Annotated in this window: 154 protein-coding genes, 1 tRNA gene and 4 pseudogenes; 97 read left to right on the forward strand and 62 right to left on the reverse strand. The window is 61.2% G+C overall.

What is annotated here, in order from left to right:
* Positions 1 to 547: amino acid synthesis family protein (locus LB519_RS24315; protein ID WP_224621362.1), on the reverse strand; the 547-nt coding region annotated here is incomplete at its 3' end.
* A 253-nt stretch (positions 548 to 800) separates the two neighbouring features.
* On the opposite strand from LB519_RS24315, the gene LB519_RS24320 reads away from it, so the two are divergent.
* From LB519_RS24320 to LB519_RS24345, 6 genes are all read left to right on the forward strand, one after another.
* Positions 801 to 1,805 (forward strand): BMP family protein, encoded by a 1,005-nt coding sequence (locus LB519_RS24320; RefSeq protein WP_013530296.1) that lies wholly within the window; start codon positions 801 to 803, stop codon positions 1,803 to 1,805.
* An 87-nt stretch (positions 1,806 to 1,892) separates the two neighbouring features.
* Positions 1,893 to 3,470 (forward strand): ABC transporter ATP-binding protein, encoded by a 1,578-nt coding sequence (locus LB519_RS24325; RefSeq protein WP_224621363.1) that lies wholly within the window; start codon positions 1,893 to 1,895, stop codon positions 3,468 to 3,470.
* Entirely contained in the window at positions 3,467 to 4,507 is a 1,041-nt protein-coding gene (locus LB519_RS24330; RefSeq protein WP_224621364.1) for an ABC transporter permease, read from the forward strand. Before LB519_RS24325 ends, LB519_RS24330 begins: the two co-directional genes overlap by 4 nt.
* Positions 4,495 to 5,481, forward strand: a complete 987-nt coding sequence (locus tag LB519_RS24335; protein ID WP_224621365.1) for an ABC transporter permease — start codon at positions 4,495 to 4,497, stop codon at positions 5,479 to 5,481. The genes LB519_RS24330 and LB519_RS24335 overlap by 13 nt, the downstream gene beginning before the upstream one ends.
* A gap of 11 nt (positions 5,482 to 5,492) precedes the next feature.
* Positions 5,493 to 6,506, forward strand: a complete 1,014-nt coding sequence (locus LB519_RS24340; protein ID WP_224621366.1) for a nucleoside hydrolase — start codon at positions 5,493 to 5,495, stop codon at positions 6,504 to 6,506.
* A gap of 8 nt (positions 6,507 to 6,514) precedes the next feature.
* Positions 6,515 to 7,450, forward strand: coding sequence for a nucleoside hydrolase (locus tag LB519_RS24345; protein WP_013530291.1), 936 nt, complete (start codon positions 6,515 to 6,517; stop codon positions 7,448 to 7,450).
* Positions 7,451 to 7,469: 19 nt separating this feature from the next.
* Here LB519_RS24345 and LB519_RS24350 read toward each other — a convergent pair whose 3' ends face one another.
* The 6 genes from LB519_RS24350 to LB519_RS24375 form a co-directional block, all read right to left on the reverse strand.
* Positions 7,470 to 8,612, reverse strand: a complete 1,143-nt coding sequence (locus LB519_RS24350; protein ID WP_064994627.1) for a hypothetical protein — start codon at positions 8,610 to 8,612, stop codon at positions 7,470 to 7,472.
* Positions 8,613 to 8,937: 325 nt separating this feature from the next.
* Positions 8,938 to 9,477, reverse strand: coding sequence for a prepilin peptidase (locus LB519_RS24355; RefSeq protein ID WP_064994626.1), 540 nt, complete (start codon positions 9,475 to 9,477; stop codon positions 8,938 to 8,940).
* A 1-nt stretch (position 9,478) separates the two neighbouring features.
* A complete protein-coding gene (locus LB519_RS24360; protein ID WP_064994625.1) occupies positions 9,479 to 10,021 on the reverse strand; it encodes a tetratricopeptide repeat protein in 543 nt (180 codons plus the stop codon).
* 54 nt (positions 10,022 to 10,075) lie between these two features.
* A complete protein-coding gene (locus LB519_RS24365) occupies positions 10,076 to 11,026 on the reverse strand; it encodes a type II secretion system F family protein (protein WP_013530287.1) in 951 nt (316 codons plus the stop codon).
* A gap of 19 nt (positions 11,027 to 11,045) precedes the next feature.
* Positions 11,046 to 12,014 (reverse strand): type II secretion system F family protein, encoded by a 969-nt coding sequence (locus LB519_RS24370; protein ID WP_064994624.1) that lies wholly within the window; start codon positions 12,012 to 12,014, stop codon positions 11,046 to 11,048.
* Positions 12,014 to 13,402 (reverse strand): CpaF family protein, encoded by a 1,389-nt coding sequence (locus tag LB519_RS24375; protein ID WP_064994623.1) that lies wholly within the window; start codon positions 13,400 to 13,402, stop codon positions 12,014 to 12,016. Before LB519_RS24375 ends, LB519_RS24370 begins: the two co-directional genes overlap by 1 nt.
* A gap of 531 nt (positions 13,403 to 13,933) precedes the next feature.
* Here LB519_RS24375 and LB519_RS24380 point away from each other — a divergent pair.
* The 10 genes from LB519_RS24380 to LB519_RS24425 all read left to right on the forward strand — a co-directional run bounded on the left by LB519_RS24380 (position 13,934) and on the right by LB519_RS24425 (position 22,092).
* Positions 13,934 to 14,152: a Flp family type IVb pilin gene (locus LB519_RS24380; RefSeq protein ID WP_064994622.1), complete on the forward strand. Its 219-nt coding sequence runs from the start codon at positions 13,934 to 13,936 to the stop codon at positions 14,150 to 14,152.
* Between the two features lie 89 nt (positions 14,153 to 14,241).
* Positions 14,242 to 15,276 carry a Flp pilus assembly protein CpaB gene (cpaB, locus tag LB519_RS24385; protein WP_224621368.1) on the forward strand — a complete coding sequence of 345 codons (1,035 nt, stop codon included), beginning with the start codon at positions 14,242 to 14,244 and terminating at the stop codon, positions 15,274 to 15,276.
* Positions 15,277 to 15,331: 55 nt separating this feature from the next.
* A complete protein-coding gene (locus tag LB519_RS24390) occupies positions 15,332 to 16,777 on the forward strand; it encodes a type II and III secretion system protein family protein (protein WP_064994620.1) in 1,446 nt (481 codons plus the stop codon).
* The gene (locus LB519_RS24395) at positions 16,764 to 17,054 is read left to right on the forward strand and encodes a hypothetical protein (RefSeq protein ID WP_064994619.1); all 291 of its coding nucleotides are present in this window, start codon (positions 16,764 to 16,766) and stop codon (positions 17,052 to 17,054) included. Before LB519_RS24390 ends, LB519_RS24395 begins: the two co-directional genes overlap by 14 nt.
* A gap of 71 nt (positions 17,055 to 17,125) precedes the next feature.
* Positions 17,126 to 18,637 (forward strand): TadE/TadG family type IV pilus assembly protein, encoded by a 1,512-nt coding sequence (locus LB519_RS24400; RefSeq protein ID WP_084016015.1) that lies wholly within the window; start codon positions 17,126 to 17,128, stop codon positions 18,635 to 18,637.
* A 7-nt stretch (positions 18,638 to 18,644) separates the two neighbouring features.
* Positions 18,645 to 19,139 (forward strand): TadE/TadG family type IV pilus assembly protein, encoded by a 495-nt coding sequence (locus LB519_RS24405; protein WP_064994617.1) that lies wholly within the window; start codon positions 18,645 to 18,647, stop codon positions 19,137 to 19,139.
* The gene (locus LB519_RS24410; RefSeq protein ID WP_224621369.1) at positions 19,133 to 19,768 is read left to right on the forward strand and encodes a TadE/TadG family type IV pilus assembly protein; all 636 of its coding nucleotides are present in this window, start codon (positions 19,133 to 19,135) and stop codon (positions 19,766 to 19,768) included. Before LB519_RS24405 ends, LB519_RS24410 begins: the two co-directional genes overlap by 7 nt.
* Positions 19,765 to 20,928, forward strand: a complete 1,164-nt coding sequence (locus LB519_RS24415) for a CpaE family protein (protein WP_224621370.1) — start codon at positions 19,765 to 19,767, stop codon at positions 20,926 to 20,928. Before LB519_RS24410 ends, LB519_RS24415 begins: the two co-directional genes overlap by 4 nt.
* Complete coding sequence (locus LB519_RS24420) at positions 20,912 to 21,502, forward strand: L,D-transpeptidase (protein WP_024502269.1); 591 nt, start codon at positions 20,912 to 20,914, stop codon at positions 21,500 to 21,502. The genes LB519_RS24415 and LB519_RS24420 overlap by 17 nt, the downstream gene beginning before the upstream one ends.
* Positions 21,499 to 22,092 carry a hypothetical protein gene (locus LB519_RS24425; RefSeq protein ID WP_064994614.1) on the forward strand — a complete coding sequence of 198 codons (594 nt, stop codon included), beginning with the start codon at positions 21,499 to 21,501 and terminating at the stop codon, positions 22,090 to 22,092. Before LB519_RS24420 ends, LB519_RS24425 begins: the two co-directional genes overlap by 4 nt.
* 44 nt (positions 22,093 to 22,136) lie before the next feature.
* Here LB519_RS24425 and LB519_RS24430 read toward each other — a convergent pair whose 3' ends face one another.
* The 6 genes from LB519_RS24430 to LB519_RS24455 form a co-directional block, all read right to left on the reverse strand.
* Positions 22,137 to 22,670, reverse strand: coding sequence for a hypothetical protein (locus LB519_RS24430; RefSeq protein ID WP_064994613.1), 534 nt, complete (start codon positions 22,668 to 22,670; stop codon positions 22,137 to 22,139).
* 60 nt (positions 22,671 to 22,730) lie between these two features.
* Positions 22,731 to 23,645, reverse strand: a complete 915-nt coding sequence (locus tag LB519_RS24435) for a carbohydrate ABC transporter permease (RefSeq protein WP_224621371.1) — start codon at positions 23,643 to 23,645, stop codon at positions 22,731 to 22,733.
* Positions 23,646 to 23,756: 111 nt separating this feature from the next.
* A complete protein-coding gene (locus tag LB519_RS24440; protein ID WP_224621372.1) occupies positions 23,757 to 25,052 on the reverse strand; it encodes an ABC transporter substrate-binding protein in 1,296 nt (431 codons plus the stop codon).
* A 95-nt stretch (positions 25,053 to 25,147) separates the two neighbouring features.
* A complete protein-coding gene (locus tag LB519_RS24445) occupies positions 25,148 to 25,978 on the reverse strand; it encodes a carbohydrate ABC transporter permease (RefSeq protein WP_013530271.1) in 831 nt (276 codons plus the stop codon).
* Complete coding sequence (locus LB519_RS24450; RefSeq protein WP_013530270.1) at positions 25,975 to 27,150, reverse strand: ABC transporter ATP-binding protein; 1,176 nt, start codon at positions 27,148 to 27,150, stop codon at positions 25,975 to 25,977. Before LB519_RS24450 ends, LB519_RS24445 begins: the two co-directional genes overlap by 4 nt.
* Before the next feature lie 174 nt (positions 27,151 to 27,324).
* Entirely contained in the window at positions 27,325 to 28,125 is an 801-nt protein-coding gene (locus LB519_RS24455) for an SDR family NAD(P)-dependent oxidoreductase (protein WP_024502263.1), read from the reverse strand.
* Positions 28,126 to 28,291: 166 nt separating this feature from the next.
* Between LB519_RS24455 and LB519_RS24460 the strand changes: the two genes are divergently transcribed.
* The 11 genes from LB519_RS24460 (at position 28,292) to LB519_RS24510 (ending at position 40,931) form a co-directional block, all read left to right on the forward strand.
* The gene (locus LB519_RS24460; RefSeq protein ID WP_024502262.1) at positions 28,292 to 29,152 is read left to right on the forward strand and encodes a DeoR/GlpR family DNA-binding transcription regulator; all 861 of its coding nucleotides are present in this window, start codon (positions 28,292 to 28,294) and stop codon (positions 29,150 to 29,152) included.
* 39 nt (positions 29,153 to 29,191) lie between these two features.
* Positions 29,192 to 29,992 carry a BtpA/SgcQ family protein gene (locus LB519_RS24465; RefSeq protein ID WP_064994611.1) on the forward strand — a complete coding sequence of 267 codons (801 nt, stop codon included), beginning with the start codon at positions 29,192 to 29,194 and terminating at the stop codon, positions 29,990 to 29,992.
* Positions 29,993 to 30,155: 163 nt separating this feature from the next.
* On the forward strand, positions 30,156 to 31,676 hold the full coding sequence (locus LB519_RS24470) for an FGGY-family carbohydrate kinase (RefSeq protein ID WP_064994610.1): 1,521 nt from the start codon (positions 30,156 to 30,158) through the stop codon (positions 31,674 to 31,676).
* Positions 31,676 to 32,305, forward strand: a complete 630-nt coding sequence (locus tag LB519_RS24475; protein WP_032898848.1) for an HAD family hydrolase — start codon at positions 31,676 to 31,678, stop codon at positions 32,303 to 32,305. The genes LB519_RS24470 and LB519_RS24475 overlap by 1 nt, the downstream gene beginning before the upstream one ends.
* Positions 32,306 to 32,719: 414 nt before the next feature.
* Complete coding sequence (locus LB519_RS24480) at positions 32,720 to 33,607, forward strand: sugar phosphate isomerase/epimerase family protein (protein ID WP_064994609.1); 888 nt, start codon at positions 32,720 to 32,722, stop codon at positions 33,605 to 33,607.
* Between the two features lie 61 nt (positions 33,608 to 33,668).
* Complete coding sequence (locus LB519_RS24485; protein WP_064994608.1) at positions 33,669 to 35,192, forward strand: sugar ABC transporter ATP-binding protein; 1,524 nt, start codon at positions 33,669 to 33,671, stop codon at positions 35,190 to 35,192.
* Between the two features lie 31 nt (positions 35,193 to 35,223).
* Entirely contained in the window at positions 35,224 to 36,192 is a 969-nt protein-coding gene (locus LB519_RS24490) for an ABC transporter permease (RefSeq protein WP_063172820.1), read from the forward strand.
* Positions 36,193 to 36,236: 44 nt separating this feature from the next.
* A complete protein-coding gene (locus tag LB519_RS24495) occupies positions 36,237 to 37,250 on the forward strand; it encodes a substrate-binding domain-containing protein (protein WP_013530261.1) in 1,014 nt (337 codons plus the stop codon).
* Between the two features lie 171 nt (positions 37,251 to 37,421).
* Positions 37,422 to 38,639, forward strand: coding sequence for an ROK family transcriptional regulator (locus tag LB519_RS24500; protein ID WP_063172821.1), 1,218 nt, complete (start codon positions 37,422 to 37,424; stop codon positions 38,637 to 38,639).
* Positions 38,640 to 38,676: 37 nt separating this feature from the next.
* Positions 38,677 to 39,663, forward strand: a complete 987-nt coding sequence (locus tag LB519_RS24505; RefSeq protein ID WP_064994606.1) for a sugar kinase — start codon at positions 38,677 to 38,679, stop codon at positions 39,661 to 39,663.
* Complete coding sequence (locus tag LB519_RS24510) at positions 39,663 to 40,931, forward strand: D-tagatose-bisphosphate aldolase, class II, non-catalytic subunit (RefSeq protein WP_224621373.1); 1,269 nt, start codon at positions 39,663 to 39,665, stop codon at positions 40,929 to 40,931. Before LB519_RS24505 ends, LB519_RS24510 begins: the two co-directional genes overlap by 1 nt.
* A gap of 56 nt (positions 40,932 to 40,987) precedes the next feature.
* On the opposite strand, the pseudogene LB519_RS24515 reads toward LB519_RS24510, so the two are convergent.
* Positions 40,988 to 42,333 (reverse strand): annotated as a pseudogene (locus tag LB519_RS24515) (NAD(P)/FAD-dependent oxidoreductase).
* A gap of 81 nt (positions 42,334 to 42,414) precedes the next feature.
* Between LB519_RS24515 and LB519_RS24520 the strand changes: the two are divergent.
* Positions 42,415 to 43,101: an ABC transporter ATP-binding protein gene (locus LB519_RS24520; RefSeq protein ID WP_064994603.1), complete on the forward strand. Its 687-nt coding sequence runs from the start codon at positions 42,415 to 42,417 to the stop codon at positions 43,099 to 43,101.
* A 26-nt stretch (positions 43,102 to 43,127) separates the two neighbouring features.
* Positions 43,128 to 44,318 (forward strand): L-2-hydroxyglutarate oxidase, encoded by a 1,191-nt coding sequence (lhgO, locus tag LB519_RS24525; protein ID WP_198032110.1) that lies wholly within the window; start codon positions 43,128 to 43,130, stop codon positions 44,316 to 44,318.
* Between the two features lie 730 nt (positions 44,319 to 45,048).
* Here the strand turns inward: lhgO and tssH are convergent.
* A complete protein-coding gene (gene tssH / locus LB519_RS24530) occupies positions 45,049 to 47,874 on the reverse strand; it encodes a type VI secretion system ATPase TssH (protein WP_224621374.1) in 2,826 nt (941 codons plus the stop codon).
* Positions 47,875 to 48,195: 321 nt separating this feature from the next.
* Between tssH and tssA the strand changes: the two genes are divergently transcribed.
* From tssA to LB519_RS24615, 17 genes are read left to right on the forward strand one after another with little or no spacing between them, the layout of a single operon-like run.
* Positions 48,196 to 49,368, forward strand: a complete 1,173-nt coding sequence (gene tssA, locus LB519_RS24535) for a type VI secretion system protein TssA (protein ID WP_224621375.1) — start codon at positions 48,196 to 48,198, stop codon at positions 49,366 to 49,368.
* Positions 49,369 to 49,374: 6 nt separating this feature from the next.
* Entirely contained in the window at positions 49,375 to 49,914 is a 540-nt protein-coding gene (gene tssB / locus LB519_RS24540; protein ID WP_224621376.1) for a type VI secretion system contractile sheath small subunit, read from the forward strand.
* Between the two features lie 3 nt (positions 49,915 to 49,917).
* The gene (gene tssC / locus LB519_RS24545) at positions 49,918 to 51,423 is read left to right on the forward strand and encodes a type VI secretion system contractile sheath large subunit (RefSeq protein ID WP_224621377.1); all 1,506 of its coding nucleotides are present in this window, start codon (positions 49,918 to 49,920) and stop codon (positions 51,421 to 51,423) included.
* Positions 51,424 to 51,471: 48 nt separating this feature from the next.
* Entirely contained in the window at positions 51,472 to 51,927 is a 456-nt protein-coding gene (locus tag LB519_RS24550; RefSeq protein WP_023767750.1) for an Hcp family type VI secretion system effector, read from the forward strand.
* A complete protein-coding gene (gene tssE, locus LB519_RS24555) occupies positions 51,914 to 52,669 on the forward strand; it encodes a type VI secretion system baseplate subunit TssE (RefSeq protein ID WP_224621463.1) in 756 nt (251 codons plus the stop codon). The genes LB519_RS24550 and tssE overlap by 14 nt, the downstream gene beginning before the upstream one ends.
* Before the next feature lies 1 nt (position 52,670).
* Positions 52,671 to 54,545 (forward strand): type VI secretion system baseplate subunit TssF, encoded by a 1,875-nt coding sequence (gene tssF, locus LB519_RS24560; RefSeq protein ID WP_224621378.1) that lies wholly within the window; start codon positions 52,671 to 52,673, stop codon positions 54,543 to 54,545.
* Positions 54,509 to 55,594: a type VI secretion system baseplate subunit TssG gene (gene tssG / locus LB519_RS24565; RefSeq protein WP_224621379.1), complete on the forward strand. Its 1,086-nt coding sequence runs from the start codon at positions 54,509 to 54,511 to the stop codon at positions 55,592 to 55,594. The genes tssF and tssG overlap by 37 nt, the downstream gene beginning before the upstream one ends.
* A complete protein-coding gene (tagH, locus tag LB519_RS24570) occupies positions 55,591 to 57,063 on the forward strand; it encodes a type VI secretion system-associated FHA domain protein TagH (protein WP_224621380.1) in 1,473 nt (490 codons plus the stop codon). The genes tssG and tagH (LB519_RS24570) overlap by 4 nt, the downstream gene beginning before the upstream one ends.
* A 3-nt stretch (positions 57,064 to 57,066) precedes the next feature.
* On the forward strand, positions 57,067 to 57,519 hold the full coding sequence (gene tssJ, locus LB519_RS24575; protein WP_224621381.1) for a type VI secretion system lipoprotein TssJ: 453 nt from the start codon (positions 57,067 to 57,069) through the stop codon (positions 57,517 to 57,519).
* 39 nt (positions 57,520 to 57,558) lie between these two features.
* Positions 57,559 to 58,893, forward strand: coding sequence for a type VI secretion system baseplate subunit TssK (gene tssK, locus LB519_RS24580; protein WP_224621382.1), 1,335 nt, complete (start codon positions 57,559 to 57,561; stop codon positions 58,891 to 58,893).
* A 4-nt stretch (positions 58,894 to 58,897) separates the two neighbouring features.
* Positions 58,898 to 60,220: a type IVB secretion system protein IcmH/DotU gene (gene icmH / locus LB519_RS24585; protein WP_224621383.1), complete on the forward strand. Its 1,323-nt coding sequence runs from the start codon at positions 58,898 to 58,900 to the stop codon at positions 60,218 to 60,220.
* Between the two features lies 1 nt (position 60,221).
* Positions 60,222 to 63,758: a type VI secretion system membrane subunit TssM gene (tssM, locus tag LB519_RS24590; protein ID WP_224621384.1), complete on the forward strand. Its 3,537-nt coding sequence runs from the start codon at positions 60,222 to 60,224 to the stop codon at positions 63,756 to 63,758.
* The gene (gene tagF, locus LB519_RS24595) at positions 63,755 to 64,282 is read left to right on the forward strand and encodes a type VI secretion system-associated protein TagF (RefSeq protein WP_224621385.1); all 528 of its coding nucleotides are present in this window, start codon (positions 63,755 to 63,757) and stop codon (positions 64,280 to 64,282) included. The genes tssM (LB519_RS24590) and tagF overlap by 4 nt, the downstream gene beginning before the upstream one ends.
* Complete coding sequence (locus LB519_RS24600) at positions 64,282 to 65,385, forward strand: DUF2169 domain-containing protein (RefSeq protein ID WP_224621464.1); 1,104 nt, start codon at positions 64,282 to 64,284, stop codon at positions 65,383 to 65,385. Before tagF ends, LB519_RS24600 begins: the two co-directional genes overlap by 1 nt.
* Complete coding sequence (locus LB519_RS24605; protein WP_224621386.1) at positions 65,382 to 66,407, forward strand: beta-ketoacyl synthase N-terminal-like domain-containing protein; 1,026 nt, start codon at positions 65,382 to 65,384, stop codon at positions 66,405 to 66,407. Before LB519_RS24600 ends, LB519_RS24605 begins: the two co-directional genes overlap by 4 nt.
* On the forward strand, positions 66,408 to 67,382 hold the full coding sequence (locus tag LB519_RS24610) for a DUF4150 domain-containing protein (RefSeq protein WP_224621387.1): 975 nt from the start codon (positions 66,408 to 66,410) through the stop codon (positions 67,380 to 67,382).
* 23 nt (positions 67,383 to 67,405) lie between these two features.
* Positions 67,406 to 68,356 (forward strand): hypothetical protein, encoded by a 951-nt coding sequence (locus tag LB519_RS24615; protein ID WP_224621388.1) that lies wholly within the window; start codon positions 67,406 to 67,408, stop codon positions 68,354 to 68,356.
* A gap of 35 nt (positions 68,357 to 68,391) precedes the next feature.
* Here the strand turns inward: LB519_RS24615 and LB519_RS24620 are convergent, their stop codons facing one another.
* Genes LB519_RS24620 through tssI form a run of 3 tightly spaced genes read right to left on the reverse strand, consistent with a single transcriptional unit; the run spans position 68,392 to position 71,494 of the window.
* Entirely contained in the window at positions 68,392 to 68,733 is a 342-nt protein-coding gene (locus LB519_RS24620; RefSeq protein ID WP_224621389.1) for a hypothetical protein, read from the reverse strand.
* Positions 68,733 to 69,158 carry a DUF6484 domain-containing protein gene (locus LB519_RS24625; RefSeq protein WP_224621390.1) on the reverse strand — a complete coding sequence of 142 codons (426 nt, stop codon included), beginning with the start codon at positions 69,156 to 69,158 and terminating at the stop codon, positions 68,733 to 68,735. Before LB519_RS24625 ends, LB519_RS24620 begins: the two co-directional genes overlap by 1 nt.
* Before the next feature lie 11 nt (positions 69,159 to 69,169).
* A complete protein-coding gene (gene tssI, locus LB519_RS24630) occupies positions 69,170 to 71,494 on the reverse strand; it encodes a type VI secretion system tip protein VgrG (protein WP_224621391.1) in 2,325 nt (774 codons plus the stop codon).
* A 247-nt stretch (positions 71,495 to 71,741) separates the two neighbouring features.
* Here tssI and tagH (LB519_RS24635) point away from each other — a divergent pair, with 247 nt between their 5' ends.
* The 8 genes from tagH (LB519_RS24635) (at position 71,742) to LB519_RS24670 (ending at position 86,188) form a co-directional block, all read left to right on the forward strand.
* On the forward strand, positions 71,742 to 72,794 hold the full coding sequence (gene tagH / locus LB519_RS24635; protein WP_224621392.1) for a type VI secretion system-associated FHA domain protein TagH: 1,053 nt from the start codon (positions 71,742 to 71,744) through the stop codon (positions 72,792 to 72,794).
* A 294-nt stretch (positions 72,795 to 73,088) separates the two neighbouring features.
* On the forward strand, positions 73,089 to 74,600 hold the full coding sequence (gene tssL / locus LB519_RS24640) for a type VI secretion system protein TssL, long form (RefSeq protein ID WP_224621393.1): 1,512 nt from the start codon (positions 73,089 to 73,091) through the stop codon (positions 74,598 to 74,600).
* 22 nt (positions 74,601 to 74,622) lie between these two features.
* A complete protein-coding gene (gene tssM, locus LB519_RS24645; RefSeq protein WP_224621394.1) occupies positions 74,623 to 78,186 on the forward strand; it encodes a type VI secretion system membrane subunit TssM in 3,564 nt (1,187 codons plus the stop codon).
* A gap of 156 nt (positions 78,187 to 78,342) precedes the next feature.
* Positions 78,343 to 79,125, forward strand: coding sequence for a PP2C family protein-serine/threonine phosphatase (locus tag LB519_RS24650; protein WP_224621395.1), 783 nt, complete (start codon positions 78,343 to 78,345; stop codon positions 79,123 to 79,125).
* The gene (locus LB519_RS24655) at positions 79,122 to 81,455 is read left to right on the forward strand and encodes a serine/threonine-protein kinase (protein ID WP_224621396.1); all 2,334 of its coding nucleotides are present in this window, start codon (positions 79,122 to 79,124) and stop codon (positions 81,453 to 81,455) included. The genes LB519_RS24650 and LB519_RS24655 overlap by 4 nt, the downstream gene beginning before the upstream one ends.
* 105 nt (positions 81,456 to 81,560) lie before the next feature.
* Positions 81,561 to 81,971, forward strand: coding sequence for a DUF1036 domain-containing protein (locus LB519_RS24660; protein ID WP_224621397.1), 411 nt, complete (start codon positions 81,561 to 81,563; stop codon positions 81,969 to 81,971).
* Entirely contained in the window at positions 81,968 to 84,361 is a 2,394-nt protein-coding gene (locus LB519_RS24665; RefSeq protein ID WP_224621398.1) for a M23 family metallopeptidase, read from the forward strand. Before LB519_RS24660 ends, LB519_RS24665 begins: the two co-directional genes overlap by 4 nt.
* Before the next feature lie 198 nt (positions 84,362 to 84,559).
* Positions 84,560 to 86,188 carry a caspase family protein gene (locus LB519_RS24670; RefSeq protein WP_224621399.1) on the forward strand — a complete coding sequence of 543 codons (1,629 nt, stop codon included), beginning with the start codon at positions 84,560 to 84,562 and terminating at the stop codon, positions 86,186 to 86,188.
* Positions 86,189 to 86,200: 12 nt separating this feature from the next.
* Here the strand turns inward: LB519_RS24670 and LB519_RS24675 are convergent, their stop codons facing one another.
* Positions 86,201 to 86,734: an OmpA family protein gene (locus LB519_RS24675; protein WP_224621400.1), complete on the reverse strand. Its 534-nt coding sequence runs from the start codon at positions 86,732 to 86,734 to the stop codon at positions 86,201 to 86,203.
* 188 nt (positions 86,735 to 86,922) lie between these two features.
* Here LB519_RS24675 and LB519_RS24680 point away from each other — a divergent pair, with 188 nt between their 5' ends.
* Complete coding sequence (locus LB519_RS24680) at positions 86,923 to 87,516, forward strand: DUF6931 family protein (protein ID WP_224621401.1); 594 nt, start codon at positions 86,923 to 86,925, stop codon at positions 87,514 to 87,516.
* A 45-nt stretch (positions 87,517 to 87,561) separates the two neighbouring features.
* Here the strand turns inward: LB519_RS24680 and LB519_RS24685 are convergent, their stop codons facing one another.
* The 4 genes from LB519_RS24685 to LB519_RS24700 all read right to left on the reverse strand — a co-directional run bounded on the left by LB519_RS24685 (position 87,562) and on the right by LB519_RS24700 (position 92,991).
* Positions 87,562 to 88,740 carry a caspase domain-containing protein gene (locus LB519_RS24685; protein ID WP_224621402.1) on the reverse strand — a complete coding sequence of 393 codons (1,179 nt, stop codon included), beginning with the start codon at positions 88,738 to 88,740 and terminating at the stop codon, positions 87,562 to 87,564.
* A 73-nt stretch (positions 88,741 to 88,813) separates the two neighbouring features.
* A complete protein-coding gene (locus tag LB519_RS24690) occupies positions 88,814 to 89,914 on the reverse strand; it encodes an OmpA family protein (RefSeq protein ID WP_224621403.1) in 1,101 nt (366 codons plus the stop codon).
* A gap of 198 nt (positions 89,915 to 90,112) precedes the next feature.
* The gene (locus LB519_RS24695) at positions 90,113 to 90,427 is read right to left on the reverse strand and encodes a hypothetical protein (RefSeq protein ID WP_224621404.1); all 315 of its coding nucleotides are present in this window, start codon (positions 90,425 to 90,427) and stop codon (positions 90,113 to 90,115) included.
* Positions 90,428 to 90,441: 14 nt separating this feature from the next.
* On the reverse strand, positions 90,442 to 92,991 hold the full coding sequence (locus LB519_RS24700) for a caspase family protein (RefSeq protein WP_224621405.1): 2,550 nt from the start codon (positions 92,989 to 92,991) through the stop codon (positions 90,442 to 90,444).
* Between the two features lie 778 nt (positions 92,992 to 93,769).
* Here LB519_RS24700 and LB519_RS24705 point away from each other — a divergent pair.
* The 10 genes from LB519_RS24705 to LB519_RS24750 are packed head-to-tail and all read left to right on the forward strand — an operon-like array spanning position 93,770 to position 103,027.
* Positions 93,770 to 94,579, forward strand: a complete 810-nt coding sequence (locus LB519_RS24705) for a heme-binding protein (RefSeq protein WP_224621406.1) — start codon at positions 93,770 to 93,772, stop codon at positions 94,577 to 94,579.
* Complete coding sequence (locus tag LB519_RS24710; RefSeq protein ID WP_224621407.1) at positions 94,576 to 96,456, forward strand: methanol/ethanol family PQQ-dependent dehydrogenase; 1,881 nt, start codon at positions 94,576 to 94,578, stop codon at positions 96,454 to 96,456. Before LB519_RS24705 ends, LB519_RS24710 begins: the two co-directional genes overlap by 4 nt.
* Entirely contained in the window at positions 96,437 to 97,306 is an 870-nt protein-coding gene (locus tag LB519_RS24715; RefSeq protein ID WP_224621408.1) for a substrate-binding domain-containing protein, read from the forward strand. The genes LB519_RS24710 and LB519_RS24715 overlap by 20 nt, the downstream gene beginning before the upstream one ends.
* On the forward strand, positions 97,303 to 97,836 hold the full coding sequence (locus LB519_RS24720) for a c-type cytochrome (RefSeq protein ID WP_224621409.1): 534 nt from the start codon (positions 97,303 to 97,305) through the stop codon (positions 97,834 to 97,836). Before LB519_RS24715 ends, LB519_RS24720 begins: the two co-directional genes overlap by 4 nt.
* Before the next feature lie 14 nt (positions 97,837 to 97,850).
* Complete coding sequence (gene coxB, locus LB519_RS24725; RefSeq protein WP_263484982.1) at positions 97,851 to 98,843, forward strand: cytochrome c oxidase subunit II; 993 nt, start codon at positions 97,851 to 97,853, stop codon at positions 98,841 to 98,843.
* Positions 98,840 to 100,810, forward strand: coding sequence for a cytochrome c oxidase subunit I (gene ctaD / locus LB519_RS24730; protein ID WP_224621411.1), 1,971 nt, complete (start codon positions 98,840 to 98,842; stop codon positions 100,808 to 100,810). Before coxB ends, ctaD begins: the two co-directional genes overlap by 4 nt.
* Entirely contained in the window at positions 100,807 to 101,412 is a 606-nt protein-coding gene (locus LB519_RS24735; protein ID WP_224621412.1) for a heme-copper oxidase subunit III, read from the forward strand. The genes ctaD and LB519_RS24735 overlap by 4 nt, the downstream gene beginning before the upstream one ends.
* A gap of 1 nt (position 101,413) precedes the next feature.
* Positions 101,414 to 101,755: a hypothetical protein gene (locus tag LB519_RS24740; protein WP_224621413.1), complete on the forward strand. Its 342-nt coding sequence runs from the start codon at positions 101,414 to 101,416 to the stop codon at positions 101,753 to 101,755.
* Positions 101,752 to 102,630 (forward strand): cytochrome c oxidase assembly protein, encoded by an 879-nt coding sequence (locus tag LB519_RS24745; protein ID WP_224621414.1) that lies wholly within the window; start codon positions 101,752 to 101,754, stop codon positions 102,628 to 102,630. The genes LB519_RS24740 and LB519_RS24745 overlap by 4 nt, the downstream gene beginning before the upstream one ends.
* Complete coding sequence (locus LB519_RS24750) at positions 102,611 to 103,027, forward strand: c-type cytochrome (protein ID WP_224621415.1); 417 nt, start codon at positions 102,611 to 102,613, stop codon at positions 103,025 to 103,027. The genes LB519_RS24745 and LB519_RS24750 overlap by 20 nt, the downstream gene beginning before the upstream one ends.
* Positions 103,028 to 103,105: 78 nt before the next feature.
* On the opposite strand, the gene LB519_RS24755 is transcribed toward LB519_RS24750, so the two are convergent.
* The 5 genes from LB519_RS24755 to LB519_RS24775 all read right to left on the reverse strand — a co-directional run bounded on the left by LB519_RS24755 (position 103,106) and on the right by LB519_RS24775 (position 107,393).
* The gene (locus LB519_RS24755; protein WP_224621416.1) at positions 103,106 to 103,945 is read right to left on the reverse strand and encodes a hypothetical protein; all 840 of its coding nucleotides are present in this window, start codon (positions 103,943 to 103,945) and stop codon (positions 103,106 to 103,108) included.
* Positions 103,942 to 104,334, reverse strand: coding sequence for a phage holin family protein (locus LB519_RS24760; protein WP_224621417.1), 393 nt, complete (start codon positions 104,332 to 104,334; stop codon positions 103,942 to 103,944). The genes LB519_RS24755 and LB519_RS24760 overlap by 4 nt, the downstream gene beginning before the upstream one ends.
* Positions 104,331 to 104,939 carry a hypothetical protein gene (locus LB519_RS24765; protein ID WP_224621418.1) on the reverse strand — a complete coding sequence of 203 codons (609 nt, stop codon included), beginning with the start codon at positions 104,937 to 104,939 and terminating at the stop codon, positions 104,331 to 104,333. Before LB519_RS24765 ends, LB519_RS24760 begins: the two co-directional genes overlap by 4 nt.
* 320 nt (positions 104,940 to 105,259) lie before the next feature.
* Positions 105,260 to 106,105 carry a manganese catalase family protein gene (locus LB519_RS24770; protein WP_224621419.1) on the reverse strand — a complete coding sequence of 282 codons (846 nt, stop codon included), beginning with the start codon at positions 106,103 to 106,105 and terminating at the stop codon, positions 105,260 to 105,262.
* A 172-nt stretch (positions 106,106 to 106,277) separates the two neighbouring features.
* Positions 106,278 to 107,393, reverse strand: a complete 1,116-nt coding sequence (locus LB519_RS24775; protein WP_224621420.1) for a hypothetical protein — start codon at positions 107,391 to 107,393, stop codon at positions 106,278 to 106,280.
* Positions 107,394 to 107,551: 158 nt separating this feature from the next.
* On the opposite strand from LB519_RS24775, the gene LB519_RS24780 reads away from it, so the two are divergent.
* The gene (locus LB519_RS24780) at positions 107,552 to 108,724 is read left to right on the forward strand and encodes a glycosyltransferase (RefSeq protein ID WP_224621421.1); all 1,173 of its coding nucleotides are present in this window, start codon (positions 107,552 to 107,554) and stop codon (positions 108,722 to 108,724) included.
* Between the two features lie 2 nt (positions 108,725 to 108,726).
* Positions 108,727 to 109,869, forward strand: a complete 1,143-nt coding sequence (gene glf / locus LB519_RS24785; RefSeq protein ID WP_224621422.1) for a UDP-galactopyranose mutase — start codon at positions 108,727 to 108,729, stop codon at positions 109,867 to 109,869.
* An 85-nt stretch (positions 109,870 to 109,954) separates the two neighbouring features.
* On the opposite strand, the gene LB519_RS24790 is transcribed toward glf, so the two are convergent.
* The 4 genes from LB519_RS24790 to LB519_RS24805 all read right to left on the reverse strand — a co-directional run bounded on the left by LB519_RS24790 (position 109,955) and on the right by LB519_RS24805 (position 113,606).
* Positions 109,955 to 111,121 carry a beta-glucosidase gene (locus LB519_RS24790; RefSeq protein WP_224621423.1) on the reverse strand — a complete coding sequence of 389 codons (1,167 nt, stop codon included), beginning with the start codon at positions 111,119 to 111,121 and terminating at the stop codon, positions 109,955 to 109,957.
* Positions 111,122 to 111,523: 402 nt separating this feature from the next.
* Positions 111,524 to 111,757 carry a hypothetical protein gene (locus tag LB519_RS24795; RefSeq protein ID WP_224621424.1) on the reverse strand — a complete coding sequence of 78 codons (234 nt, stop codon included), beginning with the start codon at positions 111,755 to 111,757 and terminating at the stop codon, positions 111,524 to 111,526.
* A 642-nt stretch (positions 111,758 to 112,399) separates the two neighbouring features.
* Entirely contained in the window at positions 112,400 to 112,573 is a 174-nt protein-coding gene (locus tag LB519_RS24800) for a hypothetical protein (RefSeq protein WP_128337987.1), read from the reverse strand.
* Between the two features lie 472 nt (positions 112,574 to 113,045).
* Entirely contained in the window at positions 113,046 to 113,606 is a 561-nt protein-coding gene (locus tag LB519_RS24805) for a hypothetical protein (protein WP_224621425.1), read from the reverse strand.
* 483 nt (positions 113,607 to 114,089) lie between these two features.
* On the opposite strand from LB519_RS24805, the gene LB519_RS24810 reads away from it, so the two are divergent.
* The 3 genes from LB519_RS24810 (at position 114,090) to LB519_RS24820 (ending at position 115,514) form a co-directional block, all read left to right on the forward strand.
* Entirely contained in the window at positions 114,090 to 114,824 is a 735-nt protein-coding gene (locus LB519_RS24810) for a Crp/Fnr family transcriptional regulator (protein ID WP_128337988.1), read from the forward strand.
* Between the two features lie 19 nt (positions 114,825 to 114,843).
* Positions 114,844 to 115,080, forward strand: coding sequence for a DUF6894 family protein (locus LB519_RS24815; RefSeq protein WP_128337989.1), 237 nt, complete (start codon positions 114,844 to 114,846; stop codon positions 115,078 to 115,080).
* A gap of 191 nt (positions 115,081 to 115,271) precedes the next feature.
* On the forward strand, positions 115,272 to 115,514 hold the full coding sequence (locus LB519_RS24820) for a hypothetical protein (RefSeq protein ID WP_224621426.1): 243 nt from the start codon (positions 115,272 to 115,274) through the stop codon (positions 115,512 to 115,514).
* A 397-nt stretch (positions 115,515 to 115,911) separates the two neighbouring features.
* On the opposite strand, the gene LB519_RS24830 is transcribed toward LB519_RS24820, so the two are convergent.
* Together LB519_RS24830 and LB519_RS24835 are read right to left on the reverse strand one after the other, a co-directional pair.
* Positions 115,912 to 116,196 (reverse strand): DUF6894 family protein, encoded by a 285-nt coding sequence (locus LB519_RS24830; RefSeq protein WP_128369282.1) that lies wholly within the window; start codon positions 116,194 to 116,196, stop codon positions 115,912 to 115,914.
* Between the two features lie 111 nt (positions 116,197 to 116,307).
* Entirely contained in the window at positions 116,308 to 116,556 is a 249-nt protein-coding gene (locus LB519_RS24835; RefSeq protein ID WP_013525118.1) for a hypothetical protein, read from the reverse strand.
* 277 nt (positions 116,557 to 116,833) lie between these two features.
* Between LB519_RS24835 and LB519_RS24840 the strand changes: the two genes are divergently transcribed.
* The 3 genes from LB519_RS24840 (at position 116,834) to LB519_RS24850 (ending at position 121,756) form a co-directional block, all read left to right on the forward strand.
* Positions 116,834 to 119,986 carry a GAF domain-containing protein gene (locus LB519_RS24840; RefSeq protein ID WP_224621427.1) on the forward strand — a complete coding sequence of 1,051 codons (3,153 nt, stop codon included), beginning with the start codon at positions 116,834 to 116,836 and terminating at the stop codon, positions 119,984 to 119,986.
* Positions 119,987 to 120,096: 110 nt separating this feature from the next.
* Positions 120,097 to 120,423, forward strand: coding sequence for a low affinity iron permease family protein (locus tag LB519_RS24845; protein WP_027036398.1), 327 nt, complete (start codon positions 120,097 to 120,099; stop codon positions 120,421 to 120,423).
* Positions 120,368 to 121,756: a phospholipase D-like domain-containing protein gene (locus tag LB519_RS24850; RefSeq protein ID WP_224621428.1), complete on the forward strand. Its 1,389-nt coding sequence runs from the start codon at positions 120,368 to 120,370 to the stop codon at positions 121,754 to 121,756. The genes LB519_RS24845 and LB519_RS24850 overlap by 56 nt, the downstream gene beginning before the upstream one ends.
* A gap of 149 nt (positions 121,757 to 121,905) precedes the next feature.
* Here the strand turns inward: LB519_RS24850 and LB519_RS24855 are convergent, their stop codons facing one another.
* The 6 genes from LB519_RS24855 to LB519_RS24880 all read right to left on the reverse strand — a co-directional run bounded on the left by LB519_RS24855 (position 121,906) and on the right by LB519_RS24880 (position 126,067).
* A complete protein-coding gene (locus tag LB519_RS24855; RefSeq protein ID WP_224621429.1) occupies positions 121,906 to 122,127 on the reverse strand; it encodes a hypothetical protein in 222 nt (73 codons plus the stop codon).
* Positions 122,128 to 122,135: 8 nt separating this feature from the next.
* On the reverse strand, positions 122,136 to 122,336 hold the full coding sequence (locus LB519_RS24860; RefSeq protein WP_224621430.1) for a hypothetical protein: 201 nt from the start codon (positions 122,334 to 122,336) through the stop codon (positions 122,136 to 122,138).
* 718 nt (positions 122,337 to 123,054) lie between these two features.
* Positions 123,055 to 123,348: a hypothetical protein gene (locus tag LB519_RS24865; protein WP_224621431.1), complete on the reverse strand. Its 294-nt coding sequence runs from the start codon at positions 123,346 to 123,348 to the stop codon at positions 123,055 to 123,057.
* Between the two features lie 142 nt (positions 123,349 to 123,490).
* The gene (locus LB519_RS24870; protein WP_224621432.1) at positions 123,491 to 124,093 is read right to left on the reverse strand and encodes a DUF4142 domain-containing protein; all 603 of its coding nucleotides are present in this window, start codon (positions 124,091 to 124,093) and stop codon (positions 123,491 to 123,493) included.
* 54 nt (positions 124,094 to 124,147) lie between these two features.
* On the reverse strand, positions 124,148 to 125,545 hold the full coding sequence (locus LB519_RS24875; RefSeq protein ID WP_224621433.1) for a cytochrome B6: 1,398 nt from the start codon (positions 125,543 to 125,545) through the stop codon (positions 124,148 to 124,150).
* Positions 125,546 to 125,776: 231 nt separating this feature from the next.
* Positions 125,777 to 126,067 carry a hypothetical protein gene (locus tag LB519_RS24880; protein ID WP_224621434.1) on the reverse strand — a complete coding sequence of 97 codons (291 nt, stop codon included), beginning with the start codon at positions 126,065 to 126,067 and terminating at the stop codon, positions 125,777 to 125,779.
* Positions 126,068 to 126,724: 657 nt separating this feature from the next.
* Here LB519_RS24880 and LB519_RS24885 point away from each other — a divergent pair.
* Both LB519_RS24885 and LB519_RS24890 read left to right on the forward strand, forming a co-directional pair.
* Entirely contained in the window at positions 126,725 to 127,234 is a 510-nt protein-coding gene (locus tag LB519_RS24885) for a ferritin-like domain-containing protein (protein WP_224621435.1), read from the forward strand.
* Positions 127,235 to 128,145: 911 nt separating this feature from the next.
* A complete protein-coding gene (locus tag LB519_RS24890) occupies positions 128,146 to 128,463 on the forward strand; it encodes an ArsR/SmtB family transcription factor (RefSeq protein ID WP_224621436.1) in 318 nt (105 codons plus the stop codon).
* 116 nt (positions 128,464 to 128,579) lie between these two features.
* Here LB519_RS24890 and LB519_RS24895 read toward each other — a convergent pair whose 3' ends face one another.
* Entirely contained in the window at positions 128,580 to 128,879 is a 300-nt protein-coding gene (locus LB519_RS24895; RefSeq protein ID WP_128338348.1) for a DUF1236 domain-containing protein, read from the reverse strand.
* Between the two features lie 475 nt (positions 128,880 to 129,354).
* Between LB519_RS24895 and LB519_RS24900 the strand changes: the two genes are divergently transcribed.
* Complete coding sequence (locus LB519_RS24900; protein ID WP_224621437.1) at positions 129,355 to 129,732, forward strand: low affinity iron permease family protein; 378 nt, start codon at positions 129,355 to 129,357, stop codon at positions 129,730 to 129,732.
* A 729-nt stretch (positions 129,733 to 130,461) separates the two neighbouring features.
* Here LB519_RS24900 and LB519_RS24905 read toward each other — a convergent pair.
* Positions 130,462 to 132,234 carry an SLC13 family permease gene (locus tag LB519_RS24905; protein ID WP_224621465.1) on the reverse strand — a complete coding sequence of 591 codons (1,773 nt, stop codon included), beginning with the start codon at positions 132,232 to 132,234 and terminating at the stop codon, positions 130,462 to 130,464.
* Between the two features lie 1,234 nt (positions 132,235 to 133,468).
* On the opposite strand from LB519_RS24905, the gene LB519_RS24910 reads away from it, so the two are divergent.
* Positions 133,469 to 134,296, forward strand: a complete 828-nt coding sequence (locus tag LB519_RS24910; protein ID WP_263484979.1) for an NAD(P)/FAD-dependent oxidoreductase — start codon at positions 133,469 to 133,471, stop codon at positions 134,294 to 134,296.
* Positions 134,297 to 134,479: 183 nt separating this feature from the next.
* Here the strand turns inward: LB519_RS24910 and LB519_RS24915 are convergent, their stop codons facing one another.
* Positions 134,480 to 134,719, reverse strand: a complete 240-nt coding sequence (locus LB519_RS24915) for a hypothetical protein (protein WP_224621438.1) — start codon at positions 134,717 to 134,719, stop codon at positions 134,480 to 134,482.
* A gap of 689 nt (positions 134,720 to 135,408) precedes the next feature.
* On the opposite strand from LB519_RS24915, the gene LB519_RS24920 reads away from it, so the two are divergent.
* Complete coding sequence (locus LB519_RS24920; protein WP_224621439.1) at positions 135,409 to 135,702, forward strand: multiprotein-bridging factor 1 family protein; 294 nt, start codon at positions 135,409 to 135,411, stop codon at positions 135,700 to 135,702.
* Positions 135,703 to 137,091: 1,389 nt separating this feature from the next.
* Here LB519_RS24920 and LB519_RS24925 read toward each other — a convergent pair.
* Both LB519_RS24925 and LB519_RS24930 read right to left on the reverse strand, forming a co-directional pair.
* Positions 137,092 to 137,991, reverse strand: coding sequence for an SIR2 family NAD-dependent protein deacylase (locus tag LB519_RS24925; protein ID WP_224621440.1), 900 nt, complete (start codon positions 137,989 to 137,991; stop codon positions 137,092 to 137,094).
* 730 nt (positions 137,992 to 138,721) lie between these two features.
* Positions 138,722 to 139,030, reverse strand: a complete 309-nt coding sequence (locus tag LB519_RS24930; protein ID WP_224621441.1) for a hypothetical protein — start codon at positions 139,028 to 139,030, stop codon at positions 138,722 to 138,724.
* A gap of 566 nt (positions 139,031 to 139,596) precedes the next feature.
* Between LB519_RS24930 and LB519_RS24935 the strand changes: the two genes are divergently transcribed.
* From LB519_RS24935 to LB519_RS24955, 5 genes and pseudogenes are all read left to right on the forward strand, one after another.
* Positions 139,597 to 140,154, forward strand: coding sequence for an FAD-dependent oxidoreductase (locus tag LB519_RS24935; RefSeq protein WP_224621442.1), 558 nt, complete (start codon positions 139,597 to 139,599; stop codon positions 140,152 to 140,154).
* Between the two features lie 719 nt (positions 140,155 to 140,873).
* Positions 140,874 to 141,249 (forward strand): annotated as a pseudogene (locus LB519_RS24940) (GMC family oxidoreductase).
* A 672-nt stretch (positions 141,250 to 141,921) separates the two neighbouring features.
* Positions 141,922 to 142,269 carry a hypothetical protein gene (locus LB519_RS24945; RefSeq protein WP_224621443.1) on the forward strand — a complete coding sequence of 116 codons (348 nt, stop codon included), beginning with the start codon at positions 141,922 to 141,924 and terminating at the stop codon, positions 142,267 to 142,269.
* Positions 142,270 to 142,492: 223 nt separating this feature from the next.
* Positions 142,493 to 142,669 carry a hypothetical protein gene (locus tag LB519_RS24950; RefSeq protein WP_224621444.1) on the forward strand — a complete coding sequence of 59 codons (177 nt, stop codon included), beginning with the start codon at positions 142,493 to 142,495 and terminating at the stop codon, positions 142,667 to 142,669.
* A 39-nt stretch (positions 142,670 to 142,708) separates the two neighbouring features.
* Complete coding sequence (locus LB519_RS24955) at positions 142,709 to 143,206, forward strand: metallophosphoesterase family protein (RefSeq protein ID WP_224621445.1); 498 nt, start codon at positions 142,709 to 142,711, stop codon at positions 143,204 to 143,206.
* A gap of 282 nt (positions 143,207 to 143,488) precedes the next feature.
* On the opposite strand, the gene LB519_RS24960 is transcribed toward LB519_RS24955, so the two are convergent.
* Entirely contained in the window at positions 143,489 to 143,920 is a 432-nt protein-coding gene (locus LB519_RS24960) for a hypothetical protein (protein WP_224621446.1), read from the reverse strand.
* 192 nt (positions 143,921 to 144,112) lie between these two features.
* Between LB519_RS24960 and LB519_RS24965 the strand changes: the two genes are divergently transcribed.
* Positions 144,113 to 144,415 carry a hypothetical protein gene (locus LB519_RS24965; RefSeq protein ID WP_224621447.1) on the forward strand — a complete coding sequence of 101 codons (303 nt, stop codon included), beginning with the start codon at positions 144,113 to 144,115 and terminating at the stop codon, positions 144,413 to 144,415.
* A gap of 374 nt (positions 144,416 to 144,789) precedes the next feature.
* The gene (locus tag LB519_RS24970) at positions 144,790 to 145,053 is read left to right on the forward strand and encodes a hypothetical protein (protein ID WP_224621448.1); all 264 of its coding nucleotides are present in this window, start codon (positions 144,790 to 144,792) and stop codon (positions 145,051 to 145,053) included.
* Between the two features lie 758 nt (positions 145,054 to 145,811).
* On the opposite strand, the pseudogene LB519_RS24975 reads toward LB519_RS24970, so the two are convergent.
* A pseudogene (locus LB519_RS24975) lies at positions 145,812 to 146,262 on the reverse strand (NADP-dependent phosphogluconate dehydrogenase); the annotation flags it as partial.
* Between the two features lie 343 nt (positions 146,263 to 146,605).
* On the opposite strand from LB519_RS24975, the gene LB519_RS24980 reads away from it, so the two are divergent.
* Together LB519_RS24980 and LB519_RS24985 are read left to right on the forward strand one after the other, a co-directional pair.
* Positions 146,606 to 148,795: a serine hydrolase gene (locus LB519_RS24980; protein WP_224621449.1), complete on the forward strand. Its 2,190-nt coding sequence runs from the start codon at positions 146,606 to 146,608 to the stop codon at positions 148,793 to 148,795.
* A gap of 110 nt (positions 148,796 to 148,905) precedes the next feature.
* Positions 148,906 to 150,621 carry a ShlB/FhaC/HecB family hemolysin secretion/activation protein gene (locus LB519_RS24985; protein WP_224621450.1) on the forward strand — a complete coding sequence of 572 codons (1,716 nt, stop codon included), beginning with the start codon at positions 148,906 to 148,908 and terminating at the stop codon, positions 150,619 to 150,621.
* A gap of 27 nt (positions 150,622 to 150,648) precedes the next feature.
* Here LB519_RS24985 and ampH (LB519_RS24990) read toward each other — a convergent pair whose 3' ends face one another.
* The 3 genes from ampH (LB519_RS24990) to LB519_RS25000 are packed head-to-tail and all read right to left on the reverse strand — an operon-like array spanning position 150,649 to position 154,234.
* On the reverse strand, positions 150,649 to 151,806 hold the full coding sequence (ampH, locus tag LB519_RS24990) for a D-alanyl-D-alanine-carboxypeptidase/endopeptidase AmpH (protein ID WP_224621451.1): 1,158 nt from the start codon (positions 151,804 to 151,806) through the stop codon (positions 150,649 to 150,651).
* Between the two features lie 45 nt (positions 151,807 to 151,851).
* On the reverse strand, positions 151,852 to 153,093 hold the full coding sequence (gene ampH / locus LB519_RS24995) for a D-alanyl-D-alanine-carboxypeptidase/endopeptidase AmpH (RefSeq protein WP_224621452.1): 1,242 nt from the start codon (positions 153,091 to 153,093) through the stop codon (positions 151,852 to 151,854).
* The gene (locus LB519_RS25000) at positions 153,062 to 154,234 is read right to left on the reverse strand and encodes a M23 family metallopeptidase (RefSeq protein ID WP_224621453.1); all 1,173 of its coding nucleotides are present in this window, start codon (positions 154,232 to 154,234) and stop codon (positions 153,062 to 153,064) included. The genes ampH (LB519_RS24995) and LB519_RS25000 overlap by 32 nt, the downstream gene beginning before the upstream one ends.
* Positions 154,235 to 155,287: 1,053 nt before the next feature.
* Between LB519_RS25000 and LB519_RS25005 the strand changes: the two genes are divergently transcribed.
* Entirely contained in the window at positions 155,288 to 156,349 is a 1,062-nt protein-coding gene (locus LB519_RS25005) for an aromatic ring-hydroxylating oxygenase subunit alpha (protein ID WP_224621454.1), read from the forward strand.
* 331 nt (positions 156,350 to 156,680) lie between these two features.
* Here the strand turns inward: LB519_RS25005 and LB519_RS25010 are convergent, their stop codons facing one another.
* Complete coding sequence (locus LB519_RS25010; protein WP_224621455.1) at positions 156,681 to 157,598, reverse strand: NADP-dependent oxidoreductase; 918 nt, start codon at positions 157,596 to 157,598, stop codon at positions 156,681 to 156,683.
* A 563-nt stretch (positions 157,599 to 158,161) separates the two neighbouring features.
* Between LB519_RS25010 and LB519_RS25015 the strand changes: the two genes are divergently transcribed.
* On the forward strand, positions 158,162 to 158,698 hold the full coding sequence (locus LB519_RS25015) for a Crp/Fnr family transcriptional regulator (RefSeq protein ID WP_411909262.1): 537 nt from the start codon (positions 158,162 to 158,164) through the stop codon (positions 158,696 to 158,698).
* 512 nt (positions 158,699 to 159,210) lie between these two features.
* Positions 159,211 to 159,495 (forward strand): hypothetical protein, encoded by a 285-nt coding sequence (locus LB519_RS25020; protein WP_224620969.1) that lies wholly within the window; start codon positions 159,211 to 159,213, stop codon positions 159,493 to 159,495.
* A gap of 90 nt (positions 159,496 to 159,585) precedes the next feature.
* On the opposite strand, the gene LB519_RS25025 is transcribed toward LB519_RS25020, so the two are convergent.
* The gene (locus LB519_RS25025; RefSeq protein WP_224621456.1) at positions 159,586 to 159,876 is read right to left on the reverse strand and encodes a hypothetical protein; all 291 of its coding nucleotides are present in this window, start codon (positions 159,874 to 159,876) and stop codon (positions 159,586 to 159,588) included.
* 374 nt (positions 159,877 to 160,250) lie between these two features.
* Here LB519_RS25025 and LB519_RS25030 point away from each other — a divergent pair.
* Positions 160,251 to 160,600: pseudogene (locus LB519_RS25030) on the forward strand (proline racemase family protein); the annotation flags it as partial.
* 620 nt (positions 160,601 to 161,220) lie between these two features.
* On the opposite strand, the gene LB519_RS25035 reads toward LB519_RS25030, so the two are convergent.
* Positions 161,221 to 161,297 (reverse strand) — tRNA-His (locus LB519_RS25035).
* Between the two features lie 369 nt (positions 161,298 to 161,666).
* Positions 161,667 to 162,125 (reverse strand): phasin, encoded by a 459-nt coding sequence (locus LB519_RS25040; RefSeq protein WP_013530255.1) that lies wholly within the window; start codon positions 162,123 to 162,125, stop codon positions 161,667 to 161,669.
* A gap of 248 nt (positions 162,126 to 162,373) precedes the next feature.
* Here LB519_RS25040 and LB519_RS25045 point away from each other — a divergent pair, with 248 nt between their 5' ends.
* Positions 162,374 to 166,156 carry a PAS domain S-box protein gene (locus tag LB519_RS25045; RefSeq protein ID WP_224621457.1) on the forward strand — a complete coding sequence of 1,261 codons (3,783 nt, stop codon included), beginning with the start codon at positions 162,374 to 162,376 and terminating at the stop codon, positions 166,154 to 166,156.
* Positions 166,157 to 166,481: 325 nt separating this feature from the next.
* On the opposite strand, the gene LB519_RS25050 is transcribed toward LB519_RS25045, so the two are convergent.
* Positions 166,482 to 168,440 (reverse strand): acetoacetate--CoA ligase, encoded by a 1,959-nt coding sequence (locus tag LB519_RS25050; protein WP_224621458.1) that lies wholly within the window; start codon positions 168,438 to 168,440, stop codon positions 166,482 to 166,484.
* Positions 168,441 to 168,711: 271 nt separating this feature from the next.
* Between LB519_RS25050 and LB519_RS25055 the strand changes: the two genes are divergently transcribed.
* Positions 168,712 to 170,565, forward strand: a complete 1,854-nt coding sequence (locus LB519_RS25055) for an AsmA-like C-terminal region-containing protein (RefSeq protein ID WP_224621459.1) — start codon at positions 168,712 to 168,714, stop codon at positions 170,563 to 170,565.
* Between the two features lie 18 nt (positions 170,566 to 170,583).
* Here the strand turns inward: LB519_RS25055 and LB519_RS25060 are convergent, their stop codons facing one another.
* The 6 genes from LB519_RS25060 to LB519_RS25085 all read right to left on the reverse strand — a co-directional run bounded on the left by LB519_RS25060 (position 170,584) and on the right by LB519_RS25085 (position 177,596).
* Complete coding sequence (locus LB519_RS25060; protein WP_013530251.1) at positions 170,584 to 171,402, reverse strand: ABC transporter permease; 819 nt, start codon at positions 171,400 to 171,402, stop codon at positions 170,584 to 170,586.
* 4 nt (positions 171,403 to 171,406) lie between these two features.
* Complete coding sequence (locus tag LB519_RS25065) at positions 171,407 to 172,381, reverse strand: ABC transporter permease subunit (protein ID WP_224621460.1); 975 nt, start codon at positions 172,379 to 172,381, stop codon at positions 171,407 to 171,409.
* A 9-nt stretch (positions 172,382 to 172,390) separates the two neighbouring features.
* Positions 172,391 to 173,530, reverse strand: a complete 1,140-nt coding sequence (locus LB519_RS25070; protein WP_013530249.1) for an ABC transporter ATP-binding protein — start codon at positions 173,528 to 173,530, stop codon at positions 172,391 to 172,393.
* 84 nt (positions 173,531 to 173,614) lie between these two features.
* Positions 173,615 to 174,712 carry a polyamine ABC transporter substrate-binding protein gene (locus LB519_RS25075; protein WP_013530248.1) on the reverse strand — a complete coding sequence of 366 codons (1,098 nt, stop codon included), beginning with the start codon at positions 174,710 to 174,712 and terminating at the stop codon, positions 173,615 to 173,617.
* A gap of 340 nt (positions 174,713 to 175,052) precedes the next feature.
* The gene (locus tag LB519_RS25080) at positions 175,053 to 176,003 is read right to left on the reverse strand and encodes a DMT family transporter (RefSeq protein ID WP_063170073.1); all 951 of its coding nucleotides are present in this window, start codon (positions 176,001 to 176,003) and stop codon (positions 175,053 to 175,055) included.
* 150 nt (positions 176,004 to 176,153) lie between these two features.
* Positions 176,154 to 177,596, reverse strand: a complete 1,443-nt coding sequence (locus LB519_RS25085; protein WP_013530246.1) for a short-chain fatty acyl-CoA regulator family protein — start codon at positions 177,594 to 177,596, stop codon at positions 176,154 to 176,156.
* Between the two features lie 228 nt (positions 177,597 to 177,824).
* Between LB519_RS25085 and aceA the strand changes: the two genes are divergently transcribed.
* The 3 genes from aceA (at position 177,825) to LB519_RS25100 (ending at position 180,098) form a co-directional block, all read left to right on the forward strand.
* A complete protein-coding gene (gene aceA / locus LB519_RS25090) occupies positions 177,825 to 179,114 on the forward strand; it encodes an isocitrate lyase (protein WP_224621461.1) in 1,290 nt (429 codons plus the stop codon).
* 58 nt (positions 179,115 to 179,172) lie between these two features.
* Positions 179,173 to 179,415: a hypothetical protein gene (locus LB519_RS25095; protein ID WP_006202762.1), complete on the forward strand. Its 243-nt coding sequence runs from the start codon at positions 179,173 to 179,175 to the stop codon at positions 179,413 to 179,415.
* 278 nt (positions 179,416 to 179,693) lie between these two features.
* The gene (locus LB519_RS25100; protein WP_224621462.1) at positions 179,694 to 180,098 is read left to right on the forward strand and encodes a response regulator; all 405 of its coding nucleotides are present in this window, start codon (positions 179,694 to 179,696) and stop codon (positions 180,096 to 180,098) included.
* Between the two features lie 83 nt (positions 180,099 to 180,181).
* Here LB519_RS25100 and LB519_RS25105 read toward each other — a convergent pair whose 3' ends face one another.
* Entirely contained in the window at positions 180,182 to 180,895 is a 714-nt protein-coding gene (locus tag LB519_RS25105; protein WP_013530243.1) for an HAD family hydrolase, read from the reverse strand.
* 145 nt (positions 180,896 to 181,040) lie between these two features.
* On the opposite strand from LB519_RS25105, the gene LB519_RS25110 reads away from it, so the two are divergent.
* The gene (locus LB519_RS25110; RefSeq protein WP_027035719.1) at positions 181,041 to 182,477 is read left to right on the forward strand and encodes a glutamine synthetase family protein; all 1,437 of its coding nucleotides are present in this window, start codon (positions 181,041 to 181,043) and stop codon (positions 182,475 to 182,477) included.
* Positions 182,478 to 182,501: the final 24 nt, after the last annotated feature.

The following is a 182,501-nucleotide window of genomic DNA, read 5'->3' on the forward strand; positions in this document are numbered from 1 at the left end:
CCCCCCCCCCGACCCGTGCATGGACGCGTGCGCCGGTGGTCATCGCCAGGATGACCGCCATTTCGTCGCTGCGCGGCGCATCGGCAATGCCGATCTCGATTGCATCGAAATGGCTGCGCACATAGGAGGCGTTTATGTGCGTGATCGGGATGTCGATGCGCGTTCCGGGGCCGCCGACTTTCTTGGTCGAAGGCACGATCGCTTTGGCATTGCCGAGCAGTTCGCGCATCGCGTAGCCGCCCGGATTGTGCCAGAGCGCGCCATGTTCAAGCTCGCCGGCGGCGCCGACTATGGCACCCTTGCCATAACCTTCGATGGCCTGGCCGCCCTCACCAATGGAGTCGATCAGGCGCCGAGCCATATCGAGACCGAGCGGCTTCAGGTCTTCCATGAAGCCGGTGATCTCTTCGACATAGCGTCCGGCAAAAGGGTTGGCGATGACCGCGACGATCGCGCCTCGCTTGAGCGGGCGTGCCGCGTGCGGTCCGCCCTCATGGAATATCTCTTCGATCTGAACCAGAAATTTCCTGACCACCACAGCCGGCATTGTTCGCTTCCTTCATCCCGTCGTTCATAAAACTCGTTAGAGTATCAACAATTATGCCTATCGACATTTGTCAAGCACAGACGTCGAGCAAGCGGGCGAAGGGCCAAGAAAACTGCATCGGATGACGATTGACAGCCTGTTAAGCCGCTCCTAAACTCATATGACCATCAACGAACTCGCCGTTGTCCCGGCGATGTGTGGGGGATGGTCAAAGCGTGGCTTCAAAAGCTGAAAAAAGCTGAAGGGGAATGACATGAAAAGGGCGCTCAAGAGTTTATTCCTGGCCGGCACGATGCTTGCCATTTCGTTCGGACCGGCCGCCGCACAGGCCAAGGTTTCCGTGGCCGCCATCTCGGGATACTTTGCACAGGGTTTTGGCGTTTCGATCGTCAACGGCCTCAACAAGGCCAAGACCGATTTCGGCATCGATCTCAAGCTGGTCGACACCGGCAATCGCGCGCTCGACTACCAGCAGCAGTTCGAGAATCTTGCCAAGGGCAAACAGTACGACCTGATCTTCGTGATGGGCTGGGAGCTGGTGGACTCGCTGCAAAAGGTCAGCGCCGAATATCCTGACCAACGCTTCGTGTTCATCGATGGCGTCCTCGACAACCCCAAGATGATCTACGCCAATTTCGCCGAGGAGCAGGGATCCTTCGTCGCCGGCGCGCTTGCCGGCATGATCGAAGCCAAGGGCACCGCCTTCGACAAGATCGGCGACGGCAAGGCCATCGGCTTTGTCGGCGGCCGCGATATCCCGGTGATCCGCAACTTCCTGGGCGGCTACGAGCAAGGCGCCAAATATGCAGCGCCCGACGTCAAGGTGAACTCCGTCTTCGCCGGAACCTTCGACGACCCGGCCAAGGGAAGCGAACTTGCCCAGGCGCTTTACGGCCAAGGCTCCGACATTGTCTACAACGTCGCCGGCCCGACGGGTGAAGGCGTGATGCAGGCAAGTGCCGCGGTCGACAAATATTCGATCGGCGTCGACATCGACATGTGCGGCTCGGCCCCCGGAAATGTGCTCGCCAGCATGCTGAAGCGCGGCGACATCGCCGTCTATACGTTGATCAAGGACGAGGTCGAGGGCCGCAAGATCACCGCCGGCACCCGCACTTTCGACCTCGCCTCGGGCGGTGTCGAGGTCAAGGTCTGCGATGACATCGCCGCCAAGATCCCGGCAGAGATGACCGCCAAGCTCGACGAGATCAAAAAGGGCATCGTCGACGGCAAGATCGTGATCGCCAAGGCGAAATAAGCCAACACCAGCGCCTCCCTCCCAAGAAGCGCTAGACTGATCCGCCGCGGCTTGCCGCGGCGGATCAGTGTCCAATCTGCGAGAGCCATGTTGTCGAACACGCCGGGGTCGCCGACCCTCCACAGCAATGCCGCGATGGCCGTCGAGTTGACTGGCATCACCAAGCGTTTTGGCGCATTCGTCGCCAATGACGGCATCGATCTTGCGGTCCGCCGCGGCGAGATCCACGCCATCATCGGCGAGAACGGTGCCGGCAAGACGACGCTGATGAACATCCTGTTCGGCCTCTTGCAGCCGGACGAAGGCTCGATCCGGCTGAACGGTGAAGAGATCGTGATCGCCGACCCGTCCGTGGCGATAAAGGCCGGCCTCGGCATGGTTCACCAGCATTTCAAGCTGGTTCCCTCGCTCTCGGTTGCCGACAACGTCTTTCTCGGCATGGAAATCCGTCGCCATGGACTTATCGACCACGCTGCGCAGGTGGCGCGAACGCGCGACCTGTCGAAGCGCTTCGGCCTGCAGGTCGATCCGACCGAGCGCGTCGGGCTGCTCTCGGTCGGCATAGAGCAACGCATCGAAATCCTGAAGGTCCTGGTGCGCGGCGCGCGCACCATCATCCTCGACGAACCGACCGCGGTGCTGACGCCGCAGGAAAGCCGCGAACTATTCCAGACGCTGCGCAGCTTCGTGGCCGAGGGCATGACGGTGATCTTCATTTCGCATCACCTGGAAGAGGTGATGGAAGTGTCCGACACGGTGACGGTGCTGCGCAACGGCAGGAAGGTGGCGACCCGGCCGACGGCCGAGTTCAGCAAGGACGAGTTGGTGCACATGATGGTCGGCCGCGAGGTCAGCTTCGACCGCCGGCCGCGCGCTTCGCTGCACGGCGACGTAGTGCTCGAAGTGAAGGATCTGTGGGCGCGCGACGATCGCCTGCTGCCGGCCCTTCGCGATGCCAGTTTCACGGTCCGCTCCGGCGAGGTGGTGGGGATCGCGGGTGTGGCCGGCAATGGACAGACGGAGCTGGCGGAAGTGCTTTCGGGCCTGCGGCCGGCAAGCCATGGCGGGGCCTGGCTGAAGGGCCAGAATCTCACCGATCTCTCGCCCGCCGCGATCCGCCAGGCCGGCCTCGCCCATGTTCCAGGCGACCGCATGGTACGCGGGGTCGATCGCAACGCTTCGATAGCGGCCAACACCCTGATGGGCCGCCAGCATCGCGCACCATGGAGTCGTGGCGGCATGCTCAACTGGAATGCCATAAATCAAAACGCCGAAACGCTGATCAAGAGCTTCGATATTCGCGCGCGCGGACCGAGCGATGCGGTCAAGCGGCTTTCGGGCGGAAACATCCAGAAGGTCGTTCTGGCACGCGAATTCACCAATGGCGCCGATTTCCTGCTGATCGACCAGCCGACGCGCGGCGTCGACATCGGCGCCCAGGAGGCCATTCATGACGAGATCATGCGCCAGCGCGCCGCCGGCCGCGCGATCCTGCTGATTTCCGTGCAACTCGACGAACTGGCCGCCCTTGCCGACCGCATCCTGGTGATGTTCAACGGACGGATCATGGGCGAGGTCTCTGGCGATGATGCCGACGAGGAGCGCATCGGCATGATGATGGCAGGCGTGGCCGCGCCGGAATTCGCCGCGGAGACCGCATCATGAGAGACCATTTGCATGCCGTTTCCGGCCAGGTCATCGCCATCGGCGTGGCACTGCTGATGGGCGCGATCATCATCCTCATGGTCGGCGAAAGCCCGGTGCGTGTGTTCATGACACTGTTGCGCGGCGCCTTCGGCGATCAGGAGAAGATTGCCGGGACCTTGCTGCAGACGACGCCGATCCTGATCTGCGGTGTCGCTGCCTGCATCGGCTTGCGCGGCGGCATGTTCAACGTCGGCATCGAGGGCCAGCTGTTCCTCGGCGGCTTCGCCGCCGCCTGGGTCGGCTTTGCCATGCCCCTGCCCGCGGGCATTCACACGCTGGCAGCACTGGCGCTGGCGGTCGTGGCGGGCGCGGCCTGGGTCGCCATCCCCGCCTATTTCCGCGCCCGCTACAACACCAACGAGGTCGTCTCGACGATCCTGTCGAACTACGTGGCGGTGCTGCTCACATCCTATTTCACCATCTTCCTGTTCAAGCGGCCGGGCGGCTGGTCGGAGACGCCGCCGATCCTGGCGACATCCTATCTGCCGGAGATCTTCGCCTTCTCGCGGTTGAACTGGGGCCTGGTCATTGGCCTGGTGCTGGCGGTCGGCGCGGCCCTTGTCTTCCGCTACACCAGATGGGGTTACGGCGTCACGATGGTCGGCTCGGCGCCGAAATTCGCCGAATATGGCGGCGTCAACGTGAAACGGCAGGGCTTCCTGGTCCTGCTGCTTTCGGGGGCCGTCGGCGGGCTGGCCGGCGGTGTCGAGACGCTCGGCGTCCACCACCGCTTCATGGAAGGATTTGCTCCCGGTTTCGGCTTCGACGGGCTGATCGCCGCCCTGCTCGCCAATGGCTCGCCGGTCGCCACCATCTTCACCGCACTGTTCTTCGGCGCCCTGCGCAACGGATCGCTGCTGCTCGAGGTCGACACCAGCGCGTCGCGCGAGATCATCACCGTGATCCAGGCGCTGATCATCCTCAGCGTGTCGGCCCAGGTGCTGGTGAGAAAGCGCGGCGACAGCCAGGCAGGGGAGCGGCGATGGAAATTCTAGACAAGCTCATCAACGTCGCGCTGATCGCTGCGACGCTTCGCACCACCGCGCCCATCCTTCTGGTCGCGCTTGGCGGCTCGTTCACCACCAAGGCCGGCATCTTCAACATCAGCCTCGAGGGGCAGATGCTGGTCGGCGCCTTCTTCGCCGTCCTCGGTTCGATCTGGACCGGTTCCGCACTGGCGGGCGTCGCCTGCGGCGTTGCGGCGGCGCTCGTCTTCGCCCTGGTTTTTGCTGTCCTGGTGGTGAGCTTCAAGGCCAATGAAGTGGTCGTCGGGCTGGCGCTCAACATCCTGGCCGGCGGCATGACGATCTCGCTGATGAAAGCGATCTTCGGCACGCGCGGTTCGATCGTCGGTCACGGCATCGTCGGCCTGCCGAAAGTCCAGTTGCCCGGCGCCCGCGACCTTCTCGGCTCCTGGGCGCCGCTGATCTCCGGTTTCACGCCGCTCGTCTATGCCGCCTTCATCGCCGTGCCGCTGCTGGTCGTCTGCTACAACCGGACGCGGCTCGGCCTCTATATCCGCGTGGTCGGCGAAAAGCCGGAAGCCGCCGAGGCGCTTGGCATCTCGATCACCCGCGTCCGCTACATCGCATCCCTGCTGTGCGGATTGCTGGCGGGCCTCGCCGGCGCGCATCTGTCCCTCGGCTACATCACCATGTTCACCGAAAACATGTCGTCGGGCCGTGGTTTCATGGCGGTGGCGATCCTGATCTTTTCCAACGGCGATCCGCTGAAGGTGCTGGCCGGCTGCCTGCTGTTCGGCTTCGCCGATGCCTTTTCGTTGCGCCTGCAGACGTTTGGCTATCCGTCCTACCTGGTTCTCACCGTCCCCTATGTCGTCGCGCTGATCGCGTTGTTCGCGCTGTCCTACCGGGCGCGCCCGAGGATCATCGCGGAGACGCTGGAATCGATGCGGAAACTGCTGTCGGTAGACAGGAACACCGAACCCGGCGGCAAAAATCCCCAGTGAAGGAAGCCTTTATGGAACGCATAATCCTCGACGTGGATTCGGCCGGCGACGATATTCTCGCCGTGCTGTTTGCAGCGGTCAATCCGAAGCTCCGGCTCGAGGGCGTGACCACCGTGACCGGTGCGGCCGGCCCGATCGAACAGGTCACCAACGTCGTCCTCAACACGCTGACGCTCGCCGGGCGCGACGACATCCCGGTTCACGCCGGTGCGTGGCGGCCGATCGTCGGCAATGCCAAGGCCGACATGGAGGCGCCGGTGCATTTCGAAAAGCGGCTCGTTGCCCGCTTCGGCGATCGCCTGAAGAAGTTCAACCCGCCGGCGCCGACGCCGGTGCGGCAGGCCACGTCGGGACATGCGGTCGATTTCATAATCGAGACGGTCATGGCCAATCCGGGCGAGATCACGCTGGTGACGACCGGCCCGCTGACGAACGCGGCGATGGCGCTGTTGCAGGAGCCGCGATTGACCGGTGCACTCAAGCGGCTGATCGTGCTCGGTGGCAATTTCCAGACGCCGGGCAACATCACACCCCTGTCGGAATACAACATCTGGGCCGATCCGGAGGCGTCGCGCATCGTGCTCAACGCCGATGTCGAGAAGATCCTCGTCCCCCTTGACATCTGCGAGGACAACCGCGTCGCCGACTCGATGCTGACGCGCGACGACATCGCCGACATGCAGGCCGTCGCGAGGAACAATCCCGTCCTGGAGATGATCGCCGACAGCTTCCCGATCTACATCGACATCTGGCGCGAATTCTTCGACCTCGTCGGGTTCCCGATGGATGACGTGATCACCGTGGCGCTGGCTTTCGATCCCGGCCTGGCGACGATGACCGAGCCGCTGTTCGCCGACGTCGTGCTCGACGGCAGGCTGGCGCGCGGCCAGACCGTCGCTTTTCGCGGCCGGCAATTGCTGCCCGGCGGCGGGCCGAAAACCACCCGCATCTGCACCGGCCTGGACGGCCGGCGTTTCCTCGACGGCTTCAAGAAAACCATAGCGCGCTACGAGCGGGCGGCGTGAAAGACGACATGATGACCAAGCCAACTCCTATCCTGTTCGACTGCGACCCCGGCCACGACGACGCCATCGCGCTGGTCATGGCGCATCGCTCGCCGGCCATCGAACTCATCGGCGTCACCACGACCTGCGGCAATGCGGAGGTCGAGAAGACGACCGCCAATGCCTTGCGCATCCTGGAGTATATCGGCGCCGGCGACGTGCCTGTCGCGCAGGGCTGCCACCGTCCGCTGGCGCGCCCGCTGGTGCTCGGCACCGCCGATGGCCCGAGCGGGCTCGAGGGCTCGCCCTACCTGCCGCAGGCGACGATCAAGCCGGTTGACCAGCATGCCGTCGATTTCCTGGCCGACAGGCTGCGCGCCGCGCCCGAACCGATCCTGGTCGTTGCCACCGGCCCGCTCAGCAATATCGGCCTGATGATCCTCAAGCATCGCGACGTGCTGCCCAAGATCAAGGAACTGATCTGGATGGGCGGCGTGTTCTACCGCAAGAGCGAGATCATCACGCCGACCGAATTCAACGCGTTCTGCGATCCCGAAGCGCTGAAGATCGTGCTGGACAGCGGCGTGCCGATCCTGATGGTCGGCCTCGACGTCACCATGCAGGTGCTGATCGAGGCGCCGCAATATGCCGAACTCGCCACCATCGACACGCCGCTCGGCCGGCTCGTCAACGACTGGCTGCTGTTCTACGAGAAGCTGCACCGCAACTCGATGGGCGTCGGCGGCGCCATGCACGATCCGCTGGCGCTGGCGCTGGCCATCGACCCGACATTGGTGCGCACGCGCCCTGCCCATATCGGCGTCGATCTGTCCGGCACCTACGCCTTCGGCGCGACCATCGCCGACTACTGGGGCGAGCGCGGTGAAAAGGACAATGCCCGCATCGCCCATGAGGTCGACGCGGACCGCTTCTTCAAGCTGATGTTCGATCTCCTGCGGGACTGAACATCCAACAGACTGAGGGTTAGCGGAACAGATATTTCGAGACTTCCGGGTTGCCGCGACGCCACATCACATTGTCCAGGAAGTAATGGTGCACGTTGATGAATATCCACGCGATGAAGAGGAAAAGCGACGAGCCGAGCACCTGTTTGTCGTAGGGAACCAGGGCACTCAGCGCCATCGGCACCAGCCAGAAACCGAGAGCACCGAGAATTGTGCCGGCGATGATGAATATCAGCACCCGCAGCCTGTACATCGGCCCAAGAATGGACAGCACCCTGAATTCCGGATCCTTGACGGCATCCGCGCGGTCGCGCTCGACATTGGTCTGGTAACGCCAGACGACTGCCAAATACTGCAACGAATGGAGCGCCGGCACCACGAGCAGCCAAAGCGGATTTAGGGCCACGAACAGAATCCAGGCATAGAGCGACACGACGTAAGCGACGACGCCGTTATACGGCAGCGCGCCGCCATGTTTGCGCCAGCGATTGACGAACATCACGGCGGTGGCCGCCGAGGAGGCAGCGGCGACCGCGAGCGCGATGTTGAGGAGCCAGGGCGGGACAGCGAATGTGTAGTAGTCCAGGCCCCAGTACTGCCTTTCGGTGATCACCACGTTTGTCTGGAGCCAGGCGAACAGCCACACGGCATATCCGTTGAACAGCAGCGCTTTCTTGTCCTGGTCGCTGAAAAATTTGCGCTTCAGCACCGCGTCCACCATCAGCATGCCATAGCCTTGCTTGACGTAGTGCCAGCCGACGAAAAAGCCCATCGCGTTGGTGGCATATCCCAGCAGGCGGGCGTTGCCGGTTACGGAGCCATAGGCGAAGAAAGCGACCATGATCATTGGGACGGCAATGCCCGCGATGATGTAGCGGATCTGGAGACTTCTGTCGTATCCGTCACCGCGCACCTTGCGTGCGAAATTGCGATAGAAAATCTGGTAGGAATGGGCAAAGTGCGGCTGGTTGATGAGATGCGACAGCAAGAACGCCGCCAGCGCCACGACGCCCTCATATTTGAGCGGCACGAAATACAGGACCGGCAGGATCAGGAACGCGCTCCCGCCGAGCATGAAAAAATCGATGAACGGACCAAACAGGTATTTCTGTGGAGGCGCCGCGACCGAGACCGGAGCATCCGCCGAAAGGTGAAGTGCCATGCTGCCTTCTCCCTGTGATTGTTTATCTAGCCATCGACCCGGCTTCTCGACAAGCTCTCCGTGACCGGACCCACGGCTCCGAACTTCGACGAAAGGCCTGGCGGGAGCCAGTTCGGCAGTGTCGTCGTTTTTGTGCAGGGCAGCGCGACAGGAATTTTTTCTTGACTCCCTGCACTCAGCTATGGTACATTTTTGCCCATGGTGCTGATTTGCGCCAGCGACCCGCCGCACAGGCGGGTTTTTCGTTTGTTCCGTCAGCCAACGCGCCGGCGAAGGCTTCGGGGAAGTGTCGATCGCAGCGCGTTCGCCGCGCGAGCTGTCGAGGTCAGTTGAGCTGATTGAGGATCCCAGAACTGCTCGCCAGGATCAAGCTCTTGTAGATCAGGAACGCCAGCGTACAGATCGCGGCCAGCGAGATCGGCACGCCGAACGGCACCATGCCCTTGCGATCCAGATGCTGGACGATGAGCCGAAAAGCACCCGCGGGCAGCAGGAAGGGGTTTTTCACGATCGCCGCAGTGGCCAAGGCGAAAACCAGGAGCAGCGCCGAAAACACCGCGAGACCGCTGCCGCCAACCAGGAAGGGTACGACTGCCATCAGCTTGACATCGCCGGCGCCGATCTTGCGCAGGGCCCAGAAGGGCAAGAACGCGACGAACAACAGAAGCCCTGCACCGGCGCTCAGTCCCATGTCCCACCACGACCCGGACTGGAGCGAGAGCAGCAACAAGCCCCCGGCGCCCAGGCAGAGCAGCAGCAGCACGTCGCGATTGGAAATCTTCTGGGTGGTGAAATCGAGCCAGGCAATCCTTGCCAGCAGAGGGATAGCGAGCGCCTTCAGCAGCAGTGCTTCGACGAGCAGCATGCTAGCGCTCGACGTTCTGCACGCTTGACGACAAAAGCTTCAGATTGTTGGCGACGGTCGGGTCGTTGGGCGCCAGCTCATAAGCCTTGAGGAAATTGGAGCGGGCGTCCTGCAGTTTGCCGCGCAGCAGATAGGAATAGCCGACATTGTTGTAATATTCGGGCGTTGCGCCGACCAACTTGAAAGCCCTGGCATAGGCCTTGTCGGACAGGTCGAAGCGGTGGATCCGGTCGGTGCAGGCGGCCAGCCCCATCCAGGCGTTGCCGTCATTGGGCGCCAGTTGCGTCGCCTTGAAGAACAGCGCGCCGGCATTGCCGTAATTTTCGGCGCGGAACTGGTTCTTGGCCTCCGCGACGGCCTGGTCGGAGGCGTAATACTCGACGTCGCTGACCGTTTTCAGCCCGTCGAAAGCATCGCCAAAAGACGTCACGTCGCCCTTCGACGGCTCGTTCGTGCGCACGACACCGTCGGTTGTGTCCGCCGTCTGGCAACCGGCAAGCACCGCCATGAGCAGACAGGCCGCGGCCGCGATAACCCTCTTCATCAATGTGTCCCCTTGGGGTCCCCGACTCACATTAGGACCAAATCATATACCAAACTAGAAGATAATGCCCCTCATGCGAATGATGACCGGCAACATGATCACCATCATCACGACCGGGAAGATGCAAAGGCCCAGCGGAATCATCATCTTCACCGGCAGAGAGTTGGCGCGTTCCTCTGCACTCAGGATTCGTTGCCCGCGCATCTCCGCGCTATAAACACGCAAGGCGTCGGTGAGACTGGTGCCGAGTTCTTCCGACTGCCGGAACAGGACAGCTAGTGCCCGCGCCTCGTCAAGTCCGATGCGATCGGCGAGTTCACGTAGCGCTTCCCGCAACGGTTTGCCGGCGCGCAACTGCAAGTTCATGATCGACAGCTGTATTCCCAACCATTTGTGGGTAGCGGCCATTTCATGGCTGACGCGTTCGACCGCCCCCTCCAGGCTCATGCCGGCATCGGCGCAGGTGATCATCATGTCCATGAAATCGGGGAAGGCCCGGCGATAGATCTGTTTCTGGCTGTTCTCGAAACGGTCGAGCAGAATGGAAGGAATTACCATGCAGGCGAGACCGAACAGGGCAGAACCGGCAAGGGTGATGAAACCGGGCAGGTGCGGCGGCAGAACCCGCGACAGGAGTGCATACATTGCCAGAAAACCGAGGCAGACCGCGACAAGGCGGGACAGCGTATAAATCAGCGGTGCGGTTGATTGATAAAAGCCGGCGCGAAACAGCTTCGCTTCCAAGGCGTTTGGCTCTTCCCGCTCCTTCTCGATCGACTTGAAGTAGGCATCGACCGGCCGTTGCGCCGCAAGCTTGGCAAGCTGGTCTTGTCCCAGCATCGATCGGCGGTCGGTAATTCCTTCGCCCATCAGGCTCTGCGCGACCAGCTTTCGTGTCTGCAGAGCCGGCAGGAAGACAAGCGCACCGAACAGGAAGAAGGACACCGCCGCCACAAAGACGGCAATGGACACCAAGAAGCCCAGGTCCTGAATGTTCGAAAACAATTTCTTTCGTCGCTCCCAGTCAAAAATCGAAAGTAACCATCCGGTACATGATGAAGTCGCCAAGCAGCGCCCACAACCCGAAAATCAGGAACACCGGGAAGACGAGCGGGTTGCTCCAGACGGCGCCGTAATAGGTTGGCGCAAGGATTTGAAGTGTGAAGAACATCACAATAGGAAACAAGGAGATGATCCACGCAGAGACGCGACCTTCCGCCGAAAGAGCCCTGATCTTCATTCGCAATTTCTGACGTTCACGCATAACAGAGGAAAGATTGGCCAGAATTTCCGTAAGATTGCCGCCAGTCTTGGACTGGATCGACAGCGATACCGACAGCAGCTGAAGGCCCTCGAAGCCGACACGCTGCGAAAGCTTGCGCACGGCCTGCTCGATGCTGAGCCCAAAGGTGATCTCATCGGAGACGATGCCGAACTCGGTGCCGAGTGGATCAGGCATTTCGCGCGCGACCAGACCGATGGCGACCGAAGCCGGATGCCCGGCGCGCAGGGAACGAACGATCATGTCGAGCGCATCCGGCAGCTGTTTGGCAAATTTCCGGATTCGTTTGTTGCGGGCGCGCCGGAGGACGAGAAGCGGCAGAACAAGCCCTACGACCAGAAAGATAATAAGTGACGCCAAAGCCGAAAAATTGAAGAATACCAGCAGCAACGCCATCGCCAGCCCTGCGAGCAGAAATGTTGCGGCGAAGGTCAGGGGATTCCCGGTGATGCCGGACTGGGTATAGAGCCTGTTCAACCAGACCATACCGAAAAGAAAATCGCCGGAGTCCGTGAGGCCACGCTCCCGCAGCAATCCCTGTAACGTCTGTTCGGCCGGGACGTCGCCAGCGAGCCGTTTCAATCGGCGATTGACTGCCATTGACCGGGAGCGGCGGCCGGCAAAGGAAAGATAAAGAGCTTCGCCTGCCAGAATGACCGAAGCTGCCGCCAGCATGTAGATGAAGTAGAGTAGAGCTTGACCCGTCAGCATCAGAGGGCAACCTGCGGGTTGAAGGCGTCCTTGGCGAAATGGTGGCCAAGCGTCGCGGCCTCCGGAGCGAAGCGTGGGCGGACCCCGGTGGCGCGAAAATCTCCGATGACCTTGCCCTCGGCCGTCACCTCACGGCGGACGAAATGATAGATTTCCTGGAGCTGGACGACATTGCCCTCCATGCCAGTCAGTTCCGATATGGAGGTGACGCGCCGGCCGCCGTCCGAAAGACGCTGTGTTTGCACGATAATATCGATGGCGGAGGCAATCTGCGCCCGGATCGAATCATGCGTCATCGGCATACCGGCCATGCCGACCATCTGCTCCAGCCGCGAGATCGCATCGCGCGGCGTGTTGGCATGGATTGTGGTCATCGAGCCTTCATGGCCGGTATTCATCGCCTGCAGCATGTCGAAGGCTTCCTCGCCGCGCACCTCGCCGACGATGATGCGGTCCGGCCGCATGCGTAGCGCGTTCTTCAGCAATTCACGCTGGCGCACCTCGCCCCGACCTTCGACATTGGGCGGGCGCGTCTCAAGCCGGCCGACATGCGGCTGCTGCAATTGCAGTTCGGCCGCATCCTCGATGGTGATCAGCCGCTCTTTCGAGGGAATGTAGCTCGACAGGGCATTGAGCAAGGTGGTCTTGCCACTGCCGGTGCCGCCCGAAACCAGGATCGATTTGCGCGCCTGGACGGCGATCCGCAGCAGCTCGATCATCGGCGGACGGATCGAATTGAATGCCATCAGACGTTCGAGCGAATAGGGATTTTTCGAGAATTTGCGGATCGACACCAGCGGACCGTCGACGGAGATCGGCCGCACCGCGATGTTAACGCGGGAACCGTCCTCCAGCCGCGCGTCAACCATGGGCGACGATTCATCGACACGCCTGCCGATGGCCGAAACGATCTTGTTGATGACGCGCAACAGATGCGCCTCGTCGCGGAAACGGATTGCCGTCTCCTCGATCATGCCACGCCGCTCTATGAAGACGCGCCTGTGGGTGTTGATCATGATGTCGGTAATCGAATCGTCCTTGAGCAGCGGTTCGATCGGCCCGAGACCCAGCATCTCGTCGGCGGTGTCGCTGGTCAGTTGGTCGAGTTCGCGCGCGTTAAGGGGAACGGTGCGACCGCGCACGAACTCCCTCACGATCGGACGGATCTCATTCAGGATCTCGTCCTTGGAAGCGCTTTCGAGAGCGGTCAGGTTGAACCGATCGATCAGATGGCGATGAAGCTCGACCTTGAGCGTCAGAAAATCATTGCCATGCGATTCGACATCAGCGGCTGACGAAAGGGCCGGAGCAACAGGCTGCACCGCCAGCTGCTCGGTCTTTGGCGCTGCCTGCTGTTCGCCTGGCCCCTTAATGAACCGCCCCAGCATAATTGCTTATACTCCCCTCGGACACGCATTAGCGGAAACTAAACGTTAACCAACGAGCGCACAAGCGCCCGGACGCCCGGCGCACAGCCATTACTTTCAGCATAGTTAAGATCAAAGCCTGAAAATCCCTTGTTTATTTGATGCAGAGGGTATGCGGGGTTCTCCAAATTTATCCGGGGATCTCGGACTCATCCGACCGCGCTGCATAAACGAGCAAAACTGCCGCTTAAGTCCTTAGATATAAAGGAATATGCATTACAGCTAATGCTTCCATGGTTTCGCCACATGAGGGGCCAAATTGTGAACGAATGGTTAAGGACGTCCGAAAAATGAAAAGAATCAATCCCTTGATAAGATTTGACTTTGCAATCTTCTTGCCGAATCACGTATATGAAAGTTAAGGAACCCTTAATGTCGTTTGACTCCGCGTTTTCTCGGGACCTAGGATCGAGATGACGGGGGATGCTTGGGTATGGATTTCATCCTTTGCTCTGTCTCGTCGGGTTCCAACCTCCAAAGGGAGAAATTGACATGAACAAGCTCATGACGATGACCCGGCAGTTCCGCGACGATGAAAACGGCGCTGCCATGGTCGAATATTCCATCCTTATCGGCATTATCGCTGTTGCATCGATCATGACTGTCCTCGCCATCGGCGGCTGGGTGAACGGTCGTTTTACGGGGCTCTGCGCCGCGCTCGAAGCAGCGACAGTTGGTACGTGTAACGCCACCACCGGCATCGGCACCTGATGTCACTACATTCAGGCCCGGATCGTTCGAACCGGGCCTGAATCCGATCGCAGCGGGCGAATCCCGCATTGGGGCTTGGGGCTTGGGACATGCGCGCCAATACGCTTATCATGATCGTTCTCGCCGGCGTGTTCGGCGTTCTGGCAGTTGTGCTGGTCAATATCTGGTTGGCCGGCCAACGTAGCGCCATGGCGCAAACGGGAATCGTTCAAGGCAGCACAGTCGTCGTAGCGGCAATACCCCTGAAGTTCGGCGATACGCTAAGCGCGGACAAATTGCGCGAAGTCGCATGGCCGGCGGGTTCCATTCCAACGGGCGCCTTCAAAACAACGAAAGAGGCCTTGGCCGGCGAAGGCACCAGGCAGGCGCTGCAGACCATTAGCGCCAACGAACCAGTCCTCGCCAGCAAGATCACCGGGCCCGGCCAACGCGCCACGCTTTCGGCGGTGCTTGGCGAAGGCATGAAAGCTGTTTCCATCAGGGTGAACGACGTGCTCGGCGTCGCCGGCTTCGTCTTCCCAGGCGACCGGGTCGATGTGCTGCTGACGAGGACGGTGCGCGGCGACGATGGCGCGGACAAGAGTTTCGTCGACGTGCTGCTGCAGAGCATGAAGGTGCTCGCCATCGACCAGGTGGCCGATGTGAGCAAGGACAGCCCGACTGTCGTCAAATCGGTGACACTTGAGGCAAGCACCAAGGACGCGCAGAAGCTGACACTAGCGGCCGGCGCCGGCCAATTGTCGCTGGCGCTGCGCCAGGCCGCAGCCAGCAAAGGCGAGACCACGGAACGGGTGACGCTTTCCGACCTGACCGGCGAAACGCCGGCAGACGTCGCCGCAAGGCAGGCGGAGCTCGACAAGAAGGCAGCAGCGGAGGCGGAGGCTGCCGCCGAGCGCAAGCGCGCCGAGGACAAGATTGCCGGGTTGACCCAGGCCGTGGAAAAAGTGGGAAGCCGTCTCGACGAACTGGGCCGGGCTAAACCGGTTCCTGTCGCGGCACCGGAGACGAAGGAAGTCGTCAAGGAAGTGGTCAGGTACGTGCAGCCGGAACCTCCGGCACGGGCGACAATAGGCGTTTTTCGGGGCGTGAAGCTCGAGACATATGACGTGCCGCGACAACCATGATAAGGTGCGGCTAATAAAACGGTGCTGTCACCGGCAGTAAATTGGGGAGACGGGGATGCGGGGTTCTTGGTTAGGGATAGCGACGACCGCGTTGTCGTGTCTGGCGGCGCTGTTGCTGTCGAGCCTGGCGGTTGATGCGGCCGACCGTTTCATCGACGTCTCGACCCCTGCAGTCCATCGTATTTTCCTGCCCATGTCGCAATCGGTGACGATCCAGGTGAGTGCCAATCTGGGTGACATCGTCGTCGGCGACGAGAAGATCGCCGATGCCCAGCCGATGACCGACCGGACGCTCTATGTCATCGGCAAGGGCGCCGGCACCACCACGGTCAATCTGTTCTCCACCGATAAGCGCTCGCTCGGCGCCCTCCAGATCGAGGTCGGCGTCGATGTCAGCGATATGGCGCAGGCGATCCGCCAGGTGGCGCCGAAGTCGCGCATCGAAGTGGGCTCGGTCAACGGCAGGGTCAGGCTTGGCGGCCATGTCAAAGACGGCGCCACGCTGGCGGCGATCATGGCCGTTGCGCAGCAATATGGACCCGATGCTGTTATCAACTCGGTCATCGTAGACGACAGCCAGCAGGTCAATCTGGAAGTGCGCGTGCTGGAAGCCAAGCGCAACACCGGCCGCGATCTCGGCGTATCGATCAAGAGCAGGAACGGCGATGGCACAACCCGTACCGGTACCGGTGTTGCTGCGGTCGACGAGGACGGCGTCGTGCTCGGACCGGGCGGTCTGCTCAGCGGCCTCCTGTCCAACTCGGCGCCCTTCGGAGCGCTGATCACGCGCGTCATCGACAGCAACATCAAGGTCGACCTGATCATAGAGGCGCTCGAGTCCAAAGGCGCGGTGCGCACGCTCGCGAACCCCAACCTCACCACGCTTTCCGGCGAGCAGGCCAGCTTCAACGCCGGCGGGGAAGTGCCTATCCGCACTCTCGACAAAGATGGCGAGATAAGCATCGTGTACAAGCAATTCGGCGTCAATCTACTGTTCACGCCGGTCGTACTCGACGACGGCAAGATTCATATGAACCTGGCGCCGGAAGTCAGCGACCTGACGGGCTTCACCACCGCCGGCGACCCGATCTTCACCAACCGCAAGCTGGCGACCGTCGTTGAATTGCGCGATGGCCAGAGCTTCGCCGTCGGCGGGCTTCTGTCCAGCAAGACCACCAAGCTCCAGGACCAGGTGCCATGGCTCGGCCAGGTGCCTGTGATCGGGACGCTCTTTCGCAGTTCGAGCAACCAGAAGGAAGAAACCGAGTTGGTCGTCATCGTCACGCCGCATATCGTGCGGCCGGTGAAGCCTGGGGAGCAGTTGGCGACACCGTTCGACAAGACACGGCCCGCCAACGATCCGGAATTCTTCGTGCTCGGCCAGTTGGAAGTGACCAAGGACATGGTCCGCAAATATGAAACCGGCGAAGGCGTCACCGGCCCCTATGGCCACATGCTCGACTTCAAATCGAAGGACAAGATGCTCTATGTCAAGAAATAGCGCCTTGATCCTCATTCTGTGCGCCAGCGCGTTGTCGGGCTGCGCCGCGGACTATCTGAACCACTATGATTCGGTGACCCTGGCCGCCGGCGACACGCAGAAGTTCAATTCGCTGCTGCAGACGGTCGATCCGCTCAATCCGGCGTCCCGAAACACACATATCGAAGGCGACGGCGCACGCGCCGCAGCCGTTGCCCAAGGGTACAAATATCCACCGCCACCGCCGCCGCCGCCGGCGATCACGGTCAATGTCGGTGGGTCGGGTGTGACGCCGTGAACTGAACGGAAGGATGCGCAGGGCGCCGGGCATGCGAGGGGCTCTGGCGCAAGAAAGCAGAGAGTAAGGTCATGTTGGGGACCATTCGTGCCTTCTGGAACGATCAACGCGGCGTAGCGATGATCCTCGTGGCTATCATGCTGCCGGTGCTTATCGGCTTCGCCTTGCTGGCAATCGACATGAGTCGGGCCAACGGACTTCACAACGATCTGCAGAAAGGTGTCGATGCGCTTGCGCTTGCGACGGCTGCGGAACTTGATGGCAGATCGGATTCGATCACCCGAGCCGAACTGGCAAAGACGACACTTCTCACCAACAAAACAAAGTTTTCAACATCTGGCAATCATACGCTCGCTTTGGCTGATGTGACCATTAAATATTTAACCGGGATACCTGCCGACGACAGCATCGGGTTGAATGCCGCTGGTGTCGACGCTAATGGCCATGACTGGTCAAGCACCGATCCCAAAGCCGTGTCGTTTTCCTTGGTGACCGTGAATCCGTCCGTCGCAGCGGCAGATGGTGCCGGGGCCTTTGAGGCGATCTTTCCAGCAAGCTTTCTTGGCGGCAATAACACCTTCGACATCAGACCGCAGGCTGTGGCCGGATTTGTCCAGTCGATCTGCGAAACGGTGCCAATCTTCATGTGCAATCCGTTCGAGACGACCGACCCGCTGACCAGCAAGACCATCCAGCAGGCATTCGCCGCCGGACTCACCTATAGCCGCGAATACCGCATCCTCAAGGTTGACTCGAACCCCGGCCCAGGCAATTTCGGATTGATCGACAACAATCTCGCGTCACTGCGCGACGCCCTCGCTATCGGAACGGCTGGCACCTGCTATCAACGCGATAAGCTCACCACCAAGACCGGCGTCACCTTGGGCCAGGTCAATGCCGGTCTCAATGTACGCTTCGACATCTACAGCACTTCGCTGAAGAGCCATGACTCCGATTGGCAGTATCGGCCGGCGAGCAATGTGCGCAAGGGCGTCGATAAGACCGCGAACTGCAATAAATACACACCCAATACTGATGGCACGGCCATAGCGCTACCGCCTGGTGATAGCTTCGATTCCGCCACCGGCATGACGAATTCGACGTGGGATCGCAGCAATTATTGGCTGATCAACCATGGTGCCGCATATCCCTCCATCCCGAGCACCACCAATCCGACCGGCGCCACTGTGCCGGCTTCCAGATATGACGTCTACAAATATGAGATTGCGAACGGGCTCGTCGGGGACAAGTCCAAAGCGCCGACAAAGGAAACCGGCGTTCCAGCCTGTTTCAAAGGCACAACGCCAACCTCGGATCCCGATCGCCGTCTGCTCAACATGGCGATCGTCGACTGCATCGCCAACCAGGCAAAGCTCAATGGCCATATCCAGCTCAAACCCGATGGCTATGCGAGCGTCTTCATAAACAGCCCCATCCAGAAGCAGGACAATAGCAAGAACGACGAAGATTCCACGGCCGGGGAGAAGCCTATCAGCCTGGAGATCGTCGATGTCGATGGAGGGTTTGCCAACAACACCCTTCTAGACAAAGCATTCCGCAACGAAGCCCAGTTGTATCGGTAGAGTCGACATGACCAGGTTCGGCAAAAGCATCCGGCGGTTCCAAGGCGACGAAAATGGCGCCGCTTTGGTGGAAGCCGCGATCACCATACCGCTCGTGTTGCTGTTATCGGCTGGTGTGTTCGAGTTCTCCAACATCCTGAACACGCGCCTGCTTCTCGAAGCCGGCGTTGAGGATGCGGGTCGCTACATGGCACGATGCAGTAGCGATTGGGCGACTTGCAAGGGCCGGGCTCAAAACCTTGCTGCCAATGGGGTGGTCGCCAACGGCAGCGCCAGGGTGACCGGATGGCTGCCGGCGGCAGTTGCGATCACCACGGCGGTCTCCCTGCAAGCGGTTGACGTGGCCACGGGCACGCAGCTTTATCTTAGCAGCAAGAGCACTGTCGATGTCGTGGACGTCACTACCACCTATTCTTATTCAGGCTCCGGATTCCTGTCATATCTTGGCTTTAGTCCACTGACCCTCACGGTGTCCCATCAGGAGCGAGTCATTGGATGGTGACGGAGCGCACCAAGTTTTGGGCTAGCCAGTCCGGAACGGCCATGGTCGAAATGGCCATAGTGATCTCGCTGCTATTGACGCTTCTGCTTGGCTTCGTCGATTTCGGCTACGCCTTTTATCAATGGAATGCAGGGAATAAGGCAGTGCAAGCCGGCGCAAGGCTGGCGCAGATTTCTACACCTGTCGCCAGCGGGCTCTTGGTGGAGACGATAACGCAGAGCGATGTAACCAAAGTCGGCACTGCGGTACCCGCAAACACTTACAACTATATCTGCACCGCCAACACCGCTGGAAGTGTCTCTTGCGTTTGCGGCACAGGCGCTACATGCCAGAACCTCAATGTAAGCCAAGATGCCTTTAATTTCATTTTCAGCGGCAACAGCAGCCGGGCCGGAATGCAGACATTCCTGCCGATGCTGGCCAAGTCCGAAGTCAGGATTCAATACCAGGCGTCCGGCCTCGGCTACTGGACGCGACCCAGCGGGGCGGTGCCTACCATCACCGTCAGCATCACCAACCATCCCTTCCAATTCTTCTTCCTGGGCGGACTGCTCGGCTTCAACAACATCACCATGCCCTCCATGCTGAGCACGGTTACGGGCGAAGATTTGAAGAGTACCTGGCCATGAATGCCATCAACACCAAGGTTACGCCGACCAAGCGCAAGCAGGTGGCGCTGTTTTCGTCGGATCCGAATTTCAAGCGGGATGTGGCGACGCGGCTCGATGCGCTGGCGATCTATGACATCAGGGTTTCCGAGACGAGCGACTTCCTCAAGGGGCCGCCGGCCGATACGCGCCCGGGCATCGTCATCCTCGATCTCGGCAATGGCGAGCTGCTCGGCAGGCCCGGCATCGTCGAGGCGCGCGCGCTGTGGGCCAGCGTGCCGCTGATCGCGGTTTCCGACGAGCTGAGCTCGGAGCAGACGCGCGTTTTGGTGCGCATGAATGCCTCGGACTGGCTGCACAAGCCGCTCGACGGCAAGGAGCTGCTCAATGCGGTGACCTTCCACGACACCGGCAACCAGGGAACCAAGAGCCGGATCATCACCTTCATCAGCGCCAGCGGCGGCGCCGGCGCCACGACGCTGGCGCTGTCGGCGGCCGAATTCCTGGCGTCGAAATCGGCTGAGCGCGCGGCGTCCACCTGTCTCGTCGACCTGGATTTCCAGAGCGCCAATTGCGGCGCCTATCTCAATCTGTTCAACCAGTTCGACCTTGCCGGCATCATCGGCCAGCCGGAGCGGCTCGATGTCGAGCTGATGGACGTCATCAAGCTGTCGCGCCCGTCCGGCCTCACCCTCTACGCATTCGAGCGGCCGCAACTGCCGTTCGAGCCGCATGGCAGCGATTTCGTCTTCCGGCTGCTCGACCTCGTCGCCTACCGCTTCGACGACATCGTCATCGACCTGCCCAATCTGGAAACGCCCTGGCACAATTCCGTGCTGTCGACGAGCGACGAGATCTTCATCGTGTTCGAACTCAATGTCGCTTCGCTGCGGCAAGGCAAGCGGCTCTACAAGAAGATCCGCGAGCTGCGCGGCAATGCGGTCAGCATCACGCTGGTCGCCAACAAGCACAAGCGCAAATGGTTCGGGAACCATTTTTCGCGCAGCGAGCTCGAAAAGATCTTCAAGGCGCCGCACATCAAGTCGGTCGCGCTGGACAATGCGCTTCTGACCGATGCGCTGAACAGAGCCATCCCGCCTTCCGAAGTGGATGGGCGGGCGCGCTTCAACAAGGATCTGAAGCGGATGTTCAAAGAGCGGCTCGATGACGCTGCCCGATAGATACCGGATCGCCCCAAAGCTCGCCGGCGCCTGCGTGCTCGGCATGGCGCTGGCGCTGTCCGTCCACGGCTTCGCCGAGGCGCGATCAGCACTTTCGGAGCGGCCGCCGCTGCCGGCGATGGGGCCCAGCCTGCGCAAGGCCGTCGCCTTTAGAACGGCCGAGCAGCCGGGAACGATCATCATCCGCAAGGACGAGAAGGCGCTTTACCTGGTGACCCGCCAGGGCCAGGCACTGCGCTACCAGATCAGCGTCGGGCGCGACGGGTTCGGCTGGACCGGCATCGTCAAGGTGGGGGCGAAGACCGAATGGCCGGAGTGGCGCCCGCCGCAGGAAATGCGCGCGCGCCAGCCGGAGCTGCCGAAAATGGTGCCCGCCGGCCCCTACAACCCGCTCGGCGCAAGGGCGCTCTACCTGTCGCGGGACGGGCGCGACACGCTCTACCGCATACACGGCACCAACGACCCGTCGGGTGTCGGCTTCGACGGGACATCGGGCTGTTTTCGCCTCACCAACACGGATGTGATCGATCTTTTCAAACGCGTCGCGGTCGGCGCAAAGGTGGTGGTCCAATGACGATGATCAGCGAACCGGACATGCCGGCGATCGATATCGGAAACCAGGAACAGCGCGAACCGGCTGCCGCCGGGAAACCCAGCAAGGCAAAGACGATCGCCGTCATCGTCGCCGGCGGCGCGCTTCTGATCACCGCAGTCAACATGGCGGCCGCGGTCTATCTCTATCGGGGCATGAGCGACCTGCGTTTCGTCGAGGCGCGGCTGGAGCAACTCGGCGCGTTCGAGCAGCGGATCGCAGCCCGGCTCGACACGGTCAACAACGGTTTTCAGAGCCGGTTCGAGAAACTGGACAGCCAGTTGCAAGGCAGCTTCAACGAGATCGATGCCAGCATTGCCCGGCTTGGGCAGACTATGCCGGTCGCCGGCGGCGAGGCCATGCCGGGTGCGCAAGAACCCTCCGAGATCGCTACCAGCACGCTGGCGCAAGCGCCCGAAGCCCTCGGCGGCGAGAGCGCGAGCGAACCCGGCGTCATCGAAGCGCCCGCACCCAGGAGGAGAATCGCATCGGCGTCGCCCCCTGCTCCCAGCTCCAACTACCAGCGCATCCAGCAGCCCGACGGCAAGGTCTATTACCGCCGGATCAACTAGACCCGGCAGAGCCCGGATCGTGCAAGGTGTAAGTGGCGAATGATCTAGAGATCGCGCTGCAGCGCCAGGATGCGGATGGCCCGGACGGACCGCTCCCGCACCTCGGTGAGGAAGGCGATGTGGCAGTAGGCACAGGCCACGAAGCCCAAAAGCAGCACCAGGCTGTTCTTCAAGGTGAAGTCGACGGCCAGGGAATAGGGAAGACCCTTGGGCGACGTGAATTCGGCAATCGTGCTTGCCGTTTCCGAATGGCTGCCGACCGCGATCATCAGCCCGGCGAAAATCAGGGCGATATGGTTGGCGAGGAACGAGAAAGCCGACCGCTTGGCGTGGCACGCCATCCAGCAGACGATCGATGCGGCGGCAAGGATAGCGGCTTCGAAAGCCATGGAACCGCCCAGCCAGACATCCACCTGCTGCCAAAGCACCGTCGACAGAGGGCGCAGTTCAAGCCATAGCCACCATGCGGTGGGGCTGGCTGGATAGATGCCCAGCAACAAGGTCGCCATGCGCTCCCCTGCCAGGACCGCCAGAATGAGAAACGGAAAGGCGAAAAGCAGAAGCGGCTGGCGTTTCATGTTCCCTCGACAATCTGCAAACCAGGATAGACCGCATAGATTGCTCAAGGCTTAACAGCCCTACTTCCGGCCCTCTCCCGATTGCGAGCGTTCGAGGACGGCGAAGAAGATCACGGTGAGCAGAAGGACGATCAGCAGCAGCACGAACGCGGCTGCCGCGCCTTCGTTGAGCGAAAGGCCGAGAAAGGCACGGCGATAGGCAAAGAAGCTCAGCACTTCGGTCGCGTTGCCTGGCCCGCCCTTGGTCAGGACATAGGGCAGATCGTACGTCCGGAATTCGTTGATCAGCTGGATGATGATGGTGATCGCCGCGACCGGCCGAAGCATCGGCAGCGTGATGTAGAAGAATTGCTGCCAGCCGCGCGCGCCGTCCACTTCAGCAGCCTCATAGGGATCGCGCGGCAAAGCGGCGAGCCCCGCGGCGAGGATCAGCACGACGAAGGACATTTGCTGCCAGATGTCGATCGCCGCCATCGTCCAGAGTGCCATGCCTGGCGTGCCTAGCCAGTCGAGGCGCGGCAGGCCTGATATCTCCATGAGATGATTGGCGATGCCGAGATTGGGCTGGAGCAGCATGCGCCAGATCAGGGCGACGCTGATCGGCGACATCGCCATGGGAATGGTCAGAACCGCGAAATAGACCGGCTTCATCCGGACCGTCCGGTTGAGCATCAGGGCAACGCCGAGCCCGATCACGAATTCGCCGACCACGGTCACCGCCGAATAGCGCACGGTGAGCCAGAGCGCGTTCCAGAACAGCTCATCGCCGATCATCGAAGCGAAATTCTTGAACCCGACAAGCGGCAGGAGCTGCGGCTTGATCAAGGTCATCGAGGAGATCGAGAGGATGCAGGCATAGGCCAGGGGAAAGCCCATCACGATCGCCAGCAGCAGCAGGCCGGGCAAGGCGAAGGCCCAGCCGGTCCGCCACTCGCGGCCACGGGCAGCCCATCCTTTTTTGATCGCATTGTGCATCGTGGCCGAGCCTTGGTCGGGGTGGCGTTGCTGATCTCGTCAAGATCCGGGGTCTGGAAGATCCGGCGCGGCTGACACCGCCGCGCCGGGTCTCCTTGCCGAGCCGGACCGCTATTTGTCGAGGAGCCCCTGCAGGCCGTCGGAAGCTGCCTTCAGCGCCGCGTCCGATGTCGCCTGGCCACCAGCCGCCAGCGAAAGCTGGGTACCGAGCAGATCCTCGTATTGCGCCGAATAGGTGAAGATCGGGAACGACTTGCCGGTCGCCACCACATCCTGGGCGGTCTTGTAGAAGGGATATTTCGCCAGCACCGCCGCATCGGCATAGACATCGCTGCGCACGGGCGCGTGGCCCTCGAGCGCGCGCTTCACCGAAACATCCTTGCTCTGCACCCACTGGATGAAGGTCCAGGCGGCTTCCTGCTCTTCCGGCGACGTGTTCTTGGGAATGCCCCAGCCCCAACCGCCGCTCTCGCCATGGCCGCCCGGCATCACCGACAGGCCGACCTTGCCGGCGACCGTCGGACACTTCACGGCATCGTCCATCTGCGGCAGCATCCACCAATAGGTGACCATGCTGAAGGCGGAACCGCTGCACATCAGGCGCATGGTGTCGTCGAGCGTCGCCGACACGGCACCTTGCTGGGCGCCGTGCTGGATATTGTCGACATAGAGATCGAGCGCCTTCTTGGCCTCTGCCGTGTCGAGGCTCGCCTTGCCGTCGGCATTGAGATAGCTGCCGCCGGCGGAGAACAGGTAGTTGGAGAATTCCATGCTGTTGGGATCGCCGCGCTGGCCCTGCATCGCGGCTCCGGCGACGCCGGCATTGGCCTTCATGAATTTGGAAATCGCCACATAATCTTCGAGCGTCGTCGGCAAAGCGAGCTCCTTGCCGGTTGCCGTCTTGTAGGCGGCCTTGAGCTTCTCATCGCCGATCAGGTCCTTCCGGTAGAGGAGGCCCATCGAGTAGTTGTACATGGGCACCAGGAAAAGCTGGTCCTCGGTTCGGCCGAGCAGATCAAGCGTCGAGGGAATGAAGGGGCTCAGATCGTATTTGGATTTCTCGACGAAGGGTTTCAGGTCGGCCAGCCAGCCGGCCGCCGGAAATTCGCCGGCCCACAGGAAGTCGACCTCGAGCACATTGTAGTAGCTCTGCGGCGCGGTCAACTGCGACACCAGCTTGTCGTGCATGTCAGGATAGCCGATCTTCTCAAACTCGACCTTGATGCCGGTCTGCTTCTCGAATTCGGGCAACAGCGCTTCAATGATCTTGGTTTCCGGCACGTCCTCCATCAAGGCGTGCAAGGTGATGGGCTCAGCCGCCCTGGCCGGAAGCGATGCGCCGACAACAGCTGCCCCGCTCACGGCCGTCATCAGCATTTTGATCAAGATCTGCTTGTTCCAAGTCATAACTCTCTACTCCTCTTTCCCTCTGGACGCGGCGGTGATCCCGCCACGATTTCATAACCGGCTAGCGAGCCATGTCGGCTCTCGGAGCGGCCGGCCTATTTCACGCTGCCGAAGGTCAAGCCCTGGACGATGAAACGCTGGATGAAGCGGGAAGCCACGACCAGCGGCAGGATGGCAAGGACGACGCCGGCAGAAACCTTGGCGATCTGGACGCCGTTCGAGGTCTGCAACGCCGCAAGCGCAACCGGTATGGTTGCCGTCTTCGGCCCGCTCAAAACCAGGGCAAACAAAAACTCATTCCACGCCAGGATGAAGCCGAGCACGCCGGCGGCCGCGATACCGGGCATCGACACCGGCAGGACAATACGCCAGAAGGCGCCCCAGGCGGTCGCGCCGTCGGTCATCGCCGCCCATTCCAGATCGACTGGAATGCCCTCGAAGAAGCCCATCAGGATCCAGGTCAGGAAAGGCAGGTTGAGCGCGGCATAGACGATGATCAGCCCCGTCAGCGAATTGCTGAGCTCCAGGCTTCGGAACAGCGTGAACGTCGGCAGCACCAGCGCCACGGGCGGCAACATCTGCGTCGCCAGAACGGCAAAACGCGCCCAACGACCGCCCGTGCGGAAGCGGGCGAAGGCATAGCCGGTGGTGGCGGCAAAAGGCAATGCGAGCAGAACCGAGCCGAGCGCGACAATCAGGCTGTTGAGGTAGGACTGACCGAAGCGGCTCGACAGCAGCGCCGAATAATTGTCCGTCGTAAAGGCCGGCATCAGCTCGTTGCTGTAGGACAACTGCTCGGGGACGAAGCTTGTCCGCAGCACCCAGAGCGGTGGCAGCAGCACGATGGCGCAGACGACAATCAGCCCGAAATGCAAGCCGAAGCGGCGACGAAAGGCCGGCCGTTCGTTTCTGTCCATGCTGGTCATCGCGTGGCCCCCATGAGGCTCGGCCGCGCGATGACCAGTTCGGTTTCGGGATCAAAGAGGTGCATCGGCAGCGGGTCGATGTAGAGTTCGACCATCGAGCCGACGGGCGCCGTGAAATAACGGCTGAGGCGGGCGGCGATCTCCAACGGCTTGTCGCCCCCCGCGGGGTGAGCATCATCCCTGCCGGTGGCGTGACCGGCAATCTGGCCGATCAGGACGTTCTCGGCGCCGAGAGCCTCGACGGCCACGACCCGTACGGCAATCTTCTGCCAGTCCGGCTTGTCGGGGCTTTCGTGGAAATCCTCGGCTCGCACGCCCAGAATGACGCGGCGCCCGGCACGCTCGCCATAAGCGTTGCGGTGGCGGGCGGGGACGGCAAGCACGGCACCGCTGTCGGTCAGGACGGAGAGCCCTTCGCCAGGTGCGGCCTGAAGCGTGGCCGGAATGAGGTTCATCGGCGGCGTCGCCAGGAAGCGTGCGACGAAGGTGTTGACCGGGTCGGCATAGACTTCAAGCGGCCGGCCGGCCTGAATCAGGCGACCATCGCGCATGATGCATATGCGATCGCCCATGGTCATCGCCTCGACCTGGTCGTGGGTGACATGGACGATGGTGCGGCCGAGGCGCCGGTGCAGCTTCACGAGTTCGAGCCGCATCTCGGCACGCAGTTGCGCATCGAGATTGGACAGCGGTTCGTCAAGCAGGAAGGCCGCCGGTTCGCGAACGATCGCCCGGCCGAGCGCGACACGCTGCCGCTGGCCACCCGAAAGCGCTGCCGGCTTGCGGCCGAGAAGGTTCTGCAGACCGAGCAGGTTAGCGGCGTCTGCAATCTTGGCATCGATGACCGCCGCGTCGGTGCCGCGCATCTTCAGCCCGAAGGCCATATTCTGCCGCACCGACATGTGCGGATAGAGCGCGTAGCTCTGGAACACCACGGCGACGTTTCGGTCGCGCGGCGCGACATTGGCGACGCTCTTGCCACCGATGCGAAGATCGCCGGAGGAGATACTCTCCAGGCCGGCAATCATCCGCAGCGTCGTCGACTTGCCGCATCCCGACGGACCGAGAAAGATCACGAATTCACCATCGGGAATGGTGAGATCGACCTCATGCACCCCGTAATTGCCATTGCCGTAGAGCTTGGAAACGCGATCGAGCTCGATAGACGCCATAGACTTTCCTCATGAACCCGTCTGACCCGGCTGACGCCGAAGGCCGAAGTCGAGCGAACGGTCATCTTAGAGAACAAAATATAACATTAAAAGCCTAACTTCTGATCATATGTGTTCACTTTTTTGGATAGGCGCGTGCCCGCATCAGCATCCGGCTACAGCCGCCGAAAGCCGTCAGGTCATGTAGACGCCGCCGGTCACGTTGACGCCCTGGCCGGTCATGAAGCGGGCTTGATCCGAGCAGAGGAACACGACGACGTCGGCGACATCCTCCGGCAGCTCGAGCCGGCCGAGCGGCGTCTGCGCGATATAGTCGGCGACCACCCGTTCGGGCGTGACTTGCCGCAGATGCGCCTCCCATTCGACTTCGCGCGACTGCATGCCGGTCTTGACGAACCCGGGACAGACGGCATTGACGCGTATCCCCTTGGGCGCGAGCTCGCGGGCAAAGGCCTGCGTCCAGCCGAGCACGGCGAACTTGGATGCCGAATAATGCGCCAGGAGCGGCGCACCGACCTTCGCGGCAAGCGAGGCGGTGTTGACAATGCAACCCGTGCCTTGCTTGACAAAATGCCGTCCAGCGATCTGATTTGCCAGGAATACACCGCGGGCATTGACCGAAAAGTTGAAGTCCCACTCCTCATCGGTCAGATCGAGCGCGTGCTGCATGGTGGACACGCCGGCATTGGCGATCAGGATGTCGCAGCCGCCAAGCGCTTCCAGTACGGTGGAGAAGGCCGCCTCGACGGAATCGCGGCGGCGGACATCGACCGTGACGGCGGCGGCACCGCCACCAATTTCCTCAGCCGCCTGACGTGCCGCCTTGGGATCCAGATCGCCGATCGCCACGGCGACGCCCTGCCGCGTCAGGGCGGTCGCGATCGCCCGGCCGATCCCCGCGCCACCGCCCGTCACGAAGGCTCGCTTGCCCGCGAGTTCGGCAAGCACGGGAGGCGTGACGGAGACAGCCGGCATGGTCGTATTCTCTCTGCTTGATGGCGGAACGCATTTTGTTGATATCGAGATGCATACCAATAAAATCGAACACTGCAAACATATTTTTGTTTGAAAATGTTTGATCATGCGGTAGTGTGAAGATCAGCAGACCGCTTCGTCGGCGGCTTACCCACCGGATACATCGATGGCAGACGACACCACCCTTCCTGAGACATCGCCGCATGGCGCACCGCGCGACGCCGATCGTCAGCGCCTTCTCGCGCACGACCGGCAGGCACGCATCCTGGCTTTGCTGCGCCGGACGGGGTCGCTCACCGTCGCCGCGGCAGCGGCCGAACTTGCCGTTTCCGACATGACGATCCGCCGCGATCTCGTCGAACTGGAACGCGAGGGTAGGCTGGTCCGAATCCATGGCGGCGCGATCGAGGCCGACAACCCGCCGCTGGTCGCCATGGACAGCGAAGAGCCGAGTTTCGATTCGCGCTTGCGCCAGCGCCGCGACCCGAAGGCCGCGATTGCCGCGGCCGCGGCCGCGCTGGTTTCGGGATACCGCACGATCGCATTGGATGTCGGCACCACCACCTATCTGATGGCCGAGCACCTCAGGGACCTTCCGCACGCCAAGGTGTTCACCAACAGCCTCAGGATCGCGGCGGCGCTGAATGGCGGTGTGCCCGAAGTCTATGTTGCCGGCGGCCGCGTACGGGCCGACGAGATGTCGACCGGCGGGCCTGCGGCCATCGCCCAGTTCGAGGCGCTGTGGTTCGATGTCGCCGTGATCGGCGTCTCCGGTATCACAGCGGACGGCCTCTTCGATTATTCCTTCGATGATACCGATATGAAGCGCGCCTATCTGAGGCGGTCAGGCACCAAGATCGTGTTGTGCGATTCCGCCAAATTCCTGCGCATGTCGCTGGTGCGGATAGCGCCACTGTCGGACATCGACATCCTCATCACCGATGCCGAGCCGCCGGCCAAGATCGCCGCGGCGCTCGCCGCGGCCAAGGTCGACCTGCGCATCGCGCCGCCACTGACGCGCGACTGAGGCGCGCCATTTTCACTTTATCCCCAAGGAGAAGACTCGATGGTATTTGAATTTTTCGGCGACAAGAAGAAGGCTGTCATCTCGATGGCACATATCGGTGCCCTGCCGGGAACGCCCCTCTATGATGCCGATGGCGGCCTCGACAAGCTGATCGATGGCGTACTCTCCGACATCCGCAAGCTGCAGAACGGCGGCGTCGATGCCATCATGTTCGGCAACGAGAACGACCGCCCCTATGTCTTCAAGGCGCCGCCCGAGGGCATTGCCGCCATGACTGCCATCGTCCAGGCGGTGAAGCCCGAGCTGAAAGTGCCGTTTGGCGTCAACTATCTCTGGGATCCGACTGCCAGCGTCGCGATCGGAGCCGCCACCGGAGCCCGTTTCGTGCGCGAGATCTTCACCGGCCTGTTCGCTTCCGATATGGGCTTGTGGGAGCCCGATTGCGCCGCCGCCTCGCGCCTGCGGCACAACCTTGGTCGCGACGACATGAAGCTTCTCTTCAACATCAATGCCGAGTTCGCACACTCGCTCGACCAGCGCCCGATTGAATTGCGTGCCAAGAGCGCGGTGTTCTCGTCGATGGCAGACGCGATCCTCGTCTCCGGTCCGATCACCGGCCAGCCGGCCGACCAGTCCCACCTGCGCAGCGTCTGCGAGACGATCAAGGACGTGCCGGTCTTCGCCAACACCGGCGTGAACATCGACAATGTCCGCGACGTCCTTTCGCTGGCGAGCGGCGTCGTGATCGGGACCCATTTCAAGATCGATGGCAATACCTGGAACGCCGTCGACGGCGATCGGGTCAAGCGCTTCATGGATGTTGTCGCCACTTTGCGCTGAGGACGGCTTCCACGGCGATGCCGGCCATCCCGCCGGCTCGCGGTGATCATATCGATCGTTGCAGGCCGGCGTCCGGAATGATCGACTGGTATCGAGCAGTGCGACACAACGAGGCAGACAGGTTTCGCCCGCCTGCCCTTCCCAGCATTTCAATGGATTCGACATGGCGTTCGTTCTCGGTCTCGATATCGGCACCACCTCGACGATCGGCATCCTGATCCGGCTTCCCGATCAGGTGCTGGGCCTCGCCTCGCGCCCCGTCACGCTGCATTCCGAGCATGCGGGCTGGGCCGAGGAAGATCCCGCGCAATGGTGGACCAATGTCCGCGGCATCGTGCAGGAGTTGCTCAGGACCAGCGGCATCAAGGCCGAGGAAATCGTGGCGGTCGGCACCACCGGCATGCTGCCGGCGGTCGTTCTTCTGAACGAGAAGGGCGAAGTGCTGCGGCCGAGCATCCAGCAGAGCGACGGCCGCTGTGGCGCCGAAGTGGCCGAACTGCGGACCGAATGCGATGAGACGGCTTTCATCGCCAAGGCCGGCAACGGCATCAACCAACAGCTCGTCACCGCAAAGCTGCGCTGGATTGAGCGTCACGAGCCGGAGGTGTTCAGCCGCATCGCCACCGTTTTCGGCTCCTACGATTATATCAACTGGCGCCTCACCGGCGAACGTGCGGTCGAGCAGAACTGGGCGCTGGAGGCCGGCTTCGTCGACGTTTCGACGCACCGGATCGACGACGATCTGGTGGCGCTCGCGCACATACCGCGCTCGGCCGTGCCACGAAAGATCGCCTCGCATGAGATCCTCGGTTCCGTCTCGGCGAAGGCCGCCGATGAGACCGGCCTGATGGCGGGGACACCGGTCGTCGGCGGTGCAGCCGACATGATCGCCTCCGCGCTTGGCGCCGGCGTCGCCAAGCCGGGCGATGTCCTCCTGAAATTCGGCGGCTCGGTCGATATCCTGATCGCTACCGATCAGATCAAGCCCGATCCGCGCATGTATCTCGATTATCATCTGGTGCCGGGCCTGTTCATGCCCAATGGCTGCATGTCGACAGGCGGCTCCGCCCTCAACTGGTTCGTACGCAATTTCGCCGGCGGCGAGATGGCCGCGGCACAGGCCGAGGGTATTTCCGTACACCAGCGGCTCGATGCACTGGCGGCAGAGCGTCCCGCCGGTGCCGAGGGCCTCATCATCCTGCCCTATTTCCTTGGCGAGAAGACGCCGATCCATGATCCAGCGGCCCGCGGCGTGATCGACGGCCTGACGCTTTCGCACGATACCGGCCATGTCTGGCGCGCTTTGCTCGAGGCCTATGCCTTTGCCATCGCGCATCATGTCGAGGTGCTCAACGACATGGGCCATCGGACCGAGCGCTATCTCGCCTCCGACGGCGGCTCAAGCAGCAAGGTCTGGATGCAGATTGTCGCGGATGTCTTGCAAAAGCCGGTCCAACGCCTGACCGGGCACCCCGGCTCTTGCATCGGCGCTGCCTGGACGGCGGCGATCGGCACCGGCCTGACCGACGACTGGTCGGGCGTTTCCGGTTTCGTCAGCTTCGCCGACCGGCTCGATCCCGACCCGCGCAAGGCCGACATCTACCGCGACGGTTATCGCCGCTATCGCGATCTCTATACACGCCTATCGGCTCCTGGCGCGACCAAAGCGGGATCGCCATCGTGATGTATCGCGCCGTCGCCTGGGACATCGACGGAACGCTGATCGACAGCGAGCCGTTGCATCATCAATCTCTCCTCGCCGGCTGCCGCAACTGGAACGTCGATCTTGACGACCTGCCCGACCAGGCCTTTCGCGGCATCCATATGGGCGACGTCTGGACAATGCTGCGTCCGCGCCTCCCAGTCGGGCTTGACCAGGCGGAGTGGCTCGCCGCCATCAATGCCCACTACGTCGCCAACCGGGCGGACGCCATCCCGATCCCCGAGGCGGTCGAGACGATCCGGACCCTGGCTGACCGCGGCGTCCCGCAGGTCTGCGTGTCAAATTCCGGCCGGCAAGTCGTCAATGCCAATCTCGATGCGCTCGGCGTGCTCGACCATATGAGGCTCACAATCAGCCTCGACGACGTTTCGGTCGGCAAACCCGACCCAACGCCCTATCGCGAGGCCTGCCGGCAGCTCGCCATAGCTCCGGGATCCGTCGTCGCTGTGGAAGACAGCCGCACCGGCACCAAGGCCGCACGGGCCGCCGGTCTGTTCGTGGTTGGCTATCTCCCCAGCGGCGGCCCGCTCAGCGACATCGATCTCAGTGCCAACCGTCTGTCGTCGATCCTGGACCTGTTTCCCGGCTGAGGGTTTGCGCGTCGCCGCGTCCGGGTGCGCGCTTGGGCAAGCCGGAGGATCGGGCGTCCGCCGGCTGGTCCCGAGCGAATGCCTTGGCAGGAACTGACGAACGTTGGACCGGGTTCTGCTCGTTCCGCATTCGCCTTGCATCTCGCCGAGCGACGGTCCATGCCGCTCGGTCTGCGCAAGTGATGGGATATTTGTTGTTAAAAGCTGCATATCCCGTTTCTCGCATGGGTCAGAGAAAATTTTCTCGCACCTCCATGACGCCCCTCAACTGTCTGTTTTTCCGCGTTTTTTAATCCGGCATGATTGGCTCGCGCCGACCAATGCCACAATTCCTCTTGCGCCGAAGCTGAATTTTAGGCATTCAGGATCAAGTTTGTATCTTTAACATGCAAACTTGATCATCGGAGGATCTGAATGCGGCGTCTTGGTATCCATTCATTTGTCTGGACAAACGGCCTGACCCAGGAGGGCCTGGAAACGGCGCTCGCCAAGTCGGCGGAGCATGGTTACCGGCTGATCGAGTTCGCTTATCTGCGGCCCGAGAAATTCGACCTCGACCGCCTGGCGAAGCAAGCCAAGGAACTGGACATCGAGATCGTGGTCACGATGGGCCTGTCGGCGGATGCGGACGTCTCGAGCGAGGACAAGGCCGTGGTCACCAAGGGAAAGGCGCTCTTGTCCGACGCGGTCAAGGCGGTCCGCGACATCGGCGGCATCCGATTGGGCGGCATTCTCTATTCGATGCACGGCAAGTATGACGGGCTGCCCACGCGAACCGGCTGGATGAACAGCGCCGACGCTATCGCCGCGACCGCCGAGGTGGCCAGGGATAGCGGCGTGCAGATCGTTCTGGAAGTGGTGAACCGCTTCGAGTCCAACCTCTTGAACACGACCGCGCAAGGCCTGAAGTTCATCAAGGACACCGGCCGCGACGACGTCTTCCTGCATCTCGACACGTTCCACATGAACATAGAAGAGGCGAGCCAGGCCGAAGCGATCCGTCTGGCTGGGGACAAGCTCGGTTATTTCCACTTCAACGAGAACTACCGCGGCTATCTCGGCACCGGTACGATCGATTTCGCGAGCATCTTTTCCGCGCTGGTGGACATTGGCTTCCACAATCGCGACGTCACCTTCGAGAGCTTCTCCAGCGCCATCGTCGATGAAGCCCTGTCGCGTGTGTGCGGCATCTGGCGCGACACCTGGACCGACAACAATCCGCTCGCCGCGCATGCCAAGGCTTTCATCGAAAGCCGTTGGGAAGAAGCCGTGCGCCGGGCCGAGATCAACAAGGCTGCCTGAAGACGAAAGGGCTGCGGGCCGACAAGCGCCCGCGCCATCTCATCCCGAGGAGGACGGGAAGATGACGCAGAACGAGGCTATCACCAACGAGAACGGCGCCACCGCGCCGCTTCTCCTCGGCGCCGAAAATGTCGCGAAGAGCTTTGCAGGCGTTCCCGCCCTGGTCGACGGGCGGATTCGGTTGCGCGCCGGGACGGTCAATGCCTTGTGCGGTGGCAACGGTGCCGGCAAGTCGACCTTCCTCGGCGTGTTGATGGGGATGCTGCGGCGCGACGCCGGATCCGTCACGGTGAAAGGCCGGGAGGTGAATTTCTCCTCCCCCGCCGAGGCGCTCGATGCCGGTATCGCCATCATCACCCAGGAGCTTAGCCCCTTCCTGGACATGACCGTCGCCGAGAACCTCTATCTCGGCCGCGAACAGCGGCGCGGCCGCTTCTTCGTCGACGACAAGTGCATGCTAAGCGACGCGGAGGCGATCCTGGCGCGGTTGAAATTCAACATCCCCGCTGGTGCGCGGTTGCGCGATCTTTCGATCGCGCAGGCCCAACTCGTCGAGATCACCAAGGCAATCAGCCGCCGCAGCGACATCCTGATCATGGACGAACCCACCTCGGCCATTGGCGAGCGCGAGGCGCAGATGCTGTTCGACGCGATCCGCACTCTGACCGCGGAGGGCGTAGGCATCATTTATGTCTCGCACCGCCTGACCGAGATCTTCGAGATCGCCGACGATTATACGGTCTTCCGCGACGGCCGTTTCGTAGGCGGCGGATCGATTTCCGAAATCGACCGCAAGGGCCTGATCCGGTCGATCGTCGGCCGCGACCTGTTGGACCATCATCGCGAACCGAAGGATACCGGCCCGCAGAAACCCCTGCTCGAAGCCCGCGGCTTTGCATCGAAGGGAAAGTTCGCCGACATCGACATGACCGTTCATGCGGGAGAGATCGTCGGCATATACGGGCTTCTCGGCTCCGGTCGCAGCGAGTTCGTGAATGCGCTCTACGGAAACGAGCCGCGGGATTCCGGCCAGGTGCTGATCGAGGGCAAGCCCATCGATCTCAAGACGCCCGCCGATTCCATCGGCGCCGGCATTTCGCTGGTCACGGAGGACCGCAAGCAGACGGGCCTGTCACTGACCGCGTCGGTCGCCCACAACATCACCGTGGCCAACCTGCCGCATTATGCGCGCAAGGGCTTCATGAACGGATCGGCGGAAGCCAGGAGCGTGGTCGAGCACATCAAGCGCTTCTCCATCAAGACGGCGTCGCCGGACCTGCCCGTCCAATCCCTGAGCGGCGGCAACCAGCAGAAGGTTGTCCTTGCGCGCTGTGTCGATACCAACCCCAGGATCCTGATCTGCGACGAGCCGACACGCGGCGTCGACGAAGGCGCCAAGCGCGAGATCTACGCCTTCCTCGGCAATTTCGTGAAGGCGGGAAACGCCGTGCTGATGATCTCGTCCGAGGTGCCCGAAATCCTCGCCAATGCGGATCGCATCGTTGTTTTTCGCCGGGGCCGCATCGCAGGCGAGGTCGCCGGACCCGAGGCCACCCAGGAAACCCTCGTTCATCTGGCTTCCTAGCCAGACGATCCATTTCGTGGAGAAGAATCCAATGGTATCCGCCAGTCAAAGCATGAGCGGCATGAGCCTGGGAAAGTTCATCGCCCGTTATGGCATCGTCATCTCGTTTATCCTGCTGTTCGTCATGTTGTCGCTGGCGTCGCCGAACTTCCTGTCCACCAACAATCTGCTGAACGTTCTGCGGCAGGTCTCCATGAACGGTGTGCTGGCTGTCGGCATGACCTTCGTGATCCTGACGGCCGGCATCGATCTCTCCATCGGTTCGCTCCTGGCGCTGGCCGGCGCCGTGGCGGCCAGCCTGGTCACCGGCGCGGATGCGTTCAATCCGCTCCTAGCAGTCGCGGCCGGCGTCGCCGTGGGCGCGCTTTGCGGCGCCGTCAATGGCGGGCTGATCGCCTACTTCAAGGTGCCGGCCTTCGTCGCCACGCTCGGAATGCTGAGCGTGGCGCGCGGCGCGACGCTGCTTTACAGCGGCGGCCGCCCGATTCCCAATCTCAGCCTCGAATTCCGCTGGCTCGGCCAGGGTCTCGTGCTCGGCATACCGGTACCGGTGATCATTTTCGCCGTCGTCTTCGCTGTCGCGGCGATCGTCCTGCGCTACTCCATTTACGGAAGACGGGTCTATGCGGTGGGCGGAAACCCGCGCAGTGCAAAGACGAGCGGCATCAACACCACCGGCATCATCTTTTCGGTTTACGTCATCATGGGCGCGCTGGCCGGTCTCGCGGGTGTCATGCTGACGGCCCGCACCACGTCCGCCCTGCCACAGGCGGGCATCGGCTACGAACTCGATGCCATCGCGGCGGTGGTCATCGGCGGAACAAGCCTCACCGGAGGTATCGGCCGCATCGGCTATACGCTGGTGGGCGTGCTGATCATCGGCATGATCAGCAACGGTCTCGATCTGATGGGGGTGTCCTCATACTACCAGCAGATCATCAAGGGTTCGATCATCGTCCTCGCGGTGCTGATCGACCGCTCCCGAGCCGGGAGAGAGTAACAGGCGCAAGCGGCGCGGCCGCACGCAACATGGAGGAAATGCACATGAAAACGACAAGACGCTTCCTGATGGGAGCAGCGGCCGGCCTTGCCCTTGCAGGCATGGTGTTCGGGGGGAGTTCGGCCGACGCCAAGACGTTGAAGATCGCGGCGATCGTCCAGAGCCTCAACACCGAGTACAATGTTCTGTGGGCCGATGCCGCCAAGGCGCACCCCGCGCTTGCGGACGGTACCGCCACGCTGACAGTTCTCGACGGTCGCCAGGACGTGCTGACGCAGTCGAACTTGTTCGACACAGCCATCACCGAAAAATATGACGCGATCATCTTCATCCCGGTCGACATCGACGCCGGCAATGAACCGATCGAGCGCGCGAAGGCAGCCGGCATCCCGGTGTTCGGCTCCAACACGATGGTTTCCAACACCGCACTCTACGACGCCTACATCAATTCCAACGATGTCGAGGCCGGCGAAATGCTGGCCAAGGCGGTGATCGACAAGGCCGGCCCACAGGCCAAGGTCGTGATCCTGGAAGGGATGCTGGGCCAGTCGGCCCAGGTACAGCGGCTTGAAGGGATCCAGAAGGTGCTGAAGGAAAATCCCGGAGTGACCATCCTGGAGCAGAACACCGCCAACTGGTCACGCGCCGAGGCCATCACGCTGATGGAGAATTTCCTGACCTCGCATGGCGATGCGATCCAGGGCGTCCTGGCCGAAAACGACGAGATGGCCGTCGGCGCCATCGAGGGCATCCGCAACCACGGCCTGGATCCCAAGACGGTTCCGGTCGCCGGCGTGGACGGCATCAAGGACGCGCTTGAAGCCGTCAAGCGTGGCGAACAGTCGATGTCCATCCTCCAGGATGCCAACGGACAGGCGCAAGGGGCGATCGACCTCGCGCTGCACAAGATCGTCGGCGACAGCTACAAGCCGCGCGCGGCTGTCTGGGACGTAAACGGCGGCAAGCTCGCCTGGAACGACGGCAAGGACCAGCATTACTACGTGCCGTGGCTGGCGGTGACCTCCGAGAATGTCGACAAGGTGCTTGTCGGCAATTGACGCTCCAACAGGAGGATGCCGCTCGCTCGCGGCATTCTCCTTCGCGTCCGGCGCAACGGGAATTGCTTGCTTCCGACATCAGGCGGTTCATTCTTTTGAGGACTTTGCGTTGCCGGAGGAAAAACAAGCTCGGGTGAAGTATAGGCTGGGAACGAACATGCGGAGTCCGCCATGAACCATGTAACCTTCGCCAGCAGCTCGCCTCGCAGGATCCGCCAGAGCAATTCGGTAGCGACGCTGAACGCGCTCCACCGCTTCGGCCCTTTGAGCCGGGCCGATCTCGCCAGGCATATGGGGGTCAACCGCTCGTCCGCCGGCAATATCGTCCTGGAGTTGGTCGAGGCCGGACTCGTTCGCGAAGTGGCGGAGAACGATATCGCGAATCCGGCGGGCCAGCCCAGGGCCGGAAGACCGGGTATCCTCGTGGAAATCGTGCCTGAAGCCGTTTTCTTCGCCGGCATAGAGATCGGTGTCGAACATATGACATGCGTCGAGATCGATCTCGCGGGCAAGATCGTTCGCAGCGCCATGACGCGCTTCGAAGGACATGACAGCGATCCGGAGGCCGCGGTCCACATGGCGATCGAACAGGTGTTTCTCGAGATGCGGAAGGATAGCCTGGCGCGATGTCAGGGCATCGGCATCGCGGTGCCCGGACAAATGAACCAGGACGGTTTCATCCACGTCGCACCGATCCTGGGGTGGCGCAATGTCGATCTCACAGGCCTTGCCCGCAGCCTTCTTCCGGCCGAGATTCCGGTATCCGCGGAAAATGACGGCAACGCATTCGGCATCGGCATCACATACAGCCAGCCGGAAGCGGCGAGCGGCGTCACCTTCTTCATGGTCATCGAGAACGGCGTCGGTGGCGGAATTGTGATCGATGGCAAGTTGTTCCGCGGCGGCAATGGCCTGGCCGGAGAAGTCGGCCACCTCAAGACACGGAACCCGACATACCGGAATCTGGAGCAGGCCTTCGGGCGCGACCGCATCCTGTCATCCTATCGCCAGTACAGGCCGGACGCCGACTTGGACTTGTTCCTGCGTGACGTCCGCGATCGTGTTCCTCAAGCGGTGCAGCTCGCCGAAGAATGGGCTGTCTTGTTCGCATTTGCAGTCGTGCAGATCTCGCGGCTGATCGACCCGAACCGCATCGTGCTGGGCGGGTCCGTCGCGGAATTGTATCCATTGGTCGCCGCACGGGTCGACGCGCATATCCGCGAGCTCCAGGCCGCGACCTTTCCTATCCCCGAGATCGTTTTCAACGAGAGCGCCATCTATGGAGCTGCCTTCGGAGCCGCTTGCATGATGCATCAGCGCTTCATGTCGCTCGACAACCAGATGCTCAACAAGGACGCGGTTTCCGGTCCAGACGCCTCGGCGTCGTGAAACCGCAAACGACACCACACCCAGGATCGGACGCTTGATGAACGACCTCCCCCAAACGCTTGCACCGGACTCGCTCGGGCCAACCGTGACGATTGGAGAAATCCTGGTAGAGATCGTCGCGAGGCAGACAGGCACCGGTTTCCGGGAACCGATCGACCTCATTGGCCCCTTTCCGAGCGGCGCGCCCGCCATCTTCATCGATCAATGCGCGCGTATGGGCGGAGCGGCGGCAATGGTGGGCGTGGTGGGCGACGACGATTTCGGCGCGGTCAACATGGAGCGCCTGAAGCGAGACGGCGTAGACACTTCCGCCATCGCTGTTTCCGCGGATTATCCGACGGGCAGCGCCTTTGTCCGCTACCGCACGGACGGAAGCCGCGATTTCGTCTACAACATCGCCAAATCCGCCGCCGCTCGACTGGAATGGACCCCGCAGGTCGAGGCGCTGATCGCACGTTGCGGGCATATCCACGTCATGGGAACGGTGTTCGCAAGCCCCGCAGCCTGGGCGATCACCGAACGCGCGATCCCGCTGATCAAGGCACGCGGCGGCACCATGTCGCTCGATCCGAACCTGCGCAAGGAATTGCTGGCGCACGGCCAGACCGAGGAGAAATTCGCGAGCCTGGTGGACAAAGCGGACCTGCTGCTGCCGTCGGGCAACGAATTGTTCCTGGCCGCCGGCATGGATGGCGAGGAACGCGCAATCGAGGCGCTGTTCAAACGAGGGGTCAAGGAGATCGCCGTGAAGCGTGGCGAACATGGCGCGTCAGCCCGTCAAAGCACGGGCGCCAGTGCCGATTGTCCCGGCCTCATCGTCGAGGAAACGGACCCCACCGGCGCCGGCGACTGTTTCGGCGGAGCCTATGTCGCATGCCGGCGGTTGGGGATGCCGCTGCGGACTTCGCTCGAATTCGCCAATGCGGCAGGGGCGCGCAACGTCACACGCCTCGGTCCCATGGAGGGAGCCGGCACGCGGGCCGAACTGAAAGATTTCATGGCAAGAACGGCGAGAAGAAGCTGATGCGTGTGGCGATCGAAGATGTGCCGGCCCTGCACAGGGAAGGCAAGAAAATCGGGGTGACCTCGGTGTGTTCGGCACACCCCCTGGTGCTGAAAGCCGCACTGCGGCACGGCCGGGACACGGGCACCACCGTCCTGATCGAAGCGACGTGCAACCAGGTCAATCATCTGGGCGGCTATACGGGCATGACGCCGTCCGATTTCGCGGCGATGGTGAAAGCGCTCGCGGCAGTCGAGCAGTGCCCGACAGAGCTGATCGTGCTTGGCGGGGATCATCTCGGTCCCAATCCCTGGAAAGACCGGTCCGCCGAGGAGGCGATGGCGCAGGCCGGGACAATGGTCGATGCTTATGTCCGCGCCGGCTTCCGCAAGATCCATCTCGATGCATCGATGGGCTGCGCGGGTGAACCGGCGACGCTAGACGACCATACGGTGGCCGAGCGCGCAGCCAGAATGGCGGGCGTCGCGGAACAGGCGGCCGCGCAGAGCGGCGGGGCAAGCCCGGTCTACATCATCGGGACGGAGGTGCCGCCTCCCGGTGGCGCCGATCACGCTTTGGATGCGATCACCCCGACCAGTCCGGAGGCGGCTCGCCAGACACATGCCATTCACGCCAAAGCATTCCAGGCCGCCGGGCTTGAAAGCGCGTTTTCCCGCGTCATCGGGCTTGTCGTGCAGCCGGGCGTGGAGTTCGGCAACCAGAATGTGATTTTTTACGATCGGACCAAGGCCAGCGATCTGGCGGCAACTCTGAACACATTGCCGTCGCTCATTTTCGAAGCGCATTCGACGGACTATCAGGGCGAGAGGCCGCTGCGTGAACTCGTCGAAGATGGCTTCGCCATCCTCAAGGTCGGCCCCGAGCTGACCTTCAAACTGCGCGAGGCGCTGTACGCGCTCGACCTGATCGCTTCCGATCTGGTGCCTTTCTATGGCCAGCGGCCGCTTTATCAGGCCATGGAAGAGCTGATGCAAGCCGCGCCCAAGAACTGGGCAAGCCACTATCATGGCAGCGATGCCGACAAGCGGACGCTGCGCCACTACTCCTATTCCGATCGCATCCGATATTATTGGGCGACCCCGCAAGCCCGTGCCGCCTGCGACCGGCTCTTCGACGCGTTGAAGGGCCGCAAGGTGCCGGTGACGCTGTTTCTCCAGCACCTGCCTTCGGCGCTCGCTTGGGCCGCCCGCGGCTGCGACGTCGAGGAGATCGCGATCGATCACGTCCAGCGAAGCATCGAGATCTACGCCCGGGCATGCGGCACCTGAGCCCTCGTCCGGTTCTTCAAGGCCAGAGCGGATGGGCTGGCGGGCGGCAGAAATACTTACAGCGATGGTCCCAATCGGATCGGGCTGCCGTCGCTGAAACGGGATTGACGGAACCTGTGGAGATTGTGCCCGGTCTCGTTGCCGTGGATCAAATCGGACAGGATGCGGCCCATTCCGGGTCCTATGCCGAAGCCGTGGCCGCTCATCCCGGTCGCGACAACGAGGCCTGGGAACGCAGCGGCGCGATCGACGATGGGCACGACATCAGGCATCGCATCGATCATGCCCGCCCAGCTCGCCTTGAGCGGTACGGTCGTGAACTGAGGGAAAAGCTCCCTGAACCCGCCGTCGATGGCGCGGAGCGCCGACGTCTCGGGAGCTGGATTGAGGACGCGCATCCGTTCGAAAGGGCTTTCTTCATCCGCGTTCCATCTGCGCGGGGTCGACCAGCCGTCCGGGTAGCCTCGCGGCGCGGCCGGCAGGTAGCGTGTGCCGAACGGATTGGCCATCAGGGCGCTGACATATTTGCCTGCATGGCAAATGCGTCCGGCCCTATGTAGAGTTGGCTGCTGCCTCCCGATGCGAGCGTGTACCCGCCATCCTGCCTGCGCCGGAAAGCGATGCGTTCGTCCGCGGCGGCACCGGCGTGGATTTCCGCCATCGGCGCTGTCGCAGCGACGGTCGCCCTGACGCTGAGCTGCGGAATCGAGATGCCGTGGGCGCGCAGGAACAGCGACGTCCACGCGCCGCTGGCGACGAGGACGCTCGAGGCCGCGATGAGCCCTTTCTCGGTCCAGACGCCACTGATGCGTCCCGCGGAGATGTCGAGCATACGTGCCGCGCAATTCTCGATGATCGTCGCGCCTTCGCGGGCCGCCAGGCGAGCAAGCGCGGGCACGGCGACCCAAGGTTCTGCCCGCATGTCCGATGGAGTGATCATTGCGCCTTTGAACAGTCGCGACATGGCCGGGATCAGGCTTGCCAGCTCACCCTGGTCGAGGAGACGCGTGTCGACGCCATGAGCCTGGGCGATCTTCAGGAATTTCGCGAAACCGGCCATCTCCTTGTCTGTTCGCGCAAGATAGGTAACGCCCGTCTGCTTCAGTCCTATGTCCTCGCCACATTCCTGTGCCAGTTGCCGCCAGAGGCGCTGCGCTTCGATGACGATCGGCAGTTCGTCGGCATCGCGGCCCTGCTGCCGGATCCAGCCCCAGTTGCGCGAGGATTGCTCGGCGGCGATGCGTCCCTTTTCCAGCAGCGTCACCGAGACGTTCCGCCGCGCCAGGAACAGTGCCGTGGTCACGCCAATGACCCCGCCGCCGATGATCACGACGTCCGAGGTCCTCGGCAGGGGCTGCTGGAACTGGATCGGGGTGGCTTCAGTGAAGGGGAAGATTGTCAAAGAGCACTATCCTTTGGCATTCCGCAGCGGCGTCCGGTCTACGCACTTGATATCAGGGCAGCGATATCTGGCCGCCGTGAGATGTCGATACCACGCGAGGAGATTGATCGTCAGCTGCTGCTTGCCGGGAACGACGAGGCCAGATCGCGGCGCCGGCAAATCCACGCTTCTGAAATCAATTTCCGGGCCATGGCGCCGACCGGGGGCACGCTTGCCTTCAACAGCGAGTCGATCGCCGGCCAGGCGCCGGAAAAGCTATGCCGGAAGGGCCTGGCACCGGTGCCGGAAGGCCGCAGTATCTTCCGGACACTGACGGTGCGGGAAAACCTGCTGCTCGGCGGCATGATCCGCAAGGACAAGGCCGAAGCGGCCGCCGATCTGGGAACGGGTTCTGGGAATCTTCCGATCCTCAGGACCCGCTACCGCGGCGTTGCCGGCCACCTTTCCGGCGGCGAGCAGCAGCAGCTTGCCATCGCCCGCGCCATCCTGCAGCGCCCGTCGCTGATGATGATCGATGAACCGTCGCTTGGCCTTGCGCCGCTGGTGATCGACCAGGTCTACGAAAGCCTCCGCCAGCTTAACGCCAGCGGGCTGACCCTGCTCGTCGTCGAACGGTCCACCGCTCGCATTCTCGACCTCGCTTCCCGCGTCTACGTGCCGCGCAACGGCCATAACGCGCTGGAGGGTTCGGCAAGCGAGCTTGCCGACGGGCATGCGCTGGAAAAGGCCTATTTCGGCTATGGCGATCGTCAGACGGCGCACGCATAATCGGGCAGGCAAGGACTACAACAATGATTTTCGACTACTGCGTCATCGGCGGCGGCATCGTCGGCCTGGCGACGGCCATGCGGCTGCTGGAAACATATCCCGGCTGCAGCCTGATCCTGTTGGAGAAAGAGGAGGCTCTCGGCAAGCACCAGACCGGCCACAACAGTGGTGTCATCCATGCCGGCATCTACTATCCGCCAGGCAGCCTGAAGGCCGAGCTCTGCCGCAAGGGCGCGGATGCCACCAAGGCCTTCTGCCAGGAGAACGGCATCCGCTTTGATGTCTGCGGCAAACTGCTCGTCGCCACCTCCGCACTCGAAGTGCAGCGCATGGAGGCGCTCCACGAACGCTCGAAGCAGAACACGATCGAAGTCCGGCGCGTCAGCGAGGGGGAATTGAAGGAGCGGGAACCGAACATCCGCGGTCTCGGCGCGCTTTTCGTGGCCTCGACCGGCATCGTCAGCTATGCCGATGTCTGCCAAGCCATGGGGCGGCGCATCAGGGCGCTTGGCGGCGAGATCCGCCTGTCGACGCGCGTCACCGGCATTCGCGAAGTCATCGATTCCGTCGATATCGCGTCGGCCGGCGAAAACTGGCAGGCGAAAAAACTGGTGGTCTGCGGCGGTCTCCAATCGGACCGGCTGGCCGTGCTCGCCGGGCTTTCGATCGAGCATCGCATCGTTCCCTTCCGCGGCGAATACTATCGCCTTCCCGCATCGAAGAACGACATTGTCCGCCATCTGATCTATCCCGTCCCGGATCCAGCCCTGCCCTTCCTTGGCGTGCACCTGACGCGGATGATCGACGGCAGCGTCACGGTCGGGCCGAATGCCGTTATCGGTTTTGCCCGCGAAGGCTATCCACGGCTTTCGTTCAACGTTTCGGACATGGCCGACTACGCGCTGTTTCCCGGCTTCTGGAAAACCGTGTTCGCCAACCGCGGATCTGCGGTAACGGAACTCCGCAACTCGCTCTGGAAGCCAGGCTATCTGGAGGAGTGCCGGAAATACTGTCCGAGCCTCGAGCTCGCCGACCTGCTCCCGCACGAAGCAGGCATCCGCGCGCAAGCCGTGCGCAAGGACGGTGCCCTCATCCATGATTTCCTGTTCGCACAAACGGACCGCATGCTGCACGTCTGCAACGCGCCTTCCCCCGCCGCCACCTCGGCGATCCCGATTGCAGAGATGATTCGAGATCGCCTCATACAGGGCTGCTGAAAATGAGGCGGTACGCACTGGAGCCCAACTGAACGCTGGAGTATCTGTCTTGGCCAAGAAGGGAATTAGGGCACCGGCCGCGGCCAACGCAGCTTTTGCGTCGGAACCAGATCGGCGCACCACCAGGCCAGCAATGCCGCTCCCGGCGAGAGGGTAGCAACTTGGCCTGCGGTTTCCGCAAGCAAAGGTTCCGTGTGGACGACGGCTTTTTTGGCTGCGCAAAGATCTCAGGCGAAACGACGGCTGACGTCATTGGCAGGGTTCGCTCCGGGCTAACCGCCATTTTGTTGACCGTCATAGCTGGACGGCCTCCCTATGGCACCAGAATGGTACACGTCCATAGGACGCACCGACACCCAAGCCAGCCTAGCTAACCAGAAGCCTTTAAGTCTTTGAAATTATGTCGCTATTTATGGTACCCTTGGCTGGGATCTATCCCAGCATCAAGCAGTTGTTTTATAATGTTTTTTACTGCTCCAACGTCCGATTTGTATCACAATAGGTATCACAATATGTAGCACCTTCTCCGCGACCCCTGGATGCCTTCGCCCACAGCGGCCGCAGCGCGTTTGACCAAAGCCACGCGCAGATTAGGTGTCGTGGCAGGTAAGAATACGGTCATTCTTCTAACCGATTGCGTCATACGAACTCACCCCATCGGCCGCTCCCGGCCAGCCGACTCCACTTGCCTATGCACGAAGAAGCCGAAACAACTCGTCATCAACATTCCTTACTCGAAGGAATAGGTGAAGCCCTCCTTGGAGGCACCGACGGTTACCTTGGTCATTTTTTCGCCCTCGAGCGAGCGGTTCAGCACGCCGCGGCTCAATTCCGGCAAGAGCGTGTTTGTCAGGATTGCATCGATCATCCGCCCGCCGGATTCGATCTCGGTGCAACGGGCCTTGACCAGATCCATGACACCATCGCCGATCACCAATTCGGCATCGTTGGTTGCGCGCAGCCGGCGAGCGATCTTGGCGAACTGGTGACGGGTGATCGATTCGATCATCGAATCCGAGAGCGGGTAATAAGGAATGGTCACCACCCGGCCGAGGAAGGCCGCAGGGAAGACTTTCAACAGCGGACTGCGCAAGGCGATGTCCAGGTCGTCAAGCCCGGCCCGCAGTGTGCCATTCCTTGTCCGATCCATGATGACTTCGGAGCCGACATTCGAGGTGAGCAGGATCAACGTGTTCTTGAAATCGATCCGCCGGCCCTCGCTGTCATCCATCATCCCCTTGTCGAAAACCTGGAAGAAGATTTCGTGCACGTCGGGATGCGCCTTCTCGACCTCGTCGAGCAGGATCACCGAATAGGGTTTTCTGCGCACGGCCTCGGTCAGGATGCCGCCCTTGCCGTAACCGACATAGCCGGGCGGCGCGCCTTTGAGCGTCGAGACGGTATGCGCCTCCTGGAACTCGGACATATTGATCGCGATCAGGTTCTGCTCGCCGCCATAGAGCGTCTCGGCCAGCGCCAGTGCGGTCTCTGTCTTGCCGACGCCCGAGGGGCCGCAGAGCAGGAAGATGCCGACCGGCTTTTCGGGCGCGCCGAGCCCGGCGCGGCTGGTCTGCACGCGTTTGGCGATCATCTCCATGGCGTGATCCTGGCCGACGACCCGCTCCGAAAGCGTGGTGGCGAGCTTGAGCGCCTTTTCGGTCTGGCTGGTCAGCATCCGTCCCGTCGGGATACCAGTCCAGTCCTGGACCACGGCCGCCACCGCATTACGATCGACGGACGGCAGGATCAGCGGTGTCTCGCCCTGAGCGGCGGCAAGCTCAGCCATGAGTTCGCGCAGCCGCGCAAGGTCGGCCGCCGGATCTGACGGCGCAGGATCGGCAACCACCGGCACCTCGACCTTGGCTTTAGCGGCCTCGGCCTTCGTCGTTTCGGCCTTGGGCTCAGTCTTGGGTGGCTCAGCCTCGGGTGGCTCAGCCTTGGGTACCTTGGTCTTTTCTGCGTCCGCCACTGCCGTATCGGTATCGGCCTCTGCGGCCGTCGCCGCATCAAGCGGCACGCCCTCGCCGCGCAGCCTGGCGCGCAATTCGAGGATCTCGCCAACCAGCGCCTTTTCACGATCCCAACGCTGCTGCGCCGCGGCCAGAGTGACCTCGCTTTCGGCAAGCCCGGTCTCGACGCGCGCGTGCCGATCGGTCACCTCAATGCCGATCGCGGCCTCGCGGCCGATGATGCCGCGCTCGACCTCCAGCGCCTGGCGGCGACGTATGATGTCCTCGACCTCGGCCGGCGTGGCGTGCTGCGATATGGCGACACGGGCGCAAGCGGTGTCGAGAAGGCTCACCGCCTTGTCAGGCAGTTGCCGCGCCGGGATGTAGCGATGCGACAAGCCGACCGCCCCCTCGATCGCCTCATCCAGTATCTGCACCTTGTGGTGCTGCTCCAGAACGCCGGCGACGCCACGCAACATGAGAACGGCCACCGCCTCCGAAGGCTCGTCGATCTTGACCACCTGGAAACGGCGGGTCAGGGCTGGGTCTTTCTCGATGTGCTGCTTGTATTCGGCCCAGGTCGTTGCCGCGATCGTACGCAGTTCGCCGCGCGCCAACGCAGGCTTCAAGAGATTGGCCGCGTCGCCGGTTCCAGCAGCGCCGCCTGCGCCGATCAAGGTGTGGGCCTCATCGATGAACAAGATGACCGGCGTTTCAGAAGACTGTACCTCATCGATGACGGCCTTCAGCCGCTTTTCGAACTCGCCCTTCACGCTTGCTCCCGCCTGCATCAATCCGACATCGAGCATGCGTACACTGACGCCTTGCAGTGTGGGCGGCACGTCGTCCGCGGCAATACGCAAGGCAAAGCCCTCGACGACCGCGGTTTTGCCAACCCCGGCCTCACCGGTCAGGATCGGGTTGTTCTGCCGGCGTCGCATCAAGATATCGACGATTTGCCGGATCTCCGGATCGCGGCCGACGACCGGATCGATCTTGCCGTCGCGGGCGCGTTGGGTAAGGTCGGTGGCGTATTTCGCCAGCGCCGAATCCGCGCCTGGGCCGCGTTTTATCGGCGTCTCGGTGGCGGGAGCGGCCCGAGCGGCACCGGCTTCGAGTGAGCCCTCCACAACATCGGCGAACCGCGCGATGACCGCGTCGGCGTCGATCTTGTCGAACTCGCCGCTGATCTTGGACAGCAGGCCCTCCAGAACCGGTGTCTTGAGGCAGGCAAGGATGATATGGCCGCTGCGGACTTCTTCGACGCCGAACTCCAATGTCGCGAGGTTCCAGGCTTCCTGAATGGCGTGAAAGATATGGTCGGAGAACTCCTCGATCGATGTGGCGCCATAAGGCAGCTTGTCGACAGCGCGGGGCATATCGGCCGTAAGCCTGCTCGCATCCACGTTGGCATCGGAGATGATCATCTGCACATCCGAACGGTCGGAAAGTACCAGTTGCTCGATGAAGTGTACGAGCTCGACGTAAGGATTGCCGCGCAGTTTGGCACTGTCGGCAGCAGCCTTGAAGGCGCGGACACCCACAGGACTGAGCTTGCCGACCAACTCCTTGCGTTTGAAGGTCTGCGATGACCGGCGCTGTTCCATCGAACGTGCTCCTGCGATCTGCCAGCCGATAAACTGCCACATAAGCCGTCGCTTGACAAAACGTGTGATGGACGGGGCCTCGAGACGCGGCTCAGCCGCTACCTCCGTTTGTGCAAAGTCTCGCACCACCGGCCGCAAATACCCACGGAATCGCCGGTTTCCATGCAATCCATTTCACCTTCAGGGTTCGGCAATCACGCTCAACAGGCGGCGGCATTTAGCTTCTGTTAATTTTTAAGCAGTCGTCGAATTGTGGTAAAGTGCAACGGTGTGATAACGTTAGGTCACGTACGGTTCGAGGGCCGGTCGCTGGGGGTTGGTGTGATTGATGTCGCACTCTGGCTTACTCCGCTCGACGGTGAAAATCCGTCAGGGGAGGATTTGCGCAACGACCCGGCTTTTCATGAGCTAGAGCGCCTGACCGAGCCCGAGGTCAAGGTCGTCCACGACGGCAATAACAAGCCCACGTCGCAAAGCACGATTCCGGTCGACTGGTCCGCGGTGCTAGCAAAGGCGGCGGACTTACGCGCGCATGGCCGGGACCTGCGACTGCTCGTCATAGTCACACGTGCGCTAGCCAATGAAGGCGGCCTGGCCGGGCTCGCGCACGGTCTGACGCTCATCGCCCAGACCTTCGATCAGCATTGGGAAACCCTGCATCCGGCACTGCGGCCAAACGCTTCGCCCCGCGATGCCGCTTTACGCCGTATCAACGCGCTGCTCGACCTGCAGAATGGCCAGGACGGGTTGTTGGCGAACCTGCGCCAGATGGTGTTCTTTACGCCACGCTCGATCGGGTCGATCAGCGGACGCGACCTGGAACAAAGCGCGCTCGATGACCGTCTCATGCTCCAGGAAGCCGCCTCGGGCTTGAACACGGCGGAAAAGGCCGCGCTGGTCAGTGCGCACGGACAATTGTTGAACCGGGTACGCGCCGGATGTGCTGCCCAGATTGAGCAGGCCGGTGCGGAGATGATCTCGCTCGTCGCCGACGCCCGGGCGGCGATCGCAGCCCTTGATGCGGTCGAAACCGCCCTCAACGCCCGGCTCGAAGGCGGCAGCGCTCCGGTTCCGGACTTAAAGCGGTTTCTGCAGCGTTTATTGACGACCCTCGAACGGAATTCGGCAGCGGGTCCGGTGGCGAATGGCGCGGCCAAGCCGCCCATTCCGGCAGAACCGGCAATGTCTGCTCGAAACGGTCATGGAGCCGAGACTATGGCAAGTGCGGCAAGTTACACGGACTCGAGCACAGGGCTTCCCGACCGGATCTCCTCGCGCGACGACGTGGTGAAGTGCCTCGACCTGGTCGTCGCCTTCTATGACCGCACCGAACCCTCCAGCCCTATACCGCATCTGGCGCGGCGTGTGCGCCGCATGGTGCACATGGATTTCGTTGAACTGATGGAAGATCTCGCCCCGTCTGGGCTGAAGGAATTCCGGCTCCTTGCCGGCGTTCCCGATGTCAAGAAGGCGGCTCAGAAGGATGAAAGGTAACAGCACATGCCAGCCGAAAGCAAAGCGAAGGTCATCGAACGAAATCGCGCGCCGCGGGTGCAGATCGCCTACGACGTGGAAACTTACGGTAGCCCGACGACGATCGAATTGCCGTTTGTCATGGCCGTGATGGCCGACCTTTCCGGCGCTTCCCAAACCAAGGAAGCGTCAAAATCGGTGCTGGACCGATCCTTCGTCGAGACCGACGCCAACCGCTTCCCCAAATTCATGGAGGCGCTCGGGCCGCGGGTCAAAGCCCGGGTGAAGAACACGCTGCCGCAAGCCGAAGGCCAGGAGCGCGACGAGGAACTGGGGCTCGATCTGACCTTCACCAAGATGGGCGATTTCGCTCCCGACAAGGTCGCCGAGCAGGTGCCGCAACTGGCCGAGATCCTCAAGATGCGCCGCCAGCTCGAGGAACTGCTCGGCTTCATGGACGGCCGCGTCGACGCCGAAAAACGCATCGCGCAGCTTCTGAACAACGAGCCGCTGCTTGGCAAGATAGCCAGCCAGGCACTGGCAGACGACGATAAGGCAGGGGAGTAAACCATGGCCGAACAGCAAAAGACCGCCGCCGTCGCCGCCGAGGCCGAAGCCATTAACCTCGACGAATTCAGCGGGCTCCTCGAGAAGGATTTCAAGATCAAGAAGGACGACAGCGAGAAGCTGCAGCAACTCGTGCGCAATCTCGCGCTCGCGGCGCAATCGCGTTCCGATACCACGAGCATCTCATCCAATGCGATCAAGTCAATCAAGTCGCTGATCGCGGGCATCGACAAGATGCTGACGACACAGGTCAACGAGATCCTGCACGCGCCGGAAGTGCGTGAGATGGAAGGCACATGGCGCGGCCTCTGGTACCTCGTAAACAACACCGAGACGGATCAGAAGCTAAAGATTCGGGTGATGAACATCTCCAAGGAGCAGTTGGCCGACACGCTCGAAGACTATGAAGGCCAGATGTGGGACCAGAGCCCGATCTTCAAGAAAGTCTATACGGATGAGTATTCGATGCTGGGCGGCGAGCCAATCGGCTGTGTGATCGGCGCCTACGAATTCTCCAACCATCCGCGCGATGTCGGCCTGCTGCGCAACATCTCCGGTATCTGCGCCTCAGCGCACACGCCGTTTATTGCAGCCGCCTCGCCGCGCCTGTTCCGCATGGACAGCTGGCAGGAATTGCCCAACCCGCAAGACCTGCAGCAGATCGTCTCCAACCCGGCTTATGCCTCGTGGCAGTCGCTGCGCGAGAGCGAGGACGCCCGCTATATCGGCCTGACCATGCCGCGTGTCCTGGCGCGGCTGCCCTATGGCACCGACACTGTTCCGGTGAAGGGCTTCACCTTTGAGGAAGAGGTGGAGGGCGATCACAACAAATATGTCTGGATGAATGCCGCCTTCCCGATGGGCGTCAACATCAACCGCAGCCACAAGCTGTTCGGCTGGGGCACGCAGATCCGCGGCGTCGAGAATGGTGGCACCGTGCTCAATTTGCCGGTGCACAGCTTCCCGACCGATGATGGCTCGATCGCGATGAAATGCCCGACCGAAGTGGCCATCGACGATCGGCGCGAGGCCGAACTGGCCAAGCTTGGTCTGATGCCGATCCTGCACCGGAAGAATACCGATCTGGCGGCCTTCATCGGCGCCCATTCGCTGCAGGACGACGAAACGCGCGCAGGCCGGCTGGTCGACCCCGACGCGCAATCGAACGAAAGGCTGAGCGCCAACCTGCCCTATCTCTTCCCGGTGTCGCGCTTCGCGCACTACCTCAAGGCCATTGCGCGCGACAAGGTCGGCTCGTTTAAGGAACGCTCCGACATGCAGATCTGGCTGACCGAGTGGATCAACCGCTACGTGCTAGCCAACCCGGCCTTCGCTGACGACAAGGCGCGCGCCAAGCGCCCGCTTGCTGCGGCCGAAGTCCAGGTCGACAGCGTGGAAGGCCGGCCGGGCTACTACAACGCTCGCTTCTACCTGCGCCCGCATTACCAATTGGAAGGGATCAACGCCTCGCTGCGGCTGGTGTCAGAACTGCCGTCCGTGAAGACCTGATTTGCAGCAACCAGACCTTGTTTTGTTTGAAAGCGGTGGAGAAAGACAATGCCAGTCAAGATTGATGGTTTTCTGAAGGTTCCCGATATCAAAGGGCCCAGCACCCGCGACGGCCACGATGACGAGATCGAAATCCATGGCGTCGACTACAAGATGGTCGCACCCTATGACCCGAATTCGCTGTCACGCCGTGGCCGCGTCTCCATGGGCATGATCAAGTTCATCAAACACTACGACAAATCCTCGCCCTACCTGAAAAAGGCTTTGTTCGAGAACAAGGCCCTGGATGAAGTGGTGTTCTCGGCTCGCCGGACCATCGATGGCGAGACCAAGGATTACCTGGTCGTCACGCTGACCGACGCCTCGATCATGGAATACGACATGTCGCAGGCCGAGGATGAGGCCGATCTGATCCAGGAAGAGGTCAGCTTCGCCTACAAGAAGATCAAATTCGTCTATGACGGCAATGATGAAGCCGAAATGGATGTCTATGTCGGCAAGTGAGGTTCGGCGGCCCGGCGCGGGCAAGCAGCAAATAGCCGGCGGCTTGCGGGCAAAAAGCGAGGCTGTCCAGCCGTCGCTATGGGATCGCCTCGTCAATGACCTGCCGGGCCTGACCTCCGAGATAGACGGGCTGCGCCATGTCCTGCTGGACGAGCTCGGCGCGGACCGTCTCGAAACGCTCGTTGCCGGCAGTGCACGGACCATCGACGCCGATGCGGAGTTGACGCCCGATCAGAAACGGCGTCTGCATCGCCTGGCCTTTCAAACCCAGCACCGCGTCGAGATCGAAAGCCGTGGCGTGGTGGTATCGGCCCGGGTGCTCAGGGAAGCGGTGCGGCGCGACATCGAGGCTTTGTTCAACACCGAGCGCTTCGAGGCCACGCCGCTGCTTTCCGATCTGGAAAACGAGCAGATGGCGGACAATCCACCGTCGCTCGCCGATTTTCCGGAGGTCCGCCGAAGCGTGGTCAATTACGGCGTGCCGTCCTTCTCGGGCCGGTCGTCCCGCGACTTTGACCGCGACGTGCTGGCGCGCGAAATCCGCTCGGTGCTCGCCACCTTCGAGCCCCGGCTCAAGGAAAGCGCGACGAAGGTTAGCGTTACCCTGGGCGACAAGACCGTGGGGCTGAAGATCGAGATCGATGCCGTGCTGATTATGACGCCCACACCGGAACGCATGCGCCTGCGCACCACGATCAATCTCGACAACGGCTTGGCGCGGACCGAAATTAGGGACGCCTGAGATGGATCGGGTTTTCGTCGAATATTATGAGGAGGAACTGACCCATATCCGCGGTCTTGCGGCGGAATTCGCCGACATGCATCCGGCGGTGGCGCGCAACCTCTCCCTCGATACGGTCCCCTGCCCCGATCCTTATGTCGAACGGCTGCTGGACGGCGTCGCCTTCCTCGCCGCGCGCACCCGGCTGAAAGTCGACGCCGAGCGCTCGCGATTTTCGCGCAGCGTGCTCGACGTCCTCTATCCCGATCTGGTCACGCCGGCGCCCGCAACGGCGATGGCCGTGCTGAAACCCGGTCAGCAGGTGCAGATCATGCCGGCCGGCCACATCGTCAAGCGCAACACGCGGCTGGTCTCCAGCCTGCAGCCCGGCCTGTCGACGCGCTGCATTTTCTCGACCGCACAGGACATAACCTTGTGGCCGATAGCGATCACTTCGGTCAGCTATTTTCAGGATCGCAGCGCGCTAGCGGCGGCCGGCATAGGACCGATCGACGGTACCGGCGGCGAGGCGGCGCTGCGCCTCGCGCTGACGCGGACCGGGAAAGGCAAGCTTGACGAATTGGCGCTCGACCAGCTCGACCTCTATTTTGCCGGACGCACCAAGGCACCGCTGCTGTTCGACGCGATTTTCGGCGCTTGTGTGGCCGTCGGCGCACGACCGGAAGGCAAGACCAACCGGCTGTCGCCCCTGCCGGCACCCGAAATGGTCGGCATCAGCGACGACGAGGCCTTGATGCCGCGCACCCGCCCGACATTCGAAGGCTACCGCCTGCTGCGCGAATATTTCGTCATGCCGGAGCGTTTTCACTATGCGCGGGTCCTGGGGCTGCAGCCGGTGGTGCGCAAATGCGAGGCCGGACTGGAGATCATCTTCCTGTTCCGCCGCCCGGTGCCCGAACTCGCCGACCTGACGCCGGCGGATTTCGCGCTTTTCGCGACGCCGATCATCAATCTCTTCGAACGTGAGTGCAATGTCGTCGAGCTCGATCAGCGCAAGACGCGACAGGTAGTGCACGCCGACCGCACGCGGGCGCGCGACTTCGAGATCTATCGTGTCCTGCGCGTAGAGGATGCCGACAGTGAGGGCAGTGACGCCGAGATACCGGAGCTGTTCAGCCTCGGGCAGAACCGCGGCAGTGGCTGGGTCTATTCGACGGAACGGCGCCCACGCCGGGCAACCGAGGATGAACGGCGCGATGGCCTGACCCGCACCTCATACACTGGGGACGACGTTTTCCTGGCCGTATCCCGGCCGCTCGGGAGTCCTGCGAACCGGCCGTTGAAGCGTCTCGATATCATGGCGCTTTGCACCAACCGTGACCTGCCGATCCTCGATGACAATCCGACCTTGACGCTCGAGGCCGGCGACCCGGTCGAATCCGTCCGGCTGCTCGGCGCCTTGCGTCCGCCGCAGCCGGCCATCCCCGCGGCACTGCCCAGCGGGGCCGACGGCGAATCCCGGGCCGACGATCTCGCCTGGCGGCTGGTGGCGCAGCTGGCGCTCAATTTCTTGAGCCTCGCCAAGGACGGCCGCGGCGTCGATCCGCTGCATGCGCTGCTCGATCTTTATGCCGACCGGGGCGATCCGAGCCTTGCCCGCAACGTGCATTCGATCGTGCGTATCGACTCGCGGTCGGTGATCGAGCGACTGCAGATTGACGGGCCGATGTGCTTCGGGCGCGGCACTGAAGTGACGTTGCATGTCGATCAGTCGGTGCTGGCGGGGCAAAGCACCTTGCTGCTTTCGGCCTTGCTGGCGCGGCTGTTTGCCCGTCATGCCGGAATAAACGGCTTCGTGCGAACCCGCACGCGGCTGCTGCAGAAGCAGGAGGATGTGCCATGGCCGATGACGCCCGGCAATCGCTACCTGATCTAGACAAGACACCTGATCTAGACAAGCGTGGTCCGGACCGGGCCGAAGCTCTGTCGGAAGCGTTCGACTTTTTCGAACTGCTGCGCCGTCTCGAACAGCGGAGCGGTCTGTTCGGCCATTCCGGACGCCCCGGCCGCGAGCCGGCAAGGCTTGGCCAGCATGTGCGCCTCGCCTTCTCCGCACGGGATCTGGTTCAATTCCGCGAAGCCAGCGACAAGGCGCCGGCCCGGGTCACGGTTGCAAATCTCGGTCTGTTGGGCCCTGAGGGCCCGATGCCGCTGCATCTGACGCGCTGGGTGCTCGACCGGCTGTCGCAGCGCTGGTTCGCCGGCGCCGACGCACAGCAGACCAGCGACACGACCTTCGTGGACTTCGTCAACATCCTTCAGCACCGCATGATCGCCCTCTACTACCGGGCCTGGGCGGATGCGCATCCGGCGGTCCAGGTCGAGCGCGCGGTCGGCGGCCGCGTCCGCGCCATGCTTGAAGCGATGGCGGGGATCGGGCTTCCCGGCACCCAGAACCCTGATCTCGACACCGTCAAGCTCCGCCAAGCCGCTTCACTCGCCAGCCAGGTCGACGGCCCGGAACGGCTGACACAGTTCCTGGCGGAAGCGTTCAGGGTGCCGGTTCAAATCAAGGAATTCATCGCCGCCTGGATAACCATTCCGACCGGGCTGCAGACTCGCCTCGCCAAAGCCTTTGCAGTGCTCGGCCGGGGGGCGACGATCGGCCCGCGCGTTTTCAACCGCCAAAGCAGGATCGAGCTGCGTGTCGGCCCGCTCGGCTTCGAGGAGTTCAAGGCGTTCTTGCCGGGAGGCTCGCGCCTCAAACTGTTCAAACAGGCGGTCCGAGATATGGTCGGGGAGACGCTCGACGTCGACCTGCGCATCGTGCTGGCGTGTGAAGCCGTACCGCCGCCGCGTATCGGAACGGTCCAGCTCGGCCGGACCGCCTGGCTTGCGCGGCCCGCCGAAAGGGGCGATGCTGACGATCTGCGGCTGCGGACAATTGTCGGATGGCGGCCGGAAATGGCGGGGGGCGCGGCATGAGCCTGCTGCTGACGCTGGAGCAAGGGCCACGCACCCAGGCGGTACGGCAGACCCGGCTGGACGAAGGCGAGCTGGTGATCGGCCGCAGCGCCGACGCAGGCTGGCAGATCAACGATCCCGACATGTTCGTTTCCCGCGCCCATTGCAGGATCACGGGCGGGCGAGACGGCTATTTCGTCACCGACACGTCGAGCAGCGGGCTGTACATAAACGACTCCGACAGCCCGCTCGGTGCCGGCCAGTCGACGCGCCTTCAAAGCGGCATGCGGCTGAGGCTTGGCGACTATGTCGTCCATGTCGACCTGCAGGCGCCAACCGCCCAGGCACCTGCCGCCAGTCAGCCGGTTGCGGAACGCTTGCCGCCGGCATCGTGGGCGCCGCTGAGCATCGGCAATGACGACTTCTTTTCCGCCAAGGTCGAGGAAGAGCCGCGACGGCCACGGCCGGCCGACCTGCCGAACCCGTTCGAGCAGCCGGTTGCGGGCGCGTTCGAGCGTGCCGCCCCCAGCCAGCGCAGCTCGCCTGCTTTCGATGACCCGTTCAGCCTCGATCCGGTTTCGACGCCTGGGTCGACGGGCGTTGATCCTCATCCCGAAACCGGCACTGCGCCAAGCTTCGCGGATCCGTTCAGCCTCGACCCGGTGCCTTCTCTTAACCGCCCAACTGAACCCGCCGCCGGAAAGCCGTCCGAATTCAATGATGACCTTGGTTTCGGACCAGCGGCCGCTCCAAGTGCGGCAAACGGCGTCGGCTCGAACGGACAGCGTGAGCGCATTACCCCACGACCGCAATCCGCCAAGCCCTGGGATCTGCGTGTGCAAGCGGCTGATGCCCCGCCTCCAGCGCCCACTGGTGCTGCTGCCAGACCGGCTCGCGTGCCGGCAGCGGCGCAACTGGGGGACATGGCGCTTCGCTCCGCGTTCCTGCGCGGCATGGGTGTCGAGGAAGCCGATTTCCCGGGGCGCGACAGCGTCGCGGAAATGGAGAAGTTCGGCCGCGAATACCGGCTGATGATGGAAGGCCTGATGCAGCTTCTGCGCAAGCGGGCCGAGGAAAAGGGCAATGCTCGCGTCGCCCAGACCATGGTCGGGGCTTCCGAAGTCAATCCGCTCAAATTCCTGCCGACGATCGACGATGCCATCGTCACGCTCATCGCCGAGCGCAGCCCCGGATTTCTCGCCGGCGAAGCGGCCATCGCCGACGCGGTTCGCGATCTCGCGCAGCATCACGTGCGCGCCTGGCGCGGCGTGCAGGCCGCTTTGCGACGTATGGTCGACCGTTTTGAGCCGGCTGCGATCGAGCAGGAGCTGAAGTCGAATTCGGCGCTCGGCAACCTGCTTGCAGGCGGGCGCAGCGCCAAGCTGTGGGAGCTTTACCGGAAACGCCATCATGAAATCGCCGAGAGCGCCGAGAAAAGCTTCCTTGGCGAAATCGGCGCTGATTTTCGGGATGCATATGAGGAGGAGTGAGACATGATTGATCGACGTCAATTCGTTGTTACCCTGGGCGCGACTGGTCTGCTTGCGGCTTGCCAGAGCGGTCCGCCGAAACCTTCGGTGATCACCGTCAACGTGTCCGGCGGGGCCGGCATGAACCCGGGACCAGGCGGCGGCGACCGGCCGGTGACAGTTCTCGTGATGCGGCTGCGAAGCACCGGCAAATTCAATTCCGCCGACTACTTTGCCCTGCAGGGCGATGCCGGCTCGGCGCTGGCAGGCGATCTCATCGGATCCGACCAGATCGCCGTCGGGCCGGGAAAATCCGCGTCGAAGACCATCACCGTCGAGCCGGACGCGGCGGCGCTGGGCTTCGTTGCGCTGATCCGTGAGCCGACCGGCAGGAACTGGCGCACGACCAAGTCCGTGTCGGCGGGATCAAAATTCACGATCAATGTCTCGCTTGGCAGCGGCGGCATTTCCGCCTAGCGGCCAGGGCAAGGGGAGCTCGATGCAGAGAGTAGCGGCATGAGCGATGCAAACAGAGTGCTGTGGTCCGAAGGTCTGTTTCTGCGGACCCAGCATTTCCAACAGCAGGATCGCTTTTTCGAGGCGACGGTGCGCGGCGCTTTGCAGGCCGGGCAGTTGCACACGTTCGGCTTTCAGCAATTGACGTTGGATCAGGCATTGGTGGAGGCCGGCCAGATCTCGATCCTGTCCGCACAGGGCATCTTTCCGGACGGGACACCCTTCTCCATACCAGACATGATGGACGCGCCGCGACCACTGCCGGTCACCCCGGACACGGGCGCCGGACCGGTGCTGGTCGCCTTGCCGCTCGAGCCGGCCGGCGGTGTCGGCTTCGATCCGGCACACGCTGCCACCTCGGGAGCACGCTATCATGGGCGGATCGTCTCCGTCCGTGACTCCGTCCAGGGCGGTTCGGACCCTGAAGAAATCGAAATCGCCCGTCCGCAGGCGCTGCTGCTCGGACCCGGAAGGTCGGTCGGCGGCTACACCGCCTTGCCGATCGCCGACCTCAAGGGGATTCGAGCCGATGGCGGCGTCTCGCTGGACGAGACCTTCCTGCCGCCGACCCTGGTGACCGGCGCAGTGGCCTGGTACCGGCAATTACTGCAGGAAGTCGTCACGGGCCTCGAGCAGATCGCCGAGGCGCATGGCAAGATGGTGATGGGCGGACCGGGCCGCAGCGTCGAAGACCTGCTGATGCTCAACCTCGCCAATGCGGCGCGGCCACGGCTGGCCCACATGCTGGCGCAGGATGTCTTCCATCCGGCCGAGCTCTACCTGGAACTTGCCGGGCTCGCCGGGTCGATGGCGACCTACGGATCAAGCGCGCGGCGGCTGGGTGAGTTGCCGGCTTACGACCACATGGCGCCAGGCCCAGCCTACATGGCGCTGGCGGATGCGCTGCGCTCGCTCATCCTCAGCCTGCGCTACATCGAGCCGAAATCGCGGGCGCTGCCGGTCATGCGGCATTCGACCAATGTTTGGAAAATCCGCATCGACAATCCGAAGCTGCTGGTGGCCAGCCGCATCGTCATCCGGGTTGGTTCGGAGCTGTCGGAAGACGCGCTGCGCAAGATTTTCGTTAATCAGGCGACTGTCGGCTCGGCCGATCAGTTCGAGGGCCTGTGGAAATCGCGCTTGCCCGGCATTCCATTGAAACCGCTGCATTCCCAGCCGCGCGAAATCCCTTACGACGGCGATCGGCTCTGCCTCGAGCTGGACCAGAAAAGCGAGCACTGGGCATCGTTGCTCGATGCCCCCGGCTTCGTCATCGGCGTTTCGGGCGTGTTGCCAAGCGAGCCGCAGGTGGACTGCTACTCGGTGAACAGGTGAGATGATGAGCCGCGATGATCCTTTCGGACTGTCGGAGGATCGCGAACGCACCCGCATAAGGCTGACCGGCGCGCCGATGCCGCGGCCGATGGTGCCGCTGTTGCCGGGCGCGGCGGTCAAGCGGTCTCGCACACATCCGAACGCACTTGTCAACGCATTCGCGCCCTTGCTCGAATTCGCACCCGAGCTTGAAAGCGCACTGGCGCCGGAGAACCCGGAGGCGTTGCGCACGCGATTGCTCGAAGAACTGGTTCGGGCACGCGACACGGCAATGGCGACGGGGTCCTCGCTGGAGCGGGCCGATCAGGCAGCCTGGGTGGTGGCGGCGTTGCTCGACGATCTCGCTTTGAACACGCCCTGGGGCGGGGCCAGCGCCTGGCCGCGCCAGCCGCTCGTGGTCATGCTGCGCGGTGATGTCGATGCCGGCACGCAGTTCTTCACGCGTCTCGACGAACTCGAGCGCCATCCCAACCGTGACCGTGAATTGCTGGAGTTGCAGTATAATTGCATGGCGCTCGGCTTCCGCGGCAAATATCGCGTGCCCGGCCGCTCAGGCGACCGCTCGCTCAATGCGGTTCGCGTGGCGGCGGCACGCTTCCTGCGCGACGCCGACGCCGAAGGCGCGCCACTGTCGCCAAACTGGAGGGGCGTGATCGCATCCGACGAGCCGCAACGCTTCATTGTGCCGATCTGGGTCATGGCGCTCGGCGCGGCGGTCGTTGCCACGGCCCTCCATATCGGGCTGTCGATGGGACTGAGCAGCCAGGCGGTGGAACTATCCGCCCTTGTGCACGCGCTGCCGCCGCCTGAACGCGGCGACATCAGCCGGACCTCGCCAAAGGTCGACGCCCCGCCGCCGGAGAAAGTGGATTTTGCCCTGTTGCCGGAATTCCAGGCCGGAGCGCCAGCCGACCTCAAATCCGCGCTCAGCGGCACCGAGAGCGTTTCGCTGGCCAAGTTGATCATCCAGGCCTCCAACCCCGAACTGTTCCAGTCGTCGCGGCCGCAACTGAGCGACGGCTTCGAGCCGCTGATCGGTTCGATCGCCAAGGTGATCCTCGCCAATCAGGAGTTGATCGGGAATATAACGGTGATCGGTCATACGGACGGCGTTCCCCTGCAAAAGACCAATCCGCTGTCGACCAACCAGCGCCTGTCGGAGGCGCGCGCCCAGACGATCGCCGACATGCTGGTGCAGAATGGGGTGCCGCAGGACCGCGTTCATTCCGAGGGCCGCGCTGCCACGGACCCGGTGGCCAGCGACAGCACGCGCGAGGGGCGAGCCTTGAACCGCCGCGTCGAGGTGCTCGTCGAAAAGAGGCTGTGAGATGTTCATCCTGCGCTTCCTCTGGGCGGTCCTTACATCGCGCTGGCTGTGGACGCTGATCGGCATTACGCTGCTTTCCCTGGTCATCTGGGTGTTCGGTCCGATCGTCAGGGTCGGTCCATATTCGCCTTTCGATTCCGACAATGTGCGCATTGCCATGATCGCGGGGCTGATCATCCTGTGGCTGATCTGGCTGATTATCGCGCAGCGCCGGGCGATCCGCGCCAATCGCCTGTTCGTCGCCGAGATCGCCGCGCCGGTTGCGGAGAAGCTCCTCGGGCCCGGCGAGGAAAACGTCGCGGCGGTCGGCGCCAAATTCGCCGAGGTGATGGCCGAACTGAAGCGGCGCAAGCTCGGCGGACGCAAATTCCTGCGCGAGATGCCGTGGTACGTGATCGTTGGGCCGCCGGCCACCGGCAAGACCACGGCCTTGCGGCAGTCCGGCCTGAATTTTCCGATCGACCTCACCGACGATTTGCAAGGGGTCGGCGGCACCCGCAACTGCGACTGGTTCCTTTCCGAGAGCGCTGTTCTGATCGACACCGCCGGCCGCTATGTCCAGCAGGAGAGCCAACCCGACGTCGACGCGGCGGAATGGCTGGGCTTCCTCGACCTTCTGAAGAAGCATCGCGGCCGCCGCGCGCTGAACGGTGTGATCGTCGCGCTATCGATCGACGTGCTTTCGGAGGGCGACGAAGCGATCAAGGCACACGGCCGCAAGATCCGTCGCCGGCTGGCCGAGCTCAACGACCGGCTCGAAATCCGCCTTCCGGTTTATTTGATGCTGACCAAGGCCGACCTGATCAAGGGTTTCGAGGCTTTCTTCGGCGGCCTATCCACCGCCGCGCGCGAACAGGTCTGGGGAACGACCTTCGCGCTGGACGCGCACGTCGATGCCAAGACCATCGAACGTGAGATTTCAACACTGGCGTCGGAGCTGGAGCGGCGGCTGGTGCCGCGCCTCGAGGACGAGGACAAACTCGCATCCCGCGCCGAGATCTTCAGGTTTCCTGCCCAGCTGTCCAGCCTTTCCGAACCAATCCAGGTGCTGGTCGAGGCGATGTTCGGCGAAAGCCGCTATGAAGAGGCAGCCTGGCTGCGCGGCCTCTATCTGACATCGGCGACGCAGGAAGGCGCGCCCATCGACCGGCTGACCGCGGCGCTGTCGTCGTCCTTCGGCCTGCCGCTCCGGCGGGCCCTGCCAGTGCCGAGAATCGAGAAACGCAGCTTCTTCCTGAAGAACCTGCTCACTGACGTCATCTTCAGGGAAGCCGGCCTCGGCACGTTCGATCCGCTGGCGCAGCGCCGCCGCGTCTGGATGTGGCGCGGCGCGGCGACCTCATGTGCTGCGGCGGCCTTGCTGGCCGGCGGGCTGTTCACCTGGTCCTATTTCGACAACCGCAACGCGATTACGGCGCAGGCAAGCCAGTTCGAAGCGCTGCAAACGCCGCTGACCGCAACTGCCGCAAGCCCGGCATCGGTGCAGCAGCCTGCCATAGACGGCGCGCTCGAAGCGATGGACGCGGTCGCGAATGCCCGGACAGCACCGCCGGGCGCCCCCCAGGATCTGCTCGGGCCATCGGCCTCGGCGGAACTGGTGCGGGCGCAGACCGACACCTACGACCACGCCCTGCGCAATGTGCTTGAGCCGCGCATGGTCGCGCTACTCGAGGCGACCATGTGGCGACAGATCCGCGATCCGGATTTCATGCTCGGGGCACTGAAGACCTATCGCATGATGACGGGCCTGTCGCAGATGGACCCCGATTTCGCCCAGAATTGGTGGGTGAACAGCCTGCCCGAATTCGCGGCTGCGGCACCCTTTCCGACCGCCGATGCCGAGGAGCATCAGCTTGCCGCCATTCGCCGCATGGCGGTCGACGAAAGCTATGTCGCGCCCGACCAGGCCCTGGTCGCCGAAGCACTGAAAACGGTGTGCACGATCTCGTTGCCGGCGCGGGCCTACAAGCAGTTGTTGGCCGATCCGGAAGTGGCCGGGCTCAAGGAGTGGATCCCGGCCAATTTCGCCGGCCCAAATGGCGGCAAAGTGTTTGCGCGACGCTCCGACAAGACACTGCGCGTCGGCATTTCTGGAGCATTCACCTATGCCGGCTTCCACGACGCCATCCTCGACCGCATCGATGATATCGCCGCCCAGGCGGCACTTGATCGCGCCGTTTTCGCGGGCGGCTGCTCGGAGAATTCCGAGACCTCTGTCTCGGCACTGTCCGAGGATATTCTGAAGCTCTACTATGACGACTACATCGCTCAATGGGACAGCTTCCTGCACGACATGCGGCTCGCGCCATTGACCGATCTCAATGTCGCCAGTGAAAATCTGAAGGACCTCTCGAGTGCCGATTCAGCGCTGAAGCGGCTGCTGACGGCGGTCGTGCAGCAGACCGAACTGACGCGCTCCGACGATGCGCCCGCCGACAACAAGGCGGCGGCCAAGGGCGCCTCGAAACTGCTCGGCAAGTTGGGAAAACTCGGCAAGCTGGCGACAAGCGGTGCGAAACTGCTGCCGCGCACCGGGTCGGCCACCGAGGTGGACCTGACCGGCAATCTGGTGGCCGAGCATTTCAAGCCGCTGAAGAGCACCATTGCCGAGGTCGAGGGCCAACCGCCGGCGCTCGATGCCGCCGTTGTGGCGCTGACCGCGCTGTCGAATGTGCTGCAGACGGTCAGCGCCAACCCCAATCCGCAGGATGCCATCAAGAAGCAAGGCGGCCTTGCCGAACTGACCGGCGCGGTGGCCAGGCAGGCGCAGATCCTGCCCGACCCGATCAACAACTGGCTCGGCGGCATTGCCGGGGACACCAGCAATCTGACGCAGAAGGCGGTCACTTCGGAGCTCAACGCCATCTGGCGGGCAGACATACTGCCCTTCTGCCAGGCCGCGCTCAACGACCGGTACCCGTTCAGCGCCGACAGCGCGGTGGACGTCAACGTGCGTGATTTCGCCCGCCTGTTCGGGCCGGCCGGGCTGATCGACGGCTTCATCAATGACCACCTGATCAACTATGTCGACACCACCAGCCAGCCGTGGAAATGGCGCGCCGATTTCGGCCTCGACCCTTCGGCGCTGGCGGCGTTCGAGCAGGCAAGGCATATCCGCGACGATCTCTTTCCCGGTGGGACCGGACCGGTGATGAGCTTCACGCTCGAACCGAAGGACCTGTCTCCAAACGTCACGCGCGTGACTCTCAATCTCGATGGCCAGACCCTCGTCTACTACAACAACGCGACGCGGCCGCAACCGATGACCTGGCCGGGCAAGGACGGCACCGGCGTCATCTCGCTTGCCTTCCAGCCCATCGACGGCTCTCCCGAAATCATGCTCAACGAGACCGGCAGTTGGGCCTGGCTGAGGATACTGCGCAGCGGCCGGTTCGCCGGCACGTCACTCTCCGATGTCTACAGCCTGCGCCTGGGCACGAAAGGCATGTATGCCGATTTCGAACTCAAGGCGGCAAGCGTCGAGAACCCTTACAATCTGCAGATGTTCAAGAAATTCTCATGTCCGCCGCAGATATGACCTTGCCCGGCTTTTACGGCAAAATGCCTGCCACCGGCGATTTCGTGACGCGGCGGCTCTCGGGCGACTTTGTTCGCGGCTGGGACCGCTGGCTGGCGCAGCATCTCGTCCCGCTGTTCAGCTCGGAATTTTGGCCAGGCACAACCGCGCTGCGCTTTCTGACCGGTCCGGCATCCTTCGGCGCATCGGCGGGCATCATCGTGCAAAGCGCCGACAGGGTCGGCAGGAAGTTCCCTCTGAGCATCGTTGCGCAGCTTGTCGAAGCTCCCATTCAGCTGGCTGACGCCGAGGCGTGGTTTTCGCAGATCGAAGGAGCGGCCATCGCCGCTCAAAACGGCGAGCTGACGCCCGACGAGCTGGATGCTGCACTCTCTGGACTGCCGTTGCCCCCTGTCGAGGCGAGCGACGAGGTCATCGGCAGCATGGTGATGTGGACAGCTCGTTCGGACGTTTTCGACATCGATCCGCAATCGCCTCAGACGACGCTGCAACAGATCCTCGCCGCCAGCTGGGAACCCGGCTGATGCGGATCTGGAACCAGATGGGTTACCGGCACGAGTTCAGCGTGAGCGCGGACACGACCGGGCGTGAGTGGGTCGTCGTGGTGGTCAAGGGCACGTTCGACTTTCCCGCGACACCTGGCGGGTTGGTGCAAAGATCAGCAGAACAAGTGCCGCTGGTTTTTGCTGACACGCAAACCGGTGAACCCGGCTCCTCCGCCACGCTATGGGAAAGCGACTTCGCCTTCCGCAAACCGCGCTGCGACGTGATCGCCAATGGCTGCGCCTACGCGCCCGGCGGGCGACCGGCCGAGCGCGTGCCGGTCGGCATCAAGGTTGGCAATTGGTCAAAACTGTTCGAGGTCGTCGGCCACCGCGAATGGCGCGCCATCGGCCCGGTTTTTACAGCCACATCGCCGCAACCCTTCCTGAAACTGCCCATCTCCTATGACGTCGCCTGGGGTGGCGTCGACAGGCTGGATGCGGAGGACAAGCTCCCCGCCAGCTACAAATACAATCCAGTCGGAACCGGCTGGTCGCGCACCAGGAACCAGCGCCTCATCCCCGGCCTGCGTCTACCGAACACGCAAGCGGTCGGCGAAGAGATTCGCTCACCATTCGGCGACTACAAGCCGATGAGCTTTGGCCCGATGGGCCGCGGCTGGCCGGGCCGTATCGAATATGGCGGCACCTATGACGACAACTGGGCTAACAACATTTTCCCGTTTCTGCCGCCGGACTTCGACGAACGCTACTTCCAGGTGGCGCCGCCCGACCAGCAAATCGATCCGCCGCGCGGTGGCGAGGAAATGGAGCTCATCAATTTGACGCCAAGGGGCCGCGAACATTTTAGAATGCCAGCCACGGCCATCAAAGTTGCAATGTTCAAGGGCTACACCAAGGCATTCGAGACTGATATTCATCCGGACACTATTTTGTTCGACACTGAAAATCGTCGCTTTTCATTGGTCTGGCGTGTGTCGCAACGCCTTCAGCGCACGATCCTCGACTTTACGGAATGCTGGGTCGGGCCGCCGACGCCAGGCATGCTCCACGCCAAGGCCGTCAGGAAGCCATACGTGCGATCGATCGCGGAGCCGATTCAGCCGGAGGCCGAGGACGCATGACGGCTGCGCTCGACATCGTGGCGACCGGGATGGTGACGGCTGTCGGCCTTGATGCGCCGTCGTCTTGTGCTGCGCTCCGCGCTCGCCTGGACGGCTTCAAGGAGACGCAGTACGCCGACGATGAAGGCGAGTGGCTGCTTGGCTCCCCTGTCACCATGCCACGAAAATGGATCGGCCAGAAGCGTATGACGCATATGCTGGCGGCTGCGATAAGCGAGGTATTGACCGCGGTGCCGCAAGCACGCGAACGGACGCCGATGTTGTTGTGCCTTCCGGAGGCGTCTCGGCCTGGTTCACCCGTCCAGGATGCCTCTGCGTTCTTGCGGAATGTATGTGCGATCCTCGAGATGGCCGTCGACCCACGATCGCGCACCATATCGCATGGCCGGCCATCCGGTTTGGTAGCACTTGAGCACGCGCGCCGGCTGCTGGCCGAAGGGGGAACGTCAGCAGTCATTGTCGCAGGGGTAGACAGCTACCTCACTCCCGAGGCGATAGGCTTCTATCTGGCGAACCGTCGCTTGCTGGCCACCAACAACCCGAACGGTTTTATTCCCGGCGAGGCCGCGGCCGCCGTGCTGTGCACCCATGCTGGTCATGGATCCGGACTAAGGCTGCATGGTCTGGGCCTCGCTCGAGAGAATGCATACATCTACAACGAGGCTGACGAACCGCTGCGCGGGGACGGATTGACGACCGCCTATCGGCACGCGCTGAAGGAGGCTGGCATCGAGATGAACCAGTTGGGGTTCCGTATTTCGGACCTGATCGGCGAGCAGTACTGGTTCAAGCAAACGGCCCTGGCAAGCCTTCGGCTCGTGCGAGGTGCCCATGACTTTCAGGACCTGTGGTCGCCGGGTGAATCGCTTGGAAATATCGGAGCGGCGGCGGCGCCTGTGATGATCGGCATGGCCTTCGCGGCGGCAAGGAAGGGCTACGCGGCGGGCAATCCGGTCCTGATCGAGGCGTCCGAAGACTCCGGCGCGTGCGGCGCAGCCATCTTTGCTGCGAGGGCTGCATAGATGACAGTCTACGCCAACAGTCTGGAAGTCGCATGCAAGGCGCAGGGCAACAAGGTCATAGCGGCCTTTCCTGATGTCTGCTTCACGCCGCCGGAGAATCCGGCAACTCCCCCTGGCGTTCCGGTTCCTTATCCCTCTTTCGGCTTCGACAGCGACACGGACAAAGGCACCAGCACCGTCAAGATCGGCGGCCAGACGATCACGCAGAAAAACAAATCCTACTACACCAAGACAAGCGGCACTGAAGCGGGCTGCGCGACCAAGAAGGGCATCATCACATCGAAGAATACCGGCAAGGAATACGCCGTCGCCTGGTCGAGCAATGTCAAGGCCGACGGCGAGCCCGTCAACCGGATGACGGACCTGTCGACCAACAATCATGCCTCGCCGCAGGGAAATACGCTGACGTTTCCGAAGCTCGCCACCGGCGCCGGAGTGATTTACAGCACGCAAAAATGTCTGATTGGCTCCTATGATGCGATCGCCGCAGTCTGCAACGACAATGGCGGCGAGGCACATCATGTCGTACCGGACAAGTGTTTCCGAACGGGCAGTCGCGCGAACGCGGATGTTGCATCGACGCGCATCGCCAATGCTCCGACGCTCGGAGAGGGGGTATGCATCTGTCTCAGTCCTGATGATCACGAACGGATTCATGAGGCTGACCGTGAGCAGATCGTTACGCTGGGCCGCCCCGGCCTGGCCAAACTCAAAGGCAAAAAACTAGCGGATGCGAAAGCCAAGTTGAAAGCGCAGGGCAAACTCGGCGTTGCGCCGATGAGCAAGATTACCGAAGCAACCATTTCATGTCTCGATGACCTTCAGGATCTCAATGCGAATTGCATCAAGAAGGCGAAGGAAGCAGTCGAGGAGCAGCAAAGCGCATTCGCGGCCAGCCAGAAGGGTAGAACTTCCAACCCGTTGCCCGGCAAGGAGGCCAAGAAGACGATGAAGCCGCCAAAGCCAAGAAAATAGACCGACACACCAGGAGTACACAGATGAAGATTCGAGCGTCGGGCTACATTGCTCCAGATCTCATCGCCGCAGTCCCAACCGAACTCGACGACGAGGATCCGTATTCGCGTTTCCTCATGTTTCAGGACACGACGGAGCAACAGGTCGCGGATGTCAACATCCCTCGAACAGTCGTTTCCGTTTGCGCCTACCCATTCGAGAGCGACAACGAGAATGTGTTCGTCGCTCTAACCAATGAGGGCGACCTCTACTTTCTTACCGAGGACGTGGACTACGAAAAGATCCCCGGTGCCGGCGTGCTCAGCGAGGATGCCGAGGACCTTGGTTCGACGCTTGGCATCACCCAGAAGGCGGGCATCCTCTATGTTTGCGGCGACGGTTCCCAAGTCTATTTCAGGCCCAGGAAGGATGAATGGGTCCGGATTTGCGAACGTGACGTCGATGGAATGGCAAACAATTTCTTGGAGGGCATCGCCGCGATCAGCCCGAACAAACTGGCGGTCTGCGGATACACCCACAGCCGCCCCAAGCATGCCGCGCGAGGTTGCCTCTACTTCTACAACGATGGGGAGTGGGGCCAGGCAGAACTCCCAAACAATCAGGCCTTGTATGATCTTGTCTTTGTGGACGCATCGCGTCTTGTTGCCGTGGGCGGCGGCGGTACTATTGTTACGGGAACAGGACCTGGCACGATGGAGGACGCCTCCGTCGAAGGTTTGCTCGAGAAGTTCCTACGCATCCGCTTGGACAGCTCGAAACTCTATGTGTTGGGTAAGACCGCAATCTTCATATTCGACACCAAGCTGAACCTGTTGGACACCCTACCCCTGCCCGCCGAGTATCGCAGCCCGAAGAACATCGAGGTCAAGCAGGGCATCATCTGGTACTTCGATCGTGAAGGCTTGGCTCGTCACGACGGCACGGGCTGGACTCTCATGCCTGTGCCTCCCGAACTTCTCGAAAGATCGGAATAAGTCCGCCACGGAACGTTACCCTGTCGAGGGTCGCCTCAGGCTTTTCCCAGATTGACTTCGATAAAGCGCTGCACCTTGGCAATATCAAGGTCAATGATGCGGATCGGCTTTTGAGTGGATAGCATCTGAACCACGAACAGTTCTCCCGCTTCCGGAAATTCTTCGAAGCGCTGTTGCGCGATCTTTCGCCCGGCCTCACCCGCGACCCTGGCTCCATCGAGAAAAGCTTCAAGTCGCTCTATCAACCTGGCAAGGCGCTCATCATCCATGTCCGGGTTTTCATCAGGATGCAGCAAATGGTAATGATACACCGTCCAAAGGAAGGCAGCCTGTTCAACATGCTGGCGCACGATCTCGTAAAGGATTGGCGCCGGCATCAGTTCAGATTCACGGAGCCGCCGCGGATTCGATTGGCCGCGCTGGCATGGCTGGTGACATAGGTTCCACGGATGGTGATGTGACCATCCTTCTCCATGATAATTACGGACTTGCCGCAACGCAGTTCGATGCGCTCATTGCCGACAATGTGGACCAAGTCACCGTCGCGCACGATCTGCTGCGCGTGAGCCGGACGCGAAGGCTCCACAAGCTTACCCACGATCAGCGGGTGCAGGGGATCACCCTCCTGAAAGAGCAGCGCAACTTCAGCGCCGATCATGCTGGCATCGAGTTTGGTCAGGCTTCGCGCGGCGATAGCTGTCTCGACAGGGTTTCCAGGAAAGACCACCAGCGGCGATGTGTCGTCAAATCCCAGGAAAATGCCGATTACGACACCATCGATGCGATCACGAACTTCAGCCATACTTCGTCCCTCTAATTCTGGTGGATCTTGCTGCCCTTGAATTTGATATCGCCGGATGCCTTGCCGCTGATCTTTCCGGAAGCATCAATGGAAATATCCTTGCCCTTGATGTCGATCGTCCCATCCTTCTTCATGATGATCTCGGCACTTCCGCACTTCAGCGTGATCGAGTCCTTCGCCTCAAGCGTGTAGTTCTTGCCTACGTTTAAGGCCGAGTCGTCGGCGATCTGGACCAGGCTCTTTTTTCCAACCTTCAGTTCATGTGCGCCCGCTACCTGTGTGCTGTCGTCGGCGCCTATCTCTGTCTTGCGGGTTTTGGTGATTTCGGCCATCTGGGCGCCGCCAATTTTTATGCCCTGGTCCGCGCCGATCTCGATGCTCTGGCTGGCGGATATGTTCCAGCTGTCGCTGGCCCCGATCGTATGGCTCTGCGCCGCACCAACCGTCACCGACCGTGTCGCGCCGATGGTGTTCGTCTGAGGCCCGCCAACGCTTCGTGTCTCGGATGCACCGACCGTGTCGATGCGGGCAGCGCCAACAGTCACCGTCTGGACAATCCCCACCGTCTGCGAGTGGTTGGAGCCGATCGTCTCCGTCGAGTTCGAACCGATGCCTATCGTCTCGTTCGACCCCACCGTCAGCGACCGGTTCTTGCCCACCGTCTCGGTGTCGTTGTTGTCGATATTCGTGGTCTGGTCGACGCCGACCTTGACCGTCTTGTTGTTGCCGACGTCCTCGTCCAGGTTGTGGCCGACGGAATGCTTGGCGTCGTGGTCGATGCGATCGGACTGGTCGTGCTGGACCAGCTTGGTGCGGTCGTGCTTGATCAGAAGGTTGTGGTCCTTCTGCGCCTGGAAGTTGACCAGTTCTGAGCCGGCCTTGTCCTCGAACATCAGCTCGTTGTAACCGCCGCCGCCTTTCGAAGAGTTGGATTTCCAGCCCGATTGCGTTGCGTTGCCCGGCAAGCCGTAGGGCGGCATCTGCGAGGCGTTGTAGACCCTGCCGGTGATGATCGGCAGGTCGGGGTCGCCTTCGAGGAAGTCGACGATCACCTCCTGGCCGATGCGCGGTATCTGGATGAAGCCCCAGCCGCTGCCGGCCCAGGTCTGCGAGACGCGGACGAAGCAGGAACTGTTTTCGTTCTTCTTGCCCAGGCGGTCCCAGTGGAACTGCACCTTCACCCTGGCATATTTGTCGGTGAATATCTCCTCGCCTGAAGGGCCGACCACCGTCGCCGTCTGCGGCCCGCGCATGACCGGCCGCGCCGTGATGCGCGGGGGGCGATAGGGCAAGGCAGTCGGTGCGACGCCCAGCACGACCTTGAAATTTTCGCTGTGGGCTTCGTTCTGGGTCCTGTAGCCCGGATCGAACAATCTGTATTCGGCACTGACCACCAGATACTCCTGGTTCTGGTCATCGCGCGGAAAGCTTTCCAGCTTGAAGGTACAGCCGGAATGGAGGCCGCGTACGGTGCCGACGGCGGTGATGCGCTGGTGCACGGCCTGGAGTTCCTCGCGCCGGATACCGGCCAAGGTGTCGCCGCGCCCGACATCGAGATGCGCGCCAGGCTGGCGATAATTCTCGCCGGAGGCTTCCTTGTGGCCGAACGGCTGGGCGGACTTTGCCATCAAATCGGCGCCGGGCTTCTGGAAATCATAGTCGGTATGGGCATAGGCCCCCGGCCGCACCGAACTGCCGGGAATCCATTCGGTGATATATTCGACATCGCGTCGCGAGCCCTGTCCCTCGAAATTATAGGGTATCTTCTCGTAGCCCGGCGCCGGCTTCAGCTTGCTCATCGCGTCGCACAGGACGAGCGTGTGCTTGCCCTCGTCATGCTCGAAGAAATAGAAGATGCCTTCGTGCTCGAGCAGGCGCTGCACGAAATCCAGATCGCTCTCGTCGTACTGGACGCAATATTCGCGCGAGGGGTACGACCCTTGCAGCCGCTTCTCGAATTTCGCCGTACCGTATTTCGAGAAGATCTTCTCGACGATCTCGAGAGCTGTCATGTTCTGAAAGATCCGGCAATCGGTGGTGTTGCCGAGAAACCAGAGCCACGGCCTGACGACCGCTTCGTAGTAGGCCATCCGGTCTTCGATGCGGGTCAGGCGAAACTCGGACACCAGGCCACTGAACCATCGTTTCGGATCGGATTCCCCTTCGACCGAAACCGCGCCTCCCAGCATCTTCGCCGGATCGACGTCGGAGTTGGGCCCGACGAAGCCGACCGTATAGGCAAAGCAACGGCTGATCTCGTCGCGGCCGACAAGATGCGTGAAGGTCAGTTCGGCGCCGACCGGCGTCTGCACAACCGTGGCACGTTCGTTCGGCATGGGTCGTGCCCCTCCTGGACGCGGCCGCCGGCGCGGTGAATCTGAAGTTCCCGCCATCTGCCGGGAATTTTTTCGACCCAACGCATCAGGCCATGTTGAGCCTACCACATGTTGTCCCGCTGGCCAAAGAGGACGCACTGCGGAAAACCTTAACCTGTCGATGCATTGCCTCGAAACGCTGCTGTCCTGTTGCATGTGCAAACTGCTAGAATGTGGAGTATCGGTCAGTGTTCGACGGCGATCCTGGATGCACATCAGTCTGCAAATCAACAATGTCGACGCCTTGCCTGCGGGCATCTCGGCCGGTTACGCGGCGCGGGATCGCAGCTTCGAAATCGGTCGCGATGCCTGTGACTGGACCCTCTCGGACCCCGACAAATTCATCTCGGGCCGGCATTGCGAGATCCGCTACGAGGCAGGCGCGTTCTGGCTCCACGACGTCTCGCGCAACGGGACCTACCTCAACGGATCAAACCAGCGCATGACCGGCCCGCATCGGCTGGGCAACGGCGACCGGATGCTGATCGGCCGCTATGTCATCTTCGTGTCGATCGATGAGGAGCGCGCCGCGACGGGTCATCCCAGCCACGGTTCGATGCAGCGGGAAGAGCCGGGGGCGACAAGCCCGTCGCTGGAATTCGGAGACGGGCCGTTCTTTGATCCCACGAAGCAACGGTCCGGGCAGCGGGGTGCAGCCTCAACGTTCCCGTCGCAACCGCCCCTGCCCTCGACCAGGGATGAAGTGCTGCGGGAAATCGCGATCGGAGCGGGCATCTCGCCGGAACTGCTGCAGTCGCGCGATCCGCATGAAGTTGCTGCCGAAATCGGGGCGGTGCTGCGCACGGTGGTCGAGGAACTGACCTTGCTGCTGAAGGCGCGCGCGGCGGCGAAAATGCTGGCCAAGAGCACGCAGCGGACGATGATCAGCGCCGCCGACAACAGCCCGCTGAAATTCGTTCCGGGAACTGACGATATCCTCGAAATCATGTTCGCACGGCGCCGGGCCGGCTATCTCGATGCCAGGCGCAGCATCGAAGATGCCTTCCGCGATCTCAAGGCGCACGAATTCGCCACCTATGCCGCCATGCAGTCGGCACTGTCGCGGCTGCTTGACGACCTGTCTCCCGAAGCGATCGGAAGAAAGCTTCCGCCGACATCATTCTCGTCGAAAAAGAGCCAGGCTTGGGATGCTTTTGTCGCGACCTGGCGAACCATGGAGGAAGCGCACGAGAACGGCATGCTGGATATATTCCTGGCCTATTTCAGCGAAGCCTATGCCAAGGCTGACAAGCAGAAATAGGCGCTTCAGGGAAGCGTCTCAGCCGACGAAGATACCTCTTCGGCGCGCGATATCGGGTTCCAATCAAGAGTTTCCGGGATTACGATCGCGTACGACAATTCGCCAAGCGGCTAAGGCTGATCGACCTGGGGGTCTGCGGCAAATGTCATCTTACGGCGGGATAATAACGAGTAGCCGACCATCCTCAAGACACTGCCCTGACCGGCAGGGCCTGCGGTTGCTTTGCCTGACGGCGAACCACTCTGCGCCTGCCCGGCGAGATCGCGGGCGCCATGCGCGGGCGGACGATCGACGATGAATTCGAAAGACGATCCTTTCGGACCGGCGGGCAAGACCGTCATTCGCGCCACGCCACGGCGCGAGCGAAAACCGGCGGGGATCCCACAGGAGCCTGCCGAGGATGGCGGACAACCCTCGCAGGTCAAGGAATCGACTGTGTTCGATCCCGGCGTCGGCCGGCATACACCGCCGGGCTGGACATCCGGGACCGTAACTTATCAGGGGTCTCCTCCCGTGGCGGCGGGAGGCGGCGCTTCCGCTGCGAAGCCGGCGCCGGATCTGACACAGGAGATCCTGCTCAATGTCACCGACAGTGTCCGATATTCCGCGGCAAACCCGATCCTTGCCGCGGCCGCACCATTGCTGATGCTGTTCGGCCAGTTCAGGCTTGTCCCTGTCGCGAGACAGGCGGGGCCACTGGCCGAACATGTCACTGAGACGATCGACAAGTTTGACAGGGCACTGGAGAAATCTGGTGTTGCCGAAGAGGATGCGCGGATTGCGAAATTTGTCCTTTGCGAGACAGCCGACGATCTCATCGGTAACTTGCCCTGGCCACGCAAAGGCGCCTGGGTGCAGCACAGCATGTTGTCGCGGTTCTTCCACGTCGAGCCCAACGGCACGGGCTTTTTCGAAGCGCTGAACAAGGTCCTGGCCAGCCCGGGGGCACACTGCGATCTGCTCGAACTGATGCATGTCTGCCTGTCGCTGGGGTACGAGGGGCAGTATCGAGGCCTGACACGCGAAGATACCAGTCTCGAGCGCGTTCGGCGCGACGTTTACGAAACGCTTCGCTATTTCAAGCCTCGCGCGGACGAGGACATCTCGCCTCGCTGGCAGGGCCTGGCGGCGACGATGTCTCAATCGTCTACACGCCTGCCGCTCTGGGTCGTTGCGGCGGCGGCAACGGCGCTGCTGACAGCGGCGTTTTTCGCACTACGGGTTTTCATCACCAATGAAGGCGACGCCGCCGCCGGCGAATTGCTGGCGCTCGATCCATCGACGCCGATCGCCATCGAGCGTGCCAGCGTGGCGCCGTTGGCGGAACCGGTGAAAGTCGTCCCAACTCCCGCCACAACCACGCAGATCAATCGCATCCGCTCGGCATTGGCCAAGGAAGTCGGAGCCGGCGGCCTGACCGTCGGCACGAAGGGCGACTTCATCGTGGTGGAAATCAACAATCTCCTGCTGTTCCAGTCAGGCAAAGCGGATGCGAAACCAGAGTTCCAGCCCATAGCCGCCGATATCGCAGCCGCCCTGGAACCCGAGCGCGGACCGATCAGAATCGTCGGCCACACGGACAATGTGAAGCCACGAAAATCGAGCCCGTTCAAGTCCAACTTCGACCTGTCCGTCGCCAGGGCGAAGGCCGTCGAAACGATGATGGCGCCGAAGTTCAGCGATCCCTCGCGACTGACCGTCGACGGCAAGGGCGAGGACGAGCCAATCGCCGACAATGCGACGCCTGAAGGCCGCGCCAGGAACCGCCGTGTCGATGTGATGATCGCCAAGGAGGACAGGTTGTGAGCACGGCCGGTTGGAAGCGCCGATGACGCATTGGCTGCTGCGGATATTCAGCATGATCGCGCTGGCCGGTTTTTCGGCGGCAGTGTGGGTTGCCGGACCTTTGGTCCGCTTCGCCGACAGCCGTCCTCTCGGGCCTGCGGGGCTGCGCGCGACAATCATCGGCGTGATCGTGGCGGCCTTGGCGCTCTTCTATGGATTGCGTTTCTGGCGGATGCGCAAGGCGCAACGGGCGCTGGAGACGGCCGTTGCCCGCGACGACGACAGGGATGACGATTCGTGGGTGCTCGAGACGCGAATGAACGAGGCGATCGCCGCGCTCAAACGGTCGAGCGGCAAGCGCAACTTCCTCTATGAACTCCCTTGGTACATCATCATCGGTCCGCCCGGCGCAGGCAAGACAACGGCACTGGTCAATTCGGGCCTGAATTTTCCGCTGGCCGGTTCGGGTGATGCCCAGCCGGTCGCAGGCGTTGGCGGAACACGCGCCTGCGACTGGTGGTTTACCGACCAGGCCGTGCTGATCGACACTGCCGGGCGCTACACGACGCAGGAGTCCAATCCTCAGAGCGACAGCAAGAGCTGGCTCGCTTTCCTGTCGCTGCTCAAGAAATACCGCACACGGCAACCGATAAACGGCGTCATCCTGGCAATCAGCCTTGCTGATCTCATCGGCCTCGACGATCGGCAGCTTGACGCTCACGTCGTCGAGATACGCAGTCGTCTGCGGGAAATCCACGAGACGCTGAAAATCCAGTTTCCGGTGTACCTCCTGTTCACCAAGGCCGACCTGGTTTCCGGGTTCATGGCTTACTTCGGCGGTTTTGACGAGTCCCGCCGGCGCAAGGTCTGGGGCGCTACATTCCAGACCGTCGATCGCACCAAGAATATGGCGGCCGAGGCTCCGGGCGAACTCGATGCACTGGCAAGACGCCTGGTCGAGGAGATGCCCGACCGCCTTCAGGAAGAAGCTGACCCGGCCGCGCGCATATCGGTCTTTGGTTTTCCGGCGCAGTTCGGCGCGTTGAAGGGCCGAATTACGAATTTCATCGCCAGCCTGTTCGACCCGATCCGCAGCCAGGTGAATGTCAGTCTGCGTGGGCTCTATTTCTCTTCAGGCACGCAAGAGGGATCGCCGATCGATCAGGTGTTGGGGGCGATCGGCCGCAGCTTCGGCAGCTGTTCCCGCGCCCATCTGTCGGGAAGCGGCAAAAGCTTCTTTTTGCATGATCTGCTGACGGGCGTCATTTTTGCCGAATCCGGATGGGTTTCGTACGACAAATCGGCTGCAAGGCGTGTGGCCATCGCCCAATTTGCAGGACTTGGCGCCATCGCGTTGATCGCCGCGGCGGTGCTCGGCACGCTGGCCCTGAGCTTCACCGCCAACAGGTCGCTGATCGCCTCCACCACTCAGGCCATGGGCCAGTATCGCGCGACGGCGGATACGCTGCTCAAAAGCACCGAGGTCACCGATGTCGACCTCGAAAACGTCATTGGCCCGCTCGACCAGCTGCGCAATCTGCCGGCTGGATACGAGACCAGTGACGTGCCGACACCGATCGGGGAGACGTTCGGCCTCAGCCAGCGGGAGAGACTTCTTTCGGCATCCAAGACGGCTTACCGGCAAGCGCTCGAACGAATGTTCCGATCGCGCCTGCTGATCCAGGCCGAGCGGACGATCCAGGCCAGGATGGCTGATCCCGCCGCGCTCTATGAACCGTTGAAGATCTACCTGATGCTTGGTGGCAAGGCGCCGAAGGTCGACGACGCGTTGATCGTTTCCTGGATGAAACAGGATTGGGAACAGAACCGATATCCCGGCGAAAACAACCGCGAAGGACGCGAGCAGCTCGAAAAGCACCTGCGCGCCATGCTTTCATTGGATGATGCCTACGATCCGGTTTTCGAACTCAACCAGCCGCTCGTCGAAGCCGCCCAACGGTCGCTCGGGCGCATGAGCCTTGCCGACCGCGCCTCCGCATTGGTCAAATCCGCGGTATACGCGGCAGCGCTGGATGATTTTTCCGTTTCGCTGAAAAGCGGCCCGGAAGCGGAGCTGCTGTTCGAGCGTGTCGATGGCGGCGATCTGTCAGGCCTTCGTGTTCCCGGCCTCTATACCTATGCCGGCTTCAACACCTTCTATCTCGGGCAACTCTCGCACATTGCCCAGACGCTCGTCGACGACCGGTGGGTCCTCGGTGGTGGCGGCGAGCAAGGCGGCATCGATCAGGAGTTGTCCAGGCTCGGCCCCGAACTTCTCGATCGCTATGGGAAGGGGTTCGCAACGGCCTGGAACAGCGTTCTCGACGGCTTGAAGTTCAAAGCGATGCTGAAGGACAAGCCGCACTATATCGCGCTTTCCGCCGTCGCCTCGCCAACCTCGCCGATCGAACAGCTGTTTACGGCGATCGCCGACGAAACAGCTCTGACGCGGGACGCTGCGTCTGGCAAAGGCACAGGCACCGGGGTTGAAGGCGGCGCGGTTCAAGCCCAGCCACAGGACGTCGCGACCATGGCCAAGGGTCTGGCTCGCATCGGCATTCAAATCGCCACCGGAAAATCGCTAAGCCGTGCCCGCACAGGATCCGCAGACGCGGAAAACCAGAATCCCGGGGCCAACATCGAAGCACAATTCAAGTCGTTCCAGGCCCTGGTGAGCGGTCCTGCCGGACACCGCCCGATCGATGCCTTGACCCAGATTTTCCGCGATATCTACCAGAGCCTGCAACTGGCGACCGACGTTCCCTCCCAGACCGAACGCGTCAACGCAAATCTGCAGCTCCAGATAGCCACCCTTCGCGCCAATGTCTCGCGACTGCCCAAGCAACTAGGCCGGATGGTCAAGGCGACGGCGGACGAGTTTGAAGGCAACGTCACCGAGACCTCGGTGGCGAATTTGAACCAGATGCTCGACCAGACGGTCACACAGCCCTGCGAGGCCGCGGTCAACGGCCGTTATCCTTTCGCCGGCAATGCCACCGAGGACATTGCGATGGCGGATTTCGCCAAATTGTTCGCTCCGGGCGGGCTGATGGACCGGTTCTTCGCACAGAACCTCGCATCGCTGATCGACATGACCAGTCAGAACTGGAGCTGGAAACAGGATGTACGCTTCGGGCGCGACCTGTCGAAGTCGACGCTGAAAAACTTCCAGCTGGCGGCCGAAATCCGCAACGCCTTTTTTCCCCAGGGCGGTTCGGTGCCCTCGGTCAGCGTGACCTTCACGCCGTTCTCACTGCATGGCGACGCCGATGCGGCGGTGCTCGATGTCGACGGCCAGACCGTCCAGAGCAACCAGGGGGGCAGCGCGCCAAGCACCGTGACCTGGCCGAGCGGCACGGCCTCCGGGTTCGCCAGCCTGAGCCTGACGCCGGAAATGCCAGGCCGCGAATCCACCATCAAGTTCGAAGGGCCGTGGGCGCTGAAGCGGCTGCTGGACAAGGCGAGCGTCACCGGCAGCGACAGCAATGTCGAAGCGCGCTTCGTGATCGGCGGGCGCGACGTCACCTATACGATCCAGACTGGTTCCGGCCCCAGCCCATTCTTCCTTTCCGCACTTTCCGGATTCAGTTGCCCGAAGGCGTTTTGAGATGGGATTCGCGCTTTTCAATGTGGTGACACCCGGCATGCTCAGCCGCACAGACCTTAATTTCGATACTCTAATGTTCGTGCCTGTGGCAAAGTGGCTCGAGCGGGCGCCCGGCGGGGCGCCGTCGAGGGCGCTTGAGAAGCGCTTGGTGGCAAATTGAACGATGTCGCCCTTCCCTTTGAAAGTTTCGGCGTGAGCCACAAGGGCTGTGTGCGTGAGCACAATGAGGACAACTATCTGCTCGAGCCACGAACCGGCCTTTGGGCGGTGGCTGACGGAATGGGCGGGCATGAGGCCGGAGAGGTCGCCTCAGCCAGCATTGTCGACCATCTGGCCACGATCGGCATCGCAAGCTCCGCGCCGGATCTACGGGCGCGCTTCGAGGACCGGCTGAGCCGCGCCAATGCCGAGATCCGCGGCATATCGGAGTCTCGCGGCATAACCATCGGTTCCACGGTCGCCGCCCTGTTGGCGATGGACGGGCGGTTTGCCTGCCTGTGGGCGGGCGACAGCCGTATCTATCTGATCCGCAACGCCTCGATCTCGCAGATTTCGAAAGACCACACCGAAGTGCAGGAACTCCTCGATCGAGGCATGATCAGTGCGACCGAGGCACTCACCTGGCCACGCCGCAATGTCATCACGCATGCGGTGGGCGTCAGCGATGAATTCGTCGTCGATTTCCAACAAGGCGAACTGATGCCGGGGGACATTTTTGTACTGAGCACCGATGGGCTGACGGCGCATGTTACCGACGCGGAGATCGAGGCCGCTGTCGTATCGGCGACACCCCAGGCGGCGTGCCAAAATCTGCTGGAAACGGTGCTGGCACGGGGCGGAACGGACAATGTCACCATCGTGCTGGTGAAGATCAAAAAAGGGCGCAACGGACAATCGCTCCACCCTGATTGGTCCAGAGCGGAGGGCGAAGGCCGATGAGCGCCGACGACAAGACGCGAATATTGCCGCAGGTGGCCAATACCGCCGTAGGCACGCAACTCAGCGGCATCTATGAACTTGACGAGCGGATCGCGTTCGGCGGCATGGGCGAGGTCTACCGTGGCCACAATATCCAGACCGGAGACCACGTCGCGATCAAGATCGTCCTGCCCGAGTTTGCCCGTGACCAGACGATCCTGTCCTTGTTCCGCAAGGAGGCCTCGATCCTCAACCATTTGTCGCATGACGCGGTCGTGCGATACCACGTCTTCACCATCGATCCCGGGATAGGCCGTCCCTACCTTGCCATGGAATTCGTCGACGGCGAGTCGTTGTACGACATCATGCGACGGGGCCCGATGCCGACGGGAGAGGTGCGCAAGCTCTGCCATCGCCTCGCATCCGGCCTGAGCGCGGTCCATCAAGCGGGAGCAATCCATCGCGACCTCTCGCCGGACAACGTCATCCTGCCAGGGGGCCGGGTCGACGGCGCGAAGATCATCGATTTCGGCATAGCGCGATCAGCGGCCGTAGGCGGGGAGACGCTGATCGGCGGGAAATTCGCGGGAAAGTACAACTACGTTTCGCCCGAACAGCTCGGGCTGTACAGCGGCGACGTCAGTGAACAGTCCGACATCTACAGCCTTGGGCTGGTGCTGGCTGCCGCTCTGCGCGGGAAACCGATCGACATGAGCGGATCGCAGTTCGAGATCATCGAAAAGCGCCGGGCCGTGCCTGATCTCTCGGGCATCGACGACGATTTTCGTGGTATTGTTGAAGCCATGCTGCAACCGGATCCGCGAGACCGGCCGGTCAGCATGGCTGATATCGCCAGGATGACGCGTGGCGAAGACGAAGGAACAACGCCGCCGACTTCCATCACACCCCGCAACCGCCCGGCTGTCCCACCAGCCGGGCAAACCCTTGCTCCTGATCCCAAGGGCCGGCCCCAGCCATCCGATGTCATGGAATACAACGCGCCGACGGCAACGGGTCCGGACGAGCAGCGCTTCGTCCCGCATGTCCGGCCCGCGCATTTGTCCGAACCGCGGCCTTTTCCGGTCGCCGGCCCGCCACGCGCGGTCACGGCGGATATGCCCAAGAAATCCACAACGACCCGAACCATCGCGATCGCTGGCTTGGCGACGCTGGCTATTGCCTCAGGCGCGGGCCTGTATCTGAGCGGCTTCATGACGCCGGCGACGTCGACTGCCGGCAAGACATCGCTTTCCCCGCTCGAACCATCAAAGCCCGTACCGGAAACGCCAAAGCCGACCTCCACGGAAAAAGCCGCGAACGCCCCTAAGCCGGCAAAGCCAGTTCCGCCCGCGCAGCCGGAGGCTGGCGTGCCGCCGGCTGGAAGCCAGGCAGATGCCAAGGCGGTGCAGACGCCGGAGCCGGCGACGCCCACCGCTAAAAGCGAGGAACCCCCGAAATCATTGGCAACGGACGCGCAGCAGCCGTCCGAAAAGACACCGCAAGCCCAGCCAGAGGTTGTAGAGAGCCCAAAGCCCGAACCAGAGATCAGCCAGCCGGCAACGCCCGAGGTGGCAGCCCCGGCGGCCAAACCCGATGCAAGCCAGACGGATGTCGCGAACGCCGAGAGCCAAAAGACGGCGCCACCGGCGGCCAAACAGCCGGACCAACCAGTCGTCGCGTTGAACGTGCCCAAACCGGCGGTTCCCCCGGCCGTCGACGACATCGCACAACGTGTCTCCTGGGTTCGCGACTTCGGCGGCGGCGACTGTTTCTATGCGGCCATGAATTCGTCAACCGATACGTCCGCCGCTATCGAAGGATTTGGAACGGCGGTTCAGCCATTTGAGCGGATGCTAAGCGATTTCCAGGCCAAATTCCATGTCGAGCCGGACATCAGCGTCCGTCTCATTGAGCCGAGCCAATGCGAAGTCACCAATTTTCTGCGCTTTCTGGGGCAGACCGCGGCTGACAAGCCGCAGCTTGTTCTCGACCGGACATCGGTGCCAAGCGGTACGCCGATCAGCGGCACGCTGGCAACGCATGGCGGGCTCATTTCCAGCGTGCTGCTGATCGATCACAAGGGCATGGTGTTCAATCTCGACGACCGCATCGTCGCACAATCGGACAAGGCTACCTTCAGCATCCCGATTGGCCTCGGCGCCGCCGACAAGGCCACTGGCAAGGCTGTGCCTCAGATCATAATGGTGATCACCGGCCCGCAGGACATTCAGGCGGCTGCGTTCTCCACGCCGACGCCAGCCTCGGTGCTGCTCCCAAAGATTCTTGAGGAAATCGAGACCGACGGATCTCAGTTCTCAGCCACTGCCAAGTATTTCCGGCTCGGCGGATAGCATGGGCGCCCGATGGAAAGCTGCTCGTGTTTGCCCCACTCGTCTGCCGACCTGCCCATAAAGCAGCGTGATCCGGTTCGAGCCGTGCTTGCCCTGACAGGACGCATGAAGCTCGCGGTGATCTCGGGTGCCGCTTTGCTGGCCGTGCTGTCATCCGGCGAGGCGCGCGCCGAATTCACGGTCTGCAATCAGACACTCGACGTCGTCAATCTCGCGGTCGGACAGATGATTGACAATGCGGACCAGACCGACGGCTGGTGGACCATCGGCGCAAATCAATGCGTGAACGTCATCCGCGAGGAGCTGACGAACCGCTATATTTACATCTATGCAACGGACGTGTTTGGCCATGCGATCCTCACCGGATCGACCGGAATGTGTATCGAGCGGCGGCGTTTCTCGATCCGCGGTATCGACGAATGCTGGCAGCGCGGCCATATCGCAGCGCAATTTCTCGAAGTGGATACGCTTGAACAGGTGCGGTGGACGTTTTTCCTGACCGGAAACGGCCCGTGACGCACAGTATCGACACGAGCTTCAAGCAGAAGAAGCAGGCACGCCTTGCGCGTCGCAGACGCAAGCTCTGGCGCCGGCTGCTTGCCGGTCTGGCGGCAATCGTCGTGCTGTCTATCGCCGTGGGCTTCTACCTCACCGCGGACTATTGGTCGTTCGGCGACGAAGACGAAGAACTTCACGCGGTCGAAGGGGTGGATGACGTGCCGGCCGATGCATCGGTCTATGTGCCTGCCATCATTGACCTTGCCGGGGACCCGATGTGGATTACCCTTGCCCCCGACGCCGACACCACGTCGAAAGGCCATGCGATCGCGAGGCCGACGGATCTCGATCAGGCCGGCGTTTCTCCGCAGATCGAAATCCTGTCGGATGTGATGCTCAGCGCCAGCGAAAAATTCATGACGACGATACCATCGACGCAGGAGGACTTCGCATTCTTCCAGGCACAGCGGCAGACCACCCCCCCGCCGTCCAACGATCTGCAGGACGATGTTCAGCCACCGGTGGGGGACCTGCAAAACGATCTTCAGCCCGTGCCTGCCCCCAACGAGGCTCCGGCTGCCGCGGGACAGCAGATAGGCACCGACGATCCCGAAGCCGGCTGGGGTGAAACAATCGATGCCGGCGAGGCAGCCCTGCCCGCATTCCATCAGACACAGATCGAAAACAACACAAGTGTCGCCACCGTCGCGAGCGAGTATCAGCGGTTCGAGGCGACCGAAGACACGTTCGTGAAAATCCTCAACGACCGTAGCCTGGACAGCGTCGCGCTCGATGCCCATTTCTCGGCCGAAGACGCCAAGCTGGCAGGCGAAGCCCTGAAGGCGCTTTTCAACCGGGAAGGCCTGGAACCGGGTTATGTCGTCGCCATGCGCGGTTTCAGGCCGACGCGCGAGACGACGACAATGTCGCTCATGCAGGTGTCGATCTACGCCAAGAACGTCTTTGTCGGCACGTTGACGCGCAACGCCGCGGGCGCATTCGTATCGGGTGTCGATCCCTGGGTCCGCGAAGATCTGTTCAACTATTCGGGCGCACCGGAGGAGGGCACGCACAAACGGCAGTATCGCCTGCTCGATGCAATCTACTCGACGGCGGCGCGCAACAAAGTTCCTACCAGCGTGATCGGCGAAGCGATCATGTACCTGTCGAGAGGACAGGATCTGGACGCCTTCGCCAGCGAGGACCAGCGCCTTGTCCTGATCTATTCGCAAACGCCGCGCGGCAAGAGCGAAACCGACGGACGCGTGCTGTATGTCGGTGTGCAGGGTACTGAAAAGAGCCTCGAGTGCTTCGTCTTCCAGCAGAGCGACGGTCAGTTTGCGTGCGTTACCGGCGATGATCAGGTTCGTTCGCTGACGGTCACCAACGGCATGGTCACGCCGGTCAACGGGGTGATGACGTCGACTTTCGGTCCGCGCAAGCACCCAATTCTGGGCGTGGTCCGTATCCACAAGGGCGTCGATTGGGCGGCTCCTGTGGGCACGCCGATCGCAGCCGCCTTCGACGGCGAGATCACCTTCCAGGGCGACGGCGGCGGTTACGGCAACCTGGTGAAGATCGCGCATCCCAACGGACGCGAGACGCGCTACGCGCATATGCAAAAATTCGCAATCGCAGGCGGTGTCGGCACAAAGGTGAAGGCCGGTGACATCATTGGCTATATCGGCACCACCGGTCTGTCGACCGGGCCGCATCTGCATTTCGAACTCTATCAGAATGGCGAGGCGATCGACCCGCTGGGGACGGTCACCACGGTCGCCACCTATGATACCGGCAATTCCGGCAATTCCGGCGATGTCGCTGTCGAAACGCTGACCGAGCGTATCGTTCATGTCGAAAGTGGCGGCAGCGCCCGCGCCAAGAACCCGAATTCTTCGGCGACCGGCGCCGGCCAGTTCATAACGAAGACCTGGATCCGGATGATGAACACCTACCGCCCTGAGCTTGCACGAACGCTGTCGACCGCCGACCTGCTCGCTCTGCGCTACGACGCCACGATCTCGCGCGAGATGGTGCGAAATCTGGCGCGGGAAGGCGAAGCCTATCTTCGGGCACGCGGCCATCAAATCACAGCCGGCCGGCTCTATCTCTGCCATTTCCTGGGCATGGAAGGCGCGCATCAGGTGCTGTCGGCGTCGGGCTCGGCGCAATTGAGCGCCGTGCTCGGGTCCGCCGTCATTCAAGCCAACCCCTTTCTCACGGGCAAGACCGCCGGCTATGTCGTGGATTGGGCAGAAAGGAAAATGGGCCAGAAGCTTGCTCGCGTGGCGACTGACGCCAGCCAGCAGACAACCAGCACAACGGAAATCCGCCAGACGTCGCCTGAGTTCGAAAAATACAAACAAGCCGTCACGGCCGTCATAAGCTCGATTCAGAATACGCTTTGAACCTGCCTGTCACGGCATTGATCGCTCAGAATATTGGCGCCACAACAGCCACCTTTTTTCAGGCCCTTTGTGAACCAAAACTAAGGTCAAGACCACATACGCTCGAGAGCCATCCTTTGGCACAAGCGACCCAGTCGCTGACTAAATTGAGCATGCGCAGACATCAACAGTGCACCCTGATGGGTAGAGGGCTGGTCCATGAAAGTGTTCACGGTCTTTCTAAGCGGGATTATCCTGGTTTTCCTTGCCGCTCTCGGCGCCCAGGCTGCTGCGCCTGATGCCAAGCGCGTCGCGCTGGTGATCGGCAACAGCAACTATGTCCATGCGGTTGCCTTGCCCAACCCCGCCAACGATGCCCACCTCATCGCATCGACGCTGCGCAATGCCGGTTTCGAGGTGATCGAAGGGGTCGACCAGGACAATGCAGACATGCACAGCCTCATCAGCCGGTTTACCGAGCAATCCTACGATGCGGACGTCGCGGTCATTTTCTATGCCGGTCACGGCATGCAGGTCGACGGCAAGAACTACCTGATACCGGTCGACGCCGAATTGACGTCGCCGGCCTATCTCAAGACCCGTACCATTCAGATCGACGACTTCATGGCTGCGCTGCCGCCCGATCCGGCGATTGGCGTCATCATCCTCGATGCCTGCCGCGACAATCCGCTAGCAAGGACGCTGGCGGCCTCGCTGCCGAAAAGCCGCTCTACCTCGCTGGGCACAGGTCTGGCGCCGGTCGAAGCAATGTCGAACGGTGTCGGCACCGGCGGCCTCCTGATTGCCTATGCAACGGATCCGGGCGCCATCGCCTTCGACGGCAACGGGGTCGACAGTCCTTACTCAACTGCGCTCGCCAGGCATCTGACTGAACCCGGCGTCGAAATCCAGAGCGCGCTGACGCGCGTGCGCGGCGAAGTGACCGAAACCACGCAAGGTCGCCAGAGGTCCTGGCACAACGCATCGCTGGGACGCGAGGTTTTCCTGGGAAAACCAATCGCGGCAGCGGCACCTGCTGCAGATCCCGTGGCCCGCGCATCGAGCGGCGCAGCGACATCCTCTGCTGCCCCCGTTCCCAGTGATCCGCCTTCGTGGGAAGTCGAGCAACGTCTTTGGGATGAGGCTTCGAAGCACAATTCTGTTCCGTTCTACCAAGCCTATCTCGACCAGTTTCCGAACGGTCGCTTCGCCGCTGTGGCGCGACTGAACGTCGACGAATTGAACGACCAGAAAGCCCAAAACCGGCAGGTCGCGGCACTCGATACGGACGAGGCGAACGCCAGTTCCGGCTCGGCCGTGCGCACCTCGGTCGGCGTCCCGGAGGAGGTCAGGCAAACACCGGGCACCGAGTTGACGGAAGGTGCCATTGGCCTCGACCGTCAGGGTCGCATCGACCTGCAATTGCGCATCGAAGCGTTGGGCAACGAGCTTGGCCGCGTCGACGGAAACATGGGCCCACAGACCCGTCAGGCGATGGGCATCTGGCAAGCGGAGAACGGCCTGCCGCAGACCACCTATCTGACAGGCGAGCAACTGGCATTCCTCGTGATCCAGACAGATCCGATGATGGAAGCCGTGCGCGCCAGATATGCTGCCGATCAGGCCCGTGCGACGCAACCGAAAATGCAGGTGGCACAGAAGGTCCGCACGCAGAGACCGGTGGCGCAGAAACCTCGCAAACAACAGCAGGCCGTTCGGAAGTGGCGCAACCGCGAGATCATCGTGCGGCAGGATGATCCTCCGCCACGCGGATACAATAGCGACTTCCTCGCCAAAGCACTGATCTTCGGCGCCGGTGTGGCTGTGGGCGGCGTGCTCAAGAACTGACCGCTGGCAGCGTTACTGCGTCTTTATCCGCATTTCGACGCGGCGATTGATCGGATCGTAGGGATTGGGACTACGCGGGTTCTTTTCGCCCATGCCGATCGCGTTGATACGGGCAGCCTCGATACCGCTGGCCGTCAGGAAGGCAGCGACCGATTGCGCCCGCCGTTGCGACAGGCCTTCGTTGTAGTGCACCGTGCCGGTGGCGTCGGTGAAACCTTCGACGACGAAGTTGAACGTGCTCAGCCGGTTGTCCTTCAGCGCCTTGGCGAACTCGCCGAGTTCAGCGCGCGCAGTGGTGTCCAGTTCGGCGGAATCCAAGCCGAAATTGATCAGCATATCGAGGCTGGATTTTGCTGCCGGCGCGTCTTTCGCCTTGCTCTTGCTTTTGCACTCTTCGTCGGTGCCGATACAAATTCCTCGCGACTTGCCGAGGTCGGCCGCTCCAGTAAAAAACTTCACGATGTCTTCTGATTTCTGAACAGGGTCGGCGGAAGCGTGGGTCGAGAGAAACACGACCGCCAAAACAAAGGCTGAACTGCCCCACATAGCGGTTACTCCTGTTGAGCATCCGATTTCGATGGCATGATCATACCAAACTCCGGGGCAATTGTCTGTTGATAAACGCCGGGGATACGGCGGTGCCGGCAGTTGTTGCGGCGTTATCGGTAGAGACTTGACCCACGCCGCGCCTGGGGCTTGAGTGGTTAGAGCTTCTCGATGAAAGCGTGGCGGTCATGGCCAATGGGCTTCGATTTAAGACGGCACGGGATCTCTTCATGGCTTGTCCCGCTATTGCCCGGGAGATGAGGACGCTTCCAACCGAACAGCCATCGATCGCGTTTTGCCGCGGTCTCCTCGCCGGCCGCGTTCCCGAGGAGGCGATCACGTTCTGTGCCTACCTGCTCCCCGATCGGGCCGCGGTCTGGTGGGCGCATGAATGCTTGAGCCATCTGAGCGAGTTGCTCGATGGAACTGATCACGAATTGCTCGCCCATGTTCGCGACTGGGTCGGTGAACCGGACAGCCCCCGCCATCGCGCCGCAGTGAACCTGCCAGAGGCAACGCCGCCAGCAACGCCCGGCGCCTGGATTGCCCTGGCGGCGGGATGGCGTGACAATGGTTCTGTTGCTGGCGGATCTGTTGTAGGTGCAGAAACACCATCGGCCTTGCAGCCGTTTGCTGCCGCCCATGCAGTCAATGTTGGTGTTCTGGCCGGGCTGGCGCGTGTCGCACTCGCGGACCGCTTTGCCGTTCTTTCCGCGTTTGTCGAAATGGGTATCCAGATGGCCGAGATCGAGGCGCCACGCCATTCGGCGGATGCTTACTAGAACCTATCCCGAAAGAAATCGGGCGGATGCCATTATCGTCCTGCCTTACTTGCAGCCACCCTGAGCCCATTTGGCAAGCGCCACCTTGAAACGGGTTCCCAGTGGATGTTGCAGGCGCAAAACGGAGACATCGTTTGTGGCGAAATTTTTCGCCTGTTCGCACAGCCGTGCCTCGTCCCATTCATGGCAGCCGTCGCAGTGCTTGCCCTCCCATACCGACTTGTCCAATCCCTCCACCGGGCTGAACAGGGGCTTGCCCTTGATCAGCTGGGCGATGCTCTTGCCGTCGATTGCCGGATCGCCGAAATCGATCGGATGATCGAAAAAGATCGGGTCGTCCGAGGCCAGCCTGGGGATCTTCTGTCGCAGCACTTCGAGTGCAAGCTGATCGTCACCTTGGCCCGATGCGCTTGCAGCGCCAGTGTTGCCCGCGTCGGAGCCGCCTTCGGTTGGAGGTGCGCTCGCCTCGCCCACGATCAATGGCGCGTTGAGATCGACCTTGTGCAGAACGACCTCCGTTGTCAGCGAAACGTTGATCCAGGGGCGCTGCTTGCCGGCGGTTGCCTTGAGGACGTCGCTGGTGACCCTGTCCATGGCCCCGGTGATGGAGACGTTGGGTGCGCCGATATGCTTGAGGAGCGCCGACGTGAAAGGCGAATGTTCGCCCGACCCGTCATCGGCGAGTTGATTGGGACTGGCGGCGAAAGCGACGAGCGTGCCGGAGCCACGATCCTCTATCGGGATTTCGGCAAGGCCGCTGCTTGCGCCGTTGACACCTGCGGTCTTGGCCAGCACCTCGGCGAGGGGATTGTCGCGGCATGCGTCGAGAAACACCAGCCTTATGCTGGTCTCCCGCGACATCTGGCGTAGAACCAAATCAACCGGCACGGCCTCGAAGTCGAAGGAGGTTTCGTCTTCCAGTGCGGCGTCGACTGGAAGCAGGTAGTTCTTGCCCGCAACCTGCAAGCCGTGGCCGGCGTAGAAAAACAGCGCAATGTCGGCACCGCGCACCTGTTTTGCGAACTGGGCGATCATCGCCTGCGTCTGCGGCTTGGTCAGATCGAAGCCGGAAACCACCTCGAAGTCGAGCTTCTTCAAGCGTTCAGCCATGGCCTCAGCATCGCGCGCCGGATTGGCGAGCGGTGCTGCGTGCTGGTACTGGGAGTTGCCGAGGACCAGCGCGACGCGGCGCTCGGCACTGGCTGCCGTCAAAGTCAAAAGCAAGGCGAGCGCCGCAAACCCAGCAGCGCGAAAAAGGCCACCGCAACGGGCGATCAGATCGCACCCCACCGGAACCTCAGAGCTTGGTAGCGGAAAACTCGATCCGCCGATTGAGCGCCTTGTTCTTGGGCGTGTCGTTGGCGGCAACCGGCCGCTCCTCGCCATAGCCGGCGGCTCTGATCTGGTTGCGCGGAATGCCCGCGGCAACCAGGGCGTCGGCAACCGCCTGGGCGCGCCGCTCCGACAGTTGCTTGTTTGCGTCCGGCGATCCATCGGAATCGGTATAGCCGGAGACCTCGACCTTCAGGCTTGGGCATTTGCCGACAACACCTTCGACCTCCGTCAGCAACGGGCGGCTCTTCGCATCGAGCCGCGCGCTGGCCGGCCGGAAGTAAATGGCGCCGGTGCGTGAGAGCACGGCAAACCTGTTCAGGCATTCCTCATCGCTGAAGTTCGCCTTGGCGGCGTCGGTGGCAACAGGGCCCACATCGGCCGGAGTCGCTGCGGCGGTCTGGGTGGCGGCTGGCTTGCTGCCGTCGGCGGTGAAGACGAAATCGAACGACACCGACGCGGTGGGCACGATGTTGGTCACATTGGCCGCCTGCTGGAGTTTGTCGACGTTCGGCAGCAAGCCGAAATCTTCGACATGGACAGCGACAGGGGCCTCCGAAGCAACCGACACCATGGTGTCGCTGATCATGGTGACGACGATGCTGGCCTCGAGGTCCTTTTCGACGCCATGCAGATTGAGACGGAACGGCAAAGTTGCCTTCACCCTGCGCTTTGTCGCGAGATCGGCGAATGCGGCGGGGTCCACCTTCGCCGTCAGCTCGGCGGTCGGGTATTTGAATGTCTCGAAAAACAGGAAGCGCATGCGGACATTGCGCAGGTCGACGCCGGTATCGACCGAATTGAGGTCGAAGGTGACCTTGGCATCACCCGCCGAGCTGAGCGTGCCGGTGATGTTCCTGATCTTGTTTGTCTCGACGATCGTGTTCTTCTTCACCGACTGGTAGGTGATGACCGAAGCTGCGGGATCAAGCGTCCAGTTCGGCGCTGCGTTGGCGGCCTGCGATCCGAGCAGCAGCAAGCCGGAAAGCGCGACGACAAGGCCAAGACCTCGTGTGGCGGGGCCTTTCAGCCTCGTCTTCCACCAGAATGCGACGACTTCGAACATGGAATGCCCCTGCCCAGGACCGCTATCGACACCACACCTGGCAGGAGCATAGAGCACTTGCGACTGCTTGGCGAGCAACTCCCGGAAATCCCGAGGTAGTGCTCTGGGGAACCCAAGCCGTTGTCAAAACGGTGCAAAAATCAGTTCAGCAACAACCAGAACGCAGCCGTAGTTACTGCCAACCCTCTCGATGCCTGGTCAACCTCCCCAGCCGCCACCGCCGCTGCTGCCTCCGCCGCTCCCGCCGCCGCCACCACCACCTCCACTTGTGGCAGGGACGACCGGCAGGGGAACAGTGGTTTCCTCAACCGGCTTGACCACCTTCTTGGCGATGACCTTCTTCTGCTTGGTGATCTTTGGCGTGGTCGTCGTGCGAATGAGCTTCGGCCTGTGCTTGGTCGTCGTCACCGTCGGTTCGGCCTTGGGCGCAACGGACATGCAGCCCGTTAGTGCCGCCAGAGCGCTGGATAGAACTGTGGCGATCAATGCCTGCTTCACTGCCCTGCCCACCATTGCCTCCTCGTGGATCAAAACAAATCCCGACGCGGATTGGCTTGCTCCCAGACCGCTCTGGCCACGTCGACCAGTTGGTCGTCGAGCGAGCCCTTCGCCGGGGTCTTCGACTTGAGTTCGCCGCGCAATTGCATGAGCGCGGCCGTTTTCGTCTTCACTGCGAACTTCGTTAGCGTCGTCTGAGCGCCCGGCAATTCCTTGCGAAGATCAAGCGCGACCGCGAAGGCCAGATAACGTACCGCTCTCGTCTGGTCCGCATTGGCGCCCTTCTGCATTTCGAGCGCTGCGCGGTCATATGCACCGGACTGATCGCCGCGTGCCGTTGCCAACTCGAACAGTCTTTGCGCTTCGTCGAGGTTTTGCTCGACACCAACGCCATCCCGGTACATGCGCGCAAGGCTCGCCGGAGCGTAGGGCTGGCCTAGATCCATGGCCTTCTGGAATAGCCCTTGCGCCTGCCTCGGATCCTTCTCGACGCCCACACCGGCTAGGTAGTTACGGCCGAGCAGGTTCATCGAATACATGTCCTGCCGCTCGACGCCTGCCTTCAAGAAGGCAATGGCGCGGGCAGGATCGGCGGGCATGCCGTTGCGCCCTTCCGTGAAGATCGCGGCGAGATCGTTCATGGCATAGGTATGCCCCATCGCCGCCCCCTTGAGCAGCAGGTCCAGACCCTTGCCGGTGTCGCGTTCGACCCCATAACCATTGAACAAGGCACGTCCCCATGACGTCATCCCGTAAGGATCGCCCTTGTCGGAGGCCGCCGCATAGAAGGTGTTGGCCTGCTTGCGGTCGGTGGGCATTCCCGTTCCCGTTGCGTTGAGGTAGCCGAGTTCGAACACGGCGCGGAAATGGCCCCTGTCGGCCGCCTCCTGAATGGCTTTCTTCGCCTGATCGACCTTGCCAGCCGCCAGCAGCGCTCGGCCCAGTTCGTAGCGGAAGCGGGCGACATCGGGATAGGCCTTCACCGCCGCCTCGCAGGCCTTCTCGGCCTCGGCGCCGATTTCATTCGGCAGCAGGCCGGGGACAACGCCCTGCAGATCAAGAGGTTCTCCGGCAGCCTGGTCGCAAGGATCGACGCTTGGCGACAGCTTCATCGTGGCCGGCTTGGCGGAAGTGCTGTCGGCCCGGATTTCGAAGCCGACCTCGACCGGTTCAGCGGCACCGATCTGGGGTTCATAGCGCAAATTATCGACCTCATCCGCCATCAGGCTCGACTCTGGCGACAAGGCACGATCCGGCAGGGACAGCGTTCCCGTTGCCGGATAGCTCGCGAGTTTCAGACTGACCGCGGGATCCTTGGTCGGGAAGTCCAGCTTCAGCGGAACCGGGCCGACACCGACCGGAACGCTGATCTCACGGTTCTCGATCGCCTCGGCGGCACCGGTGATGTGGATGCCTCGCTCCAGCACCTGCTGTTTCTGCTCGGTCTCGAGCGAGGCCACAATCTGTTCGCCCTCGGCGCCCAGGCCGCTTTTGACACGGAACACCATGATGCCCTGGGCTTCGCCGCCCCAATTGTCATGCGTGGCGTAGGCCAGCATGTCGACCTCTTCCGTCCCACCGGCCCCCTTGGGCACATCCAGCTTCAGGCGCGGCAGGTCCTTGCCCTGGATCTGTTCGCCGACCGCCACTGCCTTGCCGTCCAGCAGCAGGCGCCCAAGTGCCGGCGGCCTTTCGATGCTGACGGTGATTGATCCGCCATCGACATCGACCGGTTCCGGCAAGTCCAGCGCAACCGGCCCGACACCCGACGGCACAACCTTCTCCAGAACCGGCGGCAGCGAAGGCCGGCTGGCGCGGCGCATCAGCACAACTTCGTCGATGAGCGACGAGTTTTCCCAGGGAACCTGCTTGCCGTCGGTGGCCTCGACCACATCGCGCCGCACCGCGGCCATGACCGTGCGTATCTCTTGATTCGGCGCCAGCGCCCGACGCGAAAATGCGGATGAAAACGGGCTGAGGTCTCCCGCTCCGTCATAAGCCACCGCGCCTGGCTCGGTGGCAAAGGCAATCAGCGTGTTCAGCGAGCTTTTGACCTGCGCAAGGCCGGTGTTGCCTGCCGTGATCAGTTGGTCCCTCAGCCAATAATCCTTGCGCGGAAACGGATTGTTGCGGCAGGCATCGAGGATGATCACCTGGATCTTCGATTTGGCGCGCAATTGCTGGAGGACATCGTCCAGCTTGACCGCCTGGACCTCTATGTCGGCCGCATTCTTCAGCGAAGCATCGACAGGGATCAGGAAATTCTCGCCGCCGATCTGAAAGCCGTGACCTGAATAGTAGACGACGGACAGATCGGCGCCGTCCGCCGCCGCGAGATAGTTACGGAACTGTGCCTCGAACTGCAGCTTTGTGAGATCCTTGGCGACGAACACTTCGAAACCAGCCAACCGAAACGTCTTGGATACATCGTCGGCATCCTTGTCAGGATTCTTGAGAGCGGGGATTTCGCGGTACTGAGAATTGCCGATCACAAGGGCGACCCTGCGATCGGCCGACGCATCGAAGGTCGTAAGGGCCGCTGCAAGGAAGACCGCGATCAATCCGCAAAGTCGGAGCATGGCAACTGTTTCAACCGCCGCAACCTGATGACCACAAGCCCCCAGGTTGCGGTACCAAGGTTCGTTAGAGAGCTCACAATCTGCCGAGACGGGAACAGAGAGAAAACCGTCTCGACAGCAGGCACTTTCCCCATCCGATTGGGGTCTAAGTTACCTCAGAGCCGAACCATCCGCAATGAGTGTCAAAGTGCACCGGCGTGGCTGTCTAGATCCGACGCACGCCGCCAGGTTTCAATCCAGCGACGGGTGCGCACAATGCTATCCATCGGCTCCCACGGTCGACGGGAAGCGGCCCATCCAAGCCCTTCCGGTTCGATTTTCTTCGCCATGAATCCTGGCGGTTCCGACAATGATCGTCGCGTTGTCGCAAAGAGCTTTTTGCTATCAATCTCTTCGCGTCGCGTTCCGAGCGCGCCCAACTTCTATTGTGATACAACTTCGCCAAAGGTAAAACGTCACATTAATTCAATTAGTTACTGGAACTGATGGTACCGTCGGCGGGATCAGTCAGCCGGTCAACTAACTGCGTTGTTACGTTTTTCCTTCCTGCCGGATCGTTTGTATCACAATGCGTATCACAAGTAGGTAGCACGATCTCGGCCGCGGATATTCCGCCGGCGCCACGGACAGACGGCAACCCTGCATCGGCGTACGAGGCTGCGCAATTTTTTGCAAAAGCAGGAACATAGCTGCATCGCCCAAGTTAAATACCAACGGCATTGGACCACGGATTCATTTTCGCATTTTCCAGGCTGCCAGAATGCTCCGGGATTCTTTGATGCTCGAACGAATGGGCAGGACAATGTATCGCTGTCAGCATTTGCTATCAGCCTTTGGTCTGGTGTTGTTGACGAGTGGCCTGTTCCCACAGGGCGGCCAGGCCATGGCACAGGCGCCCTGCCCGACCGACCACGATAAGCTGCTCGCCGCCCTCAAGGCCAATGTGAAAGCAAGCGGCGGACCTGCCAACGGAGGCTTTGAGACCAACGAATGGGCCGCTGTCGTTGCCCGCGATGGCGCCGTGTGCGCGATCGCTTTCAGCGGTCCCACCGCAGATTCGCAATGGCCAGGCAGCCGCCTCGTCGCCGCGGAGAAGGCCAATACGGCCAACGGACTCAGCCTGGCGCAAATGGCCCTATCGACGGCCAATCTCTACGCGGGGGCGCAGCCGGGTGGGCCGCTTTTCGGCTTGCAGGAGACCAACCCGGTTAACCAGGCCGCAGCCTATGCGGGCGATCCCAAAACCTTCGGAAGCGCCAGCGATCCCCTCATCGGCAAGCCGATCGGAGGCGTCGTTGTGTTTGGCGGCGGGCTTGCCCTCTATGACGGCAAGAACATCGTCGGAGGCCTCGGGGTCTCCGGAGATTCCTCGTGCGCCGATCACAATGTCGCCTGGCGTGTTCGCGCGGCGCTTGGCCTCGACAAGGTTCCCGCCGGAGTCAATCCCAATCGCAAGGACGCCATCGTCTACGATGTCGAACCCGGCGGCAAAAGCGCCTCGGGCTGGGGCCATCCGCTTTGCGCCGGCACCGAGGCCGATATAGCGACGGAGCTCGGCGCCGGCGTGGGAGGCTCGATCCACAAATGAAAGGCATGCTGCACCCGGCACCAGCGCGCGTTGACGCAGGACAAGGCGCCCGCGCATTGGCGATCTGGAATTCTTTTCGCACGGGCATACTCTCGGTGATGCTGCTGGCATGCGGCCCATTTCTGAGCGGTGCCTCGGAGCCCCCATCGGCGGCGGCTATTGCCCCGCCCGCCGCCGCGGCGCCACCCGATGACGGGCAATGGACAATGCCGGCCAAGAATTACGCGTCGACCCGCTTCAGCGAACTGACCGAGATCAACGAAGGCAACGTCAAGAACCTGCAGGTCGCCTTCACCTTCTCGACCGGCGTGAACAAGGGCCAGGAAGCAGCGCCGCTGGTCGTCGGCAACAACATGTACGTCGTCACGCCCTTTCCCAACATCGTCTACGCGCTCGACCTTTCCAAGCCCGGCGCGCCGATGAAGTGGAAGTACGAGCCCAACCCCGAGCCGGCGGCACAAGGGGTGGCCTGCTGCGATGTCGTCAACCGCGGAGCGGCCTTCGCCAACGGACGCATCTTCTTCAACACGCTGGACGGCCACACGATCGCGCTCGATGCCTATACGGGCAAGCCGATCTGGAACGCTCATATTGGAAACATCAACATTGGCGAGACCATCACCATGGCTCCGCTGGTGGTGAAGGGCAAAGTTCTGGTCGGCAATTCCGGGGGCGAAATGGGCGTCCGCGGCTGGGTCAAGGCGCTGGATGCCGGAGACGGGCATGTTATCTGGACGGCTTATGGCACTGGACCCGACAAGGATGTGCTGATTGGCCCGGACTTCAAGCCCCACTACGACATGGATAAGGGCACAGACCTTGGCGTGACGACATGGCCGCCGGAAGCCTGGAAGATCGGCGGCGGCAATATGTGGGGCTGGATCTCCTATGATCCGGACTTGAACTTGATCTTCCACGGCACAGGCAATCCAGGACCTTGGAATCCGGATTTGCGGCCAGGCGACAACAAATGGACGTCCGGTATTTTCGCGCGTGACGCCGATACCGGAGCGGCGAAGTGGTTCTATCAGTGGAGCCCGCATGACCTCCATGACTATGACGGCATCAACGAGCAGATCCTTCTGGACATGACCTGGCAAGGCAAGCCGCGCAAGGTCCTTGTCCGACCGGAACGCAACGGCTACCTCTATATCCTCGATCGGACCACTGGAGAGGTGCTTTCGGCCACAGCCTATGGCCCGGTCAATTCCAGCAAAGGCGTCGATCTGAAGACCGGCCGCCTGATTGCAAACCCCGACAAGAGAACCGGCACCGGCAAGGTGGTCCGAGACATTTGCCCGACAGCGTCCGGCCTCAAGGACTGGCAGCCATCGGCGTTTTCGCCGAGGACCGGCCTGCTCTACATCCCCCACAACAATCTCTGCATGGATGAAGAAGGCGTCGAGGTAAACTACATCGCAGGCACGCCCTATGTCGGCATGAACGTACGCATGATCCCCGGGCCGGGCGGCAATCGTGGTGCCTTCACCGCCTGGGATGTTGCCGCCGCCAAGCCGGCCTGGGTCCTGAAGGAGAACTTTCCGGTGTGGAGCGGCACCGTCGTCACTGCCGGCGATGTCGTCTTTTACGGCACCATGGAAGGCTGGTTCAAGGCGATCAGCGCCAGGACTGGCGATCTGCTTTGGCAGTTCAAGACATCGTCCGGCATCATCGGCCAGCCAATAACCTATCGCGGCCCCGATGGGCACCAGTATGTCGCAATTCTGTCAGGCGTCGGTGGCTGGGCCGGCGCCATCGTTTCGGGCGACTTAGACCCACGCGATGCCACTGCGGCACTTGGCTTCGTCAACGCGATGAAGGATCTAAAGAACGCTACCACGGCGGGAGGCACGCTTTATGTGTTCCGGCTGCCTTGATGGATTGAACTTGACCGTACGTCCGGCGCGAAAGGCGTTCCAACGGGTGGCGATCGGCATGGCCGGGCTCGCCTTGTTGCTCTTGCCGGCTGTTGCCAACGCACGTGAATTGAGAGTGTGCGCCGACCCGAACAACATGCCGTTTTCCAACGCGGCCGGTCAAGGCTTCGAGAACAGGATCGCGAAAATTGTCGCCACTGATCTCGGCGCCAAGCTGACGTATACCTGGTGGGCGCAACGCCGTGGCTTCATCCGCAACACGCTGAAGGCAGGCCTTTGCGATCTCGTGCCCGGCACGCCTGCCAATCTCGAAATGCTGCGCACCACCACTCCTTACTATCGTTCGTCCTATGTCTTCGTGACCCGCCAGGACGGCCCGGACGTGACGTCCTTCAACGACCCGCGGTTGCAAGAATTGCGCATCGGTGTTCAGCTCATCGGCGACGATGGCGCCAACTCACCGCCTGTCCAGGCGCTTGGCCGCCGCGGCATCGTCGGGCACCTCATCGGCTACCCCGTCTATGGCGACTACTCCGCTCCCAACCCTCCAGCGCGCATTGTCGAAGCTGTCGCGAACGGCGAGATCGATCTTGCCGTGGTCTGGGGTCCGCTCGCCGGCTATTTCGCCCAGAGGCAAAAGGTGCCGCTCCGGATCACGCCGGTCACGCCGCGCATCGACGGGCCGCAACTGCCGCTAATGTACGACATCTCAATGGGTGTGCGACGCGAGGACAGTGCGCTGCGTGGCGATGTGAATAGCGCGCTTGCCCGACACAAGGCCGAGATCGACGCGGTTCTGGCGCAATACGGCGTACCGCGTCTGGACATGGCCGGGAGACCGGCGCGATGAGGAAGGCTCTGGCGATGTTGCTGCCCTTGACGCTGGCCTTGGTCGCCTGCCAGCGCGAGGAGCGCGACACGCGACCGCAATCGGCGCTCGGCTCAGGTGAGCAGCCGACGCCTGTGACCACGTTGGAGCCGGGCGGAAAGCGACCCTCCCCCACCGACAACAAGGCGGCGAGCTTCGAGGCCAACGCCTTCCACATGAGCGAGGGCAAACGCCTGTTCGGCTGGTTCAACTGCTCGGGCTGCCATGCCAATGGCGGTGGCGGTATGGGCCCGGCGCTCATGGACGAGAAGTGGCTCTACGGCAACTCGATCGAAAGCATCCACGCCACGATCCGCGACGGCAGGCCCAACGGGATGCCAAGCTTCGGCCAGAAGATACCTGACGACCAGATATGGGAGTTGGCGGCCTTCGTGCGCGCACTGGGAGGCAACGCGCCCTCCTCCGCCGCGCCGCAACGCAATGACGACATGATGGTGCATCCCTCGGAAAACCGCCTGCCGGATGCCGCGACACTGGGCAAATCACCGTGAAGCGCCCGGCCTCAATGGCCTTCGCCTTCTGTGTCCTGCTTCTGCAGGGATGCGCAGGCTGGCAGTCGGCGCTTGACCCGAAAGGCCCCGCAGCCGGCGAGCTGGCCTGGCTTATCTGGTTCTTCACCGCGCTTTGCGCGGTTGTTTGGGCGCTGGTGATGATCGCTCTCGCAGCACCGCTGGTCATGCGATCGCGTTCCGGCGATGAACCCCTCTTACTCGACGAAGCGGCAGAACGCCGCAAGATGCGCGTGGTCGTGTCCGCCATCGGAGTGACCGCCATCATCCTGATCGGACTGACGCTGCTAAGCTTTTTCGCCAACAGGACGCTGGCTGCGATCGGCTCGGAGACTGCGCTGACAATCAGGGTGACCGGGCACCAGTGGTGGTGGGAGGTGCGCTACGAGGATGCTACGCCGAGCCGCATCCTGACGACGGCAAACGAGATTCATATCCCTGCCGGCGAGCCGGTGCGGCTGCTTTTGACCTCGACCGATGTGATCCATTCCTTCTGGATCCCAAGCCTGGCCGGCAAGCTCGACCTTATCCCGGGCCACATGAACGTCCTGGATATCAAGGCGGACAAGCCAGGCGTCTACCGTGGTCAATGCGCTGAATTCTGCGGTGCGCAGCATGCCAATATGGGCACCTTCATCATCGCCGAGCCGCGTGAAAAGTTCGACGCCTGGTGGAACGACCAGTTGCAGCCGGCCGCGGCTCCGACCGGTGACGAGGCCAAAGCCGGCCAATATCTGTTTCTGAGGCGCCCCTGCGTGATGTGCCACCGAATAGGCGGCACGCCCGCGGGAGGAACGGTCGCTCCCGATCTCACCCATATAGCCGGCCGGAAAACGCTGGCGGCGGGAACGCTGACGATGAGCCGAGGCAATCTCGCCGCCTGGATAGCCGACCCGCAAGGCATCAAGCCCGGATCCCACATGCCGGTGGTGGAACTCAACGGCGATGAGCTTAACGCCATCGTCGCCTATCTTGAGGGGCTGAAATGAGCAGTGCCGATACCACAGGCGACCGCCACATCCCGGAACCGGGTCCCGCCAGGCGCGACCTTGTTCCCGAACATGACGGTCCCCGCGATACGGGCATGGATGATGCCGGCCTGCATCGCTGGCTTGAGCGCACCTGGCGGACGCCCTCCGGCATCGTCGGAGCGCTGTCGAGCGTCGATCACAAGGTGATCGCACGACGCTATTTGATCACCGCTTTCGTCTTCCTTGGTCTTGGCGGCCTCAACGCTGTCGTCATGCGCATCCAGCTTTCTGGACCACAACGCGGCCTGATAGGGCCCGACCTCTACAACCAGCTGTTCACCATGCATGGCGTTACAATGATGTTTCTGTTCGCCGTGCCCATCGTGCAGGCGACCGGCATCTACCTGGTGCCGCTGATGGTCGGCACCCGCAACATCGCTTTTCCGCGCCTGAACGCGTTCAGCTATTGGATCTACGTTTCGGGCGGCGCTTTCGCCTGGGTGTCCTTCGCCCTCAACATGGCCCCTGATGTGGGCTGGTTCGCTTACGTACCGCTGTCCGGCCCCGAATTCGCACCGGGCAAGCGGGCTGACGTCTGGGCGCAGATGATCACCTATACCGAAGTGTCGTCACTGGCCGTCGCGGTGGCGACCATCGTCACGGTGTTCAAGCAGCGGGCCCCCGGCATGTCGCTGGACAAGATCCCACTCTATGTCTGGGCGATGCTGGTCACTTCTTTCGTCGTCGTCTTCGCGATGCCGGCGGTGATGATCACCTCGACTTTCCTGATCCTTGACCGGCTGGTCGGCACGCACATCTTCAACCCGGCCGAAGGTGGGGATGCTCTGCTGTTCCAACATCTCTTCTGGTTCTTCGGCCATCCGGAAGTTTACATCATCTTCCTGCCGGCGACGGGCATGGTGTCCTCGATCATCCCCGCTTTCGCCAGGCGACAGACCTTCGGTCATCTCGGGCTGGTCCTGTCGCTGATCGCGGTCGGCTTCCTGTCGTTCGGGCTTTGGGTCCATCACATGTTCGCCACCGGCTTGCCGAAGCTTGGCGCCAGCTTCTTCACCGCATCCAGCATGATGATCGCCATCCCGAACGGCGTACAGATCTTCTGCTGGCTGGCAACATTATGGGACGGCAGACCGGTGATCCGAACTCCGTTGCTGTTCGTCTTCGGCTTCTTCTTCATCTTCGTCATCGGCGGGCTGACCGGCGTGATGCTCGCCTCGGTGCCACTGGATCTTCAGGTCCACGACACCTATTTCGTCGTCGCGCATTTCCACTACGTGCTGATCGGCGGCTCGGTGTTCCCGCTGCTTGGCGCGGCTTATTTCTGGTTCCCGAAGATCAGCGGCCGCATGATGAGCGAACGCCTCGGCCGCTGGCATTTCTGGCTGGCGTTCATCGGGTTTAATGCCACCTTTTTCCCGATGCATCTCGTCGGGCTGTGGGGCATGCCGCGAAGGGTCTACACCTATCCGGCCGAACTTGGTTGGGGAAACATCAACCTTTTCATCTCGGCCGGGGCGGTGCTCTTCTTCTTGAGCTTCGTCCTGTTCACTTTCAACCTTGCGCATGGCGCGTTGAAGGGCGCACCGGCCGGAAACAATCCGTGGGATGCCGGAACGTTGGAATGGGCGACATTTTCGCCGCCGCCAAGCTATAATTTCGCGCGCATCCCGATCGTCACGCATGTCGAGCCGCTCTGGGCCGAGCGCGAAGCGCTGCCTGTGGCGACCGGGTTACGGGTCGACGCGCGCGAGCTCCTCATCTCGACCGTTGCGGAAGCCCATCCAGACATTCGCGAGAAATCGGCAACGCCGTCGATCTGGCCGCTGCTGGCGGCGCTCTCCGTCGGCGGTACATTTGTCTATTCGATCTTCACGCCATGGGCGCTTGTCTGGGGCGCCGCGCCGATCGCCATCACTTTGGTCGGATGGTTTTGGCCCAAGGGCGATCCGGAGGACGAGGAATGAACCAGCGCCCCGCCGCCGATATTTCCGGCCTGCCGACCTTCGGGCATGGTCCGCGCAGCCCGACGTGGTGGGGCACGCTGGGCTTCATGGCACTCGAAGGCACCGGCTTCGCGCTGGCGGCGGGCGCTTATCTCTATCTAGCGACGTTGTGGCCCAACTGGCGTCTGAGCGCTCCGCAGCCCAACCATTGGCCGGGGACGATCGTGACGCTGCTTCTCATCCTCAGCCTAGTGCCGAACCACATCCTCAACCGTTACGCGAAGCAATGCGCGATCGGGCCGGTGCGGATCGGCATGGTGGTGATGTCGCTGCTCGGTCTGGCCCCGCTTGTCGTGCGCTGGTTCGAGTTTCCGGCGCTGAACATCTATTGGGACACCAATGCCTATGGATCCATGCTCTGGGTGCTGCTCGGGCTGCACACCATGCATCTCATAACAGATGTCGGCGACACCCTCGTGCTGACGGTGCTGATGTTCACGCGCCATGGCCACAGCGGCCGGCGCTTTGGCGATGTCGGCGACAATGTCTTTTACTGGGACTTCGTGGTCCTGACCTGGATTCCGATCTATTTGCTCATCTATTGGATGCCGAGGTTAGGCTGAGATGCGTGCATTGCGTTTCGGAACGTCTTGGGGTGGCCTTCTGTCGGGCCCGCTGGCCTGGGCACTCTCGACGCAACTGAATTATGCGCTGGTCCCCTGGCAGTGCAACCGCCAGGTGCCGGTCGTGCTTCCCTTGGCGCTGCTGCTCGTCGTGTTGTCGCTGCTCGGCGGCGCGCTGTCGTGGCGGGCGAAGCGGCGAGGCGGTGCCGCATTCAAGCCGGAGCGCACGCCCGGCACAGAGCGCTTCGTCGCCAATCTCGGCATGCTGTCGGCGCTGCTGTTTGCACTTGTCATCGTCATGCAAGGCAGTGCCGCGCTCATCCTGGACGAGTGCCTGCGATGAACCTCGACGCGCTGTTCTCAACATCGATCTGCTATGGTGCCGGCGCGCCCGAGGCCGGGTGGACGCTCGCACTGCCAATTACGCTGCCGCTTGCTGTCCTCGGCCTCGTCTATGTCGTGGGTGCGAGCCGGCTTTGGCGGCGGAGCGGCCGCGGCAGGACTTTGCGGCTGCGCCAGGCGCTGCTGTTCACGGCCGGATGGGGCGTATTGACAGCCGCATTGGTCAGCCCCATTCACGCGCTCGGCGAGCAAGTGTTTGCGGCGCATATGATCGAGCATGAACTGCTGATGGCCGTGGCGGCGCCGCTGTTGGTCGCTGCCTGCCCGGCCGCGGCCCTGATGTGGGGCCTCCCTAGCCGGTTCCGCCGCGTTCTGGGAATTGCCGGGCACGCCGAATGGCTGAAGGCGGTCTGGGCTTTCGCAACCCGGCCGCTCAGCGCGACCATCATTCACGGCATCGCCATATGGATCTGGCATATTCCGGCGCTGTTCGTGGCCGCGCTGGAGCGCGGCGTGCTGCACTATGCCCAGCATGCGAGCTTCCTTGGAACCGGCCTGCTGTTCTGGTGGGTGATCTTGCCGCGCTCCGGCTGCCAACAGAGCCATGGCGGCGCGGTCATGCATCTTTTCGTCACCTCGCTGCACACCGGCCTGCTCGGCGTCCTCCTGCTGCTCTCGCCACGGCTCTGGTACCCGGAGAATGCCGTGGGTGCGGCGCTGTGGAATTTGAGCCCCCTGGAGGACCAGCAACTTGCCGGGCTGGTGATGTGGGTTCCGGCTGGATTGATATATGGCGGCGCAGCGCTGCTGCTGGCCGCGTTGTGGATCAAGGCGAGCGGAAGGAGGGAGGCGGCGCATGCGTACGAGCTTGTCTAAACTGCTTGCCGCCGTCACCGCCGCGCTGGTGCTGCTCGTTGCGGGCGTGGCCGCACTGACCTGGTGGTCCGATCGGGCCGCGCGCGTCCGCCACGAGGCGGAGGTGGCCACAGGCGGTCACGTTGGCCGCGCCATTTCGGTCATGACTGCGAATGGCTGTTCCGGCTGCCATACGATTTCGGGCGTGCCGGGCGCGCAAGGGCAGGTCGGTCCACGCCTCGATGCCAGTCTTGCTGGCCGCGTCTTTATCGGCGGCAGGCTGGCCAACAATCCAGAGAACCTGATCCGCTGGATACGATCGGCAAGGGAAGTCGACCCGCACACGGCCATGCCATCGACACGGATCACGGAGCAGCAGGCGCGCGATATCGCGGCCTACCTCTACGCTCTAAAATGATTTTAGCGGTTCATCGTCTGAACAACAACGCCGGCCCTTCTGAAGAGACCGATTATCGTTGATCCAGGATCATTCAAGCTAGGTTTGACGCTGAGATGGGTCGGAAATCCGTTCACGCACGGCGTGCTCGGTTTTGTCTGCTGTGGACTTCACGATCTCGCCGAGCTGATCGGCCATCGTGTCTGCTTCCATATGTTGCCGGCCTGCTTCCTGCTTGATGGTTTCATAGGCGTCGGCGGCGACCTGCTTGGCCTCATCGAGACCCCTGTCGAGCATGGTTCCGGCAGTATCGCGAAGCTTGTCACCAAAGGCGCCTAGTTGCTCATCCTCCGTTGCGGTATGCGGCAGCATTGCACCTATAGCGGCGCCGACGGCGATACCGACGGCCGCTACGGCCAAGGGTTGGTCCTCCAACAGATCTTGCACGGAGCGGCTGGCTTTCGCCGCCATGTCACCAGTCATCGAGCTTGCATTGGCCGCGCTTCCCGTCAGACCCGCCGCAGCGGCCCTTGCGGTGCTCGATATGGTATCGCCGACGCTGGTAGCGCTCGATGAGAGCGATTCCGCGGCATCGGAGAGCGTGCCGCCGAAGCCGCCGCGATCCCCTTCATCATGTCGTCCCGGCGCTGAAGGCAATGGGTAGCCAGCCGAACCGTGGGCCGTGTTTGAGGTACCGCTGCCGAACAGTAGCCAAGCCAGACCCGCGCCCACCATGGTGACCGGTAAAGGATTGTCTCGAACCTGCGTTCTGAGATTGCTGAGCATGGCCGAGCTCTCCCCTCCCGAGAACAGCCCGGTGAACTCATCCAGCAATTGTCCGGGCGTCATCTTGCCTCGAATGGATTCAGCGGTCTCCATCACCCGGGCGCGGGCTGCCTCGGCCTCGCGTTCAAGTTCGGCTGCGGATTTCTCTTTCATCTCACCTGTTCCTTGATCACACTAGCGTCGCGCTTGAGTTGTTCCTGGGTCCGGTCGGGGGTAAGTTCCGAAGGCGCCATGCTGGCCATCCCGGTCCGTAGCAGGATGACGCCGAGGACCGCCACGACCACACCGACCAGCAGGGAAGACCACCCCGCGCCAAGCCCTGCCCGCGTCAGTGCGATAACGAGTGCCTGCAGCAAAACCAATAGCGCGGCGAGCAGGCAGATCGCGCCGCCCAGCACTTCAGCGGCACCTGCTCCGGCCTTGGTAAGCTTTTCAGAGAGCTCGGCCCGAAACAGCCTGGCCTCCGTTTGCACCAGAGTGCTGACATTCTGGGCCAAGTCGGTGATCAGTCCGGTAAGGCTGGGATTGTCCTGGGTGTTCATCTGTCCTGCTCCGCGTTGTGCGTGGGCCCATCACCCCCGCCGAGGCCCGAATCCTGCGAACGATCAACGGACCAACCCTGTGCCTGATCGGTGTGTGATTTGATGTCTCCCGCAGCATCCTGAAATTCTGGACCCGCCGGCGGTGAGGCCCTGATGAACCGCCCGAGAGCCAATCCGGCCAATACCGATCCGGCAAGCAGGACACCGGGATTTTGCCGGCCAAAGGACTGCACGTCCTCCAGGACTTGGCCGAACGGTTTCTGTTTCAATGACGATGAAAGCCGCTCAAGCCCACCGGCAGCATCCAAAGCGAACTTCGATGCGTTCCTTTCATCGTTGTTGGCAAGGTGATCGCTGGCCGCGCGCAGTGCACCGCCCAACGTCGCCAGGCTCGATCCGATGTCGCGCTGCGCCTCCTCCGCCTTGTCAGAGATGACCTGCGTGGCTTCAGATGCATAGTCGCCAGCCTTGCGGGTCACCTCGTCCCGCGCATCGTGAAGCAACTCGCTGGCACGCTCATTTTCCTGGCGAAGCCTCTCGGAAACGTCGCTTTTCGCCTTGTCGAAATCGGTGGGCTGTCCGCCCTGATCGTTCTCATGCTGCATGGGTCACCTAATGAAAACCGAGGAAGGAGAGGACCGCGAGCACGACAACGATGAGGCCGATAAGATAAATGACACTGTTCATGAGCGGGTTCCTCCGTGGCTTTCCAACTTCGAGAAACCTGCGATGTTCCCTTAGGTGAAAGCATTTATGATCAGGCTGAAACGGAGAGCTTGTCAGGCACGCAACAATCAGGAACGAGCTGCACTGCCCCTCGTACGAGCGCCCAGTTGCTCGATACAACCGGGTACGCCCGAGGCTGCGGGAGCGGCAAGCAGAAGACAGCCGAGTGCCGGCTGCCTCCGGTATTCCTGATCTTTGCCTATTCGGCTGCCCGCCTGTCGATCATCTGCTCGCTCTGGGCGCCGGAACTTGGCCGGGGCGGCGACAGCATGGGCTCCTCGCCCATTGGCGAACCGGCGACGAGGGAGAACTCGCCCTTGCCGTCCATCGACGGTCCTTCGCTCCAACGTCCCTGCGCTGGTTCTACACCTTCGACGAAGCAATTGATGAAGGCATAGGATACGTCCTGATGCTCCTTCTCCTGCGGGAAGGAGTTGGGGACCGGCAGAGACGCGTTCAGTCCGCCCATATCTTCGATTGCCGCGAGCCACTGCTGTTGGTGCATGGTGTCGCGCGCAATGAGGAAGGACAGCATGTCCTTCATGCCGGGATCGCTGGTCATGTTGAACAGGCGGGTAGCAAGCACGCGGCCGCTTCCTTCCGCGGTGACGTTTGCGACCATATCCGCGGCAAGATTGCCGCTGGCATAAACATGCGAAGCATTGAAGGGAACGCCGTTGGCGTTTTCAGGCAGTGCGGCCAAGCCGGTCGACAAGATATGGCGGAAGTTCATCCCGTTGAGGACCGAGCCGCCGACCGTGTCCGACGAGATGTCCTCCTGCAGCGAAAGTGGTGCACCCTCAAGATTGAGGGCGACCGCAGTCGCCAGCATTTCGATATGGCCGAGTTCCTCGGTCGCTGTGTTCAACAACAGGTCGCGGTATTTGGCCGGCCCGCGGCATCCCCATGCCTGGAAGAAATACTGCAAGGCGACGCGGATCTCGCCCTCTACTCCGCCTATGGCCTGCTGCAAGGCACGGGCAAATACTGGATTGGGCGTTTCCACACGAACCGGGTACTGCAATTTCTTGTCGGTGTAGTACATGGCTGACTCCTGGTTGGAAGTCAGCCGAACCTCAGCTCGGACGCATTGTTCCGTGCGAGGAACACTTAATTCCGCAGGCTTTCCGCGGGAATGTTTCGAGCCGCGGACGCTCATTCGCAATGCGAGCCGTCCAGTCGGTCGACGCCGTCGGTGTCCAGTGGCGCCGGCCGGATCACGCGACCCTGGAAAGCAGAGCAACGTCACACCTGGCCAAGCCATAGCGCCACCGATGATCGGTCGTGGCGACCCGGCTCTGATAAAACAGTGAAAGTTGGCTGCCTTCGATCATCACTGTCGAGTGGCCGTTCTCTCCCGGCTGGCCTGGTTCCAGCACCGGGCCGATCGAGACGTAAGGTCCAGCAACGTTATCCGCGATGGCAAAAAACACGCGTTGCCGGTTCCCGCGAAGGCCATTGGGCAGAAAGCAAGTGGCATTGAGAAGCACGCGACCGTCCGGCAATTCGACCAGTTGTGCGCCCTCAATGCCCCATTCATAGTCGGGATCCTCTCTCGTGTTGTGGTGAGGCACATCATTGTGGTCGAGGATCTTGCCGATCCGCTTCCAAGGACCGAACCACGAGTCGGATTGGCTGCGTGCGAGATAGATGTCGGGCTGCGGCACCCTGGTGAATTTTGGCATGGCGGAATAGACGAGGTAGCGCTTGCCGCCAATAACTGCGGGATGCGGATCGTAAATGCCATCTTCCTCCGTGTCCGGGATGGCGAGGATTGCGGGGCTAAGAACCACCCAATGGAAGCCGTCATTGGAAACCGCATGCTCGCAGCGGCCACCAGACTTCATGAACTCGGTCTGGATGAACATGTGAAAGACGCCGCTTTCGTGGATGACCCCCGGAGCCGCAACACCACTCCCATTGATAGGAAGCTCGATCGACTGATGCTCGGTCCACGGCCCATAAAGGTCCGGCGCCGTGGCGTGCAGTATCGTCCACGTCTCGGTGGTCACCGTGCCGCTCGAGCCGAAGACGTGCCACAGGCTGCCATCAAAGACGGGGCAAGGGTCTTTGAGATCATCCACGCTTTGCGGATGAAACAGCGGAAAAACATTGGTCGAAAAGTCGATCTTCATATCAGCCCCGGAATTCGCCTGGCACGGACTCGCCAGTGATGCGGGCGAATCAACTTGATGTCCTGCACATTTTATAACCAGCGACTTCAACGCAAATACGGCAGGTCCGTTCTCCACCGACATTCCCCCGTCGCTCACGCTTTCAAAGCCCGGCGACGCGTGGTGGCCGTTCTCAGCTTCGCGGAAATATCGTCGCATTCGTCATCCCAGCGGTGACTGAGAGCTCTTCACTTCACCTTGGAACAACTCACGCGCCGGAAAGTTAGGAGCTGGCATCGAAGTCTATTTCCGCTCGGTCCGCGCTTAACAAATGTTAGTCGTAACATAAACGAAAGATTACGGGAAGGAACATCTCAATGGAAGCAGCCTTGGGCAGGGTATCCGCCAGTAAACACACTGGCAGGGAAAATCTACTGGTTTGCTTCTCCCACTTGCGATGGAATTTCGTTCATCAACGGCCGCAGCATATCCTCACCCTCGCATCCAAGCAGCAGAGAGTGGTCTACTTTGAGGAGCCTGTTTTCGAAGAACTGCCACATCCGCAGATGCGGACGAGCGAGGCGTCGCCAAACATTCTAATCGTGACACCAGTGCTGCCGCTCGGCGCGTCGGCCGCGAAATCAGATGCCGTGCAGCGGAGATTTGTTCAGCAGATCATAGCTTCTATGCCGCACAGCCGGCTGATCGCCTGGTATTACACGCCGATGGCTCTCCGCTTCACGGAGTTCCTTGACTCAGACATATGCGTCTACGACTGCATGGACGAACTCTCCGCCTTCAAGAACGCGCCGCCCGAACTGGCGCAGATGGAAAAGGCACTTCTGCGCCGCGCCGATCTCGTTTTCACCGGTGGCGTGAGCCTGTTCGAGACCAAGCGCCGCCTGCATCAGGCTATTTACCCCTTTCCGAGCAGCATCGATGTGAAACATTTTCACAACGCAAGGCTGCCAGGAAAGGACCCAGCCGATCAGGCCGGCATTCCTCACCCGAGGGTGGGATATTTCGGTGTCATCGACGAGCGGCTGGACACCGGACTCGTGGCGCTAGCGGCGCGGACGTTGCCGGACGTGCATTTCGTCATGATTGGCCCCGTGGTCAAAATCGATCCTGCAATCCTGCCAAAGGCCGACAACCTGCATTGGTTGGGCGCGAAGACCTACTGCGACCTGCCCGATTATCTGCGCCATTGGGATGCCGGGTGGATGCCGTTTGCACTCAACGAAGCGACCCGGTTCATCAGCCCAACCAAGACGCCAGAGTTCCTGGCTGCGGGCCTGCCCGTAATCTCGACGGCAATCGTTGACGTTGTGCGCAGCTACGGCGCTGCTGGACTGGTAGAAATCGCCGACAGTGACGACTTGGAGAGCAAGCTGCGCTCCATGCTTTTGCGACCGCGTGAGATGCTGCTGCCGCAAGTCGATGCCTACCTGGCTGATATGTCGTGGGAAAGAACATGGAAAGCCATGGCCGCTCACATTGAGGGCGCCTACCGACGCAAGAAGGTCGTCCCGTTGCGCAGGAGCGCATAGCCATGTTCGATTGGCTGATCGTCGGCGCGGGATTTGCCGGCAGCGTGCTTGCCGAAAGAATAGCCTCGCAGCGTCATGAAAGCGTTCTCTTGGTCGATCGCCGCAGTCATGTCGGCGGCAACGCCTATGATTGCTATAATGAAGCCGGCATCCTCATCCACCGCTATGGGCCACATATTTTTCACACCAACAGCCAGTCGATCGTGGACTACCTCTCGCAGTTCACCCAATGGCGCAAATACGAGCATAGGGTTCTAGCGGCGGTGGATGGGATACTGCTCCCCATCCCGATCAATCTCGACACGATAAACCGCCTTTATGGCCTCGCGCTGAATTCTGCACAGTTGGAGGAGTTCTTCGCGTCGCGGCGCGAAACGGTAGAGGACGTGCGTACGGCCGAGGATGTTGTCGTCAGCACCGTGGGACGCGAGCTCTACGAGAAGTTCTTCCGTGGCTATACAAGGAAGCAATGGGGCGTGGATCCGAACCAGCTGAGCAAATCGGTGACGGCACGAGTGCCGACCAGGACCAACCGCGATGACCGATATTTCAGCGACAGCTTCCAGAAGATGCCTGCCGGCGGATACACGAGGATGTTCGAGCGCATGCTCGACCATCCGAACATCAAGATCATGCTGCAGACCGACTTCCGCGAAATTCGTGACGAGATACCGTTCAACCGCCTGATCTATACCGGCCCGATCGACGAGTACTTCGGCTGGCAGCTAGGGCGTCTTCCTTATCGCTCGCTCCGTTTCGAGCACGTCACCCTCGACCAAGAGCAGTTTCAGCCGGTTGCCGTCGTCAACTATCCCCAGACGGAAGATTACACCCGCATCACCGAGTACAAACATCTGACCGGCCAGCAGAACGCGCGGACCAGCCTGACCTACGAATATCCCACCGATATCGGGGACCCGTACTATCCGGTGCCGCGGGCCGAAAACGAAGAGCTCTTCAAGCGCTACGAAGCGCTTGGCGCAACCTGTCCCGACGTGTGGTTTGTCGGTCGCCTGGCAACCTACCGCTACTACAACATGGATCAGGTGGTCGGGCAGGCCCTGGCAACCTTCGCCCGCATTCAAAAGAGCGTCCCGGAATGGGCGAGCACGGGGAAGGCGTCGTTGGCCGAAGGGGCGCTGTAGCTCCTCCACCCGGACGTACTTGGGAGCATCGAGCGTGGCAACGCGGCCGACAGGCGCTCGCAACATCCCTCGTGCCGCTCATGTATTAACGCGTCAGGTTCGCCGCGAACAAAGCTTGCTGGCGGACCAATTCTTCCGCGATGGGCTTGCGGACGTGCCGACTGCCGTCCGCCTGAACGACCGAAAATAATCCCACCTCCGCATGCCGCGAATTGTCCCAGCCCGGATAGGCGGTTATCGGGTATAGGCAAATACCTTCGATCGGCGCTTCGAGATCAATTGCGGCACGCACCTCGTCGCAGACATAATGGAGCCACGCCGCCCCGCCTGATCCCTCGGAGCCGGTCTCGGAGATGAACATCGACTTGCCGTATCGATGCGCGACCTCGATTAGCATCTCGGATAGGGCACGGTACTCGTGGTGCCCCATGGGAATCGTCGGCCCGTTGAGATACCACTGATTGTGCGGGTAGAAATTCAGGCCAACGACATCGACAACATCGTCGCTGCCCCCCAACTCAGGCTCTGCCCGGCCCAGCAGCATGTCGTAAGCTTCGAACTGTCCGAGACGGGCATTTTCGGCCCGACGCCGTTCGGTCCGCGTCCGGTCGCGAGGGGCAATGTGGATGAGCGGCTCGGCCCAGACAAATCTGCAAGCGGGATCGACCTCACGCATCGCGCGAACGCCAGCTATTGCAGCTCTCACGAGGTGTCGCTTGAACCATCCCCGCTTCTTCGGGCCTACGCGCGGGAAATAGCCAACCTCAACAGCCCAGGCGAAAAACGAGATTTCGTTGATCGGGCACAACAAAGGCGCTGTACCGGCGATTGAACGATGAACCCTCACAGCTTCCGCAGCGAACGAGGCATAGGCATCGATGAAATGCATCGACCCTTGATCAACGTGGTCTGGAGATCCGTAGTGGAAGATGTCCCAGATGACCTGGACACCTGCCGATTGCGCTGCTTCGACCATCGGCGTCCAGCTTGACCAGTCATAGTTTCCAGGAGCGGTTTCGATCAGGTGCCAGCGCAACCCGTCGCGGACGGTACGAAGACCGAGTTCGGCGCAACCGCGGTAGTCGCCCAGGGCGTGCAAATAATGCGACGTCGCACGGATAAGATCGAGGCGAACGCCGTCCTTGCGCCGGTGCGACGAGCACTCAAAGCCAGCCATGAAAAAACTGGCGAAGGGCGACGTGACCGCAATCGAAGTCACCTCATTGCCTTCGCTGTGTCGTGCTTCGCTCATACGAAGTCTCCTGCAGGCATTTGGGCTCAGTCTCGGCTGCCGAATGCAGATCGAAGCAGCCAGAGCAATCCGACTGCCGTCTCTCATCCGCCAGGCTGCACTTTCGTCCTGTGCTTAACGGGATGGTTCCAAACCGGATGATCGAGCCTTTGTTCCCGTCGACTCGTCAGAGGGCAGACAGCAGCCAGGGAAGAAGCTGCGCGAGGCAAGTCGGGGGTCAGGCACATGCCGTGATCGGATCATCCACCGCTCCGACGAAGGCAGGGAACAGTCCGTTCAAATTTCGACTTTCCAGCATCGATCATGCAGGCGAGAGGGACGCGGCCTGTCGCGTCAAGCCGCTCCGTCGATCTTTGCCGGCAGAGCGTGCGCCATTCAGCTCAAGCGGGAACATTGGCTACGTCAGCAAGTTTGATCGCCATAGCAATGGGCCGCAGAGCGGGCGCGCAGATGAGACATCTGGTCAAGGAAATCCTGGTCGAGATCGCTGAAATCCTTCCAGCGATGGCTCAAAAGGGCGACAAATCGGCCGAAGCACTGCCCGTCCATGCGCCGAACTTCCCCCACGATCTGGAGCCGGTTATCCGGGCAGACCCTTCCTACGAGGTGCCATCGCAACGTGCCGACGATCGGCATAAATCAGTCGCAGTTCCGAGCAAGCCGCAAGCTGTATGGAGGGATACGGCGCCGGCTCGGATGATCTTACCTTTGCCAGTCACTGCAGATGACCCCACGGTCAAGGCTCACGCCTCTGACGGGCACCACGCACGGCGTCGAGTGCCGAGCGAACGGCTCCAACGTTTGAGGTGTGGGGCTGGGCTTACGGCCTGAAGATCAACGGCGGTTGGCCCTGCGCCTCTTCATCGCGCCATCGCTTCGGTCCGCCTGCGACGCTACGCGGCACAGTCGCGCGTGAGCCAACCCGTACCCACGGGTCAATCTCTTCTCCCAAAAAGGCCGCGCCATGGAGGGACCAATAGCGCGGCCCGGCTGAGGTATGACCCACTAGCCCTCGTCGGATGCCAGTGACAACATCCGAGCATGAACTCAACTGTTCGAAATAGCTAATATTCCTTTGGCATCTGGCTCAAGCGCCGACCAGCAGCAGTTCCCTTGGACGGTCGTGTTCTGGCAATGAAGCGCGTGGTAGCGGGAGCGGTCATGACACCCTCCGTTGGGGCGGAAGCATGTTCTTCGCTCACAGCCGGCGGAGCCCAGAACCTACCGCCGCGAGCGCTAATAATTTTCAGTCGAGATCGTGTGACCGGCAGAAGCATTCTAGTGCCTCTCTTTCAGAAATCGGGCTTCACGAAGCAGCGAATTCCAATCCGTGCCGATAAGCTTGATCAGACCGCGCGCATCCGGCTCTGAAATACCGACTTCTTCAGACAGACGTCGGGCAAGCAATTGCTGATTGCCCTTGTCGACACGGCCATCGCCATCCTTTTTCATTGGTTTCCTCCTTTGGGAAGCCAACTTACGGAATGACCTTTCGTTTCACGAAATAAGAAAAAAGCCCGCGTCGATTCGCTGCAGCGAGGATAGCGCGACTCGCTAGGGACTGTCGCAGGCGGTGCAAAGCAGGTGCCACATGGGGCGAACCAACACCGCACACCTTCGATAACGTACGCAAACCGGTCCCAACCGAACCTGCGCGAACCCGTGCAAGCCGCGCCGAAACGCCCCGCAGCCACCCAGAATTAATGGGGATTGGCATCCGTGGTGTGTTTTGGGACGTGGGTGGTCAAGCGGGTCTCCTTACCCCCATGTTGAGGAAATGCTTCGGTCGGGGGCCGCCACGGTCCTCGAACGTAGCGGCTATGACGCCAAGGATTGGCATTTCAATGACCGCTATAGGAGATGGTCCAACGGCGCGGGATCGCTCGGATCAAAAACCGCGGGAACGCGACCGTATTTTCTTTGATCACTGCCTGATGAACATGCCCGTATAGGTCTGGCCGGCGAGCGTATGGGTTGCGGTCAGCGTACCGTCGGGCATCATCATGAAACTGACGTCCGCGCCATTCGGGAGGCGCCCCAGCTTCAACGTAGTCCCTACAATTTTTCCTTCGCCCGCGGCCTCACCCGGATTGTCATCGCTCAGAATTCCCCATGCGTAGGTTACGGTCACCTTTCCGTTTGAAGAAACAGATTGAACAGACAGTTTACCTTCGTATGTGCCTTCCAATCGCCCGGCCCAATTGCCCGAAAAAGCAGCGTACTTTGGTGGAACGCCCTTTGAAGGAGGAGTGATTGCCACGGATTGATCCATTATTGCAGGGCCAGGGGGAGCAACGGCAGGATCCAAGGCGGATTGGGAGGGAATGGTAGCAGGTTCGATAGCGGCGGATTGCAGCGGTTCAGGAGCCGATTGGCACGCGGATAGGGCAAATGCTGCGAAGGCCAGTATAAGGTTCCGCATCAATTTCTCCACGTCGTTTCCGACGGACATATCCGAAAGCCCACTGATCGGCAAAAGTTCCATTCCCCACTAGGCCGGGTCTTTGGAGATGCCTGATGGACCCAAGAGTGGCCCTAATAGATAGCCGCTCGTCAACCGTGTAGCGACATTGCGCGGCCGGACCTCAAGCGGGCTCGTTGAGATGCCCATTTGCAAGGCCAGATTTCTCGCTTCAGGTGAGACGCCTTTTGCCTGAGTCCTGGCCGGAGCCATCTGGCCCTCATAGGTGAGGTTGCAGCGTCAAGCCTTGGCGGATCAACCACCTCATGTGATGTCGCAGCGACAATTGCGAGCGCAGCCTATGTCATAGGTTAATGCGCTGCTCGAGGGGCTCGATTATGGGTGTGCAGCACTCCTGTGCCGCCGTGCAATGAAGTCCCGGCCAAGGACCTGCCTCGGCATTCTGAATTCCCAGTTCCCGACCAGCAGTCCGGCGCCTCATTACGGCTATCCGGAACTTTTGAAGCGGATGCAAGTTCGATAACCAACATCAGCTAGGTAGCCACTTTGTCACCCACTTCATCCTCGGATGTACTTATCCGCAAGCTCCAAAGCATCTCGGATCTCCGAGAGGGCGATATTGATGTTTTGAAAGGCATCCAAATTCAGGAGAAGGATTTTCTTGCCAATTACGACCTGGTGAGTGAGGGTGACCGCCCTGTCAATTCGTTCGTGGTTTTGGATGGCCTGCTCGGTTCCACCAAACTTACCGGCGATGGCAAACGGCAGATTACATCCTTCTTTGTGGCTGGGGACATTCCCGATCTGCATGGACTGCATCTGTCGGTCATGGATTGCAATTTCACGACCCTGACAGCAGCCCGACTGGGCTTCATGCGACATGACGCTCTTCGCGCCATTTGCGAACAGCATCCCCGAATCGCGACGGCTTTTTGGCGCTCGACGCTGATCGATGCAGCGATTTACAGGGAATGGGTTACGAATGTGGGACGACGCGAGGCCTATACGCGCATGGCTCACATCTTGTGCGAACTGATCTTTCGCTTGCGCTCGGTTGGACGCATCCAAGATCACGTCGCGGATCTTCCCATTACCCAGGCAGCACTTGGCGATGCATTGGGCTTGTCTACAGTCCACGTCAACCGAATGCTTCAGGAACTTCGACGTAGAGGCCTCATCGCCACCACAGGCCCAAGGGTGCATGCTCTTGATTGGCTCGGCCTCACTCGTGCAGGTGATTTCGACACGACCTACCTGCACCAAAGGAACCCCGCAGCTTAGTGGTGACGGAAGCTTTCGGATGGCACGATTTTTCTTTGATAGTGGCGAACACAATGTGGTCATCGAGGACGAAATCGGCATCGAATGTGCCGGTCTGGAGGAGGTGCGCCGCGTAGGCTTCGAAGGCCTTATCGACCTTACGAAAGATGCACTGACCGAGGCGGACGGGCAGCAAGTATTTGTTGAAGTGCGGAACGAAAATGGCGACAGGATTCTGAGGCTGAGCATCTCGCTTCAGATCAAGCTGATGAGATAACGTGCGATAGGACTTGCTGCGACAGAATGCTGCCGAACGCCGGCACATCAAACGGAGCGGCGACGAAACCGAATGCCGCGTGCCCGGACAGTCGCACGAAGATGCCGCCGCCATTTGCGACCAGAGCCGCAGCAGAAGGGCATGCCCGCCTCAGTGGCGCAATCCGACTGATTTAATCGACGTCGCGGTTTTTGTATGAAGTTCTGGAACGCGCACTCTCAGCGCTCGTTCATGTTGTATCAGCAGAGGTCGTCGAAATGCAAAGAAAAGCGAATGAGGCAAGCCGGGTTGCGAAAGGCCAGGACCTTGAGGTCGATCATCTGGTCGAGCTCACGGAAATTGACCCCAAGCAGGCACGAACGCTGCTTCGCAAGCATGGCGCCGATTGGCCGAAGCTCAAAGACGAGGCGGAAGCTCTGAAGAAAGAAGACTAATCGTCACCTTCCGAGCGGTTGGCGAGAAAGCTGTTCTAGCTCATCCTCATCCGTGACCCCAGCCTGGTAGTAAGCCAGAATACGTGATGCGCGCCGCTCCTTCTCGGTTGCGGTTTCGTTTTTGATTTTGCTGCGTGCGAAGACGCGACTGAGCAGGGCAAGTTCTGATGGGGTGAAGGCGTCTCTATGCATCGCATCTCAACTCCCGCGCGCCCGTCTCGAGAGCGTCGAGGCGGGCTGAAGCTGTGTTGCAGCCTCTGCGCGTCTTTCGGAGATTAAACAAAAAGGCTGTCCGCACCAGCCAGAAACGGTCTTTTACCGGGTTCACGGCGTGATCTGCCCAACTGCATCGGCGGCCGCGACATCTGGCTCGATGGCGACAGCGGAGAACCCGGCATCAACCCGATCGCAAGACGCCTGGCTCCTCTGTTTCCTTGAACTCTTCCGTATCCCTGGGCGCAGCGACCAGATCCTGGAATCCGAGAGTGGCGACGAGATAGCCTGCTTCGTCGTAAACCTTCGTCACCCAACTGGTCGGGTCCACGCCATCGACAATTCCGTCGAGCATGGCCTCCTTGGCTGCACGCTTCGCCTCTCTGACAGCCTCATCTCGATCAGCCATATCGGCAAAGATTGCAGGCTGGGACATGCCTTCGATAAACTCGAAGCGAAATTTCGGCATCGGTCGCTCCAGTCATTGTACCAGCGCATCGGACATTTCTGGCAGGTTTGACGCTCAACGCGGCGGCGTCGAAAAGGATGCAGCGGGTTGATTGCGCGTGATCATCAAACCTCAGGCAGCATTGCTGCCTCCCATCTCCCAGTCGCCCTGCCAACGTGCGCGCACGGCAATCATCAGTGTGGCCGCTTCCGTCATTCCTGTTTCAAACAACCTGATCAGTTCTCTCGCTACGGCGTTGGCCGCCGCCGTGTCGGGCAAAATAGCAAATTCCTGGCACAGCGCGTCGAACGCGTCGCGAAGGATGTTCAGGTCACTGGGGTAGAGAGCTTCCGTATTCGTGCGGGTTGGTCGGCTAAGCATCAGGCGCTCCTATTTGGCTACAGTGGGATTGCTCCCAAGCAGCGGCGCCCGTTACACAGCCGCTGACAATGGCTTTATGCGGCACAGCCCAGCAGGTGTCATTAAACTATGATGCACGGCGCGTCGTTCGCCCGTTGAGGGCGCATATGGAGTTGTCCTTCGCTGATCGTGACGCAAGTTTCTTCGCAATGCGTCGGCCTAGCCCCGACCTGTTGTCAGGCGCCTGGAACTCTTCGCGACTGACGGCATTATCTAGTCCGACCGAACCGGGGGCGAAATGGGAGTCACGTCACGCGAACGTTTGTCTGAAGTGCAGCGCTTCGAGCTTTTGGCGGGGTTGGGTGACAGGATTCGGGAGATCGATGATCCTGCCGGACTGGCCTTCGCGGCAGCGGAATTGCTTGGGAAGCATTTTGGCATCAGTCGAGCCGGATATGGCACGATCGATCTCGAGAAAGAAACGATAGTCATCGACAGAGACTGGAACGCGCCGGGAATCCGAAGTCTGGCCGGAACTCTGAATTTCAGGGACTACGGCTCCTATGTCGATGATTTGAAGCGAGGCGAGACGGTCGTCTTCGAGAATGCCGAGACAGACCCGCGAACCCACGACCATGCCGAGGCTCTCAAGGCAATCAGCGCCCAATCCGTCATCAACATGCCGGTCACGGAGCACGGCGGGTTGGTTGCGTTATTGTACCTCAATCACTCCGAGCCAAGACACTGGACGCCAGCCGAGATTGCTCTGATTTCGGAAGTGGCTGACCGGACGCGCACCGCAGTTGAACGGCTTCGTGCGGAGAAGGCCCTGCGTGAAAATGCCGAGCGCCTGGCCTTTCTGGACCGCCTCGGCAGAGAGATCTCCCCGGCGACAGATGCCGACGCTGTCATGGAGGTCACCACCCGTCTACTTGGCGAACATCTAGGCGTTTCGATTTGCGCCTACGCTGACATGGAGCCGGACCAGGACCACTTCACCATTCGCGGCGACTGGAGCGCTCCTGGCTCGCCTAGCATCAGGGGATACTACAGTCTTGCCGATTTCGGTCGCCTCGCTGTTGGCAATCTGACCGCCAATCGGCCGCTCGTCATCAACAACAATCTCGAGGAAATTGCACCCGAGGAAGCAAAGACCTTTCAGGATATCGGCATAACGGCAACGATCTGCATGCCCTTGGTCAAGCAAGGCCGGCTGGCTGCGCTAATGGCCGTTCACGACACGCAGCGCCGCGTCTGGTCGCAGCGCGAACTGTCCTTGCTGGCGGAGGTGACAGAGCGGTCATGGGCTCACATCGAGCGCGTCCGCTCGGAACAGGCTGCCCGAGCGAGCGAGGAGCGGCTAAGGCTAGCAACCGATGCAGCCGCTATCGGAACGTGGGACTATGATCCCATCACAAGGGTGCTGCGTTGGGACGACCGATGCAAAGCTCTCTTCGGTCTGCCACCTGAGGCGGAGGTGACATATGAGAGCGCGTTCCTGGCCGGTCTCCATCCAGAAGACCGTGAACGGGCGGATGAGGCCGTACGCCGGGCGCTCGCGCCGGGCGAGTCTTCCCGCTACGACATCGAATATCGGACGATCGGGCTGCGCGACGGAAAGGAGCGTTGGATAGCTGCAACGGGCGAATCTCTTTTCCGGTCCGGACGCGCGGTGCGTTTCATCGGCACCGTCATGGATATTACCGCGCGAAAGCGGGTGGAGAACCAGCTTCAGATGATGAATGCGACTGCCGCCACCGTGGCAGCCGAGCTGGACGTGGAGCGCATTGTCCAGATTGTCACCGACGCTGGCGTCGCGCTGTCAGGCGCGCAATTCGGAGCTTTTTTCTACAATGTCCTCGATGACAAGGGGGACAGCTATATGCTCTACGCGCTGTCGGGAGCGCCACGCTCCGCTTTCGAAAACTTCCCCATGCCACGCAACACGGCCGTCTTCGAGCCTACTTTTCGCGGGACGGGCGTGGTGCGTTCCGATGATATCCTCATGGATGTGCGCTATGGAAAAAATCCGCCGAGGAAGGGAATGCCGGAAGGCCATCTTCCCGTGCGATCCTATCTTGCAGTGCCGGTCATTTCGCGATCAGGCGAAGTGCTGGGTGGCCTGTTCTTCGGACATTCCGGTTGCGGTGTCTTTGCCGCAGAGCATGAGACAGCCTTGCTGGGGCTTGCCGGTCATGCCGCCACGGCAATCGACAACTCCCGACTGTTCAAAGCGCTGCAGACACTCAATGCCACTCTTGAGCAGCGTGTGGCTGAGGAAGTTGCTGAACGCATCCGAGCAGAAGAGCACCTGCGCCAGGCGCAGAAGATGGAGGCCGTGGGACAGCTTACCGGTGGCATCGCCCACGACTTTAACAATATGCTGGCTGTCATCATTGGCGGTTTGAATCTCGTGCAGCGCAAGCTCCGAAACGGCGACACGAACGTGAACCACTTCGTCACCGGTGCAATCGATGGGGCACAACGCGCTGCGGAACTCACCAAGCGGCTGCTTGCCTTCTCCCGCCAGCAGCCCTTGGCACCGACGCGCCTGAACCCTAATCGACTCGTCTCCGGCATGAGCGAACTGCTGAGCCGAACGCTTGGAGAGACCATAGCAATCGAGACGGTGCTCGCCGCTGGGCTGTGGCATGTGGAGGCCGATGCAGGGCAATTGGAAAGCGCATTGCTCAACCTTTGCGTCAACGCACGCGATGCAATGCCCGCCGGCGGAAAGCTCACGATTGAAACGTCTAACGCCCATATTGACGACCGGTATGCGAGAGAAAACGCGATCTCCTCGGGCCAGTATGTGATGATAGCGGTCACCGATACCGGAACGGGCATGACTGCGGACGTGCTGGCAAGAGCCTTCGATCCGTTCTTCACCACAAAGGGAGTCGGCAGGGGTACCGGATTGGGACTTAGCCAAGTGTATGGATTTGTTCGTCAGTCCGGCGGCAGCGTCAAGATCTATTCCGAACTCGGTGTTGGAACCACCTTGAAGATTTTGCTACCGCGGTCGCATGGCGGCATTCCTGACAGCCCGGCCGCCGCCTTGGCGGGCGAGCATCCGGGACATTCAGACGAGGTCATCATGATCGTCGAGGACGAAGATCGTGTACGCCTGATGGCCGCAGAAGCGCTGCGAGAACTGGGCTATTCCGTCCTGGAAATGTCGGGGCCACGAGATGCACTTGCCGCCGTGGAGAGCGGGCAAGTGCCTTCGCTTCTGTTCACCGATGTGGTCATGCCGGAAATGTCAGGCCGCGAACTGGTGGACAAAGTCAGGACATCGCACCCGTCACTAAAGGTGCTCTACACCACCGGCTACACGCGAAACGCGATTGTTCACAATGGCACGCTCGATTTTGGAACGGAGCTTTTGACCAAACCCTACACGATCGACGAGTTGGCCGAGAAGGTCCGAAAGGTGCTCGATCGAAAGTAACGATCGGCCAGAGGCGATGTACTCAAGCGGCCGACCCAAATCCACTGTAGGCACGGCGGGGCGGTATGATGTCTCCCCGGAACCAGGGGGACTGCCGCGAGTTCTCTGGAATGGCAAATCATCCGATCACCAGCGCCCTTACCTCAATCGGCACACTGACTTCCCGTCCCGCTGCGTTCCTGGTCTTGTTGGCTTACGCAATTCTTTGGATGATTTTCGAGCGACAGAGCTTGGATTGGCATGGAGCCGCAACATTGTTCACCTGGGCGATGACGCTGTTCATCCAGCGCGCGGAGCACCGCGACACTCAAGCGATCCATGCCAAGCTGGACGAGATCCTGCGGTCAGATCACGCGGCTTCAAACATCACCCGGATCGACGATGAAGAGCCCGAGGAGATCGAAAAACATCGCCATCGCCAGCAACAGGGCGATTGACGTGCAGCCTTTCGGTTCCGTTGCGTCAGGCGCCCGCAAGAAGACCTCCCGCATTGCGCCTTGGCGAAAGGTGCTCATCTATCTGGCCATTGCCGCCATCGGCAGCCTGCTCACGGTGTTGATCATAAACCTCACTCCACAGCCGCGCGTTCTACGATCTATCGTCCCCCACCGGTTCGAAGCTGCGGATCCCCAATTTTCCAAGACGATGAGCAGCTATTCGCAAGGGCAGATGTTCGGTTCCAACGCGGTCCAAACTCTCGTCAACGGAGACGAAATATTTCCCTCAATGCTGCAAGCAATCGGGGCGGCTCGATCCAGCGTCAACATGGAAACGTATATTTATTGGTCAGGAGCCATCGGCTACGAGTTCGCGATCGCATTGGCGACGAAGGCCCGCGAAGGCGTCGAGGTCCGCGTGAACGTCGACTGGGTTGGCAGCCTTCCCTTCGACGAGGACTTGATCCGCATCATGACGACGGCAGGTGTGAGGTTCGAACGCTATCGGCCGCTACGCTGGTATACGTTGGACCGTGTAAACAACCGAACTCATCGCAAGCTGCTGATCGTCGATGGCCGGATCGCTTTCACTGGCGGGGTCGGCATTGCCGATGATTGGCGCGGGAACGCACGCAACTCAAATGAATGGCGCGACACGCATTACCGGATCGAAGGACCCGCCGTGCCCGCATTCCAGGCGGCGTTCGCCGAAAACTGGCTTGAGACGACCGGCGAGACATTGCAGGGCGGGAAGTTCTACCCTGCAGTTGCGCCCGCTGGTGGTCTCGATGCGCAGTTGATACTTTCTTCGCAGCCAAACGGCTCGGAGAACATGGAGTTGATGATGTTGGCGGCAATAGCCGCGGCCAAGGATCATCTGCGCATCGGCACGGCCTACTTCGTGCCGGACGACATCGCGCTGCAGCAGATTCTTGATGCGAGGAAGCGAGGCGTCTCGGTCGATGTCATCGTTCCCAATTGGCTTACGGATGTGCCTGTGGTGCGAAAGGGCTCGCGCTTTTTCTGGGGCGAATTGCTCAAGGCTGGTGTACGCATCTTTGAGTTTCAACCCACAATGTACCATCCCAAGCTTTTGATCGTCGACGATGTCTGGGTGAGCTTTGGCTCGGCTAATCTGGATGAGCGATCCTTGCGCCTCAACGATGAGGCCAGTCTGAACGTCTACGGCTTGGAATTCGCGCGGACGCAAATAGACGTTTTCAATGAGGACCTGAAGCGATCAAGGCAGGTCAGTCTGGAAGAATGGCAAGCGCGTCCGGTAAGCGAAAAGGTCACCGATTACTTTGCGAGCAGGTTTCGCTCCCAGCTCTAATAATGGCGAGGAGGCGGAGATCCTCCCCGCGATTGCTCGCCAGGTATTTCGAGCCTTGCTGGATCAGGTCGCGGAAGCCCTCCCTCCCAGCCGCGCTCGCCGCTGGACTGGTAATGTTTCTCCCAGTGTTCTGCACGGATGTGGAGAGCCTAAAAGACTTCAATCACCTTACGGCTTCTCTTTTTGAGAGCCTGGATAGGTTTGCGATGAATTTGCGGCTGCGCCGGCGAGGACTCCACCGGACGCTGTGCAAGCCTTGCTTGTCTCAGCCGCGCCGTCTTCTCGGCGCGTTGTGCGCGTTCAGCGTCCAGCGTCTCTTGGCTGATGCGTTTGGCGCGGTCGTATCTTTCCTTGTCATGATTGCGAGTCATGGCACCTCCTAGCCAGCAACAAAAATCCTGCGAACCTTTTTGGTGACGCGCTGCTTGCGTTCGATGGGAGACGGCGTGATCGCTTGTGCGAGGCGCGCTTCCTTCAACCGCGCCGTCTTGGCGGCGCGCTCAACACGTTCCTTGTCGACAATGATTGCCGCAGCTGATGTGGTCTCCTCGTTGCGAGCGTCATTATTGGTCCGCGGCATCTCAGCGCCTCGCCTTAATTCTTGTCGCCCGCAGCGCCATTTTGTACCTGGGTCGTGCTCTAACCTGGTGTATCGCTCCCTTGGGCGAGATTTTGCCTCGATAAGCCGGCTTCTTGCGCAGGTGGTTGTCGTTGTCCGCTTGTGGGATGGCCATCTAGGTTCTCCTATGCGGGCCGAACTTCGATGTGACACAAGTGTTCCAAGGCAACGCACATGCTGCTGGGCTATTTTCGATGTAAGGGAACGCGCGGATGCTCAGGCGTGTGATCGGGGCATTCTGACGGGGGCGTAGCTGGAACTTTGAGAGCGCAGATCGCGTCGGCGCCTGCACATGAACGGCGGCCTTCTCCCCTCTCGCAAAAGCTGTCAGCCGCGGCGGTGCGACTACCGGCAGCAAAGGAGCTTGGTGTCGACGATGAATTTCCTGGCGACGAGATCGTTCAGACTTTGCTGCAGCGCAGGATCCCCCCCGCGAGCGCATTAGCTCGGTATTGTAGGGCGTTAGGGCCGTTGAACCACCACCGGGGTGTGTCAGTAGCACCTTACAGGCAGCCGCAGGTCCAAACGAGCAGCACCGTTCCAAGCACATACGGGACCAGAAGCAAACCTATCGTCACCCAGAAAGCCGGGTCTGCCAAGGCGGCCATGTCCTTGCGAAACTGCTCCATGGGGCTACCCCGGCAACTTCGACAAACGAAAAGAGCTAATCTGGTATGGCCTACGGCCCGCTTTTGGCATCTTCGACCTCCAGCGCATCCATGAGGGCTGCCACATCGCTCGGTTCGCCAGCGGCGTCACCATGCACGCCAGGTCGTGCTTTCTTGAGCGCTTGCTCGATCGCATCTTCAATGTTTCCGAGCTCGTCCTCACGCACCTCGCGACCATAACCGGCCGCTTCGGCATCCTGCTCGAATTGCTGGGCCAGCACGGCGAAGCTCACTCCCTCTTGGCCGGCAAGAGTGCCGACATTCTCCTGCAGCCAGCTTTCAAAAAACTCTTTGGTCGCGTTCATCGGATAACTCCTCCGCCGGATTAAGCGCGGCGGCGATCCGAAGTTCCGCCATGGCGTCACTTTCTCAATCGGACAAACAGACGCGCGTGCGCTGACATTCACAGAAGGCAGCTGAACTTTCAGGGTCACATGGATCGCCGCTTTATTTGGCCTTTTGCGCATCCGGCGCGAACAGGGCCTGGCCTGCCAACTTCGCGTGCAACGTGCGGGCCAGGTCAAGATGTTCAAGCACCGTCGGCAGCTTTTCGGAGGCGAAGCGCTGAAGCGCTGCATCCTCGCCCGAGCCTATCTCCCAAGCCAGGAGCTGCGCCGTCCTTTGGTGATCGACGATCTGCGCCCCCAGGTAAGCCAGCTCAAACGCGGCGCCGTCGAGCTTTTCGAGATCGGAACGGATTTTCTTGTGATCTGGGTCGAGCCCTTCGGGAAGTGGGATTTTGCTTTTATCTGCCACGGATTTCAGCTGCTTATTGGCCTTGTCGTGATCATCGACCATCCGATTTGCAAATTCCCGGAGGTCTTCGTGGCTTGTCTTTCCAGCCGCGAGTCGCCCGAGCTCTATCTCGGCCCTGCCGCCTGCCGTAATTAGCTGTACGAAAAGCCGATCCTGATAATTCGTCTGGTGCGGTGCTGGGACTCCAGGCTTCTCCATACTCGTATCGGGGGCAAGACCGGCTGGATTGCCGATTTGCGCCAGCGCACAGCAGGGCGACACTGCCAGGACTACTGCCATTATGGCGGCACGCATGATGTCCTCCATTCGATACCTAGTTAATTGTCGGCCGCGGTTTTTCCCGGATATCTAGAGCGTGAGCAAATAGGCCACCAATGCTTCCTTTTCCGATTGGTCGAGCTTCGTTCCGAGCACCAGGTTGAAGAACTCAACGGTATCGCCCAGCGTCATCAGACGGCCGTCATGAAGATAGGGCGGAGAATCCTTGATCCCGCGCAACGTGAAGGTCTTGATGGGTCCATCTGGAATGGCAACCTGGTCGTTGAACGTCTGACCAACTTTGTAGAATCGCTCGAGCTTCAGGTTGTGCATATTGTTGTCCATGAAGGACTGGGCTGGAACATGACATTCGCCGCAGCGGCCCTTTCCCATGAACACCTGCTCGCCCTTGATCTCCAGCGCACTGGCGGTAGCCGGGTCAAGTCGTCCAAAGGGATCGAGCTTGGGTGCCGGAGGAAAATCGATGATGTTCTGCATCTGCGCCATCATCGCGACCTGGTTCGGCCGATCCGGCAGGTTCACGCCCTTGCGGGTGGCGCTCACGTGATCGCCGTTGAAATAGGCGGTGCGCTGTTCGAACTCCGTAAAGTCTTCCACGGAACGCAGCGAGCGCTTGGATCCGTGGATCTGCTGGTTGAACAAGCCGCGCAGGCTGGTTGTGTCGAGCCGGAAGCGCTCGGCTTGCGGCCGCACGTCCGGGGTGAGGTGAAACGCCCCGTTGGTGTGGAAATTGGAATGGCAATCGAGGCAAGCGACACCCGTGCTTTGCATCGCTACCTTCCTGTCCTCGGTCTGGTTGAATTCCTCCTGCGGAAATGGCGTCAGCAGCAGACGAAGTCCTTCCATCTGCACGGGCGTGATGATGCCGTTCATGTATTCGTAGAAGTTGCGTATCGTCAGCAGATCCCCTCGCGACACATCTCCAAGCTCCGGGTGCGTGGTCAGAAATATTGGAGGCGGAAACTCCGGCGTAAGGTGATCCGGTAGATCGAAATCGACGTCAAAGCGGCGCAGATCGCGTCCTTCATCAGCGCCGATCTCTCTAATCTCACTTTCAGGAAAGACCTGACCTCCGGCGGCCTGCTTGACGTGCGGCAACGGTAGGAAGCCTTGCGGCAACAGACCACGATCACGAATTTCCTGAGGGGTTTTCGCTGCCAGGCTGCTCCAGGTTTCGCCTGCCGGCAGTTTCACTCGCGAGCCTTCTTGTACAGCCTTGCGCCCGCCTGACATCATGACGCCGGGCATCGGCCGGTCGGCCAGATCGTAACGGCTCTCGAGCAGGCCGCGTTGCCGTTGTGTCACGGCCGGCTTTTGCGCCTCGTCAGTTTCCTTGACCGCAGAAAAAGGCAAGCTTGGCAATGGACGATACGTCAGATCCGGCGGCAGCGGGTCCGAAGCAACATTGAGCGTGAACGTTGCAGCGCCAAGCAGGACCGGCAAACCAAGATTGAAGATACGCGACATATCCCCTCCCCACAGCGTTGAATTTGGCCCCAACCAGTGCGCGCCAGCTTTGTTCCATAGCTTTGATAGCCCCAACGCTCACGCTCGGCTTTTCGATGATGACCGGTGTCGCTGCTTTGGAGGGTGCGATCTGCGTGCCTTGCCTGCGTGCCGCTCTCGCCATCTTCTGGCTGATGACTGCACGTCCGCTGCCGACTCGTGGCCTTGTAGCCCGCACCGAGCGAAGCTATTCTATCCCGACATTCCGGATTGTATCACCCCATCGGCCGACGACCCGTCAGACATCGCCGCATTGTTGATCTGGTCCGTCCCGAACTGAGCGACCTGAACCATCATAGCCTTGGCCTTTGCAATGAGTTCATCGTCGGGAAGAGTATGCCCGGCCTGCAGGGTAACTTTAATACACTCGCCTCCCTCGCCCCGAAATTCCACGACCGGAGCCTGGTCTCGGCTGACGACAACTCCCATCATCTGCATAAAAACCTCCTCGTCGCTTCCTGTATTGGCCAGACGCTCGGCCATCTAATCCTTGACATAGGCCCCAGGTTGACGCCCGCCTCTGGGCGCCTTGGCGTCTTTCGAATGCTCGGCGACCGCAGGGCCTGCTCCGGATATTTTCTCTGGGGCCGGTGAAGGTGTCGCCGGCTTTGACGGGGTCCTGCCGCTCGATTTCTCGGGGCGGGGTGATATGTCAGTTGAAGACTTGTCTGAAGAAGTCATGGCTCTTTCCCTAGCGCGAAAACCCCAATACCAACCTGCGAAACGCCGTGACGTTCCATCGCGATATGATCTCCGTTGTTGAACCTGGAGGCCTCGCTGGGACGCACCGGCAATGGGCTGATTTCGCAAGACGAATGGCAACGGCCAAGGCGCTCGGGCAAGACACAGCCTGACACATCGCGGCGCGGGTATTGGAATACGAGGCGACGCGAAACGCTTCATTGAGATCATCCATCACGGAACCCGCGACAGGCAGCAGCTTCGTCATTTCTGCAGAAATGCGGTTTGCCAACGCGGATACCGCGACCATGCCTCGCCCGCCACTCTCTCCAATTGCCAAGCGCCCGTTTGCAGCGCCGACCTCGAGGAGCCTGCAATACAGGCTGACTCGGCAGCTCAACCGATGAGGAACAATATCTCCCTTTGAAAGTTCTGGCCGACCCATGAAGGAGGTATGAAATGTCAGAATCACGCGAATGGCTTGTCCAATGGCTCAGGGATGCTCACGCCATGGAGGAGCAGGCCGAAACCATGTTGAATGGGCAACTGAACCGGATAGAGAACTATCCTGAGCTCAGCGAGCGGATTCGCCAGCACATCCAGGAGACCAGACAGCAGGCTGCTCGGCTGGAAACCTGTCTTGACCGCATCGGACAAGGATCTTCCACACTGAAGGATGCCGGCGGCAAGCTGACGGCAATGGCGCAGTCGCTCAGTGGGGTGTTCGCCGGGGACGAAGTGATGAAGGGATCGCTTGCAAGCTACACGTTCGAGCACATGGAAATCGCCTCCTACACAATCCTGATCGCCGCCGCCAAATCGCTAGGCGAAGCAGAGGTCGCCCAGCTCTGCGAAGAGAATCTGCATGAGGAAGTTGCGATGGCGGACTGGTTGAAAAGCCATATTCCAGCGACAGCCGAGCAGTTCCTCGCGCGGGCCGACTCGGAGAGTGACAACGCCAAGCGCTGATCTACGATCGTGGCTCGCAGGCGATAAGTGAGCGCCGGTCAGCGCAGCGTACGGGCCCGCGCTGACCGCCGTGGCGCGGGCCCACATAGCAACTACCTTGACCAGGTAATTTTCGTATCGGTCTTGGGGGTGACCGGCCTGTTTGGGCGCTATGCGTCAAATGTTCTGGCATAGTTGCCGGATCCGAAGGTCTTGCCGAACTGCGAAACGTTGCGATACCGATCAGCTCTCTACACTGACGACACGCGCACAGGCGTCCTTGCCGTTCATCCCCGGCCATCGACGCTGTCGCCGCCTGCTTTCACCACGAGAGGAAACTTATCTCCACGGCCGACACGTGGCGTTGCGATCCGGCACCTCTGATGCCGGAAGCCCTATCGCGGTAATTGGTTGGACAGTCCCCCAAATTGCCTGCCTCTTCAAAAGCCCGCTACGCCGGTGGCGGGCTTTTGCTTTGTTGGTGCCGGCATGCGTCAGGAAGGCAGTCGGCGATTGACGGGAACAATTTAGCGAACAGTAAATTCAACGGTCTTCTGGTAGGAGGCCAAAGTGTCCCAGCGAAGCGTCGACAAAGACCGATTGGAGCGCGCAGACCGCGAGGCAAAAGTTGCTAACGCGGCCGAGAGAGAGGCGCGCTATTTGAAAACTGCGCGACTTCGAGAACAACGCCTTGCTGCCGAAGCCAAGGGTCCCCAGGCTGCGAAGAAGGGGCGATCCAGGAGCTAAGGCGCTTTGCCGCCGACGCTGGCCGTGAGACAGCGACGCCCTTCTGATGGAACATTACACTACGCTAATAGTTCTGGCGCGCCGGGGCACGCGACGATCCCGGCACATCCTCCTTGGGGCGCCCGCCGTTGCCGTGAATGGAGGCGGGTACAAGGCGCGCTCGACGCGTCGGCGAGGGGAACATCATGAATCCCGAAAAGCCCAGCATTTATGCGCCGTCCGCCGAGCTGCTCGCTGCCATGGCTAATGAAAAGCGCCTTCTCGCTCTAATGATTCTTGCTGACGGAGAAATATCCGTTTCTGATCTGGCGCCGCGATTAGGGCTTAGCAATTCAGCACTCTCCCAGCATCTCGGCATAATGCGAGAATTTGGTCTGGTCACCCGGAGGCAGGAGCGCCAAAAAGCGTATTACTCGTGCACAGATCCTGCCCTGAAGGTCCTTGAGCTCCTGGACTGGCTTGTTGAGCGGAAAACTCTGCCCGGCCGCGACCATCATCCATAAAGCCCGGACCTTTTGGAAGGTTGCGATGTCGCGACTTCAAGGCTCGTCACCGGATTGTGGAGATTTGTACGCTTCAACCCCGCCGCCAGCGATGGCGGCGGGGCTGGATGGTTCGTTTAGTCGTAAACCTTTATGATTTTTCGGGTACCCGGGTCCACCAGGACCGTGCGGTTGTCGACCACCACGTAGCGGTATTTGACGTTGGGGACCTCATGGATCTCAACCGTGTCCGGCAGAGCTGTCCCGACATTCAGTTCCACGCCGGGGAGCTTGACCGACGCCAGGGGCTGCTTCTTCACATATTCGCGGATGACGGTGTCCTGTTCCGGCTGGATAATGATGTCGTCCGCGGCGGCTGAGCCGATCCCAGCCAATAGCAACATCGCTGCTGCGGTGTTCTTTAGAAGCATGTTCATATCTGCACTCCTGTAGGGACGGGCGCAATACGGTCATCGTCCCGCGCCGCCCGGCAAGTTGAACCTGGAGCCGCCCTAAACGTTCCGCCTAGGTACTTAGGTCTAGTCCCCTTGGGGCCTAAGTCTGGTCCTGGAACACGCATTGGTCCTGTCAGGGGCAGCGACTGGAACGCCTGGCTTCCGCGGCTGTTGTCTCTCGAATTTGGAAGAATGCAGATGGATAAAGTGTGGACCAAGCACCCTGGTTATTCGCGGCTGTTCCCTTTCTCGTGATGGCACTCGTTCTTGGCTGGCATGTGGTGGATCGGCGCAGCAACGTCCCTTCCGACGCCGAACCCCTGAATCTTTAACTTGGAGTAGGTGACCTGATGTTGCGCGACAAAGAGAGTCGGATCTTAGAGGCAGGCTCGCTGGCAGCGGTGCCTGTTTGTGTGGCGATTACCGCAGTGGTCGCCTTGATGACCTTGGCCAGCATATGAATCGGTTCCTTTTCGCGGCCTCCGACTTCCTATCTCGGCCGCCAGGCTTCTATGTCATGCTCATGGCAATGGTTTTGTGCACCGCCCTGGTGCCTTTTGGACTGACAAATGCGGTCACCTATGCCCTGTCGGTTGCCGCCATCGTGATCACCGGTGTTGTCCTTTTACAAGGCTATCGCGATACCGCCGCCATTCACGCAAAACTCGACGAGATTATCGTTTCACTGAACGAAACCAGAAACGACGTTGTCGGATTGGAGCATGCCGAGCCGGACGAGATCAGGGAGAAGCTTGTAAAACTCGAAGAAGAAGCGTCCCGAACGATCGGGGCTGCCAGGCGCGAACTTTCGAAAGCAACAGGAGAGAGATCATGAACAATCTCATTTGGCTCGTTGGTGCGGTGGTCGTCGTCTTGGCGATTTTGAGTTTTTTTGGCCTTCGATAGGCGACGAGCTTTCCGCCGACAACCTGAAGGATCAGGGGGACCACACTTGGCGTCGCAAATTGCTTTCATGAATGACAATCAGCCGCCCCCCGACAAGTTGATATCCGAGCCACCGCCAGATTGGCAGGGCGTGCTTTTTGCCACCGCTGCCCTCGTCTCATCCTTATGCGCTCTGCTGCTGGCATTTTGGATGTCGGTTTGATCGCTGTCGGAGGGGCCCATTGTCCTATTAAGAGCCAAAAAGGTTTGGCATCAAAGTTGCATTGACAAGTTGGGGCGGATGAAGCCCGCCGCTTCGGAAATGGGGCGGCGGGCTTTCATAAGCTAACCCTCAGAAACGAGCCTTGGCCGGCAATTTACGTGGCGAAGGTCACGCATGTCGACTTGCTGACCCCGACGGGATGCCTGGGTAAGCGCAATCTGTGGCGCTACCGACGTCTTTCCGCCTTTGTGGTGATCTTCTGATCGGCCGTCCCGTCTGCTTCAGGCTCTTGCCGGTAAGCATACCAAACTCACCGTCGGATTTCCGCCATCAGGTCCCCTCTGCGAGCAATGACAACTCTTCGATCGGTCTGGGGTTCGCGGCGGGACGAGAGGGGCACTGCTGGCGCCACTAACCGCAGGTTGGCCAGTCCGCGTCAGGCTTGAATATCGGATGTCAGTTCATTGGCCAAACGATCATAAGCATCGGCACAGCAACAATGACTACGAGGAAAGACAGGGCAAGTCCCAGACGCGGATAGTCGCTGAAGCGGTAGCCACCCGGCCCCATGACAAGCGTGTTGCACTGGTGTCCGATCGGGGTGAGAAAATCACAGCCGGCGCCAATGGCGACAGCCATCAAAAACGGTTCGGGCCTGTAGCCCAGATCACTAGCAAATTCGGCGGCGATAGGCGCCATGACAAGGACGGTGGCAGCATTGTTGAGGAATGGCGTAACGGCCATGGCGGCGACAAGGATGAGCGTCAGTGCGCCGGACGCCGGAAGGAGGGTCCCCAGTCTGGCAAGCTCGCCGGCAACTACTCCCGTAGCTCCTGTACTGCGTAGTGAATCGCTCACTGGAATGAGAACGGCGAGCATGACGAGGATAGGCCCATCGAGCGATTGGTAAACGTCGCGGAGCGGAATGACCTTGAAAAGCACAATCGCGACCGCGGCCGCGAAAAAAGCGACAGAGACTGGCAGTAGCCCAAACGCCGTCGCCACCATGGCGAGAGCAAGGACCACTACCGGCACGATGCCCTTGCGGACGCTACCAAGAAGGATAGCCCTTTCTGCCAGCGGTAAGCAGCCGAGTTCACGAAGTATCTCGGGCATCCTCGCTGCACTGCCCCGCAAGACGACAACGTCCCCGAGCCTCAGCTCGACTGCGGCCAGCCTGCGGTCGAGGCGCTCCCCACGACGGCTGACGGCCAGGAGGTTGACATTGAAACGATCGTAAAGGGCAAGGCGCTGGGCGGTCCAGCCGATCAAAGAGGAGCTTTCACCGATTACGGCTTCGATAGCGACCATTTCGTTGGTGGTGTCGTCACCACCGCCCCTATCCCCGGTCACGCTGAGCCTGCCCTGGGAGACAAGGCGATCCAGCGCTTCTGGGTCGCCCTCGAGCAACAGGATGTCATCCACCTTGAGGACCACGTCGGGCAGTGGCGTCATCCGCATCGTGCGATTGCGCAGGATCGACGTCACGATTGCATCGCCGCCGGCGAGCTTCATGAGGTCTGCGACGGTTTTCCCGAGCACCGTGGAGTCGGCGACAATTCGAGCCTCTGTAAGGTAGTTCTTGATGTCGAGGGCTTCATTCAGCGACCCGCCAAGCTTTTCGCGCACCGGCAACAACCAATAGAAAAACAGCAGGAAGATCGTTCCGGCAGCGGCTATGGCAGCTCCAACAGGTGTGAAGTCGAACATTGTGAAGGCGGTTCCGATCAGCTCCTCTCGCACTCGGGACACTACGATGTTGGGTGATGTTCCCACCTGCGTCATTAGTCCGCCGAGCAGTGACCCGAATGCCATGGGCATCAGGAATATCGAGGGTGAAATGTTAGAGCGGCGCGCGAACTGGAAGGCGATCGGAATCATGATAGCGAGCGCCCCGATATTCTTTACAAAGGCAGAGAGGATCGTGACCACGATCACCAGCAGCGCCAGTTGCGACCGAACTCCCGATAATTTCGGAGCAAAGCGCTTGATCGCGGCCTCCATGATACCCGAGCGTGCTATCCCTGCGCTCACAAGCAGAGCACTGCCGACAATAACCACGATATCGTCGCTGAACCCGCTGAAGGCTTCGTCAAAAGGCACAATGCCAACCGCGAGAGCAAGCAACAGTGCCACAGCCGCGACCAGATCATATCGATAGCGACCCCACACGAACGCTGCCATCATCACGAAGGTTACGGCAAACGACAAAATTTGCGGCGTAGTCATGTCTTCGAATGCCCCGGCCGCCAATGCGACTAATGAGAAACCCCAAACCGCCCCTTTTGTTGCCTCGCTCATTGCGGGGCCAAAGCGGTCCGGCGGCGTTTGGCCAGGAGCGGATCGGCAGTGTTTAAAAACGGATTTTACGAAGCGGTCTTCGGACTTTGACAGACATCGATGTGCCCTGACCAATCCGACGCTTCAGCCCCAAACCAAGAAGGCCGAGCCGGGATCAAAAAGGATGCGCTTGCCTCATGTCGAGTCCACCTGGAAATCGCCCGGAGACCACGGATCGGGCGGCGTGCGGAGATCCTTTTCTCACCTGAAGTGCGACAGCAACACCCCCGATATGCAGGGAGGGTGCCTCTGGTGCCTGACCCGTGGGCGAGCAGTTTTCTTCGCTACATTCGATTCTCAGGAAGCTTGAATCACGCGGCTTCTCTTTTGTTTTCGTAGCTGACAGGAGCCCCCCTCGAAAGCCAGATCACACCCTCGAGCCGAGTTCTTCTCAGCATCGATCAGCTCATTCTCCCCAGTCAAGCCGTTCAGAAACAGCCTGAGTACGTGCGCAGCTGTCCGTTCTCCGGCCCGCGAAGCAACAGGTACGCCGCGCTCTTCGCAGACCGTCGCACAAACACGGGCAAGCATCACAATATCGCTCGGCTCCAAAAATCGACCTGGATACAACATACCGTCCTCTGTTGGAAAGCCACGTGAGCCTTTGATTACGCGAGGTCACCGGCAGCAACAATCAACTATGATAGTCTGCACCTCGACTGGTTCAGTAAATTTGAGCGGCCCTCAGACGGTCGGCATTGCGCCACTCCGGATCGGAAGGACGGGGCTATCAGGTAGGTTTTCCCGGAAGGTCGATCCGATCCGAAATCGCGCGGGTTTGGGTAATGCGCACGGTCGCTGATCTAAGGGTAAGTTGGCCGGTGAAATGCCATGTCGGCATTTTCGGGCACCTCGAATTGAAGCCTGATTTGCAGAAGCTGGAATCGCTTGGTGGCGCAGACGCGCAAATCAGATAGAGGCGCGCACCATCGCCCGGTGAAGGCACCTCGACGAGTTGCCGCGAAAATCACCTTCGGAGGCCTGACCGTCGCCTACTCATCCCTCTGCCAACGCAGGGAACAAGATCCTGTTTGCAATGTTGGGCGCAATGCCAAGTTCTTCCCCCGGTCATGTATTTGACGTGGCTATTGTCGGCGGCGGCCCCGCAGGACTTGCCGCAGGCATGTATCTGGCGAGATTCCTGCATTCGGTGATCGTGGTCGACGCTGGCGACGCACGAGCCAAGCTCATTCCAAAATCGCATAACTCTCCTGGCTTCCCGGACGGCGTAGGCGGGCCAGAGTTGCTCGGCCGTCTCAAAGCCCAGGCACAGAGATACGGTGCAGGTGTAGTGGACGGTCGTGTAGCGGGCGCCAAGAAGCGCGACGGGACCTTTGTGCTGACGACCACCTTCGGGACCATCCGAGCAAGGCGCATGGTTCTTGCAACCGGGATCGTGGACAAGGCCCCGGCAATAGAAAGGCTGGAGGAGGCGGTCGCGGCCGGCACCGTCCGACTGTGTCCGGTCTGCGACGCCTATGAGGCCGTGGGCAAGCGCATCGGCGTCGTAGGCCCAGAGCATCTGGCACTCAAGGAGGCTCTGTTTTTGAAGGAGTACAGCGGTCAGGTCACCTTGCTCGCCAACCATCCGGAGGATATTTCCGAGGCCGCTCGCGGCATGGCCTCGGCAGGCGGCATTGACATCTGGGACACCGTCGAGGATCTGGTCGCTCGGGCAACTGGGTTCGACGTTGTCATGGCCGAAGGTGCGCCAATGCGGGAATTGGATGTGGTGTACCCCGCAATGGGGTCTGATGTGCGCTCTGAACTTGCCGTCGCACTCGGTGCAGAGTGTGACGCGCAAGGATATGTTCTGGTCAGCCGACACCTCGAAACGTCGACTGCGGGTCTCTATGCCATTGGAGACGTGGCTGAGGGCCTCAATCAAATTGATTGCGTTTGGCCATGCCGCCACCGCAGCAACACATATCCACAATGCACTTCAGTCTAGACCGGAAAGCTGACCGGCCACCCTGCCATAGGGCGCGCGCCATAACGCTCTAGGTCAGCTTCTACATCTAGGTCGATGAAGCGAATTGGGCAGAGCCCTCCGTTTCTCCTGGGCCAGGCGGTGAACCGACGCGCCATGATCCGAAGCCTCTGCGCGCATCTAAGATGCGCTTCGAAGGACGCTTCAGATCCGCTCATTGGTGGCAGGCCTCGGGCGCGAAACGTTCAAATCAATTTTGTTCGGCAGGTCTGGCCAGGCATTTTTGATGGCGGTGGTTGTCATTCGATGGTCAGGCGGGATGATTACCATCCGGACGTGTCGTTCAGGCCAGAGCGGGTTCCCGAAAATCAAAAAAACGACTGCTACCAGGACGCTGACCAACCCCGCTGCAAACACGTTCGCGATGATCTCACCAGGTTGCATACGCTCTCCATGAATGAGTACCCGCCACGCCAAGCGAGCCGTGGCGGGTGATCAACCAACCGACGATGAAGGGACGATGATCGACGGTCACATTCCAAATGTGGAAAAGGCTTCCTTGTTTCATAGGTCGGACCTTTGCGATTCCATGTCGGGCTTTAGTCGGACCCAGACACGGTAGAGTGCTTGCAAGGAAGTGTGTAGCAGCGCCAGCGCGAAGGCCCGTCTACGGCCAGCAACAAACCAGGTTGCCTTAATCCGCAACATATTTAGTGGGTCCGCCCCCACTTGCGGGTAGAGGCGGACCCGGGCTTGGGGACCTCGACCGGCAGCGGGGGACGCTGCCGCTCTTCCAACCTGCCCTGGCATATCAGGTTCCGCTGATTCACAAAAAGCCCGCCACCGCGAAGTGGTAGCGGGCAGGTTCTGGAGTGTGCTGGGACCAACCAGCATAGGTCAACGAGCCGCAACAGGGTTGGTTGCGATAGCCGGCGGACGCCCGCCCACCCGCAGCGCTCGCTTCAGGCGCCCACTGCTTGCCCCCCCCTCGTCCCAGTGCCCGCCTATTGCCTGTCGCATGCATTCCTGAGACATCGCTCGTGACGACCGTCCCCCGCGATGGGAATTGCTCGATCCTTCGATCGTCGAATAGATCGAAGGAACATTTTAGACGTATTGAATGTTCAAATCCTATGGACAGCCGAACCCAACTTTCACCAGCTCAATCGAGAGCAGCACGCGCCCTGCTGAACTGGCCGCGAGTACGGCTTGCCGCAAAAGCGAGCGTTAGCGAAATGACGATCAGAGATTTTGAGAACGGTATTCGAAATCCGCGTCCCCACAAGATCGCGGCAATGCGCGAGGCGTTTGAGGACGCGGGAATTGCATTCACCTTCGAAGGCGCTCCATCGCTAGCCCGCCCTGAAGGGCATAGCAGTCTCGCCACCACCAATAGAATGTGGCGCAGCCGGCAGAGACAAGCATAACGATAAATGTCCTTGAGCCACGTATTAGCAATCCACTTGACCAACAGCCCACCTAAAGGGGCGAGCCAAGAAACCGGTCAAGCCGGAGGCGTCGTTGCAGTAATGCATCGTTCGAACATAACTTCGGATACGCTCCGGGTTTCTTCATTGAACCCGTCAGGCTTGGTACCGGCATCACGGGCGGCTTTCATCAACGGGTCCGCAAGGTCGCTGCAGCCATGGGGGAGCGGGTTCTGGAAACCGGCAGATGGCTCGCGATCCAATCGTCGAGGAACCTGCGGCCGCGAGCACTCTTCGGTCAAACCAGGATCGTAGTGGACGATGGCATCGTGGATCGTGCTATAGAGGCTGTCCGACCTCTTCCAATTTCGCCGCGCTTGATACCGAGCGATCTGGCATCTGCGATGAGCTTGTGCGCCACTTCATCAACGGAAGCGAGATTACAAACTCGGCAAAGCTGCCGGGCGCAGTGAGCAGGAGGTCATTCCTCTCCCGCCCTCCGACCGGCAACGGCAGCCAGGAGCGGACCGACCTCGGCGTCGAGCCATCCTAAAAATCGTAGGTCGCTGGCCGCAGGCCGGTTCTTCAGTGAATAAGCTCGTCCCATGACAGGCGTGTGACGCCAACGCTTTGTGCGAAGGACGGGCGCGGCGCTGAGCTTCGGGATGTTCGGTCAATCGATCGATGCACAGCGAAGACCCGTCATTGATCAGCAATGACGGGTCTTGCTTTGAGACCACTTGGCCCGGGGTTGTAAGCCAAGCTGCCACCCAAACTTTGATTCGCGACACAGGTTCCCAGCTTGGCCAAATAATGCCGGTGGCGTCATCACCACACAAAAGCCCGCGCTGAACGGACCAAGCAGCGACGGGCGGCACCAGACCGCTTGGCAGTGCAGGCCAAGCTGCATACCGAACATCGATCTTTGCATCAGGTTCCAGCGCCGTGGTTCGGACCGGAGGAGGCCAGTTCTGGTAAGGCAGCGTCCAGGTCGCCGACAGGCACCACACCGACATCTATCCCAAAAATTGCGATCGCATCGGGAGGACTTCGAAGCTGTCGCCAACTTCAGGCACCGATGATGGGAAGCGACGTCGCGCGTGTCCGGCCAAAGTCGCTATAATGTCCAAGGTTGCGTCCCAACAAAAAAGCCCGCCACCTTTCGGCGGCGGGCAGTCTCACAGGGGGGAAAACACACTGAATGGGAACAGTGCCCCCTTCGAAGCTTGTTGATGCGAGAATGTTCCAGCGCGTTCGCCAGAATAGTTGAAAGCTCACTTGGGAGATCGCATGCTCTATGGGATGCGATTTCAAACTGGCCACACAAACTGGCCATGATCGCCTCTGGAACGACGTTCGCTGCCATAGGGCGTCCCTTGAGAGCCCCGCCTAGCTGCCTCTGGACCTGACTGTTTCAATCGCTCTTTGTCTGACGACGGTTCCCTCGTGGGTCGTCTCTCCAGGCTCGGCTCCGTCCCCAACCATCTCCGCCAGCCGGCTGAGGAAGTCCACCAAAGCAGCCTGCGGCTCGTCGATTTCGCCGACGACGACCGAAATGCCCCAACGTCCAAGCACGGCCTCCTCCACAGGGTTTCGGCTGGTCATGAAGATGAACGACGGCGGGCGATCTTTCTCATAGCCGGACCGATGCCACGTCTGCCAGAGACGGTGCAGCAACAACCGAATGTTTGGGTCGGAAAGGCTATAGCCAATGAAGAGGATCGTGCTGCCGAGTGCATCCGAGCGAAAACGCACGTCCAGCGGAGAATTGAAGGAGAGACGATCAAGGTAGTCCGTTTCGGTGAGGACGAGGGAAGAATCCTCGTCGAAATCACCATGGAATTTGACGATGTGGGTAACGCCTTGGCGGGCCTGCGCTACATCGCGTGCATTGGCCACTTTCACGTAGTCCCGACCGTATATTTCATAAGCCAGTTCTAGGTTCCGGTCATAATTAGTTGTGTAGATGACAGGGAAATCGAGCTTCACGATGAGACGATGCAACTCGGATTTCTCGATCCGGTCTTTGGGGACGGACCAATTTCGGTCCATCCAACTGCGAAGTGGCCCGATGCTGCCATGCTTGATCCGATAGTACTCGGCCAGGGTTTGAAAACGATCGCGTCGCTTGGAAAATTCGTCGTCGACACCGAGCTCCTTTGCCATTCGCTCTATCAGCTTCTCCCAAGAAGGGAGTCCAACACTGATCGACACCCCTGCCCCAACAAACAGAATTGCGCTGCGGTGGTGAATTGCGTTGGCGAGCGAATCTACAGGGTCATCATTCATGGCCAAGTCTTTCGAGACCACCCAGGCAGGACCCTAAAGGTGTTTGTAGTTTCGGGTGCGATCCATCTTGGAATGCGGCCAACCCTCTGAAACCGCACGGCCGATGGCGGCCGCATTTTTCGCTGCCAGCGACCGGCTCCTGTTTCGGCTTACCGGTCATGCCGATCCGGTTCTCCGCCAGCCACTTGCCGCAACTTTTTTCCAGTCGCGCAATTCCTGAGAGCCTGCGTCGCTTCGGGCCAATGAAGACGGCGAGAGGGTAGTCATTGTCGTGACGGCGATGATTGTCATTCCGGCCTAAACCTTCCTAGGCTGACATGTTCCTTTGTGCTCGAAAATATTCCATGTGGTGCCTTCGCCAGAGCTACGGGTTCAACGCGGGAATGGTCTCACGTCCAGGGTTGCCGAAAAGCGTTGCAGATCTGAAAAATCCATCGTGGCAACGATGTCGCCGCGATGTTCTCGCGCTCTGATGGCCCAGCCAATGGGGGCTTCACCACGTTACAGAGCGTCTATCCACAGGTCCTCGGCTGATCGCCCTACATTCGTCGCGTCCCGCCTCGCCGAAAGTGGCGGCATGCAACAGCATGGTCTTCGACTCCTTATCAACTCCTCAGGGCGCCAACGCCGACTCGTGCGTGACCTGTCGCGGTATGCGGTCACCGCCTCCCCCCGGAATTCGACCACCTTGACCACGACGATTTCCTGCACCTGCATGTCTTCCTCCCCTTCACATCTGATCGTTGTAGGGGTGCTTGGTTATGCCGACTTGCCTGGCCAGCTCCGCAAACGGGGGCACACCCGCTTCGAACTGTTTGGTGTTAGCCAACCGCAAAAGCCGCAAAGGAAAACAGACTGCGTCCCGGTTGGCTGGCGACATATCCTCGAAGAGGCGCTCATCGGCCGTGAACGAGGCCTCCGCGGTTTTCAAAGCGATATCGATATCATCAACTGAAAGAAGGCCCCTCCGGACTAAGGCGTTATTGACCGCAGCGACCGCCATAAGCAAACCTTCCAATTGCAGGTTGGCGACGTTCATGGCCATTGTCCTTCATATCGTTGGGAGCGCGTCTATCGATAATCCTGCTCCGGAAGCCTTGTACGTGCCGGCGATGCGATTGCAGGCTTGCCAGAGCGTTTCGGTTGCGCGGCGGCGCCGGAATTGGCAGCTGGTGGCGCCATGGCTTGGATCTCCGCTGGGCTGCTGGACAACTCTCCACATGCCTCGAGGTTCCGGATCGCCATGGCAACCTTGCAAGGCAGAGGCAAGGCTTCAGCCGGAGCCAACAGCGTCTGTCGGCGAGCCATGGGCGGGAAATCTCGCGGATGGAACCGGAATACCACATCCGAACTCAGGCTGTGGAAGTAGCTTTCACCATAACCATGCCCCTGTGAGGATGATCCGTCGCAACAAAAACTCTTTCGGTTCGGGCCCCTTGAAGTCGTCAAGGACCTCGTCACCAAAGCCACCTCTTTTGGGCCGGCGCTTGAAATGCGATCAATCGGGTGGTTGCCAACTGCTCCTCGCGCGCTACCTGCTTCGCCCAAGCCGGGCGCGAAGGGTGGGAGCGTGCCTTCGGGGATCGAACAAATCCGGAGTGAACGTTGATCGCTCAATTCACCGCAGCGGACGACGGACTTGCCTACGACATCTGCATTGTCGGAGGTGGCACTGTCGGCCTGGCCATTGCCGCGGCCCTCGAAAATGCAAAGCTACGCGTCTGCGTTCTGGAAGCGGGAGGCAGGTGGCAAACCAAGAGATCGCAGGAGCTCTACCACGGCATCGTCGCAGATCCCCTCGTCCACCCGCCTGTCCAGAATTTCCGGATACGAGCGCTGGGAGGATCGAGCCGAGCATGGGGTGGCCGCTGCGTGCCGTTCGATAGCATCGACTTCCAGAAGCGGGAATGGGTGTGCAATTCGGGCTGGCCGATCACCTATGAAACCCTGCTGCCCTACTACCGTCGGGCGCACGAGGTGATCGAGGTCGGGTCTTACGACTACGATCCAACAAGCGCGTTGCCTGGTTCTCGCGTTGAACTATTCGAGGGCGTCGACGGCGATTTGTTCAGGACCGCCTGGAGCGGTTTAGTCGACCAACCAACGTGTGGAAACGGCTTTCCGGGTTGCTGCGGACTTCGCGTCATATCCACATCTGGTTAAACGCTGCGGCGACGGGAATTCGCCTGGCGCCGAACGGGCGTTGCGTCCACCACATCGACTGTGTTGACTTGAAGGGCACAAAGCGTGAGGTCACGGCTTGCCATTACATTGTAGCCGCCGGCGGCTTTGAGACCACCCGATTGCTACTTGCCTCGAATGATGTGATGCCAGCTGGTATCGGCAACGCCCGAGATCAGCTCGGTCGTTTCTATATGGCCCATCTGGGAGGCACAGTCGGAGCACTAAAGTTGCCGAACGCCCAGCAGGCGGTTGCTTTTGGCTACGAGCGGGACGCGGCCGGCATCTACTGCCGAAGGCGGCTGTCGCTCACGGAGCGAGCGCAGCGGGAGCATTGCTTGCTCAACCAGATCTTCCGCACCCATCTCCCAGATCCAGCCGATCCCAGCCACAACGACCCGATCCTCTCGGCGATGTATCTCGTGAAAAGGACATTTCTCCCGAAACACCTCAGAGGTCGGCTGCAACATTCAATGACGCTGGACGAAAAGCTCGCGCACGTTCAGAACGTCGTATCCTCGCCAGTGCGCCTCGGGCGCTTCGGTTTGCGCTGGATGGCGAACAGAACTTTCGCACGGCGAAAGCTGCCCTCCATCGTATTGGGGCCGCGCGCCAATGTGGTCAATCTTGAGTTTCATTCGGAACAGGAGCCGAACCCCGCAAGCAGACTGACGTTGGTGAGCGAACGCGACCGATTGGGTATGCCGAAGCTGCGCGTCGATTGGAAAACCACGAGCAACGATCTCCAAAGCATCGCGCGCGCCTATCGACTGCTCGGTTGGAAGTTGGAGAAGATCGGAGCTACCATTTCAGGATTTGAGCCTGGCCATGTGATCGAAATGGCAGGCAAATCAGGCGCCACGGACGGTCATCACCTAGGTACCACGCGAATGTCTGAGCCCGACGGACGGGGTTGTTGACGCTGAATGCCGAGTTCATGGACTGATGAACCTGCACATCGCAGGCGGCTCGGTTCTGGCAACATCCAGCCAGGCGAATCCCACCTTGACGATCTTGGCCCTTGGGCTCCGTCTCGCCGACAGGCTTGCCGGTGATGATCACACCGGCAGCTGCTGAGTGACTGCGCCCAACTCGCGCTGAGTACTCAGGTGGGACTTGCGTCTAGCAGGTCCGGGCCGATAACCGTCGTCCTGAGCTGGCTCCCCAATTCTTGCTGCTTCATCACATTCGGAGGCCGCTTCCTGTGTGTCAGGCGATCTGCTGCCCGCACGCGTATCGCGGCAGCGTGTCTTAGTTCGCGCGAATGTGGGCAAGCTCGCCAGCGAGGCACGCATACTCGTAAGCTGGTGCTTAAGGCTCCGCCACCTTCGCCATCGCTGTGCCATTAAGCGATGAAACACGACGCCACCGCGCAGCCTGTTGGCGGCTGTAGAGCTATTCCGAACGCAGCCCAAAAGGGGGGCTCGCTTATCCACGAAACGACCAGCTAGGCCGAACCAACTCGATTCCGTTCGGCCTTGATTGGCGCCTTTTGCAAAGCAGCGTGCAAGAACCGTGGCTCGGAGCAGGCCTTACCGACTGGAGTCGATAGCGGGGACAGGAGTGCTTCGTTCAAAATCCGCCATCGTGCCCACTTGCGCGCTTGATTGTTCCATTTCAGCACTTGCGCCGCTGTCTCGATTTTGCGGCCGCTTGCCCGAAGTCGGAGTTCCTTAAAATCAAAGCGGCCGCCTAGCAACTTCGGCCGTAGTCGTACGTTGTGCGATTCACTGCGTAGGAGTTCACAACATGCCGATAATAACCCGGAAGCAAAAGAGCGACTTTGCCAATGACAAACCTATCCCCGAGGAGGATGCTGCCGTACTGGAGAGCATCGCAGGCCACGAGGATAGACACGGTGCGGGACCGGGCGTTTTGGGGTCCGACGACATCGAACAGCCCATCGGCGCGCAGCCTCGAAGCGAGATCACGGGCCGCCACGACGACGGCGCAGGCGCAAATGAAACGGTCGACGGGTTGAACGACACCGAAGAGATGACCCGCAGCTTCGCGGAAGACATTCCTACGGGACAAAGCGAAGGAGATGATGAAGACGTTCCGGTTTTTGAGCGAGGCCGGACCAGAACGGATCTTTGAACCAACGACAATGCTTCTACCCCGCCGGCTCGGTGGCGTGGCGCTTATAGAGCCTCAGACTGGCTCGCCCACAAAACGCACCGCCGGTCCCTCCCCACGCCGGCATGGAATTATACACACCCAGGGCCGACATCAGGCAGCGGCGCTCGGCAGGTTAGCAGATCCGAGGGGGAACAACCCGCCACGGTGATGGTTCGGTGGCATCAAAAGGTGATTGGGAACGATGGGTAAGAAGCCCAAACAGCCCTCAGAAGCCACGGCGGATCGTGAAAAGGCGATCGAAGCCCTCTACTTTGCTCGCAAGTGCGGCCTCACCAAGGAGGAGGCACTCAAGATGCTCATGGAAGCCCAAATCAGGATCGATGATGGACCCGAAAGGAGCTCCGGCAACCGAACTTAGAAGCGATCGTCGATCACTCGTCTCAGCCAGCGGCGGCGCATGATCTTCTTCACCTCCGACACGCATTTCAACGATCCCCGTATTCTGCGGCTTGCCCCCCGCCCCTTCAGTTCATTGGCGGGGCATGACCAAGCACTGATTGAACTTTGGAACGAGACTGTTGCTCCAAGCGACGAGGTTTGGCACCTCGGCGACTTCGCCAAGGGATCTGCCGAGACAGTGTCTTCGCTGCTGTCCCGTCTCCACGGCACCAAGCACCTGATCATCGGCAACAACGACGGCGTGGTAACGCTCGGCGCTTCGGCTTGGGCTAGCGTGCAACACTACAAGGAGCTAACTGTCGAGGGCAGTTTCTTGGTTCTTTGCCACTACCCGTTCCGCACCTGGAACCAGATCGGCAAGAAATCAATAAACCTGCACGGCCATTCTCATGGCCGGCTGAAGCCAATGACGCGCCAGCACGATGTCGGCGTTGACGCCTGGGATTTTCGCCCAGTGACTTTTGCTGCCATTCAGGCCAGCCGCCGCCGAGGTTAGCGCAACAGATGGCCGAACGATCGACGTCGTCACGTGGTGATGCTAGCCGCAAAGAAGAATCCAGAATCCCGGCCCAGGCGTATGCAGCCTTGCCTGGACTGCAGTAAAGCGGGACCGAGGAGCGCCCCACCCGTCTGCACAGGCGTCACAACCTTTGGGACAGGCGTCACAACCTTTGGGACCGGCGTCGGCCCCGTCGTCACCACGGCGGAGCGCTGGCGCGCCAATCGTTCATCCAATCGTTCATCTCGGAACGAGCTTCAATCGCCGTCCTTGGCGACCTCAGTGCCACATTCTCTCTCTAACCCACTTAAGAAACCTGTTCCCTCCGATTGACCGGCGGACTCTAGCGGCAGCCCACTGCCCTCTGAACATGGTTCCGACATGGCAACTGCAGACGATACCATGCAATTCCCCGTCAGACAGTTCGAAGAAGCGTTTTGCTTCCCCATAGGTGTCATCCTTCAGGCCCAACGCACGCAGTAGCGGGTCCTCGAAGGCCACTGTAATCGGCGAGCCCTCGCCGCGCGCTGCGTCGCGAGCTTCCCGCCTCAGATACTCAGTGCCGGTAAGCGCTCTCAGGCGTCGCTCGGGATGTTGTTCCAGCAACTCTGCCCAGCGCTCGATACGCTGTTGTCTGGTCATGATTGGGTATGTCGACAGGGGTTCTACATCTGCAATTGTCTGCAGTTGGCTTAGAGTTTGGTGTTCCATCGTCGGCTCCTTTTGATTGAAGTCCCTTCCCCACAAAAATTATCGCGCACCGAGGCGCTGACAAGAGCTGATAAGGCGGCCTTACCCGACAATGGATCGCGATGACTGCGTGCTGACCTTCAGGACAGGAACCAAAGCGCGCAAACGATGTTTATTGACCGAAGGGCATCTTAATTCCTTGGAGAGTTGAAAATGAGAAGCACCCTGATTCTGGGCGCGCTGGCCCTTTGCCTGGCCGCCCCTGCCGTGGCTTCGGCGGACTCACTCGTCATCACCACGAACAAGCATTACCGTCATAACAACCGCGTTGCCGTCATCAATGAGGATGGAGCTCGCCTTCACCATCGCCGTCACGGCACGGAAGCTTTTTACGACAACGGCAAGCGCCATTGGCATCGCAAGCACCATCGCCGCGATCACGTCGTCGTCACCACGGGCTCGATCGAACGCCGCCATCACCGGCGCCACGTGATCATCGAGGACAACGACGACTGAGATAAGTCGTTCGGCCTGGTTCCTGGTAAAATAATCTAGGAGCCGGGTCGCGATTGCTCTTTCTGGCCGGAACCAAACAGAACAGCCGTACTTTATCGAAGGGACGCAACCGAATAGGAAGCGGAACAATGGCTGAAAGTCTCGATTTCGAACTTGGACGTGCAAGGTTGAGCGTCAAACGAGCGAGAAGTCGCCGTCGCGCGCGAGGGAGGAAGCGGACCGGGAAAATGGCGTCGCGGTCAAATTGCCCTGTGCTGCAGGATTCGGCCAGCCAACAGCGCGTTATGGAGGCTCGGCAGCGCCAGACCAGTATCGTTACGTGGGCGTCATCAAATGACCTCCTATGGCAATGAAAACGGCGAGGAGTAGTCGTAATGACAATACTGTTTGAGCCGCTGGACTCGGACTATCACAAACGCAGCGTGCTTTATCACGCGACGCGGTTGTCGATGCTCCACGATCGAATGCTGATGCGTTTCGACAAGGTAGACGAAGCGGCCGACAAGGTTGAAGCCGCAGCGGCCGTGCTGGTCGATATCACCCACGGCTCTGCCATCGACGCGTTCCAGAACTCGGTGTTGCGGAATTCGTCGGCAGATTTCCTTCAAATGGAAACGGGTCAGACCCTCGGTCTCTGAACTGCGAGGAAGCGTTTCGGCAGCTCGGAGGGCCGCCTAACGTGGTCCCGCATCACCCGGCTAATGGGCAGGGCTCTCGCGGGTGCCCTCCAAGAGAATTGCAGCTTTGGAAGGCCCGCTGCTGAAAGGTGGCGGGCTTTTTGTGCATTAGCGGAGCCTGATATGTCGAGGCAGGTTGGAAACGGCGGCAGCGTCCCCGCTGCCGGGCCGAGGCCCCAAGCCTGGGCCGGGTCCGCCTCTGCCCGCCAGAGGGGCGGACCCGCTGCAACATGGATCCGAAAATTAAGTTTGGATTGCGCCCGGTTTCCCTGGCCGAGCATAACACCGGAAGGCCCGTTACTGCTCCCTTTTCAATGGCAGGTTGGCCTGTAAAGCATCACGTCCCGGTTCTCAGGAACCCGTAACGCTACCCTGAATTGCTGGATTTGGTTGCCCTTGGCATCGCAGACCTTGCATATCAGATCGAGACGGGAGCCAGCACCAGAACGGGCCAACTCTGCCCAGCCATCCCACATGAAGTCGAACAGACCGGAAAGGGTTGCTGTACGGTTTTTACCAAATGGCGCGAAGCTGATCACGGACGGTGGAACAAAATCGCGCTGTCAAACTTCGGCCGTTGCACTGTTCCCATTCAGTGCTTTCCCCATGAGAACTGCCCGCTGGCCTGGCGGCCGGCGGGCTTTTTTATGTCATGTGCTGCGCGACGGTCGGACCCTATTCGTTTGAACGGCCGCTTCGGTGGCTCAGAGACAAAACGGATAGCTGTCGAAACAGGCAAGCGCCGACGACAGCGCCGGCACCGGCGAGCCGACTTCGGCCGCCCTTGCCACGACACGCCGAAGCGACGGGTGTGCCTCCTGCATCAAGGAAACGAATGCCGACGCCATCAACAGGTTGGTGGCTGCGCCCCCAGTGCAGAATGCTTCCGCCATCGAATCCAGCAGTTGCGAACAGATGATGCAGCCGGCCCGCCAGATCTCGGCGATGACCGGCATCGGCAGGTTCCAGTTGAATTTTTTCGACGCGCCGCTCATCACCGCGAAGCCTTGGGCATAGGCGGCGATCGTGCCGGCAAAGCGCCAACTCGAGACCCCCGAACAGGGCGTCCCTGTCGCCGGAGATTTTGCCCACGCCGCCGCCATAGGACTTTTCGGCGACCAGCCGCTCGTCCTTGATCGACGACAGCACGCGCGCCGCCACCGCCCCCTCAGAACCTGACCGACCATCGCTGCGCCAACTACCGCACTCTGCTGCTGGAGACCTTTGTGGCTGGGAGTTGAAAGGATGGGAGAGAGCTGAGTGTCCGGGTGGATGGTGCGCTCGCATGCTCTCGGCGCTGAAGTTGCAGGCTGCCGCGGCCATAGCGGACGTTTCTGACAAAGATTCGCCAGATCAGAATCGAGTTCACCTTCCGTCATCCACTCTTTGGATGATATGGAAAAAGTGCTCGGGAGACGAGAAGGTCGGTTAAGGAGGCGAACTGACATTCGCCGAAGATCGGAGGATGCATGTCGAAGACCGATGCAGTCAACGCATGCGGTGAAGTCGCCAAATGATAGGCGGTTGTTTCAGGCCGGGGACGGGCGGTTGGCTTGCCATTGCGCTCCTGGCCCTCTTGCCTGACGGTCCCGCCTTCGCTTTTGAAAGCCCGGATGAAGTTAGCGCAGCGAATCCCCTGAACTGCGGAGCACCTGACGATTATTCCGAGTCGAGCGAATGGGTCAGCAACTTCAGCATCAGCGACAAGCGTCAACCCGTCGGTCCGGTCTTTCAGCAAACTAGAAGCAACGTTCTTGATCGTAGGGTTGCGCTTCTACAGAGCGTACTCACGGACAAATCTGTTTACGCCTCAGCGATTGATGGAGTGTTTGGTTCGCAGACAGCAAGCGCTGTGAAGTCCTTCCAGAGCACATATGGAATGCCCGTTGACGGCACAGTGGGGATGCAGACCGGTAGTGCACTCGGGCTGCCGTTTTGGGAAGCGAACAAGGCGCGCAGTCTAGCCCCGCCATTTCGCGACGATGCGAAATATCCTGAAGGTACTGAATTCAACTTCAGAAGCCTGGTCGGGATCGGCAATTTCTTTAGCAGCCTGCCGGACGCTGACTATAGTTCCTCAAATGCGCTTACTCGGAGGGCCCTTCGAACAAACAATCCCGGCGCCATAAACATCTCGAAATGGCAGCGAGACAGCATGAGAGGATATGTGGGTTGCACTCTGCCAGACCGGTACGGCAACCAAACTGCCATTTATGAAACCCCGGAGTATGGGGTAGCTGCTTGGGGTTTTCTCCTCCGCAAGATCTATTTCCACGGAAACAAGTCTAAGGTCACCGTCGGCGACATTGTGGATAAGTACAGAGGAAACAATTCCCGCGATCCTTATATTGATGGATATAAGAAATATTCGGATGGCAAATTGGTCGAAGATTATGAAGTCGACCTGTATAGCAATCGTGAACTGGCGCTGCTGGCCATTGCCGCCTACTCGCACGAACTCGGCTCCTGGTATCCTCTCACGGACAAACAGCTTCTGGCAGGCTTTTCAATTACCGATGATTATATTGACTCGGGCGTCAATGACGAAGTCATCGTGTCTTCTGAAGAGATGAATCCGGATCTCTATGTAAAACATCCTGATAGCGAAGGCCCGGCACGCTCGACCGGCTTAACCGCGGTTCAGTTGAGAACGGCCGATGCAAAGGTACAGGCCGGCCTACAGGATCTCCTCGATGCAGATGATGGACCTCCCGGCGCGATCGCCACGCTCTACCGCGACGGTCGCATGACCGTACTCACAGCGGGGCGCGCCGATGTCATATCGGGTGAGGCGCTGGGGGCCGACCAATATATGCGCATCGCCAGCATTTCAAAAGCATTCAACGGCGCCATTGCCCTGCACCTCGTCCAGAAGGGCCGGCTCGGCCTCGACGACACCATCGGCCAGCACCTGCCTGATCTGCCGACGGCATGGTCGGCCGTCACGATCCGCCAGATGCTGAACCACACCAGCGGCCTGCCCGACTACTTGCAGTCCAAGGGCTTGGCCGAGCAGGTCGCGACAAATCCTCAAGGCTACGTGCAGCCCATTGAGATCATCGGCTGGGTCCGCAACGACCCGCTCGAGTTTACGCCTGGCACCCAGTATACCTACTCCAACACGGACAACGTCGTCGTCGGGCTGATCGCCGAGGCGGTCACAGGAATGCCCTACGGGACGCTGCTGAAGAACATCGCGTTTGGTCCTGCCGCCCTCGCCCGGACGAGTTTCCCGACGCGCGACATCGCGCTGCCTGCGCCCGCCATCCACGGCTATGTCGTCGCGTCCGGATCCGAGCCGAAAGACGTCACGACCTTCGTCAGCCCGAGCGGTGCGTGGGCGTCGGGCGCGATCGTGTCGACGCCTGATGATTTGTCGATGTTCATACGGGCAGATCTCGGACTGAAGTTCTTCGGCGCTGCCGAGCAGATTGAACAGATGAAGTTCGTGGCCGGCAATTCCAGTCCGCCCGGACCCGGGACGAACGAGGCCGGTCTCGGACTGTTCCGCTACACCACGCCGTGCGGTGTCGTTTATGGCCACACCGGCAGTTTCCCGGGTTACACGCAGTGGGCGGCGTCAACCGCCGACGGAACGCGCTCGGTCACCACCACGCTGAACATCGCTGAGCCGGCTGGCGCTTTGATCGACCGCTTGCGGGAGGTTCAGGCTCAGGCGGTCTGCGCTTTGTTGGGGCACTGACGGGTGTGCTATCGCGGGATGACGGGCCCCAACATATTTGCTAATTTGCTAAACCAAGTTTCGAATAACCGTTGATTTTCCCTGCCACGATATGTCAGCGAGTTTGATTGATGCCTCTTCGCAAGGCGCTGTCCCAGTGGTTCGACGCAGTACGTCGCGTGTCCATCTGTCTTGCAACCAGTGCCTTCACGGTCGGACCGAGCCTTAGCCAGACGATCCCCGAGCAGATCGATTCGGTGGTTTCGGATCAGAACGAGATCATCCGACGCTATTCCGCTCCGAGGAAGCCCGGCACGATTGACCTGTCAGTTCCGGATGCACGCAAGGCAACGACCTCGGAACAAGCCGAAAAAGCAATGTTTACCTTGAGGTCGATAACCGTTCGAGGCGCGGTGACGGTGCCTAGCGCTACGCTGGAGCAAGCGTGGGCCGCGCAGCTGAACAAAAAGATAAGCGCCGCCGACCTTTACGCCATCGCCGAGCGGATCGACGAGATCTACCAGAAGGCCGGATATTTCTCGTGGGCCGTCGTTCCCGAGCAGGACTTTTCATCCGGCAACGTCGTCATCGTTCTCTACGAATCCTATGTGCGCCGGGTCACCATCAACAGCGCCATCCCTGATATTGAGCGGCGTTTGAAACCTTACATCGATCGCATCGTCGCCATGCGGCCAATCCGGATCAAGGAGGCCGAGCGCGTGCTGTTGCTGATGAGCGATCTTGGCGGCCTGACCATCGAAGGCACTTTCATTCGGCCCGAAACGCCCTCCGCCGGCGGTGACCTGAAACTCGACATTGGCTTCAAGCGGGCCGGCGCAAACGCAATAGTCGACAATCTCGGCAGCAATGCCGTCGGCCCATTTCAGCTGACCGGCACCGGCACCTTCAACGATGCGCTTAGGCTGTTCGATGTGGCGAACATCGCCCTGGTGACCATTCCGGACAGTCCCGAGGAGTTGAAGTTCGTGCTGGCTTCGCACGATGTCCCGATCGGGTATGACGGACTGCATGTAGGATACAGCATCGGTTACGTCTCTTCCCAGCCTGGCGCCGACCTCAAGCCTCTCGATCTCGACATAGGCTCTAGGTTCGGCAGCGCGTATGTCAACTACCCACTGCTGCGGACAATTGACCACAGCCTGTTTAGCCGCCTTGAATTGAACTTCAAGGACAACTCGCTGGCGTTGGGCGGCGAAACGCAGACGGATGAGGACCTCCGATGGCTGGCGGCCTCCCTTAAGTATACCGGTGAGTTGGAAAACGGCGCCATCACGCTGACAGGTACTTTCGGCCAAGGCCTCGACGGCCTTGGCGCGAGCAGCAGCACCGATCCGCTTGCACCGCGTCCAGGCGTTCCTGATGACTACAGGTATTTTCGGGGCGACCTCGACCTTACCAAGGAGATCGCTTCGCTGGCCGTCGCCCACCTCAGAGTGGCTGCGCAATATGCGCCGACGGCGGTGCCATCGTCGGTCCAGTTGGTGCTCGGCGGCGATCCCTATGGCCTGGCTTTCGATGGCTCGGCCGCTTCAGGCGATAGCGGGATAGCGGCCTCGCTGGAATTGGGACGCAACATCGAACTCCCGGAGGCTTTGCCGATCCCAAATCTGAACGTGTTTGCTTATGTCGATTACGGTGCGGTCTGGAACCACGATACGGGCGTGGATTACATCGAGGCGGAACTCGGCTCGGCCGGAATAGGTGCGAAGGCTGCATTCGGGCAACACCTCAATGCAAGGGCGCTTGTTGCGGTACCGTTCAGAGATAACCAAGGTCTGACTGATACCGGCACGCGTTTTTTGTTCCAGCTAATCAGCTCGTATTAGGTGGCGTAGCTCCCGCCTGAACTGCCCTTATCTTGGCGCAAGTTGCGCGACGAGATCATTCGTTGCTGCGACCATCGCCTTGAACCCGCCGACACTGAACTGATTGATCGAGGCGAAGACACCGACACCGCGCGTTGGCGCCAACACCACATAACTGAACTGCCCCTGCAATCCGCCGGTCTTGTTGAGCATCATGGGCTTGTCCTTGTCGGCCAGAACTCCGACCCAGCCAAGCGTCATCATTCCCATCGGCCCCGCATCGTCGATGCCGATTACCGGCGAGAGACCGTCGCGCCAGAGCCAGCCCGCATGGTCGACGGTACGCTCCGCATCGCCGGGCGCATCCTTGCCAAGGTGCCAGGCCATGAACTTCATCATGTCGGCGGCGGAGGTGTAGAGCCCGCCCGCGCATCCGATCGTTTCCGGCGAAGGAACGAGGGGCAACGGTGTGCCGTCGAAGAAATGGCCCTGCATGGTCCGCGCCGCATCACCTTCCGCCAGGTTGAGCTTGGTGTCGGTCAGTTGGCGGGGCGTGAGCACCCGCTCGGCCAGCAGATCGCCGTAGGACTTGCCACCGGCATTGGCGAGCGCGAGGCCGAGCAGATCGTAACCCCAGTTCGAGTAAAAGGCACCCGTGCCCGGAGGGAAAAGATAGGGTTCTGGCTTCGCAAGCTCAGCGCGGCTGAGGTCGAAGGTATTGCCGGCGAACGGGTCGTCCGGCGTGCCGCCTGTCTGGTTCGGTACCTCGCGCGGCAGGCCGGATGCCTGCGTCACCAGATCGATGAGCCTCGGCGTTCGTCCTTCGCGCGCAGGCACGGTCCAGTCCTTCCCGAGGTGTTTGGCAAGGGGATCGGTCGCGCCGATGACGCCATCCACAATCATCGAGCCCATCAGATCGCCGCAGAAGGTCTTGGAGATCGAGGCTATCCGCATCAGCGTATGTTCGTCGGGCACCTGCCCCGAGCCCTTGCGGATTTCGCCGAAGCCAGCGAAGGCCGTCTCGCCGTTGCGAACCGCGGCGATCACGAGGCCAGGAGCGCCCGAGCCCAGGAAGGCGATGCCGCCGGCAAATCCCACGGCTTCCTCAAGCAGACGATCTTTGGCGGCGGCGACGTGAGGAGCCGCAAGGACGCAGGCTGCCGTGAAGCAGAGGATGAGCAAGCGCCTGTGGCCTGAACCGGTCATTGGAATGTCCTCGACGAGAAATCTGATTGTGAGACGAGAGCGCAGTCAGCGGGGTGCGAGCTGATAGACCAGTTCGTTTACTGCGTGCACCATTGCTTCAAAGCCCCCGGCGCTGAACTGGTTGATCGCCGCGAAGACGCCGACGCCGCGCGTCGGCGCGATGGCAACATATGTAAACATGCCTTGTCGCCCTCCGGATTTGTGAAGCACCAGCGGACGGTTGCCGTCGGCCTCTACCACAACCCAACCGAGTGCCATCGCATCCATCGGCGCGCCACCGTCGTCGAGGCCCAGCGCCGGAGAGAGCCCATCCCTCCTGACTAGGCTGGCGTGGTCGATAATGCGGCGTGCATCGTCCTCTGAGCCGCCTTGAGCCAAGTGCCAGGCGATCCACTTCAGCATATCGTTGGGCGTCGTATAAAGCCCCGAGGCGCATTCCATCGTCATCGGTGTCGGCACGAAGGGAAGCGGCGTGCCGTCGAAATTGTGCCCCTGCATCAGCCGGCCCTCGTCACCAGGTCGCGGATTGAAGACCGTGTCCACCATGCCGCGTGGCCGCAACACGCGCTCCTCCAAGACGGTAGCGTACGGCTTGCCAGCCGCTCCGCTGATCGCCAGTCCCAGGAGGTCGAAGCCCAGGTTCGAATAGAGCGCGCCAGTTCCGGGAGGAAACAGAAACGGCTCCCCGTGCATGGCTGCGATCATCGCTTCCTTTGTGTGGCCGGCGTAGGGATCGTTGGGTGTTCCACCTGCCTGCGCCATCTCGCGCGGCAGGCCGGATGTCTGTGTCGCGAGGTCGATGATCCTTAGGGTCCGCCCATCCTTCTCCGGCACCACGAAACCGTCAGGCAGGTGCGTCTGAACAGGGTCAGTCAGGCCGATCTCTCCTTTTACCAACAAACTGGCGAGAGCGTCTCCGCAAAATGCCTTCGAAATGGATGCCACTCGCATCATTGTGTCGGCATTCGGCTCTATGCCGGATCCGCGGACCGTTTCGCCGAAACCGGCAAACGCCGTCTCGCCGTTGCGAACGCCGGCGATCACCAGACCCGGCGCGCCTGAACTCACAAAAGCGAATGTACCGGTGAATTCGACCGATTCGTCCAGCAGCCGATCGGCGTTTGCAGGACTTGCGCAGGTAAGGACGGCAGCGGCAAGGAAAAGACGTAAGGGTATTGTGCGGGTGGCGGTCATCGGCTTCGAGCTCACCATTTCGGAAATCAGGGCGGACTGTCCACTGCCTTTTACAAGGCGATCACTGTGGCCAGTCAACAACAGAAAGGTCAAGCGGCAGCACGTCTTCCAGTTTCTGGGGCGGGACGCGCGGCGTAAGCGTCATCGGCGATCCGGTCGCTTCCGCCTTGTCAAAATCCTGGGTGGCCTCGCCGACCGCGGTGATGGTAAAGCCGTCGAACACGTAGGGGAGGCCGTCCGAGGCCAACGGAGAAGCGCTGTCCATCACATGCAGGTGCAAATGCGGCGCTTGACTGTTCCCGGTATTGCCGACTTCGCCAATCTGATCGCCGCGCTGCACCTTGTCTCCGAGCTTCACCTTAACGCTCCCCGGCCGCATGTGGGCGTAGTTGACGAACAAGCCCGAGCCGATGTCGAGCACGACGAAGTTTCCGTCGGCCTCGTCAATCGGCAAGTTGGCGGGCAGCGCACCGGGCACTTGGTCCTGCAAGTCGTCGCGCGTCCCCACTACGGTGCCGTCGGCAACGGCAAGGATAGGCTTGCCATAGATGTGGTAGTTCGCAGGAACCTTAAGGTCGCCCACGACCAGCGTGTTGTTGTCGTCGATTTGCTCCCAGTCGATAGCGAAACGCTGGGCAAGGTAGAACTTGCCGTCGAGCGACAGCAGGGCGCGGACATGGCGGATGGAATCGCAGCAGCCGTCAGCCGCGACATAACCCTTGCCGCGCAAAGGCGGGCCAAGAGCCACCGGCGCCTTCGCAACGACGGCACCCTCGCCAATCGTCACCGTCATGTCGGCGCCGATGACCGCGAAAAACGCCGTGATCTCGTGGGTAATGCGAGCCGGGACCGCCGCGCCGTCCGCAAGCACGACATGCAGAAAGATGACGGCGAACTGATAGGCGGCCAACTCGCGGTTTTCGTTGCCGCGGCTTGCGCCCGGCGTGACGCGCGTGCGCAATTCATCCGGGCCGAGTTCTGCAAGCGGTGCTCCGCTGTCGGCATCGACGACCTTGAGCTTCTCGAAACGGACATCGCCGCCAGTGATATTCGTCACTGCCAGTTCGTAGACGATGTGACGCCTGCCGTCCGAGCCTGGAATCACATGTGGGGGAGCGATGATCTCCGCAACGAGTGGCGTGAGCTTCGGATTGTCGCCGGCAGCGTGCACCCCGGATGGAAATGTTGCCAACAACAGCACAAAGGTCGAAAGGAGCCAAATTGGAACCCGCATTCGAACGCGCCTCCTCTGCACACGCTGACTTTGCGACGCGAGGGTACGACAATGAAGGCCGGGAGCCAAGGTGGCGTGCGGCACATGGAAGATTCGCCGAACCTGGCGCAACCGCGGCCTCAAGTGTTATCGTTGGCATGTCTGGTTTACGGGAATAAAGCTGCCTAGGCCTCCGCAACAAAGATGTCGGCACCAGTCGCAATGTGGCTCTAGGGTTGTTGCCGGTGGCGCGGCGCGACCCTTGGCCGTCCTGACCGATCATCCCACCGGGCTCGTCCGCATCATTCCCTACCGGCTGCACCTTTGGGTCGATCGCGCCGTAGGCGTGGTGTTTGTCAGCGTTAGGCATCTATTCGAAAAACGAGGGTTTGACCTATTCATCGACATAAGATCGGTTCCGCCCGCCGTCGATTTTCAAGCCGAACTTTGGCGTGGTTTGACCCACACTGCATAGTCGTCGGGCAGCATGTCTTCCAGCTGTGTGAGATTGTGCTTTTCCGGGGAGAGGACCAAGCTATCGGGAAAGGGCGTGGTCGGCTATCGAATCAGTGCTCAAACTGCGATGGAAATACCGCAACTTCAGATGCCGATGATCAAACCTCTGAAACGTCGTACCCAATCCCAACAAGTGCTGGTTACGGGAGGTTCCGGCTTCCTCGGTATGTGCTGTATCTTGCAGCTGCTCGATCTTGGATACCGGGTTAGATGCACCGTACGCTCGCTGACACGCGTCCTCGGGCAAAGTTTCTCTTGTCAGCTCACGACTCCATCCCCCGTCGTTCGCGAGCGAACGGCACTATTCTGATACCCGCCGTTCATCAGGCGGACGACGAACTGGCCTCGAAGTCGGCCTGGAACCTGTGCTGCGGTTAAGGCATCCGACGTGATGATCGCGGTCGACAACTAGGTCGGCGAATTGGAAACGACCGCCACTCCAGCAAATCTGCATTAGAGCAAAATTGCACGCTGGCTTACAGGCTGTGCGCAGCAGAGCCAATTCTCTTGCGATGCCGCCCCGCTTACGACAGGATCGCCGCAACTGGAGGTTAGCCTATGACGCCAGACCCCTTGCGGCCCGACCACCCGCCACTCGACACTCCACCTGTGCAATACCTGAACTTGGACCCGTCGCTTTATGTCCGCGATGATATCTGGCAGCAGGAACGGTGCAACATCTTCGCGCACACCTGGCAGTTCATGGGGCCTGTCGCCTCGGTCGCGATGTCCGGTCAATACCTTGCCATCGACATTGCCGGCACGCCGATCTTCGCCATCCGGGGCCGGGACGGGACCTTGCGTGGATTTAAGAACGTCTGCCGCCACCGGGGGGCGAAACTTCTGGCCGATGGCGCGGGCAAATGTGGGTTGATCGTTTGTCCCTATCACAAATGGTCCTTTGCCGACACCGGACGGCTGGTGCAGGCCCCATGGTATGGCAAGGATCCCGCGATCATCGCCGAGGACTGGCCGCTGGAGACGGTGCAGTTGTCCGAATGGCGTGGGCTGCTCTTCGCGGCACTCGACCCGAAGGAAAGTCTTCTGGATCAACTTGGCTCTCTGCCCGCCGAACTGGCGGACGAGCCGTTGGAGACCTATGCCGCCACCGATCAGGCCACTGTCAGTTTTGCGGCGAACTGGAAGATCTACACCGACAATTTCGTCGAAGGCTACCACATCCCTGGAACGCATCCCTCGTTCTACGCTGCCATCGACTTCGAAGCGTTCCAGACCACCGCCCATCCCGGTTATGTCCGGATGACCGCACCGCCGAAAGACGGTCTGTTCTATCGCGGCAAATGGCTTTGGATGTGGCCGAACTGGACGCTGTCGCTTTTCGATGGGGGCATGAACGTTAGCCGGATCAACCCGACCTCACCGCATCACACCGACCAGCATTACCATTTCTTCTTTGCCGATACCGCTGCAAAAGCATCCGAGAGCAGGGCGAAATCTGTGCAAGGCACTCTGGCCGTGGTACGCGAGGACTACGCCATCTGCGCCGATACGCATCACAACTATGCCGCAAGGGCCTATAGCTCCGGCCCGCTCTCGGGGCGGCATGAGCGGGGAGTGCAGTATTTCCAGGAACGGGTCGCTGCGGCACTGGGGCTTTGACCGCCCCTGGCGTCCTTGTCCGCTAGATACTGCTCCAGCGCGGCGCCGGCGCGAGAGCCCCCGGCCAGTCGAGGGTATAGGGCGGGCACGGTAAGACGATTTACGAGCGTCGCGGCAATCGGAGCTCGCTCGTTGCGGAGAGCAGATCGGCGGAACGCGGCTTTGACGACCAAGTTCAGCGGGCGCTCTTACCGGCCGGACTCTTGACGGCTGGCACGGGAGTCGGGAGCGGACTTTCGGCTTTTCGCCTGCGAGCGCAGGAACCTGCCGTTACAATGCCGACCTTATCTTAGTCGAGGAGAGAGGAACTGCTCTCGCTCCCCCCGAGTCCTCACGGACGAATACGGATAACCGTCTTTCCCGCACGCCGCTCGGTCGAGTTGAAGATCGCAACGGCATCATCGAGGGTCGAGACTTTGCCAATATTCGTCCGCAGTCGCCCGTCCCGCACCCGCTGGACGATCTCGCTCAGCTGGGCACGATCGGACTCGACAACGAAGTCGATCGCTAGGCCATCAGATGGCCGCGCCTCGGTCGGTCCGACGACCGTCACCAGCGTACCCCCGGCTCGGATCAGCGTTGCGGACCGTTTCTGAATATCGCTGCCGATGACATCGAATACCAGATCGACATTGCCGACGTCTTCCAGGGTGTCGTTCCCGAGGTCGACGAATTCATTTGCGCCGAAGTCGAGCGCCTTCTGGCGGTCGGCGGCGCGTCCGGTGCCGATGACGTAGGCTCCGGCCTCCCTCGCAAGCTGCGCGACCATCGAACCGACGGCACCGGCCGCGCCATGCGCGAGAACGCTCTGCCCCACCTGAAGGCGGCCATGCTGGAACAGCCCCTGCCACGCGGTCAGGCCCGAGATCGGCAGGCTCGCGCCCACCGTGAAGTCGACATCGCCCGGCAATGGCGCGAGGTTGCGTGCCTCCATGGCTACATATTCTGCGAGCGTACCCTCGCGATGCCAATCCGCAAGGCCGAACACCCGCTGCCCGACCGAAAGCCCCGTCGTGCCGTAACCCAGTGCAGTGACCACTCCGGCCAGCTCATGGCCGAGGATCGACGGCGTCCGGTCACGGAAGGCTCGATCGGCCCAGGTCGAAGGCCACTCGAGTTCGGTGTTGACGAACCCCGCCGCATGAACCTCAACGACGACGTCGTTTATTGCCGCCTGCGGCTCGGGCCGCTGCACCAACTTCATCCCGGCCGTCCCTGCGGCCTGGTCCGTCACTACGATCGCTTTCATGGGTATTGTCTCCTCAGTGATTTGATGGTTCGAGGTAATTGCAGGCGCGGAAGGTCTTTTCGATACTTCATTGGCGTTCGCAACATCACGATTTCGCCTCACTGATCGCCCGCAAAGTCGCGTGGCGTAGCTTGTCCTCTCGCTTCAAGGTCTTCACACGTCCGACAAGGTCGACGGTGGTGGGGATAACGGTGCTTCTGGCGTCGGAAGTTTGAGATACGCGACCTGATGCCGCTCTCCCAGAAACTATCTTCGGTTGAGATGACACTCAAATGCCCGGATGTGAAACGAGTTCACAAAGCCAGGGCGTCGGTCATCGTTACCGCCCACTATCGGTGCGAAGGTTGCCTGCGCTTACACCGCCTTCCTTATTCAAAAAAAGGTGGAACTGTTCGACAGATACGCCCAAGGGTCTGAAGGCGGGCTCGGCAGCACCGACAGGGGGCCCGCACCGCTTGGGTGAGGACCGATGCGGGCCCGGCCAAGGGTTGCCTTTCCTTGGCCAGCAGCGTGCGGGCGCTGCCGCCAAGAACTGAGGATGAGCAATAAGGTTCCGCTGATAAGTGGCGAAGCTTCGAACAGACGTTGACGCGGAAGTCGGAATTATCGGCTTCGAAGGTATGACCGGCTCTGCGCTCGTTATGGGCGACGATCGGCCAGCGCATAATTGCTACATTCAGTTGGATGCCGAGGTTTTTAGCATCGACGTTGTCCCGTTCACCTCGGTACTTTCAGAGAGCCCGACGCTGCGGGCTTTTCTGCTGCGCTACGTCCATTACTTTCACCTCCAGGCCAGCTTCACCGGGCTCATCAATGCACGTTTAAAACTGGAGAATCGCCTGGCGAGATGGCTGGTGATGTGTAGCGATCGGGTTGACGGCGAGCGGCTGGCGATAACTCATGAGTTCCTGTCAGTGATACTCGGAGCTAGAAGGCCGGGCGTCACGGTCGCGCTACAGACACTGGAGGGGCGCGGGCTGATCCGGTCCGACCGCGGTGAGGTCATCATCCGTGACCGGGCTGGTCTCATCAAGATGGCAAATGGATCTTATGGCAAGCCCGAAGCCGAGTACGCACGCCTAGTGGGACACATCCACTGATCGGCCGTCTGAGGGAATAGGGTGACAGGCTACTATGGCTCGGAGCCGATCCATGAAGGCAGGCATTGGCCAAGGCGACCGTGCAGCGCCTGACGAAGTAGCCCGCCGCTGAGGACACAACTACAGCGGCGGGCCTTACAGAGCTTGGACTTGAGGAGGGAATTTCACCAAGCTGCAAACCCAACTGTAATTTCAGAAACAGGTTCCAGTCCTGCGAAAAGATTGATCGCGGGTGGCCCGCCACCGAGTCTCGGAGCCAGTGGCGGGCCTTGCTCGGCTGTTTCAAGGAGATTTCCTTACCAAGCGCATTCCGAACTTCGACTGCGGACACATGTTCCTCCAGGGTCGTGGGACAGACATTTCAGCCGGTCACTCCTTCACGACACCGCCGGGCGCACGTCGGACAGTCTCTCGATAAAAGGAAATCGACGAGATGCGGGAACAGAGTTCAGACGCCGTCGTTTTTTTGACAGATCACGCGTTTGCGCGTGTAGAACTAAACGGAGGAAAAAATGAGTATCAAAATGCTTACGACGGGCGCGATGGCGCTCGCAATAATGACCGGCTCAGCGCTGGCAGGCAGCAGCACCACTTCCGCGCTCGATGATCCTGCAAAGATGTCACCTTTCTTCACGGATGCCGGCATGAAAACCTTGAGGTCGGAAGCGGATTTCAAGACCGCATGGATGTCTATGAAACCGGATGAACAAAAGGCGGTACTGAAAGACTGCGGCGACACCACGCTCAACAAGTCGCACGCTGATTTCTGTGCCATGGCCAAGAAGATGGGCGGCTGAGAATAACCGCTTCAGGCATTGTTCCCGAAACGTATTTGGCCCGTCCCTTAGGCACGGGCCTTTTTCTGCGGGCCCTTGCGAGCCATGTTGCTAACCGCTCCCGTCGGTCTCGCTTTCCTCGTCAATCATCCGGACTGGCAGATAGGCATTCGTTTCCGGCCACTCACGCAAGACGATCTGAATGAGCTCCGACCAGCCGATTTTCATTTCAGCGGCAATGGAGTTCAGTGCGTCCTGTGTTGATGGCTCTAGCGGGAGGCCGGCGACGTTCCGGAGCATCAACGCAGCGCGCCGAAGCATGATCTGAAGATCGGCTCGCGACATGTCGGCGATGCTATCGGCGGCGTTATCAAGCTCTTTGGCGAACGATGATAGGGGCATGGCTCCCCTCCTAAAGACAACAGCGGAATAATACACAGCAATTCAATTGAACAACGGGTATATCGGGGGAACGCCGCAAAATTATCTTGGTTGGATTGGCAGCAGGGATCACGGTCATCTGGGCGGGCATCAATGGACGAAAGGACATGAGGTGCAACGCGTAACCGAACGCAGACAGGTTTCACGGCACTGACAGACTGCGAGGGTTATCCACAGTTCGCCAAGATCGGTAAAACGCTCCGAGATTCGTTAAGGTCTCGTTAACACTTCTGGGAGCATCGTTTGCGTGGGTTCAGTTCGTCTGAACCCCTTATCGCCTACGAGGCCCGCTGCCTAACCCCAAGCCCCCCGCCCAGGCAGCGGGCTTACTCTTTTCAGGCTCGCCGCGCGACTGCGGCGCCGGCACGATCGGTCTCGTGTCGGCGGCAATCGAGGAAGGCCTGGTGTCGCCTCGTATCCCGGGCAACTCTCGATCGAGACTCCGGCTGGGAGGGTCGATATCGAATATGAGAGGCCAGGCGAGTTCGTGGACTCCGTACGGATGTTCAACGTTGCCAGCTATCTGCATGCTGCGGACGTCGCTGTCGATGTGCGCGGTCTCGGCCGACTCGTCGTCGACATCGCCTACGGCGGGAACTATTACGCCGTCGTCGAGCCGCAGGAATCATGGCCAGGCCTGGGCGGCATGTTGGCAAGCCTTAGCCGCAGTCTGCGCGAGGCGCTCATTGGCTTGTCGGCGACCAGGCCGATGAAGACATCGACGCTCATTTCGCGCTTTGCCTTCCAGCGCTCTTCTGGTCAGGGCCTTTTGTGCGGATTTCGTCGCGCGCAATCTCGTCGAAGTACAGCTTCAGCGCTTCCGATATCTTGTCGTCAGGGCGGGCGACCATGCCGCCGACCGCGTCAACAGATGGTGATTTGGCAGGCTCGCCTATCGTGCTCTCGACTGCCGCAGGATCGTATCGAGGGGCTCGGCGACCAGAATCTCTGCGAGCGGCCGATAGACAAATCCCAGAGACTCGGCACGCTTGACGGCTTGGCGGTATCGGACACGCGCCTTTTATACGGTCAGTGGTGTCGAGGGGCGCGGCGCACGAACACGCAGCGCTCCTCGAGGTCCCTGACCTCTCTAGGCACACGGCGATAGTAATGGAATGATCGCCCCTCCGTTGCAGGAAGCGGTCGGGATCATGCTCTTCGCGTCGTCTTCCCACGTCTCGGATGCACCATTTGTATCACAATTAGTAACACAATAGGTAACACAAAATAGGAGATAGCCGCAGGTCTGACCGCCTTCGGCCAAAAACTCCGCAACAAATTCAACGAGTTATGGGGGTAAGCCGATGGTACCGTTGGCTGGGATCGAACCAGCGACCTCCGGATCCACAATCCGGCGCTCTAACCATCTGAGCTACAACGGCACGTTGCCTGAGCGGATCGAAACAGAAACTCATCCGCCGCTCTGTCGTTCGGCGATGCGTCCTTACGGGCTTATGGATTCTAATTCAAGGCTTTTGGAAAGCAAAGGTCACTTCCCCACATCGGCGCGGCATTCGCCCAGCAAGAAGGCGCAGGCAAGGACCAGGCGACGGACAAAGAAAAAGGCCGGCGGGAGGAGGTGCCGGCCTTTTCCTGTTACGAGCCAGCGGGAGGAGGTGCTGGCTGGTCACCCCGGGGAGCAGAGGGAGGAGGTTCCACTCACCGGGTATTCCTTGATGGCTGCCATCATACACCTGATCGTTTTTAAGAAAATGCGACCTTTTGTTGCATCTTCAGATCATGCGCAAATGTTAGGCAACCTTGATTTCCTTCATCGCCTTCTCGAAGGCGGTCTTGATCGGCTTGGAGACGTCCTCGGCGGCCTTGGAGGCAACGGCCTGGAAGTCCTTGGCCTGCTCGACGGTCGATTCGACGCGCTTGCGCAGGAAGGCGGTCTGCAGCTCGACGACTTCCGACAGCGACTTGGCGCCGATCAGGGCTTCGAGGTGGGAAAAACCGGCCTCGGCATTGGCACGCAAAGCGGAGATGGTCTTGAGCGACAGGTCGTTGGAAACGGTCTTGGCGGTCTCGTAGGTCGACTCCAGAGCCTTCTGGGTCTCCTCGGCGCCGGTCTTCAGCTTGGCATAAGCCTCTTTCGACTGCTCAACGCCCTTTTCGGCGAAAGCGCGAATCTGGTCAGTCGCCTTGGAAGCGTCGAAGCTCGGGAATTCAACGTTTTCGATCGTCTCGGCGGTCTTGGTCCTGGACATTTTCCATCCTTTTCAGCGGCAGCGGCTTTGACAGAAAGCCGTCTCGTTCATGTATGATGGCAATATAAAGGCAAATTTTGTGCATTGCAATATCTTTGTTGCAGTGCACCATAAATTTCTTTTGGGCCGTTAACCAAGAGCCCAGATTCCAGCCTTTGCACGTTCTGGCTTGTGGACCTTCGCGCCTCCGGCTTTTATTAACAAAGCGTTAACTGCAAAATCGCCGCTCCGTGAGGTCCGCCAAGCGCATGCCGTCCGAATATTCCTTCCTCGATGTCGCCGTGCTCGACGCGGTCCGCCAGCGCTTTGCCGCAGGCGACGCGATCGCGATCCTGTCGGCGGATCTGGAGCAGGTGATCTGGGCCAATGGGCCAGGAGCCGCGATGTTCGGTTATCCCGACATCGAGGCGATCATAGGCGCCTCGGCGCAGTTGCCCGTGATCGCCAGGCGCCAGATCATGGCGACCAGCGGATTTCCCGAGATTGGCAGCGACCGCGCCATCATGGTGCGGCTGGCGACCGGCATGACCAGCCGCGCCGTCGGCTTCCTGGCCAGTGCGGTGACCATGCCGGACGCCGAGAAGGCGATCATGCTGGCAGTGCCGGCGGCTCAGACAGGGTCACGCAGTGCCGGCGAAATCGCCGCGCGCGCCATTAGCGGCTTCACCGAGGATGGTCATTTCATCGCCTTTGTCGATGCCAGGGGCAACGTCGAGGCGGCCTCGGAAGGATTTTCGGCACTGGGCATCCGGCCGGAGACGCTGGCAGCACTGGTTGCCGACGTCGCAGCCGAGAGCGACCGCATCGTCAAGCGCCTTGTCCCGGGCGGCACGGCCTCCTACCCGGCAGGTCTGGCAAGATTGACCGAGGAGCGGCATCTGCTGGTGGTGATCGACGAGGACCAGCTCGACGACACAGCCCCTGCGGGCGAACACCTCACGCAAACCATTGCCGAGGCGGCACCAGCTGGCGATGCGGCTTCGCAGCCGGAACAGGGTCGCGAGACACCGACCGAGGAACCAGGCGCCGCACTGCCGACCGAGGACGTCGCCGCATCGCAGCCGCATGCGATCACCGACGCGATCGGGCAGGCGCCGACGGCTGCCAATAGCGATCAGGCGGCAGCAGAGCCCACACCGGCGCAACACGACCATTGGTACTTCAACGCCGGCGAGGACGGAGGGGAACAGGCGCCGCGACCAGCTGCGTCCGGACCTGAAGCGCCTCAAGAACCGGCGGCCCTGGAAGTCCAGTCCACCTCCGCGGCCACGCCGACGACCGTCTCGGCGATAGACCGCGCAGCGGCGCCGGTGCGCTTCGTCTGGCGCACCGATGCCGAAGGCAAGTTCAGCGCGCTGTCGCCGGAATTCGCCGACATCGTCGGCAAGCCGGCGGCCGACGTGATTGGCCGACGCTTCAGGGATGTCGCCGCCACATTCGGCCTCGACCCCTCGGGCGAGATATCGGGGCTCCTCGAACGGCGCGATACCTGGTCCGGACGCTCGGTGCTGTGGCCGGTCGTCGGCACCGATCTGAAGATACCCGTCGACCTGGCGGCGCTGCCTGTCTATGGCCGCAGCCGCGCCTTCGAGGGTTTCCGCGGCTTCGGCGTCGCCCGCGCCAGCGACGCGGTCGTCGATCCGGAGGCCATCGGCATGGCGCTGGTGCCCAATGGCCGGGCGCCGGCAACGCCGGAACCGCAAGTCATCCAACCCGCGCTCGAACAGCCGAAGGCTGAGGAGCCCAGGGCCGAGGACGCTCAGGCATCGGATCCGTTCAAGGGCGAGGTGCCGGCGCTGACCATCGTGCCGAAACAGGAGCGGCGCTTTGCCGACAAGGTGATCCGGCTCGCCGAACATCGGCAGCCAGCCAACGACAAGGGCCTCTCGACCCTGGAACGCAGCGCCTTCCGCGAAATCGGCGAGCGGCTGAAGAAGGAGAGTGCTCCGGTCGAGCCACCAGAGACTGAGACTGCTGAGGCGTCGGCAGCGGAGACCGAGGCTCCGGTCAAGGCGTCCGACGACCCGATGCGCACCGGCGGCACCCCTGCGTCAGGGCCAGAGAACGAACCGGTCGAGCCATCCGAGACCGATGTCGATGCCGAAGACGAGCAGGATCTGGCACGGCTTGACGGTCACCCGGACGAAGCGGCTCGTGAAGCCCCCCCTGGGATGAATGTGACGGGCTCGTTGCTGGACTATGCCGGCCAAGATGACGAACGTGGCCCCGGGGCGGCGGAACCAGAGAACACCGCTGCGGTTTCGCCCGGCGAAGAGCCTGAAGCCACTGACGCGACACATGACGTCCTCGATGACGACAGCATGACGTCAGCAGATTTTCGCGATGCCGAAGACAGCGAGGATTGGGCGCAGCCCGACGAGGAAGCCGCATCGCCTGACGAGCAGGCGGTTGCCGAGCAAGCCGTCAATGCAGGCGACGCTGCGGAAATACGCGTCGAGCGCCCTCGCCTGCAGGTTCCGCCGCTCAAGGCCGAAGGGTTCGTGCCTTCGGCGTTTTCCGCGGGAGATGAACACAAGGCCCCGGACACGTCGCTGCTCGGTAAGCTGCCCGTGCCGCTGCTCATCCATTCCGGAGACCAGTTGCACTATGCGAACGAGGAATTCCTCAGCCTGACCGGCTACGAGGCGCTCGACGATCTGGCGGATGCCGGCGGCCTCGGCGCGTTGTTTGCCGACCCCTATGCCGACGACGGCGTTTCCGACGGCACCGATCGCGCGCTGCGGCTGAAGACGCGTGATGGACAGGAATTCCCGATCGAGGCCATTTTGCGCTCTGTCCCCTGGCGCGACGGCAAGGCGCTGATGCTGGTCGTGCGACGCTCCGGCGAGGATGATGCGCCGGCGAGCCTGCATGTGGTTGGCGACGAGCAGACGCAGCCGGATATTTCCGAGCTCAAGGCGCGCATCGCCGAGATGCGCACCATTATCGACACCGCCACCGACGGCGTCGTGCTGATCGGCCGTGACGGCACCATCCGATCGATCAGCCGGCCGGCCGAAGCACTGTTCGGCTTCGACAGCGACGATGTGACCGGCAAGCCGTTCGCCTCGCTGTTTGCCATCGAAAGCCAGCGCGCGGCACGCGACTATCTCAACGGACTGTCCGAGCCCGGCGTGGCGAGTGTCATGAACGACGGCCGCGAGGTGATCGGGCGCGAATCGCAAGGCCGCTTCATTCCGCTGTTCATGACCATCGGCCGGCTGCCCAACGACAGCGGCTTCTGCGCCGTCGTTCGCGATATCACGCAGTGGAAGCGGGCCGAAGAGGACTTGACGCAGGCACGTGCGGTGGCCGAGCGCGCGTCCTCGCAGAAGACCGATTTCCTCGCCCGCATCAGCCACGAGATCCGCACCCCGCTCAACGCCATCATCGGCTTTTCCGAACTGATGGTCGACGAGAAGTTCGGACCTGTCGCCAACGACCGCTACCGCGACTATCTGCGCGACATCAACCGCTCGGGCAATCATGTGCTCGACCTGGTCAACGACCTGCTCGATATCTCCAAGATCGAGGCCGGCCAGCAGGAGATGGCCTATGAGGCGGTGTCGCTCAACGACACGCTGGCCGAGACGGTGGCGATGATGCAGCCGCAGGCCAATCGCGAACGGGTCATCATCCGCTCCAGCTTCGCTTCGCGGCTGCCGGAAGTGGTGGCGGACCTGCGCAGCGTGCGCCAGATCGCGCTCAACATCCTGTCGAATGCCATCCGCTACACCCAGGCCGGCGGCCAGGTGATCGTCTCGACCGCCTATGAGACGTCGGGCGACGTCGTCATGCGGGTGCGCGACACCGGCATCGGCATGAGCCATGCCGAGATCGAGCAGGCGCTGAAGCCGTTCAAGCAGATCAACGCGCTGAAGCGCGGACGCGGCGACGGCACCGGGCTTGGACTGCCTTTGACCAAAGCGATGGTGGAAGCCAACCGTGCCCGGTTCACCATCAATTCGACACCGGGCGAAGGCACCTTGGTCGAGGTGGCTTTTCCATCGACCCGTGTCCTTGCGGAATAGATCAGCCCTCCACGCTTCGATCCCGATAAAAAGAAAAAGGCGCCCAAAGGCGCCTTAAGAGATGGGATTGCTGTCACAACGGGGGCTTGAGCGAATTCGGATCCTCGGGGCTGAGGAACGGGATTCCTCCCTCAAGTTACCTGCGACTATCGACGCCGGACCTTAACAACTCCTTACCGGGGCGCCGGAAAATTTACGAATGTGTACCACTCATGAAATCTAGGTAAATTCTAGCGAGATATTTCGTTAACCATGCCGGAACGTCTTTTTTCATGCATGTCGTTGTCTCAAAACCGGGCCACTTTTGAGCGACATGCATTAGCAGCTACTCGGCCAATTGCGGCAGGTTCTTGAACAGCTCAAGCGCCTCTGGATTGGCGAGCGCCTCCTTGTTCTTGATGGCGCGGCCATGCACCACGTCGCGCACCGCAAGCTCGGTGATCTTGCCCGATTTGGTGCGAGGGATGTCGGTGACGGCGACGATCCTTGCCGGCACGTGACGCGGGCTCGCGCCGCTACGGATTTTTGCCCGTATGCGTTTTTCCAGATCCTCGTCGAGCTGCACGCCGGCGGCCAGGCGCACGAACAGGATGACGCGCACGTCGTTGTCGAAGTCCTGTCCGATGCACAATGCTTCCAGGATCTCAGGCATCTGCTCGACCTGATTGTAGATCTCCGCCGTGCCGATCCTCACCCCGCCCGGGTTGAGCGTGGCGTCGGAGCGGCCATGGATGATGAGGCCGCCATGCTCGGTCCATTCGGCGAAATCGCCATGACACCAGACATTGTCGAAGCGCTCGAAATAGGCCGCCCGGTACTTCTTGCCATCGGGGTCGTTCCAGAAGCCGATCGGCATCGCCGGAAAGGCTTTTGCGCAGACCAGCTCGCCCTTCTCCTGTCGGACCGGCCTGCCGTCGTCGTCCCAGACATCGACGGCCAGGCCGAGGCCGGGTCCCTGGATCTCGCCGGTCCAGACCGGCTGCGTCGGCACGCCGAGCACGAAGCAGGAGACGATGTCGGTGCCGCCGGAGACCGAGGCCAGATGTACGTCCTTCTTGATGCCGTCATAAACGAAGCGGAAATCTTCCGGCGACAGCGGCGAGCCGGTGGAGGAGATTGCCCGCACAGTGGACAGATCATGCGTGCGGATCGGCTTGAGGCCGGCCTTGCGCACGGAATCGATGAACTTGGCCGAGGTGCCGAGGAAAGTCATCTTCTCGGCATCGGCGAAATCGAACAGCACATTGCCGTCGGGATAGAAGGGCGAGCCGTCATAGAGCAGCAGCGTGGCGCCCGAAGCGAGACCCGACACCAGCCAGTTCCACATCATCCAGCCGCAGGTGGTGAAGTAGAAAAAGCGGTCGCCGTCGGTGAGACCGGCATGCAGCCGGTGTTCCTTGACATGCTGGATCAGCGTGCCGCCGGCCGAATGGACGATGCATTTGGGAATGCCGGTCGTTCCCGACGAAAACAGGATGTAAAGCGGATGCGAAAACGGCAGCGGCTCGAAGGCGACGGGCTTGTCGGCGAAGGGCGACAGCGCCTCTTCCAGCGCTACCGCCTTGTCGATGATCCCGGCGACATCGCTCGATGTGCCGAGATAGTCGACGACCAGGATCTTGCGGACAGTGCCGAGCTTGGCCGCGACCGCGGCGATCTTGTCGGCGACTTCGATCGCCTTGCCATTGTACCAATAGCCATCCGGCGCGATGAAGACGACGGGCTCGATCTGGCCGAACCTGTCGAGCACGCCCTGCTCGCCGAAATCGGGAGAGCAGGACGACCAGACGGCGCCGATCGAGGCGGCGGCCAGCATGGCGGCGACGGTCTCCGGCATGTTGGGCATCATGGCGGCAATGCGGTCGCCCCTCTTCACCTTGAGCGACAGGAAAAGCTGCTGCAGCCGCGAGGTCAGCGCGTGCAACTCGTTCCAGGACAGCCGGCGCTCGACCTTGTCTTCGCCGCGAAACACGATTGCGTCGCCTGAGCCGGTCTTCTTCAGCAGATTCCCGGCGAAATTCAGTGTCGCATTGGGAAAGAAAGAAGCGCCGGGCATCTTGTCGCCGTCGACGAGCAGCTTATCGCCCTTGTCGCCGACGATGCCGCAGAAATCCCAGACCAGGCTCCAGAACCCTTCACGGTCCTCGACCGACCAGGCGTGAAGCTGCGAATACGAGGAAAACGCTACGCCGGCTTTCACTCCGGCGGTTTTGGTGAAGGCGGTCAAGGGTGCTGCGTCAATCTGGTCTTGCGTCGGTGTCCAGAGCGGTTGTTCGGCAGCCATGATCGTTCCTCCACGGTCGCCATCGCTTATGCATATCGCAGCGCAGCAGAGCAAGATTTTGTTCGGCTGATGCGACCAGATGTGCGCAAATGCCATCGCCGGGCCATAAAGACTTGAAATGCCTCAGCCCTAAGTCGTAGTGACAACTTGAAGTCGTAGTGACGGCCGGAAGTCCTGGTGACGACCGGGGCCGTGGTGACGACCGGGGTCGTGGTTACACCTGGGGTTACACCCGTCGGGCGATTGTCGGAATGGAAGCATACGGGGCCATATGCCATCATCTATGATCCGGCGCGGAATATGGGCGATCGGCGCTGCCGTGATCGTCGTCGCGCTGGTCGTTGCCGCCCTGCCGCTGATTGCCTCCACCCGTATCGTGCGCGACCGCATCGCCTGGGAAATGAGTGCGTGGAGCGGCTTCCGTGTCGCCATCGACGGTTCGCCGCGTATCGAGGTCTGGCCGACATTCCGCGCAATCCTGACCGATGTGACGCTGTCACAATGGACCGACACCGAGGCGCCGCCGGTGGTCGAGGCAGAACGGGTCGAGGTCGACCTTTCCGCCATGGCGGCCTTGCGCGGCGACGTGGTGTTTTCGACGGCGCGGCTGGTGCGGCCGACGATCCGGGTCCAGCGCACGCCTGCCGGCCTTTTCCTGCCCGCTGTGCCGACCGGCGGGCGCATCACGCGCTCCATCGACACGGCGCGCGGCCTGGTCAACGCCGACCCCGCCAAACCGGACCTCGACAAGCTGCCTACCGACACCTTCGGCACGGTCGAGTTTCGCGACGGCCGCATGGTAGCCTCCATCGGCGGCAAGGACGTCGAGATCCTGAGCAGCTTGAACGGTCAGGCAAATTGGGCGGCGATGAACAGCAATGCGACGTTGTCGGCAACCGGCATCTGGCGGGGCGAAAGCGTCGCGCTGGATGTCGCCTCGGCCAAACCGCTTGTGCTGTTTGCCGGCGGCACGGCGCCGCTGACGCTGTCCTTCAAGGCGGCGCCCGCCACCTTCTCGTTCGACGGCACGGCCAGCATGTCTGAAAATACCTATTTCGACGGTCAAGCGAAGTTCTCGGCACCCTCGCTGCGGCGTGTCCTGGAATGGTCGCAGGCCGGCATCGCTCCGGGTGCGGCGATCGGCTCGGTCAGCATTTCGAGCAAGATCACCGCGACCGGCGGGCGCGTCAAGTTCGACAACACGGCGATTGCACTCGACAACAATCCGGGGATGGGTGCGCTGGACCTCTCGCTTGGTGAAGCACAACCTGTGATCTCCGGCACACTCGCCTTCGACACGCTCGACCTCAGATCGTTTCTGTCGGCCTTCACCCCGCTGGTGCCGACCGGAGGAGCGGGGCCTGGCGAAATCGACACAAGTTTCGCCGACAAGATCAATCTCGATCTCAGGCTGTCGGCGGCGCACGCCACGGCGGGGCCGATCCAGCTCGCCGACGTCGCCGCCACGGCACAGGTCAAGGATGGTCTGTCCGTCTTCGACATCTCCGATGCCTCGGCCTTCGGCGGCAACATCCAGACCAGCCTTCGCTTCGATCGCAAGCCGGAAGGCTCGCAGGTCGAAATCCGCCTTCTGGCGTCCGACATCGACGGCGGTGCTTTCGGCACGGCGGCGGGGATGACGCGGCTGGTGCCGGTCGGCACGGGCACCGTCTCGGTGATCCTCAAGGGGCCGGGCAGAACCTGGGATTCCATCTTCGACAATGCCGACGGCTCGGTCTCGGCGACCTTCGGGCCGGGTGCGTTGAGCAAGCTCAACCTGCCGGCCTTCCTCAAACATACCGAACAGGGCGGCTTCTTCGCGCTCGACGATGTCTCCGACGGAACATTGCCGATCGACGGTGCCGAGATCAAGGCCACCATTTCGAAGGGCGTGGCGCGAATCGACAAGGCCGAGGCCAATTCAGCGAAGTACAAGATCTGGCTGTCCGGCATCGCGTCCTACGCCGGGCGCGGACTGGCCTTGTCCGGCGGCGTCATTCAGCCTGACCAGGCGGTAACGCAGGCCAACGGCCAGCAAGGCCCCAACCAGTCGTCGTTCTTCGTCGGCGGAACCTGGAGCACGCCGTTCATTTCCCCGATCAGCCGCGGCGTTTCCGGGGAATAAGCGGTCGCCTTTTCGTCTTCAGCCGCGTTGCGCGGCCTGCTCGTCGAGCTGGCGCTGCACCTCACGCCGCTTGTTGGCAAGCGAGGCGATGATGACGCCGATCGCCACGACGGCGATCAGGATGGTGCAGGCGGCGTTGATTTCCGGCGTCACGCCGAGGCGAACCTGGCTGTAGATCTTCATCGGCAGCGTCGTCGCGCCCGGCCCGGAGGTGAAGCTGGCGATGACCAGATCGTCGAGCGAAAGGGTGAAAGCCAGCATCCAGCCGGAGACGATCGCCGGCATGATGACCGGCAATGTGATCTGGAAGAAGGTCTTCACCGGCGTTGCGCCAAGATCCATCGCGGCTTCTTCCAGCGAGCGGTCGAAAGTCATGAGCCGCGACTGCACGACCACGGCGACGAAGCACATGGTCAGCGTGATGTGGGCGAGCGTCACGGTGAGGAAGCCGCGGTCGAGCCCGACGGCGACGAAGAGCAGCAGCAGCGACAGGCCGGTGATGACTTCCGGCATGACCAGCGGCGCAAAGACCATGCCGGAAAACAGCACCCTGCCCTTGAAGCGCGTGTAGCGGGTCAAGGTGAGTGCCGCCAGGGTGCCCAGCACCGTCGCAACCGTGGCCGAGATCAGGCCAACACGCGCCGTCACCCAGGTCGCGTCCATGAGACCCTGGTTGTGGAATAGCGAGACGTACCATTTGGTCGAGAAACCGCCCCAGACCGTGACCAGTTTCGATTCGTTGAACGAGAAGACGATGAGCAGCACGATCGGCAGGTAGAGAAAGGCAAAGCCAAGCACGATCGAGGTGATGTTGAAGCGGCTCCAGGTGGCGTTCATGAGGTCACCTGTCCATTTCCTGAGCGCGCGCCTGAGCCCGCTGGAAGAGCATGATCGGCACGATCAGCAGCAACAGCAGGATGACGGCCACGGCCGACGATACCGGCCAGTCGCGATTGGCGAAGAACTCGTTCCACAACGTCTTGCCGATCATCAGCGTCTGCGATCCGCCGAGCAGATCGGGAATGACGAATTCGCCGACGGCCGGAATGAACACCAGCAGACAACCGGCGATGACGCCGGGCAGCGACAGCGGAAAGGTGATTTTCCAGAACGCACTGGTCGGCGGGCAACCGAGGTCCTTGGCCGCCTCGATCAGCGAATAGTCCATCTTCTCGAGCGCGGAATAGAGCGGCAGCACCATGAACGGCAGGTAGGAATAGACGATGCCGATGAAGATCGCCGTATAGGTGTTGAGGATGATCAGCGGCTGGTGGATGATGCCGGTGGCGAGCAGCAGCTGATTGAGCAGCCCTTCGGGCTTGAGAATGCCGATCCAGGCGTAGACGCGGATCAGGAACGAGGTCCAGAACGGCAGGATGACCAGCATCAGCAAGGTCGGGCGGATCGTCGCCGGCGCGCGCGCCATGCCGTAGGCGATGGGGTAGCCGACGAGCAATGTCAGGACCGTCGAGACCGCGGCGATGATGACGCTGGTCACATAGGCGTTGAAGTAGAGCGCGTCCTGCGTCAGCCAGGTGTAGTTGTCGAGGCTGAGCTGTTTCAGCTGAGCCAGGAACCCGGAAATGCCGCCGCTGAAATCGAGCGCCGGCGTATAGGGCGGGATGGCGATCGCCGTCTGCGACAGCGAAATCTTGAAGACGATGACGAACGGAATGAGGAAGAAGAACAGCAGCCAGACATACGGGATGATGATGACCAGTCGGCCAACGAAGGCAGCACCCAGCCTGGCAAGGATGGATTTGCCGGCATTGGATGCCGGCGAGGCTGATGAGGTGGTGACGGCGGCGCTCGACATGGTCGCCCCCTACCGCGTCAGCACGACGCCGGCGTCGGGCCGGAAGGAAACCCAGGCGCGGTCGTTCCAGCTCAACGGATCCTCGGTGATGCGGGCCGCGTTCATGGTGCTGGCGCGCACCACCTGGCCGTCGTCCAGCCTGACATGATAGACGGTCATGTCGCCGAGATAGGCGATATCGTAGACCTCGCCCTCGATGGCGTTGACGGCCTCGGCCGGCTTCTTCGACGACACCTTGATCTTTTCGGGCCTGATGGCGAAGGTGACGGCCGTCCCGGCCCCGGCGGTGCCGGCATTGTCGGTGCGGATGGTGATGCCGTTGCCGGCGTCTATGCTGGCGCTGCCCGCCTCGCCACGCGCGATCTTGCCCTCGAACATATTCACGTTGCCGACGAAGCCAGCGACGAAACGCGATCCCGGCGCCTCGTAAACTTCGGCCGGCGTTGCCACCTGCATCACCTCGCCCTTGTCGATGATGGCGATGCGATCGGCCATGGTCATCGCCTCTTCCTGGTCGTGGGTGACGACGACGAAGGTCAGGCCGAGATTCTGCTGCAGGTCCATCAGTTCGAACTGCGTCTCTTCGCGCAGCTTCTTGTCCAACGCGCCGAGCGGCTCGTCGAGCAGCAGCACCTTCGGCCGCTTGGCGACCGAGCGGGCGAGCGCGACGCGCTGGCGCTGGCCGCCGGACAGTTGATGCGGCTTGCGCTTGGCGAACTGCTCAAGCTTGACCAGCTTCAGCATCTCGGCAACGCGCGATGCGATTTCGGGCTTCGGCATGCCGTCCTGCTTGAGGCCGAAGGCGATGTTGTTCTCGACCGTCATATGCGGGAACAGCGCATAGGACTGGAACATCATGTTGACAGGCCGCCGGTAGGGCGGGATGCCGCGCAGATCCTGGCCATCGAGCAGAATGCGGCCGGCTGTCGGCTCCTCGAAGCCGGCGAGCATTCTGAGCAGCGTCGACTTTCCGCAACCGGAAGCACCGAGCAGCGCGAAGAACTCGCGCTCGAAGATGGTCAGAGACAGATTGTTGACGGCGGTGAAGTCACCGAACTTCTTGGTGACGTTGTCGAACTGGATGTACGGCTTGGCGTTCGGGTCGTTCCACGGTGCAAAATCCCTGCGGATGCTGCCAAGCGATTTCATGTCCCACTCCGTCCTGATTTTCTTGCTTCTTGCCCCAGGTAAAAACGGTCCCGGCAGGTGACTGCCGGGACCGTGTCGGATTGCTTACTGGCCGGTGACGATCTTGGTCCAGGTGCGCGTGATGACGCGCTGTGTCTTGGGATCGTATGGCGAGACGGTGTAGAGCTTCTTTATGGTCTCGGCATCAGGATAAACCGAGGGATCCTCCAACAGTGCCTTGTCGACGAATTGCTGCGAAGCCTTGTTGCCGTTTGCGTAGAGCACGTAGTTCGACGACTTGGCGATAACTTCCGGCTTCATCATGTAGTTGATGAACTCGAGCGCCTCCGCGACATGCGGCGCGTCGGCAGGGATCGCCATCTGGTCGAACCACATCTGCGCACCCTCCTTCGGCACGGAATAGCCGATCTCGACGCCCTGCTTGGCCTCGACCGCGCGATTGCGGGCCTGGAACACGTCACCCGACCAGCCGACGGCCAGGCAGATATCGCCGTTGGCGAGCGCGTTGATGTATTCGGAGGAATGGAACTTCCTGATATAAGGTCGGACCTTGAGCAAGGTCTCCTCGGCCTTGGCGATATCGTCGGGCGATGTGCTGTTCGGGTCGAGGCCGAGATATTTCAGTGCAGCCGGAATGATGTCGGCCGGCGAGTCCAGCACGTAGACGCCGCAGTCCTTCAGTTTGGCCAGGCTGTCGGGGTTGAAGAAGACATCCCAGCTGTCGATCTTGTCGGTGCCGAGTGCCGCCTGCACCTTCTTGATGTTGTAGCCGATGCCAACCGTGCCCCACATGTAGTTGACCGAGTATTCATTGCCGGGGTCGTACTTGGCCGTGCGTTCCGAAACCGTATCCCACATGTTGGAAATGTTGGGCAGCTTCGACTTGTCGAGCTTCTGGAACACGCCGGCCTGGATCTGGCGCGCAAGGAAATTGCCGCTGGGCACGACGACGTCATAGCCGCTGCCGCCGGCAAGCAGCTTGGTCTCAAGGATTTCGTTGGAATCGAAGGTATCATAGACGACCTTGATGCCGGTTTCCTTGGTGAAATCGTCGATGATCGAACTGTCGATGTAGTCCGACCAGTTGAAGACGTTGACGACACGATCTTCGGCGTGACCGCCGACGGTGAAAAATGTCAGGAATGCCGACGTTGCCGAAAGCCAGAGCGCTTTGCGGATCATGCTATTCTCCTTTGATGAGTGTTCCTTCACCGGCTCGTCGCGACATCAGCGCGACCGGCATTTTCTTCAGACTATTGAGCTTTCCAAGGGGCGACAAGCGCGAACTGCCGAGACCATGCAGGCGGTTCGATGAGATGGTTGGATGCCCCTGAGGCGGCCTGGGAGGCGTGCCAATACCGTCAGAGGCTTTCGCCATGGCGCGGGCAGAGATACGACGATATGGTCCGGTCCCGATCGGACCGGCTGGGAGACTTGGCAAGATACGCCTGTCTTGTTGTTGCCGTATTCCCAGCCTGCCCGTGCCGCAGCGACGTTGTCAATGGCAAAGCTGCAGGCCGCTTCAATTAGGTGACGGCACCCCGGTGACCCCTGCGCGTTCGGGCCTTGCCTGGCGCTTGAATTCGAGCCCGATATGGACGAGCAGCGCCGTGACCACAACCGCGCCGCCGATGATGGTGCGCCCCGACGGCACCTCGGAATGAATGAGCCAGACCCATATCGGGCCGAGGATCGGCTCGAACGTGCCGAGCAGCGCCGCGATGGCCGCCGGGATCAGTCGCGCGCCGGTGGCGAAGAAGGCCAGGCCGAGGCCGAGATTGACCACGCCGAAGGCAAACAGAAAGCCCATGTCACTGACAGATACGGTGAGGGTCGATGCCTGCGAGACGGCAAAGCCGGCCGCGAGCATGGTGCCGAGGCACGTCGCCGGCGTCATGCGCACGCCGGAGAACCGCCGGGTGATGACGGTGGCGACTGAAAACATGACCGCGATCAACAGCGCCAGCCCATCGCCTATGGGCGAGACGGCGCCATCGAGCGATTCCGACACCATGATGGCGACGCCGGTGATGACGGCGGCGATTGCCACCCAGGTCGCGACACCAACCCTTTCGCGAAACAATGCCCAGGCAAACAGCGCCGCCAGCAACGGCACGCCTGCCTGCATCAAAAGGATGTTAGCGACGGTGGTGTAGGCGAGCGCCACGACGAAGGCGGTCGATGCCGTGGCAAAGCAGATCCCGACGGCAAGGCCGGGCAACCCCATGTCACGGAACAGCTTCAGCATGCCACGCCAGCCGTCACGCCAAACCATGAAGCAGACCAGGAAGGCGGCTGCCCACACGGATCGCCAGAAAATGACCGTCCAGCTGTCACCGACAGTGATGAAGCGGGCGATGGCACCGCCGAAACTCCACATCAGCGCCGACAGGAAGACCAAAAGCATGCCGACGCGCTCCTCGCGCGGCGAGACGGCTGGCGATGCGACGATCGGCGATGCGGTATCGATCATGGCTGCCACTGTCGGGCTCTTGTGGACGGGACGATGCGCAAGGGACGACAAAAAGATGCTCTGTTGGCGTAACGCAAAGGCGCAGGCCGGAACTGAGCCAGCGGCCGGCGACAATTGTGGCACCTTGCTCCATTTCAGAAGAACACGGCGTCACTGAAAATCGAAAGCACTCAGGCCCGTCACCATCTCGTCGAGGCCGAGCGGGCGCGTCACCGGCGGTTCTGCCCGTGCCAGGCAGCCGACGCGTTCGCAAAGCCGGCAAGCAGGCCCGACCGGCGTTGCCGCGACGGTGCCGGCCTTTGCGGTGATTGCCGCACCGGGCAATGCCGCGCCATAGACGATGTCGTCACGAAAGCCGATGTCGCAACCGAGCAGCAGCGCGGTGCGGCGCGGGCGTTCCGAGAATGCGCCTTGCGGCCCTTCCAGCGTGCGGGCGATGCACAGGAACTCGGCGCCGTCGGGCATTTCCACTGCCTCGACGAAGACCTGGCCGGGCTGGGTGAAGGCGACATGCACGGGCAGCTTGGGACAGCCGCCGCCAAAGCGGCTTTGAGGAAAGCCCTGGCTGCCGGCCTTGCGGAAGCGGTTGCCGGCATTGTCGACCTCCAGCATGAAAAACGGCACGCCCGAGGCACCCTGCCGCTGCAGCATGGTCAGCCGGTTGGCCGCCTGTTCGAAGGAGACCCCGAAGCGCGAACGCAGGACATCGATGTCATAGCGGGCGCGCACGGCAGCCGCGTGAAAGGCCTGATAGGGCATCATCAGCGCGTGCGCCGCATAACGGCCAAGTTCGAAGCGGGCCAGGCGGCGCGCCTCGTCGGTGCTCAGCTTGAGCGCCTGGATCTCGCCGGCGACCGCGACCGTCATGCGGATCAGGCAGGCCTCCATCGCGACTTCGCGCAACTGGTCGAACGGCGACAGGCGTTCGGACAGGAACAGGCGCTGCGAATGACGATCATAACGGCGGCGCCAGTTCGGCATGGTCGCGACCGGCAGCACCTTGACCACGATGCCATATTCGCGCTTCAGCCAGGCCTTCAGCGCGCCGAACAGATCGTCGCCGGGATCGAGCACCGAGGTGAACGCCGCGGCCTCCTCCTCGAGGGCAGCGAAATGGTTCGGCCGGCGCTCGAAAATCTCGTGCACCTCGTCGATCGGCAGGCGGGCGCCGGAAAGCGCCGTCGCCCGACCCTCGCGTGCCAGCAATTCGTTGAGGTCGGACAGGCGCTCGGCCTGCTCGCGATAGGCGCGGAACAGCTTTATCACGGCCGCGGACGCATTGGGCGCCGCCTCGGCAAGCTCGATCAGTTCCTGATCACCCGGCAACTCGCCGACCAGCAGGGGATCGGTGAACACTTCCTTCAAGGCAGCGACAGATCCCCTCGCCTCGCCCTGCAGCTCGTGTGGATCGACCTTGTAGACGGAGGCCAGCCTGAGGATCAGCTGCACCGTCAGCGGCCGCTGGTTGCGCTCGATCAGATTGAGGTAGGACGGCGAAATGCCGAGACCCTCGGCCATCGCCGTCTGGGTCAGGCCCTTGGCGTTACGAATGCGGCGGATGCGCGGCCCGGCGAAGATCTTCTGGTCAGCCACGGACTGTCCTTTACAGCAATTTACACGATTTCCTGGGCACGGGCCTTTTACAATAATGACAAATTTACAACGCACTTCTGTCAAACGCAACACAGGTTTTCTCTTATATCCTCTCAGTTTACCTGTTTTTTGTGGCTGATTTCACGCGAAAATGTAAATCCAGTCATACCCAACTACCCCCAAATGATTGACGCCTTGACACAGATCAGCAATTCCTCGGAGTGACCAATGACTGATTTTTACAACCTCGTCCCATCGGCGCCGGAAGGTCGCTTCGACGGTATCGAACGACCCTACTCGGCGGCGGATGTGAAGCGTCTGCGCGGTTCGGTGCAGATCCGCCAGAGCCTTGCCGAAATGGGCGCCAATCGGCTGTGGAAGCTCATCCACGAGGAGGACTTCGTCAACGCGCTCGGCGCCATGTCCGGCAATCAGGCGATGCAGCAGGTGCGCGCCGGGCTGAAGGCGATCTACCTGTCGGGCTGGCAGGTTGCCGCCGACGCCAACACGGCTGGCGCGATGTATCCGGATCAGTCGCTCTACCCGGCCAATGCGGCGCCTGAACTGGTCAAGCGCATCAACCGGACGCTGCAGCGCGCCGACCAGATCGAGACCTCCGAAGGCAATGGGCTTTCGGTCGAAACCTGGTTCGCGCCGATCGTTGCCGACGCCGCAGCCGGCTTCGCCGGGCCGCTCAACGCCTTCGAAATCATGAAAGCCTTCATCGAGGCGGGCGCCGCCGGCGTCCACTATGAGGACCAGTTGGCGTCGGAAAAGAAATGCGGCCATCTCGGCGGCAAGGTGCTGATCCCGACTGCGGCGCACATCCGCAACCTCAACGCCGCGCGCCTGGCGGCGGACGTGATGGGCACGCCGACCCTGGTCGTCGCGCGCACCGATGCGGAAGCCGCCAAGCTGCTCACCTCCGACATCGACGAGCGCGACCAGCCTTTCGTCGACTACGACGCCGGGCGCACGATTGAGGGTTTCTATCATGTCAGGAACGGCATCGAGCCCTGCATTGCCCGCGCCATCGCCTATGCGCCTTACGCGGATCTGATCTGGTGCGAGACCTCGAAGCCGGACCTGGCACAGGCCAGGAAATTCGCCGACGGCGTGCGCAAGCACCATCCCGACAAGCTGCTCGCCTACAATTGCTCGCCGTCGTTCAACTGGAAGAAGAACCTCGACGACGCGACGATCGCCAAGTTCCAGAAGGAGCTCGGCGCCATGGGCTACAAGTTCCAGTTCATCACGCTCGCCGGCTTTCACCAGCTCAACTACGGCATGTTCGAATTGGCGCGCGGCTACAAGGCGCGGCAGATGGCGGCCTATTCCGAGTTGCAGGAAGCGGAGTTCGCGGCCGAGGCCGATGGCTACACCGCGACCAAGCATCAGCGCGAGGTCGGCACCGGCTATTTCGACGCCGTGTCGATGGCGATCACCGGCGGCCAGTCGTCGACCACCGCCATGCATGAATCGACGGAGCACGCGCAGTTCAAACCGGCCGCCGAATAGCGAACAGAAAAACTCAGAGGAAACGCCCGACAGGGCTTGGGACACAAGGAGAAAACCAATGGCATCGATAAGCCGCGTCAAGGAACGCGCCGAGGAACAGTCGACGACGATGAGCGTCGACCAGCAGGCGACGATCCGCATGCTGGCCAACGACCTGCACCGCCTCAACCAGTCGGTGATGAAGGCGGTCGAGGCGGGCGTCTCGGTGGAACTCGTGCGCTCGGCACGACATCACGGCGGCGACGGCAACTGGGGCGATCTGCTGATTCCGGTGATCGTCACGCAGCAGAGCCACGGCTGACTGAAATCCATGCAACCGACCCTTCACCTGCGCAGCCCCTGCGCAGGTGAATTTTCTTTTTATGAAATGCACGTGTGGACAGTCGAGTACAGTAGCGTTGCTTGAAATTCACTGTCCCGGCGATGATTTCGGGCACTTTTATTTCAACTTGACATAGGCTGCGATCTCACGCCAATTGCGCTCCGGATTCAACTCTGCATTGAAATAGGGGCGAGCTTCTTGGCTGACTTGTGTGCCCGGTGAATCGCGAAGGCGAGACTCCAAGACATCCGAATCTGGTGACCCGCGGCTCAACCACCGAGGCGATCCGTGATCCGTCGCAGGTGCTTGTCGTCGGCAGGTCGCCAATCAATCGCGTGGTGATTTCAAAGATCGTCGAGCGATCCGGGCTCAAGCCGATTTCGGAATCTCCCGACACGGCGGCAAGGATCTTGCGGTCGCTCATTCCCGGCGCGGTTGTCCTTGACGGCGGCGCCGACAACAAGGACTGCGACAATCTGATGTCCAGCATCGACGCGTTGCGCCGCGCCTCGGGCAAATCGCTGCCACCGGTAATCCTGCTGTCAACCAAGAATGGCACCACGGAAAGCCTGGGCCTGTCTGGTGTCATCGACGTGGTGATCGCCAAGCCGATCACGCCCGAACGGTTGCAACCGGTGATCGATCGCCTGATCGGCCGCTGAGGCAATTGCGGGAAAGTGTGTAGCGGTTTTTCCGTCCGGAATCGAAACCAGGTAAGGCCGGGCGACCACGGATCGCCCGGCGATCAGGGATCGATGATGCTTTCGATCAGTCCGGGCAGTTGTCCGAGATCGGATATCTGGCGGAACCTCGATTCGGTTACCGGCGCTTCGACATGCTCCAGCACCCAGGTCAGTTCATGCGGCACATGAACACCCCACCCGCCGGCCTCGATGGCCGGCACCACATCCGACTTCAGCGAGTTGCCGACCATCATGCTTTTCGCCGGACCATCGCCGTGGCGCTTGAAGAGCCTGCTATAGGTGGCAGCATTCTTGTCGCTGACGATCTCGACCGCGTCAAACAGATCGCCAAGGCCTGAGCCAGCCAGCTTGCGCTCCTGGTCGAAGAGGTCGCCCTTGGTGATCAGCACGAGGCGGAATGCGCCGGCAAGCTTTTCGACCGTCTCGCGGGCGTGCGGCAAGGCCTCGATCGGATGGCTCAGCATCTCGCGGCCGGCATCGAGAATCTCCGCTATGACCGAGCCCGGCACGCGGCCTTGCGTGACCTCGATCGCCGTCTCGATCATCGACAGGGTAAATCCCTTGATGCCGAAGCCATAGACAGCGAGGTTGCGCCTTTCGGCCTCCAGCAATCGTGCCGAGATGTGCTCCGCTTCGCCATGGTCGACGAGCATGGCGGCAAAGCGCTTTTCCGTCAGCCGGAAGAACTGCTCGTTCTGCCACAACGTGTCGTCGGCGTCGAAGCCGATCGTCGTCAGTTTGTCATTGCGCCGCATTGAACGCCTCGATTGGAATTGGGACGGCCGAAACTAAGCCGATTGGCGTGTTTTTCAACCGCACCGGGCAATGCCCGACGCGGCTCCCCTTCCCTTCCATAGGAGGGCACGGCTATACTCCACAATCCGCAACCCAATCTGGTGAATGATGCCGCCTGCAAAAAAGGAAGTCCGTCCGTCGAGCCGCGGAGGACGCGCCCGCACGCCTGCCTTCGTGAAAAACCAACGAGGCGTCAAGAACTGGAAGGAAGTCAGCGCCTGGCTGGAATGGCGCGGCATCGAGGACATCGAGTGCATCACGCCCGATCAGGCAGGCGTCGCGCGTGGCAAGATGATGCCATCGAAGAAATTCACCTCCAACACCTCGCTGGCGCTGCCGTCGGCAGTCTTCATGACGACGATATCCGGCGGCTACCCCGAGGATGGCAACGGCTTCCACTACCCCGAAGACGACGGCGACCTCAAACTCATGCCCGACCTGTCGACGCTGACGGTGGTGCCCTGGGAAGAAGACCCGACGGCAGCGGTCATCTGCGACCTCGTCCACCAGGACGGACGCTCGGTCGAGTTCACGCCGCGCAACGTGTTGAAGCGTGTGGTGGCCGCCTATGACAAGCTCGGCCTGAAGCCTGTGGTGGCGCCCGAGATCGAGTTCTACCTGGTGCGCAAGAATCCCGACCCGGACTATCCGCTGACCCCGCCGGTTGGCCGGTCGGGACGCGCGATCGGCGGCGGCGCCGGCTATTCGATCGCCGGCGTCAACGAATTCGACGAACTGATCGACGACATCTACCATTTCTCCGAAAGCCAGGGCCTGGAGATCGATACGCTGATCCACGAGGAAGGTGCCGGCCAGTTGGAGATCAATCTGCGCCATGGCGACCCGATCGAACTGGCCGACCAGGTGTTCATGTTCAAGCGCACCATTCGCGAGGCGGCGCTGAAGCACGAGATCTACGCCACCTTCATGGCCAAGCCGATCCAGGGGCAACCCGGCTCCGCGATGCACATCCATCAGTCGATCATCGACAAGAAGACCGGACAGAACATCTTTTCGGCCGCTGACGGCTCGGAAACCGACGATTTTTTCCACTTTATCGGCGGCATGCAGAAGCATGTGCCGAACGCGCTGGTGATGTTCGCGCCCTATGTCAATTCCTACCGCCGGCTGACACAGGCGGCGTCGGCGCCGGTCAACAACAAATGGGGCTATGACAACCGCACCACGGCGTTTCGCGTGCCACGCTCGGATCCGGCGGCACGGCGCGTCGAAAACCGCATCCCGTCCTCCGATGCCAATCCCTATCTGGCGCTGGCGGCATCGCTTGCCTGCGGGCTGATCGGCATCACCAACAAGATCAAGGCCGAGCCCCCGGTCCTGACAACGGCCAATGCCGACGAGATCGACCTGCCGCGCGGCCTGCTCGAAGCCGTCGACCTGTTCGAGGGCGACGAGGAACTCTGCGCGCATCTGGGCAAGTCGTTCGCCGCGACCTATGCGGCGATCAAGCGCGCGGAATTCGAGACCTTCATGGAAGTGATCAGTCCGTGGGAGCGGGAGTATTTGTTGCTGAATGTGTAGGGGAGTAGGGGAGTAGGGGAGTAG

The organism is Mesorhizobium sp. AD1-1 (assembly GCF_020164655.1).
Lineage (GTDB): Bacteria > Pseudomonadota > Alphaproteobacteria > Rhizobiales > Rhizobiaceae > Mesorhizobium > Mesorhizobium ciceri.

Excerpts from the sequence above, each read along its gene's own strand:
- LB519_RS24320 (WP_013530296.1), top strand. The coding sequence starts at position 801 with ATGAAAAGGGCGCTCAAGAGTTTATTCCTGGCCGGCACGATGCTTGCC.
- LB519_RS24325 (WP_224621363.1), top strand. The coding sequence starts at position 1,893 with ATGTTGTCGAACACGCCGGGGTCGCCGACCCTCCACAGCAATGCCGCG.
- LB519_RS24330 (WP_224621364.1), top strand. The coding sequence starts at position 3,467 with ATGAGAGACCATTTGCATGCCGTTTCCGGCCAGGTCATCGCCATCGGC.
- LB519_RS24335 (WP_224621365.1), top strand. The coding sequence starts at position 4,495 with ATGGAAATTCTAGACAAGCTCATCAACGTCGCGCTGATCGCTGCGACG.
- LB519_RS24340 (WP_224621366.1), top strand. The coding sequence starts at position 5,493 with ATGGAACGCATAATCCTCGACGTGGATTCGGCCGGCGACGATATTCTC.
- LB519_RS24345 (WP_013530291.1), top strand. The coding sequence starts at position 6,515 with ATGATGACCAAGCCAACTCCTATCCTGTTCGACTGCGACCCCGGCCAC.
- LB519_RS24350 (WP_064994627.1), bottom strand. The coding sequence starts at position 8,612 with ATGGCACTTCACCTTTCGGCGGATGCTCCGGTCTCGGTCGCGGCGCCT.
- LB519_RS24355 (WP_064994626.1), bottom strand. The coding sequence starts at position 9,477 with ATGCTGCTCGTCGAAGCACTGCTGCTGAAGGCGCTCGCTATCCCTCTG.
- LB519_RS24360 (WP_064994625.1), bottom strand. The coding sequence starts at position 10,021 with ATGAAGAGGGTTATCGCGGCCGCGGCCTGTCTGCTCATGGCGGTGCTT.
- LB519_RS24370 (WP_064994624.1), bottom strand. The coding sequence starts at position 12,014 with ATGCTGACGGGTCAAGCTCTACTCTACTTCATCTACATGCTGGCGGCA.
- LB519_RS24375 (WP_064994623.1), bottom strand. The coding sequence starts at position 13,402 with ATGCTGGGGCGGTTCATTAAGGGGCCAGGCGAACAGCAGGCAGCGCCA.
- LB519_RS24380 (WP_064994622.1), top strand. The coding sequence starts at position 13,934 with ATGAACAAGCTCATGACGATGACCCGGCAGTTCCGCGACGATGAAAAC.
- cpaB (WP_224621368.1), top strand. The coding sequence starts at position 14,242 with ATGCGCGCCAATACGCTTATCATGATCGTTCTCGCCGGCGTGTTCGGC.
- LB519_RS24390 (WP_064994620.1), top strand. The coding sequence starts at position 15,332 with ATGCGGGGTTCTTGGTTAGGGATAGCGACGACCGCGTTGTCGTGTCTG.
- LB519_RS24395 (WP_064994619.1), top strand. The coding sequence starts at position 16,764 with ATGTCAAGAAATAGCGCCTTGATCCTCATTCTGTGCGCCAGCGCGTTG.
- LB519_RS24400 (WP_084016015.1), top strand. The coding sequence starts at position 17,126 with ATGTTGGGGACCATTCGTGCCTTCTGGAACGATCAACGCGGCGTAGCG.
- LB519_RS24405 (WP_064994617.1), top strand. The coding sequence starts at position 18,645 with ATGACCAGGTTCGGCAAAAGCATCCGGCGGTTCCAAGGCGACGAAAAT.
- LB519_RS24410 (WP_224621369.1), top strand. The coding sequence starts at position 19,133 with ATGGTGACGGAGCGCACCAAGTTTTGGGCTAGCCAGTCCGGAACGGCC.
- LB519_RS24415 (WP_224621370.1), top strand. The coding sequence starts at position 19,765 with ATGAATGCCATCAACACCAAGGTTACGCCGACCAAGCGCAAGCAGGTG.
- LB519_RS24420 (WP_024502269.1), top strand. The coding sequence starts at position 20,912 with ATGACGCTGCCCGATAGATACCGGATCGCCCCAAAGCTCGCCGGCGCC.
- LB519_RS24425 (WP_064994614.1), top strand. The coding sequence starts at position 21,499 with ATGACGATGATCAGCGAACCGGACATGCCGGCGATCGATATCGGAAAC.
- LB519_RS24430 (WP_064994613.1), bottom strand. The coding sequence starts at position 22,670 with ATGAAACGCCAGCCGCTTCTGCTTTTCGCCTTTCCGTTTCTCATTCTG.
- LB519_RS24435 (WP_224621371.1), bottom strand. The coding sequence starts at position 23,645 with ATGCACAATGCGATCAAAAAAGGATGGGCTGCCCGTGGCCGCGAGTGG.
- LB519_RS24440 (WP_224621372.1), bottom strand. The coding sequence starts at position 25,052 with ATGACTTGGAACAAGCAGATCTTGATCAAAATGCTGATGACGGCCGTG.
- LB519_RS24445 (WP_013530271.1), bottom strand. The coding sequence starts at position 25,978 with ATGACCAGCATGGACAGAAACGAACGGCCGGCCTTTCGTCGCCGCTTC.
- LB519_RS24450 (WP_013530270.1), bottom strand. The coding sequence starts at position 27,150 with ATGGCGTCTATCGAGCTCGATCGCGTTTCCAAGCTCTACGGCAATGGC.
- LB519_RS24455 (WP_024502263.1), bottom strand. The coding sequence starts at position 28,125 with ATGCCGGCTGTCTCCGTCACGCCTCCCGTGCTTGCCGAACTCGCGGGC.
- LB519_RS24460 (WP_024502262.1), top strand. The coding sequence starts at position 28,292 with ATGGCAGACGACACCACCCTTCCTGAGACATCGCCGCATGGCGCACCG.
- LB519_RS24465 (WP_064994611.1), top strand. The coding sequence starts at position 29,192 with ATGGTATTTGAATTTTTCGGCGACAAGAAGAAGGCTGTCATCTCGATG.
- LB519_RS24470 (WP_064994610.1), top strand. The coding sequence starts at position 30,156 with ATGGCGTTCGTTCTCGGTCTCGATATCGGCACCACCTCGACGATCGGC.
- LB519_RS24475 (WP_032898848.1), top strand. The coding sequence starts at position 31,676 with ATGTATCGCGCCGTCGCCTGGGACATCGACGGAACGCTGATCGACAGC.
- LB519_RS24480 (WP_064994609.1), top strand. The coding sequence starts at position 32,720 with ATGCGGCGTCTTGGTATCCATTCATTTGTCTGGACAAACGGCCTGACC.
- LB519_RS24485 (WP_064994608.1), top strand. The coding sequence starts at position 33,669 with ATGACGCAGAACGAGGCTATCACCAACGAGAACGGCGCCACCGCGCCG.
- LB519_RS24490 (WP_063172820.1), top strand. The coding sequence starts at position 35,224 with ATGGTATCCGCCAGTCAAAGCATGAGCGGCATGAGCCTGGGAAAGTTC.
- LB519_RS24495 (WP_013530261.1), top strand. The coding sequence starts at position 36,237 with ATGAAAACGACAAGACGCTTCCTGATGGGAGCAGCGGCCGGCCTTGCC.
- LB519_RS24500 (WP_063172821.1), top strand. The coding sequence starts at position 37,422 with ATGAACCATGTAACCTTCGCCAGCAGCTCGCCTCGCAGGATCCGCCAG.
- LB519_RS24505 (WP_064994606.1), top strand. The coding sequence starts at position 38,677 with ATGAACGACCTCCCCCAAACGCTTGCACCGGACTCGCTCGGGCCAACC.
- LB519_RS24510 (WP_224621373.1), top strand. The coding sequence starts at position 39,663 with ATGCGTGTGGCGATCGAAGATGTGCCGGCCCTGCACAGGGAAGGCAAG.
- LB519_RS24520 (WP_064994603.1), top strand. The coding sequence starts at position 42,415 with ATGTCGATACCACGCGAGGAGATTGATCGTCAGCTGCTGCTTGCCGGG.
- tssH (WP_224621374.1), bottom strand. The coding sequence starts at position 47,874 with ATGGAACAGCGCCGGTCATCGCAGACCTTCAAACGCAAGGAGTTGGTC.
- tssB (WP_224621376.1), top strand. The coding sequence starts at position 49,375 with ATGCCAGCCGAAAGCAAAGCGAAGGTCATCGAACGAAATCGCGCGCCG.
- tssC (WP_224621377.1), top strand. The coding sequence starts at position 49,918 with ATGGCCGAACAGCAAAAGACCGCCGCCGTCGCCGCCGAGGCCGAAGCC.
- LB519_RS24550 (WP_023767750.1), top strand. The coding sequence starts at position 51,472 with ATGCCAGTCAAGATTGATGGTTTTCTGAAGGTTCCCGATATCAAAGGG.
- tssE (WP_224621463.1), top strand. The coding sequence starts at position 51,914 with ATGTCGGCAAGTGAGGTTCGGCGGCCCGGCGCGGGCAAGCAGCAAATA.
- tssF (WP_224621378.1), top strand. The coding sequence starts at position 52,671 with ATGGATCGGGTTTTCGTCGAATATTATGAGGAGGAACTGACCCATATC.
- tssG (WP_224621379.1), top strand. The coding sequence starts at position 54,509 with ATGGCCGATGACGCCCGGCAATCGCTACCTGATCTAGACAAGACACCT.
- tagH (WP_224621380.1), top strand. The coding sequence starts at position 55,591 with ATGAGCCTGCTGCTGACGCTGGAGCAAGGGCCACGCACCCAGGCGGTA.
- tssJ (WP_224621381.1), top strand. The coding sequence starts at position 57,067 with ATGATTGATCGACGTCAATTCGTTGTTACCCTGGGCGCGACTGGTCTG.
- tssK (WP_224621382.1), top strand. The coding sequence starts at position 57,559 with ATGAGCGATGCAAACAGAGTGCTGTGGTCCGAAGGTCTGTTTCTGCGG.
- icmH (WP_224621383.1), top strand. The coding sequence starts at position 58,898 with ATGAGCCGCGATGATCCTTTCGGACTGTCGGAGGATCGCGAACGCACC.
- tssM (WP_224621384.1), top strand. The coding sequence starts at position 60,222 with ATGTTCATCCTGCGCTTCCTCTGGGCGGTCCTTACATCGCGCTGGCTG.
- tagF (WP_224621385.1), top strand. The coding sequence starts at position 63,755 with ATGACCTTGCCCGGCTTTTACGGCAAAATGCCTGCCACCGGCGATTTC.
- LB519_RS24600 (WP_224621464.1), top strand. The coding sequence starts at position 64,282 with ATGCGGATCTGGAACCAGATGGGTTACCGGCACGAGTTCAGCGTGAGC.
- LB519_RS24605 (WP_224621386.1), top strand. The coding sequence starts at position 65,382 with ATGACGGCTGCGCTCGACATCGTGGCGACCGGGATGGTGACGGCTGTC.
- LB519_RS24610 (WP_224621387.1), top strand. The coding sequence starts at position 66,408 with ATGACAGTCTACGCCAACAGTCTGGAAGTCGCATGCAAGGCGCAGGGC.
- LB519_RS24615 (WP_224621388.1), top strand. The coding sequence starts at position 67,406 with ATGAAGATTCGAGCGTCGGGCTACATTGCTCCAGATCTCATCGCCGCA.
- LB519_RS24620 (WP_224621389.1), bottom strand. The coding sequence starts at position 68,733 with ATGCCGGCGCCAATCCTTTACGAGATCGTGCGCCAGCATGTTGAACAG.
- LB519_RS24625 (WP_224621390.1), bottom strand. The coding sequence starts at position 69,158 with ATGGCTGAAGTTCGTGATCGCATCGATGGTGTCGTAATCGGCATTTTC.
- tssI (WP_224621391.1), bottom strand. The coding sequence starts at position 71,494 with ATGCCGAACGAACGTGCCACGGTTGTGCAGACGCCGGTCGGCGCCGAA.
- tagH (WP_224621392.1), top strand. The coding sequence starts at position 71,742 with ATGCACATCAGTCTGCAAATCAACAATGTCGACGCCTTGCCTGCGGGC.
- tssL (WP_224621393.1), top strand. The coding sequence starts at position 73,089 with ATGAATTCGAAAGACGATCCTTTCGGACCGGCGGGCAAGACCGTCATT.
- tssM (WP_224621394.1), top strand. The coding sequence starts at position 74,623 with ATGACGCATTGGCTGCTGCGGATATTCAGCATGATCGCGCTGGCCGGT.
- LB519_RS24655 (WP_224621396.1), top strand. The coding sequence starts at position 79,122 with ATGAGCGCCGACGACAAGACGCGAATATTGCCGCAGGTGGCCAATACC.
- LB519_RS24660 (WP_224621397.1), top strand. The coding sequence starts at position 81,561 with ATGAAGCTCGCGGTGATCTCGGGTGCCGCTTTGCTGGCCGTGCTGTCA.
- LB519_RS24670 (WP_224621399.1), top strand. The coding sequence starts at position 84,560 with ATGAAAGTGTTCACGGTCTTTCTAAGCGGGATTATCCTGGTTTTCCTT.
- LB519_RS24675 (WP_224621400.1), bottom strand. The coding sequence starts at position 86,734 with ATGTGGGGCAGTTCAGCCTTTGTTTTGGCGGTCGTGTTTCTCTCGACC.
- LB519_RS24680 (WP_224621401.1), top strand. The coding sequence starts at position 86,923 with ATGGCCAATGGGCTTCGATTTAAGACGGCACGGGATCTCTTCATGGCT.
- LB519_RS24690 (WP_224621403.1), bottom strand. The coding sequence starts at position 89,914 with ATGTTCGAAGTCGTCGCATTCTGGTGGAAGACGAGGCTGAAAGGCCCC.
- LB519_RS24695 (WP_224621404.1), bottom strand. The coding sequence starts at position 90,427 with ATGGTGGGCAGGGCAGTGAAGCAGGCATTGATCGCCACAGTTCTATCC.
- LB519_RS24700 (WP_224621405.1), bottom strand. The coding sequence starts at position 92,991 with ATGCTCCGACTTTGCGGATTGATCGCGGTCTTCCTTGCAGCGGCCCTT.
- LB519_RS24705 (WP_224621406.1), top strand. The coding sequence starts at position 93,770 with ATGCTCGAACGAATGGGCAGGACAATGTATCGCTGTCAGCATTTGCTA.
- LB519_RS24710 (WP_224621407.1), top strand. The coding sequence starts at position 94,576 with ATGAAAGGCATGCTGCACCCGGCACCAGCGCGCGTTGACGCAGGACAA.
- LB519_RS24715 (WP_224621408.1), top strand. The coding sequence starts at position 96,437 with ATGTGTTCCGGCTGCCTTGATGGATTGAACTTGACCGTACGTCCGGCG.
- LB519_RS24720 (WP_224621409.1), top strand. The coding sequence starts at position 97,303 with ATGAGGAAGGCTCTGGCGATGTTGCTGCCCTTGACGCTGGCCTTGGTC.
- coxB (WP_263484982.1), top strand. The coding sequence starts at position 97,851 with ATGGCCTTCGCCTTCTGTGTCCTGCTTCTGCAGGGATGCGCAGGCTGG.
- ctaD (WP_224621411.1), top strand. The coding sequence starts at position 98,840 with ATGAGCAGTGCCGATACCACAGGCGACCGCCACATCCCGGAACCGGGT.
- LB519_RS24735 (WP_224621412.1), top strand. The coding sequence starts at position 100,807 with ATGAACCAGCGCCCCGCCGCCGATATTTCCGGCCTGCCGACCTTCGGG.
- LB519_RS24740 (WP_224621413.1), top strand. The coding sequence starts at position 101,414 with ATGCGTGCATTGCGTTTCGGAACGTCTTGGGGTGGCCTTCTGTCGGGC.
- LB519_RS24745 (WP_224621414.1), top strand. The coding sequence starts at position 101,752 with ATGAACCTCGACGCGCTGTTCTCAACATCGATCTGCTATGGTGCCGGC.
- LB519_RS24750 (WP_224621415.1), top strand. The coding sequence starts at position 102,611 with ATGCGTACGAGCTTGTCTAAACTGCTTGCCGCCGTCACCGCCGCGCTG.
- LB519_RS24755 (WP_224621416.1), bottom strand. The coding sequence starts at position 103,945 with ATGAAAGAGAAATCCGCAGCCGAACTTGAACGCGAGGCCGAGGCAGCC.
- LB519_RS24760 (WP_224621417.1), bottom strand. The coding sequence starts at position 104,334 with ATGAACACCCAGGACAATCCCAGCCTTACCGGACTGATCACCGACTTG.
- LB519_RS24765 (WP_224621418.1), bottom strand. The coding sequence starts at position 104,939 with ATGCAGCATGAGAACGATCAGGGCGGACAGCCCACCGATTTCGACAAG.
- LB519_RS24770 (WP_224621419.1), bottom strand. The coding sequence starts at position 106,105 with ATGTACTACACCGACAAGAAATTGCAGTACCCGGTTCGTGTGGAAACG.
- LB519_RS24775 (WP_224621420.1), bottom strand. The coding sequence starts at position 107,393 with ATGCGACGATATTTCCGCGAAGCTGAGAACGGCCACCACGCGTCGCCG.
- LB519_RS24780 (WP_224621421.1), top strand. The coding sequence starts at position 107,552 with ATGGAAGCAGCCTTGGGCAGGGTATCCGCCAGTAAACACACTGGCAGG.
- glf (WP_224621422.1), top strand. The coding sequence starts at position 108,727 with ATGTTCGATTGGCTGATCGTCGGCGCGGGATTTGCCGGCAGCGTGCTT.
- LB519_RS24790 (WP_224621423.1), bottom strand. The coding sequence starts at position 111,121 with ATGAGCGAAGCACGACACAGCGAAGGCAATGAGGTGACTTCGATTGCG.
- LB519_RS24795 (WP_224621424.1), bottom strand. The coding sequence starts at position 111,757 with ATGCCGATCGTCGGCACGTTGCGATGGCACCTCGTAGGAAGGGTCTGC.
- LB519_RS24800 (WP_128337987.1), bottom strand. The coding sequence starts at position 112,573 with ATGAAAAAGGATGGCGATGGCCGTGTCGACAAGGGCAATCAGCAATTG.
- LB519_RS24805 (WP_224621425.1), bottom strand. The coding sequence starts at position 113,606 with ATGGAACTTTTGCCGATCAGTGGGCTTTCGGATATGTCCGTCGGAAAC.
- LB519_RS24815 (WP_128337989.1), top strand. The coding sequence starts at position 114,844 with ATGGCACGATTTTTCTTTGATAGTGGCGAACACAATGTGGTCATCGAG.
- LB519_RS24830 (WP_128369282.1), bottom strand. The coding sequence starts at position 116,196 with ATGCCGAAATTTCGCTTCGAGTTTATCGAAGGCATGTCCCAGCCTGCA.
- LB519_RS24835 (WP_013525118.1), bottom strand. The coding sequence starts at position 116,556 with ATGCTTAGCCGACCAACCCGCACGAATACGGAAGCTCTCTACCCCAGT.
- LB519_RS24840 (WP_224621427.1), top strand. The coding sequence starts at position 116,834 with ATGGGAGTCACGTCACGCGAACGTTTGTCTGAAGTGCAGCGCTTCGAG.
- LB519_RS24845 (WP_027036398.1), top strand. The coding sequence starts at position 120,097 with ATGGCAAATCATCCGATCACCAGCGCCCTTACCTCAATCGGCACACTG.
- LB519_RS24850 (WP_224621428.1), top strand. The coding sequence starts at position 120,368 with ATGAAGAGCCCGAGGAGATCGAAAAACATCGCCATCGCCAGCAACAGG.
- LB519_RS24855 (WP_224621429.1), bottom strand. The coding sequence starts at position 122,127 with ATGACTCGCAATCATGACAAGGAAAGATACGACCGCGCCAAACGCATC.
- LB519_RS24860 (WP_224621430.1), bottom strand. The coding sequence starts at position 122,336 with ATGCCGCGGACCAATAATGACGCTCGCAACGAGGAGACCACATCAGCT.
- LB519_RS24865 (WP_224621431.1), bottom strand. The coding sequence starts at position 123,348 with ATGAACGCGACCAAAGAGTTTTTTGAAAGCTGGCTGCAGGAGAATGTC.
- LB519_RS24870 (WP_224621432.1), bottom strand. The coding sequence starts at position 124,093 with ATGCGTGCCGCCATAATGGCAGTAGTCCTGGCAGTGTCGCCCTGCTGT.
- LB519_RS24875 (WP_224621433.1), bottom strand. The coding sequence starts at position 125,545 with ATGTCGCGTATCTTCAATCTTGGTTTGCCGGTCCTGCTTGGCGCTGCA.
- LB519_RS24880 (WP_224621434.1), bottom strand. The coding sequence starts at position 126,067 with ATGGCCGAGCGTCTGGCCAATACAGGAAGCGACGAGGAGGTTTTTATG.
- LB519_RS24885 (WP_224621435.1), top strand. The coding sequence starts at position 126,725 with ATGTCAGAATCACGCGAATGGCTTGTCCAATGGCTCAGGGATGCTCAC.
- LB519_RS24890 (WP_224621436.1), top strand. The coding sequence starts at position 128,146 with ATGAATCCCGAAAAGCCCAGCATTTATGCGCCGTCCGCCGAGCTGCTC.
- LB519_RS24895 (WP_128338348.1), bottom strand. The coding sequence starts at position 128,879 with ATGAACATGCTTCTAAAGAACACCGCAGCAGCGATGTTGCTATTGGCT.
- LB519_RS24900 (WP_224621437.1), top strand. The coding sequence starts at position 129,355 with ATGAATCGGTTCCTTTTCGCGGCCTCCGACTTCCTATCTCGGCCGCCA.
- LB519_RS24905 (WP_224621465.1), bottom strand. The coding sequence starts at position 132,234 with ATGACTACGCCGCAAATTTTGTCGTTTGCCGTAACCTTCGTGATGATG.
- LB519_RS24910 (WP_263484979.1), top strand. The coding sequence starts at position 133,469 with ATGTATCTGGCGAGATTCCTGCATTCGGTGATCGTGGTCGACGCTGGC.
- LB519_RS24915 (WP_224621438.1), bottom strand. The coding sequence starts at position 134,719 with ATGCAACCTGGTGAGATCATCGCGAACGTGTTTGCAGCGGGGTTGGTC.
- LB519_RS24920 (WP_224621439.1), top strand. The coding sequence starts at position 135,409 with ATGGACAGCCGAACCCAACTTTCACCAGCTCAATCGAGAGCAGCACGC.
- LB519_RS24925 (WP_224621440.1), bottom strand. The coding sequence starts at position 137,991 with ATGAATGATGACCCTGTAGATTCGCTCGCCAACGCAATTCACCACCGC.
- LB519_RS24930 (WP_224621441.1), bottom strand. The coding sequence starts at position 139,030 with ATGAACGTCGCCAACCTGCAATTGGAAGGTTTGCTTATGGCGGTCGCT.
- LB519_RS24945 (WP_224621443.1), top strand. The coding sequence starts at position 141,922 with ATGCCGATAATAACCCGGAAGCAAAAGAGCGACTTTGCCAATGACAAA.
- LB519_RS24950 (WP_224621444.1), top strand. The coding sequence starts at position 142,493 with ATGGGTAAGAAGCCCAAACAGCCCTCAGAAGCCACGGCGGATCGTGAA.
- LB519_RS24955 (WP_224621445.1), top strand. The coding sequence starts at position 142,709 with ATGATCTTCTTCACCTCCGACACGCATTTCAACGATCCCCGTATTCTG.
- LB519_RS24960 (WP_224621446.1), bottom strand. The coding sequence starts at position 143,920 with ATGGAACACCAAACTCTAAGCCAACTGCAGACAATTGCAGATGTAGAA.
- LB519_RS24965 (WP_224621447.1), top strand. The coding sequence starts at position 144,113 with ATGAGAAGCACCCTGATTCTGGGCGCGCTGGCCCTTTGCCTGGCCGCC.
- LB519_RS24970 (WP_224621448.1), top strand. The coding sequence starts at position 144,790 with ATGACAATACTGTTTGAGCCGCTGGACTCGGACTATCACAAACGCAGC.
- LB519_RS24980 (WP_224621449.1), top strand. The coding sequence starts at position 146,606 with ATGATAGGCGGTTGTTTCAGGCCGGGGACGGGCGGTTGGCTTGCCATT.
- LB519_RS24985 (WP_224621450.1), top strand. The coding sequence starts at position 148,906 with ATGCCTCTTCGCAAGGCGCTGTCCCAGTGGTTCGACGCAGTACGTCGC.
- ampH (WP_224621451.1), bottom strand. The coding sequence starts at position 151,806 with ATGACCGGTTCAGGCCACAGGCGCTTGCTCATCCTCTGCTTCACGGCA.
- LB519_RS25000 (WP_224621453.1), bottom strand. The coding sequence starts at position 154,234 with ATGCGGGTTCCAATTTGGCTCCTTTCGACCTTTGTGCTGTTGTTGGCA.
- LB519_RS25005 (WP_224621454.1), top strand. The coding sequence starts at position 155,288 with ATGACGCCAGACCCCTTGCGGCCCGACCACCCGCCACTCGACACTCCA.
- LB519_RS25010 (WP_224621455.1), bottom strand. The coding sequence starts at position 157,598 with ATGAAAGCGATCGTAGTGACGGACCAGGCCGCAGGGACGGCCGGGATG.
- LB519_RS25020 (WP_224620969.1), top strand. The coding sequence starts at position 159,211 with ATGAGTATCAAAATGCTTACGACGGGCGCGATGGCGCTCGCAATAATG.
- LB519_RS25025 (WP_224621456.1), bottom strand. The coding sequence starts at position 159,876 with ATGCCCCTATCATCGTTCGCCAAAGAGCTTGATAACGCCGCCGATAGC.
- LB519_RS25040 (WP_013530255.1), bottom strand. The coding sequence starts at position 162,125 with ATGTCCAGGACCAAGACCGCCGAGACGATCGAAAACGTTGAATTCCCG.
- LB519_RS25045 (WP_224621457.1), top strand. The coding sequence starts at position 162,374 with ATGCCGTCCGAATATTCCTTCCTCGATGTCGCCGTGCTCGACGCGGTC.
- LB519_RS25050 (WP_224621458.1), bottom strand. The coding sequence starts at position 168,440 with ATGGCTGCCGAACAACCGCTCTGGACACCGACGCAAGACCAGATTGAC.
- LB519_RS25055 (WP_224621459.1), top strand. The coding sequence starts at position 168,712 with ATGCCATCATCTATGATCCGGCGCGGAATATGGGCGATCGGCGCTGCC.
- LB519_RS25060 (WP_013530251.1), bottom strand. The coding sequence starts at position 171,402 with ATGAACGCCACCTGGAGCCGCTTCAACATCACCTCGATCGTGCTTGGC.
- LB519_RS25065 (WP_224621460.1), bottom strand. The coding sequence starts at position 172,381 with ATGTCGAGCGCCGCCGTCACCACCTCATCAGCCTCGCCGGCATCCAAT.
- LB519_RS25070 (WP_013530249.1), bottom strand. The coding sequence starts at position 173,530 with ATGAAATCGCTTGGCAGCATCCGCAGGGATTTTGCACCGTGGAACGAC.
- LB519_RS25075 (WP_013530248.1), bottom strand. The coding sequence starts at position 174,712 with ATGATCCGCAAAGCGCTCTGGCTTTCGGCAACGTCGGCATTCCTGACA.
- LB519_RS25080 (WP_063170073.1), bottom strand. The coding sequence starts at position 176,003 with ATGATCGATACCGCATCGCCGATCGTCGCATCGCCAGCCGTCTCGCCG.
- aceA (WP_224621461.1), top strand. The coding sequence starts at position 177,825 with ATGACTGATTTTTACAACCTCGTCCCATCGGCGCCGGAAGGTCGCTTC.
- LB519_RS25095 (WP_006202762.1), top strand. The coding sequence starts at position 179,173 with ATGGCATCGATAAGCCGCGTCAAGGAACGCGCCGAGGAACAGTCGACG.
- LB519_RS25105 (WP_013530243.1), bottom strand. The coding sequence starts at position 180,895 with ATGCGGCGCAATGACAAACTGACGACGATCGGCTTCGACGCCGACGAC.
- LB519_RS25110 (WP_027035719.1), top strand. The coding sequence starts at position 181,041 with ATGATGCCGCCTGCAAAAAAGGAAGTCCGTCCGTCGAGCCGCGGAGGA.